Source organism: Pseudomonas sp. NC02 (genome assembly GCF_002874965.1).
In the GTDB taxonomy this organism is placed as follows: domain Bacteria; phylum Pseudomonadota; class Gammaproteobacteria; order Pseudomonadales; family Pseudomonadaceae; genus Aquipseudomonas.
Map to the genome: position 1 here is coordinate 6,223,766 of NZ_CP025624.1, position 230,686 is coordinate 6,454,451.

At 60.2% G+C, this 230,686-nt stretch carries 207 protein-coding genes, 1 tRNA gene, 3 pseudogenes and 1 riboswitch (1 of these 212 only partly in view); of the genes and pseudogenes, 117 read left to right on the plus strand and 94 right to left on the minus strand.

All coding sequences use genetic code 11. The annotated features are described in order from the left end of the window. The 5 genes from C0058_RS29335 to coq7 form a co-directional block, all read left to right on the plus strand. Positions 1–626: the 3' portion of a nitronate monooxygenase family protein gene (locus C0058_RS29335; RefSeq protein ID WP_008434459.1), read on the plus strand. The gene continues 343 nt to the left of window position 1, outside the view; only the last 626 of its 969 coding nucleotides appear in the window; its start codon lies beyond the left edge, outside the window; the stop codon is at positions 624–626. A 63-nt stretch (positions 627–689) separates the two neighbouring features. Beyond that, complete coding sequence (locus C0058_RS29340; protein WP_102370010.1) at positions 690–1,655, plus strand: DUF805 domain-containing protein; 966 nt, start codon at positions 690–692, stop codon at positions 1,653–1,655. A gap of 62 nt (positions 1,656–1,717) precedes the next feature. Continuing rightward, entirely contained in the window at positions 1,718–2,506 is a 789-nt protein-coding gene (locus C0058_RS29345; RefSeq protein WP_003210941.1) for an SDR family oxidoreductase, read from the plus strand. 46 nt (positions 2,507–2,552) lie between these two features. Next, positions 2,553–2,891 (plus strand): histidine triad nucleotide-binding protein, encoded by a 339-nt coding sequence (locus C0058_RS29350; RefSeq protein ID WP_003210943.1) that lies wholly within the window; start codon positions 2,553–2,555, stop codon positions 2,889–2,891. Positions 2,892–3,087: 196 nt separating this feature from the next. Continuing rightward, positions 3,088–3,735: a 2-polyprenyl-3-methyl-6-methoxy-1,4-benzoquinone monooxygenase gene (gene coq7, locus C0058_RS29355; protein WP_003210945.1), complete on the plus strand. Its 648-nt coding sequence runs from the start codon at positions 3,088–3,090 to the stop codon at positions 3,733–3,735. A gap of 64 nt (positions 3,736–3,799) precedes the next feature. On the opposite strand, the gene C0058_RS29360 is transcribed toward coq7, so the two are convergent. Beyond that, positions 3,800–4,222, minus strand: a complete 423-nt coding sequence (locus tag C0058_RS29360) for an OsmC family protein (protein WP_003210947.1) — start codon at positions 4,220–4,222, stop codon at positions 3,800–3,802. Positions 4,223–4,472: 250 nt separating this feature from the next. On the opposite strand from C0058_RS29360, the gene crp reads away from it, so the two are divergent. Further along, the gene (crp, locus tag C0058_RS29365) at positions 4,473–5,117 is read left to right on the plus strand and encodes a cAMP-activated global transcriptional regulator CRP (RefSeq protein ID WP_003210949.1); all 645 of its coding nucleotides are present in this window, start codon (positions 4,473–4,475) and stop codon (positions 5,115–5,117) included. Here crp and C0058_RS29370 read toward each other — a convergent pair. The 4 genes from C0058_RS29370 to C0058_RS29385 are packed head-to-tail and all read right to left on the minus strand — an operon-like array spanning position 5,114 to position 8,297. Beyond that, positions 5,114–5,809 carry a lipoate--protein ligase family protein gene (locus C0058_RS29370; RefSeq protein WP_093204494.1) on the minus strand — a complete coding sequence of 232 codons (696 nt, stop codon included), beginning with the start codon at positions 5,807–5,809 and terminating at the stop codon, positions 5,114–5,116. The two genes, crp and C0058_RS29370, sit on opposite strands and share 4 nt — an antisense overlap. A 2-nt stretch (positions 5,810–5,811) precedes the next feature. Continuing rightward, positions 5,812–6,648, minus strand: coding sequence for an indole-3-glycerol phosphate synthase TrpC (gene trpC / locus C0058_RS29375; protein ID WP_003210953.1), 837 nt, complete (start codon positions 6,646–6,648; stop codon positions 5,812–5,814). Beyond that, entirely contained in the window at positions 6,645–7,694 is a 1,050-nt protein-coding gene (gene trpD, locus C0058_RS29380; protein WP_003210955.1) for an anthranilate phosphoribosyltransferase, read from the minus strand. The genes trpC and trpD overlap by 4 nt, the downstream gene beginning before the upstream one ends. A gap of 9 nt (positions 7,695–7,703) precedes the next feature. After that, positions 7,704–8,297, minus strand: coding sequence for an aminodeoxychorismate/anthranilate synthase component II (locus C0058_RS29385; protein WP_003210957.1), 594 nt, complete (start codon positions 8,295–8,297; stop codon positions 7,704–7,706). Between the two features lie 412 nt (positions 8,298–8,709). On the opposite strand from C0058_RS29385, the gene estP reads away from it, so the two are divergent. Further along, positions 8,710–10,632 (plus strand): esterase EstP, encoded by a 1,923-nt coding sequence (gene estP / locus C0058_RS29390; RefSeq protein ID WP_003210959.1) that lies wholly within the window; start codon positions 8,710–8,712, stop codon positions 10,630–10,632. Between the two features lie 138 nt (positions 10,633–10,770). Here the strand turns inward: estP and trpE are convergent, their stop codons facing one another. From trpE to C0058_RS29445, 10 genes are all read right to left on the minus strand, one after another. Continuing rightward, the gene (trpE, locus tag C0058_RS29395) at positions 10,771–12,252 is read right to left on the minus strand and encodes an anthranilate synthase component I (RefSeq protein ID WP_003210962.1); all 1,482 of its coding nucleotides are present in this window, start codon (positions 12,250–12,252) and stop codon (positions 10,771–10,773) included. A 68-nt stretch (positions 12,253–12,320) separates the two neighbouring features. Beyond that, a complete protein-coding gene (locus C0058_RS29400; protein WP_003210964.1) occupies positions 12,321–13,139 on the minus strand; it encodes a phosphoglycolate phosphatase in 819 nt (272 codons plus the stop codon). Next, positions 13,136–13,810, minus strand: coding sequence for a ribulose-phosphate 3-epimerase (gene rpe / locus C0058_RS29405; RefSeq protein ID WP_003210966.1), 675 nt, complete (start codon positions 13,808–13,810; stop codon positions 13,136–13,138). The genes C0058_RS29400 and rpe overlap by 4 nt, the downstream gene beginning before the upstream one ends. An 83-nt stretch (positions 13,811–13,893) precedes the next feature. Then, entirely contained in the window at positions 13,894–15,042 is a 1,149-nt protein-coding gene (locus C0058_RS29410) for an iron-containing alcohol dehydrogenase (protein WP_003210968.1), read from the minus strand. A 202-nt stretch (positions 15,043–15,244) separates the two neighbouring features. After that, positions 15,245–16,069, minus strand: a complete 825-nt coding sequence (locus C0058_RS29420) for an ABC transporter permease (RefSeq protein WP_003210970.1) — start codon at positions 16,067–16,069, stop codon at positions 15,245–15,247. A gap of 13 nt (positions 16,070–16,082) precedes the next feature. Next, the gene (locus C0058_RS29425) at positions 16,083–17,315 is read right to left on the minus strand and encodes an ABC transporter permease (RefSeq protein WP_003210972.1); all 1,233 of its coding nucleotides are present in this window, start codon (positions 17,313–17,315) and stop codon (positions 16,083–16,085) included. Between the two features lie 212 nt (positions 17,316–17,527). Then, complete coding sequence (locus C0058_RS29430) at positions 17,528–18,568, minus strand: ABC transporter substrate-binding protein (protein ID WP_003210973.1); 1,041 nt, start codon at positions 18,566–18,568, stop codon at positions 17,528–17,530. 43 nt (positions 18,569–18,611) lie between these two features. Beyond that, the gene (locus C0058_RS29435; protein WP_003210974.1) at positions 18,612–19,724 is read right to left on the minus strand and encodes an ABC transporter ATP-binding protein; all 1,113 of its coding nucleotides are present in this window, start codon (positions 19,722–19,724) and stop codon (positions 18,612–18,614) included. 226 nt (positions 19,725–19,950) lie between these two features. Next, positions 19,951–20,580: a response regulator transcription factor gene (locus C0058_RS29440; protein WP_003210977.1), complete on the minus strand. Its 630-nt coding sequence runs from the start codon at positions 20,578–20,580 to the stop codon at positions 19,951–19,953. Positions 20,581–20,605: 25 nt separating this feature from the next. Beyond that, positions 20,606–22,993: a PAS domain S-box protein gene (locus C0058_RS29445; RefSeq protein ID WP_102370011.1), complete on the minus strand. Its 2,388-nt coding sequence runs from the start codon at positions 22,991–22,993 to the stop codon at positions 20,606–20,608. A 77-nt stretch (positions 22,994–23,070) separates the two neighbouring features. Between C0058_RS29445 and C0058_RS29450 the strand changes: the two genes are divergently transcribed. Further along, positions 23,071–24,045 (plus strand): alpha/beta hydrolase family protein, encoded by a 975-nt coding sequence (locus C0058_RS29450; RefSeq protein WP_102370012.1) that lies wholly within the window; start codon positions 23,071–23,073, stop codon positions 24,043–24,045. Positions 24,046–24,225: 180 nt separating this feature from the next. Here C0058_RS29450 and C0058_RS29455 read toward each other — a convergent pair whose 3' ends face one another. From C0058_RS29455 to C0058_RS29465, 3 genes are read right to left on the minus strand one after another with little or no spacing between them, the layout of a single operon-like run. Next, positions 24,226–24,993: a TerB family tellurite resistance protein gene (locus C0058_RS29455; protein ID WP_102370013.1), complete on the minus strand. Its 768-nt coding sequence runs from the start codon at positions 24,991–24,993 to the stop codon at positions 24,226–24,228. Position 24,994: 1 nt separating this feature from the next. After that, complete coding sequence (gene murU / locus C0058_RS29460; protein WP_102370014.1) at positions 24,995–25,669, minus strand: N-acetylmuramate alpha-1-phosphate uridylyltransferase MurU; 675 nt, start codon at positions 25,667–25,669, stop codon at positions 24,995–24,997. Beyond that, positions 25,666–26,685, minus strand: coding sequence for an aminoglycoside phosphotransferase family protein (locus C0058_RS29465; RefSeq protein WP_087694722.1), 1,020 nt, complete (start codon positions 26,683–26,685; stop codon positions 25,666–25,668). Before C0058_RS29465 ends, murU begins: the two co-directional genes overlap by 4 nt. 130 nt (positions 26,686–26,815) lie before the next feature. Here C0058_RS29465 and C0058_RS29470 point away from each other — a divergent pair, with 130 nt between their 5' ends. The 11 genes from C0058_RS29470 (at position 26,816) to C0058_RS29520 (ending at position 40,922) form a co-directional block, all read left to right on the plus strand. Next, a complete protein-coding gene (locus C0058_RS29470) occupies positions 26,816–29,626 on the plus strand; it encodes an LPS-assembly protein LptD (protein WP_102370015.1) in 2,811 nt (936 codons plus the stop codon). Beyond that, entirely contained in the window at positions 29,607–30,944 is a 1,338-nt protein-coding gene (locus C0058_RS29475; RefSeq protein WP_003210991.1) for a peptidylprolyl isomerase, read from the plus strand. Before C0058_RS29470 ends, C0058_RS29475 begins: the two co-directional genes overlap by 20 nt. Next, the gene (gene pdxA / locus C0058_RS29480; protein WP_003210992.1) at positions 30,941–31,930 is read left to right on the plus strand and encodes a 4-hydroxythreonine-4-phosphate dehydrogenase PdxA; all 990 of its coding nucleotides are present in this window, start codon (positions 30,941–30,943) and stop codon (positions 31,928–31,930) included. Before C0058_RS29475 ends, pdxA begins: the two co-directional genes overlap by 4 nt. Then, a complete protein-coding gene (gene rsmA / locus C0058_RS29485; RefSeq protein WP_003210994.1) occupies positions 31,927–32,739 on the plus strand; it encodes a 16S rRNA (adenine(1518)-N(6)/adenine(1519)-N(6))-dimethyltransferase RsmA in 813 nt (270 codons plus the stop codon). The genes pdxA and rsmA overlap by 4 nt, the downstream gene beginning before the upstream one ends. Before the next feature lie 124 nt (positions 32,740–32,863). Further along, positions 32,864–33,244 (plus strand): Co2+/Mg2+ efflux protein ApaG, encoded by a 381-nt coding sequence (apaG, locus tag C0058_RS29490; RefSeq protein ID WP_003210996.1) that lies wholly within the window; start codon positions 32,864–32,866, stop codon positions 33,242–33,244. Beyond that, positions 33,244–34,095 (plus strand): symmetrical bis(5'-nucleosyl)-tetraphosphatase, encoded by an 852-nt coding sequence (locus C0058_RS29495; protein WP_003210997.1) that lies wholly within the window; start codon positions 33,244–33,246, stop codon positions 34,093–34,095. The genes apaG and C0058_RS29495 overlap by 1 nt, the downstream gene beginning before the upstream one ends. Before the next feature lie 33 nt (positions 34,096–34,128). Then, complete coding sequence (gene glpE / locus C0058_RS29500; protein WP_102370016.1) at positions 34,129–34,458, plus strand: thiosulfate sulfurtransferase GlpE; 330 nt, start codon at positions 34,129–34,131, stop codon at positions 34,456–34,458. Positions 34,459–34,743: 285 nt separating this feature from the next. Then, positions 34,744–36,666, plus strand: coding sequence for a PrkA family serine protein kinase (locus C0058_RS29505; RefSeq protein WP_003210999.1), 1,923 nt, complete (start codon positions 34,744–34,746; stop codon positions 36,664–36,666). A 126-nt stretch (positions 36,667–36,792) separates the two neighbouring features. Beyond that, positions 36,793–38,064: a YeaH/YhbH family protein gene (locus C0058_RS29510; RefSeq protein WP_003211000.1), complete on the plus strand. Its 1,272-nt coding sequence runs from the start codon at positions 36,793–36,795 to the stop codon at positions 38,062–38,064. Continuing rightward, the gene (locus C0058_RS29515; protein WP_102370017.1) at positions 38,061–39,623 is read left to right on the plus strand and encodes a SpoVR family protein; all 1,563 of its coding nucleotides are present in this window, start codon (positions 38,061–38,063) and stop codon (positions 39,621–39,623) included. The genes C0058_RS29510 and C0058_RS29515 overlap by 4 nt, the downstream gene beginning before the upstream one ends. A 63-nt stretch (positions 39,624–39,686) precedes the next feature. Next, the gene (locus tag C0058_RS29520; protein ID WP_003211003.1) at positions 39,687–40,922 is read left to right on the plus strand and encodes a multifunctional CCA addition/repair protein; all 1,236 of its coding nucleotides are present in this window, start codon (positions 39,687–39,689) and stop codon (positions 40,920–40,922) included. Here C0058_RS29520 and folK read toward each other — a convergent pair. Then, a complete protein-coding gene (gene folK / locus C0058_RS29525) occupies positions 40,892–41,410 on the minus strand; it encodes a 2-amino-4-hydroxy-6-hydroxymethyldihydropteridine diphosphokinase (protein ID WP_102370018.1) in 519 nt (172 codons plus the stop codon). The genes C0058_RS29520 and folK overlap by 31 nt on opposite strands. Next, entirely contained in the window at positions 41,401–41,754 is a 354-nt protein-coding gene (folB, locus tag C0058_RS29530) for a dihydroneopterin aldolase (protein WP_003211007.1), read from the minus strand. Before folB ends, folK begins: the two co-directional genes overlap by 10 nt. Positions 41,755–41,828: 74 nt before the next feature. Between folB and plsY the strand changes: the two genes are divergently transcribed. Continuing rightward, on the plus strand, positions 41,829–42,398 hold the full coding sequence (gene plsY / locus C0058_RS29535; protein ID WP_003211009.1) for a glycerol-3-phosphate 1-O-acyltransferase PlsY: 570 nt from the start codon (positions 41,829–41,831) through the stop codon (positions 42,396–42,398). Positions 42,399–42,431: 33 nt separating this feature from the next. Here plsY and tsaD read toward each other — a convergent pair whose 3' ends face one another. Beyond that, positions 42,432–43,457, minus strand: a complete 1,026-nt coding sequence (gene tsaD / locus C0058_RS29540) for a tRNA (adenosine(37)-N6)-threonylcarbamoyltransferase complex transferase subunit TsaD (RefSeq protein ID WP_087694726.1) — start codon at positions 43,455–43,457, stop codon at positions 42,432–42,434. 203 nt (positions 43,458–43,660) lie between these two features. Between tsaD and rpsU the strand changes: the two genes are divergently transcribed. The 6 genes from rpsU to C0058_RS29570 all read left to right on the plus strand — a co-directional run bounded on the left by rpsU (position 43,661) and on the right by C0058_RS29570 (position 53,368). After that, positions 43,661–43,876 (plus strand): 30S ribosomal protein S21, encoded by a 216-nt coding sequence (gene rpsU, locus C0058_RS29545; protein ID WP_002551877.1) that lies wholly within the window; start codon positions 43,661–43,663, stop codon positions 43,874–43,876. A 445-nt stretch (positions 43,877–44,321) separates the two neighbouring features. Beyond that, positions 44,322–46,283 carry a DNA primase gene (gene dnaG, locus C0058_RS29550; RefSeq protein WP_003211012.1) on the plus strand — a complete coding sequence of 654 codons (1,962 nt, stop codon included), beginning with the start codon at positions 44,322–44,324 and terminating at the stop codon, positions 46,281–46,283. A 67-nt stretch (positions 46,284–46,350) separates the two neighbouring features. After that, positions 46,351–48,201 carry an RNA polymerase sigma factor RpoD gene (gene rpoD / locus C0058_RS29555; RefSeq protein ID WP_003211014.1) on the plus strand — a complete coding sequence of 617 codons (1,851 nt, stop codon included), beginning with the start codon at positions 46,351–46,353 and terminating at the stop codon, positions 48,199–48,201. A gap of 120 nt (positions 48,202–48,321) precedes the next feature. Beyond that, positions 48,322–52,065 (plus strand): bifunctional diguanylate cyclase/phosphodiesterase, encoded by a 3,744-nt coding sequence (locus C0058_RS29560; RefSeq protein WP_102370019.1) that lies wholly within the window; start codon positions 48,322–48,324, stop codon positions 52,063–52,065. 15 nt (positions 52,066–52,080) lie between these two features. Then, positions 52,081–52,157 (plus strand) — tRNA-Ile (locus tag C0058_RS29565). A gap of 125 nt (positions 52,158–52,282) precedes the next feature. Continuing rightward, positions 52,283–53,368: a site-specific integrase gene (locus C0058_RS29570; protein ID WP_102370020.1), complete on the plus strand. Its 1,086-nt coding sequence runs from the start codon at positions 52,283–52,285 to the stop codon at positions 53,366–53,368. Between the two features lie 320 nt (positions 53,369–53,688). Here the strand turns inward: C0058_RS29570 and C0058_RS29575 are convergent, their stop codons facing one another. Continuing rightward, positions 53,689–55,440 carry a DUF262 domain-containing protein gene (locus C0058_RS29575; protein WP_102370021.1) on the minus strand — a complete coding sequence of 584 codons (1,752 nt, stop codon included), beginning with the start codon at positions 55,438–55,440 and terminating at the stop codon, positions 53,689–53,691. A 239-nt stretch (positions 55,441–55,679) separates the two neighbouring features. Between C0058_RS29575 and C0058_RS29580 the strand changes: the two are divergent. The 11 genes and pseudogenes from C0058_RS29580 to C0058_RS32710 all read left to right on the plus strand — a co-directional run. Beyond that, positions 55,680–56,279 (plus strand): annotated as a pseudogene (locus tag C0058_RS29580) (site-specific integrase); the annotation flags it as partial. 310 nt (positions 56,280–56,589) lie between these two features. Further along, positions 56,590–56,829 (plus strand): plasmid-related protein, encoded by a 240-nt coding sequence (locus tag C0058_RS29585; protein ID WP_102370022.1) that lies wholly within the window; start codon positions 56,590–56,592, stop codon positions 56,827–56,829. Positions 56,830–57,041: 212 nt separating this feature from the next. Next, the gene (locus C0058_RS29590) at positions 57,042–57,887 is read left to right on the plus strand and encodes a hypothetical protein (RefSeq protein WP_158660306.1); all 846 of its coding nucleotides are present in this window, start codon (positions 57,042–57,044) and stop codon (positions 57,885–57,887) included. A gap of 17 nt (positions 57,888–57,904) precedes the next feature. Continuing rightward, complete coding sequence (locus C0058_RS29595; RefSeq protein WP_102370024.1) at positions 57,905–58,159, plus strand: hypothetical protein; 255 nt, start codon at positions 57,905–57,907, stop codon at positions 58,157–58,159. A 474-nt stretch (positions 58,160–58,633) separates the two neighbouring features. After that, complete coding sequence (locus C0058_RS29600; protein WP_256579528.1) at positions 58,634–58,969, plus strand: hypothetical protein; 336 nt, start codon at positions 58,634–58,636, stop codon at positions 58,967–58,969. After that, on the plus strand, positions 58,966–59,229 hold the full coding sequence (locus C0058_RS29605) for an EexN family lipoprotein (protein WP_102370026.1): 264 nt from the start codon (positions 58,966–58,968) through the stop codon (positions 59,227–59,229). Before C0058_RS29600 ends, C0058_RS29605 begins: the two co-directional genes overlap by 4 nt. A gap of 1 nt (position 59,230) precedes the next feature. Next, positions 59,231–60,199: a type IV secretion system protein gene (locus tag C0058_RS29610; RefSeq protein ID WP_256579529.1), complete on the plus strand. Its 969-nt coding sequence runs from the start codon at positions 59,231–59,233 to the stop codon at positions 60,197–60,199. A 921-nt stretch (positions 60,200–61,120) separates the two neighbouring features. Further along, positions 61,121–61,393, plus strand: coding sequence for an antitoxin VbhA family protein (locus C0058_RS29615; protein WP_102370027.1), 273 nt, complete (start codon positions 61,121–61,123; stop codon positions 61,391–61,393). 191 nt (positions 61,394–61,584) lie between these two features. Then, a complete protein-coding gene (locus C0058_RS29620) occupies positions 61,585–62,145 on the plus strand; it encodes a hypothetical protein (protein WP_158660307.1) in 561 nt (186 codons plus the stop codon). Between the two features lie 407 nt (positions 62,146–62,552). Next, the gene (locus C0058_RS29625) at positions 62,553–63,077 is read left to right on the plus strand and encodes a plasmid mobilization relaxosome protein MobC (RefSeq protein ID WP_102370308.1); all 525 of its coding nucleotides are present in this window, start codon (positions 62,553–62,555) and stop codon (positions 63,075–63,077) included. Positions 63,078–63,378: 301 nt separating this feature from the next. Next, positions 63,379–64,233: a hypothetical protein gene (locus tag C0058_RS32710; protein ID WP_158660308.1), complete on the plus strand. Its 855-nt coding sequence runs from the start codon at positions 63,379–63,381 to the stop codon at positions 64,231–64,233. A 375-nt stretch (positions 64,234–64,608) separates the two neighbouring features. Here the strand turns inward: C0058_RS32710 and C0058_RS29630 are convergent, their stop codons facing one another. The 3 genes from C0058_RS29630 to C0058_RS29640 all read right to left on the minus strand — a co-directional run bounded on the left by C0058_RS29630 (position 64,609) and on the right by C0058_RS29640 (position 67,482). Then, the gene (locus tag C0058_RS29630; protein WP_256579530.1) at positions 64,609–65,484 is read right to left on the minus strand and encodes an RES family NAD+ phosphorylase; all 876 of its coding nucleotides are present in this window, start codon (positions 65,482–65,484) and stop codon (positions 64,609–64,611) included. A 149-nt stretch (positions 65,485–65,633) separates the two neighbouring features. Further along, a complete protein-coding gene (locus C0058_RS29635; protein ID WP_102370030.1) occupies positions 65,634–66,575 on the minus strand; it encodes a sce7725 family protein in 942 nt (313 codons plus the stop codon). Between the two features lie 7 nt (positions 66,576–66,582). Continuing rightward, positions 66,583–67,482, minus strand: coding sequence for a sce7726 family protein (locus tag C0058_RS29640; protein ID WP_102370031.1), 900 nt, complete (start codon positions 67,480–67,482; stop codon positions 66,583–66,585). A 387-nt stretch (positions 67,483–67,869) separates the two neighbouring features. Here C0058_RS29640 and C0058_RS29645 point away from each other — a divergent pair, with 387 nt between their 5' ends. The 3 genes from C0058_RS29645 (at position 67,870) to C0058_RS29655 (ending at position 70,779) form a co-directional block, all read left to right on the plus strand. Further along, the gene (locus tag C0058_RS29645) at positions 67,870–68,493 is read left to right on the plus strand and encodes a hypothetical protein (RefSeq protein ID WP_102370032.1); all 624 of its coding nucleotides are present in this window, start codon (positions 67,870–67,872) and stop codon (positions 68,491–68,493) included. Positions 68,494–68,555: 62 nt separating this feature from the next. Further along, positions 68,556–69,695 carry a hypothetical protein gene (locus C0058_RS29650; RefSeq protein WP_158660309.1) on the plus strand — a complete coding sequence of 380 codons (1,140 nt, stop codon included), beginning with the start codon at positions 68,556–68,558 and terminating at the stop codon, positions 69,693–69,695. A 196-nt stretch (positions 69,696–69,891) separates the two neighbouring features. Beyond that, positions 69,892–70,779 carry a toll/interleukin-1 receptor domain-containing protein gene (locus C0058_RS29655; RefSeq protein ID WP_102370034.1) on the plus strand — a complete coding sequence of 296 codons (888 nt, stop codon included), beginning with the start codon at positions 69,892–69,894 and terminating at the stop codon, positions 70,777–70,779. A gap of 121 nt (positions 70,780–70,900) precedes the next feature. On the opposite strand, the gene C0058_RS29660 is transcribed toward C0058_RS29655, so the two are convergent. Genes C0058_RS29660 through C0058_RS29670 form a run of 3 tightly spaced genes read right to left on the minus strand, consistent with a single transcriptional unit; the run spans position 70,901 to position 73,312 of the window. Then, a complete protein-coding gene (locus C0058_RS29660) occupies positions 70,901–71,344 on the minus strand; it encodes a TIR domain-containing protein (protein ID WP_102370035.1) in 444 nt (147 codons plus the stop codon). A gap of 11 nt (positions 71,345–71,355) precedes the next feature. Next, a complete protein-coding gene (locus C0058_RS29665) occupies positions 71,356–72,786 on the minus strand; it encodes an SIR2 family protein (protein WP_102370309.1) in 1,431 nt (476 codons plus the stop codon). A 31-nt stretch (positions 72,787–72,817) separates the two neighbouring features. Next, positions 72,818–73,312: a toll/interleukin-1 receptor domain-containing protein gene (locus C0058_RS29670; RefSeq protein WP_102370036.1), complete on the minus strand. Its 495-nt coding sequence runs from the start codon at positions 73,310–73,312 to the stop codon at positions 72,818–72,820. Positions 73,313–73,960: 648 nt separating this feature from the next. On the opposite strand from C0058_RS29670, the gene C0058_RS29675 reads away from it, so the two are divergent. Continuing rightward, positions 73,961–74,473, plus strand: a complete 513-nt coding sequence (locus tag C0058_RS29675; RefSeq protein ID WP_008434401.1) for a cupin domain-containing protein — start codon at positions 73,961–73,963, stop codon at positions 74,471–74,473. An 89-nt stretch (positions 74,474–74,562) separates the two neighbouring features. Here C0058_RS29675 and C0058_RS29680 read toward each other — a convergent pair whose 3' ends face one another. The 4 genes from C0058_RS29680 to C0058_RS29695 form a co-directional block, all read right to left on the minus strand. Next, entirely contained in the window at positions 74,563–74,964 is a 402-nt protein-coding gene (locus C0058_RS29680; RefSeq protein ID WP_003211020.1) for a type II toxin-antitoxin system HicB family antitoxin, read from the minus strand. 55 nt (positions 74,965–75,019) lie between these two features. Continuing rightward, positions 75,020–75,202 carry a type II toxin-antitoxin system HicA family toxin gene (locus tag C0058_RS29685; protein ID WP_003211022.1) on the minus strand — a complete coding sequence of 61 codons (183 nt, stop codon included), beginning with the start codon at positions 75,200–75,202 and terminating at the stop codon, positions 75,020–75,022. Between the two features lie 185 nt (positions 75,203–75,387). Further along, positions 75,388–76,641, minus strand: a complete 1,254-nt coding sequence (locus C0058_RS29690) for an amidase (protein WP_102370037.1) — start codon at positions 76,639–76,641, stop codon at positions 75,388–75,390. A 10-nt stretch (positions 76,642–76,651) separates the two neighbouring features. After that, positions 76,652–77,077, minus strand: a complete 426-nt coding sequence (locus tag C0058_RS29695; protein ID WP_003211024.1) for a VOC family protein — start codon at positions 77,075–77,077, stop codon at positions 76,652–76,654. A gap of 113 nt (positions 77,078–77,190) precedes the next feature. Between C0058_RS29695 and C0058_RS29700 the strand changes: the two genes are divergently transcribed. Further along, a complete protein-coding gene (locus C0058_RS29700; RefSeq protein ID WP_003211026.1) occupies positions 77,191–78,057 on the plus strand; it encodes a LysR family transcriptional regulator in 867 nt (288 codons plus the stop codon). A gap of 42 nt (positions 78,058–78,099) precedes the next feature. On the opposite strand, the gene C0058_RS29705 is transcribed toward C0058_RS29700, so the two are convergent. After that, on the minus strand, positions 78,100–80,460 hold the full coding sequence (locus C0058_RS29705) for a glucose/quinate/shikimate family membrane-bound PQQ-dependent dehydrogenase (RefSeq protein WP_102370038.1): 2,361 nt from the start codon (positions 80,458–80,460) through the stop codon (positions 78,100–78,102). Positions 80,461–80,621: 161 nt separating this feature from the next. Between C0058_RS29705 and C0058_RS29710 the strand changes: the two genes are divergently transcribed. From C0058_RS29710 to pqqE, 9 genes are all read left to right on the plus strand, one after another. Next, on the plus strand, positions 80,622–81,104 hold the full coding sequence (locus C0058_RS29710; RefSeq protein ID WP_050543199.1) for an Lrp/AsnC family transcriptional regulator: 483 nt from the start codon (positions 80,622–80,624) through the stop codon (positions 81,102–81,104). Positions 81,105–81,271: 167 nt separating this feature from the next. Beyond that, positions 81,272–82,954: an NAD(P)/FAD-dependent oxidoreductase gene (locus C0058_RS29715; protein WP_102370310.1), complete on the plus strand. Its 1,683-nt coding sequence runs from the start codon at positions 81,272–81,274 to the stop codon at positions 82,952–82,954. A gap of 10 nt (positions 82,955–82,964) precedes the next feature. Continuing rightward, positions 82,965–83,759, plus strand: coding sequence for a carbon-nitrogen hydrolase family protein (locus tag C0058_RS29720; RefSeq protein WP_102370039.1), 795 nt, complete (start codon positions 82,965–82,967; stop codon positions 83,757–83,759). 51 nt (positions 83,760–83,810) lie between these two features. Continuing rightward, on the plus strand, positions 83,811–86,183 hold the full coding sequence (gene pqqF / locus C0058_RS29725) for a pyrroloquinoline quinone biosynthesis protein PqqF (protein WP_102370040.1): 2,373 nt from the start codon (positions 83,811–83,813) through the stop codon (positions 86,181–86,183). 159 nt (positions 86,184–86,342) lie between these two features. Next, complete coding sequence (pqqA, locus tag C0058_RS29730) at positions 86,343–86,417, plus strand: pyrroloquinoline quinone precursor peptide PqqA (protein ID WP_003194766.1); 75 nt, start codon at positions 86,343–86,345, stop codon at positions 86,415–86,417. 77 nt (positions 86,418–86,494) lie between these two features. Beyond that, entirely contained in the window at positions 86,495–87,406 is a 912-nt protein-coding gene (pqqB, locus tag C0058_RS29735) for a pyrroloquinoline quinone biosynthesis protein PqqB (protein WP_102370041.1), read from the plus strand. Positions 87,407–87,417: 11 nt separating this feature from the next. Beyond that, positions 87,418–88,170, plus strand: a complete 753-nt coding sequence (pqqC, locus tag C0058_RS29740) for a pyrroloquinoline-quinone synthase PqqC (protein WP_003211042.1) — start codon at positions 87,418–87,420, stop codon at positions 88,168–88,170. Continuing rightward, positions 88,167–88,442, plus strand: a complete 276-nt coding sequence (gene pqqD, locus C0058_RS29745; protein WP_003211043.1) for a pyrroloquinoline quinone biosynthesis peptide chaperone PqqD — start codon at positions 88,167–88,169, stop codon at positions 88,440–88,442. Before pqqC ends, pqqD begins: the two co-directional genes overlap by 4 nt. Continuing rightward, positions 88,435–89,574 (plus strand): pyrroloquinoline quinone biosynthesis protein PqqE, encoded by a 1,140-nt coding sequence (gene pqqE, locus C0058_RS29750; protein ID WP_008434380.1) that lies wholly within the window; start codon positions 88,435–88,437, stop codon positions 89,572–89,574. Before pqqD ends, pqqE begins: the two co-directional genes overlap by 8 nt. A gap of 6 nt (positions 89,575–89,580) precedes the next feature. Here pqqE and C0058_RS29755 read toward each other — a convergent pair whose 3' ends face one another. Both C0058_RS29755 and C0058_RS29760 read right to left on the minus strand, forming a co-directional pair. Then, complete coding sequence (locus tag C0058_RS29755) at positions 89,581–89,739, minus strand: YqaE/Pmp3 family membrane protein (protein ID WP_003211049.1); 159 nt, start codon at positions 89,737–89,739, stop codon at positions 89,581–89,583. Between the two features lie 186 nt (positions 89,740–89,925). Further along, a complete protein-coding gene (locus C0058_RS29760; RefSeq protein WP_102370042.1) occupies positions 89,926–91,206 on the minus strand; it encodes an aspartate aminotransferase family protein in 1,281 nt (426 codons plus the stop codon). A 209-nt stretch (positions 91,207–91,415) separates the two neighbouring features. On the opposite strand from C0058_RS29760, the gene C0058_RS29765 reads away from it, so the two are divergent. Continuing rightward, on the plus strand, positions 91,416–92,306 hold the full coding sequence (locus C0058_RS29765) for a LysR family transcriptional regulator (RefSeq protein WP_003211052.1): 891 nt from the start codon (positions 91,416–91,418) through the stop codon (positions 92,304–92,306). A 226-nt stretch (positions 92,307–92,532) separates the two neighbouring features. On the opposite strand, the gene C0058_RS29770 is transcribed toward C0058_RS29765, so the two are convergent. The 10 genes from C0058_RS29770 to bioB form a co-directional block, all read right to left on the minus strand. After that, the gene (locus tag C0058_RS29770; RefSeq protein WP_102370043.1) at positions 92,533–94,311 is read right to left on the minus strand and encodes an acyl-CoA dehydrogenase C-terminal domain-containing protein; all 1,779 of its coding nucleotides are present in this window, start codon (positions 94,309–94,311) and stop codon (positions 92,533–92,535) included. 122 nt (positions 94,312–94,433) lie between these two features. Beyond that, a complete protein-coding gene (locus tag C0058_RS29775) occupies positions 94,434–96,218 on the minus strand; it encodes an acyl-CoA dehydrogenase C-terminal domain-containing protein (RefSeq protein WP_102370044.1) in 1,785 nt (594 codons plus the stop codon). Positions 96,219–96,308: 90 nt separating this feature from the next. Then, positions 96,309–97,598, minus strand: coding sequence for a diguanylate cyclase (locus tag C0058_RS29780; protein WP_023659318.1), 1,290 nt, complete (start codon positions 97,596–97,598; stop codon positions 96,309–96,311). A 204-nt stretch (positions 97,599–97,802) separates the two neighbouring features. Beyond that, entirely contained in the window at positions 97,803–99,608 is a 1,806-nt protein-coding gene (locus C0058_RS29785) for a phenylacyl-CoA dehydrogenase (protein ID WP_008434376.1), read from the minus strand. 338 nt (positions 99,609–99,946) lie between these two features. Continuing rightward, positions 99,947–100,228, minus strand: coding sequence for a hypothetical protein (locus C0058_RS29790; protein WP_008434375.1), 282 nt, complete (start codon positions 100,226–100,228; stop codon positions 99,947–99,949). 107 nt (positions 100,229–100,335) lie between these two features. Next, positions 100,336–101,016 carry a dethiobiotin synthase gene (gene bioD, locus C0058_RS29795; RefSeq protein ID WP_102370045.1) on the minus strand — a complete coding sequence of 227 codons (681 nt, stop codon included), beginning with the start codon at positions 101,014–101,016 and terminating at the stop codon, positions 100,336–100,338. Beyond that, positions 101,013–101,822, minus strand: coding sequence for a malonyl-ACP O-methyltransferase BioC (bioC, locus tag C0058_RS29800; RefSeq protein ID WP_102370046.1), 810 nt, complete (start codon positions 101,820–101,822; stop codon positions 101,013–101,015). Before bioC ends, bioD begins: the two co-directional genes overlap by 4 nt. Then, positions 101,815–102,546: an alpha/beta fold hydrolase gene (locus C0058_RS29805; protein ID WP_102370047.1), complete on the minus strand. Its 732-nt coding sequence runs from the start codon at positions 102,544–102,546 to the stop codon at positions 101,815–101,817. The genes bioC and C0058_RS29805 overlap by 8 nt, the downstream gene beginning before the upstream one ends. Beyond that, complete coding sequence (gene bioF, locus C0058_RS29810; protein ID WP_102370048.1) at positions 102,539–103,717, minus strand: 8-amino-7-oxononanoate synthase; 1,179 nt, start codon at positions 103,715–103,717, stop codon at positions 102,539–102,541. The genes C0058_RS29805 and bioF overlap by 8 nt, the downstream gene beginning before the upstream one ends. A 153-nt stretch (positions 103,718–103,870) precedes the next feature. Further along, the gene (gene bioB / locus C0058_RS29815) at positions 103,871–104,926 is read right to left on the minus strand and encodes a biotin synthase BioB (RefSeq protein WP_003211072.1); all 1,056 of its coding nucleotides are present in this window, start codon (positions 104,924–104,926) and stop codon (positions 103,871–103,873) included. 89 nt (positions 104,927–105,015) lie between these two features. On the opposite strand from bioB, the gene C0058_RS29820 reads away from it, so the two are divergent. From C0058_RS29820 to rarD, 5 genes are all read left to right on the plus strand, one after another. Further along, the gene (locus C0058_RS29820; protein WP_102370049.1) at positions 105,016–105,753 is read left to right on the plus strand and encodes a ComF family protein; all 738 of its coding nucleotides are present in this window, start codon (positions 105,016–105,018) and stop codon (positions 105,751–105,753) included. Between the two features lie 57 nt (positions 105,754–105,810). Beyond that, positions 105,811–106,575: a TOBE domain-containing protein gene (locus C0058_RS29825; protein ID WP_102370050.1), complete on the plus strand. Its 765-nt coding sequence runs from the start codon at positions 105,811–105,813 to the stop codon at positions 106,573–106,575. Between the two features lie 71 nt (positions 106,576–106,646). Next, on the plus strand, positions 106,647–108,545 hold the full coding sequence (locus C0058_RS29830; protein ID WP_102370051.1) for a PhoX family phosphatase: 1,899 nt from the start codon (positions 106,647–106,649) through the stop codon (positions 108,543–108,545). Positions 108,546–108,738: 193 nt separating this feature from the next. Then, entirely contained in the window at positions 108,739–109,713 is a 975-nt protein-coding gene (locus C0058_RS29835) for a serine/threonine protein kinase (protein WP_102370052.1), read from the plus strand. A 178-nt stretch (positions 109,714–109,891) separates the two neighbouring features. Further along, positions 109,892–110,776 carry an EamA family transporter RarD gene (gene rarD, locus C0058_RS29840; RefSeq protein ID WP_003211079.1) on the plus strand — a complete coding sequence of 295 codons (885 nt, stop codon included), beginning with the start codon at positions 109,892–109,894 and terminating at the stop codon, positions 110,774–110,776. A gap of 222 nt (positions 110,777–110,998) precedes the next feature. Here the strand turns inward: rarD and C0058_RS29845 are convergent, their stop codons facing one another. Then, positions 110,999–111,517: a glycine cleavage system protein R gene (locus tag C0058_RS29845; RefSeq protein WP_003211081.1), complete on the minus strand. Its 519-nt coding sequence runs from the start codon at positions 111,515–111,517 to the stop codon at positions 110,999–111,001. Positions 111,518–111,937: 420 nt separating this feature from the next. On the opposite strand from C0058_RS29845, the gene C0058_RS29850 reads away from it, so the two are divergent. Further along, positions 111,938–114,115 (plus strand): malate synthase G, encoded by a 2,178-nt coding sequence (locus C0058_RS29850; RefSeq protein WP_102370053.1) that lies wholly within the window; start codon positions 111,938–111,940, stop codon positions 114,113–114,115. A gap of 59 nt (positions 114,116–114,174) precedes the next feature. Here C0058_RS29850 and C0058_RS29855 read toward each other — a convergent pair whose 3' ends face one another. Beyond that, entirely contained in the window at positions 114,175–114,600 is a 426-nt protein-coding gene (locus C0058_RS29855; RefSeq protein ID WP_087694746.1) for a hypothetical protein, read from the minus strand. A 135-nt stretch (positions 114,601–114,735) separates the two neighbouring features. After that, positions 114,736–115,182 (minus strand): response regulator, encoded by a 447-nt coding sequence (locus tag C0058_RS29860; RefSeq protein ID WP_003211086.1) that lies wholly within the window; start codon positions 115,180–115,182, stop codon positions 114,736–114,738. 246 nt (positions 115,183–115,428) lie between these two features. Between C0058_RS29860 and C0058_RS29865 the strand changes: the two genes are divergently transcribed. From C0058_RS29865 to C0058_RS29895, 8 genes are all read left to right on the plus strand, one after another. Beyond that, positions 115,429–117,351 carry a putative nucleotidyltransferase substrate binding domain-containing protein gene (locus tag C0058_RS29865; protein ID WP_003211088.1) on the plus strand — a complete coding sequence of 641 codons (1,923 nt, stop codon included), beginning with the start codon at positions 115,429–115,431 and terminating at the stop codon, positions 117,349–117,351. Continuing rightward, complete coding sequence (locus C0058_RS29870; RefSeq protein ID WP_003211091.1) at positions 117,348–118,055, plus strand: PolC-type DNA polymerase III; 708 nt, start codon at positions 117,348–117,350, stop codon at positions 118,053–118,055. Before C0058_RS29865 ends, C0058_RS29870 begins: the two co-directional genes overlap by 4 nt. A 259-nt stretch (positions 118,056–118,314) precedes the next feature. Next, positions 118,315–118,833: an RNA polymerase sigma factor gene (locus tag C0058_RS29875; protein ID WP_010167452.1), complete on the plus strand. Its 519-nt coding sequence runs from the start codon at positions 118,315–118,317 to the stop codon at positions 118,831–118,833. Next, positions 118,830–119,798 carry a FecR domain-containing protein gene (locus C0058_RS29880; RefSeq protein WP_102370054.1) on the plus strand — a complete coding sequence of 323 codons (969 nt, stop codon included), beginning with the start codon at positions 118,830–118,832 and terminating at the stop codon, positions 119,796–119,798. The genes C0058_RS29875 and C0058_RS29880 overlap by 4 nt, the downstream gene beginning before the upstream one ends. Positions 119,799–120,009: 211 nt before the next feature. After that, positions 120,010–122,439, plus strand: coding sequence for a TonB-dependent siderophore receptor (locus tag C0058_RS29885; RefSeq protein WP_102370055.1), 2,430 nt, complete (start codon positions 120,010–120,012; stop codon positions 122,437–122,439). A gap of 62 nt (positions 122,440–122,501) precedes the next feature. Next, a complete protein-coding gene (locus C0058_RS29890) occupies positions 122,502–123,605 on the plus strand; it encodes a PepSY domain-containing protein (RefSeq protein ID WP_003209218.1) in 1,104 nt (367 codons plus the stop codon). After that, positions 123,602–123,778, plus strand: coding sequence for a hypothetical protein (locus C0058_RS32860; RefSeq protein ID WP_003209216.1), 177 nt, complete (start codon positions 123,602–123,604; stop codon positions 123,776–123,778). Before C0058_RS29890 ends, C0058_RS32860 begins: the two co-directional genes overlap by 4 nt. Positions 123,779–123,813: 35 nt before the next feature. After that, the gene (locus tag C0058_RS29895; RefSeq protein WP_003209214.1) at positions 123,814–124,443 is read left to right on the plus strand and encodes a glutathione S-transferase; all 630 of its coding nucleotides are present in this window, start codon (positions 123,814–123,816) and stop codon (positions 124,441–124,443) included. A 201-nt stretch (positions 124,444–124,644) separates the two neighbouring features. Here C0058_RS29895 and creD read toward each other — a convergent pair whose 3' ends face one another. The 4 genes from creD to C0058_RS29920 are packed head-to-tail and all read right to left on the minus strand — an operon-like array spanning position 124,645 to position 128,664. Further along, a complete protein-coding gene (gene creD, locus C0058_RS29905; RefSeq protein WP_102370056.1) occupies positions 124,645–125,994 on the minus strand; it encodes a cell envelope integrity protein CreD in 1,350 nt (449 codons plus the stop codon). Positions 125,995–126,046: 52 nt separating this feature from the next. Further along, positions 126,047–127,486 carry a two-component system sensor histidine kinase CreC gene (gene creC / locus C0058_RS29910; protein ID WP_102370057.1) on the minus strand — a complete coding sequence of 480 codons (1,440 nt, stop codon included), beginning with the start codon at positions 127,484–127,486 and terminating at the stop codon, positions 126,047–126,049. Beyond that, on the minus strand, positions 127,486–128,154 hold the full coding sequence (gene creB / locus C0058_RS29915) for a two-component system response regulator CreB (protein WP_102370058.1): 669 nt from the start codon (positions 128,152–128,154) through the stop codon (positions 127,486–127,488). The genes creC and creB overlap by 1 nt, the downstream gene beginning before the upstream one ends. 9 nt (positions 128,155–128,163) lie before the next feature. Then, a complete protein-coding gene (locus C0058_RS29920) occupies positions 128,164–128,664 on the minus strand; it encodes an ATP-dependent zinc protease (RefSeq protein WP_003209205.1) in 501 nt (166 codons plus the stop codon). 173 nt (positions 128,665–128,837) lie between these two features. Between C0058_RS29920 and C0058_RS29925 the strand changes: the two genes are divergently transcribed. Continuing rightward, positions 128,838–129,725, plus strand: coding sequence for an acyltransferase (locus C0058_RS29925; RefSeq protein WP_102370059.1), 888 nt, complete (start codon positions 128,838–128,840; stop codon positions 129,723–129,725). On the opposite strand, the gene C0058_RS29930 is transcribed toward C0058_RS29925, so the two are convergent. After that, positions 129,722–130,291: a DUF2780 domain-containing protein gene (locus C0058_RS29930; RefSeq protein ID WP_003209203.1), complete on the minus strand. Its 570-nt coding sequence runs from the start codon at positions 130,289–130,291 to the stop codon at positions 129,722–129,724. The genes C0058_RS29925 and C0058_RS29930 overlap by 4 nt on opposite strands. A 153-nt stretch (positions 130,292–130,444) precedes the next feature. On the opposite strand from C0058_RS29930, the gene C0058_RS29935 reads away from it, so the two are divergent. From C0058_RS29935 to C0058_RS29945, 3 genes are all read left to right on the plus strand, one after another. After that, positions 130,445–131,080, plus strand: coding sequence for a sigma-70 family RNA polymerase sigma factor (locus C0058_RS29935; RefSeq protein WP_032899276.1), 636 nt, complete (start codon positions 130,445–130,447; stop codon positions 131,078–131,080). Then, positions 131,077–131,754: an anti-sigma factor domain-containing protein gene (locus tag C0058_RS29940; protein WP_008434341.1), complete on the plus strand. Its 678-nt coding sequence runs from the start codon at positions 131,077–131,079 to the stop codon at positions 131,752–131,754. Before C0058_RS29935 ends, C0058_RS29940 begins: the two co-directional genes overlap by 4 nt. Positions 131,755–131,838: 84 nt before the next feature. Further along, positions 131,839–132,297: an anti-sigma factor domain-containing protein gene (locus C0058_RS29945; RefSeq protein ID WP_003209196.1), complete on the plus strand. Its 459-nt coding sequence runs from the start codon at positions 131,839–131,841 to the stop codon at positions 132,295–132,297. Between the two features lie 65 nt (positions 132,298–132,362). Here C0058_RS29945 and fdhA read toward each other — a convergent pair whose 3' ends face one another. From fdhA to C0058_RS29995, 9 genes and pseudogenes are all read right to left on the minus strand, one after another. Next, on the minus strand, positions 132,363–133,562 hold the full coding sequence (gene fdhA / locus C0058_RS29950) for a formaldehyde dehydrogenase, glutathione-independent (protein ID WP_003209194.1): 1,200 nt from the start codon (positions 133,560–133,562) through the stop codon (positions 132,363–132,365). 194 nt (positions 133,563–133,756) lie between these two features. Then, positions 133,757–134,614, minus strand: a complete 858-nt coding sequence (gene purU / locus C0058_RS29955; RefSeq protein ID WP_003209192.1) for a formyltetrahydrofolate deformylase — start codon at positions 134,612–134,614, stop codon at positions 133,757–133,759. A 120-nt stretch (positions 134,615–134,734) separates the two neighbouring features. Continuing rightward, on the minus strand, positions 134,735–135,367 hold the full coding sequence (locus tag C0058_RS29965) for a sarcosine oxidase subunit gamma (RefSeq protein ID WP_008434339.1): 633 nt from the start codon (positions 135,365–135,367) through the stop codon (positions 134,735–134,737). A 132-nt stretch (positions 135,368–135,499) separates the two neighbouring features. Further along, positions 135,500–138,517, minus strand: coding sequence for a sarcosine oxidase subunit alpha (locus tag C0058_RS29970; protein WP_102370060.1), 3,018 nt, complete (start codon positions 138,515–138,517; stop codon positions 135,500–135,502). After that, positions 138,514–138,816, minus strand: coding sequence for a sarcosine oxidase subunit delta (locus C0058_RS29975; RefSeq protein ID WP_003209187.1), 303 nt, complete (start codon positions 138,814–138,816; stop codon positions 138,514–138,516). The genes C0058_RS29970 and C0058_RS29975 overlap by 4 nt, the downstream gene beginning before the upstream one ends. Positions 138,817–138,831: 15 nt before the next feature. Continuing rightward, positions 138,832–140,082: a sarcosine oxidase subunit beta gene (locus tag C0058_RS29980; RefSeq protein ID WP_003209185.1), complete on the minus strand. Its 1,251-nt coding sequence runs from the start codon at positions 140,080–140,082 to the stop codon at positions 138,832–138,834. A gap of 22 nt (positions 140,083–140,104) precedes the next feature. Next, positions 140,105–141,358: a serine hydroxymethyltransferase gene (gene glyA, locus C0058_RS29985; RefSeq protein ID WP_008434333.1), complete on the minus strand. Its 1,254-nt coding sequence runs from the start codon at positions 141,356–141,358 to the stop codon at positions 140,105–140,107. 154 nt (positions 141,359–141,512) lie between these two features. Continuing rightward, a pseudogene (locus tag C0058_RS33130) lies at positions 141,513–141,599 on the minus strand (outer membrane lipoprotein carrier protein LolA); the annotation flags it as partial. 18 nt (positions 141,600–141,617) lie between these two features. Beyond that, positions 141,618–142,346, minus strand: a complete 729-nt coding sequence (locus C0058_RS29995; protein WP_102370061.1) for a TraX family protein — start codon at positions 142,344–142,346, stop codon at positions 141,618–141,620. A 90-nt stretch (positions 142,347–142,436) separates the two neighbouring features. Between C0058_RS29995 and C0058_RS30000 the strand changes: the two genes are divergently transcribed. The 4 genes and pseudogenes from C0058_RS30000 to C0058_RS32925 form a co-directional block, all read left to right on the plus strand. After that, on the plus strand, positions 142,437–143,477 hold the full coding sequence (locus tag C0058_RS30000; RefSeq protein ID WP_010167499.1) for a low specificity L-threonine aldolase: 1,041 nt from the start codon (positions 142,437–142,439) through the stop codon (positions 143,475–143,477). Between the two features lie 182 nt (positions 143,478–143,659). Beyond that, the gene (locus C0058_RS30005; protein ID WP_003209176.1) at positions 143,660–143,860 is read left to right on the plus strand and encodes a hypothetical protein; all 201 of its coding nucleotides are present in this window, start codon (positions 143,660–143,662) and stop codon (positions 143,858–143,860) included. An 88-nt stretch (positions 143,861–143,948) separates the two neighbouring features. Further along, positions 143,949–144,482 carry a transposase gene (locus C0058_RS30010; protein ID WP_102370062.1) on the plus strand — a complete coding sequence of 178 codons (534 nt, stop codon included), beginning with the start codon at positions 143,949–143,951 and terminating at the stop codon, positions 144,480–144,482. A gap of 139 nt (positions 144,483–144,621) precedes the next feature. Beyond that, positions 144,622–144,696, plus strand: a pseudogene (locus C0058_RS32925) (transposase); the annotation flags it as partial. Positions 144,697–145,236: 540 nt separating this feature from the next. Here the strand turns inward: C0058_RS32925 and gbcB are convergent. Continuing rightward, a complete protein-coding gene (gene gbcB / locus C0058_RS30025) occupies positions 145,237–146,337 on the minus strand; it encodes a glycine-betaine demethylase subunit GbcB (protein ID WP_003216947.1) in 1,101 nt (366 codons plus the stop codon). Positions 146,338–146,617: 280 nt separating this feature from the next. Between gbcB and gbcA the strand changes: the two genes are divergently transcribed. Then, positions 146,618–147,913 carry a glycine-betaine demethylase subunit GbcA gene (gbcA, locus tag C0058_RS30035; protein WP_003216945.1) on the plus strand — a complete coding sequence of 432 codons (1,296 nt, stop codon included), beginning with the start codon at positions 146,618–146,620 and terminating at the stop codon, positions 147,911–147,913. A gap of 801 nt (positions 147,914–148,714) precedes the next feature. Here gbcA and C0058_RS30040 read toward each other — a convergent pair. The 6 genes from C0058_RS30040 to C0058_RS30065 all read right to left on the minus strand — a co-directional run bounded on the left by C0058_RS30040 (position 148,715) and on the right by C0058_RS30065 (position 156,466). Beyond that, complete coding sequence (locus C0058_RS30040; protein WP_102370063.1) at positions 148,715–149,485, minus strand: electron transfer flavoprotein subunit beta; 771 nt, start codon at positions 149,483–149,485, stop codon at positions 148,715–148,717. Between the two features lie 10 nt (positions 149,486–149,495). Then, positions 149,496–150,716, minus strand: coding sequence for an electron transfer flavoprotein subunit alpha/FixB family protein (locus C0058_RS30045; RefSeq protein ID WP_102370064.1), 1,221 nt, complete (start codon positions 150,714–150,716; stop codon positions 149,496–149,498). Beyond that, a complete protein-coding gene (gene dgcB, locus C0058_RS30050) occupies positions 150,716–152,656 on the minus strand; it encodes a dimethylglycine demethylation protein DgcB (RefSeq protein ID WP_102370065.1) in 1,941 nt (646 codons plus the stop codon). The genes C0058_RS30045 and dgcB overlap by 1 nt, the downstream gene beginning before the upstream one ends. A 149-nt stretch (positions 152,657–152,805) precedes the next feature. Then, positions 152,806–154,866, minus strand: coding sequence for a dimethylglycine demethylation protein DgcA (dgcA, locus tag C0058_RS30055; RefSeq protein ID WP_087694764.1), 2,061 nt, complete (start codon positions 154,864–154,866; stop codon positions 152,806–152,808). Positions 154,867–154,881: 15 nt separating this feature from the next. After that, positions 154,882–155,412 (minus strand): DUF5943 domain-containing protein, encoded by a 531-nt coding sequence (locus tag C0058_RS30060; protein WP_008430647.1) that lies wholly within the window; start codon positions 155,410–155,412, stop codon positions 154,882–154,884. Between the two features lie 76 nt (positions 155,413–155,488). Continuing rightward, positions 155,489–156,466 carry a dipeptidase gene (locus C0058_RS30065; protein ID WP_003216932.1) on the minus strand — a complete coding sequence of 326 codons (978 nt, stop codon included), beginning with the start codon at positions 156,464–156,466 and terminating at the stop codon, positions 155,489–155,491. Between the two features lie 219 nt (positions 156,467–156,685). On the opposite strand from C0058_RS30065, the gene C0058_RS30070 reads away from it, so the two are divergent. Then, positions 156,686–157,087: a lysozyme inhibitor LprI family protein gene (locus C0058_RS30070; RefSeq protein WP_087694766.1), complete on the plus strand. Its 402-nt coding sequence runs from the start codon at positions 156,686–156,688 to the stop codon at positions 157,085–157,087. A gap of 42 nt (positions 157,088–157,129) precedes the next feature. Continuing rightward, positions 157,130–157,546 carry a DUF3010 family protein gene (locus tag C0058_RS30075; RefSeq protein WP_102370066.1) on the plus strand — a complete coding sequence of 139 codons (417 nt, stop codon included), beginning with the start codon at positions 157,130–157,132 and terminating at the stop codon, positions 157,544–157,546. Between the two features lie 138 nt (positions 157,547–157,684). Here C0058_RS30075 and C0058_RS30085 read toward each other — a convergent pair whose 3' ends face one another. Then, positions 157,685–158,629, minus strand: a complete 945-nt coding sequence (locus C0058_RS30085) for a GlxA family transcriptional regulator (protein WP_003216927.1) — start codon at positions 158,627–158,629, stop codon at positions 157,685–157,687. 193 nt (positions 158,630–158,822) lie between these two features. Here C0058_RS30085 and C0058_RS30090 point away from each other — a divergent pair, with 193 nt between their 5' ends. From C0058_RS30090 to C0058_RS30120, 6 genes are all read left to right on the plus strand, one after another. Then, positions 158,823–159,767, plus strand: a complete 945-nt coding sequence (locus C0058_RS30090) for a choline ABC transporter substrate-binding protein (RefSeq protein ID WP_102370067.1) — start codon at positions 158,823–158,825, stop codon at positions 159,765–159,767. An 87-nt stretch (positions 159,768–159,854) separates the two neighbouring features. After that, positions 159,855–160,742 (plus strand): 3-keto-5-aminohexanoate cleavage protein, encoded by an 888-nt coding sequence (locus tag C0058_RS30095; protein WP_003216924.1) that lies wholly within the window; start codon positions 159,855–159,857, stop codon positions 160,740–160,742. 157 nt (positions 160,743–160,899) lie between these two features. Then, positions 160,900–161,865, plus strand: coding sequence for an L-carnitine dehydrogenase (locus C0058_RS30100; protein ID WP_017476440.1), 966 nt, complete (start codon positions 160,900–160,902; stop codon positions 161,863–161,865). A 140-nt stretch (positions 161,866–162,005) separates the two neighbouring features. Further along, complete coding sequence (locus C0058_RS30110; protein ID WP_102370068.1) at positions 162,006–162,482, plus strand: thioesterase family protein; 477 nt, start codon at positions 162,006–162,008, stop codon at positions 162,480–162,482. Positions 162,483–162,491: 9 nt separating this feature from the next. Next, the gene (locus C0058_RS30115) at positions 162,492–163,652 is read left to right on the plus strand and encodes a gamma-butyrobetaine dioxygenase (protein WP_102370069.1); all 1,161 of its coding nucleotides are present in this window, start codon (positions 162,492–162,494) and stop codon (positions 163,650–163,652) included. A 379-nt stretch (positions 163,653–164,031) separates the two neighbouring features. Continuing rightward, positions 164,032–164,295: a hypothetical protein gene (locus tag C0058_RS30120; protein WP_003216918.1), complete on the plus strand. Its 264-nt coding sequence runs from the start codon at positions 164,032–164,034 to the stop codon at positions 164,293–164,295. A 107-nt stretch (positions 164,296–164,402) separates the two neighbouring features. Here C0058_RS30120 and C0058_RS30125 read toward each other — a convergent pair whose 3' ends face one another. After that, positions 164,403–165,506, minus strand: a complete 1,104-nt coding sequence (locus tag C0058_RS30125) for a GlxA family transcriptional regulator (RefSeq protein WP_003216915.1) — start codon at positions 165,504–165,506, stop codon at positions 164,403–164,405. A 540-nt stretch (positions 165,507–166,046) separates the two neighbouring features. Beyond that, positions 166,047–167,423 (minus strand): L-serine ammonia-lyase, encoded by a 1,377-nt coding sequence (locus C0058_RS30130; RefSeq protein ID WP_008434038.1) that lies wholly within the window; start codon positions 167,421–167,423, stop codon positions 166,047–166,049. A gap of 436 nt (positions 167,424–167,859) precedes the next feature. On the opposite strand from C0058_RS30130, the gene C0058_RS30135 reads away from it, so the two are divergent. The 3 genes from C0058_RS30135 (at position 167,860) to choV (ending at position 170,895) form a co-directional block, all read left to right on the plus strand. Further along, positions 167,860–168,807, plus strand: coding sequence for a choline ABC transporter substrate-binding protein (locus C0058_RS30135; protein ID WP_003216912.1), 948 nt, complete (start codon positions 167,860–167,862; stop codon positions 168,805–168,807). A gap of 67 nt (positions 168,808–168,874) precedes the next feature. Beyond that, positions 168,875–169,720 carry a choline ABC transporter permease subunit gene (choW, locus tag C0058_RS30140; protein ID WP_003216909.1) on the plus strand — a complete coding sequence of 282 codons (846 nt, stop codon included), beginning with the start codon at positions 168,875–168,877 and terminating at the stop codon, positions 169,718–169,720. Beyond that, positions 169,717–170,895 (plus strand): choline ABC transporter ATP-binding protein, encoded by a 1,179-nt coding sequence (gene choV, locus C0058_RS30145; RefSeq protein ID WP_003216907.1) that lies wholly within the window; start codon positions 169,717–169,719, stop codon positions 170,893–170,895. The genes choW and choV overlap by 4 nt, the downstream gene beginning before the upstream one ends. A gap of 154 nt (positions 170,896–171,049) precedes the next feature. Here choV and C0058_RS30150 read toward each other — a convergent pair whose 3' ends face one another. Next, entirely contained in the window at positions 171,050–172,984 is a 1,935-nt protein-coding gene (locus tag C0058_RS30150; RefSeq protein WP_256579638.1) for a BCCT family transporter, read from the minus strand. Positions 172,985–173,360: 376 nt separating this feature from the next. On the opposite strand from C0058_RS30150, the gene betI reads away from it, so the two are divergent. The 10 genes from betI (at position 173,361) to yccS (ending at position 188,266) form a co-directional block, all read left to right on the plus strand. Then, entirely contained in the window at positions 173,361–173,954 is a 594-nt protein-coding gene (gene betI, locus C0058_RS30155; RefSeq protein WP_003216902.1) for a transcriptional regulator BetI, read from the plus strand. Between the two features lie 61 nt (positions 173,955–174,015). Next, on the plus strand, positions 174,016–175,488 hold the full coding sequence (gene betB, locus C0058_RS30160; RefSeq protein ID WP_102370071.1) for a betaine-aldehyde dehydrogenase: 1,473 nt from the start codon (positions 174,016–174,018) through the stop codon (positions 175,486–175,488). Between the two features lie 196 nt (positions 175,489–175,684). Continuing rightward, on the plus strand, positions 175,685–177,388 hold the full coding sequence (gene betA, locus C0058_RS30165) for a choline dehydrogenase (protein ID WP_003216899.1): 1,704 nt from the start codon (positions 175,685–175,687) through the stop codon (positions 177,386–177,388). 211 nt (positions 177,389–177,599) lie between these two features. Beyond that, complete coding sequence (locus tag C0058_RS30170) at positions 177,600–179,042, plus strand: TldD/PmbA family protein (RefSeq protein ID WP_102370072.1); 1,443 nt, start codon at positions 177,600–177,602, stop codon at positions 179,040–179,042. Beyond that, positions 179,042–180,358, plus strand: coding sequence for a TldD/PmbA family protein (locus tag C0058_RS30175; protein WP_102370073.1), 1,317 nt, complete (start codon positions 179,042–179,044; stop codon positions 180,356–180,358). Before C0058_RS30170 ends, C0058_RS30175 begins: the two co-directional genes overlap by 1 nt. A gap of 329 nt (positions 180,359–180,687) precedes the next feature. After that, positions 180,688–181,578 carry an alpha/beta fold hydrolase gene (locus tag C0058_RS30180; RefSeq protein ID WP_003216895.1) on the plus strand — a complete coding sequence of 297 codons (891 nt, stop codon included), beginning with the start codon at positions 180,688–180,690 and terminating at the stop codon, positions 181,576–181,578. A gap of 36 nt (positions 181,579–181,614) precedes the next feature. After that, positions 181,615–183,042: a multidrug transporter subunit MdtD gene (gene mdtD, locus C0058_RS30185; protein ID WP_003216894.1), complete on the plus strand. Its 1,428-nt coding sequence runs from the start codon at positions 181,615–181,617 to the stop codon at positions 183,040–183,042. A 130-nt stretch (positions 183,043–183,172) separates the two neighbouring features. Beyond that, positions 183,173–184,510, plus strand: a complete 1,338-nt coding sequence (gene dbpA, locus C0058_RS30190) for an ATP-dependent RNA helicase DbpA (protein ID WP_236260841.1) — start codon at positions 183,173–183,175, stop codon at positions 184,508–184,510. A 160-nt stretch (positions 184,511–184,670) separates the two neighbouring features. Beyond that, complete coding sequence (locus C0058_RS30195) at positions 184,671–185,849, plus strand: NAD(P)/FAD-dependent oxidoreductase (protein WP_003216890.1); 1,179 nt, start codon at positions 184,671–184,673, stop codon at positions 185,847–185,849. Positions 185,850–186,082: 233 nt separating this feature from the next. Continuing rightward, positions 186,083–188,266, plus strand: a complete 2,184-nt coding sequence (gene yccS, locus C0058_RS30200) for a YccS family putative transporter (protein ID WP_003216889.1) — start codon at positions 186,083–186,085, stop codon at positions 188,264–188,266. 104 nt (positions 188,267–188,370) lie between these two features. Here yccS and C0058_RS30205 read toward each other — a convergent pair whose 3' ends face one another. Then, complete coding sequence (locus C0058_RS30205; protein WP_102370074.1) at positions 188,371–189,108, minus strand: ABC transporter substrate-binding protein; 738 nt, start codon at positions 189,106–189,108, stop codon at positions 188,371–188,373. Positions 189,109–189,328: 220 nt separating this feature from the next. On the opposite strand from C0058_RS30205, the gene C0058_RS30210 reads away from it, so the two are divergent. Then, positions 189,329–189,781, plus strand: a complete 453-nt coding sequence (locus tag C0058_RS30210; RefSeq protein ID WP_003216885.1) for a GNAT family N-acetyltransferase — start codon at positions 189,329–189,331, stop codon at positions 189,779–189,781. Positions 189,782–189,896: 115 nt separating this feature from the next. Here the strand turns inward: C0058_RS30210 and C0058_RS30215 are convergent, their stop codons facing one another. The 3 genes from C0058_RS30215 to C0058_RS30225 are packed head-to-tail and all read right to left on the minus strand — an operon-like array spanning position 189,897 to position 192,868. Further along, complete coding sequence (locus tag C0058_RS30215) at positions 189,897–190,193, minus strand: helix-turn-helix domain-containing protein (protein ID WP_003216883.1); 297 nt, start codon at positions 190,191–190,193, stop codon at positions 189,897–189,899. Between the two features lie 19 nt (positions 190,194–190,212). After that, positions 190,213–190,713 carry a M48 family metallopeptidase gene (locus C0058_RS30220; protein WP_087693221.1) on the minus strand — a complete coding sequence of 167 codons (501 nt, stop codon included), beginning with the start codon at positions 190,711–190,713 and terminating at the stop codon, positions 190,213–190,215. A gap of 43 nt (positions 190,714–190,756) precedes the next feature. Continuing rightward, a complete protein-coding gene (locus C0058_RS30225; protein WP_102370075.1) occupies positions 190,757–192,868 on the minus strand; it encodes a bifunctional diguanylate cyclase/phosphodiesterase in 2,112 nt (703 codons plus the stop codon). A 308-nt stretch (positions 192,869–193,176) separates the two neighbouring features. Between C0058_RS30225 and C0058_RS30230 the strand changes: the two genes are divergently transcribed. The 3 genes from C0058_RS30230 to C0058_RS30240 all read left to right on the plus strand — a co-directional run bounded on the left by C0058_RS30230 (position 193,177) and on the right by C0058_RS30240 (position 195,992). Further along, positions 193,177–193,842 (plus strand): polysaccharide lyase family 7 protein, encoded by a 666-nt coding sequence (locus tag C0058_RS30230; RefSeq protein ID WP_102370076.1) that lies wholly within the window; start codon positions 193,177–193,179, stop codon positions 193,840–193,842. Between the two features lie 141 nt (positions 193,843–193,983). Beyond that, a complete protein-coding gene (gene alr, locus C0058_RS30235; RefSeq protein WP_003216875.1) occupies positions 193,984–195,213 on the plus strand; it encodes an alanine racemase in 1,230 nt (409 codons plus the stop codon). Positions 195,214–195,698: 485 nt separating this feature from the next. Then, the gene (locus C0058_RS30240; RefSeq protein WP_003216872.1) at positions 195,699–195,992 is read left to right on the plus strand and encodes a hypothetical protein; all 294 of its coding nucleotides are present in this window, start codon (positions 195,699–195,701) and stop codon (positions 195,990–195,992) included. A gap of 59 nt (positions 195,993–196,051) precedes the next feature. Here C0058_RS30240 and fba read toward each other — a convergent pair whose 3' ends face one another. From fba to tkt, 6 genes are all read right to left on the minus strand, one after another. Continuing rightward, positions 196,052–197,116, minus strand: coding sequence for a class II fructose-bisphosphate aldolase (fba, locus tag C0058_RS30245; RefSeq protein ID WP_003177554.1), 1,065 nt, complete (start codon positions 197,114–197,116; stop codon positions 196,052–196,054). Between the two features lie 197 nt (positions 197,117–197,313). Then, the gene (locus C0058_RS30250) at positions 197,314–197,649 is read right to left on the minus strand and encodes an MliC family protein (protein ID WP_003216869.1); all 336 of its coding nucleotides are present in this window, start codon (positions 197,647–197,649) and stop codon (positions 197,314–197,316) included. 60 nt (positions 197,650–197,709) lie between these two features. Continuing rightward, the gene (locus C0058_RS30255; RefSeq protein WP_102370077.1) at positions 197,710–197,937 is read right to left on the minus strand and encodes a hypothetical protein; all 228 of its coding nucleotides are present in this window, start codon (positions 197,935–197,937) and stop codon (positions 197,710–197,712) included. A gap of 29 nt (positions 197,938–197,966) precedes the next feature. Continuing rightward, the gene (locus tag C0058_RS30260; protein WP_102370078.1) at positions 197,967–199,130 is read right to left on the minus strand and encodes a phosphoglycerate kinase; all 1,164 of its coding nucleotides are present in this window, start codon (positions 199,128–199,130) and stop codon (positions 197,967–197,969) included. A 19-nt stretch (positions 199,131–199,149) separates the two neighbouring features. After that, complete coding sequence (gene epd / locus C0058_RS30265) at positions 199,150–200,199, minus strand: erythrose-4-phosphate dehydrogenase (protein WP_102370079.1); 1,050 nt, start codon at positions 200,197–200,199, stop codon at positions 199,150–199,152. 209 nt (positions 200,200–200,408) lie between these two features. Next, positions 200,409–202,406, minus strand: coding sequence for a transketolase (gene tkt, locus C0058_RS30275; protein WP_102370080.1), 1,998 nt, complete (start codon positions 202,404–202,406; stop codon positions 200,409–200,411). A 249-nt stretch (positions 202,407–202,655) separates the two neighbouring features. On the opposite strand from tkt, the gene C0058_RS30280 reads away from it, so the two are divergent. From C0058_RS30280 to C0058_RS30295, 4 genes are all read left to right on the plus strand, one after another. Further along, positions 202,656–203,651 carry a metalloregulator ArsR/SmtB family transcription factor gene (locus C0058_RS30280; RefSeq protein ID WP_003216864.1) on the plus strand — a complete coding sequence of 332 codons (996 nt, stop codon included), beginning with the start codon at positions 202,656–202,658 and terminating at the stop codon, positions 203,649–203,651. Between the two features lie 19 nt (positions 203,652–203,670). Then, on the plus strand, positions 203,671–204,861 hold the full coding sequence (metK, locus tag C0058_RS30285; RefSeq protein WP_003216863.1) for a methionine adenosyltransferase: 1,191 nt from the start codon (positions 203,671–203,673) through the stop codon (positions 204,859–204,861). 155 nt (positions 204,862–205,016) lie between these two features. Continuing rightward, entirely contained in the window at positions 205,017–206,690 is a 1,674-nt protein-coding gene (ligB, locus tag C0058_RS30290) for an NAD-dependent DNA ligase LigB (RefSeq protein WP_174717802.1), read from the plus strand. A gap of 81 nt (positions 206,691–206,771) precedes the next feature. Continuing rightward, positions 206,772–207,167, plus strand: a complete 396-nt coding sequence (locus tag C0058_RS30295; protein ID WP_008434082.1) for a DUF1090 domain-containing protein — start codon at positions 206,772–206,774, stop codon at positions 207,165–207,167. Between the two features lie 7 nt (positions 207,168–207,174). Here C0058_RS30295 and C0058_RS30300 read toward each other — a convergent pair whose 3' ends face one another. Then, positions 207,175–207,624, minus strand: a complete 450-nt coding sequence (locus tag C0058_RS30300; protein WP_008434083.1) for a cytochrome c — start codon at positions 207,622–207,624, stop codon at positions 207,175–207,177. Between the two features lie 128 nt (positions 207,625–207,752). Here C0058_RS30300 and C0058_RS30305 point away from each other — a divergent pair, with 128 nt between their 5' ends. Then, entirely contained in the window at positions 207,753–208,922 is a 1,170-nt protein-coding gene (locus C0058_RS30305; protein WP_102370082.1) for a murein transglycosylase A, read from the plus strand. Between the two features lie 140 nt (positions 208,923–209,062). Here the strand turns inward: C0058_RS30305 and C0058_RS30315 are convergent, their stop codons facing one another. Further along, positions 209,063–209,449: an MAPEG family protein gene (locus tag C0058_RS30315; protein WP_003216858.1), complete on the minus strand. Its 387-nt coding sequence runs from the start codon at positions 209,447–209,449 to the stop codon at positions 209,063–209,065. Between the two features lie 31 nt (positions 209,450–209,480). Beyond that, positions 209,481–210,314 (minus strand): EamA family transporter, encoded by an 834-nt coding sequence (locus tag C0058_RS30320; protein ID WP_063026578.1) that lies wholly within the window; start codon positions 210,312–210,314, stop codon positions 209,481–209,483. Between the two features lie 453 nt (positions 210,315–210,767). Here C0058_RS30320 and C0058_RS30325 point away from each other — a divergent pair, with 453 nt between their 5' ends. Further along, entirely contained in the window at positions 210,768–212,033 is a 1,266-nt protein-coding gene (locus C0058_RS30325; protein WP_008434094.1) for a sodium:proton antiporter, read from the plus strand. Here C0058_RS30325 and C0058_RS30330 read toward each other — a convergent pair. Together C0058_RS30330 and C0058_RS30335 are read right to left on the minus strand one after the other, a co-directional pair. After that, positions 212,027–212,914, minus strand: coding sequence for a formate/nitrite transporter family protein (locus tag C0058_RS30330; RefSeq protein ID WP_008434095.1), 888 nt, complete (start codon positions 212,912–212,914; stop codon positions 212,027–212,029). The genes C0058_RS30325 and C0058_RS30330 overlap by 7 nt on opposite strands. 77 nt (positions 212,915–212,991) lie before the next feature. Next, positions 212,992–213,396, minus strand: coding sequence for an acyl-CoA thioesterase (locus C0058_RS30335; protein WP_003216852.1), 405 nt, complete (start codon positions 213,394–213,396; stop codon positions 212,992–212,994). Positions 213,397–213,594: 198 nt separating this feature from the next. Then, positions 213,595–213,700, plus strand: a riboswitch (S-adenosyl-L-homocysteine riboswitch). A 21-nt stretch (positions 213,701–213,721) separates the two neighbouring features. On the opposite strand from C0058_RS30335, the gene ahcY reads away from it, so the two are divergent. The 5 genes from ahcY (at position 213,722) to C0058_RS30360 (ending at position 220,289) form a co-directional block, all read left to right on the plus strand. Continuing rightward, positions 213,722–215,131: an adenosylhomocysteinase gene (ahcY, locus tag C0058_RS30340; protein WP_003216850.1), complete on the plus strand. Its 1,410-nt coding sequence runs from the start codon at positions 213,722–213,724 to the stop codon at positions 215,129–215,131. A gap of 174 nt (positions 215,132–215,305) precedes the next feature. Beyond that, entirely contained in the window at positions 215,306–216,151 is an 846-nt protein-coding gene (gene metF, locus C0058_RS30345; RefSeq protein ID WP_008434100.1) for a methylenetetrahydrofolate reductase [NAD(P)H], read from the plus strand. Positions 216,152–216,226: 75 nt separating this feature from the next. Continuing rightward, the gene (locus tag C0058_RS30350) at positions 216,227–217,309 is read left to right on the plus strand and encodes a hypothetical protein (RefSeq protein ID WP_102370083.1); all 1,083 of its coding nucleotides are present in this window, start codon (positions 216,227–216,229) and stop codon (positions 217,307–217,309) included. Between the two features lie 70 nt (positions 217,310–217,379). Next, entirely contained in the window at positions 217,380–218,183 is an 804-nt protein-coding gene (locus C0058_RS30355; protein ID WP_023659310.1) for an ABC transporter substrate-binding protein, read from the plus strand. Between the two features lie 222 nt (positions 218,184–218,405). Then, positions 218,406–220,289, plus strand: a complete 1,884-nt coding sequence (locus tag C0058_RS30360; protein WP_003216846.1) for a DEAD/DEAH box helicase — start codon at positions 218,406–218,408, stop codon at positions 220,287–220,289. A gap of 69 nt (positions 220,290–220,358) precedes the next feature. Here the strand turns inward: C0058_RS30360 and C0058_RS30365 are convergent, their stop codons facing one another. Next, on the minus strand, positions 220,359–220,955 hold the full coding sequence (locus C0058_RS30365; protein WP_003216844.1) for a YceI family protein: 597 nt from the start codon (positions 220,953–220,955) through the stop codon (positions 220,359–220,361). 32 nt (positions 220,956–220,987) lie between these two features. Then, positions 220,988–221,539, minus strand: coding sequence for a cytochrome b (locus tag C0058_RS30370; RefSeq protein ID WP_003216842.1), 552 nt, complete (start codon positions 221,537–221,539; stop codon positions 220,988–220,990). Positions 221,540–221,819: 280 nt separating this feature from the next. Between C0058_RS30370 and C0058_RS30375 the strand changes: the two genes are divergently transcribed. Together C0058_RS30375 and C0058_RS30380 are read left to right on the plus strand one after the other, a co-directional pair. After that, positions 221,820–223,226: an adenosylmethionine--8-amino-7-oxononanoate transaminase gene (locus C0058_RS30375; protein WP_003216840.1), complete on the plus strand. Its 1,407-nt coding sequence runs from the start codon at positions 221,820–221,822 to the stop codon at positions 223,224–223,226. A gap of 86 nt (positions 223,227–223,312) precedes the next feature. Beyond that, positions 223,313–224,032 carry a 16S rRNA (uracil(1498)-N(3))-methyltransferase gene (locus tag C0058_RS30380; protein WP_087693231.1) on the plus strand — a complete coding sequence of 240 codons (720 nt, stop codon included), beginning with the start codon at positions 223,313–223,315 and terminating at the stop codon, positions 224,030–224,032. Positions 224,033–224,175: 143 nt separating this feature from the next. On the opposite strand, the gene C0058_RS30385 is transcribed toward C0058_RS30380, so the two are convergent. From C0058_RS30385 to C0058_RS30395, 3 genes are read right to left on the minus strand one after another with little or no spacing between them, the layout of a single operon-like run. Further along, positions 224,176–225,078 carry a transporter substrate-binding domain-containing protein gene (locus tag C0058_RS30385; RefSeq protein ID WP_087693232.1) on the minus strand — a complete coding sequence of 301 codons (903 nt, stop codon included), beginning with the start codon at positions 225,076–225,078 and terminating at the stop codon, positions 224,176–224,178. Positions 225,079–225,105: 27 nt separating this feature from the next. Further along, positions 225,106–225,459 carry a RidA family protein gene (locus tag C0058_RS30390; RefSeq protein ID WP_087693233.1) on the minus strand — a complete coding sequence of 118 codons (354 nt, stop codon included), beginning with the start codon at positions 225,457–225,459 and terminating at the stop codon, positions 225,106–225,108. A gap of 10 nt (positions 225,460–225,469) precedes the next feature. Then, positions 225,470–226,711: a D-amino acid dehydrogenase gene (locus tag C0058_RS30395; protein WP_102370084.1), complete on the minus strand. Its 1,242-nt coding sequence runs from the start codon at positions 226,709–226,711 to the stop codon at positions 225,470–225,472. Positions 226,712–226,819: 108 nt separating this feature from the next. Here C0058_RS30395 and C0058_RS30400 point away from each other — a divergent pair, with 108 nt between their 5' ends. Next, positions 226,820–227,722 (plus strand): LysR family transcriptional regulator, encoded by a 903-nt coding sequence (locus C0058_RS30400; RefSeq protein ID WP_102370085.1) that lies wholly within the window; start codon positions 226,820–226,822, stop codon positions 227,720–227,722. On the opposite strand, the gene C0058_RS30405 is transcribed toward C0058_RS30400, so the two are convergent. Continuing rightward, positions 227,717–228,334: a hemolysin III family protein gene (locus C0058_RS30405; protein ID WP_003216828.1), complete on the minus strand. Its 618-nt coding sequence runs from the start codon at positions 228,332–228,334 to the stop codon at positions 227,717–227,719. The genes C0058_RS30400 and C0058_RS30405 overlap by 6 nt on opposite strands. A 235-nt stretch (positions 228,335–228,569) precedes the next feature. On the opposite strand from C0058_RS30405, the gene C0058_RS30410 reads away from it, so the two are divergent. Genes C0058_RS30410 through C0058_RS30420 form a run of 3 tightly spaced genes read left to right on the plus strand, consistent with a single transcriptional unit; the run spans position 228,570 to position 230,630 of the window. Next, positions 228,570–229,136, plus strand: a complete 567-nt coding sequence (locus tag C0058_RS30410; protein ID WP_003216826.1) for a chromate transporter — start codon at positions 228,570–228,572, stop codon at positions 229,134–229,136. Beyond that, positions 229,136–229,678, plus strand: coding sequence for a chromate transporter (locus tag C0058_RS30415; protein WP_087693236.1), 543 nt, complete (start codon positions 229,136–229,138; stop codon positions 229,676–229,678). Before C0058_RS30410 ends, C0058_RS30415 begins: the two co-directional genes overlap by 1 nt. A gap of 37 nt (positions 229,679–229,715) precedes the next feature. After that, positions 229,716–230,630 carry a LysR substrate-binding domain-containing protein gene (locus tag C0058_RS30420; protein ID WP_003216822.1) on the plus strand — a complete coding sequence of 305 codons (915 nt, stop codon included), beginning with the start codon at positions 229,716–229,718 and terminating at the stop codon, positions 230,628–230,630. Positions 230,631–230,686 lie beyond the last annotated feature (56 nt).

Genomic DNA, 230,686 nt, shown 5'->3' on the forward strand with positions numbered 1-230,686 from the left:
ATAGCTACGGCGGCCTGGTATTCCACGATGTCACCACCCGGCGCCACGCCGAAAAAGCCGCTGAAGCCGGCGTCGATGGCCTGATCGCCGTTGCGGCGGGCGCCGGTGGCCACGCCGGCACCTGGAGCCCGTTCTCGCTGATCGCAGAAATCCGTCAGTTCTTCGACAAAACCCTGCTGCTCGCCGGCTGCCTGAACCACGGCCACGAAATCCTCGCCGCGCAACTGCTCGGCGCCGACCTGGCCTATTTCGGCACGCGTTTTATCGGCACCACCGAAAGCCATGCCCCGGATGCCTATAAAGAGATGCTGCTCACATCGCGCGCCGCCGACATCGTGCACACTCCAGCCGTCTCCGGTGTTCCCGCAAGCTTCATGCGCCAGAGCCTGGAAAATGCCGGTTTCGACCTCGCCGCGCTGCAAGGCAAGGGTGAAGTCAATTTTGGCTCCAAGCTCAAGCCACTCAACGACGAAGCCAAAGCCTGGAAGACCGTGTGGTCCGCCGGCCAGGGCGTCGGAGAGATTGATGATTTGCCCAGCGTCGATGAACTCGTGGCCCGCCTGGATGCCGAATACCGCAAGGCGCTCGAGCATGCGGCACAATTGCCTGAACGCTGGCCACGCTGATCCGCGATCCAAAGCCTGCTGATCAAGGCAGGCCTCCCCTATTCAAGTGACAAGGATGCCCGCATGAGCGACAACCGTTTCAAGATTGTGTTTGATGGCGCATTGCTCCCGGGTGTCGAAAGCACCACCGCCAAGCTGAACCTCGCCGAGTTGTTCAAAAGTGATGTCGACGCGATCGAAAAGCTTTTCACCGGCCGCCCGGTCGCGCTGAAACGCGACCTTTCCCGCGCCGATGCCGAGACCTATCTGCAAGCGCTGAAAAACGCCGGGGTGGATGCGCGGATAGAAGAAGAGCAGCCGGTCGCCTTCAGCCTTGCCGAAACCCATGAAACGGACTCCGGCAGCGCGACTGACTACACCCGCCCCGCCGCATCGCCTTACGCCCCGCCCCGGGCCGCGGTTGGCGAGAACCTGCCGGAGTTTTCCACCCTTAAGGTATTCACCGTCAACGGCCGGATCGGACGCCTGCGCTTCCTGGCGTGGACGCTGGTGCTGAGCGTGGTGATCCTCCTCGTCTCAAGCGTGTTCTTCACCGTCGGACTTGGTATCGCTGCGGTCTCTCCGACGATTGCCATGGTCATTGGCTTCCTGGTGGGGATTGCCATACTCGTGGCCGCTGTGTGGGTCAGCGTACAGATCACCGTGCAGCGCCTGCATGACCTGGGCTGGTCCGGCTGGCTGTGGTTCCTGCACCTGGTGCCCTTCGTTGGCAGCATCTTCCCGATCCTGCTGATGGTCCTCCCCGGTAACACGGGCGCAAACCAGTACGGCCCGCCACCACCGCGTAACTCCACTGCGGTGAAAATCCTCTCCGCATTGTGGCTCGCATTCATTCCGCTGGTATTTGCCGGCGCGGTGTTGGTGGGCATGAGCGGCTACCTGGATCAACTGGAAAGCGATGTAGGCGGCAGCTACGAAAGCAGCTCCATCAACTCCGATGACGACAGCGACCAGGCCACCACCGTCGATGAAGTCGATGTGCAAAGTGCTGACGACACAGCCGAACCTGTAGACTCTACGCAACAGTGAAAAACGCCCGACGCCTGTGACGCCTCTGTCACAGGCCCGGTAGCGTTGCGATGGAGAAACGCATGACCCGTTACGCTCTGATCACCGGTGCCTCCAGCGGCATCGGCCTGGCCTTGGCCGAAGCACTGGCCCGTCGCGGCCGCAGCTTGATTCTGGTGGCCCGCCAGCGTGATCAGTTGGAAAGCATTGCAATCGAATTGACTCAGCGCTTCGGCGTCGAGGTGCTGTTCCGCGCCTGTGACCTGGGCGAGCCCCTGCGGCTCTCCGGGTTCCTGCTGGAACTGGAAGAAGGCGAGCGGCAGATCGACCTGCTGGTCAACTGCGCCGGCATCGGTACCAGCGGCCCGTTCCTGGCGCAGGACTGGATGACCGAGCAGGACCTGATGGAGGTCAACATCCTCGCCCTGACCCGCATGTGCCACGCCCTCGGCAACGCCATGGCCCTGCACGGCGGCGGGCAGATTCTCAACGTCGCGTCGGTTGCCGCGTTCCAACCCGGCCCGTGGATGAGCACTTACTACGCCAGCAAGGCCTACGTGCTGCACTTTTCCGAAGGCTTGCGCGAGGAACTGAAGACCTGCGGCATCAAGGTTTCCGTTCTTTGCCCCGGCCCGACCCGCACCGCATTCTTCGGCACCGCCCAAATGGACACCGCCAAGCTGGATCGCAGCCAACAGTTGATGAGCCCGGAAGAAGTCGCGCTCTACACCGTGCGTGCGCTGGCCAGGAACAAAGCCATCATCATTCCCGGCCGGCGTAATCGCTGGCTGGCGTTCAGCCCGCGCCTGAGCCCGCGCTGGCTGACCCGCAAGATTGCCGGCGCGATCAACAAGGCCTATTGCCCGCGCTGATCGCCTGAGTACACTCACCCTGCACTTTCACAATGGAGAAACAGCTGTGGATACTCTGTTCACCAAGATCATCAACAGAGAAATACCCGCGAAGATCATCTACGAGGATGACCAGGTCCTGGCCTTCCACGACATCGCGCCAATGGCACCCGTGCATTTCCTGGTGATTCCGAAAAAGCCGATCCGCACCCTCAACGACCTCACCGAGGAAGACAAGGCGCTGGCCGGGCATATCCTGTTCACCGCCCAGCGCCTGGCGGTTGAGCAAGGCTGCGAAAAGGGCTTCCGTGTGGTGATGAACTGCAACGAAGATGGCGGACAGACCGTTTATCACATCCACATGCATGTTCTGGGTCAACGCCAGATGAACTGGCCGCCGGGCTGAGCACTACCTGTGGCAAGGGAGCTTGCTGTGGCGAGGGAGCTTGCTCCCGCTGGGCTGCGTAGCAGCCCCAAAAACGAGAGCGCTGCGCACTCCAGCGGGAGCAAGCTCCCTCGCCACACAAGCAATTTGACCCAGCGCAAACGCTTCCCCCTCTCTTGCGGTAAACTGGCCGCCGAGATTCTTCCCGGAGGTCAGCATGACTACCCAACGTCACTACTCGCCGATTGATCGTCTGTTGCTGCAAGCCGATACGGCCATGCGCACGCTGCTGCCATTCAGCGGCCAACCGCACCGCCCGTCGCCCGCCATCGTGCGGCCCGAAGCGCAGATGAGCGAGACCGACACCCGCCACGTCGCCGGCCTGATGCGTATCAACCATACCGGTGAGGTCTGTGCCCAGGCGCTGTACCAGGGCCAGGCCCTGACCGCCAAGCTGCCGCAAGTGCGCGCCGCGATGGAACATGCCGCCGAAGAAGAAATCGATCACCTGGCCTGGTGCGAACAACGCATTCGCCAGTTGAACAGCCATCCGAGCGTGCTGAACCCGCTGTTCTACGGCTTATCGTTTGGCATTGGTGCGGTGGCCGGACTGATCAGCGACAAAGTCAGCCTGGGTTTTGTGGCCGCCACCGAGCATCAGGTGTGCAAACACCTCAATGAACACCTCGAGCAACTGCCGGCTGAAGACGAAAAGTCCCGGGCGATTCTTGAGCAGATGCGCATTGATGAAGAACATCACGCCGAAAGCGCGCTGGACGCGGGCGGCTTCCGCTTCCCGGCACCGGTGAAATTTGGCATGAGCCTGCTGGCCAAGGTCATGACCAAAAGCACGTACCGCATCTAGTTTCAGCAGAAAACAAAAAAGGGCGCTATCAAGCGCCCTTTCTTTTTGCCTGCCGATTGAAGAATCAGCCCAACTCAATGATCTCGTAATCATGAGTGATGGCAACGCCCGCAGCGCCCAGCATGATCGAGGCCGAGCAGTACTTCTCCGCCGACAACTCGATGGCCCGCTTGACCTGGGCTTCTTTCAACGCCCGGCCCTTGACGACAAAGTGCATGTGGATCCTGGTAAACACCTTCGGGTCTTCGGTGGCACGCTCGGCTTCCAGGAATGCTTCGCAGCTTTCCACCGCCTGGCGGGACTTCTTCAGGATGCTCACCACATCGAAATTGCTGCAACCGCCTACACCGAGCAGGAGCATTTCCATCGGGCGTACGCCCAGGTTGCGGCCACCGGCTTCCGGCGGGCCGTCCATGACCACCACGTGGCCACTGCCCGACTCACCGAGGAACATGGCTTCGCCCGCCCATTGGATGCGTGCCTTCATCGCCCAGACTCCACTGCTAAAAAAGGGTCGCCAGCTTAGCACAGCACTTTGGGCCGGCAGCGTTTCCCATGAAAGCGATCAACAGCAGGGTTTGCTGGGTAAATTCCCTAATGAAGTCAGAATGTGTCTGTTAAGCTGGCGCCAAATCAATGGCGCATTGCCATCCATTGGATGATGTAGCTTAGCCGTTGATCGCGCTGGATAAAAAAACAAGCTCACCAACACCGTGCAGTCTTTTCGGGATACAACCATGGTTGCTATTACTCCCACACCCAAAATCAAGAACCTCGACAAACTGCTCATGCATTGTCAGCGCCGGCGTCATCCAGCCAAGCACAACATCATCTGCGCGGGCGAGCGCTCGGAATCCCTGTTCTTCATTATCAAAGGCTCGGTCACTATCCTGATCGAGGATGACGATGGTCGCGAAATGATCATCGCCTACCTCAATACCGGTGATTTCTTCGGTGAACTCGGGCTTTTCGAACAAGCCGGCAAGGAACAGCAACGCAGTGCCTGGGTGCGGGCCAAGGTCGAATGCGAAGTCGCCGAGATCAGCTATACGAAATTTCGCGAACTGGCCCAGCAGGATCCCGACATTCTGTACGCCCTGAGCGGCCAGATCGCACAGCGCCTGAGAGACACCACGCGCAAAGTCGGCGACCTGGCGTTCTTCGACGTCACCGGCCGGGTTGCCCGCTGCCTGCTGGAGTTGTGCAAGCAACCGGACGCCATGACCCATCCCGACGGGATGCAGATCAAGATCACCCGCCAGGAAATCGGGCGGATCGTCGGTTGCTCAAGGGAAATGGTTGGCCGCGTGCTCAAGGACCTGGAGGAACGCAACCTGGTGCATGTCAAAGGCAAGACCATGGTGGTCTTCGGTACGCGTTAAACCGGCAGGAAACTCGCAAGCATCTGACGGTACAACGTATCAAGCCGGGCAATCGCATCTGGCGCCGCAAAGGCTTCGTGCAGGGCGATGTGGCTTTCGGCGCGCACCCGTTGTTCCAGGCCGCATGCTTCATTGAAGCGATTGACCGCGGCGATCAACTCGACGCGATCGTCATCCAGCAGCAACGCACCATGCACCAACCCCACCGGGCGCCCGCCACTCTGGCGCCAGCGCTGGGCGGTACCGACCATTTTGCGACCATCAAGGTTGACGTTGTAGCGACCGTCGCAAAACGCACCGTCGATCTCGCCCACCGACGCGTTGCCACCCAACTCGATCAGCAGGTCGCAAATCGGCTGGCACAGACGCTGGTAGCCGGTTTCGATACGGCCCTGGTCACCTTCACTGCGTGGTGGCGCGTAGACTAACGCGATATTGACCGTGGCTGCCGATTGCGGAACAGGCTCACCGCCCGTTTCCCGCAGCAGCACCGGCCAACCGGCGTCTGCCGACACCTGGCTGGCGGTCTCGAATGCCGGAAGGCGGCTCAAACGACGAGGCATCACCAACGCTTGATCGCTGGGCTGCCAGAACAGCAGGCCGAACGGTTGCTCGCCGGCACAGACCGCGGCGAGCAAATCCTGCTCGGCCTTAAGGCCTGCCTCGACCGTCATCGCCACCGGCTGGGTCATCATCAATCCAGGGTCGAGCCACTGACGGCAACGCCACGCTCCGGGAAGAACAGGCGCTGCAATTCAGCCCCCGGGTTCTCGGCACGCATGAAGGTTTCGCCGACGAGGAACGAGTACACGCCGCTGATTTCCATCAGTTCCACATCGGCGCGATTGACGATGCCGCTTTCGGTGATCACCAACCGGTCGCGCGGGATGCGCGGCAACAGGTCGAGGGTGTTTTCCAGGCTGACTTCGAAGGTGTGCAGGTTGCGGTTGTTGACGCCCACCAACGGTGTGTCGAGGGTTTTCAACGCGCGTTCCAGTTCATCACCGTCGTGCACTTCCACCAGCACGTCGAGGCCGACGCTCTTGGCCACGGCCGCCAGTTCAGCCATTTTCACGTCATCCAGTGCGGAGACGATCAACAGCACGCAATCGGCGCCCAAGGCACGGGCTTCGACGATCTGGTAGGGGTCGACCATGAAGTCCTTGCGGATCACCGGCAGCGAACACGCCGCACGCGCTTGCTGCAGGTACAGGTCGGCACCCTGGAAATAGTCGATATCGGTCAACACCGAGAGGCACGTCGCGCCGCCCTTCTCGTAGCTTTTGGCGATGTCTTCAGGGATGAAGATCTCGCGAATCACGCCCTTACTCGGCGAAGCCTTCTTGATTTCAGCGATAACGGCCGGCTGTTTTTCCTTGGCCTGCTTGATCAGCGCATTGGCGAACCCACGCGGTGCATCAGCGGTTTTCGCCAGGCCTTCCAGCTCAGCCAGGCTGACCCGGGCACGGCGCTCGGCGACTTCTTCTGCCTTGCGGGCCAGGATTTTTTCCAGAACGGTCGGAACACTCATCCTTCATTCTCCACTTTGAACACCGCAGTAAACGCACCCAGTTCTTCGAGCTTTTCGCGCGCCAGCCCGGTATGCAATGCATCATGAGCGAGGGCAACACCCTCTTTAAGACTGTAGGCGTGATCCGCGGCGTACAGCGCCGCACCGGCGTTGAGCACAATCATTTCTGCGGCTTTCTGGCCGTTTTCGGTCTTGCGGCGTCCCAGGGCATCGCGAATCAGTTCAAGGGAGGCGGCCGGGCTTTCTACTGCCAGGCCGTGCAGGCTCTGGCTTTTCATGCCGAGGTCTTCTGGCTCGACCCAATACTCGGTGACCTGGTCGTTCTTCAACTCCGCCACGAAGGTCGGTGCCGCCAGGCTGAACTCGTCGAGGCCATCCTTGGAATGCACCACCAGCACGTGCTTGCTGCCCAGGCGCTGCAGGACTTCAGCCAATGGCCGGCACAGCGCCTGGCTGAACACGCCCACTACCTGATGCTTCACACCGGCCGGATTCGTAAGCGGGCCGAGCATGTTGAACAGGGTACGCAAGCCCAAGTCCTTGCGCGGGCCGGCGGCGTGTTTCATCGCGCCGTGATGGGACTGGGCAAACATGAAGCCGATACCGACATGATCGATGCAGCGCGCCACTTGTACCGGGGTCAGGTTCAGGTAGATGCCTGCAGCTTCCAGCAAATCGGCGCTGCCGCTTTTACCCGACACCGCGCGGTTACCATGCTTGGCCACGGTGCAGCCGGCAGCGGCCACCACAAAGGAAGAAGCCGTCGACACGTTGAAAATGTTCGCACCGTCGCCGCCGGTGCCGACCACGTCGACCACGCCGTCGAGGGTCTTGAGTTCAACCTTGTCGGCCAGCTCACGCATGACCGACACAGCGCCGACGATTTCGTCGATGCTCTCGCTCTTCATGCGCATGGCCATCATGAACGCGCCGATCTGCGCGTCGGTGCATTGACCGGTCATGATCTCGCGCATCACATCGCTCATTTCAGCGGTGCTCAGGTCCAGATGGCCGACGATACGGCTCAGGGCAGTCTTGATATCCATGAAAAGTCCTTAGCGCGTGCCGCCGCTCTGCTTGAGAAAGTTAGCGAACAGCTCGAAGCCCTGCTCGGTCAAAATCGATTCCGGGTGAAATTGCACCCCTTCGACGTTCAGTGTCTTGTGACGCAGGCCCATGATCTCGTCGACCGAGCCATCCTCCAGTTGGGTCCAGGCCGTCAGCTCAAGGCACTCGGGCAGGGTTTCACGCTTGACCACCAGCGAGTGGTAGCGGGTTACCGTTACCGGCAGGTTCAAACCCTGGAATACGCCCTGGTCCTTGTGAAATACCGGGCTGGTCTTGCCGTGCATTACCTGGCGGGCGCGGACGACGTCGCCACCGAAGGCCTGGCCGATGGACTGATGGCCCAGGCACACGCCCAGGATCGGCAGCTTGCCGGCAAAGTATTGGATGGCTTCGAGGGAGATGCCCGCTTCGGTCGGCGTGCACGGGCCTGGGGAGACGACGATGCGTTCAGGGTTCAACGCGGCGATCTGGGCCACGGTCAATTCGTCGTTGCGCACCACCTTGACCTCGGCGCCGAGTTCGCCCAGGTACTGCACAACGTTGTAGGTAAAGGAGTCGTAGTTATCAATCATCAGCAACATGTGGGTTAAAACCTCTTGAATTCACTGACTTCTAATGACGGCCTTCCAAGGGAGTGACCCGCTGCCAGACGCACTTTCCGGTTGCCGGGGTTGGCCGGCAAGGGGCGTTTAACAGAGGGTGAAGAAGGCAAATCGGTACAGGTCCGGCGGGGCCGGTAGAGAAAAGTTAGGCGCGCCAACGCCAACGGGCGTGTGCCTTGACTACTCGCATCAAGAGTTTGCTGATGATCAACACGGAGAGGGTCTCATTCATACGTTCAGGCACAGTAACGTAGCCTCGCCAACGGTGCAATATCGAGCCGCAAATACGGGGGAAACTGCCCGACTGATAATTGGCGTCAAACTTTTCAGAACCCTTCCAAGGGCGCTACAGTCACAGTGCTGACAAAAAAACAAAATCATGGACGGACTCATGACCAAGATGCCCTATTTCACCCCCATCGTCGGCTGCCTCTTGGCGCTGGCATGCTCGCAAGCCTTCGCCGCGCCCTCGCCTTATTCGACGATGGTCGTTTTCGGTGACAGCCTGGCCGACGCCGGTACATTTGCCGACCCTGGCGCACCGGGCTCAACCTATCGCTTCACCAACCGCACCGGCCCGCAATACTTCGACGGCAGCGGCGAAAGCACATCGCTGATCTCCTCGACGTTATTGGGCGGCAAGCTGGGGGTTGCCCCGGGCGACCTGAATGCCTCGACCTCGCCGGAGCGCGCCGCGCTGGGCCAGCCAGACGGCAATAACTGGGCCGTCGGCGGCTACACCACCCAACAGATCTACGATGCCATCACCGGTAACTCCACCGTCACCGACAGCGACACCGGGCAGGTATTGCGTACACGTCCCGGATACCTGGCATCAACGGGGGGCCGAGCCGACCCCAACGCGTTGTACTTTCTCTCCGGCGGCGGCAATGACTTCCTCGACGGCCTGGTCCTCAGCCCCGACCAGGCCTCGGCCGCAGCCGGGCGCCTGGCCGACAGCGCCCAGGCGCTGCAACAGGCTGGCGCCCGTTATGTAATGGTATGGATGCTGCCGGACCTGGGCCTGACACCTGCCGTCAATGGCACCCCTCTCCAAGGGGCCGTCAGCACCCTGGCCGGCGCGTTCAACCAGACCCTGGTACAGCGCCTGTCGCAAATCGATGCGCAGATCATCCCGCTGAACATTCCGTTGCTGCTCAAGGAAACCTTTGCCGATCCCGGGCGTTTTGGTTTTGCCACCGACCAGAACCTCAACCAGACGTGCTTCAGTGGCACCACCTGCAGGAATCCGGTGTATGGCGTCGGCGGCACCAATCCGGACCCGACCAAGCTGATTTACAACGACACCGTGCACCCGACCGAGGCCGGCCAGGCACTGATCGCCGACTACGCGTATTCGCTGCTGGCAGCCCCCTGGGAAATCACCCTGCTTCCGGAAATGGCCCAAGGCACCTTGCGCGCCCATCAGGATTCATTGCGCAACCAATGGCAAGCCGACTCCCGTAGCTGGCAGGCCGTGGGCCAATGGCGGGCGATCGTCGACGCTGGCGGCCAGCACCTGGACTTCGATGATCAGAACAGCTCGGCCAGCGGTGACGGCAGCGGCTATAACCTGAACATCGGTGGCAGCTACAGGCTCAATGACGAGTGGCGCGTGGGTGTGGCAGCAGGCTTCTATCGCCAGAGTCTTGAGGCCGGCGCCAGCGATTCGGACTACAAGCTCAACAGCTACCTGGGCACCGCGTTCGCCCAATATCAGGAAGATCACTGGTGGGCCGACGCCGCATTGACCGGCGGCAAACTGGACTTCGATAACCTCAAGCGCAAGTTCGCCCTGGGCATCAGCGAAGGCACCGAGAAAGGCGACACCGACGGCTGGCTATGGGCATTGAGCGCACGGGTTGGGTATGACATCGCCGAGCCGAACAGCGAGTGGCACTTCTCACCCTTTATCAGCGCTGACTATTCGCGGGTCGAGGTGAATGGTTATTCGGAGAAAGATGCCCGGTCCACCGCGCTGACCTTTGATGACCAACAGCGCGACTCCAAGCGTTTGGGAATCGGATTACAAGCCAACTACCGCTTCACCCCGCAAACCCTGGTGTTTGGCGAAGTGGCCCACGAGCACGAGTTTGAAAACGATACGCAGCGAGTGGGCATGTCCCTCAACAGCGTGCCGGGGATTGATTTCAAACTGGACGGCTACACGCCACGCAGCAATTCGGATCGCTTGAACCTGGGGATTACCCACAAGGTGACCAAGGACCTGGCGCTGAACGCGGCCTATAACGTGAGAAAGGATGACAACTTTACCCAGCAAGGGCTGAGTGTCGGGGTGAGTCTGGATTTCTGACTCGGACTTGAAACTGACAAATACCAAATGTGGGAGCGGGCTTGCTCGCGAAAGCGGTGCGACAGTCACCTTATATATCGACTGATACACCGCCTTCGCGAGCAAGCCCGCTCCCACATTTTTGATCTACGTCTGACTTCAGTCCTGCGGGGTCTGCTCAGCCAACGCCACCGCGCGGAACATCGCCCGGCGCTTGTTCAGCGTCTCTTCCCATTCCAGGGCCGGTACCGAGTCGGCCACGATCCCGCCGCCCGCCTGCACGTGCAGTTCGCCGTCCTTGATCACCGCCGTACGGATCGCGATCGCAGTGTCCATATTGCCGTTCCAGGCGAAATACCCCACCGCGCCGCCATACACACCACGCTTCACCGGCTCCAGCTCGTCGATGATTTCCATCGCGCGAATCTTCGGTGCGCCCGACAAGGTGCCCGCCGGCAGGATCGCCCGCAGTGCATCCATCGCCGTCAACCCGGCCTTCAGCTCGCCGGTGACGTTGGACACGATGTGCATCACGTTGGAGTAACGCTCGATCACCATCTTCTCGGTGAGCTTCACCGAACCGATTTCCGAGACACGCCCGGTGTCATTGCGGCCCAGGTCGATCAGCATCAAGTGCTCGGCGATTTCCTTGTCGTCGCTCAACAGGTCCTGTTCCAGCGCCAGGTCCGCCTCTTCGGTCGCACCGCGAGGGCGGGTGCCGGCAATCGGGCGTACGGTGATCAGGTTGTCTTCGACCCGCACCAGCACTTCCGGCGAACTGCCCACGACGTGGAAGTCGCCAAAGTTGAAGAAGTACATGTACGGCGTCGGGTTGAAACAGCGCAGCGCCCGGTACAAATCAATCGGCGCGGCCTTGAAGTCGATGGACATGCGTTGCGACGGCACCACCTGCATGCAGTCACCGGCAAGGATATATTCCTTGATGGTATCGACCGCACGCTCGTAGTCATCCTGGGTAAAGCTGGAGCGGAACACCGGGTCAGCCGCCGGTGGACGGCTGAGGTCCAGGCCGCGACGCGGGGTGATCGGCTGGCGCAGTTTTTCCAGCAGCGCTTCCAGGCTCGCCTGGCCTTGCTCGAACGCATCGGCCTGGGAAGGATCCGCCAACACGATAGCGTGCATCTTGCCCGCGAGGTTGTCGAACACCACCACCGCGTCGGAAACCATCAGCAGAATGTCCGGCACACCCAACGGATCGGGGTTCGGGGATTTGCCCAGGCGTTTTTCCACGTAGCGCACGCAGTCGTAGCCGAAGTAACCCACCAGGCCGCCGTTGAAGCGCGGCAGGCCGGCGATGGTCGGCACGTTGTAGCGCGCCTTGAATTCCTCGACGAAGGCCAGCGGGTCTTCCACGTCATGGCTTTCGATCTCGACGCCGTCCAGGGTGATGCTCACATGGTGATCATGTACCCGCAGCACCGTGCGGCACGGCAGGCCGATGATCGAATAACGGCCCCATTTCTCACCGCCCTGCACCGACTCCAGCAGATAGGAGTTGGGCTCGTCGGCCAGTTTCAGGTAGATCGACAGCGGGGTGTCGAAGTCGGCCAGGGTTTCGCAGGCCATGGGGATACGGTTGTAGCCGGCAGCGGCCAAACGCAGGAATTCTTCGCGGATCATGAGGTGCCTCGTGGCTTGAGGGTCTAACGGTCAGGTGTGCAAACGTGCCGCAGCGCGGCGAGGATCAGTCAGGCGCGCCAACGCCAGCGGGCCAGGGCCTTGATGACTTTCATCCAGAGTTTGCGAGTGACCACCACGATGGGATTTCCAGAAGGGGATGGAACAGCGTCGGGCAACGTTATCTCAGCGCCCGTTCCCAAGCAACCGGGGATTAACAGGCGCAGGTCATCAATCACCAGCGCCGGGGATTCTTCGGCAATCGGCCGGCCATGGTTGTAGCCGTAACTCAAGGCCACGCACTTGACCCCCGCCGCTTTCGCCGCCAGCACATCACTGCGCGAATCGCCGACAAACAGCGATTGGGACGCCGGGATATTGGCCATTTTCATCACGAAGAACAGCGCGGCCGGGTCGGGCTTCTTCTGCGGCAAGGTATCGCCGCCGATGATCCAGCGGAAATACCGGCCGATCTTCATCTGGTCCAACAGCGGTGCGACGAAACGCTCCGGCTTGTTGGTGATCAGGGCCATTTCCACGCCCTGCTTGTGCAGCCATTTCAGGGTGTCGCGCACGCCGGGATAAACCACGGTCAGTTCGTGGCCGTTTTCGTAGGCCACGTTGAACAGCTCAAGCGCATGCTCGGCTTCCACATCATCGACACCCTCGGCCTCGATGTTGTTGGCCAAGGCCCGACGCACCAGCATCTGCGCGCCATTGCCGACCCACTCGCGCACCGACTCGATACCCGCCGGCTTGCGCCCCAGCTTGAGCAGCATCTGGTCCACCGCCGCGGCCAGGTCCGGCACTGAATCGATCAACGTACCGTCCAGATCGAACATCACCAGCCGTGGCAGTTTGCCGGGGAACAGTTGCTCAAAGCCACTCATGGACGCGCCAGCGCCAGTTCTGCACGCATCTTGGCGATCACTTCCTGATAGTCCGGGGCATTGAAGATTGCCGAACCGGCCACAAAGGTGTCAGCACCGGCCGCGGCGATTTCGCGGATGTTGTTGACGTTGACGCCACCGTCGATCTCCAGGCGGATATCACGGCCCGACGCATCGATCAGCGCCCGCGCTTCACGCAGCTTGTTGAGGGTGCCGGGGATGAACTTCTGCCCGCCGAAGCCCGGGTTGACGCTCATCAGCAGCACCATGTCGACTTTGTCCATCACGTACTCAAGCACGCTCAGCGGAGTGGCCGGGTTGAACACCAGGCCCGCCTTGCAACCGCCCTCGCGGATCAGTTGCAGGGTGCGGTCCACGTGCAACGTGGCTTCCGGGTGGAAGGTGATGTAGGTCGCGCCGGCTTCGATGAAGTCACCGACGATGCGGTCCACCGGGCTGACCATCAAGTGCGCATCGATAGGCGCGGTCACGCCGTATTTACGCAGGGCGGCACAGACCATCGGACCAATGGTCAGGTTCGGCACATAGTGGTTGTCCATGACATCGAAGTGAACGAAGTCGGCACCGGCGGCCAACACCTTGTCCACTTCCTCGCCCAGGCGGGCGAAGTCGGCGGAGAGAATCGATGGAGCAATGACGAAGGGCTGCATGACGCACCTTTTTGAGCTAAATCACGATGGCGCGCATTGTATACCTCATGCTTTGCCGCGCGCACCGTGACCTCGCTCAATGGTTAATAAGCTGCCCGGTAGATTTTCTCGATATCAGCGGCGCTGAGCTTGCGCGGATTGTTGCGCATCAGGCGCTCGATCCCCGCCGCCTCTACCGCCATGGCCGGGATCGCGTCTTCAGGCACACCGAAGCTGCGCAGGCCGGACGGAATCTCGACTGCGGCACACAGTCGCGTCATCGCATCGACGGCCTGGTCGGCGGCATCCACCGCACTCAACCCCGTGATATTCACGCCCATGGCCTCGGCAATCTCCTGCATGCGCTCCACACACGCCAGCTTGTTCCAGTGCATCACGTAGGGCAGCAGCAAGGCATTGCTTACGCCGTGAGCGATGTTGAAACGCCCGCCCAACGGGTAGGCCAACGCATGCACCGCGCCCACGCCGGCATTCCCGAACGCCATCCCGGCCATCAGGCTGGCGGTGGCCATGTCGTCCCGGGCCTCAAGGTTGGCGGGGTTGGCGTAGGCCTTGGGCAACGCCTTGGCAATCAGTTTGATCGCCCCGATGGCCAGTGCATCGGTGATCGGCGAGGCATTCAGCGACAGGTAGGATTCGATGGCGTGCACCAATGCGTCCACCCCACTGGCGGCGGTGACGCTGCGCGGGCAAGTCAGGGTCATCTGCGGGCTGATCAGGGCCACGTCCGGCAGCAGGTAATCACTGACGATGCCTTTTTTCAGTTGCGCGACCTTGTCCGACAGAATCGCCACGTTGGTCACCTCCGAACCGGTGCCGGCGGTGGTGGGAATCGCGATCAGCGGCGGGCCTTTGCGCGGCACCTGGTCCACGCCGAACAGGTCGGCCAGGGCGCCATGGTAACCGGCGTAGGCCGCCACGCTCTTGGCGATATCGATGGCACTGCCGCCGCCGACGCCGATCAGGCCGTCATGCCCGCCTTCGCGGTAGACGCGCATGCAGTCCTCGACGATGGCGATTTCCGGGTCGGGCAGCACGCGGTCGAAAATCTCGTAGGTCCGTTCGCCCAGGTGTTCCAGCGCCAGCGCCACGGTGCCGGATTTGACCAGTGCCGCATCGGTGACAATCAGCGGGTTGTCGACATCCAGCCGCGTCAACTCGGCGGCCAGTTGCTCGATGGCGCCTGGGCCGGTGAGCAGTTTGTGGGCGATCTTGAATGAGGAAGTACTCATGTGCGCGGCCTCTTATCAGTTATGGGCTGGCACAAGACTAGCTGACTTGGGCTGGTTGTCTTGCATTCAGCTACTGAATAGACACAAACCCAATGTGGGAGCGGGCTTGCTCGCGAAGGCGGTAGGCCAGTCGATATCTCTGTTGACTGACATACCGCCTTCGCGAGCAAGCCCGCTCCCACATTTTGATCTCTGTTTGGCTTTAGACCTGGGCCGTACGCAGTTTCTCGCTACGCCCGCGCAGCCATTCCAGGGTCAGCAACAGCACCACCGAGAACGCGATCAACAAGGTCGCTGCGGCGGCAATGGTAGGGCTGAGGTTTTCACGGATGCCGCTGAACATCTGCCGGGGCAAGGTTGCCTGCTCGGGCCCGGCGAGGAACAGCGTCACTACCACTTCATCGAACGAGGTGGCAAAGGCGAACAGCGCCCCGGAGATCACCCCCGGGGCAATCAACGGCAAGGTCACCCGACGAAACGCCGTCAGCGGTGACGCGCCCAGGCTGGCCGCCGCCCGCACCAGGTTATGGTTGAACCCCTGCAAGGTCGCCGACACGGTGATGATCACAAACGGCACGCCCAGCACCGCGTGCACCACGATCAGCGAGAAGAAGCTGTTGCCCAGGCCCAGCGGCGCGAAGAACAGGTAACTGGCCACACCGATAATCACCACGGGCACTACCATCGGCGAAATCACCAGGGCCATCACCAGCGCCTTGCCGGGAAAGTGCCCCCGGGTCAGGCCAATCGCCGCCAGCGTGCCGAACACCATCGCCAGCACTGTAGCCGCCGGAGCCACGATGATGCTGTTCTTCAGGGCGCGCATCCATTCCGCCGAACCGAAGAAATCCTGGTACCAGTGCAGCGAGAAACCTTGCAGCGGGTAGACCAGGAAACTTCCACTGTTGAACGACAGCGGGATGATCACCAGCACCGGCAAGATCAGGAACAACAGGATCAGGCCGCAGAGGATCCGCAAGCTGTAGAACCAGACCCGTTCCACGGGCGACATATAAGGGCTCAGCATCGCAACGGTCTCCTTAGCTCAGGCGCAGGCGGCTGGCGCCCACCAGCCAGTTGTAGATCAAATACAGAACCACGGTGGCCAGCAGCAGCAAGCCGCCCAAGGCCGTGGCCATGCCCCAGTTGATGCTGGTGTTGGTGTAGAAGGCCACGAAGTAGCTGACCATCTGGTCGTTCGGGCTGCCCAGCAAGGCCGGGGTGATGTAGTAGCCAATCGCCAAAATGAACACCAACAAGCAGCCGGCACCAACGCCTGCGTAGGTCTGCGGGAAGTACACGCGCCAGAAGCTGGCGAATGGGTGGCAGCCCAGGGAGATTGCCGCCCGCATGTAGGTGGGCGAGATGCCTTTCATCACGCTGTAGATCGGCAAAATCATGAAGGGCAGCAGAATGTGCACCATGGAGATGTAGACCCCCAGCCGGTTGAACACCAACTCGACGGGTTTATCGATCAGCCCCATGCCCATCAGCGCGCTGTTGATCAAGCCGCCGGACTGCAGCAACACGATCCAGGCCGCCACGCGCACCAGCACCGAGGTCCAGAACGGCAGCAGCACCAGGATCATCAGCAAATTGCTTTGCCGCGCCGGCAAGTTGGCCAGCAGGTAAGCCAACGGATAGGCCAGCAGCAGGCAGCACACGGTGATGACCAGGCCCATCCAGAACGTACGGGCGAAGATATCGAGGTAGATCGCCTGGTCCGGGGTGGCCGGGGCGATTTCGCCGAGGTCGTCGATGCGGTGATCGACGGCGGCCAGCAAGTAGTATGGCGTGAGGCTGCTGGTGTTGCGCCGGATCGCCTGCCAGTACGCCGGGTCGCCCCAGCGTTCGTCGAGGTTTTCCAGCGCTTCTTTATAGGAGGCAGGCGCTTCGGTGAACGGCAGCGCCCGCGCGGTTTTCGTCAGCAGGCTGCGATAGCCCGCCAGCTCCATGTTCAAGCGTTTGGAGAGGTCGCCCAGGGTCGAGTTTTTCCGGGCTTCGCCCAGGTCCTCGCTGATGGCTTGATACACCGGCTCGCCCGGCAAGCCACGACCGTCCCAGGCCGTCACCGCCACCACCGTGCGCGGCAGGCCGCCCACCACTTCCGGGTTGCCGACGCTTTTGTAGAGCAGCGCCACAATCGGTACCAGGAACACCAGCAGCAAAAACACCACCAATGGCGCGATCAGGGCCTGGGCCTTCCAGCGGTTGAGCCGCTCGGCACGCGCCAGGCGCTGTTTCAGGGTGGGGCTGGGAATGGCGAGGGCCATGGCGAACTCCGGATCGTAAAAAAGAATGCAGACCTGTGAAGGCCCACACCTGTGGCGAGGGGGCTTGTCCCCCGTTGGGCTGCGCAGCAGCCCCAGTAAAGCCACTGTGGTTTATTAGACTGACCGCGGTGGCTGGTTTTGGGGCCGCTTCGCAGCCCAACGGGGGACAAGCCCCCTCGCCACAAAAAGCCCATCCACCCTGGGTGCGGTGGTTACTTGGCAGCCCAGGAATTGAAGCGCTGCTCCAGTTGCTCACCGTTATCCGCCCAGAAGCTCACGTCGATCTGCACCTGGTTGGCGATGTTTTCCGGGGTAGTCGGCATATCCTTCAGGATGTCCTTCGCCAGCAACGGTACCGCCTGGGTATTGGCCGGGCCGTAGGCGATGTTTTCCGAATAGGTCTTCTGCTGCTGCGGCTGCACCGAGAAGGCGATGAACTTCTTCGCCGCGTCAGCACGGTCCTTGGCCAGGCCTTTTGGAATGGCCCAGGCGTCGAAATCGTAGATCCCGCCGTTCCACACCACTTTCAAATTGCTTTCTTTCTGCACGGCAGCGATCCGGCCGTTGTAGGCAGAACTCATCACCACATCGCCAGAAGCGAGGTACTGCGGCGGTTGGGCGCCCGCTTCCCACCACTGGATATACGGCTTGAGCTCATCGAGCTTCTTGAACGCACGGTCCTGGCCATCTTTGCCGGCCAGCACCTTGTACACATCCTTCGGCGCCACACCGTCAGCCATCAAGGCGAATTCCAGGGTGTACTTGGCGCCCTTGCGCAGGCCGCGTTTGCCCGGGAATTTCTTGGTGTCCCAGAAATCGGCCCAGCCGCCTGGCGGTGCTTTCAGTTTGTCGGCGTTGTAGGCCAGCACCGTGGACCACACGAAGAAACCCACGCCGCACGGCTGGATCGCGCCCTTCACGTAGTCGCCCGGGTTGCCGAACAGTTTCGGGTCCAGGGGCTCGAACATGTCTTCGTCACAGCCACGGGACAGTTCCGGCGACTCCACTTCCACCAGGTCCCAGGACACGCTCTTGGTGTCGACCATGGCCTTGACCTTGGCCATTTCACCGTTGTATTCGCCGGCGACGATCTTGCCGTTGCCCGCGCTTTCCCACGGTGCATAGAAGGCCTTGACCTGCGCCGCCTTGTTCGCGCCACCAAAGGACACCACCGTCAAATCAGGGCCTGCCATGGCCTGTGTCGCGCCCATCAAGCTCAGAGCCAGGGCGGAATATTTCAGGGATCTCAACATTGTTGTTCTCTCCACGTGCGAGGTTGGTGAAGCAAGGGGGCGATCAATTCGCCTCTAGAAGTGGGTCGAGTGCGCGAACGTGCTCGACTTGCCAGCCAATCGGTACCACGTCGCCGACCGCCAGGGCTGTGTCCAGCTCGGCGATCGGTTGTTTCACAAAAAAATCGGTCTTGCCGCAGACTTCCAGGCGCACCCGCACGTGGTCGCCCAGGTAGATGAACTCGGCCACGCGCCCGGAGAAACGGTTGACGCAGCTTTCGCTGGAGCCATTCAGGCTGACGCGCTCGGGGCGCACCGACAGGGTCACCGGGCCGCCGACCTGGCCGACGTTCACCGCCAGCGCCTCGACCTTTTCGCCGCGCGCCAGTTCGACCACGCAGCGGTCGCCGGTGTGGCTGTGCAGGCGGCCATTGAGGCGGTTGTTCTCGCCGATGAAGTTGGCGACGAAGGTGTTTTTCGGTTCTTCGTACAAGGTGCGCGGGGCAGCGATCTGCTGGATCTCGCCCTGGTGGAACACCGCCACCCGGTCGGACATGGTCAGTGCTTCGCCCTGGTCGTGGGTCACGTACACCACCGTCACGCCGAGGCGCTGGTGCAGGTGCTTGATCTCCATCTGCATGTGTTCGCGCAGTTGCTTGTCGAGGGCGCCGAGGGGTTCGTCCATCAGCACCAGCTGTGGCTCGAACACCAGCGCCCGGGCCAGGGCCACCCGCTGCTGCTGGCCACCGGAGAGTTGCGCCGGGTAGCGCTGGGCGAAGGCATCGAGCTGGACCATGCTCAGTACACGCTTGACCCGCTCGCTGATGTCGGTCTTGCTCAGGCCGCGTACAGAGAGCGGAAACGCCAGGTTCTCGGAGACGGTCATGTGCGGGAACAGCGCGTAGTTCTGGAACACCATGCCGATGTCGCGCTTGTGGGGCGGCACGTTGTTGATGGAGCGGCCGGCCAGCTGGATCTCGCCGGCGGTGGGGGTTTCGAAACCGGCGAGCATCATCAGGCTGGTGGTCTTGCCCGACCCGGACGGCCCGAGCAGGGTCAGGAACTCGCCCTTGCGAATCTCCAGGTTGAGGTCTTTGACGATCAGGTTCTCGCCGTCGTAGCTCTTCTGCACGCCACGAAAGCTGACCAGCACATCATTTGAATCCACCTCGCTCATACCCGCACCTTTTTGTTTTGGACTGCCGTGGAACAAGCGTAGTCCCAGGGCAAGGCCGCGCAAATCGGGGGCCCGGAGAGATTGGCATCAGCAGGATGGAAGGTTTGGGGTAGGGATTGCCCTACACGGATGACGGGGATAGAACAGAGCAGTTACAAACCCCACGCTACAAGCAGCAAGACCGGGCAGCGCGGCGCTCGGCAGGCAGTCGCAAACAGGTATGCCGCTATAGGAGTTTGTGCTCCATGGCGTACTTCACCAGTTCCGCCAGGGAGGTGATATTGAGCTTTTGCATCAGGCGCGCCTTGTGGGTACTGATGGTTTTGCTGCTCAACGCCAACTGCTGGGCGATGTCGTTGACGTTGGCGCCCTGGGCCAGGCGCTCGAATACCGAGAACTCGCGCTCCGACAACAACGAGTGCAATGGGCGGGAATCGGTGAGGCCGACTTCGAAGACCATGCGGTCGGCCAGGTCCGGGTCGATGTACCGTCCGCCCGCCGCGACCTTGCGGATCGCGGTCAGCAGCAGCGCCGGGTCGCTGTCCTTGGTGGCATAGCCGGCGGCACCGACCTTCAGCGCACGGGCGGCCATTTGCGCTTCGTCGTGCATCGACAGCACCAGGATCGCCGGGGGATTGTTCAGCGCACGGATCCGCGGGATGGCTTCCAGGCCGTTGACGCCAGGCATCGAGATGTCCAGCAACACCACCTCGCAAGGCACGTGGCGCAGAGTCTCCAGCAACTGCTCGCCATTGCTCGCCTCGCCCACCACCAGCAGGTCCTTGGCCAGGCCGATCAGTTGCTTGATGCCTTCGCGAACGATGGTGTGGTCTTCAGCTACCAGTACACGGATCACTGTGGATGTCCTCTTCTTTTGGTTATCAATCCAGCGGCACCGTCACACTCAGGGTGGTGCCTTCGCCCAATGCGCTGTCCAGGCTCAACTGCCCGCCCATGATCAGCACCCGCTCGCGCATGCCCACCAGGCCAAACGATACCGGGCGCCCGGGGGCCTGGACGAAACCTGCGCCGTCGTCGCTGATGGTCAGGCGCAAGTGCGCGCCCTCCACCACCAGCGTCAGCTCGACAGTATGCGCCTGGGCATGGCGCATCACATTGGTCAGTGCCTCCTGCAGGATGCGGAACAGGCCGATGGCCTTGGCGTCGCTCAGCGCCGGCAGATTATCCGGCACCTGCACCAGGCACGGAATCTGCGTCCGGGCCTCGAAACGCCGGGCCTGCCATTCGATCGCCGAGGCAATCCCGGCATCGAGAATCGGCGGACGCAAGGCGGTGGCCACATCGCGTACCAGTTGGAACAGTTGGGCGATCAGGCGCTTCATGCTGTTCAGCCGCTCGTGCAGGCCGGGATCCAGTTGGGCGTAGGTCAGCTCGCACATCGAGGTCTCCAGCTTGAGCACGGTGAGCATCTGCCCCAACTCGTCGTGCACTTCCCGGGCGATGCGGGCCTTCTCTTCCTCGCGCACGGTTTCCAGGTGGGCCGACAATTCCCGCAATTGCGCGCGGGAGGCGTCCAGCTCCAGCTCGATGCGCTTGCTCTCGCTGATGTCCCAGACAATTCCGTCCCAAACCACGGCCCCGTCTTCCAGGCGTCGGGTCACGGCCTTGATATCGGCCCAGCGCTGCTCGCCCAGGCGGGTCAGGATGCGGCCCTGCCAGGCCCAGTTGCTCTCCGTCTCGATGGCCTGGTCCTGGGTGCGGTGATAACTGGCGCGGTCGTCGGGATGCACCAGGCTGCGAATGCCCATGGCCGGATGGCTGAGCACTTCCGGCGCGTAACCCACCAGGCCCTCGCTGCCCTGGCTGATGTAGGCAAACTCGATCGCCTCGCTGCGCGGCAAGCGCTCCAGGCGAAACACCAGCCCCGGCACATTGGCGGCGATCCCTTGCAGCCGCGCCTCACTTTCCTGCAAGGCCGCGAGGGCCCGGCGACGCTCGGTGACATCGTTGAGGTAGACCACCAGGTATTCGCCGTCGGCAAAGCGCAGGAAACTCAGGGACACATCGGCTGGCAATACGCTGCCATCGGCGCGCAGGCAATTGGTGGCAAAGCTCTGTGGCCCGTCTTCGCTGGCCCGGGCACGCTTCCACAGGTTGAGCCAGCGGTCCATGGTCAGCGTCGGGTCGAACTCGATCAGCGGGCGTTCGATCAGGGCGCCGGGGGCGTAGCCGAGCATGGTTTCCGCCGCCTGATTGGCGTAGCGCACATGGCTGTCCCAATTGACCCAGAGGATACCGACGGTGCTTTGGTCGATGGAGAACTGGGTCAGGCGCAAGGCTTCGGCACCGGCGGCGCGGGCGGCGCTTTCTTCGCGGGCGGCCAGCAGATTATGCTCCAGGCCGCGTTGCTGGCGGCGCTGCCAGAACACCACGGCCAGGCTGGCGAGCAATAGCAGGCCCAGCAGCAACGTGAGGTTTTGCCAGAAGCCGGGGGACTCGGTCACCCGTGGGTATTTGGGCTGCAGCCAGCGGCTGTGCAACTGGTCCAGATCACGAGCGGGAATCGCGCGCAAGGCGCTTTGCATGATATCGGCCAGCTCGGGCCAGTCGCGCCGCGTGGCCACCCGCAGCAATTGCGGCAGGCCGATATCGCCGACCACGGCAAGGCCGGCGAACTCGGTTTCGCCCGACAACCGGCTCAATTGCGCCTCATCCACCACCGCATACCGCGCCTGCTGGCTCACCAGCAATTGCAGGGCCTGGCGCTCCATGGGCACGCCTTGCAGGTTGAGACTCGGGTAGGTGCTGCGCAGGTAATCCGCCACTGCGCTGGGCATGCGCACGGCGACGCGGGATTGGTCGTCGAGTTTCTCCAGGTCGACTGCGGTGCTGCCATCGCGAACCCCGACGATGTGCTGGGGCACCCGCATATACGGATCGGAGAATAACCACAGGCGCAGGCCGGCCGGGGTTTGCAGCAGGCCGGGGGCGAGGTCGACCTCGCCGTCACGCACCGCCGCCTCCAGTTGCTCCTGATTGGGAAAGTTGCGCCAGGTCAGTTCGATATTCAGCGCCTTGGCCAACCAATGCATCAATTCGACATTGGCCCCGGACAGCCGCTGCAAGCGCCGATCGTATTGGGCATAAGGCGCCTGTAACACCAGCCCGACCCGCAGGTCGGGATGCTGTTCGAGCCATTCGCGCTGGCCGGCATCGAGCTGCGCCTGGTGAGTGGCAGGCGCAGGCACGGCGCCCGCGATCAAGGGAAAGCATATACAGCCGATAACCAGCAGGTAGCGAAAACCCATGATCCACGTCTCATATCACTGACAAATACTGACCAACCCATTAGGCTGCCGGAATCACTTCTGGCCGGAAATCAACGATGCCACTTTCCCACCGCTCGGCACTGCCAGCATTGTGCCTGTCGCTGCTGTTTACCAGCGCCTTTTGTGTCGAGGCCGCCGACACTCCCGCTCCCGCCCCGGAAAAACCGGTGGTGCGCCAGCCCTTGCCGGAGCGCAGCCAGGAAGAAGCCAACGCCCTGGAACGACAAATCCCGCAGCAGGAACAACAACAGTTGCAGGCGGGCAGCGATTCTTTCCTGGCTTTGTGGAAGCCGGCCAACAGCGGTGAGCCTGAAGGCGTGGTGATTATCGTCCCGGGCAACGGCGAAAGTGCTGACTGGCCTCAAGCAATCGCGCCGTTGCGCAAGAAATTGCCGGACGCCTCCTGGGGCACCCTGAGCTTGTCGCTGCCGGACCTGACCCTGGACACCTTGCCACCCCGCGTCATCGAATCGCCCAAGGCGACCGTGGAGACCAGCAGCAAAGACGCCAGCACCGTCGCCAAACCCGTGGAGCAAGCCGCCAGCGCCGAAGCGGAAGGCACTGACCCGGCCGTGGTTCCCGGCACCGATGAACAAGACAAGACCGACGCCACGCGAATCTTCGCGCGCATTGACGCCGCCCTCGCCTTCGCCCAGACCCAAAATGCCCGCAGCGTCGTATTGCTCGGCCACGGCACCGGCGCCTGGTGGGCCGCGCGTTACCTGAGTGAAAAACAACCGGCGCAGGTGCAGAAATTTGTCATGGTGGCCGCGCAGACCCCGGCGGGCCGTGCCCCGGACCTGCAACAACTGGCACCGAAACTGAAGCTGGCCACGGCAGACTTTTTCTACCAGGACAACGCCCAGGCACGCAAAGCGGCCCAGGAACGTTCCCAGGCCAGCAAGCGTTTGAAGAATGACAGCTACAAGCAGGTGTCGTTGAAGGCCCTCCCCGATAACAGCCAGGCAGGGCAAGAGCAGCTGTACCGGCGGATTCGCGGGTGGCTGAGCCCGCAAAATCCCGGAGACTGATCGTAAATCTCAAAAACACTGGAGAACAAAATGTGGGAGCGGGCTTGCTCGCGAATGCGGTGAGTCAGTCACTGCATCTGTTACTGATCCACCGCATTCGCGAGCAAGTCGAATCGTCGCACCGCCACTCCCACAGTTGATCCGGTTTACGCCATAAAAAAGCAGCGCCTGATAATTCTGTTAGCGAAAGTCTCGCCTTTCGCGAATCAGCGCGTAGGCGTTGTGCAGCTCGCGGGTACGTTCGGTCGCCTCCCGCACCTGGGCTGGACTGGCGCCACTGCCGGCAATCTTGTCCGGGTGGTGCCGGCTCAGCAGGCGCCGGTAAGCGCGCTTGATCACCGAAGGTTCGGTGGTCGACGTCACCCCCAGAATCCGCAACGCCTCCTGATAAGCCCCGCCACGATTGGCCAACGGCTTGCGCTCCGGCTCATAGTCAGCCGCCAGCGCCTGGATCTGCTGGACCGTCCAACCCAGCCATTTGCCCCATTGTTCAATCAACTCGCGCTCGGCCGTACTGGCCTTGCCGTCCGCCCAGGCCATGCGCCAACAGGCACGCAGCACACCTTCCGCCGCATGGGGCTGGGCCTTGAGCACGCCCAGGTAACTGCGTACCCGGTCCGAGCCGGACTTGCCGCGATTGAACGCGGCAATCGCACGGCGCTGGGCCGGCTCGGCCATGTCCAGCGAGCGCATTTCCTGGCGCGCCTGCTGGATATGCCCGTCCACCACCCGGCCGTTGCTCTTGGCCAGGCGACCGAGCAACACGAACAGCAGTTCGTCATTGCGCAACGCCGGCCGGCCGCCAAGGCGCTCGCGTAACTGGGCCCAGCTTTGCAGTTCCAGGCGCCGGTCCAGCGCCTGGCCCAGCAGTGCGCCCAACATGGCCCCCGGAATGCTGGCAATGGCAAAGCCCGCCCCGGCTCCGATCAGAGTCCCTGGCCACAACATCCTAGTGCCCCGCTGTCAGCAGGGTTTCGACTTGCGCCAGACGCTCCAGCGTCCCGACATCGATCCAGCGTCCGCTCATGTGTTCCCCCGTCACCAACCCTTTCGCCATGGCGTCACGCAACAGCGGCGCCAGCTTGAAGGCACCCGCACTGCAACCCGCGAACAGCTGGGGGTGGAGTACGGAAATGCCACTGAAGGTCAGGTTATCGGCACCGGCGGCGGCATCATGAAGCGCGCCGTCCTTCAGGTAGAAATCACCGCCGGACGGATGGTGCGGCGGATTGTCGACCATCACCAGGTGAGCCAGCCCATCCAGTGGCTGGTGGAGGCTGGCGAAGTCGTAGTCGGTCCAGATGTCGCCATTGACCACCAGGAACGGTTCGTCCCCCAGCAGCGGCAAGGCCTTGAAGATCCCGCCGCCGGTTTCCAGCGGCTCGCCTTCGGCCGAGTACTGGATGCGTACGCCGTACTGCGAGCCATCGCCCAGATAGCCTTCGATCTGCTGGCCGAGCCACGCATGGTTGATGACGATCTCGGTAAAGCCCGCTTTCGCCAGCGCCTCGAGGTGGTACTCGATCAGGCGCTTGCCGCCGGCCTGGATCAGCGGCTTGGGCGTGTGCAAGGTGAGCGGGCGCATCCGCTCACCTTTGCCGGCGGCCAGGATCATGGCCTTCATACCACCGCCTCGACGCGCAGGCTCGCCAGCAATTCACCCAGTTCGCTCAACTCTGGCCGGTCCGCGAGCACCGCCTCTATATAAGCGAAGAAGCGCGGCACGTCCGCCAGGTAGCGCGGCTTGCCATCGCGGTGGCAGATGCGCGCAAAGATGCCGATCACCTTGAGGTGACGCTGCACGCCCATCAGGTCGCTGGCCCGCAGGAACTCCTCGAAGTCCGCCTGCACCGGGATACCCAGCGCGCCGGCGCGTTGCCAGTAACCGCGCTGCCATTCCCGCACGCGGGCCAGCGGCCAACTGAGGAAGGCGTCCTTGAACAGGCACGTGATGTCGTAGGTCACCGGGCCGTAGACTGCGTCCTGGAAGTCCAGCACGCCGGGGTTCGGCTCGCTGATCATCAGGTTGCGTGGCATATAGTCGCGATGCACCAGGACCTTGGGCTGGGCCAGGGCGCTGTCAATCAGGTGTTCGCTGACGCGTTGCCACAGGCCAAGCTGCCGGGCGTCAAACTCGATGCCCAGCTCCCGGCGAACGTACCATTCAGGAAACAATTCCAGCTCCCGACGCAACAGCGCGACGTCATAACTGGGCAACGGGGCTTCCATCGGCAATTGCTGGAAAGCCAGCAATGCGTCGATGGCATCGGCGAACAATTGATCGGCATTTTCAGCCGTAATCACGTCCAGATAGGTTTTTTTCCCCAGGTCGTTCAGCAAAAGAAAGCCGCGAAGCAGATCTTGCGCATAAATTTTCGGAACATTTATTCCCGATTGACCGAGTAAATGAGCGATATCGACGAAAGGTTTGCAGTTTTCCTGGGGGGGTGGAGCGTCCATCACGACAAAACTGCGACCTCCTCCCTCCCACCGGAAGTAACGCCTGAAACTCGCGTCACTGCTGGCCGCAGTCAACGTGGCCGGGGGTACGACACCCCAGCCCTGGGTGGTAAAGAGGCCTGGCAATTGCTCATCAAGCCAGACTTTCAGCTGTTGCAAACGTAGATCTTGGTCGGGCATTACAAGGGTCTCCGACGGCGCTAGCCGTCAAGCGGGTCATGCTTTATTATCACGCATCTTTTTCAGACCATCGAGAGGCGTGCGGCCCACACCGCGGGCAGATGGCACGCAGGAAGCCCGGACTAATAAGATGGCATTGAAATCCCCCGCGTTTCGTAGAAAATTTCCGTTGCTGGTAACCGGCAGTCTGCTGGCCATGCAACCTTTCGCCACCTCATTCGTGGTCGCCGCGGAACAGTATGACTGCTCAGTCTCTGCTTCGGGTGCCTGGGATTGCGCGCCGAAAACGGCCGCAGCCCCGCTGCCACCGCGCCCGGTGCATGACGGCAGTGCCGTCAGCTCTGCCAGTGGCACGCCGCAAGGCGAGTCCGGCGGCGCCGCCGAGGCCGTGCCGCAGACCGCTCTGGTCACCGAAGCCAAGGGCCGCGGCCTGCGTTCGCGCAGCGCCGACTACAGCCACCTGGACTGGGTCCCTCGCGAGAAGCTCACCGCCGCACAACTGGCCGAAACCGGCCCGTACTGCTCCGGCGCGTACATCGAGCCGGTCCGTCCTGGCATGAACGACAAGACGAACAAGAGCGACGCGCCGACCTTCATCGGCGCCAAGGTCTCTCGTTACGAGCAGGAACAACAAGTTGCTTCCCTGGCCGGTGACGTCGTCATGCGCCAGGGCAGCATGCAGGTCGAGGCCGACGAGGCCAACCTGTACCAGGCCGAGAACCGTGGCGAGCTGAACGGCAACGTCCGTCTGCGCGACAACGGTGCCCTGCTGGTGGGCGACCACGCTGAAGTCCAGCTGGACACCGGCGCCGCCAAGGTCGACAACGCCGAATACGTGATGCACAAATCGCGCATCCGCGGTAACGCCCTGTACGCCAAGCGTGCCGAGAACGCGATCATCCGTCTCAAGGACGGTACGTACACCACCTGCGAGCCGAACAGCAACGCCTGGCAGCTCAAGGGCAACAACATCACGCTCAACCCGGCCACCGGTTTCGGTACCGCGACCAACGTGACGTTGCGGGTCAAGGACATTCCGATCCTTTACACCCCGTATATCTATTTCCCGATCGACAACCGTCGTCAATCCGGCTTCCTGCCGCCGAGCTTCAGCACCGGTGGCGAGACTGGCTTCACGTTGGTTACGCCGTACTACTTCAACCTGGCGCCAAACTACGACGCCACGTTGTACCCGCAATACATGACCAAGCGCGGCCTGTTGATGGAAGGCGAATTCCGCTACCTCACCAAGTCCAGCGAAGGCCAGTTCGGCGGCGCGTACCTGAACGACGACAGCAGCGAGCGTAAAGGCCAGACCGACTACGAAAAAGATCGCTACATGATCAACTGGCAGCACAAGGGCGGGCTGGACTCGCGTGTACTGACCCAGGTCGACTACACCAACATCAGCGACCCTTATTACTTCCAGGATCTGAAGTCCTATCAGGAAGGGATCAAGAGCCAGGACTACGTGAACCAGCAAGGTTCGGTGACCTACCGCGGTGATACCTTCCAGGCGAAGCTGAACCTGCAGGCGTACCAGCTGGCAACGATCTCCCAGATCACGCCGTATGACCGCTTGCCACAGATCACCTTCAACGGCACGCTGCCGTACCATCCAGGCGGGGTGAACTTCACCTACGAGACCGAAGCCGTACGCTTTGATCGGGACTTGGAGAACGGAAGCTTCACGGATGAAAACGGGCTCGTATCGCCGCGGCTCGACACCTACGTAACCGGCCTGACCCGTGCAAACGGTACTCGCCTGAACGTTGCGCCGGCAGTCGACTACCCGATGAACTGGACCTACGGTTTTATTACGCCAAAGTTGAAGTACGTCTATACCAAGTACGATCTTGATTTGGACAGCATCGGCAAAAACCAGATTATCGCAGCGCAAGCCGCGTCAACTGCAGCCAACCCTTATGCCGGTGGCACCTTCAAAAGCTCGCAAGACCGTGCAATTCCGATTGCCAGCATCGACAGCGGCCTGTACTTCGACCGCAACACCAACTTGTTCGGCAAAGACTACCGTCAAACTCTGGAGCCTCGTGCGTACTACCTGTATGTACCGAACAAGGACCAGGGCGATATCCCGGTATTCGACAGCGGTGAGTACTCGTTCAGCTACGCGTCGCTGTTCCGTGACAACCGCTTCAGCGGTACTGACCGCATCGGCGACGAGAACAAACTGTCCCTGGGCGTGACCAGCCGCTGGATCGAAGAAAACGGCTTCGAACGCCAACGCGTCAGCATCGGCGAGGCCGTGTACTTCAAGAACCGCGAAGTTCAACTGCCGGGCATCCTGGCCGCGGACCGTGCGGACGCACAGTCTGATGTTTCGCCAATCGCCCTGGACTACGAGTTCCGCTTCAACCGTGACTGGCGCGCCACTGCCGATTACAACTGGGACCCGGAAAGCCACAGCCCACGTTCCGGCAGCGCGATGTTCCACTATCAGCCGGAAGACAACCCGAACAAGGTTATCAACGTCGGCTACCGCTATCGCAACGACCAGGTGGTGTACAACCAGCTGACCGGCAAATGGCAGTTTGGTGGCGACTACGGGCAGCCAGGCGACCCGAACTTCGTGAAGGATTACTACAAAATCCAGCAACACGACTTCTCGATGATGTGGCCGATCGTTCCGCAGTGGAACCTGATCACCCGCTGGCAGTATGACTATGCCCGCAACCGTACCCTGGAAGCCTTCGGTGGTTTCGAGTACGACAACTGCTGCTGGAAACTGCGCGTCATCAACCGTTACTGGGTTTCCAACGACGAATACAGCCAGATCGCCCCGCTGAACGAAAAGGGTGACCACGGGCTCTTCTTCCAAGTTGTCCTCAAAGGACTCGGCGGCCTGACCGGCGCCAAGGTAGAGAGCTTCCTCGACAAAGGCATTGAAGGTTATCGTGAACGTGAAGACCAAGCTTTCTGATTGTCTGCGCCCGCTGATGCTGGGCGCGCTGTTCCTGGGTACCGCCGCAGCTCACGCTGCGGTTCAACCGCTGGACAAGGTAGTGGCCATCGTCGATAACGACGTGATCATGCAGAGCCAACTGGACCAACGGGTCAAGGAAGTTCAGCAAACCATCGCCAAGCGTGGCGGCGGCGTACCACCGACCAGCGTGCTGGACCAGCAGGTGCTTGAACGCCTGATCGTTGAAAACCTGCAACTGCAGATCGGCGATCGCTCCGGTATCCGTATCAGCGACGAAGAATTGAACCAGGCTGTCGGCACCATCGCCCAGCGCAACAACATGAGTGTTGATCAGTTCCGCGCAGCCCTGGCTCACGACGGCCTGTCCTATGAGGACGCCCGTGACCAGATTCGCCGGGAAATGATCATCAGCCGTGTACGTCAGCGTCGCGTGGCCGAACGGATTCAGGTGTCCGAGCAGGAAGTGAAGAACTTCCTCGCCTCCGACCTTGGCAAGATGCAGCTTTCCGAAGAACTGCACCTGGCGAACATCCTGGTGCCTACGCCAGACAGCGCCAACGCTGAACAGCTCAATGCTGCTGCAGCGAAAACCCAGGCTATCTATGACCGTCTCAAGCAAGGTGCCGACTTTGCCCAGATGGCCATTGCCCAGTCCGGCAGCGACAACGCCCTCGAAGGCGGTGACATGGGCTGGCGTAAAGCCGCGCAACTGCCACCACCGTTCGACCGCGAGCTGAGTGCCATGGAAGTCGGTGGCATCACCCAGCCTGCCCGTACGCCTGGCGGTTTCATCATCCTCAAGTTGCTCGGCAAGCGCGGTGGCGAAGAAGCGCAGATGAAGGACGAAGTTCACGTTCGTCACATCCTGGTCAAGCCAAGCGAGATCCGTACCGAAGCCCAAACCAAGGAACTGGCCCAGAAGCTCTATGACCGCATCGAAGCGGGCGAAGACTTCGGCGAATTGGCGAAGAGCTATTCCGAAGACCCGGGTTCGGCGCTTAACGGCGGCGATCTGAACTGGATCGATCCGAAGGCACTGGTTCCAGAGTTCCAGGACGTCATGGCCAAGACCCCGCAAGGCGTTCTGTCCAAGCCGTTCAAGACCCAATACGGCTGGCATGTGCTGGAAGTCCTTGGCCGTCGCGCCACTGACAACACCACCCAGGCCCGCGAGCAGCAAGCCCTGACCGTACTGCGTAACCGCAAATACGACGAAGAGCTGCAAACCTGGTTGCGTCAGATCCGTGACGAAGCCTACGTAGAGAACAAGCTTCCTGGTGCCGACCAAACAGGCACCGACCAGGCAGCCCAGTGACACCCAAGCGTTTCGCACTGACACCCGGCGAGCCGGCCGGCATTGGTCCTGACCTGTGCCTGCTGCTCGCCTCGCACCCCCAGCCACACCCCCTGATTGCCATTACCAGCCGCGACCTGCTCATTGAGCGGGCCGCGCAGCTGGGTGTGGTTGTCGATCTGCTGCCGGTGGGCCCGGGCAACTGGCCTGATCTGCCGGCACCGGCCAACAGCCTGTACGTATGGGATACCCCGCTGGCGACCAAGGTCGTGGCCGGGCAACTGGACAAGGCCAACGCTGCCTTCGTCCTGGAAACCCTGACCCGTGCCGGCCAGGGCTGCATCGACGGGGATTTTGCCGGGATGATCACCGCCCCGGTACACAAGGGTGTGATCAACGAATCAGGCATCGCCTTTTCCGGTCATACCGAATTCCTCGCTGAGCTGACCCATACCGAACAAGTGGTGATGATGCTGGCAACGGGCGACCTGCGGGTGGCGCTGGTGACCACTCACCTGCCCCTGCGCGAGATTGCCGACGCCATTACCCCCGAGCGACTGGAGCGTGTGACACGCATCCTGCACGCCGACCTGCAACAGAAGTTCGGCATCGCCCAACCACGCATCCTGGTCTGTGGGCTCAACCCCCACGCCGGTGAAGGTGGCCACCTGGGCCATGAAGAAATCGACATCATCGAACCAACCCTGGAGCGTCTGCGCCTTGAAGGCATGGACCTGCGCGGCCCATTGCCTGCCGACACTCTGTTTACCCCCAAATATCTGGAGCACTGCGACGCAGTGCTGGCGATGTACCATGACCAGGGCCTGCCCGTGCTGAAGTACAAAGGCTTTGGCGCCGCGGTCAACGTGACACTGGGCCTGCCGATCATCCGCACCTCCGTCGACCATGGCACCGCCCTGGACCTCGCAGGCAGCGGCAAGATCGATACCGGCAGCCTGCACGTGGCCCTGGAAACCGCCTATCAGATGGCCGAGACCCGTATATGACCGAGCATTACCAACACCGGGCGCGCAAGCGTTTCGGGCAAAACTTCCTGCACGACGCTGGCGTGATCGATCGCATCCTGCGTTCCATCCATGCCAAGCCCGAAGACCGCCTGCTGGAAATCGGCCCGGGCCAGGGCGCCCTGACCCAAGGCCTGCTGAAAAGCGGCGGCCAGCTGGACGTGGTTGAGTTGGACAAGGACCTGATCCCGATCCTCAACCAGCAGTTCGCCGGCATGCCCAATTTCAACCTGCACCAGGGTGATGCGCTGAAGTTCGACTTCACCAGCCTCAATGCAGCGCCCAACAGCCTGCGGGTGGTCGGCAACCTGCCGTACAACATCTCCACCCCGCTGATTTTTCACCTGCTGAACAACGCCGGCATCATCCGCGACATGCACTTCATGCTGCAAAAGGAAGTGGTCGAGCGTCTGGCAGCGGGTCCTGGAGGCGGTGACTGGGGTCGCCTGTCGATCATGGTTCAGTACCATTGCCGCGTAGAGCACCTGTTCAACGTCGGACCTGGCGCGTTCAACCCCCCGCCGAAAGTCGACTCCGCCATCGTGCGCCTGGTGCCTCACGCGGTGTTGCCACACCCGGCCAAAGATCACAAGTTGCTGGAGCGCGTGGTGCGCGAAGCCTTCAACCAGCGCCGCAAGACCTTGCGCAATACGCTGAAGGCCTTGCTCAGCAACGCTGAAATCGAGGCCGCCGGCGTCGACGGCAGCCTGCGCCCCGAGCAGCTGGACCTGGCCGCCTTCGTGCGCCTGGCTGACCAGCTCGCCATTCAGCCTGCGCCAGTGGCTGAATAAATAGTAGGAGCCGGCTTGCCGGCGATGGCGCACTCACGATCGCCATCGCTGGCAAGCCAGCGCCTACGGGCCTAGACTGACCGGCATCCGCTGTTCCCCCGCTTTTGCTTTTAAGGCCTCTTGCATGTCCGATCCTCGTTATCAGATCGACGTCAGCGTCGTCACCCGCTTTCTGGCGGAACAATCGCAACCCGAGCAGAACCGCTTTGCGTTCGCCTACACCATTACCGTACAAAACAACGGCGAGCTGCCTGCCAAGCTGCTGTCGCGCCACTGGGTCATCACCGACGGTGACGGCCAGGTCGAGGAAGTACGCGGCGCCGGCGTGGTCGGCCAACAACCGCTGATCGCCCCAGGCAAGAGCCACACCTACAGCAGCGGCACTGTGATGACCTCCCGCGTCGGCAACATGCAAGGCAGCTACCAGATGCTCGCCGACGACGGCAAACACTTCGACGCCATCATCGCCCCGTTCCGCCTCGCGGTGCCTGGAGCCCTGCACTGATGGCGACGTATGCCGTCGGCGACCTGCAAGGCTGCCTGGAACCGCTCAAGTGCCTGCTCGAGCGTGTGGCCTTCGACCCGGCCAAGGATCGCCTGTGGCTGGTGGGCGACCTGGTCAACCGTGGCCCGCAATCCCTGGAAACCCTGCGCTTCCTTTATGGCATGCGCGACTCCCTGGTGTGCGTACTGGGCAACCATGACCTGCACTTGCTGGCCGCCGGCAATAACATCGAGCGCCTGAAAAAGGGCGATACCCTGCGGGAAATCCTCGAAGCGCCGGATCGCACCGAGCTGCTTGACTGGCTGCGCCGGCAAAAACTCATGCACTACGACGAGAGCCGCGACACCGCCTTGGTGCATGCCGGCATTCCACCCCAGTGGACGCTGAAGAAAGCCCTCAAGTGCGCGAGTGAAGTCGAAGCAGCCCTGGCCGATGACAACCTGTACACCGCTTACCTGGATGGCATGTACGGCAACGAACCCGTTAAGTGGGACAACGAACTGACCGGCGTCGCGCGCCTGCGGGTGATCACCAACTACTTCACCCGCATGCGTTTCTGCACCGCCGAAGGCAAGCTGGACCTCAAGAGCAAGGAAGGCGCCGACACTGCGCTGCCCGGCTACAAGCCCTGGTTCGCCCACAAGGAGCGCAAGACCCGTGAAACGAAGATCATCTTCGGCCACTGGGCAGCCCTGGAAGGCAAGTGTGATGAACCTGGCGTGTTCGCCCTCGACACCGGCTGCGTATGGGGCGGCGCCATGACCCTGATGAACATCGACACCGGCGAGCGCTCAAGCTGCCAGTGCGACTCCCCCGTTCCCGAACAACTGCAGGCCGCGGCAAAGCGCTGAGCCGCGCTTTCACACAGGCCAAAGGAGCCCGCCATGACTGAATTCAAACGTATCCCTCCCGAGCAAGCCCAGGCCCTGCGCGAGCAAGGCGCGGTGGTTGTCGACATCCGCGACCAGCCGACCTACAACGCTGCCCACATCAGTGGTGCCCGGCACCTGGACAACCACAACATCGCCGACTTCATCCGCGCCGCCGACCTCGACGCGCCGGTCATCGTCGCGTGCTACCACGGCAACTCCAGCCAAAGCGCCGCCGCCTACCTGGTGAGCCAGGGCTTCTCCGACGTCTATAGCCTCGACGGTGGCTTTGAGCTATGGCGTGCGACCTATCCTGCAGAAATTGCCGCAGGCGACGCGCAATAATTTTTTTCAAACCCCGCTATCCCGCGTGACGCTTGGCCTCGCGCCGTTTCTGACGAACGGCGCGGCCAAACTAATTTCGTATCGCGCCTTGACCTCCCGGATTCCGAACTATCCTTAAGCGCAGGCCATCCAAAACAGGGGAGAGCCGGTACACCGGCGTGCGGGTCATCGGTAGCGTTTCAGGGTGTTCTGGGGGGAAAACGGCCATTGGTGTCCACCAATGGCTGCCAGCATCGACTGATTGATCCGGCGTCGGCTCCACGTATCGAGCGAGGTGACGACGTCATGAGTATTTTTAGCCACTTCCAACAACGCTTCGAGTCCACCCGCCAGGAAGAGCTCTCGCTTCAGGAGTATCTCGAACTGTGCAAAAAGGACCGCAGCGCCTACGCGTCTGCCGCTGAACGCCTGCTGTTGGCGATCGGCGAGCCGGAGCTGGTGGACACCGCAGCCAATTCGCGCTTGTCGCGGATTTTCTCGAACAAGGTGATCCGTCGCTACCCGGCCTTTGAAGACTTCCACGGTATGGAAGAATGCATTGACCAGATCGTCTCGTATTTCCGCCATGCCGCCCAAGGCCTGGAAGAGAAGAAACAGATCCTCTACCTGCTCGGCCCCGTCGGCGGCGGTAAGTCGTCCCTGGCCGAGAAGCTCAAACAACTGATCGAGAAGGTGCCGTTCTACGCCATCAAGGGCTCACCGGTGTTCGAGTCGCCCCTGGGGCTGTTCAATGCCACGGAAGATGGCGCGATCCTCGAAGAAGACTTCGGCATTCCACGGCGCTATCTCAATACCATCATGTCGCCCTGGGCGACCAAGCGCCTGGCCGAGTTCGGCGGCGACATCAGCCAGTTCCGGGTGGTGAAGCTCTATCCCTCGATCCTCAACCAGATTGCCGTGGCCAAGACCGAACCGGGTGACGAGAACAACCAGGACATCTCGGCACTGGTGGGCAAGGTCGATATCCGCAAACTCGAAGAATTCCCGCAGAACGACGCCGATGCCTACAGCTACTCGGGCGCACTGTGCCGGGCCAACCAGGGTCTGATGGAGTTCGTGGAGATGTTCAAGGCACCGATCAAGGTGCTGCACCCACTGCTCACCGCGACACAGGAAGGTAACTACAACAGTACCGAAGGCCTGGGGGCGATTCCGTTTACCGGGATCCTGCTGGCCCACTCCAACGAATCGGAATGGCACACCTTCCGCAACAACAAGAACAACGAAGCCTTCATCGACCGGATCTACATCGTCAAGGTGCCTTACTGCCTGCGGGTCAGCGATGAAATCAAGATTTACGACAAGCTGCTGTTCAACAGCTCCCTGGCCAAGGCCCATTGCGCGCCTGACACCCTGAAGATGCTGGCCCAGTTCACCGTGTTGTCGCGCCTCAAGGAGCCGGAAAACTCCAACATCTACTCGAAGATGCGGGTGTATGACGGCGAAAACCTCAAGGACACCGATCCGAAGGCCAAGTCGATCCAGGAATACCGCGACACCGCCGGCGTGGATGAGGGCATGAACGGCCTGTCGACACGTTTTGCGTTCAAGATCCTGTCAAAGGTCTTCAACTTCGACCCGCACGAAATCGCCGCCAACCCGGTGCACCTGCTCTACGTGCTGGAACAGCAGATCGAACAGGAACAATTCCAGGCTGAAACCCGCGAGCGCTATCTGCGCTTCCTCAAGGAATACCTGGCACCGCGCTACATCGAGTTCATCGGCAAGGAAATCCAGACCGCGTACCTGGAGTCCTACAGCGAATACGGCCAGAACATCTTCGACCGCTATGTGCTGTACGCAGACTTCTGGATCCAGGACCAGGAATACCGCGACCCGGAAACCGGCGAGATTCTCAACCGCGTAGCCCTCAACGAGGAACTGGAAAAGATCGAAAAACCCGCCGGCATCAGCAATCCGAAGGATTTCCGCAACGAAATCGTCAACTTCGTGCTGCGCGCCCGGGCCAACAACAACGGCAAGAACCCTACCTGGCTCAGCTACGAGAAGCTGCGGGTGGTCATCGAGAAGAAAATGTTCTCCAACACCGAGGATCTGCTGCCGGTCATCAGCTTCAACGCCAAGGCCAGCAAGGAGGATCAGCAAAAACACAACGACTTCGTCACTCGCATGGTCGAGCGTGGCTACACCGACAAACAGGTACGACTGCTCTCCGAGTGGTACCTGCGGGTCCGCAAATCGCAGTAAGGCAGCGACAAGCGTGCAATGCCAGGCTCCCGGTACGCCGGACAGCCTGGCAATCGACCGCTTGTCTTTAAGCTTCCAGCTTGCCGCTTGAAGCTTGTAACTTGAAGCTGCCCGGAGGGCTCCTGCATGAGCTATGTGATCGACCGACGTCTCAATGGCAAGAACAAGAGCACGGTAAACCGCCAGCGGTTCCTGCGGCGTTACCGTGACCACATCAAAAAGGCCGTCGAAGAGGCCGTCAGCCGCCGTTCCATCACCGATATGGAGCATGGCGAACAGATCAGCATCCCCGGACGCGACATCGATGAACCGGTGCTGCACCACGGCCGGGGCGGCAAACAGACCGTCGTGCATCCCGGCAACAAGGAATTCACCAGCGGCGAACATATCCAGCGGCCCCAGGGCGGCGCGGGCGGCAAAGGCCCGGGCAAGGCCGGTAACTCCGGCGAAGGCATGGATGAGTTCGTGTTCCAGATCACCCAGGAAGAGTTCCTGGAGTTCATGTTCGAAGACCTGGAACTGCCCAACCTGGTCAAACGCAACCTGACCGGTACCGACACTTTCAAGACCGTGCGCGCCGGGATCAGCAACGAAGGCAATCCGTCGCGGATCAACATCATCCGCACCCTGCGCTCGGCCCATGCGCGACGTATCGCCTTGTCTGGCAGCAGCCGGGCAAAACTGCGGGATGCCAAGGCGGAACTGGAACGCCTGAAACGCGAAGAGCCGGACAACTTCGGCGATATCCAGGAAATTGAAGCCGAAATCGCCAAACTCAGCGCGCGAATCCATCGCGTGCCGTTTCTCGACACCTTCGACCTGAAGTACAACCTGCTGGTCAAGCAACCCAATCCCAGTTCCAAGGCTGTGATGTTCTGCCTGATGGACGTGTCCGGCTCCATGACCCAGGCGACCAAGGACATCGCCAAGCGCTTCTTCATCCTGCTGTACCTGTTTCTCAAGCGTAACTACGACAAGATCGATGTGGTGTTCATCCGCCATCACACCAGCGCCAGGGAAGTCGACGAGGAGGAATTCTTCTACTCGCGGGAAACCGGCGGCACCATCGTTTCCAGCGCCTTGAAGCTGATGCAGGAAATCATGGCCGAACGCTATCCGGCCAACGAGTGGAACATCTACGCCGCCCAGGCTTCCGACGGCGACAACTGGAACGACGACTCGCCGATCTGCCGCGACATCCTGATCAACCAGATCATGCCGTTCGTGCAGTACTACACCTACGTCGAAATCACCCCGCGCGAGCATCAGGCCCTGTGGTTCGAATACGAGCGCATCAGCGAAGCCTTCGCTGACACCTTCGCCCAGCAACAATTGGTCTCGGCCGGCGATATCTATCCGGTCTTCCGTGAACTCTTCCAGCGCAGGTTAGTGACATGACCGCCAAAGAGCATAAGCGCCAACCCATATCCACGGGGTCCGAATGGACCTTCGAACTCATCCAGGCCTATGACCGGGAAATCAGCCGCATCGCGGCGGGTTATGCCCTGGATACCTACCCCAACCAGATCGAAGTGATCACCGCCGAACAGATGATGGATGCCTATGCGTCCGTGGGCATGCCCCTGGGCTATCACCACTGGTCCTACGGCAAACACTTCCTCAGCACTGAAAAGTCCTACACCCGCGGCCAGATGGGCCTGGCCTACGAAATCGTCATCAACTCCGACCCGTGCATCGCCTACCTGATGGAAGAAAACACCATCTGCATGCAGGCGCTGGTGGTGGCCCACGCGTGCTACGGGCATAACAGCTTCTTCAAGGGTAACTACCTGTTCCGCACCTGGACCGATGCCAGCTCGATCATCGATTACCTGGTATTCGCCAAGCAGTACATCATGCAGTGCGAGGAGCGCCACGGCATCGATGCGGTGGAAGACCTGCTGGACTCCTGCCATGCCCTGATGAACTACGGCGTCGACCGCTACAAACGCCCGTATCCGATTTCCGCCGAAGAAGAACGGCTGCGCCAGAAGGACCGTGAAGAGCATCTGCAAAAGCAGATCAACGACCTGTGGCGCACCATTCCCAAACGCGCCGGCAAGAACAACGACAAGGACAATGCGCGCTTCCCCGCCGAACCTCAGGAAAACATCCTGTATTTCATCGAAAAGCACGCGCCATTGCTGGAGCCCTGGCAGCGGGAAATCGTGCGGATCGTGCGCAAGATCGCCCAGTATTTCTACCCACAACGCCAGACCCAGGTGATGAACGAAGGCTGGGCCACGTTCTGGCACTACACCCTGATGAACGACCTGTATGACGAAGGCCTGGTCACCGACGGTTTCATGATGGAGTTCCTGACGTCCCACACCAGCGTGGTCTTCCAGCCGGGCTTCGACAGCCCCTACTACAGCGGTATCAACCCGTATGCATTGGGCTTTGCGATGTACCGCGATATCCGGCGCATGTGCGAGCACCCCACCGAAGAAGACCGCCGCTGGTTCCCGGAGATTGCCGGCAGCGATTGGTTGTCGACCATCAAGTTCGCCATGAGCAGCTTCAAGGATGAGAGCTTCATCCTGCAGTACCTGTCCCCCCAGGTGATTCGAGACCTCAAGCTGTTCAGCATCATGGACGACGACCTCAAGGACGATTTGCTGGTGCCCGCCATTCATGACGAGCCGGGCTATCGCACCATCCGCGAAACCCTCGCGGCGCAGTACAACCTGGGCAACCGCGAACCCAATGTGCAGATCTACAGCATCGACGTACGCGGCGATCGCTCGCTGACCCTGCGCCACCAGCAGCACGACCGCAAACCGCTGGGAGAGTCCACTGAGGAGGTTCTCAAGCACCTGCACCGGCTGTGGGGGTTCGATATCCACCTGGAGACGCTGCAAGGCGACCAGGTGATGAAAACCCACCACGTTCCGCCGCGTAACGAGCACAGCGACAACGATTACGGCCGCCTGGACCTGGCAGTCGTGCATCTGTGAAACGGCAAAGCCTCCATTGGCGGGCCGCAGGCGTTATCCTGTGCCGCTAATGGAGGCTTTTTCATGCAAATCTACAAAGTCGGTGGTGCGGTACGTGATCGCCTGCTGGGCATCCCCGTTACCGATATCGACCGTGTCGTAGTCGGCGCTACCACTGAAGAAATGCTCGCCCTGGGCTACAAGCCTGTGGGTTCGGACTTCCCGGTATTTCTTGACCCGAAAAATGGTGACGAGTACGCCCTCGCCCGCACGGAGCGCAAGAGCGGCCGGGGTTATGGCGGCTTTGTGTTTCACGCCAGCCCCGAAGTTACCCTGGAAGAAGACCTGATCCGCCGCGACCTGACCATCAACGCCATGGCCGAGGATGACGCGGGCCACCTGACCGACCCTTATCACGGCCAGCAGGATCTGGACGCACGCATTCTGCGTCACGTTTCCCCGGCGTTTGCCGAAGATCCACTGCGTGTCCTGCGCGTTGCCCGCTTTGCCGCGCGCTATGCCGGCCTCGGCTTTACGGTAGCGCCCGAAACCCTGGAACTGATGCGCGAACTCAGCGCGTCGGGCGAACTGGAAGCCTTGACGCCCGAACGCAGCTGGAAGGAGATTTCCCGCGCATTGATGGAAAACCAGCCACAGGTGTTTATCCAGGTGCTACGCGATTGCGGCGCCCTGAAAACCCTGATGCCGGAAATCGACGCACTGTTTGGCGTGCCGCAACCCGAGGCCCATCACCCCGAAATCGATACCGGCGTGCACACATTGAGCGTGCTGGAACAGGCGGCCATCCATGCCCAACCGTTGACCGTCCGCTGGGCCTGCCTGCTGCACGATCTGGGCAAGGGGCTCACGCCTGTGGATAAGTTGCCGCAGCACATCGCTCATGAGCAACGCGGCGTGAAGCTGATCAAGGCGATGAACGAACGCTTCAAGGTGCCAAGGGATTGCCAGGAGTTGGCGTTGCTGGTGGGCGAATATCACACCCATGGCCACCGCGCACTGGAGCTGAGGCCCTCGACATTGCTGGAGTTGCTGCAAAGCTTCGACGTTTACCGTCGCCCGCAACGCTTTGAAGAGTTTGTGGTGGCATGCGAGATGGACGCCCGCGGGCGCAAGGGCCTTGAGCAGAGAAGTTATCCACAAGCCGATTATTTGCGCGGTGCGGCGCTGGCGGCCAGAGGTGTGGCCGTCGCACCGCTACTGGAACAAGGCTACAAAGGTCCCGAACTGGGCGAAGCGCTGAAACGCGAACGGCTCAAGGCGCTAAAAGCCTACAAGAGCGAGTCCGGCGTCAACGGCTGATCCCGCCATTCGAACGCGACCGGCGCCAGTACCTGGTCAATGTGTGCATCCTCCCACAGCGCGGCAAATGACTTGCCCACCTCAGGATGCACACGCTGCGGCGCCATCAACGACAGCGGCCACAGCACAAACGCGTTCTTCAGGATTTCGGCCCGGGGCAGGATCAGGCCATCGAAGTTACCCACCAGCTCGCCATACAGCAGCACGTCGATGTCCAGCGGCAAGCCCTTGCGATCCGGGGCGTAGCGGCCATTGTCGGCCTCGATGAATTTCAGCCGGCGGTCCAGTTCCATCAACGGCAGGTCGGTATACGCCGACACCACCAGATTGAAGAATGGCCCGCTCTTTATGCCCACAGGCTGGCTTTCAAACACCGGCGAACAGCGCATCTGCGTCAGGAAACCCGCCAGCGCATCAAGGCCAGCGTGCAAATGGGCCTCACGCTCGATGTTACTGCCAAGACCAAGGTAAACCTGAGTTAGCGACATCCGCGCTCGATCTCCACGCCCACACCCTTGGCGGCCGGTACGGCGCCGGGCTTGGTCAGTTTGAGGTGCAGCCAGGGAATCTGGAACTCACTCATCAACACTTCAGCCAGGCGCTCGGCGAAGGTTTCCACCAGCTGGAATTGCGCCTGCTCGGCAAAGGCCTGGATCCGCGCGGACACGCTCGCGTAATCCAGCGCCAGGGTCAGGTCATCACCGGCAGCGGCCGGGCGGTTATCCCAGGCGAAGCTCAGGTCCAGACGCAGGCATTGCCGGATACCGCGCTCCCAGTCGTAGGCCCCGATCACGGTGTCGACTTCCAGGCCTTCGATAAACACTCTGTCCAAGCACTCTTCTCCGCTGCACGACAAGGGCGCGATGCCCCGTTAGAATCAGGGCGTCCTCGCCCGGAATAGTTAGCATGTTTTGGTTACTGGCGACTCTCGCCTACCTGCTCGGCTCGCTGTCCTTCGCCATTTTGCTCAGCCGCCTGACGGGAAATCCCGACCCGCGAATGAGTGGCTCAGGCAATGCCGGCGCCACCAATATGTTGCGCCTGGCCGGCAAGAAACTCGCCGTACTCACGCTGTTCGGCGACGTCTGCAAGGGCCTGCTGCCGGTGCTGATCGCCGATCTCGCCGGGCTCTCGCTGCAACAGCAAGCCTGGATCGGCGTCTGCGCGGTGCTCGGCCACCTGTTCCCGCTGTACTTTCGCTTTCGCGGCGGCAAAGGCGTCGCGACGGCGGCCGGCATGCTGCTGGGGATCTACCCACCGGCGGCGCTGCTGGCCATCCTGGCCTGGCTGCTGACGTTCTACCTGACACGCACCAGCTCGCTAGCCGCCCTCATCGCCACGCCCCTGACCCTGCCGTTGCTGGCGTGGCAGGAACCGGAGGCGCTGGTGCCGATGAGCGTGCTCACGCTGCTGATCGTCTGGCGCCACCGGGGCAATTTACGCGACCTGTTTGCCGGGCGCGAACGGCATTTTTAAATACGCCCGGTGAACCCGGCTCACGTTCGCCCGTTACAGCGGCGGCAACTGCTCCATCGGCCAGCGCGCCTGCACGCTGATTGCCAGGCTTTCATGCTGCCCGGCCTGCAAACGCTGGCAACCGGCATAGGCGATCATCGCACCGTTGTCGGTGCAGAATTCGGGACGCGCATAAAACACGTCGCCCTTCATGTCGCCGAGCATTTTCTCCAGGGAGCTGCGCAGCGCCTTGTTCGCGCTGACGCCGCCCGCGATCACCAGGCGCTTCATGCCCGCCTGTTTCAGGGCCCGCTTGCACTTGATGGTCAAAGTCTCCACCACGGCCTGCTGGAACGCCAGCGAGATGTCGCAACGGGCTTGCTCACTGTCGTCTCCGGCGCTGACGCTCTGCTGCCAGGTGTTCAGGGCAGAGGTTTTCAAGCCGCTGAAGCTGAACATCAGGCCAGGGCGATCGCACATCGGGCGCGGGAAGGTATAGCGCCCCGGAACGCCTTTTTCTGCCAAGCGGGCGATTTCCGGGCCGCCCGGATAATTGAGGCCCATCATCTTCGCAGTCTTGTCGAAAGCTTCACCGGCAGCGTCGTCCAGGCTTTCGCCCAGCAGCGTGTATTGACCGATTCCGTCGACCTGAACCAGCTGCGTATGGCCGCCTGAAACCAACAAAGCGACGAACGGGAACGCTGGCGGGTTTTCTTCCAGCATCGGTGCCAGTAAATGGCCTTCCATGTGGTGCACACCAAGGGCCGGAATGCCCCAGGCAAATGCCAGCGCCTGGGCGCAAGAGGCCCCAACCAGCAGGGCTCCGACCAATCCGGGGCCGGCGGTATAGGCAATGGCGTCGATCTCGGTCGGCACGCAGCCGGCCTCGTCCAGCACCTGGCGAATCAATGGCAGCATGCGTTTCACATGATCACGGCTGGCCAGCTCCGGCACCACGCCGCCATAGGCGCGATGCAGGTCGATCTGACTGAACAGTGCGTCGGCCAAAAGCCCGCGTTCACTGTCGTAAAGTGCGACACCGGTTTCGTCGCACGAGGTTTCTAATCCCAGAACTAGCATGGGTTTGCGCCTTGTAGAGGCTGAATTCGAAGGCGCGCATAATAGTCGCCACTCCCCCTCCCGACTAGCGGTTTTCGATCAGAGGCTTTGCATTCCGGGCAATGAGGGGTTAACATCCGCAACCCTTAAAAACCGACGACCTCAGCCGCGAATTTTTTGCGACGAGAACGTTGATTCCCGGTAATGAAAGAAGGTAGCTCTGGATGCCAGCCGTCAAAGTAAAAGAGAACGAACCCTTCGACGTAGCTCTGCGTCGTTTCAAGCGCTCCTGCGAAAAAGCCGGTGTTCTGGCTGAAGTTCGTAGCCGCGAATTTTACGAGAAGCCAACTTCTGAGCGTAAGCGTAAAGCAGCAGCCGCTGTTAAGCGTCACGCCAAGAAAGTTCAGCGCGAGCAGCGCCGCGCCGTTCGTCTGTACTAATACACAGACGTTCGTAGCAAGCTTCTGCCAAGCCCGGCCCTCAGCCGGGCTGTTGGCATTTGCGGATATCGCTTGATGCTTCACCGTTGACGCCGCACACGCGACTGAAACGAACTGCTTCACACGTCAGGACTGGCTCTTTTGCCAGCGGTGCACGTCTCTTCTGACGAGCCTAACAAGGCTACTGACGAGCACACTTATTTTTTAACAGGCGATCAACAGGTCGGCTGCGCCCACCGATGAGCTTCCGAGGCCCCCACATGGCCAAGACCGGACTCCCGGGCAACATTTCTACGCCGGGCACTGATCGGAACTAACGTCAGTGAATGTTCGGCAGATACACTTCCTGACAGACCAAGCAGACGACAGTAGATCGAGCCGCACAACACGCGCGCCTTGAGCACTTTGCGGGCCCTCTTTTACACGCAGTGATGACGAGAACGCCATGGCCGGGCTAATTCCCCAGAGCTTTATTGACGACCTTCTGAACCGCACCGACATCGTCGATGTTGTCAGCTCGCGCCTGCAGATGAAAAAGGCCGGCAAGAACTACACCGCCTGCTGCCCGTTCCACAAGGAAAAGACTCCGTCGTTCAGCGTCAGCCCCGACAAGCAGTTCTACTACTGCTTCGGCTGCGGCGCTGGCGGCAACGCCCTCGGCTTCATCATGGACCACGACAACCTGGACTTCCCCCAGGCCGTCGAGGAACTGGCGAAAGCCGCCGGCATGGAAATCCCCCGCGAAGAAAGTGGCCGCCCGCACAAACCGCGGCAACCCACCGATTCGCCGCTGTACCCGCTGCTTACCGCTGCTGCCGACTTTTACCGCCAGGCACTGAAAAGCCACCCGCAGCGCAAAGCCGCCGTCGATTACCTCAAGGGCCGCGGCCTGACCGGTGAAATCGCCCGCGACTTCGGCCTCGGCTTCGCCCCGCCGGGCTGGGACAACCTGTACAAGCACCTGAGCAGCGACACCCTGCAGCAAAAAGCCATGATCGACGCCGGCCTGTTGGTGGAAAACGCCGAGACCGGCAAGCGTTATGACCGTTTCCGCGACCGCGTGATGTTCCCGATCCGCGACAGCCGCGGCCGCATCATCGCGTTCGGCGGCCGGGTGCTGGGGGACGACAAGCCCAAATACCTGAACTCACCGGAAACCCCGGTGTTTCATAAAGGCCAGGAACTCTACGGCCTGTTTGAGGCGCGCAAGAACAACCGCAACCTCGACGAAATCATCGTGGTTGAAGGCTATATGGACGTGATTGCCCTGGCCCAGCAAGGTTTGCGCAACGCCGTGGCGACCCTGGGCACCGCGACCAGCGAAGAGCACTTGAAGCGCCTGTTTCGCGTGGTGCCCAACGTACTGTTTTGCTTCGACGGCGACCAGGCCGGCCGCAACGCAGCGTGGCGTGCCCTTGAGTCGACCCTGTCGAGCCTCCAGGACGGGCGGCGCGCACGCTTCCTGTTCCTGCCCGAAGGTGAAGACCCGGACACCCTGGTCCGCTCCGAAGGCACCGACGCGTTCCGCGCGCGCATCAACCAACACGCACAACCGCTGGCCGATTACTTTTTCCAGCAACTGACCGAAGAGTCCGACCCGCGCTCCCTCGAAGGCAAGGCCCACATGGTCACCCTCGCGGCACCGCTGATCGACAAGGTTCCGGGCGCCAACCTGCGCACCCTGATGCGCCAGCGCCTGCTGGAAATCACCGGTTTGAGTGGCGAGGCCGTCAGCCAGCTGGCCCGCAGCGCGCCGCAAGAGGCGCCGCCGGCCTACGACCCGGGCATGGATTACGACGCCATGCCGGACTATTCCGACTTCCACCAACCGCAGGAGGCCTACACGCCCCAGCAGGAGTGGACACCGAAGAAACCCGGCGCCGGCGGCAAGAAATGGGACAAGAAACCCTGGGACAAAAACGGCAAACGTGGCGGTGACCGTGACGAACCGCGCGGCCCACGCGTCCCAGCAGCAGTAGAGCCGCCCACCATGGCAGCCCTGCGTACACTTTTGCACCACCCGCAACTGGCACAAAAAGTCGAGGATGCGGGGCACTTTGCGGCCGAAGACCACACCAATACGCAACTGTTGGTGGCCCTGCTCGAAGCCGTACAGAAGAATCCTAAGCTAAACTCATTCCAGCTGATTGCACGCTGGCACGGCACCGAACAGGGCCGTTTGCTGAAGGCATTGGCAGAAAAGGAATGGCTGATTGATGGCGATAACCTTGAACAACAGTTTTTCGACACCATTACTAGCTTGGTAGCTCGTCAACGCGAGCGAAACCTGGAACAACTTCTTCGAAAAGCGCGTCAGAGTGAATTGACCGCCGAAGAGAAAAATCAACTGCGCGACCTTTTAAGTCGCAATGTTTCCGCATCAAACCCGACCTCAGCTGGCGTGTGAGGTCATAGCTCGGGTATAATCCTCGGCTTGTTTTTTGCCCGCCAAGACCTTCAGTGGATAGGGTGTTATGTCCGGAAAAGCGCAACAGCAGTCTCGTATCAAAGAGTTGATCACCCTTGGTCGTGAGCAGAAGTATCTGACTTACGCAGAGGTCAACGACCACCTGCCTGAGGATATTTCAGATCCAGAGCAGGTGGAAGACATCATCCGCATGATTAATGACATGGGGATCCCCGTACACGAGAGTGCTCCGGATGCGGACGCCCTTATGTTGGCCGACGCCGATACCGACGAGGCAGCCGCTGAAGAAGCAGCCGCCGCGTTGGCAGCGGTCGAGACCGACATCGGTCGCACGACTGACCCTGTGCGCATGTATATGCGCGAAATGGGTACGGTAGAGCTGCTGACACGTGAAGGCGAAATCGAAATCGCCAAGCGTATCGAAGAGGGCATCCGTGAAGTGATGGGCGCAATCGCGCACTTCCCAGGCACGGTTGACCACATTCTCTCCGAGTACACTCGCGTCACCACCGAAGGTGGCCGCCTGTCCGACGTCCTGAGCGGTTATATCGACCCGGACGACGGCATTGCGCCACCTGCGGCTGAAATTCCGCCACCGATCGATGCCAAGGCTGCGAAAGCAGACGACGACACCGACGACGACGAAGCTGAAGCCAGCACTGATGACGAAGAAGAAGTCGAAAGCGGTCCGGATCCGATCATCGCAGCGCAGCGCTTTGGCGCGGTCTCCGATCAGATGGAACTGGCTCGCAAGGCCCTGAAGAAGCACGGTCGCGGCAGCAAGCAGGCAACTGCTGAATTGCTGGCCCTGGCTGAACTCTTCATGCCGATCAAACTGGTACCGAAGCAATTCGAAGGCCTGGTTGAGCGGGTTCGTAGCGCCCTTGAGCGTCTGCGTGCACAAGAGCGTGCGATCATGCAGCTCTGTGTCCGTGATGCGCGCATGCCGCGTGCCGACTTCCTGCGCCAGTTCCCGGGCAACGAAGTCGACGAAAGCTGGACCGACGCACTGGCCAAAGGCAAAAGCAAATACGCTGAAGCCATTGGTCGCTTCCAGGCCGACATCGTTCGTTGCCAGCAGAAGCTGACTGCATTGCAGACTGAAACCGGTCTGACGATTGCCGAGATCAAGGACATCAACCGTCGCATGTCGATCGGTGAGGCCAAGGCCCGCCGCGCGAAGAAAGAGATGGTTGAAGCGAACTTGCGTCTGGTGATCTCCATCGCCAAGAAGTACACCAACCGTGGCCTGCAATTCCTCGATCTGATCCAGGAAGGCAACATCGGCTTGATGAAAGCGGTGGACAAGTTCGAATACCGTCGCGGCTACAAGTTCTCGACTTATGCCACCTGGTGGATCCGTCAGGCGATCACTCGCTCGATCGCCGACCAGGCCCGCACCATCCGTATTCCGGTGCACATGATCGAGACGATCAACAAGCTCAACCGTATTTCCCGGCAGATGTTGCAGGAAATGGGTCGCGAACCGACCCCGGAAGAGTTGGGCGAACGCATGGAAATGCCTGAGGATAAAATCCGCAAGGTATTGAAGATCGCTAAAGAGCCGATCTCCATGGAAACCCCGATCGGTGATGACGAAGACTCCCATCTGGGTGACTTCATCGAAGACTCGACCATGCAGTCGCCAATCGATGTTGCTACCGTTGAGAGCCTGAAAGAAGCGACTCGCGACGTACTGTCCGGCCTCACTGCCCGTGAAGCCAAGGTACTGCGCATGCGCTTCGGCATCGACATGAATACCGACCACACCCTTGAGGAGGTTGGTAAGCAGTTCGACGTTACCCGTGAGCGGATTCGTCAGATCGAAGCCAAGGCGCTGCGCAAGCTGCGCCACCCGACGAGAAGCGAGCATTTGCGCTCCTTCCTCGACGAGTGATCACAAAAACCCCGGCCCAGGCCGGGGTTTTTGCTTCTACAGATTAAATCCTCGCTGCCTCCCCTCCCCCGCAATGCCCGTCTACACTCGAAACATTCCCCGTGCCATAACGAGACCGTTATGCCCAGATTGCCGACCGTGTTACTGCTGTCGCTGCTGACCTGGACCGCAACGGCTGGCGCGTTGACTCTCACCGATGAAGAGCGTGGCTGGCTGGCGGACCACCAAGAGTTGCGCCTGGGCGTCGACGCCTCTTGGCCACCCTTTGAATACCGCGATGAAGATGGTCGCTACCAGGGCCTGGCCGCTGATTATGTGCGGCTGATGCAGGATCGCCTTGGCGTCAGGATCAAACTGATCGAGCCGGTGAACTGGAGTGCCGTGCTGGAACAGGCCCGCAACAACCAGCTCGACCTGCTGCCGGGCATCATGTCCACACCGGAACGCCAGGGTTTCCTGTCGTTTACCCGGCCTTATCTCGACTTCCCCATCGTCATCCTCGCCCACGAAGGCGGCCCGCAACCACGCAGCCTCAAAGACCTGTACGGGTTGAAGGTGGCCGTGGTGGAAAACTACGCGCCCCATGAACTGCTGCGCACTCACCACCCGGACCTCAACCTGGTGGCCATGCCCAATGTCAGCGCCACGTTGCAGGCCCTGGCCACCGACAAGGTCGACGCCGTAGTGGGCGATCTGGCGTCCAGCGTGTGGAGCCTGCGCCAACTCAAGCTGGAAGGCCTGTACATCAGCGGCGAAACGCCTTACCGCTATCAATTGGCCATGGGCGTACCCAAGGACGACAAGATGCTGGTGGGCATCCTCGATAAAGTCCTGGCCGACATCAGCCCGTCTGAGACCGAGGCCATCCAGCAGCGCTGGGTCGGCAACGTCATCGACCACCGCACGCTCTGGACGGATGTGCTGCTCTACGGGTTGCCTGCCGTGCTGTTGCTGAGCATCGTGCTGGCCGTGGTTATTCGGATCAATCGTCGGCTCAGCTCGGAAATTTCCCGCCGGGTCGCCCTCGAACAGGAACTGCGCAGCAGCGAATACCACTATCGCGGCCTGGTGGAGAGCCTTTCCGCGATCGCCTGGGAAGCCAGCATCAGCGATTTCACCTACAGCTACGTGTCGCCCCACGCCGAGGAACTGCTGGGTTACCCCCGTGCCCACTGGCTGATCCCGGGCTTCTGGCGCAACATCATCCACCCCGCGGACCTGACCCGCACCGAATCCTATTGCTACGCCGAAACCCGGGCCAACCGCGACCACAGTGTCGACTACCGGGTGATCACCGCCGATGGACGCTGCCTGTGGGTGCGGGACATCGTCAGCCTGATCGAACACGGCCACGAGCCCGTGCTGCGCGGCCTGATGATCGACATCAGCGAGGCCAAGCGCACCGAGGAAGCGTTGCAGCTTTCGGAACAGAAATTCGCCTCTGTGTTCCAGCAATGCCCGGACATCCTGGTCATCGCCCGGCTGTCGGACGGCTGCCTGATGGAGGTCAATAAGGCATTCGAAGACCAGATCGGCCTGAGCGCCGAAGCAGTCGTAGGAAAAACCGCCACTGAACTGAATATCTGGGGCATCCAGGGCGTAGGCCCCGGCCTGCTGCAACGGGTACAGACCACCAGCATCCGCAACCTGGAAATGCCCTTCCTACGCAGCAACGGCCAGGCCTTCACCGGACTGATCTCCGCCGAACCCTTTCAACTGGATACCACCGAAGCCCTGGTCGTGGTGGTGCGTGACATCACCCAGCTGAAAGAAACCCAGCAGCGACTGCAGACCTCCGAAGAGAAATTCGCCAAGGCCTTTCATGCCTCTCCCGACGGCCTGCTGCTGTCCCGCCAAAGCGACGGTTTGCTGATTGAGGTCAACGAAGGATTCAGTCGAATTACCGGCTTCAACAGCGTGATGTCGCTGGACCAGTCAACCCTGGACCTCGGGATCTGGGTCGACCTGAACGAACGCAAAGACATGCTGGAGCGGCTGCAACGGGATGGATTTGTCCGCGACTTTGTCTGCCACATCCGCCGCAGCGACGGCGAAATTCGCCTGTGTGAAGTCTCCAGCCGCCCGCTGCCCATCGGCGACGACGACTGCATGCTGACCATCGCCCGGGACATCACCGAACGCCAACTGATGCAGGAAAAACTGCAACAGGCCGCCACCGTGTTCGAGAGCACGGCCGAAGGCGTACTGATCACCGACACCCGGCAAAATATCAGCGCCGTGAACCGCGCCTTCAGCGAGATCACCGGCTACAGCGAAGCCGAAGCCCTTGGCCAAACCCCGCGCCTGCTTGCCTCGGGCCTGCACGACAGCGCCTTCTACGCCGCCATGTGGCACCAACTGACGGCCAACGGCCACTGGCAAGGCGAGATCTCCAACCGGCGCAAGAGCGGCGAGCTGTACCCCAGCTGGCTGACCATCAGCGCCGTGCGCAACCGCGAGGAGTCGATCACCCACTTCGTCGCCGTGTTTGCCGACATCTCCAGCCTCAAGCACGCCCAGGCGCGCCTCGATTACCAGGCCCACCACGACCCGCTGACGGGCCTGCCCAACCGCACCCTGTTTGAAAGCCGCCTGCAAGCCGCCCTCAACAACCAACAGGAAACCGGCAGCCAGGGCGCCGTGCTGTTCCTCGACCTCGACCGCTTCAAACACATCAACGACAGCCTCGGCCACCCGATTGGCGACCTGCTGCTCAAGGACATCGCCGTTCGCCTCAAGGACCAACTGCGAGACGTCGACACCGTCGCGCGCCTGGGTGGCGACGAATTCATCATCCTGCTGCCCGGCCTGCAACAAGCCAGCGACGCCGAACACCTGGCCAATAAGCTGCTGGCCTGCTTCACCCCACCGTTCCAGGCGGGCGAGCATGAGTTCTTCATCAGCGCCAGCATCGGCACCAGCCTGTACCCACGGGACGGCAACGACGTCGCCACCCTGGTCAAAAACGCTGACGCCGCCATGTACCGCTCCAAGGCCAAAGGCCGCAACCGCGTCGAAAGCTACACCCAGGACCTCACTGCGCAAGCCAACGAGCGCGTGGCCCTGGAACACGAACTGCGCCGAGCGATCGAGCGCGACGAATTGTCTCTCTATTACCAGCCGAAACTCAGCCTCGACACCCAACAACTGATCGGCGCCGAAGCCCTGATTCGCTGGCGCCACCCCACCTTCGGCGAAGTGCCGCCCGAGCACTTCATTGCCCTGGCCGAAGAGAACGGCATGATCCTGCAGATTGGCGACTGGGTACTGGAGCAGGCCTGCCGACAGATGCACGACTGGCGAGAAATTTTTGATGACTTCGGCCCGCTGTCCGTCAACCTCGCCGGCGCGCAACTGCGCCACCCCAACCTGCTGGCGCGCATCGAGCAACTGCTGCGGGACAACCGCCTGGAGCCTGGCTGCCTGCAACTGGAGATCACCGAAAACTTCATCATGAGCCAGGCCGAAGAGGCGCTGGAGGTGCTGCACCAGCTCAAGCATCTGGGCGTGCAACTGGCCATTGATGACTTCGGCACCGGCTATTCGTCCCTAAGCTACCTGAAACGCCTGCCGCTGGACTTCCTGAAGATCGACCAATCCTTCGTCCGTGGCCTGCCCGATGACCCACACGATGCGGCGATCGTGCGCGCCATTATTGCCCTGGGGCACAGCATGCAATTCACCATCATTGCCGAAGGTGTGGAAACGCCGGCCCAACAAGCGTTTCTGGCGGCTGAAGGTTGTGAGCAGATGCAAGGCTATATCGTCAGCCTGCCGCTGCCGCCGGACCTTTTCGCCGCTACGTTCCTTCGTATGAGCGTTTCGGACTTTTCGGATGGCACAGCGAAGAAACCATCGCTATAATCCGCGGCCTACTGAGGGCCTATAGCTCAGTTGGTTAGAGCAGGGGACTCATAATCCCTTGGTCGTAGGTTCGAGTCCTACTGGGCCCACCATACAAAAAGCCGCGCACTGCGCGGCTTTTGTGTTTCTGGGTGGTTCCCTGTTTTTACAGTCCTACGCTCCATGGGTACAAATTAGGTACAGTGCTGGTTCGCCAGCCGCCTAGGAGCACCCTCTCATGGCAACACTCGTCAAAACTCCTTCCGGCACCTGGAAGGCCCTGATTCGCAAAACTGGCTGGCCAACCGTGGCTAAAACCTTCCGTACCAAGCGTGATGCGGAGGACTGGTCTCGACGTACCGAAGACGAAATGGTAAGAGGTGTGTACATCCAGCGCAGCGGCTCCGAACGCATGACGCTTGAGACTGCACTCAAGCGCTACCTGAGCGACATCACCCCCACCAAGAAGCCCAGCACCCAGCGCGGTGAAATCACCAAAGCCAAGAAGCTAATCGAGCACCTGGGCAAATACTCTCTTGTCGCCCTCTCCGCTGAAATCATCGCCGGCTACCGCGACAAGCGACTGAACGAGCCCGGCCGCGATGGAAATATCAGCAACAACACTGTGCGTCTTGAGCTGGCTCTGTTGAGCCACCTGTACACCGTCGCTATTCAGGAATGGGGATTGGGACTGACGTTCAATCCAGTGCTGAACATTCGCAAGCCAAGCCCGGGAGACGGTCGTGACCGACGACTATCGCCGGACGAAGAACGCCATTTGCTCGCGGCCGTGAATCGACACAGCAACCCGATGCTGGGTTGGATTGTGCGTATCGCCCTGGAAACGGGTATGCGCTCGTCTGAGATTTCATCCCTGCGGCGACCTCAGGTGGATTTGGCAAAGCGCGTCATACGCCTCTCAGACACAAAGAACGACGCTTCCCGAACCGTTCCCTTGAGCAAGCGAGCCACAGAAGCATTCCAAGCTGCGATGAGTAACCCGGTGCGTCCAATCGACTGCAACCTGGTGTTTTTTGGTGAACCAGGAAAGGACGGGAAACGTAGGCCGTACACATTCACCAAAATCTGGGGACAGCTTAAGAAAAAGCTCGATCTACCCGACTTCAGGTTTCACGACCTCCGCCATGAAGCGGTGAGTCGGCTTGTCGAGGGAGGGCTATCCGACCAAGAAGTTTCAGCCATCAGCGGCCACAAGTCGATGCAGATGCTCAAGCGATACACCCACCTTCGGGCGGAGGATCTGGTAGGGCGGTTAGACAAGATAAACCGCGACGCAAAGACTCCGCAACTTACGGACAAATAATAAGTCAGGTGCAGTTTCCGCTTGTGATCGGAAGCTCTGATGGCTATGCGTTAAAGATGAGCTAAATACTGCCGAATAATTTTAGACACGAGGCGGGCCTTGTAAGGCCCGCTGTAGGTAGTTGAGGCGCCTTACCCATTCACCGCCTCGAAGATATCAGGCTCGACTAACACTCCTTATCACTGTCGCGAAGGAGAGAGGTCGTCGTGTTCAGACACATGCAACCCTAATAATCCATGGCACTCCACCAGCTACTTGCGGTAGAGAAAAAGCGCTTGCGAAATACTCTACAATCAAACTTCAGCATCCACCAATGCGAGTTAATCGTCCTCACTATCGTCTTCGAGCTCCTCTGTCCCACCGATCAAAAATTTAAATTTTGAGGAAATATGTGTCTGCATGGTTTTCTCTCGAAGCAATAGAAACTCTTCAAAATCCTGCATTGTTTTGGCTGGCTTTTTGAGGACCCCAAAGGCGGTCTCTTCGATGAACTGAATCCTATAATAGTCCGCCACTATCTTCTCGCCTTGATGCTTTTCGGCCTCAGCAATATGATCAGCAGGATTACCGTTAATCCAACGCTTATTCGTATCACCCTCCAAAAACATCAAGTTTAGTATGACATCCCCCTTGTCCCCTTTTTGCCAACCAGGAATATTCGGTAAATACTTAACAGGAAAAATGTGATGCTTCTCTGTCGAATAAGCCCCGGAACAAAAACCAATTTCTCGACCCGAAGCAGGATCCTTGGGCGTCGACAAATTAATAAGCCCTCGAATTAGCTTTCCAATAGCACCGTTTGGCGAATGCCGAAGAAGGCGGGGGATGGTGACCTCATCAAGCCAAGATGGAATTTTTTCATCGTCGACGAGCCACTCCAGAAACTCGCTGAGATCACGAACTTGCTTATTGTGCACGCCCTCTTGGTAACGCTGCGATAGCGCTGCCCCTACATACCATCTCGCAAGCTTTTTCTCGGCAGCTATTCGAGCTGTTCCTTTCAATTGACAGCTATCTATTTCCTTTAGCGCTAGCGCCATCGGCGCAAAAATTGCGTCGTAAGGCACCATATCCACACTTACCATATCCAGCGCAGCACCAAGATTTTCAGTAAGAAGCTTACCCAACGCTTCAAGAGCATTATAAGCAGTCTCTTTATGGGCAAGGTAGATATGGGCTTGAATAGTCTTAGGGAGATTGGCCTTTTTGGGTTCCTTGCCAGCCAGCATGGCTATTGTTTGCAAAAGGGTTTCCCCAGTCTTATCCATATTGGGATAGTATTTACCCAACTCACGCAGATCAACTATATCTTGTGACAAGTCAATATTTTGCGGATATAAAATCGAAACAACCAACTCAAAAGGCGTAAGCATCTGACCCGTTGTGTTTAAAGTCGTAAAAATTCGACTGATTGCCTCAATTTGCGTTGCTGCATCAATCTCAATAACTGGAACAGTATCTGTTTTAGTGAGGCTGAAATGGGGTTGTATTAGTCTGTAGGCTAAGTCGCTACGCTCCGGATAGGCTTTTAGATAATCAGCAATAGCGATATTTAATTCAGTAGAATCTGCCAATATGGCAGTACACAGCAAATGTTTTTTTACTAGCAATGATCGCGGATCAGGAATATTCGGACGAGCAACTAGATAACTATCGGTCTCATCTAGATCATGCACAAATTCTTGGACAGCACTACGATCAGAAAGATCGAGCTTTTTTGATAACGTCAATTCCAACAGCTTATCAATACGAAGATAATATTGTCTTTGGCCCGTTGCGTGAAATAGATGTATACCTGCTGTAAGCCGCTGCTGGCCGTCTAAGACAAGGAAGTCCGCACCGTTAACTGGAGCACCGTTGCAGGCCCCCTCAAAAATTCTTGGTGCGAGAAGTGCATTCTCGCCTTTCAAAAAAAGCAGCGCTCCTATCGGATATCCTTGGCGTATCGAGTCAAAAAGTTTAATGACCTTATCAGCTCTCCAGCGCCATTTCCGTTGGAAAGCAGGGAGTTTTAACTTCCCGTCATGAGCATCTTGAACAAGGTCGCGAAACGAACGGGCACTAGAGGTCATCACGTATCAGCCATTAGGAATTGATAGCTTAACTCTATACTAAAAAATCGTGCGTCAGAGAAGAGAAATTTTAGTAAATGTATAGCACCTCGGACACTGCTCAGAATACCGTTTGCGACCTCCCCCACTGTGCTGACACCAGAGCACAGCCGTACTTTGAAGCAGGGCTAAGGACAGATTGAAAGCTGTGGCTTACCAAGCCACCTAAACACCGTGGCGATTAATAGGCATCGGGTTAGACGTTCTACCCGCAGCTGAACATTCGCAAGCCAAGCCCCGGAGAAGGCCGTGACCGACGACTATCGCCGGACGAAGAACGCCATTTTCTCGCGGCCGTGAATCGACACAGCAACCCTATGCTGGGTTGGATTGTGCGTATCGCCCTGGAAACGGGTATGCGCTCGTCTGAGATCTCATCCCTGCGACGCCCCCAGGTAGATCTGACAAAGCGCGTCATACGCCTCTCAGACACAAAGAACGACTCTTCCCGAACCGTTCCCTTGAGCAAGCGAGCCACAGAAGCATTCCAAGCTGCGATGAACAACCCGGTGCGTCCAATCGACTGCAACCTGGTGTTTTTTCGTGAGCCTGGAAAGGACGGGAAACGCAGGCCCTACACATTCACCAAAATCTGGGGGCAGCTAAAAAAGAAGCTCGATCTACCCGACTTCAGATTTCACGATCTGCGCCACGAAGCTGTGAGTCGCCTCGTTGAGGGCGGGCTATCTGACCAAGAGGTTTCAGCCATCAGCGGCCACAGGTCGATGCAGATGCTCAAGCGATACACCCACCTTCGGGCTGAAGAGCTGGTTGATAAGCTAGACAAAATCGTTCGATAAGCAGGAAACGCCCTGCTCAGAGTCTTTCTCAGCAGGGCGAGCCTCAAAAAAACCATCTTTTTTCCGAAAATATGAATTTAATTATAATCCCTTGAATTATTAGCAATTTTACAAGCCCGAAAAAACCAAGATATACCACGCTGGTAGTTATATGGTGACACGGCAAATACCAAACTTATCTACCTTGGCCAACCCCTGTCACCACCAAGTTTGACAGCAACTAACTTACGCTCATAATCGTCTAACTCCTCCACACACATGCAGACTACTGAGCGCTGCTCAACCTGCATCAACACAGGTGAAAACCGTGATGAACACTGAAGCGTATTTAGTTGGAAAATTTGGCGCACTAATGCAACTGTCTGATTTGGCCGAGTTACTTGGACGCTCGACAGACGGGCTAAGAGTTTCACTCTACTCGGACACCGACCTATCGAGAAAAATTAAACCCACCATGATACGGATCGGCCGCCGCATCTACTTTCGCACGCAGCAAGTCAATGTGGTACTACAGCTTGAAGCACCAAAAAACGAAACACACGTTCAATAATACTGACCTGAGGGACATTTACTATGGGTCGGCAACGGACGATCAACGACAAGAAATTTTGGAACTCACCCAAAATGGCTGGGCGCACTCAAGAGGACCGAGCAACTCTCGTCTATCTATTAACATGTACCTCCAGCAACATTGTTGGTAGTTATTCTATCGTCCCAAGGATTGCTGCAGCAGAAATGGGATGGGACACAGAGTCACAATTCATGCCAGTACTGAAACGCCTCTGTGACTCTGACTTCATAAAATACGACGCCGAAACGAGCTTCGTGTGGGTTCGCATTTGGTGGGAGCATAACTCCCCGAAAATGGCGCTCGCGCCAACGCTACGTCAGAAGTCCATCAAGCAAATCAGAGAAATGCCTGCGCATTGGATATCAGACTATCTGGATCACATGGCGGAAAGACTGCAAGAGTCCGACGAGTATCGCGAGATGCTAATCCAGGAATTCCAAGCGTCGAGCCAAAGCGCTAATCAGGGAGAAAACCACCGCTGTGACGCTACCGATAGGGTATCGATACCCCATCGCCAGCCCATGGACAGGCCTGTGGATGACTATAGTTCCCAGATCAATGGAGAAAACACCAAGGCTGCCATCCACCCCGAAGCCGAGGGTAGCCGGAGAGGGAAGCCAGAAGGCCATGCCCAAGAAAACAGGGTATCAGTACCCTATCTATCCCATATACCTAGGGGGGCGGGTAACTATAACTATAACCCTAACAATAACTATAAAAATAACAATACAACAACAGACCGCCTGATTTTCCCTCACGACCTGTCTCGGGCAGCACAGGCATCAATAGAAGAAGCCCTGCTACAGGTTTCAGATACAGACGCGCAAAAATTACTAGATGAGTTGGCGGCTGCGATTGCGTCCAAAAAAGTAAAGACAACCATCACTCAGTTATTCCACGGGCTTTTAAAAATTTACCACCAGGGAAAACTTCAACCTAGCAGTGGCGTAATAGCCATTGCAGACAAAAGGTCGCAGAACGGCGGGGTCGGGCAAGAAGCAATAGCAACTTTAAAAAGAAAGATGCTAATCAATTGACCAATGGAGCAACGACAATGCAGCTACAATTCAAGGAACTTGAAAACTACTGCGATAGCCTGGAACACTCCGGCAACATCCAGGTCATTTTGCACGCGCATTATGCAAAAGGCTTCGCCCTGACTGTATCGGACGGCACAATCGAACACCCGGTAACGGATGAGCAAAACCATCCATATTGGTTCAGAACTGTAGAGATGGCGTTGGATGAGCTTGCCAATATCCCCTACATATCAGACAAAATAATGATAGACCGCACATCCTGGTCATAAGCTCTACGCTGTAACGGAGAAGCACACTCATCAAGCAATATTATTATTGAACGCAGTAAATTTAATACCCTAAGAATGCTTCGGCATACTGGGTTCTGGGACTGAAAAGAAAGTCCCTGACAGGTGGGAACAGTAGCTCGATAGAAAGAGCCACCGGACAAGCAGCGGAAAGACGCGCCGTATAGACCACATCCCAAGAGCGCCACGAAAGCGCACTGGATACGGGCCTTAAACAAGCCCTGACTGGCGGGAAAAGTAGCTCGATAAAAAGAGTCGCCGGACGGCTGGAAAGACAGCTCTGCGTTCGCCCTTAACCAAAGGAGCAACACAATGATTTCGTACCTCTACCTACCGATTCTCACCTTTTGCACGTTCGCTCTCATATCCATCCGCCGATACTGGGTTTGCGTAGATCGGCTCGGATACATGAAAGAGATCTCTAGACGGGCACCGTCGTTATTGCAACGAGACCTCATGGCCGCAGTACTTGCGATGGTGCCGTTTTCAATGGCTGCCATCGACTGGTTCGAAATAACGCTTCCCCGCCAGTCAGCCCCCATTCCTCCAGGCTTCGCAGCACTGCTCTCAGTCTGCTGCGTGTGCGCCTGCATAGGCATTCTCAACAATACCTTTGAACGCCTAGCGGGCAGTTGGGCTGGAACCAGGGAAAGCGCACTGCGTACGGTCGCGGCGCTACGAATCATTGATCAAGCAGAACTGGCCTCAGCGCTGAATGTCCTGAGCAATCGCAACGTGAAAATGACGAGCGCTGATTCAACCGGTAACACTGATCACACGGTGAAAAAATGAAAAGTATTCCTGCTCTCCTACTCATCACAACGTCAATTCTCGCTGGCTGCGAACGACAAGAATCTGTTCAAACCGTCGATTGGTACAAGGCAAATACATCTGAGCGTTTGAAGGTGCTGGAGAGGTGCAAGGCTAGCCCTGGAGAGCTTTCGATCTCTGCGAACTGTATCAACGCGTCATCGGCCGCGAATGCAACAACGTTGGAGCTGCGTGGTTACAAACACCGCGAACCAATCAATTTTTCTTCTCAGGGAAAATAGAATGACGACCACGACGGGAATATTCGAATGGATGGCGGGGAGCATGGACCAAACCCTCCAGACCTTCATAAGCGTCACGTCCAGCCAAGTCATCGATGACTTTTCACTAACGGTAACGCTTTGTGGAACGCTCTATTTGACCATAATGGGCTTCATGATGATCACCGGCACAATCGAGCAACCCGCATCCCATTTCCTCAAGACCTGCGGAAAGTTTCTGCTTATCAGCGGGCTGGCAATGAACGCAGACACGTATATGTCGTGGGTAGTGGAGGCACTACACGGCCTGGAAACAGGGGTTGCTTCTGCCTTTTCAGCTACTGGCGACTCAACGGCCTCAAGGTCTGTATTTCAGGTAGTGGACAAGGCCATGTCCGACGGCTGGGCAATAGGCGCCGATATTCTAACGAAGATGGGACTTCGTGCTGGGTACGACGTCGGAATGATATTTTTTGATTTGCTGACAGCCATAATCGTATACGCGGCAACACTTATTATCGCGGTTCCAGCAGGGGCAATGATCATTGTCGCAAAGGGAATGCTGTCGATCATGCTCGGCATCGGGCCAATTTTTATCATGATGCTGTTGTTTGGGCAGTTCACTTCCAAATGGTTCGATAGCTGGTTCGCCCAGGTCATCACCTACATCCTGCAAATCGCGCTGGTTGTCACGGTACTCAGCTTCGGGATCAAGTTTTTCTCATCGCTAACGAGCGACATACTGGCGACACCAGGCGACTACCCGATATCCACATTTCTGGAGCTTCTGGTGGTAACGGTCGTTGTGCTGTACATGCTGCAACAAGCCAATGCCGTCGCCGGCAGTCTCGCAGGGGGAATATCAAGCGCAGGGCTCACCCTTCGCGGAATCGCAAGCGGTGCCGCCTCACCGATCACCAAGGGGCTTAACCGACAGTCCACGCGCCGCGCGACATGCAGTCGGGGCAAATGGTCACTGCTGGACGCTTGAACCACCTCGCGGCCGGTAACACAGCCTGGAACCCAGCCTACCGACAGCACGTCATGCAGAACATGGGCAAAAACTGGGGGAGTGCTACCGGGGGCAAAGTAAATCAGTAGCCCCTGACGCACGGCTCATCAGACCTCGCTTCGGCGGGGTCTTTTTCTGAGTACCTTCAACAAGCGGATGACGGGTCAAGGGGTTGGTGCGGCCCGCAGGAGCGAAGCAACGAGGACTCGGCCCCTTGACGCGGCAGGAGCGCCCAACGCTCATGGCATGGGTGTAGGGGATCAAGGCCGCCGGCCTCCCCTGCACCCTTGACGACAGAGGGCGACTCGCTCCCTTCCCGCTTGCGGGAAGGGCGGGGGGATGGGCAACTTTAAAATCGTTAACTCATTGAATTTAGCAACTAATTGCAAAAAACAAGACAATTTCAGCGCTTGCCTTACTTGACTAACCAAGGGCTGAAAACCGTTAAACAGAAGTCATCGCAGAGAAGCTCAACGCAATTTAAAGGAGGGAAATACAGTCTCTGATAACTCCGCGCTCCGCTTGGGCAACCCCTTCGGTTGCATCCCGTGTCCGAACTTGCCGGACGGGCTGCGGGGCAGGCACGGCGGGCGGAGCCCTTGACCTACCCCTAGCGATAGGCTGAGCGCTTCCTGTGGTATCAAGGGTGCGGCTACGCCCGTCATCCTCACCCGTTCGGTGCTCGCCTTCGGCTCCGCTCCGCATGCGGCCTCCGGTGCCGCCCTTGACACCACATCCAGCAAAAACCTTGGTACTTTGATCAATGCACGATTTCACATGTGCCATGTACCTCCATCACATTCGCGGTTTACAAGGCATGCTTGCGCGCAACCAGGAATGCTTCAAATCTGAATTCCTTGTTCATGAACAAGACTTCTCAAAACTCGTCAGGAAAACAGCATGACTTCAGAAAATCATAAAACCACTCAACAGCAAGACAACGTTGCCCCCTCAGCCGGGATTGACCAGTTCAAGGAACACCAGATATCGGAGTCCGAACAGAGCAAACGAAAGGAAACCGTGGACTTTGCCAACGCCTCAGTAAACCTGTCTGGATTTGAAGTCACTGAGGGTATGAAACGCCTCGGCGAACGCTACATCAGCGGCGAAATTGATCTGGACGAGTTTGTGTCGATCTCGCAGCAAGAGAACGCTTCTTCCCGACCGAAGTGAGCGTAAGTTCACCGAAGCTTGAACATTTTGAGCCACACGCCCGACATTTGTCGGACTAACAAGGCAACAACTGCACGCTGACTGACAGCGCAGCGGTGAAAAAGCAAGAAGCATATGCCTGAGAAAGGCCCCCCTATGCATTACCCCACAACAGGTTTCACCGGCCCTCTGAGAGAAGGGGGATGGCAAGCATGCAGCGCCCACGCCTAAAGCCTCCAGCGTCAATCTGGAAACGAATCGATGGCTCCCCGGAACGCCTGATCTCTCTCTCCGCGCTTGCCGTTGCGTTTGGCGCCCTATGCGTGTCGTTATGGCAGCTTGATATGGCTAAGCAGCACAATGTGCTTTCCGTAAGGCCTTACTTGATGGTCACGCCTCACCTCGCAGGTGCCAACGGAAAGAACGGGCTGTATCTCACCAATGAAGGTATCGGGCTCGGGATACTTACTTCCCTGAGCGTTTCCGTATCGGGGAGAGTCTATGCAGGCTTAGGCAAGAATCAATGGCCGAAAATCTTGCGCGATATGGGCTTGGAACCGCTTTGCTTTTCTATTGGCTGGCCAACCAAGGTTGCCGCCTTAAGGCCCGGAATGGAAATCGAAATTCTGGGCAAGTCGAAACTGTTCAACTCTGGTTGCGAGCTTGCGCTGGCTACTTTCCTAACAACGAAAGACGTCTCGATTGAGCTGCGTTACACCTCGCTTTACGAAGAAGAACACACATTTTCAGGTGATACGTTCTTGAATCTATAGCGCCAGGCTCCGTAGCTGAATCCGTCCGGGCTTTGTTCATGAACAAGAACTTAGCCAATTGGAGATCTAGTGCAGGATAGGCTTCCGCCGGGATGTGACACCCACTACGCCTGCCTTCGCTCTACCCCAGCTATCCGACACACCGCATCAAGGAAAGCTTGTTCATGAACAAATGTTTGGGGGATATGAGACCTAGTGCAGGATAGGCTTTCACCGGAAAGCTGTATTACACAACGCCACCTCCACTACGATTTTTCCTTGTTCATGAACAAATTTGAAAGACGGTGGAGCACTAGTGCAGGATAGGCTTACCGCCGGTTAAATGTGCGCACACATTTAGCACGGCATGGCTTTGCAGGTTTCGTTACCGTTGATGGGGAGTATTTATGGAGAGCTCAAGCCGAGCCTTGAACATTCACCTGGGCGCAGACCTAAAAGCCCGCTGGGCGGATTACTGCCTTGCTTTGGGTAAATCTCCTGGAGCAGCAATCAAAGCTGCGATTGAGCAACAACTGGCGCAATCAGCAGCGAACCCGGCCCCAAAGACTTACCAGCAAGTCGCAGAGACGACGACAAGCGATCCCAAGCAACGCTTTGAAATCCTACTGACTGCTTCGGAAAAAGCAGCTATCAACGAGCGAGCTCAGATAGAGCGGTGTTCCATGCGGCGTTGGATCGTCGACGCCATCCGCATCGGCTTGACCCACGAGCCACAGTTCGGCATGGATGAAATCGACGCATTAGGTGAATCGAACTATCAGCTTTTGGCTCTAGGACGAAATCTCAACCAGATCGCCCGCAGCCTGAATGATGGTAAGTATGAACCGGTCACTGTCGAGATGATTACAGCATTAAGCGGGTTGATTCAGAAACACACTGAAGTGGTTAGTAAGGCCATTCGCGCTAGCCTTGAGCGTTGGGACATCGAATGACGTGTCACTTCCTCTGAAGGCATTTGCAACAGAATGGAGCAGAAGGTCGAACAGAACTCGTAATCGGCACATCAGCCGTTGTGCCTGCATCGAGGTTGGAAACGGTATCGGAGCAGCGCTGTCGTCCGGTTGCAGAGATTTTAACTAGCCGCTACCATCAGCATCGGTAGTGACAGCTGCCCCGTGCTCGCCATGCTAAGCCACAGCCCCGTGGCCCTGTTGCAACACTCCTCATTATCTCTGGGTTCTTCATGCTCAGAAACGATTGCGAGCTTCGTTTCCGCTGAGCTTGGAGTTGTCCATGATCGCAACACCCCGTAAGCCTAACTCCATCGCTGGCATCAAGAAAGTTGCCAAAGAATTGAAGAAAGGCTCAAAAATCACTCATTTCCAAGCATTGAATCTGGCAGCTCAGTTGTCAGGTTTTCATAACTTCAACCACGCCCATAGCTCGCTGAATTCATCTGCATCAGGGATGCCGCACACTCACAAGTACCAGGTGACGATATCTGCTAGGTGGAGAGACTGGGAAGGCAACAAAGGTAGCGTCTCTGCAACAGTGTCTATCCCCAATCTGTTGCATCAATTGGTCACTCCGCAAAATTTTTTCGGGCTGCTTTCCGATTTGGAAATCAACGGTTCTGAAGAACTATCGTTTGCCAAAGTCCTACCGGGAGAGGGACACGCAGAAATGAGGGTGTTCTCTGCAGCACGAGCGATCCGATTCATCTCTGTGACGGGCTTAGTCCCCGCGCTGACACCGCGGAACCCACTACCGTTTTTTGAGGACATCCACGGATTTCAGTGCAAGATACCTAACGGTGATCACACTCGCTTTTGGAAAGATCCTATCAGTGGACATCACGTCATCACAGATGAACCCTATCTCGGCGAAGCCACTCCTCCATTAGTGAAGGCCAAACGGACTGAGTGGGCGAACAAGCATCAGCTCAGTGTTGGATTTCCGGAATGGCCTGGAATGCACAACCCAGGTTACGGAACACGTTTAACGCTTTTTTCGCAAAATCTAGACGTAGCGCGCTTTGTGAGAACTTTGGACAAGATTCCCGCTCCAGGTGAAGGTTACGATGCAGATCTGTTAGAACCAGACTATCGAAAAAGTACCTCACCCATTGGCAAACGAGCTTATAGCTGAAACTAGCTACAGTTTTAGGTGATGATCCGTTTTCGTCAGTGGTATTTCGAAAACGGATCGCCCCGCACTCCGACATCGCCAAACGAGTACATCCAATAAATAGCGCCTGTAGTGTTTGACTCATTTCAAGAAAAATTCAACCCGCTCGCCATAAACATTTACCCGACATAAGCATGACGGAGACCAAATTTTGTCTTGAACAGGAAGGCCCGAATACTTTCATATCGCGGGCCTTCGAAGGTAGGCAAGAGAGCAACCCCTCATGCATTAGTGAACGGCTGTTGGAGTGCCGACGCCGACTAAACTTCCAACGCTACCTCCTTAGACTAGAAAATCTAACTTCCTGTATATTACCAAACACACTCATTCAAATTTTTATTCAGCAAAATTTACTGTTACTCGTCCGACCCGCTGAGTTACAGTCGCTCCTATTTCTGCTACGTCGGGGTCAAATAATGCTAAATTAACGCCATCCCCTACCGAACTCCGATACATAACACCATCAAACCCACAAACTTTCACATACTCGCATAGATATTGGCTGGGTACGTAATCGAACGCAGCAGATCTTGGCAAAACGGGCCGAGTAAGTTCTTCTCCTAGCTTCTCAAGAAACTCTACATCACTTCTAAGCATAGATATTTCGCTCTCATCAGAAAGCATAAAAGGGGAAACACTTCTTTTAGGATGTCTGAGATCAATAACTTTTAATCCGTCAGGAATACGTACACTGGCAACGCACGCATCCTCTCCCGTATGAGGGCGAATTTCAGAAACAGCTGTTATAGGTGTGGACGCCAAGTATAGATATGGAATACCTGCTGGATTGGCTCTACCATGTGAGGCGAGGTGTTTTGGAGGCGATTTCATTTCTATAGGAGTGTATGTCGAAGCACCGGTTTGTATCCGCGCACGGAACCAGTTTGTAGCCACCTCCGCGGCAGGAAGCAACAAATAATCAAAAAGCCTTTTGAGGCGGGAAAGATTTATTTCAGTTTCAGGAAAATACCTGTTTTTATGTATGAGTTCCTGACGTAAATCATCCCATCTCTGTAGTGCGTTATCTGAAACGGCAGTCTCAGATGGTCTGTATCGTTGCCTTACCAATTCACCATCATCGAGAACATCGCTAAGAAGCTCTTTAGCATGGGCTATATCCATTCTCTCATGACTGAACATTCCCCAGTCACTTTTCAGCAACTCGATAAGTCCAATTCCCTGGGAATCTCTGACATAGATCCCTGTCAACAACTCAAATAGCTCTCTAAGTTCTCGCGGGGATAACAGTGGTTGATCGGGGGAAAGACAATAACTACAAACCCCTATTTCGTGAGAAAACTGAACAAAAAAACTTCTTCGAAGATGTATATCACCAAAACAGCTTGGGCAGCAGTACAATTTCATTCCCGTCCATGAAAATAATCGGCCATCACTTCAATGTGATGCTGCATAGAGAGCTTTTTAACATACCCCAATCCGGGAAAGTGGCCGCGCTCATGCAACTCAATAAACTCATCAACCGCGCGAGTTCGGAAAATTTTCGTGTCGGGTCTCAGGGCTTCATCAACTAACTTACGCAAAGCCTCAGCAAACTTACCTGCTGGGTCAGTCGGCGTTTCGAAGCGATCAGACTTAAAGTGATGGATATACATTCCATCATCCTGTTCATCGTCGATGAATGTTAAATGAATGGCAACTGCGTAAGCAGGCCCTCCACCTTCAGAGTACTCGTCTCCAACTATTAGAAAATCTCCAAAACCTTCAGCCCCATCATCTTCGAAGGTAACGTGCAAGTCCGAGAAAAATTCTACAGCGGGGTGAAGCCTATTCGCACGTTTCTCAAATCCATTCTTAACGACAATCTTTTCAAAATCGGTAAAATTTCTCTGATATAGACGTCCATTGTAACCATCTAAAAAAACATGAGCAGAATCATCGTCCCGAGGTAGAAGATTTAACAGCCCTCGAGCATCGGTAAAACCAGCATGGATGAATAGTTTTTTGCGCTGACCTACAGACTCTAAGATATTTTCAATCTGATGAACATCAGTCTCATCAGTGAGCAATACTCCTGCATACACATTCGCAGCGTGCTCATAATTACTATCCAGAAGCTCGATCAATCTAGACGGGTCGGCGGAAAGATCTCCATAGCGAGGATTTACTATAAGCGAAATATCACCGCCAGCATCGCTCACAGCATCAATTGCCCGTATCAAACCGTTTACTGCTTCTTTGACTGGTTCGATAATTGGGACAAATCCCCGCTCAGACATAATATCCGCACACTCGCGAATAGTAATTAGATCATACTGCTTACCGCGAAAATAAGGGTAGTACATGCTCCATTCATCCCCACTTCAATGCTTCCATTAGTGGAGTATCTATTGCATCCAATAGATTCCCCTTAGTCCGTTCTGTTAGAGGAACGGTTAACGCAAAAAATCTTATTGAAGCTGGCAAGCTTCTGACCGACTCAGACAGCCCCGATAGATTCCTAGTACTTTTTAAAACTCGTACCATTTCATCATGCACAATAGCAGAGGGGATTTTCACGAACTCTCTATCCAGAGCGCTATGCATTTGTGTGTTTGGTAAGCTAGGGACACGTACATCTAGATTCTTCAGGACCTCAATGGCCTCTCTTTGTGTAATGGCGTTGAATATAGAGCTTGAGATAGTACGACTAGGATCACAGAAGCTTTTACGAAATGTTGAGATCTGGTATCTATCGGTGAGCACAGAAACGCCTACAAAGTCAGGAACAATAGAAACAACTGCCTCTAGATGTCTTTCAGCACACAGCACCGTAACACTCGCAAAAACCTCACTATACGACACGACCTGTGAGTAGAGCCTATCCAACTTATCCCGATCAGACTTGATTTCATATGCCGTGGACGTACCATTCAACATAACTATATCTGCTTTATTCTTACCAACTCTAAACTCATCGACAAGCGACGCGGTCCTCAAAGAGTGCGAACCAAGCAATACTTTTTGAGCGACGGCAGTTTTATAGGCATACTCATTTCTAAAGCTCTTCCGCTTCAGTAAGTCGAAGAGCTCATCCAGTATCCGCCCTACGCTCCAAGTGTACTTATCAACCTCAACTGCAAGCTCTTTCATCAATCGTGCAAAGATCGGAGACTGGCCCTTTTTGACCATCTCGTGAAAAACGGCAGCCGTGAAAATCCGTGCGATAGCCGCTTGCTCTCGGACCTCTGTCCCCTTCACCGTTCTCAACATAAGCCTTCTTGAAGCCCTCGCCTTTCAGTCAATCTGGTTCTAGCTATCCTGGCCGCCACTCTCGCTTAGCCCAAGAATAGGGTTACAACCACCATCCTGCTGGTCCCAGTATACCCCTTCCCCCAGCAGCTAGCTTCAGTACAATGCCAGCACATTAGCAGGCTTGTTCAGATTTCACTTGGCCTCGCTTGAGCTTGGAGCAAAAGCGGGTGCACTCATCGTGGAGAGCAGGCTGGGTCGTAAAATTTAGCTGGAACCTATCTGAAAATTTCGATGATTTAAAACCAAAGAACATTGATAGCTTTCCCGCCGCACAACCCAAACTATGCTGGGCATAGCTGTACGTCACTTTGCGTAATCAAGAAACGACCATGGAGGTAGTTAGCAATGAGCAGTTATCCGAAGCGCGTCAGGGACAACATTCTGCCACGGTCCGTCGGAGAGACTTTGCCCGAAGCTTTCGAGGAGTGGTCTTTCACAGAGGTCGTGAGGGATCATGAACAGCCGACCGACACATGTGAGCTGTGCGATCAGGAGTCGCTTCGATATCAGTTCGAAATTCGCAATACGATGACTAAACATACGCTATGGGTTGGATCGCAGTGCATCCTTAGGTTTGGCCTTTCGGTGTTCGAGGCAGGTCGTAGACTTTCACCGACTGATGCCAAGAAAAAACTTGAGCGCTTAACGCAACAGATGCGATTGAATTCATGTGTTAGTGCTCTAGAGAAACTGGCGGTCGCGGAAAACAACTCGATGCTGTCAAACGCGCTGAAATATTACCGAACCAACAAGTACCTTTCTCCAAAATTTGCTTTCGTCGTTCTCTGGCGCTTAAAAGCAAACAAAATTGATCACAGTCCTTCTTTTTTCAAGATCAACCTTAAACGCAGCAAATATCAAGAAGACCTTAGGCATATGAAGCCAGGAAATGTAGAGATGATCTGGCCTGCACTGTCGTCTAGCCAAAGGCAAATGGCGTTACTAATGGGGAATAAAGCACCAGCGTAAAATACTCTAGAAACACAAATTAGAAAGTTACTTGTAAATTTTACGACCATCAAGGAGTTAAAGTGAATAAAAACTATTACTGGGAAATTGAAAAGTCACCCTACCCATCACCATTCCTATCAGAAACAAAAACATTTGGCGAAATCAACCCGATATTTCTTGTAGATCAACTAAATGGTAAACGACCCGCCGTCTTCAATGAAAATTTTCTAGCATCTGGAGAAATAAATCTCCCTATCTACCCGAGTGCACTACTCGACTCCAACATAATGGATGCAATTGACAACAGAGTACAAAAAAACACAAAGCTTGACGGGCTAGAAAATTTTCTTCACTTCGCAACACTAAACAAATGGGATTTCAGCCCACTTTTTTATTACATGGAGCATTACTCAAAATCCTCAAATGAAGACTTCATAAAAAACGCGAAAAGACGGACCGAATCGTATCTAAAAGTTTTCTCTATGAACCAAGAGCACTTTCTATATACGCAAGAAATAATTCCAGACCCAGCCGCGATTGAATTCTACTTAGAGCCTACCCCCCATAAAACCTTAACTGAATTAGCAGAAGGAAGAACGATAGCTTTTACCGAGAAATTTGACAAACGCTTCTTAAACAATGCAATTGAGTCAATACAAATAGCGTTAATCAAGATGATACTCATAGAAAAAATTGAGTTCAAAGGTGCTACCCCCCTACAAAAACATGGGGAGTTGGTCAGTTTCCTAAAAGATGGACTCGGAATAATGCTCGGCCGCGAAGCACATATGGCACTACACTACTTCTCAGGTATTGCTGGTCGCTTATTGGGAGTTCAAGCAAGCACGCCGTATACTACAGCACTTAAAAATATTCGATCGACTGCTTGGGACATGTTCTTGCTAAGAGTCCCAGAGGGATTGTATACCGAAGCGCCCGACGAATTATGCATAAGCTATATAGCCACTCAAGAAAAGCAACTTCACACCCTTGCAAAACTCTTCACCCTGGAAAGAATATTTAGCACTGAGAAAAACGGATTCACTCCTATAATCAGTTACAATATGAAAATGCTTCCACCTGAGACTTCGTCCGGTGCAGCCACAAACGATGAACAGTTATTTTTTAGCCATATTGAGCGCAGCACGCAAATGAGATTAGAGCCACCTACAGGACTTCTCAACGCCCTGGAAAACGAACTCAGAAAATATTGCAGCTAACGATTAGCATAAATATTAAAAGTTATGCGCACGCCTCTATCTAACTTATTAAGCACTTGCAGCTAGCACTAAACACACGAGGTCAAAACGATCACAGATAGAGTCTAAAAGGATTTATACATCGATCTTATGACCACCTAGGAAATCCGGGCAGCACACACATCACGGCACCCTACGAGAAGAAGAGGCAAAGCAAATGGCAGAACTTGAAGTTCCCCCGAAGGTATTTATCTCATATTCTTGGGAGAGCGACGCCCACAAGCTATGGGTAAGAGTTCTCGCTGAGAGGTTAACAAAAAACGGAGTGAACGTCCGACTAGACCAGTGGCATATCACGCCCGGACAAAGTCTCACTCAGTTCATGGAAGTTGAAGCTCAAGATTGTGACTTCGCCCTGATCATTTGCACGAAGGACTACAGCAGAAAGTCATTGGCTCGTGCCGGTGGAGTTGGCTACGAACAACAAATAATAACTGGACGCATTGCTGCCGGGTTGGACCGGGAGCGCTTCATTCCTATTATTCGAGATGGCGAATTTACTCCTGGCGCGGACTGCTCCATACCCGCGCAGTTCTTGGGAGTCTATGCACTTGATATGCGGGACGAGGGAAAGCTGGATCAGCGAATTGAGGATTTGCTAAGAGCAATATTTAGGGAACCCGCTCTGACACAACCTTCAATAGGACCGAGACCCGCCTTTGGTACAGTCCCTGAACCTGAAATCGCTACGAGGCCTAACCAGAGATTAGCCGTATTAGACATTGACGGATGGCATCTTCTTAGTGGGGTAGCAAGCAACGAGCGCTGGCCACAGTCCTTCCGAATTCCCGAAGAATCAGAGCGATATAGCCTTAATGTGAGCGATAGCGTTAAACTTCAGTTCGAGTTTTCCCTAGATGGTAAAAATGGAGACACCGAACTTTTTGGTGAAAGGATGTGGGTCGGAGTGATAGGTAGGTCTGGTCCCTACCTCGTGGGCGAGTTACAAAACACCCCAGCATGTTCAGATGAACAAGGTAACCTAGAAGCTGGCAATACCGTAGTATTTTTACCAGAACACGTTATAGATATATGGGAAGACTAACTTCCAGCGACGGCCCATACCGAAGAGACAATTGGTATCCCTTTTATCCGTCATATCAAAGTATACTCCATACCAATAAACCTGACAGACGGGCCGCGGTGATTTGGCGGCCCGTCATGATTCAGACCTTGCCGGCGGCCTTGGCAGCATCTTCGACCCACTTACCAAGGTTCTCCCGTCCACTATCCTTATTCCATAGATAGTGTTTGTATCCGGTGACGGTAAGGCCACAGCACGAGCTAGTCTGTTGCCTCAGGTTGCTGATCTGACTGATGTCGATGGTCAACAAGCCATTACCGCGCGCGATACTTTGGTCAATCTCGTACTTAACCCATTTGCTCTTGTTGGTATTCGCACCTACCAGTACGACTGTCACCGTGGTGCCAACGAGCTGGCCGTCGATCCAGGATTTTATCGCGGCCTCGCCCTTACGCTGCACCTCTTCGAACTCTGCTTTGTCGATAAAGCCGTACTTCGCGGCAGCTTGAATTACATTACTATTTCGCACATTCATGGCGCGATCAACGTCATCGTACTTGAAGCTGAAGAAAACTTTTCTAGCCATGGGTTGAGTCCTTAAATGAGAGGGATGAGGGTCAAGATAACTTCTTGGGCTCGCTTCAGCGTCGTGGCCTCGGCGCCCAACTCATGCAGCAACGGTGTAATCTTTTTTCCATGCGTGTGCTGTGCTTCGTCGTAGCTTTGGATGACGTCGTTCCACAGATCTCTGGAGATGGAACCTGTAATTCCCACTGGGATCACAAAGACGCCGTTGGTCACAGCAATATCGAACTCTTCCCGCATACCCGTTGAAAGCACCACGTCGCCGCCCTCAAGTTTATTGCCAAACAGGAAGATGGCGATGCCCGTGTGAGCAAGCATGTTGCGGCGATATTCCGACCAGACCTCTTTCAAAGGACGTTGACCGACCTGGTTTTGCGGGAACGGCCTTAAGATCAATTGATCGCTGTCTAGGCGTCCACCATTCATGATGGTCTGCTCCAGCACACCGGTGATGACGGCACTACCTATCCCCAGCCCAAACCCAGAAATCACCCGATATTGAGCTTTGCTGATTGCCTTACTCAGTTCGTAAACGAAATTTTCCGACTCCTTTTCCGTCCATGGACTGTAGTCATGCGCGGCGCCGGAAATGAAGATGGTTTTCTTTTTGTGGCGATGCTCGACAGCCTTCAAGATCTCGGTGATATCAGAGAACTGATCGACGTAAATCACTTTGATCCCTACGCGCAACAATTCGCCTTTAAAAAGTTCCTCCTTGCGCTGGCGATACTCGAAGTCCGCTAACTCTTCATCAACGGCTTGAGCGGCTTTCCTCAATAGGCAGTAGTGCTGTCGCTGATCCTTGGCAAACTGAATCCTTACTCGACTGAGGATGTACTCAAGGTTTGGGGCGGTGAAGCTAAAGCCAAGAAAAAGAAAAGTTTTGGCAATGAGGTCCCCGCTGAGCGCGGTGATGAACGGCTGCATTTTGACGTGATAACGCTCGTAATCGTCTCGAATCAACACTGCGTCGGACGCATGTTCAACATCGCCGTGCATTTTGTAGACTATCGCGTCGCGCTTGGGCTTTGTCGTTGCCAATTGCTTGGTTGTGTACTTGGTATCCGCGATTTTCTCGTTGTTTTCTAACGCGGTCTCGATCAGACGATCATAGTTAGTCGTCCAGTAGGTCTGGATCGGAAGCCTTGCAAGGATGACGTGGTTTTCAGTAGGGGCCACCTTCGCAGAAAACTCCGTCACCAAGAGTTGGTTGAGCTTCGCTCGATTGGTCGAATTTACGTTTGCATGGTATTGAGCCAACGTAACTAAATCCCATTCCTTCTCGACGTCCAGATCCAGGTCGTCCGCGATTGGCTTAAGCAGCGTCTTCCAATCAACGAACCCAGCCGCGCGCGAAAAGCCCGCCCCTGCAAAAATAGCAAGATTTCCTTCTGCCAACTCTTTTGACAGGTCGTCAATGAGTCGCAACTGTTCCCTCGTCATGTAGTAATCGCTGTGTTGGAGGTTGAGAAACTCAGAGGGTGCGTACCCAGCGGCCATTTCCTTGAGGGTCGTACAGCGCCAAGCCACCGGACGGCGGGGTATCAATGCGGTTGTAGAGCTTTAAATATTCGTTGCCGTGATAGCGGCCATGGGTGTCGGTAGTAGGGATGATCGCTATGCGGCCCAACTGCTTTTTGCCGTCCGCGTATCCAATCTCCCATGGGCACCAACGTGATGACATGGAATGTTCGGTTGCTAGAAACAAGAACCATTCTGCGCTGATGATTGCATTTTTGATTCGCGCGGCAGTCTCTGCGTCAGGCTGCTCGGGCATCGCCTGGTCTTGCCAGTCAATGTAGATGTCCCACCCCTGTTGCTTCAGCATTTCCTGAAGGCCCAGCGCAAGCGCTGCATCCTTGTGACTGTGACTAAGGAAAGCGGTAGGTTGACCTGGACGTTTGGGGGTGTGGCCACTTTGCGAGCGATTAAAATACCTGTTGCTCAGGTCAGATTGGAGAATCGTCATTGCGTAAGGCTTCCATGGCTTTGAAAGCAAAGTGCCATCTTTTAGGGGGGGCCTCAACAGTTTTTTTCAGCACACATGAAGCGTTATTGATTAATCCATTCAGCTCTGATGCCGAGCATCACTGTTAGTCAATCTGATTGGATTGGGCGGTAGTCGACACACAACGCACAGGCGACGCCGACCGGCCAATTAATGCAGGTGCAGATTGTCCGCTTTCGCGGTCAACTCCACTTTTAGAAAGCGTCTACATCACTCCAAAGCAACGCGTTCTGAAGTAGGTCTTTTACAAGCTTGAGTTCCAACGAGAAATGCAAAATCAGTACAACCACGGTACAGTACTCAGCTTGAGCAACCTTCTCAAAATTACGCTCAACACCAGTAACGACGGGGCCTCCAGCTATGCCAACCTACGTTCACCTACGAACGATTTCTCTAGGCATATCAGCTCGCCCAGCAACTCATAATCCCTTGGTCGTAGGTTCGAGTCCTACTGGGCCACCATCTTGAAAGCCGCGCATTGCGCGGCTTTGTCGTTTCTGGCGCGCGTGAGTCGTGCAGCAATGAAACATTAGTTAGTTGTCCCGAACGGCTACGGCACTGACCATGATTCCCAGTCAACGCCAATTCAGCACGAGGGAAACTTGTTCCATGCATCAGCAAAAACGCTCGCCGCGCAACGCAATCCACGGCCTGGGCATACGTGCCACAGCCGCCGTCGCAATCACCCTCGCAACCTTGAGCGGCGCACAAGCCGCCCCCGCCGCCACTGACTCCATCAAGGCATTCAAGCTCTGCACCGGCGCCGACAACAATTCGCACGTACTGGAAGGCACCATCGACCAGAGCATGCGCAATGACGTGACCGCCGTTCACTTCAAGCAAACGGCGGCGCATTCCTCGTATAGCTGGCATAACGACCCGGAGCCACAGTACGTCATGACGCTGTCCGGCACCCTGGCGTTCGTGACACGCGGCGGTGAGAAGTTCACGTTGCATCCGGGTGAAGTACTGATCGCCGAAGACAACACCGGCACCGGGCATCGCTGGAATCTGGTGGACGATCAACCGTGGCGGCGAGGGTACGTGGTGCTGAAGCCGGGCGCGCCGGATTCATTTATCCCGAACGATGCTGCCGCTGCGAAGGTGTGCAAGGGGTCGTAGTCTCGCTGATCACACCTCCTCGAATAAAAGAAAGACTTACGCTTTGCGGCGTAAGCCTTTTTTGTACTGCGTGCTCTACCGGCCCGTTATCAAACGGAAAGTTCGCGCAAAGCCGCCGTCGCCAGGAACCCAGAGCGCGAGGCATAGCGATGGTCTTTTTGCACTCGCTCATCGATACGATTCAAAAGTTGCTCAGGCAGTGAGGCGTTGAACCTGACTGACTTGCCCAGGTAAGGAGTAAGATCAAAGTCGATCACCGCCCACACGCCACCCGCAAAGTCCGGATTCTCCAAATGGACGTCGACCTCTCTAGCCTGAGGAAGCCGCTCCTCATCAGCAACCAATCCCTCGAGGTGCAGCGCTAAAGCTTCGCGGACATTATCCAGAGCTTCGGAAAAGGTTGTGCCCGCAGAAAAGCAACCTGGCACGTCCGGGACGGTCACGCTGTAATCTGAATCAGCGTCTTTGTGTATCACCACTGGAAATTTCATTTTTCCTCCTTTGAATGAGCCGCAGCGGGATCATTCACCACATAACCTACGGTCATCACTTCAGGCCTGCTGATTTCAAAATGCTGTGCAAGGTCCCCTTGGCTATCTCTGATTTAGGATGAGGAACCGTCACCCGGCCGGGCTTGGTTGAGTGCTTGAATTGATGGTGACTGCCTTTCGCCGCCACCTCAAACCATCCATCCGCCATCAGCAAGTCAATTACCTCTCTGCTTCTCATCGCGCCCGCTCCACAGTGTGTATCTTACACACCGAAGGTATCCTGCAGCATCTTTTATACACACAGGACACACCAATGAAAAAAGCCCGCTCATTTCTGAACGGGCTCATGCGAAGAATATGATGACTACGCCTATCGCCGCTTCGCCAGCGAACTAATGTCAGTTTTTGTGCCTTGACTGACTCTCAGCTTACCAACGCATTAACAATGACTTGCGCCGTACCTAGCAACGGCGCATCCCCTCTAAACGCCCCAATTACCTGCAACCCCACCGGCAACTCCCCTTCCCCACGCATCACCGGTACATTCACCTGCGGCAAGCCAAACGCGCCCCAGAACTTGATGAAGTCCGACGGGCCCGTGGTCGCCAACCCCACCGGCGCCAGCATCCCGCAGGAAACACTCAACATCGCATCAAACGGCTGGCAGATTTGCGCAAGCTGCGGGGCCAGTTGTACCAAGCGGGCCTTGGCTGCCGACTCCTGCTCCCAACTCGTCGTCTGGGCGCGCTCGATCATGGCCAACGTCGAGTCGCTGAGTAGTTCGGGATGAGACTGAAACTCCTTGGCCAATGAACGGGCACCTTCGCAATCGTTGATCAACTGGTGATCGTCGAATACCCCGTCGAACGCTTCAGGCAACACGACCTCACTGACAAGAGGCCCCAACCGTGCAACCGCTCGTTCAATAGCCTCGGCCACCAACGGCTGCACATCCGACCAGCGAGAGGTACGGCAGAAACCAAGCCGCAAGGGCCGACGCCCCGCCTCAACAGCCGGAAACCCAGGGATCAACACCCGCGCCACCCGCTCAAGATCACGCACCGAACGGCCATACCAACCCACGGTATCGAGGCTCGGCGCCAGGGGTTTCACGCCTTCTAGCGAGACCAGTCCAAACGACGGTTTGAAGGCATACAACCCGCAATAAGCGGCTGGCTTGAGCAGCGACCCAGCCGTCTGGGTACCCAACGCCAACGGGAAAAACCCGGCCGCCATCCCCGCCGCGGAACCCGCGCTGGAGCTAGCCGGCGTGCGGGACAGATCGAGCGGATTACGCGTCGGCCCTGTGTGCATGTAGGCAAATTCGGTGGTGTGGGTCTTGCCCATGATGATCGCGCCCGCCTGTCGTAGCAGCGTCACCACATGGGCATCCCGCGATGGACGATTACCCAGGTAAATCGGCGAATAGAATTCCGTTGGGTGGTCGGCGGTATCAAAGATGTCCTTGACCCCCACGGGCAAGCCCGCCAGCGGACCGGAACAGCCTTCAAGCTGCAACGCCTGCTCGCGCACCGCCTCAGCGTCGAAGGATACAAACGCCTGGATATCTGGTTCGTCGACACCTATGCGCGCAAGAAAGTGTTCAGCAACCAAAGCCGGCGTAATCGCCCCCGAACCCACCGCCTCGGCGATGCCCGTTGAATCCAGGCCATTCATCAACGCGCCCTCATTTAGCAAACAACTGCCCAATGTCCTTGAACGCCTTGAACTCCAACGCGTTGCCGCACGGGTCAAACAGAAACAACGTCGCCTGCTCGCCCACCTGGCCTTTGAAACGAATATGCGGTTCCAACACAAACTGGGTATTGCGCGCCTGCAAACGCTCCGCCAACGCATGCCAATCATCCCAACTCAACACCACGCCAAAATGCGGCACCGGCACGTCGTGACCGTCTACCGCATTGGTGTGCGCCGCCTCTTGAGAAGCGGTTTTCGGATGCTCATGAATCACCAATTGATGCCCGAAGAAGTCGAAGTCGACCCAGTGATCACTGGCACGTCCCTCCTCCAACCCAAACACCTCACCATAAAACTGCCGCGCAGCCGCCAGGTCGAATACCGGAATTGCCAGGTGAAAAGGAGCCAGTGCCATCAGGTTTAACCTCTATGGGTATTAAGTCCTTGCGAGTCTAGCCTTGCCGTAACCGATGGAAAGACGATAATTTTCGCAGCGAGCTCAAATTATTTTGATCAATCGAGACGCCCATGCTGCGGGAACTGAAAACCTTTATCGCCGTTACCCGCCATGGCACGTTCGCCGCAGCGGGCATGCATATCGGGCTGACGCAATCGGCGGTGAGTGCGCAGATCCGTCAGTTGGAGCAGGTGCTCGGCGTGCAGTTGTTCGACCGAACCGGGCGCCAGGCCACGCTGAACGCGGCGGGGATCCGCGCGCTGCCGCTGGCCAGGGAGATTCTCGAGACGTTCAACCGCATGGCTGTGCCGGTGGATGCCAATGAGTACAGGGGCGAGTTGAAGGTCGGCGCCATCACCACCGCCCAGACCGGCCTGCTGCCCCAGGCCCTGGTGCGTTTGCGCCAGGCGGCGCCGACGGTGGAGTGCAAGTTGGTGCCGGGAGTTTCCCTGGAGCTGCTCAGCCAGGTGGATGCAGGCGAACTCGACTCGGCGATCATCATTCGCCCACCCTTTGACTTGCCCAAGGAACTGCACGTGCAACTGCTGCGCAGGGAGCCGTTTGTGTTGATCGCGCCGCTGACGGTCGAGGGGGATGACCCGCTGCAACTGCTCGCCGCTCATCCTCACGTGCGCTACGACCGGGCTTCGTTTGGCGGGCGGCTGGTCAGTCGCTTTCTGCGGGATCAGCGGCTGGACGTGCAAGTGGCGCTGGAACTGGACGAGATCGAGGCGCTGGTCAAAATGGTCGAATGCGGCCTGGGCGTTTCACTGGTTCCCCACGCCGGACTATGGCTGGACCGATCCCCGCAGGTGCGTGTCATCCCGCTGGGCGAGCTGACCTTTAACCGGGAAATCATCTTGCTGAGCCGCTACAGCCAGCGCAACCTTCCGGTGCCACAACTCTTTGCCCGATGCCTGCTGGCAGACACGATCTAAGACGCAAAAAAAAGCCGCACATCCGTGCGGCTTTTTCACGCCCTATTTCTTGGGCAACGCGTAGGCAATCACATAATCCCCACGGTCCGGCGACTGTCGCGCGCCGCCGGCGGTTAGCACGATGTACTGCGTGCCAGTCTTGGGCGACACGTAGGTCATCGGTCCCGATTGGCTACCCACCGGCAGACGGGACTTCCAGATCTCGTTACCGCTGCCGGTATCGAAGGCGCGCAGGTAGAAGTCCTGGGTGCCGGCGAAAAACAGCAAGCCAGACTGCGTGGCCAGAGACGCGCCAAGAGTCGGCATGCCAATCGGAATCGGCATGTGCATGCGGATGCCCAGCGGCCCGGTGTCTTCAACCGTGCCCACCGGCACTTGCCACATCAGCTTGTGGGTTTTCAGGTCGATGGCCGACAGGGTGCCGAACGGCGGCTTCTGACACGGAATGCCCGCCGCCGAGAGGAAGCGCTCGCGCATCGCACCGAACGGCGTACCTTCTTGCGGCACCACGCCCATTTCGATGCCACTGGCACCGGCGGCGATCTTGTCGCGCGGGATCATGTAGTTGGCCAAACCCAGGCGCATGTCGTTGACGAACATGTAGTGGGTATTCGGGTCCACTGACACACTGCCCCAGTTCATCCCCCCCAGCGAACCCGGGAATTGCAGCGCGCGGTCCAGGCCTGGTGGCGTATAGACGCCCTGGTGGCGCATGCCCTTGAACTGGATGCGGCACATCAACTGGTCAAACGGCGTGGCGCCCCACATGTCGGATTCGGTCAGTTGCTGATTGCCGATCGAAGGCATGTCCACCGAAAACGGCTGGGTCGGCGAATAGCGTTCGCCGGGCACATTGCCCTGGGGCACCGGACGCTCTTCGACCCGGGCGATGGGCACGCCGGTTGCGCGGTTGAGCAGGAAGATTTCACCTTGCTTGGTGACTTGGGCCAGTGCCGGTTGCACGCCGCCGTTGCCATCCGGAATGTCGTAGAGCAGCGGCTGTGCCGGCAGGTCGAAGTCCCACAGGTCGTGGTGAGTGGTCTGGAAGTGCCAGCGCACTTGGCCGGTCTTCACGTCGATGGCGACGATGGAGGAGCTCCACTTGTCGTCATAGGCGGTACGTTCACCGGCGAAGAAGTCCGGGGTGGCGTTACCGGTGGGCAGGTAGACCAGGCCGAGCTTGGCGTCGTAGGACATGGCCGACCATACGTTCGGCGTGCCCCGGGTGTAGGTCTCTCCTGCAGGTGGGCGTTTGGTGGTGTTCGGGTTGCCCGGATCCCAGGCCCACACCAGTTCGCCGCTGTGCACGTCAAAGGCGCGCACCACGCCTGGCGGTTCACCGGTGGAGAAGTTGTCCGCCACACGCCCGCCCACGATCACCACATCGCCCGCCACCAGTGGCGTCGAGGTTTGCTGGTAATAACCGGGCTTCACTTCGCCCATGTCGGTCTTCAGGTCAACGGTGCCGTGGTCGCCGAAGTCTTCGCAGGGCGCGCCGGTTTCAGCATTGATCGCAATCAACCGGGCATCGCCGGTCGGCAGAAACAGACGTTTCACACAGGCTTTGGCGCCGGCGGGTTGCTCGCTGGCACTGCTGTCGAAATACCCCAGGCCACGGCAACGCTGCCAGTTGGGGCCGCTGCCCTGGGGATCGAATTTCCAGCGTTGGGCACCGGTATCGGCGTCCAGGGAAAACACTTTGCCGTAGGCGGTGCACACGTAAACGCTGTCACCGATCTGCAGCGGGGTGTTCTGGTCTTCGGCACCGGCGCCATTGCTCTCGGGGATGTCGCCGGTGTGGAAGGTCCAGGCCACCTGCAACTTGTCGATGTTGCCTTTGTTGATCTGGTCCAGCGCGGCAAACCGATTGCCGGCGGTGGTGTTGCCCCAGTGGGCCCAGTCTTTTTGCTCGGTGCCCGGCGTTACCGCAGTCACCGCAGGCTCACTGCTGGCCTTGACCACGTGGGTCGGTACAAACATGTACGCCAGGGTGGCGACCACGCCCAGGCCCAGCAGCCCGGCAACGCCATAGGCGCCGCGCCCGGGTGTCGATCCGGAAGCGCGGGCGAGCTGTGGATAAATCAGCGCGACTACCAGGCCGATGACGGCGAAGGTCAGGACTCGCGAAACCAACGGCCAGTATTCCAGACCGGTATCCCACACCGCCCAGATCGCAGTCAGCACCAATGCCACGGCGTACAGCCATGCGCCCTGAGGCCGGCGCTTGGCGATCAGCACACCAGAGACCAGCATCGCCAGGCCCATCAGCAGGAAATACCAACTGCCGCCCAGCACTACGAGGTAACCGCCACCGCCTGCCAAACCCAGGCCGATCAAGGCGATCAGCAGGCCCAGCCCAACCAGCAACCATCTGCTGCCGGTGGCAGCTCCAAAGTTATTCATCGCGCAAACGTCCTTCCTGTATACCTAACGCAAAATAATGTACCAAACAGTTACTTTTCACAATCTGGCACAAAATAATGTGTTCGATCAGCGGCGAAAATAAATTCCCGGCCGGGCGGGCAGTATCGCCAGGACCGAGCCTGTAACATGCTCGCCCATTGATGCCCGCGCCGGAGAACACCTTGCCCGCCTCTCACCCTCCCGTCCTCGATGAAATCGATCGCCAGTTGATCGCCGCCTTGCAGATCAACGCGCGTGAAAGCGTGGCCATGCTTGCCCGGCAACTGGGCATCGCGCGCACCACCGTCACCTCACGCCTGGCGCGCCTGGAAAAAACCCAGGTGATTACCGGCTATGGCGTGCGCCTCAGCCAGCGGGTGGTGGACGGTGGTTTGCAGGCCTACGTGGGGATCACCGTGCAACCGCGCTCCGGCAAGGAAGTGCTGCGCCGGATCAGTGCCATGGCGCAGGTTCAGCAGTTATGTGCGGTAAGCGGCGAGTTCGATTACGTGGCCTGGCTGCGCACCGATTCGCCGGAACAGCTGGATCAACTGCTGGACCAGATCGGCAGCGTCGATGGCGTGGAGAAGACCACCACCTCGATCATCCTCAGTAACAAACTGGATCGCGGCCAACCAATCTGACCAGCAAGATCGTCACTCTGACTAAAAACAATTCAATCCGACGACACATTGCGTCTTATTAACGAACGCTACGCTCCCTAGAATGGCTGCCATCTTTTCCTATACTCAGCGGGTCGCGCCCCGCCGAGCCGCCAGCAAGGTCAGCCATGAGCATTCCTTCCAGCACCATCAGCAAGCCCAACCGCCACCCCGCCACCGGTAAAAAGCCGATCACTATCTTTGGCCCGGACTTCCCGTTCGCCTTTGATGACTGGATCGAGCATCCGGCGGGCCTGGGCAGCATTCCGGCGGCCAACCACGGCGCCGAAGTGGCGATCGTCGGCGCCGGGATTGCCGGGCTGGTAGCCGCCTATGAGTTGATGAAGCTGGGCCTTAAACCCGTGGTGTATGAAGCCTCGAAAATGGGTGGCCGCCTGCGCTCCCAGGCGTTTGAAGGCGCCGAAGGCATCATTGCGGAACTGGGTGGCATGCGTTTCCCGGTGTCCTCCACCGCGTTCTACCACTACGTCGACAAGCTCGGGCTGGAGACCAAACCCTTCCCCAACCCGCTGACGCCGGCTTCCGGCAGCACGGTCATCGACCTCGAAGGCCAGACGCACTACGCACAGAAACTCGCTGACCTTCCTGCACTGTTCCAGGAAGTGGCTGACGCCTGGGCCGACGCCCTGGAAGCCGGCTCGCAGTTCGCCGATATCCAGCAAGCCATCCGCGACCGTGACGTACCGCGCCTGAAAGAGCTGTGGAATACGCTGGTTCCGTTGTGGGACGACCGCACCTTCTACGACTTCGTGGCGACCTCCAAAGCGTTCGCCAAGTTGTCCTTTCATCACCGCGAAGTGTTCGGCCAGGTCGGTTTCGGCACCGGCGGCTGGGACTCGGACTTCCCCAACTCGATGCTGGAAATCTTCCGCGTGGTGATGACCAACTGCGACGATCACCAGCATCTGGTGGTCGGCGGCGTCGCCCAAGTGCCCATGGGCATCTGGCGCCATGTGCCGGAGCGTTGCGCCCACTGGCCCGAAGGCACCAGCCTCAGTTCCCTGCACAACGGTGCGCCACGGGCCGGGGTCAAGCGCATTGCCCACGCCCCGGACGGCCGTTTCGCCGTCACCGACAACTACGGTGACACCCGCGAATACGCCGCCGTGCTGACCACCTGCCAGAGCTGGCTGCTGACCACCCAGATCGAGTGCGACGAAACCCTGTTCTCGCAAAAGATGTGGATGGCCCTGGACCGCACCCGCTACATGCAGTCGTCGAAGACCTTCGTGATGGTCGACCGGCCATTCTGGAAGGACAAGGATCCGGAAACCGGCCGCGACCTGATGAGCATGACGCTGACGGATCGCCTGACCCGCGGCACCTATCTGTTCGACAACGGTGACGACAAGCCGGGGGTGATTTGCCTGTCCTACTCCTGGATGAGCGATGCGCTGAAAATGCTTCCGCAACCCATCGAGAAACGCGTGAAGCTGGCTCTGGATGCGCTGAAGAAGATCTACCCGAAAGTCGACATCGCCGCGCGGATCATCGGCGACCCGATCACCGTGTCATGGGAAGCCGACCCGCATTTCCTCGGCGCTTTCAAAGGCGCACTTCCCGGCCACTATCGCTATAACCAGCGGATGTACGCGCACTTCATACAGAAGGACATGCCGGCGGAGCAACGCGGTATTTTCATTGCCGGTGACGACGTGTCCTGGACCCCGGCGTGGGTTGAAGGCGCCGTGCAAACCTCGCTGAACGCGGTGTGGGGCATCATGACTCACTTCGGTGGCAGCACTCACCCGCAGAACCCGGGGCCGGGGGATGTGTTCGACGAGATCGGGCCAATCGCACTGCCCGAGTAAGGAGTTGCCCATGCGTGTTGCCCTGTATCAATGCCCGCCTTTGCCGCTGGACGTGGCCGGCAATCTCAAGCGCCTGCATCAGTTGGCGCAAGAGGCCACCGACGCCGACCTGCTGGTGCTGCCGGAGATGTTTCTCACCGGCTATAACATCGGCGTGGAAGCGGTCGGCGCCTTGGCTGAAACCCAGGACGGTCCCGCTGCCCAATCCATCGCCGCGCTGGCGAAAAACTCGGGCGTGGCGATTCTGTATGGCTACCCGGAACGCGGTGCAGACGGGCAGATCTACAACGCCGTGCAGTTGATAGACGCCAACGGCCAGCGCCTGTGCAACTACCGCAAGACCCACCTGTTTGGCGATCTCGACAACTCGATGTTCAGCGCCGGCGACGATGATTTCCCGCTGGTGGAATTGAACGGCTGGACGCTGGGTTTCCTGATTTGCTATGACCTGGAGTTCCCGGAGAACACCCGGCGCCTGGCGCTGGCCGGCGCGGAGTTGATCCTGGTACCGACGGCCAATATGGTGCCCTTCGATTTCGTCGCCGATGTGACCGTGCGGGCGCGGGCGTTTGAAAACCAGTGTTATGTGGCCTACGCCAATTACTGCGGGCAGGAAGGCGAGATCCAGTATTGCGGGCAAAGCAGCATCGCCGCACCGGATGGCCAGCGGATTGCCCAGGCAGGTCTGGATGAAGCGCTGATCGTGGGCACACTCGATCGGCAGTTGATGGTCGACTCACGCGCGGCCAATCGCTACCTGCTGGACCGTCGTCCCGAGCTTTATGGGGCGTTGCACAAGCACTGATCCCGGCTGCTTTGCGCTAGCATAGGCACTTCCTACGTTTCGGAAGTGCTCATGCCTGCGCCGGCCCACCCTCATCACCTTCAATTGACCCTGGCCAGCGGCCTGCGGGTTTCCTTGCATCATGCGCCGCGCTTGAAGCGCGCCGCGGCTGCCTTGCGCGTTGCAGCGGGCAGCCACGATGTGCCCCTGGCGTGGCCGGGACTGGCGCATTTTCTTGAGCATTTATTGTTCCTGGGCACCGGACGTTTTCCTGCAAGCGAAGGGCTGATGGCCTACGTCCAGCGCCAGGGTGGACAGGTGAATGCCAGCACCCGCGAGCGCACTACCGACTTTTTCTTTGAGGTGCCTGTTTCGGCATTTGAAGCCGCACTGGAGCGCCTGGGGGACATGCTCGCCCATCCGCGCCTGGCCCTGGAAGACCAGTTGCGTGAGCGCGAAGTATTGCAGGCGGAGTTTATTGCCTGGTCGCAAGATGCCACGGCGCAACAGCAACAAGCGTTGCTGGAAGGTGTTGCGGCGGATCATCCGTTGCGCGCGTTTCATGCGGGCAACCGGGATAGCTTGGCGGTAGAGCGTGAGGATTTTCAGCAGGCCTTGCGGGATTTTTATGAAGGTTTCTATCATTCCGGGCAGATGACCTTGAGCCTTGCGGGCCCTCAGTCGCTGGTGGAGCTGGAGGCATTGGCGCATCAGTTTGGCGCTGCGCTGAAGACTGCACCTCTGCGGCGACAGACGCCGGCGCCAGCGTTGCTGGCCGGCAATCAACGTACTTATCAACACACCGATGAACACCACTGGCATCAGGTGGTGGCAAGCGAGGCTTCCCCTGAGGCGCTGGATTTCCTCTGCCTGTGGCTGAACACTTCGGCGCCCGGCGGGTTGCTCGCCGAGTTGCAGTCGCGGCAGTTAGTCAGTGCCATTAACGCAACGGCGCTGTATCAATTTGCCGGACAGGCGTTGTTGGATATCAAGTTCACCCTGGACACTCAGGATGCGCAGCAGACGACACTGATCGAAGAACTGCTGCACGACTGGCTGAGCTTTTTCGCACACAGTGACTGGGCGCCCCTGCGGGAAGAGCACGCCTTGCTGCTTGCTCGCAAACAACAGGTCAGTGGTGCCCTGGCATTGGCCCGGCAGGACAAGGAACTGGTCCTGTCCGAGCAGAGCGCCAGCTCCCTCAAGACCCTGCTGGACTCGCTGCAATTGCCGCCGTCCCGGCACGCCTGGCAACTGCCGCCCACCAATCCGTTCCTGCAGCCGGCAGCCAGGGAAGAGCGCCCGGGGCTGATTCGCGGGCAAACCAGCGCCCATCGCGGCCTGCGCACGTTCGCCCAGGATCGCTCCCGTGGGCGAAAGGACTTTTCGGCGCTGACCTTCAGCCAGGCCTTGCCAGGCGACACAGATGAAGGCGCGCTCTACCTGCGCTGGCATCTGGATTCGCCGCTGGATGCAGAGCTTTTCCCACGGCTGCGTGAGAACGCCAGCCAGGCTGGCGTCCAGTTGTCTTTCGAGACAATCGGCGGTCACTGGCAGCTGAAGATGCTAGGGCTGCACGAACCCATGCCCGCGATATTGGAGGAAGTGGCACGCGAGCTGACCCGGCTCGACGAAAATGCCGGAGCGTCATCCTCCCCGGCGCCGGCAATGGCGATCCGGCAGTTACTCAAGGCATTGCCCGGGTATTGCGCCGACATCCCAGCTGCACAGCAGGTTGCTGGGCGAGACCGATGGTCAACCGCTCGCTGGCAAGGGCTCGCCGTGGGGCTGCCCGCCGCCTGCGAGACGGCGATAAAAAGTGCAGCCGGGAAACTGCCCGGCCAACCGCAAGCGGCTATCAGCGAACTGCCGTCAATCAGCAGCCAGCATCGTTGGCACGAAGTCAGGACCGATTCCAGCGACGCCGCGTTGCTGCTGTTCTGCCCGACAGCCACACGCTCCCTGGCGGACGAGGCTTGCTGGCGTCTACTCGCACATCTGGTGCAAGCGCCGTTCTACCAGCAACTGCGTGTTGAGCTTCAATTGGGCTACGCGGTGTTCAGCGACATCCGACAGTACAGCGGGCAAACCGGCCTGCTGTTTGGGGTGCAATCCCCAAGCGCGTCTCTTGCGCAAATACTTGATCACCTGCAGGCGTTCCTGAAGCAACTGCCCGCGCTGATCAACGCCAGCGAACTGCCGAACGATCTGGCCCGGCAATTTTCCCTCGACGCCCTACCCACTTCCCAAGCCGCTGAACTGCTCTGGCACGCGCACTTGGCAGGCCACCCGTCGGATTACATCCAGCAGCTGCAAGATTTCATCCAGACCCGCACCCGTGAGGATTTAATGGTATCTGCACAGCAACTCAATGCTGCTGCAGGCGGATGGTGCTGTGTGGCCAATGGCGCTTGTGCCGCCGGCTCCTGGCAACGATCTGGCTGATCATTGCCGCTTCGGTAAAAGGCTTTTTCCCGCAGGACAGCGCTATCTTCAAAAGAAGTACGTAACATTCACATGCACACATCTGAACATCTCCGCTTGGAGGTGGACTATATGTATTACTTGGTAGTAAACGTCCCTTCCCTTCGTAGGAGTAAGAACATGACTTGGTCCAAACCTGCTTACACTGATCTGCGTATCGGCTTTGAAGTCACCATGTACTTTGCCAGCCGCTGATTGGCTTTGTATCGCAATGCAACGCCTCGGCTCGCCCGGGGCGTTTTTATTTTTGAGTTATGTGTAGTGGAGCGGCCATGTTTGTCCAGATTCTAGGTTCCGCCGCGGGCGGTGGTTTCCCGCAATGGAACTGCAACTGCGTGAACTGCGCAGGTTTTCGTGACGGTAGCCTGCGGGCCAAGGCGCGTACCCAGTCGTCCATCGCGATTTCCGATGACGGCGTGAACTGGGTGCTGTGCAACGCGTCGCCAGACATTCGCGCCCAGCTTCAAGGGTTCGCCCCGATGCAACCCGGTCGCGCCCTGCGGGACACCGGCATCAGCGCGATCATCCTGATGGACAGCCAGATCGACCACACCACCGGCCTGCTCAGCCTGCGCGAAGGCTGCCCGCACCAGGTGTGGTGCACCGACATGGTCCATGAGGACCTGAGCACTGGCTTCCCGCTGTTCACCATGCTGACCCACTGGAATGGCGGCCTGGCCTGGAACCGCATCGAGCTGGACGCCAGCTTCACGATCCCCGCCTGCCCCAACCTGCGCTTCACACCATTGCCCCTGCGCAGCGCGGCACCGCCCTACTCACCTCACCGATTCGACCCACACCCGGGCGACAACATCGGCCTGATCGTCGAAGACCTGCGCACCGGCGGCAAGCTGTTCTATGCGCCGGGCCTGGGCAAGGTTGACGCACCGTTGCTGGAAATAATGGCCGGCAGCGATTGCCTGCTGGTGGACGGCACGATGTGGGACGACGACGAAATGCAGCGCCGTGGCGTCGGCACCCGCACCGGTCGCGAGATGGGCCACCTGGCACAAAACGGCCCCGGCGGCATGCTGGAAGTGCTGGAGCAGTTGCCCAAGCAGCGCAAGGTGCTTATCCACATCAACAACACCAACCCGATCCTGGATGAAGACTCGCCCGAGCGAGCCGAGCTGCTGCGACGCAATGTGGAAGTGGCGTACGACGGCATGAGCATTGAATTGTAGGAGCGAGCCAAATGACTGACACACCGCTGACCACCGCCGAGTTCGAACAGGCCCTGCGCGCCAAGGGCGCCTTCTACCATATCCATCACCCGTATCACGTGGCGATGTACGAAGGCCGCGCCACCCGCGAGCAGATCCAGGGCTGGGTCGCCAACCGTTTTTATTATCAGGTGAACATTCCCCTCAAGGACGCCGCGATCCTGGCCAACTGCCCGGACCGGGAGATTCGTCGTGAGTGGATCCAGCGCCTGCTGGATCACGACGGCGCTCCCGGCGAAGACGGCGGCATTGAAGCCTGGTTGCGCCTGGGACAGGCCGTCGGCCTCGACCCGGATCAACTGCGCTCCCAGGAATTGGTACTGCCGGGCGTACGATTTGCGGTAGACGCCTACGTCAACTTCGCCCGCCGGGCCAGCTGGCAGGAAGCCGCCAGCAGTTCCCTGACCGAGTTGTTCGCCCCGCAGATCCACCAGTCGCGCCTCGACAGCTGGCCCCAGCATTACCCATGGATCGACCCCGCCGGCTACGAGTATTTCCGCACCCGCCTGGGCCAGGCTCGCCGGGATGTGGAGCACGGTCTGGCCATCACCCTGCAGCACTACACCACCCGCGAAGGCCAGGAGCGCATGCTGGAAATTCTCCAGTTCAAACTGGACATTCTTTGGAGCATGCTCGATGCAATGAGCATGGCTTATGAACTGAAACGCCCGCCGTATCACAGCGTGACCGATCAGCGTGTATGGCATAAGGGGATCACCCTATGAGCTTCGATCGCAGCAAAAAACCGACCTGGCGCCAGGGCTATCGTTTCCAGTACGAACCGGCGCAAAAAGGCCATGTGCTGCTGTACCCGGAAGGCATGATCAAGCTCAACGACAGCGCCGCCTTGATCGGTGGCTTGATCGACGGCGAGCGCGATGTCAGCGCAATCATCGCCGAGTTGGACAAGCAGTTCCCTGGCGTGCCCGAGCTCGGTGAAGACATCGAGCAATTCATGGAGGTTGCCCGTGCTCAGCACTGGATCGAACTTGCCTGACCTGCCACCCAAGCCGGAAATCGGCCTGCCGCTCTGGTTGCTGGCCGAGCTGACCTACCGCTGCCCGCTGCAATGCCCGTACTGCTCCAATCCGCTGGATTTTGCCGAGCAGGGCAAGGAACTGAGCACGGAACAGTGGATCAAGGTATTTCGTGAAGCCCGGGAAATGGGCGCTGCGCAACTGGGGTTTTCCGGCGGTGAGCCGCTGGTGCGCCAGGACCTCGCCGAACTGATCGCCGAGGCGCGCAAGCTGGGTTTCTATACCAACCTGATCACCTCCGGCATCGGCCTCACCGAGCAGAAGATCAGCGACTTCAAGAAGGCCGGCCTGGACCATATCCAGATCAGTTTCCAGGCCAGTGACGAGCAAGTGAACAACTTGCTGGCCGGCTCGAAAAAAGCCTTCGCACAAAAACTCGAAATGGCCCGGGCAGTGAAAGCCCATGGCTACCCGATGGTGCTGAACTTCGTCACCCATCGGCACAATATCGACAAGATCGACCGCATCATTGAGCTGTGCATTGCCCTGGAAGCGGACTTTGTCGAGCTTGCCACCTGCCAGTTCTACGGCTGGGCCCAGCTCAATCGGGTCGGCCTGTTGCCGACCCAGGAACAGCTGGTGCGCGCCGAACGCATCACCAACGAATACCGCGCCAAGCTCGAAGCCGAAGGCCACCCGTGCAAGCTGATATTCGTCACGCCGGATTACTACGAGGAACGCCCGAAAGCCTGCATGAATGGCTGGGGCAGCATCTTTCTGACAGTAACGCCGGACGGTACTGCCCTGCCGTGCCACGGAGCCCGACAGATGCCGGTGCAATTTCCCAATGTGCGCGACCACAGCATGCAACACATCTGGTACGACTCGTTTGGCTTCAACCGCTTTCGCGGCTACGACTGGATGCCCGAGCCGTGCCGTTCATGTGACGAGAAGGAAAAGGACTTCGGTGGGTGCCGCTGCCAGGCGTTCATGCTGACCGGGGATGCCAGCAATGCTGACCCGGTGTGCAGCAAATCGGAGCACCACGGCATGATCCTCCAGGCCCGCGAAGAAGCGGAGCACGCCACCCAGACCATTGAGCAACTGGCCTTTCGCAATGAGCGCAACTCACGGCTGATCGCGAAAGGCTGAGGTCTTTTAGCGTTTGGCGATGATGTACACCGCGTGCACGATGCCGGGAATGTAACCGCACAAGGTCAGCAGGATGTTCAGCCAGAACGCGCCAGCGAAACCCACTTGCAGGAACACACCCAGTGGCGGCAGCAGAATAGCGATGATGATGCGAATGATATCCATGGGTTCAGCTCCAGAAAATCGGCTCGTGTGAGCCGTACAAGCTAATCGACCTTGGCCGTTGGTAAGGGTTCAGTGGGATCTGGCACTCAGCCATCGTCTAATTCGCGGACAAAAAAACGCCCCCAGCCAAAAGAATCAGGCTGGAGGCGCCGCGTATACCGCGAGACGGTTCAGGAAATATGGGGCTTAAACGGCAATGCCCTTGCGGCATTGCAGCTGTGCAGTGCGCACCCGGGAGAAGGTACGGGCCAGACGCAGGAGCATTTCGTCGACGTTGCTTTTGCTCAATGTGAGCGCCGGGGTGAAGCGCAGGCAATCGGGTTGCGGCGCGCTCAGGATCAGGCCTTCACTGAGCGCGGCGTTTACCACCGCATCTGCCGAATCCTCCGACAGAGTCAGTCCCCACATCAGGCCCTGGCCGCGCAGTTCACCCTGGTCATAGCGATGCGCCAGGCGGGCAAGCCCTTCACCCAGGTAAGTGCCGACCTCGCAGACGTGTTCAAGAAATCCGTGGTTCAGCACCGTATCAAGCACCGCCACACCGGCGGAAGCCATCAGCGCGTTGCCGTGGTGGGTGCCTTCCAGCTCACCCAGCTCAAAACAACACGCTTTGCCCCGTGCCAGCAACGCCGCCAGCGGCACACCGCCCCCCAAGCCCTTGCCCAGGGTGATGATGTCGGCGCGAACGCCATAGTGCTGTTCGGCGAGCAACGTGCCACAACGGCCGGTGCCGGTTTGCACTTCATCAAGGATCAACAGAATTCCCAGCTCACGGCACAGACGTTCGACACCCTTGAGGTAATGCTCGGTCGCGGGAATGACGCCGGCATCGTTCTGGATCGGTTCCAGCATGATTGCCACGGTTTGCGCATCCACCGCCGCGTGCAGCGCCGGCAGGTCGTTGAACGGCACGTGGCTGAATCCCGGCAACTGGGGCTCAAAACGGTTTTCACTGGCGGCTGCCGAGGCTGACATCGCGGCAAAGCTGCGGCCATGGCAACCATTGCTCGCGGTGATGATGCGATAGGCGCCGCCACGGTGCAGTTGGCCCCATTTGCGCGCCAGCTTGATAGCCGCTTCGCAGGCTTCGGCGCCGCTGTTGAGCAGGTAGGCCTGGTCGCTGCCGGTGCGATGGCACAGGCGGTCGGCGAGGTTCAGTTGAACGCGGTTGTGCAGGCTGTTACCGGGATTGATCAGCGATTGGGCCTGATCGGCCAGCGCCTTGGTCACTGCCTGTGGGCTATGGCCCAGGCTGTTGGCGCCGCCACCCTGGCTGAAGTCGAGATAGGCGCGGTCTTCGCTGTCCCACAGCCAGGAGCCCTGGCCGCGTACGAACACCTGGGGCGGGCGGGCCACGCTGGGCATCAGGCAATCGCTGGAAAGATCGTCTCGCAGAGCCGGGGTCTTCGCCTCGAGGATCAGATCATCCAGGCTGGGGGCGGGGCGACGCAGGTTGAACAGGTTCATGGATGAACCTCTTTGGCAATCGCACCTTGGTCGGTATTACCGATAAACCCATGGCGGAGGTTTTTTGCCTTGCCTATGCAAACACCGTCAACATAAACACTACTCATCTTGCTTTCCGGCCCTGTAAGCCCTGTGAATAGGCGCTAGACTAGGCGCCTTGGGGGCACTCGGCCATTTCGATTTTCCAGCATTTTCGATAAGCATTACTTATGGATTTCAAGCAACTGCGTTATTTCGTCGCGGTGTACGAAGAAGGCCATGTGGGGCGGGCAGCGGAGCGCCTGTCGATCTCCCAGCCAGCCTTGTCGCAGCAGATTCGCCAGCTCGAGCAAAACCTTGATGTGAGCCTGTTCGAACGCAGCAGCAAGCGCCTGCTGCCGACCCTCGCCGCCCACACTTTGTATAACCACGCCCTGCCCTTGCTCGACGGTATGCAGCACGCGGTGGAAGCACTGCGCAACTTCAAGGGCCAGGCACTGCGCACCTTGGCGATCGGCGTGCTGCAAACCGTGCACACCAGCCTGGTGCCGCAGATGCTCGAACGAGTGCGCAAGGCCCAGCCGCACCTGGTCGTACAGATCTACGAGCTGACCGGGATGGAAATCGAACGCCGGCTGCTCAACGGCTCGCTGGATATCGGCATCAGCTACCTGCCGCCACGCCAGCCGGGGCTGCACGGCGTGCTGCTGTATGAAGATGAACTGAAGGTGGTCATCCCGGCTGATCACCCGCTGCGGGAATTCAAGAAAGTCTCCCTGAAGCAAGCCGCCGAGTTACCCATGTTGCTGCTGGGGGAAGAGTTTCAGGTGCGCCAGATATGGCAAGGTCAATTGGCCAACCTGGGCCGACGCCCGCAAGTGCAGGCCGAGTTGAATACGATGGCGGGGATTCTCGACAGCCTGCCCCACACCAAGCTGGCGACGGTGCTTCCCGGACGCTCCCAGGATGAACACAACAGCAAGGCGTTGCTGTGGAAACCCTTGAGCGAACCACGGGTGCCGTTGAAAGTGGGGTTGGTGTGCCGGGATGTGCAGCGCCAGCAGGCGACGCTGGAATTGTTGCGCACGCTGCTGGAAGACGTGATGAACGCGCCCGCCTGACTTTTTCGCAGGCAAAAGAAAACCCCGCCGAAGCGGGGCTTTGCAGACTGTTTCCCTGACATCCATTTCACTCCGCCTTCCTGGCAGAATCCTACGTGTCCGTGTTGTTGCTTTGCGCTTCCTGCGCGACGTCCATGTGAAGTAGATTATCCGTGGATCCAATTTGGCGATAGAGGACGAATAGCAGCACGTCATGTAAGAGAATGCTTACACGCCCTCCAAGCCCTTAAAACAGTGCTTCATCCAGCAAAAACAGCGATTCGCTACCGGCTTTTACCGAGGCGCTGAGGGACGCGATCCGCGGCAGCAAGCGCGCAAAGTAGAAACGCGCAGTGCCCAGCTTGCTCGCGTAGAAGTCTTCCTGAGCCTCTTTACCCAGAGCTGCCTTGGCCATCAGGGCCCACATGTAGGCATAAGCCATGTAGCCGAACGCGTGCAGGTATTCCACGGATGCCGCGCCGATTTCATTCGGGTTGGATTTGGCGCGGTCCAGCAGCCAGGCGGTCAGTTCGTCCAGGTCATCCACGGCCGCGTTCAGCGGCTTGGTGAATTCGGCCAGTTCGGCGCCGGCAGTGGCGGTGAAATGGCGGATCTCATCAGCGAACAGCTTGTAGAACGCCCCACCGCTGCCGACGATCTTGCGTCCCACCAGGTCCAGGGCCTGAATGCCGTTGGTGCCTTCGTAGATCTGGGTGATGCGCACATCACGCACCAGTTGCTCCTGGCCCCATTCGCGAATGTAGCCGTGGCCGCCGAAAATCTGCTGGCCGTGCACGGTGGTTTCCAGGCCCAGGTCGGTCAGGAACGCCTTGGCAACCGGGGTCAGCAGAGCAACCAGATCGTCCGCGCGTTTGCGGGCGGTGGCGTCTTCGCTGAACTTGGCGGTGTCGAGCTGCATCGCCACATAGGTGGAGAACGCACGGCCACCTTCGTTCGAGGCTTTCATAGTCAGCAGCATGCGCCGCACGTCCGGGTGGACGATGATTGGGTCAGCGACCTTGTCCTTGGCTTTCGGACCGGTTGGCGAACGGCTTTGCAGGCGGTCGCGCGCATATTCGATAGCGTTCTGATAAGAGCGCTCACCGGAGGCCAGGCCCTGGATGCCCACACCCAGGCGCTCGTAGTTCATCATGGTGAACATCGCGGCCAGGCCACGGTTCGGCTCGCCCACCAGGTAGCCCACGGCTTCGTCGAAGTTCATCACGCAGGTCGCAGACGCCTGGATGCCCATCTTGTGTTCGATGGAGCCGCAGGTCACCGGATTGCGCGCCCCCAGGCTGCCGTCGGCATTGACCATGAACTTGGGCACCAGGAACAGCGAAATACCCTTGGGACCCGCCGGTGCGTCCGGCAGCTTGGCCAGCACCAGGTGGATGATGTTCTCGGTGAGGTCGTGCTCGCCACCGGTGATGAAGATCTTGGTGCCGCTGACCTTGTAGGAACCGTCTGCCTGAGGCTCGGCCTTGGTCCGAATTATCCCAAGGTCAGTGCCGGCATGAGGTTCGGTCAGGCACATGGAACCGGCCCACACGCCGGAGTACATATTCGGCAGATAAGTGGCCTTGAGCTCTTCACTGGCGTGGGTGTTGATCGACACGCAGGCGCCGGAGGTCAGCATCGGGTAGAGGCCGAAGGCCAGGCCCGAGGAGTTGATCATCTCTTCTACCTGGGCCGACACTGCCTTGGGCATGCCCATGCCGCCGTACGCCGGGTCGCCGCCAACACCTACCCAACCGCCTTCAGCGTAGGTTTTGTAGGCGTCCTTGAAGCCAGCCGGGGTGAAGACCGCGCCATTCTCCCAGCGGCAGCCTTCTTCGTCGCCGCCGCGGCTGAGCGGGGCGACGGTCTTGGAGGTGACTTTGCCGGCTTCTTCGAGGATTGCCTCAACGGTCTCGGCGTCGACGGTTTCTGCCAGCGCGGGCAGTTGGGCCCAGAGTTTGGCGACCTCGAAAACTTCGTTGAGGACGAAGCGCATATCGCGCAGCGGCGCTTTGTAGTCAGCCATGGCAAACCTCGTGAGAACTTTAACGTTATTCGGGTGGGGTCGGTTTTACAGACCCCGAGTGTAACCGAACAACTTTTGTGACACATAGGGTCTGCTTGTGACCAACAAGTATTTTACGGTCACTAAAGCGCAAACAGCTCCGCGGGCAGACTCATCAGGCATTCGCTACCCGCCTCCACTGCCGCCCGATGGGCCGCCGTGCGCGGTAGCAGGCGCTTGAAGTAGAACTCGCATGTCGCCAGCTTGCCTCGAGCGTAATCGGCATCACCGCTGCCGCTGTTCAACTGCTCCTGTGCCACCAGCGCCATGCGCAGCCACAGATAGGCGAGGATGATGTAGCCGCTGTACATCAAGTAATCCAGAGCTGCAGCACCCACTTCATCCGGGTTCTTCATGGCGACCATGCCGACCTTGACGGTCAACTCGCCCCATTGCTGATTCAACTCGTTGAGCTGCGCCACATGCCCCTTGAGTTGCGGATGCTCGGCGTTTGCAGCGCAGAACTTGTGGACGATCTTTGTAAAACCACGCAGCAGCTTGCCCTGGCTGCCGAGCACCTTGCGCCCGAGCAAATCCAGGGCCTGGATGCCATTGGTCCCTTCATAGATCGGCGCAATCCGGCAATCCCGCACCAGCTGCTCCATGCCCCACTCACGAATGAAGCCATGGCCGCCGAACACTTGCATGCCGTGGTTCGTAACCTCCAGCCCGGTTTCGGTCATGAACGCCTTGCAGATCGGCGTAAGGAAGGCCAACAGGTCTTCGGCTTCCTGGCGTTGCCCCTCGTCGCCACTCAGGTGTGCGGTATCGAGCAACTGTGCCGAGAAGTAGGTCAATGCGCGGTTGCCTTCATTGAAGGCTTTCATGGTCAGCAACATGCGCCGCACATCCGGGTGGACGATGATCGGATCAGCGGCTTTTTCGGGTGCCTTGGCGCCGGTCAGCGAGCGCATCTGCAAGCGGTCGTTGGCGTACTTGATCGCACCCTGGAAGCTCGCTTCCCCCAGGCAAAGGCCCTGCATGCCGGTGCCCAGGCGCGCATGGTTCATCATGGTGAACATGCAGTTGAGGCCCTTGTTCGCCTCACCGATCAGGAAACCCCGGGCGCCATCGAAGTTCAGCACACAGGTGGCCGACGCCTTGATGCCCATCTTGTGCTCGATGGAGCCGCAACTCATCGTGTTGCGCTCGCCCGAGTCGGCATGGAACTTGGGCACGATAAACAGCGAGATTCCCTTGGTGCCGGCCGGCGCATCCGGCAGCTTGGCCAGCACCAGGTGGATGATGTTGTCACTCATGTCATGCTCGCCGGCCGAGATGAAAATCTTGCTGCCGGTGACTGCATAACTGCCGTCGGCCTGCGGTACGGCGCGGGTCTTGATCAGGCCAAGGTCGGTGCCGCAATGGGCTTCAGTCAGGCACATGGTGCCGGTCCACTGGCCCGCGGTGAGTTTGCTCAGGTAGGTGTTTTTCTGCTCTTCAGTGCCGTGGGCACGGATCGCCGACATCGCACCGTGGGTCAGGCCAGGGTACATGCCCCAGGACGTATTGCTGGAGGAGATCATCTCCGCGAGCACCAGGCCCAGGGACATTGGCAAGCCCTGCCCGCCGTAGGCCGGGTCAGCCGCCAAACCGTGCCAGCCGCCTTCCACGTACTGCGCGAAGGCTTCCTTGAAGCCCTTGGGCGTGGTCACCACACCGTTGTCGAAATGGCAGCCTTCTTCATCGCCGGAGCGGTTCAACGGCGCCAGGACGTTTTCGCAGAACTTCGCACCTTCCTCGAGGATCGCGCCGACCATGTCCGGGCTGGCATCGCTTGCACCCAGCGCGGCGTAGTGGCCGTGGAAGTCAAAGACGTGATCGATCAGAAAGCGCATGTCGCGCAGGGGAGCTTTATAGTCAGGCATGGCAATGTCTCCGGCAGCAGATGCCTTCAACCTACTGCCGCACGGCCCACCGGACAATCACTGTAGGGCCGCTGAATACACCACCATCACTCAACCGGCAGCGCTGTCCATGCGGACCGCGCCGCGGCGGGTCTGCCCCGCAGCGACCACGCAGTTACGCCCCGCGCCCTTGGCGTTGTACAGCGCCTGGTCGGCGGATTTGAGCACTTCTTCAGGGCTGCGCTGCTCGGCCTGGCGTTCGGCCACACCGATGCTGACGGTCACCGACACGCTGGAAGCGCCATTGCCCACACGACGCTGGCGCCCCTGCTGGTCGTCGTGGGGACGGTCCGGGTTACGCAGTTTGATGTCGTAGTTGGCGATGATTTCGCGGATCTCTTCCAGGTGCGGCAGGCATTCATCCAGGGTCTTGCCGGCGAATACCACGGCAAATTCCTCACCGCCATAGCGGTAGGCCCGGCCGCCGCCGTTGACCTTGGACAGCTTGCTGGCCACCAGGCGCAGTACCTGGTCGCCCACGTCGTGGCCATGGGTATCGTTGAAACGCTTGAAGTGATCGACGTCGCCCATGGCCAGCACATAATTGCGCCCCAGGCGCTGCATGCGCTCATTGAGCGCGCGGCGGCCCGGCAACCCGGTCAGCTCGTCACGGAAGGCCATTTGATAAGCCTCGTGGGCCACCCCGGCAGCGATCATCAGCATCACCTGGCTGCACATGATGTTCAGGGTGAACGGCAGGATGAATGTCTGCGGCAACATCCAGAACAACCCCAGCAACCCTACCAGTTGCGCGGCGTGCAGCGGTCTTGGTTGATACCAGTACTGCGCGGCCAGGGTCACAAAACCAATCAGGAACATCGGATAGGACAGCTGGATCAGGCTCATCCAGCGGCCATGCAAGGCGGGCCAGCGAATTTCAGCCAACCAGCTCAACAAGGCATGGGGGAAACTTTGTTCAAGGGCAAGCGCCACGCTGCCTACCGCAAACAGCACCGCGCAGCGTGCGACGAAGTCGCGAAACAGGTGGGTTTTTTCTTGCCAGACCGCGTAGATGCCGAACAGCAACGGTAACAGCAGGCAACACAGATGGAAGACCACGGCCGCGTCGTCCCGCACGCGACCGTTATCGCGGTAGTAATCGGTCTGGGTATCCAGCAGGAAATAGACCACGTACACCGTGATCATCAGGAACAGCTCTCGTTGGCGCCGGTAGACCGCGCAGTACGAACCGCCCAGCAGCAGCACGAGGGTCGGCAGCACATTGAACAGTGAAGTGAAGAACACATTGAGATCCTTCACATACGCAGCCGAGAGCCCCGCCAGCAGTAAAAGCAGTGAAGGTAAAAAATGACTGAAACGTACAGCAGACGCGCGCGACAAGGGTAAAGCTCCGACCCACAAAAAAGATGGCACAGTGCCTTCACTGATCACAGTTAAGCACATTCAATGTGATGCGTATCACATTGCCATCACTGTAACGGCCGCTCGGAGCAATCCCTGAGTGCGGTACTGTGGTTTTTTATCGCGCAAAAAAAACCGCCGCTCCCGAAGGAGCGGCGGCTTTTGAAGCGAACTGGCCGAGGCTTAGTAGCCCAGGTCGAAGTTCTCTTCTTTCATGTCCATCAGGTTGTTGGCGCCCGACAGCATGGTTGCAACGTGGGTGCGGGTACGCGGCAGGATGCGCTGGAAGTAGAAGCGCGCAGTCTGCAGCTTGGCGGTGTAGAAGCCTTCTTCGGTGGTGCCGGCAGCCAGTTTCTCAGCGGCCAGGCGGGCCATGTCGGCCCAGAAGTAAGCCAGGCAGGCATAACCGGAGTACATCAGGTAATCCACCGAAGCGGCACCGACTTCTTCGCGGTCTTTCATGGCCGCCATGCCGACCTTCATGGTCAACTCGCCCCACTCTTTGTTCAGTGCCGCCAGCGGTGCAACGAATTCCTGTACGGCTTCGTTGCCTTCGTTGGCCTGGCAGAACTTGTGGACGATCTTGGTGAAGCCCTTCAGCGCTTCGCCCTGGGTCATCAGCACTTTACGGCCCAGCAGGTCGAGGGCCTGAATGCCGGTGGTGCCTTCGTACAGCATCGAAATGCGGCTGTCGCGAACGTTCTGCTCCATGCCCCACTCGGCGATGAAGCCGTGGCCGCCGTAGATTTGCACGCCGTGGTTGGCGGCTTCAAAACCGACTTCGGTCATGAACGCCTTGGCGATCGGGGTCATGAAGGCCAGCAGTGCGTCAGCCTGTTTCTTGGCTTCGTCGTCAGTGCCGTACTTGACCACGTCAACCTGCTTGGCGGTGAAGTACACCATCGCGCGGTTGCCTTCGGCGAAGGCTTTCATGGTCAGCAGCATGCGGCGCACGTCAGGGTGCACGATGATCGGGTCAGCGGCCTTGTCCGGCGCTTTCGGGCCAGTCAGGGAGCGCATTTGCAGGCGGTCACGAGCGTATTTGAGGCCGCCCTGGAAGCCGATTTCAGCGTGGGACAGGCCTTGCAGCGCGGTGCCCAGGCGAGCGGTGTTCATAAAGGTGAACATGCAGTTCAGGCCTTTGTTCGCCGGGCCGATCAGGAAACCGGTGGCCGCGTCGAAGTTCATCACGCAGGTGGCGTTGCCGTGGATACCCATCTTGTGTTCCAGGGAACCACAGGACACCGCGTTGCGTTCGCCAATCGAACCGTCGGCGTTCGGTACGAACTTGGGAACGATGAACAGCGAAATGCCTTTGGTGCCAGCCGGTGCGTCCGGCAGGCGAGCCAGCACGATGTGGACGATGTTGTCGGCCATGTCGTGTTCGCCGGCCGAGATGAAGATCTTGGTACCGGAAACCTTGTAGGAACCATCAGCCTGAGGCTCGGCCTTGGTGCGCAGCATGCCCAGGTCGGTGCCGCAGTGCGGTTCGGTCAGGCACATGGTGCCGGTCCACTCGCCCGACACCAGTTTGGTCAGGTAAGCCTCTTGCTGCTCGGGGGTGCCGTGCTCGGAAATGGTGTTCATCGCGCCATGGGACAGGCCCGGGTACATGCCCCACGACCAGTTGGCTTCGCCGACCATTTCGCTGACCGCCAGGCCCAGGGATTCCGGCAGGCCCTGGCCACCGTGCGCCACGTCGTGGGCCAGGCTTGGCCAGCCGCCTTCAACGAACTGTTTGTAGGCTTCTTTGAAACCGGTAGGGGTCTTAACGCCTGACTCGCTCCAGGTGCAACCTTCGATATCACCCACGCGGTTCAGCGGTGCCAGTACCTGCTCACAGAACTTGGCGCCTTCTTCGAGAATGGCGTCAACCATGTCCGGGGTAGCGTCCTGGCAAGCCGGCAGGCTCTGATAGTGCGCTTCATAGCCAAGCAGTTCGTCACGAACGAAGCGAATATCACGCAAGGGGGCCTTGTAGTCAGGCATAGCGATAAACCTCTGCTGATGTATCTGGGATGAACAACCGCATGGATGTGTTGTGGCGGTCAAACAGTTGTTTGAAACATACGTTTACGACCAATCCTTGTCAAGCGTCGCGCAAACGCCGTTTGTCATGACGCAGGTCAACGTCAGGCACGGCAAGGCCTGCAGCGAAATGCCGCATGACGATTCAGGGGGAAAAAGATTATTGAGCGGTGAAGATCAGTGTGGGAGCTGGCTTGCCTGCGATGCGGGCGCCGCGGTGTATCAGGAGGATCGAGGTGACGCTATCGCAGGCAAGCCAGCTCCCACAGAGAAGCCAGCTCACACGATAAGAGGGGGGGTTATGCGTAAGTATCGATCAAGGTGCCGAGCATTTCGTCGGAAGCCTTGGCGACTTTGGCGCCCAGTTCAACCTGGAACTTGCCTTGGGCCATCTCGACCATGTTGCTCGCCGAGTTGCTGGCCTGATTGGCGTCTACCGAACGCAAACGATCATTTTGCGCGTCTGAAGGCTGGGAAGTGGCGGCGCTGGCAATCTTGCCGGCGGCCTGGTCGACACGGTTCTGCCCGGTCTGAATCGCGCTCAGTCCCGAGTAAAACGCACTGCTACCAGAGATTTCCATGGCGTGAACCTGCCTATAAGAGAATCGTGAACTGTTATTGAAGCAGACCTACCGGCAAAACGCCCGTCAAAAACACTAATGGCATAATGCCTTCGCGATAGGCAAAACTAGTCAAGCAGGTCCAGTTGCAAGTACGCGGCGATCGCTTCGGCGCTGGGATGCTTGAGCTTGGGCACCCTTCCCAGGCATGGCGCGGGGAGTCGTTCAGCCAGGGTCGCGAGGTTTTCTTCCAGACGAGAGGTCTTGGGGTCGATGATATTGGCCACCCAGCCCGCCAGCGGCAACCCGTCCCGGGCGATGGCTTCTGCGGTCAACAACGCGTGACTGATACACCCCAGCCGCACACCCACCACCAGGATCACCGGCAGCTTCAGCGCCTGGGCCAGGTCCGACAAATTGTCCTGGTCCGCCAATGGCACACGCCAGCCGCCCGCACCTTCGATCAAGGTGAAGTCCGCCTGCTTGGCGAGAACGTGCTGCATGGGCTTCAACAACGACTGCACCGTCAGCGCCACGCCGGCTTCACGGGCCGCCAGATGCGGCGCGATGGCCGGCTCGAAGGCCACCGGGTTGACCTCGGCATAACTCAACGGCAACGAACACTCGGCCAGCAACGCCAGGGCGTCCGAATTGCGCAGGCCCTTGGGCGTCAGCTGGCACCCAGAGGCTACCGGCTTGCCCGCCGCCGTACTTTTGCCGGCTTGCCGCGCGGCATGCAGCAGGCCGGCAGCGACGGTGGTCTTGCCGACGTCGGTGTCGGTCCCCGTGATGAAGTAAGCGGCATTCATAGAGGTTTCTCCAGGACGGCGTACACCACTTGATAAGTTGCCGGCAGGCCCTGGGCCTGGCGGAACTGCTCGTAGGCTTGCACCAGTGCAACAATCCGCGCCCGGCCCGTCAACCCTCCTGGGCGCCCCGGGTTCAGATTGTGCGCACCCAACGCTTTCAGTTCGTGGGTCAGGCTGCGCACGTCGGGGTAATGCAGCACATGGGGGCGCTGCTCCAGGCTGCGCACCCGCAAACCACTGGCTGCGCACAGTTGCTCATAAGCACTGAACGGCCGGAAGCGGTTCACATGAACCATGCCATCCGCTGCGCGCCAGCTTTCGCGCAACTCATCCAGCGTACCCACGCAGAGGCTGGCAAACGCCAGCACGCCGCCGGGCTGCAATACGCGCCGCGCTTCGCTGAGCACTGCGGCAAAATCCGAGCACCACTGCACCGCCAAACTGGAGTAGATCAGCCCGCAACTGGCGTCCTGCAAGGGCAAGCGCTCGGCATCGCCAGCGATGAAATGTTGTGCACCGCCCAGCGGCCGGGCGTGTTTGAGCATGCCCTCGGCGATATCCAGGGCCAAACCCTGGCTACCCGCAAATGACTGGCCCAGCACACGACTGAAATAACCCGTGCCGCAGCCCAGGTCCAGCCAGCGTTGTGGAGAAAGACCTTCGGGCAAACGCCGCAACAGCTCGCTGCCCACCGCACGCTGCAACTCGGCAACGCTGTCGTAACTGGCGGCTGCGCGGGAAAAGGAGGCCGCTACCTGGCGCTTGTCTGGCAAGCCGCCGGGCAACACATGGGACAAATCAGTCATCACCGCACTCATGCAAAAAAGCCTGGATGGCCCCCGCCACACCGTGGGGGTCCTCCAGTAGAAAAGCGTGACCGGCCTGTTCAATCAGGCCGATTTCAACGTCAGGCAACAAGGCGAACAACTCACTCGCCACTTCAGCCGGAACCAGCCCGTCCAGCCCGGCAAACAGATGCAACTGCGGCCCTTGAAAGTCGACCAACGCCTGACGGGTGTCCAATCGGCCCAACAGCTCCAGACCACTGAGCAAGGTCTGCGCGGAGGTTTTAGGGGCACCCGCCAGCAATAGCCGAGCAAGTGATCGGGGATCGCTGGAACCCCGGGCGCAAAGCAGACTGAAGCGTTTTAACGTCGCAACCGGATCAAGGCGGCAACCGTCAAGAAACGCAATAAAATCCTCTTCGTGCATGCCATGGTCCCAGCGGGGCCAGGCCACGAAGCTTGCGTTGCTGGCAAAGGTGAGCAAACCGCAACAATGATCACCGCGCCGGGCGGCCAACTCGGCAGCAAGCATGCCGCCGAGGGACCAACCACCCAGCCAGACGTCTTGGGGCAAGGTCGAATCCAGCTCATCGAGCCACTCTTGAAGGTCGTCCGACTCCACGTCCGGCAACGGTTCGATCTGCACCCGCAAGTGTTCATCCAGCCCCTGCAACGCCGCCGCCAGCGGTTCCAGCGGCGAAACACCGAGGCCCCAGCCAGGCAGCAATATCAGTCGATCACGCATGGTCGGGCTCCTGGCCTAACAAGCGGAAACACTCTTCCAATGCGCTTAACAATAGCTGCACCTGGGCTTCACTGTGGGCCGCCGTGAGAGTCACCCGCAGACGGGCACTGCCGGCGGGCACGGTCGGTGGGCGGATCGCGGTGACCATCAGCCCGCGCTCGCGCAGCATCTGCGACAAACGCACCGCGCGGGCACTGTCGCCAATCATGATCGGCTGGATCGGCGTGAAACTGTCCATCAGCTCGAGGCCAATCTGCTCGGCGCCCTGGCGGAACTGGCGGATCAGCCCATTGAGATGCGCACGGCGCCAATGCTCGGTGCGCAGCAATTCCAGGCTTTTCAGCGTGGCGCAGGCCAATGCCGGCGGTTGGCTGGTGGTGTAGATATACGGGCGGGCGAACTGGATCAGGCTTTCGATCAGCTCTTCGCTGCCCGCGACAAACGCGCCGGCAGTACCGAAGGCTTTGCCCAGAGTGCCCACCAACACCGGAACGTCTTCCTGGCTCAAACCGAAATGCTCGACGATCCCACCACCGTTGGCGCCCAAAGGCCCGAAGCCATGGGCGTCATCCACCATCAACCATGCGCCCCTGGCCCGGGTTTCACGGGCCAGCGCCGGCAAGTCGGCCAGGTCACCGTCCATGCTGAACACGCCGTCGGTCACCACCAGCGTATTGCCGGTGGCTTTCTCCAGGCGCTTGGCCAGGCTTTCAGCATCGTTGTGCAGGTAACGATTGAAGCGCGCACCCGAGAGCAAACCGGCATCCAGCAACGAGGCGTGGTTAAGGCGGTCTTCCAGCACCGTATCGCCCTGCCCCACCAGCGCGGTGACGGCGCCAAGGTTGGCCATGTAACCGGTGGTGAACAGCAGCGCCCGCGGGCGACCAGTGAGGTCGGCCAGGGCCTCTTCCAGTTCATGGTGCGGCGTGCTGTGGCCGATCACCAGATGCGAAGCGCCGCCACCCACGCCCCAGCGAGCCGCGCCCGCGCGCCAGGCTTCAATCACTTGCGGGTGATTGGCCAGGCCCAGGTAATCGTTGTTGCAGAACGCCAGCAACGGCTGGCCGTCGACCACCACGTCAGGGCCTTGCGGGCTCTGCAGCAGTGGACGTTGGCGATACAGGTGTTCGGCACGACGAGCCGCAAGACGCGCGGCGAGATCGAAAGACATGAGACCTCGGTAGATCAGGTTGAACGCAGTCAAAAATGTGGGAGCGGGCTCGCTCGCGAAAGCAGTGGATCAGTCAGCTTATGTATTGGCTGACACACCGCCTTCGCGAACAAGCCCGCTCCCACATTTGGATGGCATTCCAAAGTGGACTTATCAAACAGCCGCGTTGTAAAACTGCTCGCTGCTCTTCTGCTCCACCAGCGCCTGCTCGATCGCCGCCTGGTGCACTTCATCGGCGTGCTCTTCACGAGCTTCCGGCAAGATGCCCAGGCGCGAGAACAGTTGCATGTCCTTGTCCGCCTGCGGGTTGGCAGTGGTCAGCAGCTTGTCGCCGTAGAAAATCGAGTTGGCGCCAGCAAAGAATGCCAGGGCCTGCATCTGCTCGTTCATCGCCTCACGCCCGGCCGACAGCCGCACATGGGACTGCGGCATCAGGATGCGCGCCACCGCCAGCATGCGGATGAAGTCGAACGGGTCGATGTCGTCGGCGTTTTCCAGCGGCGTGCCGGCAACTTTCACCAGCATGTTGATCGGCACCGATTCCGGATGCTCCGGCAGGTTGGCCAACTGGATCAGCAGGTTGGCGCGATCGTCCAGGGACTCGCCCATGCCGAGGATGCCGCCGGAGCAGATCTTCATCCCCGAATCACGCACGTACGCCAGGGTTTGCAAGCGCTCGCCGTAGGTGCGGGTGGTGATGATCGAACCGTAGAACTCCGGCGACGTGTCGAGGTTGTGGTTGTAGTAATCGAGGCCGGCCTGGGCCAGGGCTTCGGTCTGGTCCTGGTCGAGACGGCCGAGGGTCATGCAGGTTTCCAGGCCCATGGCTTTCACGCCTTTGACCATCTCCAGCACGTAGGGCATGTCTTTGGCCGATGGATGTTTCCAGGCGGCGCCCATGCAGAAGCGGGTCGAACCGATGGCCTTGGCGCGAGCGGCCTCTTCGAGGACCTTCTGCACTTCCATCAGCTTCTCTTTTTCCAGGCCGGTGTTGTAGTGGCCCGACTGCGGACAATATTTGCAATCTTCCGGGCAGGCGCCGGTCTTGATCGACAGCAGCGTGGAAACCTGGACGCGGTTGGCGTCGAAATGCGCGCGGTGCACGGTCTGCGCCTGGAACAACAGGTCGTTGAAGGGCTGCACGAACAGCGCTTTGACTTCGGCTAAAGACCAATCGTGACGCAGGTTGGCAGTGATGCTGGCGCTCATGGGCGATTCCTTGATTATGCTTTGGCAAGCCCTGTGGGAGTAATACCCACAGGTACGACACGGATGCTCGGCATATTTAAGGAAGATTCATGCACTGTCAACTTGATAACAAACACGAGGTTTACATCTGGTTAAAAAGCAACCAAACCTGTTTAATCTGCGATGAAGGCAGCGGAACGGCCGATCCTGTCTGCAGTGCCTGCGAAACCGAGCTGCCCTGGCTGATGGAACATTGCGAGGTGTGCGCACTGCCGTTGCCGGCGACTGGCCTGGTGTGCGGCCAGTGCTTGAAGCAACCTGCGGCGTTCAGGCAGGTCGTCGCGCCGTGGACCTACAGCTTCCCCGTCGACAGCCTGATCAGCCGTTTCAAGCATCAGGGCCGCTGGCCGCTGGGGCACCTGCTTGCGCACCTGTTGGGGCAATTCCTGCAACACCGCTATGAAGATGCCGCGCTGGCTCGCCCCGACTGCCTGCTGCCCGTGCCCCTGGCCCGCAAACGCCTGCGGGAACGGGGCTTCAACCAGGCGGCGATGCTCGCCCGCTGGCTGAGTGAGGACCTGAACATCCCCTGGGATGAGCACCTGCTGTCACGGCCGCGTGAAACCGTGGCGCAGCAAGACCTCGACGCCAGGACCCGCAAGCGCAACCTGCACCAGGCCTTCGCCCTGGCCGACGGCGCGCAAGTCAAAGGCCGGCACTTGGCGCTGATCGACGACGTACTGACCACCGGCGCCACCGCCAACAGTCTCGCCCGCCTGTTGATGGATGCCGGCGCCCGACAGGTGGATGTGTATTGCCTGGCCCGTACGCCCAAGCCCGGCACATGACTTGACTCGCGGGCGCCCTGCCCGCAACGTCAGCCCATTCCATCGAAGCGTGTAACCATGTCCCTGCCAACCCTCTTGAGCCAACACATCGTCCGTCGCCCACAGCGCATTGCACTGCTGCAACATATTGCCGAACAAGGCTCCATCACCCGCGCCGCAAAGAGTGCGGGGCTGAGCTACAAGGCGGCCTGGGACGCCATCGACGAACTGAACAACCTGGCGCAAAAGCCCCTGGTGGAACGCAGCGTCGGCGGCAAGGGCGGTGGCGGCGCCAGGTTGACGGCCGAGGGTGAGCGGGTATTACGCCTTTACCAACGCCTGCAGGTGCTGCAAGCCCAGGTGCTGGATTGCGCCGAAGACGCCAGCGACTTCAACCTGCTGGGCCGCCTGATGCTGCGCACCAGCGCACGTAACCAGTTGCACGGCCGGGTGATCGCCATCGACAGCCACGGCCGCAATGACCTGATTCGCCTGGAGCTGGCAGCCGGGCTGCGCCTGGATGCGCAGATCACCCACGACAGCACCTTGCGCCTGGAGCTGGAGATCGCCACCGAAGTCGTCGCCCTGATCAAGGCCGGCTGGCTTGAAGTACTGGCCGTCACGCAGGCAGCAACACCTGGACACAATTGCCTGGAAGGAAAAATCGAGGCCATTCTCGATGCCGAAGACGGCCCCAGCGAGGTGCGGATCACCTTGCCCAACGGCCAGGTTCTCTGCGCCCTGGCCCGGCCCGAGGCGCTTGCACAGATTAATGCCACCGAAGGCCTGCAAGTGAAGGTGCAGTTCTCCCCCAGCAACGTGCTGCTGGGCACTCCGGTGTAGCGCTTCAAACTGCAACAATTTCGTCACGACTGCTCCCTAAGGTGGCTGCAAAAACCCGCAGGGAGCCTGAAATGAGCCTATTAGAAGAAAACCAAGCCACCGACCTGGAACAGATGGTCGGCCTCACCCGCCGGCGTTTTATCGGCGCCGGCGCCCTGTGCGGTGCCGCGATGTTCCTCGGCGGCAACCTGCTGACCCGCAGCGCCCTGGCGGTCAACGCCGCGTCGAACAGCCCGTTGCTGGGGTTCGCCAGCATCGCCTCGGCCACCAGCGACACCATCACCCTGCCGCCCGGCTACAGCGCTTCGGTACTGATCAGTTGGGGCCAGCCACTGCACAAGAACGCACCGGCCTTCGACCCCAGCGGCAACGGCACCGCCAAGGCCCAGGAACAGCAGTTCGGCGACAACAACGACGGCATGAGCCTGTTCGCCTTCCCCGGTGACGACAACCGCGCGCTGATGGCGATCAACAACGAATACACCAACTACCGCTACCTCTACGCCCACGGCGGCGCGCCGCAATCGGCCGAAGACGTGCGCAAGGCGTTGGCCAGCGAAGGGGTGTCGGTGATCGAAGTGCGGCGCAAGGGCGACACCTGGCAGTTCGTCCAGGACTCGCGCTACAACCGGCGCATCCACGGCAACTCGCCCATCCGCTTCGGCGGCCCCGCGGCGGGCCATGCCTGGCTGAAAACCAGCGCCGACAAAACCGGCAAAAAAGTCCTCGGCACCTTCCAGAACTGCGCCAACGGCAAGACCCCGTGGGGCACGTATCTCACCTGCGAAGAGAACTTCACCGACTGCTTCGGCAGCAGCAACCCGCAACAGACCTTCGACGCCGGGCAGAAACGCTATGGCGTGGTCGCCGCCAGCAAAGACATCAACTGGCACCCCCACGACCCGCGCTTCGACATGGCCAAGAATCCCAACGAACTCAACCGCCATGGCTGGGTGGTGGAAATCGACCCGTTCGACCCGCAATCCACACCGGTCAAGCGCACCGCCCTCGGCCGCTTCAAGCATGAAAATGCTGCGCTGGCGGAAACCCGCGACGGCCGCGCCGTGGTGTACATGGGCGACGACGAGCGCGGCGAGTTCATCTACAAGTTCATCAGCCGCGACAAGATCAATCACAAGAATCCCAAGGCCAACAAGGACCTGCTGGACCACGGCACCTTGTATGTGGCGATTTTCGACGCGGGCGACGGCAATGCCGACCATCCCAAGGGCCAGGGCCAATGGGTCGAACTGACCTACGGCAAGAACGGCATCGACGCCAACAGCGGTTTTGCCAGCCAGGCCGAAGTGCTGATCCACGCGCGCCTGGCCGCCAGCGCGGTGAAAGCCACCCGCATGGACCGCCCGGAATGGATCGTGGTCAGCCCCACCGACGGCCAGGTGTATTGCACCCTGACCAACAACGCCAAGCGCGGCGAAGACGGCCAGCCGGTGGGTGGCCCGAACCCGCGGGAGAAAAACGTCTACGGGCAGATCCTGCGCTGGAAGGCCAACGCCAACGACCATGGCGCGCCGGACTTCAGCTGGGATTTGTTCGTGGTGGCCGGCAACCCGACCGTGCATGCCGGGACGCCAAAGGGCGGCTCGTCCAACATCAACCCGCAGAACATGTTCAACAGTCCGGACGGCCTGGGCTTCGACAAGGCCGGGCGGTTGTGGATCCTCACCGATGGCGACTACAGCAACGGCGGCGACTTTGCCGGGATGGGTAATAACCAGATGCTGTGTGCCGACCCGTCGACCGGTGAAATTCGGCGATTCATGGTGGGGCCGGTGGCCTGTGAAGTGACCGGGATCAGCTTTTCGCCGGACCAGAAAACCCTGTTTGTGGGGATTCAGCATCCGGGGGAAACCGGTGGGTCGACCTGGCCGGAGCATCTGCCGAATGGCAAGCCACGGTCCTCGGTGATGGCGATTCGTCGGGATGATGGCGGGATCGTCGGCGCCTGATAAGGCCTCTTCGCGAGCAAGCCCGCTCCCACATTTGACCGCATTCCAAAGCCAGGACTCGGTTTAATGTGGGAGCGGCGGTGCGACGATTCGACTTGCTCGCGAAGGCGTCAGAACAGTCACCACCTATCCAACCCTGGGTGCGTTACCATACCCGGCCGGACGCGGCGCCCTGCTGCGCGCAGGAGTTCGCATGGCACACCCGTTTGAAACACTGACCCCTGACCTGGTGCTCGACGCAGTCGAAAGCATCGGTTTCCTCAGCGACGCCCGCATCCTCGCGCTCAACAGCTACGAAAACCGTGTCTACCAGGTCGGCATCGAAGACTCCGAGCCCTTGATCGCCAAGTTCTATCGGCCGCAACGCTGGACCAACGAAGCGATCCTCGAAGAACACAGTTTCACCTTCGAACTGGCCGAGTGCGAAGTGCCGGTGGTGGCGCCGATGATTCACAACGGTGAAAGCCTGTTCGAGCACGCGGGTTTCCGCTTCACCCTGTTCCCGCGCCGTGGCGGACGCGCACCGGAGCCGGGCAACCTCGACCAGTTGTATCGCCTCGGCCAATTGCTCGGCCGCCTGCATGCGGTCGGTTCCACCCGCCCCTTCGAACACCGCGAAGCCCTGGGCGTGAAGAATTTCGGTCACGATTCCCTGAACACCCTGCTGGAAGGCAACTTCATTCCTCGCAGCCTGCTGCCAGCCTACGAGTCCGTGGCCCGCGACCTGCTCAAGCGTGTGGAAGAGGTCTACAAGGCCACGCCCCACAAGAACATCCGCATGCACGGCGATTGCCACCCCGGCAACATGATGTGCCGCGACGAGATGTTCCATATCGTCGACCTCGATGACTGCCGCATGGGCCCCGCCGTTCAGGACCTGTGGATGATGCTCGCCGGTGATCGTCAGGAATGCCTGGGGCAACTGTCGGAAGTGATGGACGGCTACCAGGAATTCCACGACTTCGACCCGCGCGAACTGGCCCTGATCGAACCCCTGCGTGCCCTGCGCCTGATGCACTACAGCGCCTGGCTTGCACGGCGCTGGGACGACCCGGCGTTCCCCCACAGCTTTCCCTGGTTTGGCAGCGAACGTTACTGGGGCGACCAGGTGCTGGCGTTGCGCGAGCAGTTGTCGGCGCTCAATGAAGAACCCTTGAAACTGTTCTAACGCACACCACAATCCCCTGTAGGAGCTGGCTTGCCGGCGATGCAAGCGCCTCGGTGTATCAGTGGAACCGAGGTGAAGCCATCGCCGGCAAGCCAGCGCCTACAGAAAAGCACATCCCACTGACTGACAAATATCCTTACAATCGCGGCTTTGTTAGCTGCCTAAGCAAGGATTCTGCATGCAAGCCGCCAACCCCCGTCGCGGGTACATATTGGGCCTGAGCGCCTACGTCATCTGGGGCCTGTTCCCGATCTACTTCAAGGCCATCGCCAGCGTTCCCGCCGCAGAAATCATCGTCAACCGCGTGCTGTGGTCGGCGCTGTTCGGCAGTCTGCTGCTGATAGTCTGGAAACACCCGGGCTGGCTCCGAGAACTGCGGGACAACCCCAGGCGCCTGGCGATCCTGGCCCTGAGCGGCACCTTGATCGCAGCCAACTGGCTGACCTACGTGTGGTCAGTGAACAGTGGCCGCATGCTGGAGGCCAGCCTGGGTTACTACATCAACCCGCTGGTGAACGTGCTGCTGGGCATGGTGATCCTCGGCGAGCGCCTGCGCCGCCTGCAATGGGTGGCCGTGGGCCTGGCAGCGGTAGGTGTGGCGCAACAGGTATGGCAAGTCGGCAGCCTGCCGTGGGTATCCCTGGTCCTGGCGGCGACCTTTGGTTTCTACGGGTTGATCCGCAAGCAGGCGCCGGTCAAGGCATTGCCCGGGCTGGTGGTGGAAACCTGGATGCTGGTGCCGATTGCCATCGCATGGTTGCTGTTCAACCCCTCGGCCCACAGCGCACAGATGGAATTCTGGAGCACCTCCGAAGCGTGGTGGCTGGTGGCCGCAGGTCCGGTGACGCTGATCCCGCTGGTGTGTTTCAACGCCGCCGCACGGCATTTGCCCTACACCGCCCTGGGCTTCCTGCAATACGTGGCGCCCACCCTGGTGCTGCTGGAAGCCGTGCTGTTATTCAACGAACACCTGGCACCCGCCACGCTGATCGCCTTCTGCTTTATCTGGGCCGGCCTGGTGGTTTACAGCATCGACGCCTGGATGACTGTGCGGAAAAACTGATCAAATAACGTACAAACCTCTGCAAGCCACAGCTGGTGTGGCTTGCAGGCATTCACCCCAAGGTTATCCACAGCCTGGTCCCCGGCGTTTGTGCACAAGCCCTTGAAACTGTTCGTTTTTTAGCCAGCTGGCGAAGAGACACGGCCCGCCTGGGCCGGACGCGAGTCTCTACAGGTTATCCACAGGCCCATGCAAGATTTCCATGCATAACCTTGTGGGCAACTATTCCTCGCTGCGTAGTTCCAGTTCCACCATCAAGTCGTCGGCCAGGGTTTCCAGCGCCGCTTGCAAAGTTTCCAGCGGCAGCGTCAACGGCACCGCCAGCAAGGCTTCGGCGTGGAACAGCAGGTCGCTGCTCATGGGCGCCGGGCGCACGTCGGTGATCAAGCGCTCCAGGTTGACGCCCTGCTTGCTGAGCAGCGCGGTGATGTCGCGAACAATCCCCGGCCGGTCGTTACCGACCAGTTCCATCGCGATGGGTTGCGACTCGCTGGGGGCGAGCGAACTGCTTTCGCCCAGCAGCACGCGAATGCCGTGGGTGGACAAGTCTTCCAGCGCGCCAATCAAGTCCAGCCGATTTTCCGCCGGCACGCTCACCCGCAAAATCCCGGCAAACTGCCCGGCCATGTGCGCCATGCGGCTTTCCAGCCAGTTGCCGCCATGGGCGGCGATGCACTGGGCGATGCGTTCGACCACACCGGGTTTGTCCGGGGCGATGACAGTCAGTACGAGATGGTCCATGGTGTCGTCCTCTTCTTATGAAAATCAGGTAGGAACCAGGCGTTCCCCTCGTACCTACCAAGGTGGACTCAGGTAGCCACGAAAACAAATCGTGTACCATTTTTATATTTATATGGAACAATCCAATAGTTTTTTGAGAACATCCCGTACCCCACTGTGACCGTACGACCAAAGTGGGTCGCTAAACGACGTATTTAGTCTAATTTTCACAACCGCAACTCATCATGTAGTATGCCCAATCGCGCACTACATAACGTTAGGTCGATGTCTGCCAAGGCAACCACGCACCGCGACGCAGCCCGCCCAGCCGCCTTCTACGGCATGTACTGGTGCAGCGTGTTCACGGTTTACATGGCCAGAGGCTTCATTGGTAAATTGAAAAGCTGAAAAGCGCATAAGCTCCGCAGAGTGAGGCAAGCAATGACTGAACACGTTCAAGTCGGTGGCCTGCAGGTCGCCAAAGTCCTGTTCGACTTCGTGAACAACGAAGCCATTCCTGGTACCGGCATTACCGCCGACCAGTTCTGGGCCGGTGCCGATAAGGTCATCCACGACCTGGCGCCGAAGAACAAAGCCCTACTCGCCAAACGCGACGATTTTCAAGCGCGGATCGACACCTGGCACCAGGCGCACGCCGGCCAGGCCCACGACGCGGTGGCCTACAAAGCCTTCCTTCAAGATATCGGATACCTGCTGCCAGAAGCCGCGGATTTCCAGGCCTCGACCCAAAACGTCGACGAAGAAATTGCCCACATGGCCGGCCCGCAGCTGGTAGTGCCGGTGATGAACGCCCGTTTCGCCCTCAACGCTTCGAATGCGCGCTGGGGCTCACTGTATGACGCGCTGTATGGCACCGACGCCATCAGCGAAGCCGACGGCGCCGAAAAGGGCAAAGGCTACAACAAGGTGCGTGGCGACAAAGTCATCGCCTTCGCCCGCGCCTTCCTTGACGAAGCCGCGCCATTGGCTGCCGGCAGCCACGTGGACTCCACTGGCTACAAGATCGTCGACGGCAAGCTCGTGGTCAGCCTCAAGGGCGGCAGCAACAGCGGCCTGCGCAGCGATGCCCAGTTGATCGGCTACCAGGGCGACGCAGCCAAGCCGACTGCCATCCTGCTGAAGCACAACGGCCTGCACTTCGAAATCCAGGTCGACGCCAGCACCCCGGTCGGCCAGACCGACGCCGCCGGCCTGAAAGACGTGCTGATGGAAGCCGCCCTGACCACCATCATGGACTGCGAAGACTCCGTCGCCGCCGTCGATGCCGATGACAAGGTGGTGATCTACCGCAACTGGCTCGGCCTGATGAAGGGCGACCTGTCGGAAGAAGTCGCCAAGGGTGGCAAGACCTTTACCCGCACCATGAACGCCGACCGCGTCTACACCGGTGCCGACGGCAAGGAAGTGACCCTGCACGGTCGTTCGCTGCTGTTCGTGCGTAACGTTGGCCACTTGATGACCATCGACGCGATCCTCGACAAGGATGGCAACGAAGTGCCGGAAGGCATTCTCGACGGCCTGCTCACCAGCCTGTCGGCGATCCACAGCCTTAACGGCAACACCAGCCGCAAGAACAGCCGCACCGGTTCGGTGTACATCGTTAAACCGAAAATGCACGGCCCCGAAGAAGCTGCGTTCACCAACGAGCTGTTCGGTCGCATCGAAGACGTGCTGAAGCTGCCGCGCAACACCCTCAAAGTCGGGATCATGGACGAGGAGCGCCGTACCACGGTCAACCTCAAGGCCTGCATCAAGGCCGCCAGCGAGCGCGTGGTGTTTATCAACACCGGCTTCCTCGACCGTACCGGCGACGAGATCCACACCTCCATGGAAGCCGGCGCGATGGTGCGCAAGGCCGCCATGAAGGCTGAGAAGTGGATCGGCGCCTACGAAAACTGGAACGTGGACATCGGCTTGAGCACCGGCCTGCAAGGCCGCGCACAAATCGGTAAAGGCATGTGGGCGATGCCCGACCTGATGGCCGCCATGCTGGAGCAGAAGATTGCTCACCCGCTGGCCGGCGCCAACACGGCGTGGGTTCCTTCGCCGACGGCGGCTGCGCTGCATGCGCTGCACTACCACAAGGTTGACGTGTTCGCCCGCCAGGCCGAACTGGCAAAGCGCGAACGTGCTTCGGTAGACGATATCCTGACCATTCCCCTGGCCCAGAATACCGATTGGTCCGAGGAAGAAATCCGCAACGAGCTGGACAACAACGCCCAAGGCATCCTCGGTTACGTGGTGCGCTGGATCGACCAGGGCGTGGGTTGCTCGAAAGTCCCGGACATCAACGACGTCGGCCTGATGGAAGACCGCGCCACCCTGCGTATCTCCAGCCAGCACATTGCCAACTGGTTGCGCCACGGCATCGTCAATGAAGCCCAGGTGATGGAAAGCCTCAAGCGCATGGCGCCGGTGGTGGACCGTCAGAACGCCGGGGATGCGCTGTACCGTCCGCTGGCTCCGGATTTCGACAGCAACATCGCGTTCCAGGCAGCGGTGGAGTTGGTGATTGAAGGGACCAAGCAACCGAACGGCTATACCGAGCCGGTGTTGCACCGTCGGCGTCGGGAGTTCAAGGCCAAGAATGGTCTGTGAGTAAGCGCTAGAAACGAAAAAGCCCTGACCTATCGATCAGGGCTTTTTTGTTTGGGATGTCAATCGGACTCAACGGTGTAGTTCCCATTAAGCGTGACCGTTCCTCCGTCCGATTCAAACGTTACGTTTGTAAGTTTCCCGATGTGCTTGAAGGTAGTACCGGACTCCGGACGATCGACCAGCACAGTGAGGTCACCCAGCACAGGCTGATGGTATGAATGGCCGTCGGCATCGCGGTAGGTGACATTAAGAAGTGGAGCTTTCCGATGATGCGGCCCGGCTTTCAAGTCGCTTCCGTAGTAGATACGAACACTCTCAACTGCACCGTCCAAAGCGCTCCAGGAGAGATAGCCAAAGACGTCTGTAGGCACAAATACATGACTCAAGGTGCCATCTCGCGAAACTTCAATACGAGCATCACCACTGCTTAAAGTCTTGGCCTTGTGCAGTTCTTTCTCATCGATATTGAATTTTTCAGTACTCATGATGAACTCCTGTTCACAAATTGATTAGGTGCAGGCCTGCGACCCACCCCCTCCTAATCAGTGAACATGCGAAGTTCGATACTTTCCTACTGTCAGAATTGACAGTTCTTCGCGAAATCAGACCAATGGCACCGTCTAGGACGCCATCCCCAACTCCCGCTTCACCATTTTCGCCAGCTTCACGCTATCAATCGGCTTGAGCAAAAAGTCCACCACGCTCAAATGCATCGCATCAATCACATCCGGCGCTTCGGCGTCACCCGACATGATGATGATCGGCAGCGCCGCCCGGGTGGATTCGCGCACCTGGCGAATCAATTGCAGCCCGTTGCTCGGCGTCATGCGCAGGTCGGTGATCAGCAAGCCGATGGAGCTGCTGGAACTCAACAAGTCCCATGCAGCCTCGCCGCTGTCGGCGGTCATGCAACGAATGCCGTCCAGGCCAAGAATTTCTGCCAACAGTTCGCGCGCGTCCTTGTCGTCATCCACGATCAAAACCCGTTGTGGCGGCAAATCCGGCTCCTGCATAACTGCACTCAGGGCCTCGCGCTCGGCATCACTCAAAATATCGTGGTCGGACATACGTTTCTCGGCAGTTCTATTCAATCTCCCAGCACAGAAGTCAGACATCGCCGGAAGGGCGAACAATGTGCACTTCGTCGGAAAGTTTGCCTAGTGGGCGTTCTACGGGGTTTGGACGATATTCATGTAAGGTTTTTCCCTAGTAAGTGAGGGCGAATCGCTACCTAGACTTACGTCCAATGGGCACCCGCAGCGCAGGAGTCGACCATGGGGCACGATAACGACAAAAAAACTGCGGTCATAGGTATGAGTAAAGCTGATGCTTTCACACAAGCGGGGAAAACCGCTGTGTTGCAGAACATCCACGGCACCCTGCAATTCCTGCAACGTTTCCCGCCGTTCAACCAAATGGAAAACGCCCACCTGGGATTTCTGGTAGAGCAGTGTCAATTGCGCTTCTACGGCCCCGGCGAGAGCATCCTCAAGCCCTCGGGCGGGCCGGTGGAACACTTCTATATCGTCAAGCAGGGGCGCGTAGTCGGCGAGCGGCCGGACTCGACAGAAACCACCTTTGAAATCACCACCGGTGAATGTTTTCCGCTGGCGGCGCTGCTGGGGGAGCGGGCCACCCGTACCGAGCACAAAGCCGCCGAAGACACCTTCTGCCTGCAACTGAACAAGCCGGCCTTTATCAAGCTGTTCGCCCTTTCCAGCGCGTTTCGCGACTTTGCCTTGCGCGGCGTGAGCAGCTTGCTGGACCAGGTCAACCAGCAAGTCCAGCAAAAGGCCGTGGAAACCCTCGGCACCCAATATTCGCTGAACACCCGCCTGGGCGAATTGGCCATGCGTCACCCGGTCACCTGCAGCCCGCTGACGCCGCTGCGTGAAGCGGTCACGCAAATGCACGAGCAGCAAGTGGGCAGCATTGTGATCGTCGATGAACACAAGGCGCCCCTGGGGATTTTCACCCTGCGGGACCTGCGCCAGGTGGTGGCCGACGGCACCAGTGATTTCAACCAGGGCATCGAGCGCCATATGACCCAGGCGCCGTTTTTCCTCACGCCGGACCACAGCGCGTTCGACGCGGCGATTGCGATGACCGAGCGGCATATCGCCCACGTGTGCCTGGTCAAGGATCAGCGCCTGTGTGGCGTGGTGTCCGAGCGTGACCTGTTTTCCCTGCAGCGGGTGGACCTGGTGCACCTGGCGCGCACCATCCGCAATGCGCCCAGAGTCGAAAACCTGGTGGCGATTCGCGGCGAAATCGGCCAGTTGGTGGAGCGCATGCTCGCCCACGGCGCGTCGTCTACGCAGATCACCCACATCATCACCTTGCTCAACGATCACACGGTGTGCCGTGTCATCGAGTTGACCCTGGCCGACAAGGGCGACCCGGGCGTGCCATTCAGCTGGCTGTGTTTCGGCAGCGAGGGCCGCCGCGAGCAGACGCTGTATACCGACCAGGACAACGGCATCCTGTTCGAAGCCCGGGACGCCGCCGAAGCCGCCGAGATTCGCGGGCGCCTGCTGCCGCTGGCACAACAGATCAACCAGAGCCTGGCGCTGTGCGGCTTCAGCCTGTGCAAGGGCAATATCATGGCCGGTAACCCGGAGCTGTGCCTGTCCCGGGCGGAATGGGCGCGGCGCTTTGCCGGGTTTATCCGTGAGGCGACGCCGGAGAATCTGCTGGGTTCGAGCATCTATTTTGATTTGCGGGTGGTGTGGGGCGATGAGCAAGGGTGCGAGCAACTGCGCCAGGGCATTCTCGACCAGGTGGCAGACAACCGTTTGTTCCAGCGCATGCTGGCCGAGAACGCGTTGCGCCAGCGCCCGCCGGTAGGGCGCTTCCGGGATTTTGTGTTGACGCGCAAAGGCGCCGACAAGGCAACCCTTGACCTCAAGGTGCAAGGCCTCACGCCATTTGTCGACGGCGCCCGTCTGCTGGCATTGGCCAACGGCATCAGCGCCATCAACACCCTGGAGCGCTTGCGCCAACTGGTGGCCAGGGAAGTCATCGAACGCCTTGATGGCGCCGCCTATGAAGAGGCCTATCACTTCATCCAGCAAACTCGCATGCAACAACACCAACTGCAAACCCGCGAGAACCTGCCCTACTCCAACCGCGTCGATCCCGACAGCCTCAACCACCTCGACCGGCGCATCCTGCGCGAATCCCTGCGCCAGGCCCAACGCCTGCAAGGCAGCCTGACGTTGCGGTATCAGCTGTGAGCTGGTTTGGCTGGTTGCGCAAACCCAAACCTGGCCTGGATGCGGCGCAACAACGGCGCGTCGAGCAATTGCCCACACCTGGGGAGCTGGGGGACGGATCGCTGCGGGCCCAGCGCTGGGTGGTGGTGGACCTGGAAACCAGCGGCCTGAACCTCAATCGTGACCAGGTGCTTTCGATTGGCGCCGTGGTGATCGAGGACGGCGCAGTGGACTTCTCGCAATTGTTCGAACGCACCCTGCACCGGGCCGAGACCAAGCTCAACCCCAGCGTGCTGATCCATGGCCTGGGGCCCAGCGCCATTGCGGCGGGCAGTGACCCGGCAGAGGCGCTGATGGACTTCATGGAGTTTGTCGGCGACAGCCCGCTGCTGGCGTTTCATGCGCCCTTCGATCAACACATGCTGTGCCGGGCACTCAAGGACAGCCTGGGCTATCGCTTGAACCACCCGTTCCTGGACGTGGCCGACATCGCCCCGCTGCTGTGCCCCGACGCCAACATCCGCGAAGCCGGGCTGGATGACTGGATCACGCATTTCAAGCTGCAAGTGGGCGAGCGTCACCATGCCAGTGCGGATGCGCTGGCAACGGCGGAACTGATGCTGATTTTGTTCAGCCGTGCACGGCAGCAGCAGATCGACAGCCCGCACGCGTTACAACAGCGCCTGGGCCAATGGAAACGCCGCAAGCAAGCCCCCTCATTCTAATGGTGGCGAGGGAGCTTGCTCCCGCTGGGTGCGAAGCGCCCCCAAATCAGCCAACCCATTTCCAACTGAATAAATGCACTGCCTGGATTACGACTGCTGCGCAGCCGAGCGGGAGCAAGGTCCCTCGCCACAGTAAGCGGCATCACCATGATAGATAGCATTACGCCGCCGCCCGACCAACGCCAATTGCACCCGCCTTACACCTCTGCCACAATCGCGAATAATTCTCGTTAGTTTAAACTTTCCGATCGGTGTCGCCTTGTCGTCAATCCAAAGTCCCCACAGTGAGCTTGTTGGCGCGTTGTACCGCGACCATCGCAGCTGGCTGTTGGCGTGGCTGCGACGCAACGTGGCCTGCCCCAGCCGCGCCGAAGACCTCAGCCAGGACACCTTCATGCGCCTGCTGGGCCGTGAAGAACTGCGTGAACCCCGCGAGCCGCGGGCGTTCCTGGTGGCCATCGCCAAGGGCCTGCTGTTCGATTATTTCCGCCGCGCCGCGCTGGAACAGGCTTACCTCACCGAACTGATGCTGATCCCGGAAAGCGAGCACCCGTCCCCGGAAGAACAGCAACTGATCCTCGAAGACCTCAAGGCCATCGACCGCCTGCTGGGCAAACTCTCGAGCAAGGCCCGCGCGGCCTTCCTCTACAACCGCCTCGACGGCATGGGCCACGCCGAAATCGCCCAGCGCCTGGGGGTTTCCGTGCCGCGGGTGCGGCAATACCTGGCCCAGGGTATCCGCCAGTGCTACATCGCCCTGTATGGCGAGCCGCTGTGAGCCCGGTCAGTTCCAAGCCGGTGTCGGCGCGGGTGCTCGACGCGGCCATTGCCTGGCAACTGTCCCTCGGTTCGGGCGACGGCAGCGCCGTGGAGCAGGAAGAATTCGCCAAATGGCTGGCCAGCAACGAAGAACACGCCCGCGCCTGGCGCCAGTTGGGCATGCTCGATCAGCGTTTCAGTGTGGCCTCGGGCCCGGCCCGTGCGGCATTGCTGCAGTCGCGCGAAGGCATTCGCCGCCGCGTGCGCAAGCTCGGCAGCGGCCTGGCCAGTGTGGTGCTGGTGTGCGGCCTGGCATTGTTCGTCGGCCAGCGCTACGTGCCGCTCAACTATTGGCTGGCAGACCAGCGCACCGCCACCGGTGAACAGCGCACCCTGAAGCTGGCGGATGGCACCGTGATCAACCTCAACACCCACAGCGCCATTGACGTGCGCTTTGACGAGAAACGTCGGCTGATCGTATTGCAGGAAGGCGAGATCCTTGTCGAAACCGGCCACAACGACGCCCGTCCATTTTTTGTTGAAACCCGCGAAGGCAGCCTGCGCGCCCTGGGCACACGGTTTATCGTCAAGCGCGAGGAAGATGGCACCCGCCTCAGCGTGTTGCAGTCTGCCGTCGGCGCACAGCCTGAAGCGCTGCATCAAGAGCAGATCTTCAAGGAAGGCCAGCAAGTGCTGATGCGCCGCGACAGCCTCGGCCCGATGCTTGCCGTCAGCCCCGGCACCGACGCCTGGACGCGCGGCATGCTGGTGGTGGACAACGCGCGGCTCGGCGATGTGGTTGCCGAACTGAGCCGCTATCGCACCGGTTACCTGGGTGTGGATAAACAGGTGGCCGACCTGCGGATCACCGGCAGCTTTCCGTTGCACGACACCAACCTGGCACTGAACGCGCTGCTGCCGACCTTGCCGGTGCAGATTCAACAACACACGCCGTGGTGGGTGACGGTGGCGCCCAAGCCGTAGGCTCCTGTGGTGCATAGGCCATTGTCATCGCAGGCAAGCCAGCTCCCACAGGTGGAATGCGTTCCCCTGTGGGAGCTGGCTTGCCTGCGATGAGGCCCTCAAAAACAGCACTCACCCACTAATAGAAATTATTTTCATCGAGCCCTATCACTTTTTGCATCTCGCTCGGCACATAGGCAATTGAGAAATATTTCCATTCAGGAGCCGCCCTATGTCCCGCACGCTAGACACCTTGTTGCGCCCCAGCCTGTTGGCCGTGGCCATTGCCCTCAGCGCTCCGCTGGCCAGCACCCAGTTGCTCGCCGCCGAACAAGCGTCCAGTGTGCGCGCCTACAATCTGCCGGCAGCGTCGCTGGTCACCACCCTGAACCAGATCGCCAGCCAGGCCGGTTTGGCGCTGACGCTGAACCCGGGGTTGGCAGCGGGCAAGACTTCCGCGCCGGTAAAAGGGCAATTCGATGCACAAGGCGCATTGCGTGAAGCGTTGCGCGGGACCGGGCTGCAACTGGAGCAAAGCAGTGCAGGCACGTTCAGCCTGGTAGCGATCCCGGATGGGGTCGTGGCATTGCCGGAGACCAGCATTACCGGCCAGGCCGACGCGGAAAGCGCATGGGGGCCGGTTGATGGTTACCTGGCGACCCGCACCGCTGCCGGCACCAAGACCGATACCGCACTGGTCGAAGCCCCGCGTTCGATCTCCGTCGCCACTCGCCAGCAAATGCAGGACCGCAACGTCCAGAACCTGGATGACGCCGTCAAATACATGCCCGGCATCGTGTCCGCCAGCTACGGCAGTGACACCCGCTACGACTGGATGCGTGTACGCGGCTTCGAACCCACCCAGTTCCTCGACGGCCTGCCGCTGCCACGCGGCGTGTATGCCAACCCGAAAGCCGAAACCTGGAACCTCGACCGCCTTGCGCTGCTGCGCGGCCCGGCCTCGTCGGTCTACGGCCAGACCCCGCCCGGCGGCCTGCTGGATATGGTCAGCCGCCGCCCCAGCGCTGAATCGAGCAATGCCATCCAGGTGCAGTATGGCAGCGACAACTACCGCCAGATCAACTTCGCCAGCACCGGCAAGATCGATGATGAAGGCCAGTTTCTCTACGGCCTCAGCGGTGTGGTGCGCGACGCCGGCACCCAGGTCGATCACATCGACAACAAGCGCTACAACATCGCGCCCAGCCTGACCTGGAATATTGATACCGACACCAAGCTGACGTTCCTGTCGCAGTTCACCCGCGACGATACCGGCGCCACCAGTCAGTTCCTGCCCATTGTCGGCACCAAGATCAAATCGCCGCTGGGGGACATCTCTCATCACAAGAACCTCGGCGACCCGGACTACGAGTACTACGACCGCACCTACTACGCGCTGGGCTACGCCTTCGAGCATCGCTTCAACGATACCTGGCAGTTCAAGCAGAACCTGCGTTACACCAAGTCGGAGCTGGCTTTCCAGCAACTGACCGTGGGTTCCTACGGTTACTCGACCATTGATGCCGAGGGCAATACCAGCCGCGGGTCGACCAACGTCGACGAAAACATCGGCCAGTTCGCCGTCGACAACAATTTCCAGGCTGACTTCGCCACCGGTGATATCACCCACACGCTGTTGCTCGGCCTGGATCACCAGCGCACCGACACCTCGTACCTGTCGATCTTCGGTGACGGCGGCACAGTCAACCTCTACAACCCCGTCAACACCAAGCCGGTGGTGCGTCCGGCGCGCTCCACCGCTTATTACGACTACAACCAGAAAACCATCCAGACTGGCCTTTACGCCCAGGACCAGATGGCCCTGGACAAGTGGCGCCTGACTCTTGGCGGGCGTGAAGACTGGGTGCACCAAGGCACCACCTACTTCAACAAAAACGATGCAACCAATACCGACCGCAGCAAGAACTTCAGTGGCAACGCCGCGCTGAGCTATGTGTTCGATTCGGGCTTCGTTCCGTACCTCTCCTACGCCGAATCGTTCCAGCCAGCGAGTAACGCCAGCGTCTCGCCAACCGAGTCGTACAAACCCACCGAAGGCAAGCAATGGGAATTGGGGGTCAAGTACCAACCACCCGGCTCAAATACCCTGCTGAGCGCCGCGGTGTACGACCTGACCCAAAAGAACGTGCTGGTTACCAGCTTCGGCGCCGGTGGCCAGTCGATCACCAACCAGACCGGCGAAGTGAAGGTCAAGGGCCTGGAATTGGAAGCCGTCTCTGACGTGACCGAGAACCTTAAGGTCATCGCTGCATACACCCTGGCCAAATCCGAAGTGCAAAAAGGCCAATACAAAGGCAACCGCCTGCAACTGATGCCAAACCAGCAAGCCTCACTGTGGACCGACTACACCTGGCACGCCGGTGTGCTCGACGGTTTCGGCATTGGCGCGGGTGCCCGCTACACCGGCAACACCTATGGCGACCAGGGCAACACCTGGCTGGGCAAGGCCAATGCCTACACCGTGTTCGATGCCTCCGTGCATTACGACCTCGGCCGCCTGGACAACAGCCTCAAGGGGGCTTCGGTGAAACTGAATGCCACCAACCTGTTCGACAAGGACTACATTTCCACCTGCGATGCTTCCTACTGCTACTACGGCGACCAACGCAGCGTCGTCGCCAGTGCCACCTACCAGTGGTAATCGGCTGAGTTAACAACCGGGCCGCCCCCGTGGGCGGCTTCGGTGTGTCTGAAGGCTAGAAAATGAAAAGCAAAACCATCCGCCGCTGGTCCTTCATCCACACCTGGACCAGCCTCGTCTGCACCGTATTCCTGCTGCTGCTCGCCCTCACCGGCCTGCCGTTGATCTTCCACCACGAGATCGACCACCTGCTGGGCAACGAACCCGAGCTGGCACAGATGCCCGCCGATACCCCACAGCTGAACCTCGAACAGCTTGTTGCCAAAGCCCAGGCCCATCGCCCCGGCGAAGCCATGCAATACCTGGCCTGGGACGAAGACGACAAGAACGGCGTGATCGCGATCATGGCCGCCACCGCCGGCACCGAACCCAATTCCTCCCACACCTTCATGCTCGACGCCCGCACCGGCGAGGCCGTGGAAACGCCTTCGGCCAACGGCGGGCTGACGATGTTCCTGCTGCGCCTGCACGTCGATATGTTCGCCGGGCTGCCGGGCAAGTTGCTGCTGGCGTTCATGGGCATTCTGTTTGTGCTGGCGATCATCTCCGGCACGGTGTTGTACCTGCCGTTCATGCGCCGGCTGAAATTCGCCACCGTGCGCCAGGACAAATCCACGCGCCTGCGCTGGCTCGACCTGCACAACCTGATCGGCGTGGTCACCCTGACCTGGGCGCTGGTAGTGGGCGTGACCGGTGTGATCAGCGCCTGCGCCGACCTGATCATCGCCGCGTGGCGCACCGACAGCCTCAGCGCAATGATCGAGCCTTACAAAAACGCCCCGCCGCTGACCCTGCGCGCCCCCGCCACCGACCTGCTGACGATTGCCGCCAAGGCCGCGCCCGGGATGGAGCCGGACTTTATCGCGTTCCCCGGCACGCGTTTCTCCAGCGAGCATCACTACGCGGTGTTCATGAAAGGCAGCACCCACCTGACTTCACACCTGCTGACGCCGGTATTGATCGACGCCAGCAACCTGCACGTCACCGCCATCGCCGAACGGCCGTGGTACATGGACGCCATGGGCATGTCCCAGCCGCTGCACTTCGGTGACTACGGCGGCATGCCGATGAAGATCCTGTGGGCGGTGCTGGATGTGCTGACCATCATCGTCCTGGGCAGTGGCGTGTACCTGTGGCTGGTGCGGCGCAAGGCGGCCAAGTCATGAAGCCGAGGCAATCGAGTTTCTGGAAGGTATTCGGCATTCCGCTGGCCATCGGGTTGTTGAGTGCTGCCGGATTGTTTGCGGCATTGCTGGGGGACGGCTTGTGGGATTCGCTGAGCTGGGTGGGGCTGGGCATTCCGGCCGCCATAGGTAGCTGGGCGTTGCTCAAGCGTTGAGATAGATTAGCGCTGCCCTTTTCCGAGGAATGCCCATGTCCACCCCCAGCATGACGTTGTTCCACAACCCTGCCTCGCCGTTTGTGCGCAAAGTACGGGTGTTGTTGCACGAGACCGGTCAACTGGACCGCGTGACCTTGCACGCCTGCGTGCCGACGCCGGTCAAGCCCGACGCCGATGTAATCCTGGACAACGCGCTGGGCAAGATCCCCGCCCTGCGCCTGGCCGACGGCAATGCGCTGCACGACAGCCGGGTGATCCTCGATTACCTCGACTACCAACACACCGGGACTCCACTGATCCCCCGGAACGGCCCGGCCCGCTGGCGGCGCCTGACCCTGGCCTCGACCGCCGACGGCATCATGGATGCCGCCGTACTGGTGCGTTATGAAACCGCCATGCGCCCCGAGGAAAAACATTGGGACCTGTGGCTGGAAGGCCAGCGCGACAAGATCCGCCGCGCCCTCGACATGCTCGAACAGGACGCCATCGCCGAACTGGCCGGGCCGTTTGACGTGGCCGCGATCAGCGTGGCGTGTGCACTGGCTTATCTGGACTTCCGCCACCCGGACATGCAGTGGCGGTCGAGCCATCCGAAGCTGGCGGCGTGGTATGCCGAGGTGAGTCAGCGGCCGTCGATGCTCCAGACCCAGCCACCAGCCTAACCTGCTGCAAGGGTTCTCTTGTGGTGAGGGAGCTTGCTCCCGCTGGGCTGCGCAGCGGCCCCAAAAATCCTGGGAGCGCTTCGCACTCCAGCGGGAGCAAGCTCCCTCGCCACAAAAAGCTCCCGGGCCAAAGGGAACAGCGCGTTGATCCTCACCACTAACTGCGCGCCCTCTTGCTGATCTTCCCGCAACCCCAACGACCTACTCATCACCCACCTCCTTGCGTTTGCCCACGCCATACCAATCCAGCTTGCGGGTCAGCACCATCACCGTGCCCAGCAACCCGAACAGCAGCAACGAGCCCATCAACAACGCGTAATCCTCGGCACTCAGCAACCCGTACAGCAAGCCATACAACGCCGCCAACCCTGCTGAAAACCCCAGGCCATGGGCGACACTGCGCAGCACATGGCAGACGTAAAACCCGATCAGCAACACACAGGCCGCCGCCGATATCAGGTACGCCGGGCCAAACCCGATGTGCTCGGACAATGACAACAACAGCAAATAGAAAAACGCCAGGGCAACCCCCACCAACGCGTACTGGATCGGGTGCACCGCCAGGCTCTTGAGCACCTCGAACAGAAAAAAACCGGCAAACGTCAGGGCGATAAACAACAGCGCATATTTGATCGCCCGGTCACTCTTGAGGTACTGATCCACCGGGTCGATAAAGCTCACGCCGAAGCTGCGGCTGTTGAAGTCGTCACAGCCACGCTCGGCCAGGCAACTGCTGAGTGCTTCTTCCAAATTGGTGGAGAAAAATGTGGTCTGCCAATTGGCGCTGAAGCCTTGGGCGGTGACCTCGCGCTGGGTCGGCAGGAAGTTGCCGATAAAGCTGGGGTGCGGCCAGTTGGACGCCAGCTTGACCTGGCTGGTCTTGCCCACCGGCACCACTTGCAGTTGCTCGGTGCCTTGCAGGCGCAGGTCAAAGGCGAAGTCAAAAGGTGACGGATTCTGGCTGTCCTGCTCGGGCAGCATCACGTGCACACCCTCCCCCAGCCAAGCCACTTGAGTGCCCGGGGAAAACGCCAGTTGCTGGCTGCCCAGCTCCAGCTTCAACGCATTTTCGATGCCGCGAATGTCGCTGATACCCACTGCCAGATACGCCGGGTCAAAGCGGTAATCGGCAAAGTTTTCCGTGATGCCCCACTGCTCCGGCAACACAAACCGCCCACTGATACGGCTGTCGGCGTGGAACAACCGCGCCTGGTAGATGCCCCGGGCGCGCACTTCGGTTTGCACCTGCCCGTCGAGGGCAAATTGCTCCGGCAGGAAATACAGATGACCACGCACCTCGCGGGTTTCTTCGTAGCGTTCGTTGAGCTTTTCATTGAGCTTCCACTCCCGGACGGTCTTGCGATAAGGCACCACCAGCACCGGGCCATTGAGGCGCTGGCTGTAGCTGGAACTGCGGGCGATATCCTGCAAGACGTCGTCGCGCAGTTGCTGACGGTCGGTAATCACCCCGTGGATCATCAGCAACGGAATCAACAACAGCACGATCAGCAGCGCGATGGCGCCCAATTTGAAAAGCAGATTGCGGTTCATGAAGCTCTCCCTGTTTTGATGGGGGAGAGTCTGGCGGGCGCTTAAGGGGGATTTATGAAGGGAATGTGGAGACTGTGTGGAGATGCAGTTTTACCTGCACGCCGCCGGGCACGTTGCCGATCTGCAATGAGCCGCCGTGCAGCTTCATCACCTCTTCGACAAAATTCAGCCCAAGGCCGGTGCTCTTGCGCCCGCTGGCCGGGCGCGGCAGGGAATAGAAGCGCTCGCTCAGGCGCGGCAACGCGTACTCGGGAATGGCGTCGGCCTGGTTGAACAGGGTGAATTCGATCCCGTCATCCAAGGCCTTGGCGCTGAACCGCAATGTGCCACCGGGCGGTGTGAAATCCAGTGCGTTTTCCAGCAGGTTACCCAGTGCCTGGCGCAGCAGGAACGGCTCGCCATACACCTGCAGATCCGCGGCAATCGCCTGCTCGACCTGCAACCCGGCGCCTTCAATGCGCGCACATTGAGCCCTGAGCACTTCGTCCACCAGCGCCGCCAACGACAGGCTGGCCTGGTCCTCAAGGCCCTGGCGCTGCTCCACCTGCGCCAGGTTCAGCAGGCGTTCGATCAACTGCTGCAAGCGCGCACTTTCACTGTCGATATTGCTCACGAAACGCTGCTGCTGGTCACGGGACATGTCGCCCTGCAACAGCTCCGCCGCACCACGAATCGCCGCCAGCGGGCTTTTCAATTCGTGGGTCAGGGTGTGCACATAACGTTCCACGTACGCCTTGCCTTCCAGCTGGGTGCGCATGTGTTCCACGGCGGTGGACAACTGCTCCAGTTCACCACCGCGATAGTGCGGCAACTCGGCACGCCGGCCTTCACTCACCGCCTGGGCATACGCCGTCAGCCGGCGCAGTGCGACACTCAACCACCACGACAACAGCGCACCAAACAGCAAGCCCAGGGCGACCAGCCCGGCGCCGTACCACAGCAGCCGGTCTTCGGTGCGGTCCACATAGGGTTGCAGTGAACTGTTGGGCTTGGCCACAGTGACCACGCCGATGATCTGCCCGCTATCGCGGATCGGCGCGCCGACGTGCATCACCGATGAGGCAGGGTCATCCAGTTCGCTGCGGGTCGAGCGCGCACCGTATTCGCCGCGCAGGGTCAGGTACACGTCATTCCACTTCGAGTAATCCTCGCCTACGGCCTCGCCGCTGGAGTCCAGCAGCACAATGCCCTTGGCGTCGGTGACGTAGATGCGGTGGTTGACCTGGTTTTTCGGCAGGCCCCAGATATTCGCGCCGGGCTGACGCTCACCGTAGGCCTTGAGCAGTTCGGGCCAGTGGCTCTGGCCGAGGGTGCCGTTCTTCACATCGTCGCGCAGGATTTCCGCCAGCAGGTTGGCGGTGTCTACCAGGGTTTCTTCGGTGGACTGGCGCACGCCGGGGCGGATTTCCTTCATCACGGTGCTGAGTACGAAGTAGCCTGTCAGGCCGATAAACAATGCGTACACCAGGAAGAACCGGATCCCCAGGCGCATCAGCTGTTGCCCGGGCTGTAGCTGTAGCCAAGGCCGCGATGGGTCTGGATGGGCTCCGCCTCGGGCGCCACCGCGCGCAATTTGCTGCGCACGCTTTTGATGTGGCTGTCGATATTGCGCTCGTAGCCTGCGTCCGCCGCCACGCCCACCGCATCCAGCAGTTGCTCGCGGCTGAACACGCGCTCGGGTTGCTCCAGCAGGCTGTGCAGCAGACGGAATTCATGGCGAGTGAGGCTCAGGGGCTGGCCGCGATAACTGATCTGCATGCGCTCCAGGTCCACCTGGAACACCGCCGGAGCAGCACCGGGGCCCACGCGCTTGAGAATGGCCCGTACCCGCGCTGCCACTTCACGCGGGCTGAACGGTTTGACTACGTAGTCGTCAGCGCCGATCTCAAGACCCACCACGCGGTCGATCTCACCGTCCCGGGCGCTGAGGAACATCACCGGCACTTCGCTGAAACGCCGCAGTTGCTTGCAGGTTTCGAAGCCGGTGATGTCCGGCAGGCCGATGTCGAGGATGACCAGGTCCGCCGGGTTTTGCCGCTGATGGGCCAGCGCCGCCTGGCCGAGGCTCAACCAGGTGGTGGTGAAGCCCTCGCCTTGCAGGGCGAAAATCAGCGTGTCGGCGATAGCCGCTTCGTCTTCGACAATCAGGATATGCGCCATGGTGTTCCGTCAGCAGTCCGGTTTGTCCGCAGTGTAACGGCGGGCCGGGTTTACCGCAGCGCCGAATTCACGCAGGGCCTTGGCGCCGATCAGCAGCGGGTAGTTGAAGCTGCTGCGGTCGGTGAGGTTGACCTCGACGGTGCGCTTGACGTTGCCCAGGCACATTTCCAGGTCGATCACCGGGCGCTTGGCCACGGTGGCTTCGTCCTTGTCGTCATCTTCGTCGGCGCGGCTCTTGATTTTGCTGATGCGCGAAACCTTGTGCTCGTACACCTTGTTGGTGGCGTCCTTGCCGCCGAGGCGGAAGCGTACCCAGTCGTCGCCATCACGGGTGAACGTCTCGATGTCCCGGGCCGACAGCGAGGCAGTCAGCGCGCCGGTGTCCATCTTGGCCTTGAAGGTCTCACCGATTTCCGGCAGTTGGATGTATTCGTAGCGACCGTAAAGGGTCGGCTCAGCGGCCATGACAGGCAAGGCCACCAGCGTTAGCAGGGCAAGGATGGATTTCACGTAGGAGGTTTCCTTGAAATAAGTGGGCCAATTCTAGACTGCAAATTCGCTGCTTAGTTAGATCACAGAGCATACCCAGCCCGCTGTGAAACATTCGTAAGCTTATTTGCGATTTGGTCTCCAGGCCCAAGCTGCTTATCATGGCAGGCCAAAAATGATTCCAAGAGTTACTTATGCGCCGCCTGCTCACCGGCTGTTTCGTCACATTGCTGCTGTTGCTCAACACCCTGGTGCTGTTCGGGCCGCTGATGGTGTTTGCCCTGCTCAAGCTGGTGGCCCCCGGTCGCTTTCGTGACTATGCCTCCTGGGCCGTCATGTGGATCGCCGAAACCTGGGCCGAGATCGACAAGCTGATCTTCGCCCTGTGCATCCCTACCCAATGGGACATTCGCGGCGGCGGCGACCTGCGGGGTGACACTTCTTACCTGGTGATCAGCAACCATCAATCCTGGGTCGACATCCCCGCACTGATCCAGGCCCTCAACCGGCGCACGCCGTTCTTCAAGTTCTTCCTGAAAAAGGAACTGATCTGGGTACCCTTCCTGGGCCTGGCCTGGTGGGCACTCGATTACCCGTTCATGAAGCGCTACAGCAAGGCATTCCTGGCCAAACACCCGGAACTGGCAGGCCAGGACCTGAAAATCACCAAAGAGGCCTGCGAGTTGTTCAAGCGCCAGCCGGTCACCGTGGTGAATTACCTGGAAGGCACGCGGTTCACCCCGGCCAAGCGCAAACAGCAGGCTTCACCCTTCGAGCGCCTGCTCAAGCCCAAGGCGGGTGGCGTGGCGTTCGTGCTCGCGGCGTTGGGTGAACAGCTGGATGCGGTGCTCGACGTCACCGTGGTTTATCCACAGGAAAACATTCCGGGCTTCTGGGACTTGATCAGTGGTGCGGTGCCGAAGGTGATCGTGGATATCCGTACCCGAGAGCTGGATCCGGCGTTGTGGCAGGGGGATTACGAGAACGATCCGGCGTTTCGCCAGACCGTCCAGAACTGGGTCAACCAGCTCTGGATGGAGAAGGATGCGCGCATCGCCCAACTGCGCGCGGAGCGGTCTTAGCCGCCAGTGCCCCAGGCCGAAGCCAATTTGCCCAGCACCGATTCGCTGGCGCCCTGGCCGCCCAGGTATTTCAGGATAACCGGCGCAAACTGGCCAACCATCCCACTGTCCATGCCCAGCGCGCTGAACGCGGTGTTCAGGTCGTTGGTGTTCTTCACGTTACCCAACACGCCGTCCAGGCCCGAGGTCTTGCTGCCGCCGCTCTGGCCGAGCATGCCGCTCAGGGCGCCGAGGCTGCCCAGGGAGTTGCTGCCGGAGAGCTTGTCCAGGCCCGGTACGCTTTTGGTCAGTTGCGAGTAATCACCGCCGCCCAATTTATTCTTGGCCAGGCCCAGCATTGCGCCGGTACCACCAACGGCCTGCTCAGGGGTCACGTTCAATTGCGAGGTCAGTGCCTGCAGCAGACCAGCGGTCTGTGAAGTGGGTGCAGCCGCTGCTGCCTTGTCGCCACCTTGTGCACCGGACACGGCATTGGCCACGTCGCCGAGGCTGAAACCTGCCGCAAATACCGGGCTGGCCGCCACGGTCAACAGGCAGGACAGGGCAAAACCGCGTGAAATCTTCATCAAGACAACCTCTGAAAGTAAGCGCAAAAAGCAGGAGTTTGACTGGGTACGCCGAAGGATTGTTCCCTCCCTGCAGATTAGTTCAGAAAACCACTGCATCCGATGCGCCTTGCGCTGCGTATATCCACCACGAGCCGCACGGAGGTAGATGGAATGAATGCCCAAGCTGGACTAACCTCAGCCTGCCCTCTTTACCGTGCGCCGTCCCATCGCTCTGTTGCAAGCGCCTGGAGAAGTCCTATTTCGACCCACGATGCAGATCAGCTACGGCAATTGCTGGCCCAGTGTTCACTGGGTAATCGCCAGGCGTTCGAAACGCTCTATCGCAGCGTTTCCCCGCGTTTGCATGGTGTTGCCTTGCGTTTCATGGGTCGCAAGGATCTGGCCGAGGAGGTGTTGCAGGAAAGCTTCGTGCGCATCTGGTACAACGCCTCACGCTATGAGGCCCATCTGTCGGCGCCCATGACCTGGATGGTCAATATCACCCGCAACCTGGCGATCGACCAGTTGCGCAAACACCGCGAACAACCCTTGAACGAAGGCCAGGAGGACGCCACGGCCGACGAAAGCCCCAGCGCCCATGAACAGCTCGACAGCGAGCGTGAAGCCCTCGCCCTGAACCGCTGCCTCGACAGCCTCGAAGGCATGCAGCGTCAATCGATCACCGTGGCTTACTTCCAGGGCTTGTCGTGCTCGGAATTGGCCGAACATCTGGCCGCGCCCCTGGGCTCGGTCAAATCCTGGATTCGCCGCGGCATGGAGCGCTTGCGTAGGTGCCTTGAATCATGAACTACCAGACCACCGCCCTGCGCCGCGCCCTGGCGGCTGACTACGCCATCGGGCTGATGCCTGCCACCGCCCGCCGGCGCTTTGAAGCGCTGCTGCGGGATGACGCGGCGCTGCGCGTCGAACTCGGGCACTGGCAGGATGCCCTCGCCAGCCTCACCGGGCCGCTGCCTGAACGGCCGGTGCCGGACCACGTATGGGAAGGGATCAAGGCGCGCATTGAGCCGCAAGTGCTGCATATGCCGGCGAAGAAACCGTTCTGGATGAACCTGCGCTTGCTGGTAGCGGCGTGCGGGGTGGTGATCGCGGTATTGGTGGGTGTGTTGTACCAGCGCGATCTTGGGGTGGAGTACAACGCCACGCTGGTGGCGGCCAATCAACAGCCCGCGCTGAAGATCCAGGCCTATGCGGATCATCTGCAAGTGGAACCGCTGACCCTGGCGGCTGTGGAGCCGGCCCGCGCGTTGGAACTGTGGGCAATCCCGGCGGGCGGCAAACCCATCTCCCTGGGGTTGTTGCCGGTGTCGGGTAACGGCCGAATCCAGTTGAGCAAAGAACACCAGGCGCTGCTGACGGCGCCGCTGACCCTGGCAGTGAGCCTTGAGCCTCAGGGCGGCTCGCCGACCGGACAACCCACCGGGCCGGTGCTGTACCAGGGCCAATTGGCATCACTCTGATCCGAGGCTCAATACGACGGATGAGGAACCGATCGCCGTTAACCGGGTCCATGAAAGACTACAAAACATGTCAGGAAGAGCCTAATGACTGCGATCAACCCCCAAGTGATTGAGCACAAGCCTTCATTCTGGAACCGCCCACGCCTGTTCGTCGGCGCCTGTTTGGTGATAGTGGCAGGCGTCGGCGGCGCCCTCTACACCCAGGACAGCGTCAAGGCTGCCGCATTGCTGGTGAACACCACCCAGCAACCGGCCACGCAAATCGTGGCCCACAAGGATTACCTCGAAGTGCAGCCGATTGCCGCCACCGCACCGGCTCCGGATCAAAGCCTGGAACTGTGGGCCGTCCCGGCTGACGGCACGCCAGTGTCGCTGGGCCTGCTGCCGGAAGACGGCAAAGGCATTATCGGCATCAACCCTCGCCAGCAGGAGTCGATCAGCAAGCCGGTGACACTGATGGTCAGTTCGGAAACCAAGGGCGGCTCGGTGAGCAAGCAGCCGACGGGGCCAACGGTGTATCAGGGGGCTTTGGCGATTCGCTGATTCTCCCACCCAACCGCAGATGCAAAAAAGGCGACCCTGAGGTCGCCTTTTTAATTGCCCGCGATTTAAGCCGCGCTGAACAACTTGTGCGGATCAATCACAAACTTCTTCGGCACGCCCGCATCGAACTCACCGTACCCGCGTGGCGCGTCATCCAGGCTGATGACTTCCACACCGACGATGTCGGCAATGTTGATACGGTCCCACATGATCGCCTGCATCAGTTGGCGGTTGTACTTCATCACAGGGGTTTGCCCGGTGTGGAAGCTGTGGGACTTGGCCCAGCCCAGGCCGAAACGAATGCTCAGGCTGCCCATTTTTGCAGCGGCATCCACGGCACCCGGGTCTTCTGTCACGTACAGGCCCGGAATACCGATTTTGCCAGCCACCCGCACCACGCCCATCAACGAGTTGAGCACGGTGGCCGGAGCCTCTGCCTTGGCCCCTTCATGACCATGGCCACGCGCTTCGAAACCCACGGCATCGACGGCGCAATCCACTTCCGGCTCGCCCAGCAACGCAGCGATCTGTTCGTGCAGCGGAGTGTCTTTCGACAGGTCGGCAATTTCAAAACCCTGGGCCTTGGCGTGGGCCAGGCGGATCGGGTTGACGTCACCGATGATCACCACCGCAGCGCCCAGCAGGCGAGCGGAAGCGGCAGCCGCCAGGCCTACCGGACCGGCACCGGCGATGTAGACCGTGCTGCCCGGGCCAACGCCCGCAGTGACTGCGCCGTGGTAGCCGGTGGGCAGGATGTCGGAGAGGCAAGTCAGGTCGCGGATTTTCTCCATGGCCTTGTCGCGGTCCGGCAGTTTCAACAGGTTGAAGTCGGCGTAAGGCACCAGCACGTATTCGGCCTGGCCACCGGTCCAGTCGCCCATGTCGACATAGCCGTAGGCGCCACCGGCACGGGCCGGGTTGACGGTCAGGCACACGCCGGTGTGCTGCTCTTTGCAGGAACGGCAACGGCCGCATGCGACGTTGAACGGCACCGACACCAGGTCGCCGATCTTCAGGTTCTCGACGTCGCTGCCCTTCTCGATCACCTCGCCGGTGATTTCGTGGCCCAGGACCAGGCCGGTCTGGGCAGTGGTGCGGCCGCGCACCATGTGTTGGTCGGAGCCGCAGATGTTGGTGGAGACCACGCGCAGGATGACGCCGTGCTCAATCTTCCTGCCACGGGGGTCCTGCATTTTGGGATAGTCGATTTTCTGTACTTCGACCTTGCCGTTGCCGAGATACACGACACCACGATTACCAGACATGCTTTCACCTCGCTGTTGTTTTTATGGAACCGCGTTGCCCAGGCAGGCAGCGCGTTTAAGTGCTCGGGTACAGATGCTGTTTTTGCGTTGTTAGTAAGGGCCTCTTCGCGAGCAAGCCCGCTCCCGCAGTTGACCGAGTTCTACCTTTGAAATGCGGTCGAATGTGGGAGCGGGCTTGCTCGCGAAGGCGTCCATCAGAGCACCACTGTCCGATTGGCGTTCAAGAACACCCGCCGCTCAATGTGATACCCCACGGCCCGGGCCAGGGTCAGGCCTTCGATGTCCCGTCCCTTGGCTATCAAATCTTCCGGATAGTGACTGTGGTCCACCACCTCCACGCCCTGGGCGATGATCGGGCCTTCGTCCAAATCGTTATTGATGTAATGCGCAGTGGCGCCCACCAGTTTCACCCCCTTGTTGTAAGCCTGGTGATACGGCTTGGCGCCCTTGAAACCGGGCAGCAGGGAGTGGTGGATGTTGATGGCCTTACCATCGAGCTTGCGGCACAGCTCCGGCGACAGCACTTGCATGTAGCGCGCAAGAATCACCAGTTCGGCGCCTGACTCTTCGATCACCTGCCACACCTGGCGCTCCTGCGACGGCTTGTCGTTGGGGTCCAGGGGAAAGTGGTAATAGGGAATCTGGTGCCAGTCGGCCAGGGGCTTGAGGTCCGGGTGGTTGGAGACTACGGCGACCACGTCCATCGACAGTTGGCCGATGCGCTGGCGATAGAGCAAATCGTTGAGGCAGTGATCGGCCTTGGAGACCATGATCACCACTTTCGGCCGGTAGTTCGGCGCGGTCAGTTCGAAGATCATGCCGAAGGCTTCGCCACGGGTGGCCAGGCCATCGCGGAAGGCTTGTTCGTCGAAACCATCGGGCTGGCGGAACTCCACGCGGATGAAGAACCGGCCCGAGAGCCGGTCATCGAAGGAGTGGTGCTCAGTGACGTAGCAGCCCTGCTCGAACAGGTAGCGAGTGACCGCGTCCACCGTGCCGAGCACGCTGGGGCAGTCGGCGGTCAAAATCCATGTATCGGGTACGCGGCTCATTATTCGTGACTCCTTGATCGTTCCCACGCTCTGCGTGGGAACGCCGCAATGGACGCTCTGCGTCCGCTCTTGGGACGCGGAGCGTCCCGGGATGCATTCCCACGCGGAGCGTGGGAACGATCAGGCCTGGACGCTTAAACCATACTCAGCCGCCGCATCCTGCAACCACAGCCACCAGTAATCCGAGAAGCTGCGACGAATCACCAGCTCCCAGGTGTCTTCAGCAGTATGGCGAATCACCAATTGCGACTTGGCAAACACCGTGCCCACCGCCTTGCCCACCGGGAAGCTGTTGGGGTGCACGTCGTAGCTGGTGGATTTCATCAGCACATCGCGCACGTTCGGGCCGCTGAGTTCGAGAATCTGCTGGCCGCCGCTGACGTTGACGACCTGGATATGCAAATCACCCAGCGCCTCACGCAAACTTTGCTCGGCGGCGAATTCCTCACCGCCTGGCACTACCAGCAACCACTCATCCGGACCGAGCCATTGCAAGCTGGTCTCGCCCTTGACGATGACTTGCAGGGCACCGGGCAATTCGATACCCAAGGCTTTGTGCACACCGGCGGCGAAGGCTGCGTCATGGCCATCGCCACGAATGGTCAGGTGGCCCAGCAGTTTCTTTTCACGCACGGTCACGCCGGCATTCTTGCGGCCCTTGCCTACCAGGCTGGCGAGGTCGGCATGGTGCAGCGACGACTCGGCCTTGGCTCCGGAGGTGGGGCGTTGTTGGTAAACATTGGCTGCTGTCATAAAGCACCTGTGTTGAATTTGATCGTTCCCACGCTCTGCGTGGGAATGCCGCCATGGACGCTCTGCGTCCGCTCTTGGGGCGCAGAGCGCCCCGGGATGCATTCCCACGCGGAGCGTGGGAACGATCAGGTGTCAGATGTTCTGGCGGTCGCCTTTAGGATCAAAGAACACCGAAGAAACAATCTCCGCCTCGATCACGCTGCCATCCGCCAGCGGTGCAAACACCCGCTCGCCGATGCGCTTCAAGCCGCCCTTCACCACGCCCATGGCAAACGAATAACCGAGGGAGTTGTGGGCATAACTGGAGGTGACGTGGCCGACCATCTTCATCGGGATCGTCTGCTTGGCGTCGAACACCAACTGCGCGCCTTCCGGCAGCCACACGTTCGGGTCGATCGGCTTGAGTCCGACAAGCTGCTTGCGGTCTTCACGCACGCAATCCTCGCGATTCATCCCGCGCCAGCCGAGCCACGAGAACGGTTTGGTGCGGCCTACACACCAGCCCATGTTCAGGTCGTCCGGGGTCATCGAGCCGTCGGTATCCTGGCCAACGATGATGAAACCCTTCTCGGCCCGCAGCACGTGCATGGTTTCGGTGCCGTACGGGGTCAGGTTGTACTGCTTGCCGGCCTCGACGATTTTCTCGAGCACGCCCATGGCGTAGTCGGCCTGCACGTTGACTTCGTACGACAGCTCACCGGTAAACGAAATCCGGAACACCCGTGCCGGCACGCCGCCTACCAGGCCTTCTTTCCAGGTCATGAACGGGAAGCCGTCCTTGTCCAGGTCGATGTCGGTGACTTCGCTCAGCAGTTTGCGGCTGTTGGGGCCGGACAAGGTCATGGTTGCCCAATGGTCGGTGACCGAGGTGAAGTACACCTTGAGGTCCGGCCATTCGGTCTGCTGGTAGATTTCCAGCCACTGGAGTACGCGTGCTGCGCCGCCGGTGGTGGTGGTCATCAGGAAGTGGTTGTCGGCGAGGCAGGCAGTCACGCCGTCGTCGAAGACCATGCCGTCTTCCTTGCACATCAGGCCGTAGCGGGCCTTGCCCACGTCGAGCTTGGTCCAGGCGTTGCTGTAGATGCGGTTGAGGAACTCGCGGGCATCCGGGCCCTGGATGTCGATCTTGCCGAGGGTGGACGCGTCCAGCAGGCCGACGCTGTCACGCACGGCCAGGCATTCGCGCTTCACTGCGGCGTGCAGGTCTTCACCGTTGCGCGGGAAATACCATGGGCGTTTCCACTGGCCGACGTCCTCAAACTCGGCGCCGTTTTTCACGTGCCAGGCTTGCAGCGCGGTGTAGCGCACCGGCTCGAAGATGTGCCCACAGTGCCGGCCTGCTACCGCGCCGAAGGTTACCGGCGTGTAGTTGGGACGGAACATGGTAGTGCCCATCTGCGGGATGGTCACATTCAGCGAACGGGCCGCGATGGCCAGGCCGTTGACGTTGCCGAGCTTGCCCTGGTCAGTGCCGAAGCCCAGTGCGGTGTAGCGCTTGACGTGCTCCACCGACTCGAAACCCTCGCGGGTGGCGAGTTCGATGGCGGCCGCGGTGACGTCGTTCTGCAGGTCGACAAATTGCTTCGGCGCCCGTGCGGTAGCTTTCTCGTGAGGCACCTGGAACAGCGCCAGAGTCGGTTCCTCCAGACGGCTCAAGGCTTTGGGCAGCGTACCTTCCACCGGCGCAAACCCGGCTTCGCTGGCAGCGCGCACGCCACCTTCAAAACCGTCGGCCAGGGAATCGCCGACGCCGTAGACGCCATTGATGCCACCGACGCACACGCGTTTCTGCGGTGCTTCGCCCGGTACAAAACCGAGGATGTCTTCACGCCAGGTCGGCTTGCCGCCCAGGTGCGAGGCCAGGTGGACCACCGGGCTGTAGCCGCCGGAGCTGGCGACCAGGTCGCACTCCAGCCACTCGCCGGGGCTGGTGACTTTATGAGCTTTGACATCGATGGCCGCAACACGGGCACCAGTGACGTGCTTGCTGCCACGGGCCTCGATCACGGCGCTGCCGGTGAGGATGCGAATGCCTTTGGCACGCGCCTCTTCAACCAGCGCGCCCCGTGGATTGTGGCGGGCATCGGCTACGGCGACAACGCTGAGGCCGGCGTCGAACCAGTCCAGCGCCACGCGGTAGGCGTGATCGTTGTTGGTGGACAGCACCAGCTTCTTGCCCGGTGCCACGCCGTAGCGACGCACGTAAGTGGAGACCGCACCCGCCAGCATGTTGCCCGGTACGTCGTTGTTGCCGTACACCAGCGGACGTTCACACGCGCCGGTCGCCAGCACCACACGCTTGGCGCGAACCCGGTGAATGCGCTGACGCACCTGGCCGATCGGCGCACGGTCACCGAGGTGGTCGGTGAGGCGCTCGTGAATGGTCAGGAAGTTATGGTCGTGGTAACCGTTGACGGTGGCGCGAGGCAGCAGCACCACGTCCGGCAGGGCCTTGAGTTCAGCAATCACACTGGCAACCCATTCAGCCGCCGGCTTGCCATCGAGGCTTTCGCGGGAATCCAGCAAGGAGCCGCCGAACTCTTCCTGTTCGTCCGCGATGATCACCCGGGCGCCACTGCGGGCAGCCGCCAACGCAGCCGCCAGGCCGGCAGGGCCCGCGCCCACAATCAGCACGTCGCAATGACGGTTCATGTAGTCGTAGGTGTCCGGATCGTTCTCGGTCGGCGAGCGGCCAAGACCGGCTGCCTTACGGATGTACTTCTCGTAAGTCATCCAGAACGATTGCGGGTACATGAAGGTTTTGTAGTAGAAACCCGGCGGCATCAGCTTGCCGCCGACCTTGCCGAGAATGCCCATCATGTCGTTGTTCACGCTCGGCCAGCCGTTGGTGCTGGTGGCGACCAAACCCTGGTACAGCGCCTGTTGCGTGGCGCGCACGTTGGGGATTTGCGTGGCTTCGGTGGCGCCGATCTGCAGCACCGCGTTCGGCTCTTCGGCACCGGCGGCGAAGATGCCGCGCGGGCGGGAATACTTGAAGCTGCGACCGATGATGTCGACGCCGTTGGCCAGCAGCGCAGCGGCCAATGTGTCGCCTTCAAAGCCTTTGTAGCTCTGGCCGTTGAAGGTGAAGCTCAGGGCTTTGTTGCGGTCGATCCGGCCACCGTTGGACAGGCGATTGATCTGGCTCATACCTTCTCTCCAGAAGCCTTGGCGGTGAATTGCGGCTTGGTGCCTATCTTGTAGGTTTCAAGAATTTCGTAGGTCACGGTGTCGCGGGTCGCGTTGAAATACTGGCGGCAACCGGCAGCGTGAATCCACAGTTCGTGGTGCAGGCCGCGCGGGTTGTCGCGGAAGAACATGTAGTCGCCCCACTCCTCGTCGGTGCAGGTGTTCGGGTCCAGTGGGCGCGGGATGTGCGCTTGGCCGGAGGCGTGGAATTCCTCTTCGGAGCGCAGTTCGCCACAGTGAGGACAGAAGATATGCAACATAGGGAATTTCTCCTGTTAGTGGGCGACGGCCGCAGCGCCGTGTTCGTCGATCAGCGCGCCGTTGTGGAAACGGTCGATGGAGAATGGAGCTGCCAATGGGTGCATTTCACCCTTGGCCAGGCTGGCGGCAAATACGTTGCCTGAGCCTGGAGTCGCTTTAAAACCACCGGTGCCCCAACCGCAGTTGAAGAACATGTTCGGGACCGGGGTCTTGGAGATGATCGGGCAGGCATCCGGCGTGGTGTCGACGATGCCGCCCCACTGGCGGTTCATGCGCACGCGGGACAGCACCGGGAACATCTCGACGATGGCCTGGATGGTGTGCTCGATCACCGGGTACGAGCCGCGCTGGCCATAGCCGTTGTAGCCGTCGATACCGGCGCCGATCACCAGGTCGCCCTTGTCGGACTGGCTGATGTAACCGTGCACGGCGTTGGACATGATCACGCTGTCGATAATCGGTTTGATCGGCTCCGACACCAGTGCTTGCAGCGGGTGGGATTCGATCGGCAGGCGGAAGCCCGCGAGCGAAGCCATGTGGCCGGAGTTACCCGCCGTCACCACGCCGACGCGCTTGGCGCCGATGAAGCCTTTGTTGGTTTCCACGCCGATGCACACACCGTTTTCCTTGCGGAAACCGATCACTTCGGTCTGCTGGATCAGGTCCACGCCCAGTGCGTCAGCGGCGCGGGCAAAGCCCCAGGCCACGGCATCGTGACGGGCCACGCCGCCGCGCCGTTGCACGGTGGCGCCCATTACCGGGTAGCGAGTGTTCTTGGAGCAGTCGAGGTACGGAATCTCATCGGCCACTTGTTTGGCGTTGAGCAGTTCGCCGTCCACACCGTTGAGGCGGTTGGCGCTGACGCGACGCTCGGAGTCACGGATATCCTGCAGGGTGTGGCACAGGTTGTAGACGCCACGCTGGGAGAACATCACGTTGTAGTTCAAATCCTGGGACAAACCTTCCCAGAGTTTCATCGCGTGTTCGTACAGGTGCGCCGACTCGTCCCACAGGTAGTTGGACCGCACGATGGTGGTGTTGCGCGCGGTGTTACCGCCGCCCAGCCAGCCTTTCTCGACCACCGCCACGTTGGTGATGCCGTGCTCCTTGGCCAGGTAGTAAGCCGTCGCCAGACCATGCCCGCCGCCGCCGACGATGACCACGTCGTAGACCTTTTTCGGGGTGGGCGTGCGCCACATCTTCTGCCAGTTTTCGTGGTGGCTGAGTGAGTGCTTGAAGAGGCCGAAGCCCGAGTAGCGTTGCATAGTCATTACTCCAAAACCGCGCTCAGCGATAAACCGGGAAATCAGCGCACAGGGCGGCCACATGCTTGGCGACGTTGGCCTCCACATCGGCGTCGCCGAGGTTGTCGAGGATGTCGCAGATCCAGCCGGCCAACTCCAGGCATTGGGTCACTTTGAAGCCGCGTGTGGTCACCGCCGGCGTGCCGATACGCAGGCCCGAGGTCACGAAGGGCGACTGCGGGTCGTTGGGCACGGCGTTCTTGTTGACGGTGATGTGAGCGCGACCGAGGGCGGCGTCCGCATCTTTGCCGGTGAGGCCCTGACGGATCAGGCTGACCAGGAACAGGTGGTTATCGGTGCCGCCGGACACTACATCGTAGCCGCGTTTGATAAACACGCCGGCCATGGCCTGGGCGTTGTCGATCACTTGCTGTTGATAGGCCTTGAAACCTGGTTCCTGGGCTTCCTTGAAGCACACCGCCTTGCCGGCGATCACGTGCATCAGCGGGCCGCCCTGGGCGCCCGGGAATACCGCAGAGTTGAGTTTCTTTTCAATTTCTTCGTTGGACTTGGCCAGGATCAACCCGCCACGTGGACCGCGCAGGGTCTTGTGGGTGGTGGTGGTGACCACATCGGCGTAGGGCAGCGGGTTCGGGTACAGACCGGCGGCCACCAGGCCGGCGACGTGGGCCATGTCGACGAACAGCAGCGCACCGACCTTGTCGGCGATCTGGCGAAAGCGCGGGAAATCCAGGGTCTTGGAGTAGGCGGAAAAACCCGCCACGATCATCTTCGGCTTGTGCTCCACGGCCAGGCGCTCGACTTCGTCGTAGTCGATCAGCCCGGTGTTGGTGTCGATGCCGTATTGCACCGCGTTGTACAGCTTGCCCGAGGACGACACCTTGGCGCCGTGGGTCAGGTGGCCGCCGTGGGCCAGGCTCATGCCGAGGATGGTGTCGCCGGCGTTCAGCAGCGCCAGGTACACCGCGCTGTTGGCCGACGAACCGGAGTGTGGCTGCACGTTGGCGTAATCGGCACCGAACAGTTGCTTGGCGCGCTCGATGGCCAGCACTTCAACCTTGTCCACATGTTCGCAGCCGCCGTAGTAACGCTTGCCCGGATATCCTTCGGCGTACTTGTTGGTGAGGCCGCTGCCCTGGGCTTCCATGACACGCTTGCTGGTGTAATTCTCTGACGCGATCAGCTCGATATGATCTTCCTGGCGCTGCTCCTCGGCATTCATGGCCGCCAGCAGTGCATCGTCATAACCCTGGATCTGGTCTTGCTTGCTGAACATCGCGTCTCTCCCAGCGGCGGCGGTGCGCCAATCGTATTGTTGGGGCCGCCGCACGACGGAGGGGCCCTTTGATGCGATGGTAGGGCTGGCGCAGAGAGGTCAAATGCCTATGGACGCCACGCAAAGGTGCGTTTACGACATGGCCCCCGGCATTTGTAGGAGCGAGCTTGCTCGCGAAAAACCTGAGGGCGCCGCGCGCATCCAGACAGCCCTCGTAATCGTTGACGTTTTTCGCGAGCAAGCTCGCTCCTACAAGGGGTTAGGCGATGATCTTTCGAAGGAGTAGCAGCAGCAGGAAATGCGCCGGATAAAGCGCATACGCCCAGCGCCGCATGGCCGGCGGAGACACCTGCCTGGCCTGTCGCAACAAGACCAATCCGGCCAGCGGCGCAATCAGGCATGTCGCCAATCCCAGCATCGCCACCAGCGTGCCGCTATTGAGCAGGATCTGCCATTGATTGGCAGCCAGGCACACCACACCCGGCAGCACGCTGAAGTACCACGGCCGGCGAAACACCAGCAGCATCGCCAACGGCAGCAGCACACCAAAAAACCCGAACATCAACTGAGCCGAAAACAACCCCGCCAAAACCAGCGCGATCAACGCCAATCCTCGATCAATAACCGTCTTCTGCTGCCATCCCCGGGCAACCAGCAAACCCAGCGCCAGGGTCGGCAGTACGTTCAGCGTGTCGGCGTCGTCGATGAACATCCGGTACGGCACCTCACTGATCACACTGAACAGCAGCAACCAGCCCAGATAGCGCCACTGCCCCGCCACCGGCGCGTCCTTGACCCGATGCAAATTCGCCGCGATCGCCAGGCAAAACCACGGGAACGCCAGGCGCCCCGGCACATACAGCCCGTCCAGGCTCAAACCGACATACCGCAGGTGGTCCAGCACCATACTCAGCAGCGCCAGCCACTTGAGCAGGTCCAGGGCGCCATCGCGGACGCGGCTTACAGGAACGCTTTCAGAACCGTGCATAATTCCCCAATGACTTTGCATTAACAGTGCGTGCGCCCGCCCGACAATCTTGGGTAAAGTGCGCACCAACATCGACCACAGGACTGGGCCATGACCGACAAGAGCCAACAATTCGCCAGCGACAACTATTCCGGCATCTGCCCGGAAGCCTGGGCCGCCATGGAACTCGCCAACCAGGGCCATCAACGCGCCTATGGCGATGATGAATGGACCCACCGCGCCGCCGACGGTTTCCGCAAACTGTTCGAAACCGACTGCGAAGTGTTCTTCGCCTTCAACGGCACCGCAGCCAACTCCCTGGCGCTGTCCTCCTTGTGCCAGAGCTACCATAGCGTGATTTGCTCGGAAACCGCCCACGTCGAAACCGACGAATGCGGCGCGCCGGAGTTTTTCTCCAACGGTTCCAAGCTGCTCACCGCCCGCACTGAAAACGGCAAGCTGACCCCGGAGTCGATCCGCGAGATCGCCCTCAAGCGTCAGGACATCCACTACCCGAAACCCCGCGTCGTAACGCTGACCCAGGCCACCGAAGTCGGCAGCGTCTACACCCCGGAAGAAATCCGCGCCATCAGCGTCACCTGCAAGGAACTGGGGCTGAACCTGCACATGGACGGCGCACGGTTCTCCAACGCCTGCGCATTCCTCGGCTGCTCGCCGGCCGACCTGACCTGGAAAGCCGGCGTCGACGTGCTGTGCTTTGGTGGCACCAAGAACGGCATGGCCGTGGGCGAAGCGATCCTGTTCTTCAACCACAAGCTGGCCGAAGACTTCGACTACCGCTGCAAACAGGCCGGGCAGCTTGCCTCAAAGATGCGCTTCCTCTCCGCCCCGTGGGTGGGCCTGCTGGAAAACGACGCCTGGCTCAAACACGCCCGCCACGCCAACCACTGTGCACAATTGCTCAGCAGCCTGGTGGCGGATATCCCGGGTGTGGAGTTGATGTTCCCGGTCCAGGCCAACGGCGTGTTCCTGCAACTGTCGGAACCGGCAATTGCCGCGCTGACGGCCAAGGGCTGGCGCTTCTACACCTTCATCGGTAAAGGCGGCGCGCGGTTCATGTGCGCGTGGGATACCGAGGAAGAGCGCGTAAGAGAATTAGCCGCAGATATTCGGGAAGTGATGAGCGCCTGAAGTAGGCATCAGCCCCTCAGATAATGGCGAAAGGCCTAGACTGTTTTTTGATATTTCTGACAGTAACAAACTCCGTTTTCATTGACTAGCCTCTTGGAACCCGGAAGGAAAAGGCCGCCTTTCGGGACTAACCGCCAGCCGAATAATCGGCCGGAAACGGAAATCCAGCAGAGGGCAATACCATGGAAGCGCAACGCTACGGAAACAACTTGCTAGGCGAAGGCACTATCAGCACCACCGTCATCGACTGGGACGAATTCAGAAAATCCGCGAAAATCGGTGACACCATCAGCGAACCGACGAGGACATTGCGGATCACTGACAAGGTCTATGAACTGACAGCATCCGGCCAGCACTTCGTCGTGCATATCTATGCCCAATAACCTCTAACTGATCGTTCCCACGCTCTGCGTGGGAACGCCTCCCCGGACGCTCCGCGTCCAGGCCACACCACGGTTCAAGGACGAATTGATGGGCAGAAGCCGCTACACCATTACCGAACCTGAAAAACCACACTTCCTGACATGCACTGTCATGGAATGGACACCGCTATTTACCCGCGACTACCTTGTCGGCCACCTATTGAATTGCTGGCGATATCAACAAACCCACGAACATTTCAATCTCTACGGCTACGTCGTTCTCGAAAACCATCTGCACTTCGTCGCTCAAGCACCTGACCTGGGTAAATGTGTCAGCCAGTTCAAATCCTTCACCGCTCGAACCATCATTGACGACCTGCAGAAACGAGGAGCGGAGCGAGTGTTGCAGCGTTTGCGTTTCAGCAAACGGGCGCATAAAACGGACCGGATTTATCAGCTATGGCAAGAGGGGTCACACGCCGAGTTGGTGTACAGCGAAGCGGTGATGCGCCAAAAGCTTGATTACATTCACCACAACCCTGTGAAGCGTGGTTATGTGGATTTGGCCGAGCACTGGCGGTATTCCAGCGCCCGCAACTATGCAGGACAGGATGGCCTGATTGAAATTCAGCGCTGGGCCTGATCGTTCCCACGCTCTGCGTGGGAATGCAGCCCGTGACGCTCCGCGTCACACAGCGGGACGCAGAGCGTCCAAGGAGGCATTCCCACGCGGAGCGTGGGAACGATCGATTCCTGTGAAGCGGGGTTGTGTGGACTTGGCCGAGCACTGGCGGTATTCCAGCGCCCGCAACTATGCGGGACAGGATAGCCTGATTGAAATTCAACGCTGGGCCTGATCGTTCCCACGCTCTGCGTGGGAATGCAGCCCGTGACGCTCCGCGTCACACAGCGGGACGGGACGCGGAGCGTCCAAGGAGGCATTCCCACGCGGAGCGTGGGAACGATCGATTCCTGTGAAGCGGGGTTGTGTGGACTTGGCCGAGCTGGCGGTATTCCAACGTCCGTAACTATGCAGGACCGGACGGCCTGATCGAGATTCAGCGCTTGGCCTGATCGTTCCCACGCTCTGCGTGGGAATGCAGCCCGTGACGCTCCGCGTCACACAGCGGGACGCGGAGCGTCCAAGGAGGCATTCCCACGCGGAGCGTGGGAACGATCGATTCCTGTGAAGCGGGGTTGTGTGGACTTGGCCGAGCTGGCGGTATTCCAACGTCCGTAACTATGCAGGACCGGACGGCCTGATCGAGATTCAGCGCTGGGCCTGATCGTTCCCACGCTCTGCGTGGGAACGCAGCCCGTGACGCTCCGCGTCACACAGCGGGACGGGACGCGGAGCGTCCAAGGAGGCATTCCCACGCGGAGCGTGGGAATGATCATTAGAACTCGATGCGCACATCACCCTTCGGCACGCTGCAGCACGACAGGATGTAACCCTCGGCTTCGTCTTCCTCGGTGATCCCGCCGTTGTGGTCCATCTCGACCTCCCCGCCCAGCTTCAGCACCTTGCACGTCCCACAGATCCCCATGCCGCAAGCTTTCGGAATCAGCAGGCCAAGCTTGGCCGCCGCTGCGTGCACGGTCTCGCCCGGTGCCACGCGGATGCTCTTGCCGGAGGCAATGAATTCCACCTGGTGCAGGTCCGCCAGGTCGATCTCCGGTGCATCCGCCGCTTGTTCGGCTTGTTCCACCGCGTCGGCCCGGGCTTCCGGTGGCGTCGCGCCGAAGGATTCTTCGTGATAACGCGCCATGTCGAAGCCGGCGGCTTCCAGCAGGCGCTTTACCGCGTTCATGTAAGGCGTCGGGCCGCAACAGAAGACTTCCCGCTCCAGGAAGTCCGGCACCATCAGTTCGAGCATCTTGTGGTTGAGGTAACCGCGATAACCGGCCCAGGGTTCACCCAGGCCGTGTTTCTCGCAAATCAGGTGCAGGCTGAAGTTATCAATCCGCGACGCCATATGCTCCAGCTCGCGGTGGTAAATGATGTCCTTTGGCGAGCGGGCGCTGTGGATAAACGTCATGTCGACGTTGGCGTTGGTGTCGTAGAACCAGCGCGCCATGGACATCACCGGGGTAATACCGACACCACCACTGAGGTACAGCACTTTCGGGCTCGGGAAGTCGATGGCATTGAACAGCCCCACCGGCCCGTGCACCGCCAGCTCCTGGCCTTCGTGCAGCGTGTCATGCAACCAGTTGGACACCTTGCCGCCCGGCACGCGCTTGATGGTCACCGAAAAGCTGTAAGGCACCGACGGCGAACTGGAAATAGTGTACGAACGCATGATCGGCTGGCCGTCGATTTCCAGCTCCAGGGTGACGAACTGCCCGGGCTTGAAAAAGAACAGGATCGGCTGGTCGGCCATAAAGCAGAAGGTGCGCACGTCCCAGGTTTCCTGGATGACTTTGACGCAACGGACGATGTGCCGACCATTGGCCCAGGTCTGGGTTGTTACCGGGTTCAGGAAGCTGTTGGACATGCTGTTCTCCATAGCCGTGTGATCGGCCTTATGGTGGCGATTCTGCGTAACGCGCGAATCACCCATTTACCTATCTGCGACATTCACATACTTATCGCGACCAGCCCCCATACCACGGGGGTTGCGCGTCGGGAACAGAGTGGGCCATGTCGTTCATGGATAAGGTTCTGGCCGTTGTGGGGCCCACACTCGCTCCCAACAAAGACGCTTTCTTTACGCCTTGCTGCAAAACCTAGCCACTATTCGCCGGCCACACAGAATGGCCATGAGGACACACACGATGGACGTCACCGCAACCTTAAGCTTGGGCGATCCGCTGGAACCCGCACGCAAGGCCACTGCGCAAATGCTGCAAGAACGCGAGCGGACCTTTTCGCTGCCGCAGCCGTTTTACTCTGATGAACGGCTGTTCGATATCGACATGCAGGAAATTTTCCAGAAAGAGTGGTTGATCGCCGGCATGACCTGCGAGATCCCCGCCAAGGGCAACTACATCACCCTGCAAGTGGGCAAGAACCCGATCATCGTGATCCGTGGCGCCGATGGTGTGGTGCACGCATTCCATAACGTGTGTCGCCACCGCGGTTCGCGCTTGTGCACCAGCGACAAGGGCAAGGTCGCCAAGCTGGTGTGCCATTACCACCAGTGGACGTATGAACTGGACGGCCGCCTGCTGTTCGCCGGTACCGAAATGGGCGCCGACTTCGACATGAAGCAATACGGCCTCAAGCCGGTGAATGTGAAGACCGCCGGTGGCTACATCTTTATCAGCCTGTCGGAGAACCCGCCGGCCATCGACGACTTCCTGTCGACCTTGAGCCACTACATGGAACCCTACGACATGGAGAACACCAAGGTGGCGATCCAGACCACCTTGTTTGAAAAAGCCAACTGGAAGCTGGTGCTGGAAAACAACCGCGAGTGCTACCACTGCAACGCGTCGCACCCGGAACTGTTGAAAACCCTGCTGGAATGGGACGACGTTACCGACCCGCGGGCCGACCAGGCCTTCAAGGACCACGTGGCCGCCTCCGCCGCCGCCTGGGATGCCGAAAAGATCCCTTATGCCCACGCCAGCTTCGGCCTGCGTAACCGCATCGTGCGCATGCCGCTGCTCAAGGGCACCGTGTCGATGACCCTCGACGGCAAGCAAGGCTGCAACAAGCTGATGGGCCGCATCAAGAACCCGGACCTGGGCTCGATGCGCATCCTGCACCTGCCACACTCGTGGAACCACTGCATGGGCGACCACATCATTGTGTTCACCGTGTGGCCGATCAGTGCCCAGGAAACCATGGTCACCACCAAGTGGATCGTGCACAAGGACGCCGTGGAGGGTGTGGACTACGACGTCGAGCGCATGCGCAAAGTGTGGGACGCCACCAACGACCAGGACCGTCGCCTGGCCGAAGAGAACCAGCGCGGCATCAACTCCACCGCGTATCAGCCAGGTCCGTACTCCAAGACCTATGAGTTTGGCGTGGTGAACTTTGTGGACTGGTACAGCGAGCGGATGCTGAGCAACTTGGGGGCGGCGCCAGCGCCGTATCTGAAAGGCGTCGCCGTACACGAGTAACCGGCTGACACGCCGCCGATCAAAATGTGGGAGCCGGGCTTGCCCGGCCCCCACACTGGTTTGTGACTGTACAAAATTCATCCAACACCGTGACAGACCGCTGCCCGCCTTACTTCCAGCCATTGCCCAACAACTTATCCACAAAGCCACCCACAGCAATTGTGGGCAACTGCGCTTTCCCGTCGAAATAAAACCAAGAAATTCCGTGACTTATTCAAAGGTACCGGTTTTATCCCACATTGATCATTTTTTGATCTAAAGCCTGAAAGCCATGTCCTGCATGGGCTACAGAGGAACGCAAACACCTTATCCACAGAAGCGCCAACAGACTTTGGGGGCAACTTTGGACCATCTGTGGAAAACCGGCTTAAACCGAGGAAAATCGCGGCTTTGAGAGCAAAACTCAGCTGGAACGGCGATATTGGTTATATTTTAACCAGCACACTGTAAGTCACGTTTTATATGGCCTACAGCGGATAGCGAACATCTTATCCACAGAAGCACCAACAGACTTTGGGGGCAAGTCTGTCCCGGGCATTTTCTTTATCCACAGAAAAACCCAAGGAAAAACCGTCAGTTAGGTTGGTTATTTTTCGTACAGAGAGCTGGAGGGCTTGATTTGCACGGGGTGTGGACAGCCGCGAACAGGTTATCCACAGGTAGGTTAACAGGGATTGTGGGTAAAGCCACAATCGCCGCAAAACAGTGTGGGAGCGGGCTTGCTCGCGAAGGCGGCGGATCAGTCGGTACATGAGTTACCTGACACACCGCCTTCGCGAGCAAGCCCGCTCCCACAGTGGATCAGCGCACTACACCTTCTTCTATAAGCAATTTAAGAATGGCTTCAGCGCCCGCTTCCGGACTCACGCCCTTGAGCACCTGCCCACCGCCGCCGCTGGCCTTGGCCGTTGCGGCCTTCATCCGGTCGGCACCGCTTTTGGCCTTGATCACCTTGAGCCGCTTGGGCCGAGGCTTGGCCGGCTGCAATACAGCGCCTGTGAATAACTCATCCTCCAACACCTCGACGTCATGGGCCGTCAGCTCACCGCGTTGCGCCGGGCCGTAGGCGCTTTGCCGTGGCTTGGGCGCCGCGTTATCCACCGTGGCCATAAACGGCAGGCGCACCTTCAGCCGCCGCCGTTGGCCGCGAGGCAAGGCCTGCAGCACATGGGCCACGCCGCCTTCGATGGATTCCACCTGGGCCAGGCCGACAATCAGCGGCCAACCCAGTTGCTCGGCCAGCAGGAACGGCAACATGCCCGAGCCTTCGCCGGTTTCCGCCTGGCTGCCGGTGAGCACCACTTGGGCGCCCGCGTCCCGCAGATAGTCGCCGAGCACCGGCAAGGCGTCTGCCCCGGCCGGTTGTTCAAGCACGTGCAACTGCGGCAAGCCCATGCCCAGGTAAGCGCGCAGGGTGGGTTCGCCGATGTCGCCGGCGTGCAGCACTTGCAGGTTATCCCCAGCCAGTTGCAGGCCCAGTTCCACTGCGCGCGCGTCTTGCTCGGCCCGGCGTGGACGGCCGGAAGTCGGGTGGGCACCGATGGACACCAGGCTGATTACATTCGTCGTCATGGCCATTTCCTTAAGCCGCATCGCGCTTGGCGCCGTGGCGGTAGGCCTCGACCGCAACGATCAAGGCTTGCAGTATCGCGGCGCTTTCGCCGATCACCGACAGGTCGGCACGCTTGATCATGTCGCAGCCCGGGTCGAGGTTGATCGCCACCACCTTGTCGCAGGCACCAATGCCTTGAAGGTGCTGGATCGCCCCGGAAATCCCCACCGCCACGTAAACCCGCGCGGTGACCCAGGTACCGCTGGCGCCGACCTGGCGATCCCGGGCCATGAAGCCGTCATCCACCGCCACCCGCGAAGCACCTTCGGTGGCGCCCAACGCGGCAGCGGTCTGGTGGAACAGTGCCCAGTCCTTGACCCCGTTGCCGCCCGAGAAGATGAACTCGGCTTCGGCCATGGGAATTGCCCCCGGGTCCACGGCCACCGCGCCCAAATCTTCGATACGCGCAAGGCTGCGGGCCAGGCTTGTGGATAACTCCACCGACAGCACTTCGTGACGGGTTTCGCTGACGGGATCGGCGCACTCCGCCGCAGCCAGGATCATCCGTGGCAGTGGCCGGGCAAGATCCTCCTGACCCGCGCCTGCACGGCCAATACATTCCTGGCCCTTGATCTGCCAGACCCGCGTGGCCGGGCGCTCCTTGAGGCTCGCGGCAAAACGCCGCCCCAATTCACCACCGCCGCTGCGGCTGTCCGGCAGCAACCAGTGGCGCGGGTTGAACTGGTTATCCACAGCCCGCAGGCCGTGAACCCGTTGCTCCGGTGAATAACCGTCGAATTCATGCCCGTCCAACACCAGCAGCCGATCCACACCGGCAGTGGCGAAGGCGTTTTCCTTGTGTTCGCCGAACACCACGGCCAATACCGCACCGTCGTCGCCGGCCAGTTGCCGGGCCAGGCCCAGCAAGTCGCGGTCGTGGCTGCTCAGGCGGCCGCCGACCATGTCCGGCACCACGTTGATGTAGAAAGCGGGCGCCCGTACCTGATACAGCGGCAACTGCACTTCCACCGCTGCCGTACGCTTGGCCGCGCCGCCCTGCTGGGCGCCGCTGCGGTCAATACGCTTGATGCCGTTGGGGCCGATAAAACCGACACCGTGCACGTTCTTGCGGATGACCCCATTGGGCCCCATCCAGCTGTGTTGCACCGGCTGCATCGCCGCGTGCAGCGGGTGCAGGCGGTTACGGGCGATCCATTCGGCCCGTGGGTCGCGGCGGATAATGTCGCTCATCAATGCACCTCCGCAGGTTCGCGTTTCGGCGCCTTGGCCGGTGCCGCGTCTTCAAGCAACGCGTCAGCTACCAGTTCGGCAATGTCCTTGATCAAGGGACGCGGTTCGACCACGCCTTCCAGCATCGCCGTGCACTGTGGACAACCCACGGCCACCAGTTCGGCGCCGGTCTCGCGGATGTCTTCCATGCGCATGTCGGGAATCCGCTGCTTGCCGGGAATATCGGTGATCGGCGCCCCGCCACCGCCACCGCAGCAGCGCGAGCGGAAACCGGAGCGCTGCATTTCCTTGACCTCGATCCCCAGCGCCCGCAGCACTTGGCGCGGTGCCTCGTACTCACCGTTGTAGCGGCCCAGGTAGCACGGGTCGTGATAGGTCACGCTGTTGCCTTTGTGCTGGCCCAGGTTCAGGGCGCCGGCGTCGATCAGTTCGGCCATGTAGGTGCTGTGGTGCTGCACCAGGTAGTTGCCGCCGAAGGCGCCGTATTCGTTTTTCAGCACGTGGAAACTGTGGGGGTCGCAGGTGACGATGCGCTTGAAGCTGTATTTGGCCAGGGTCTGGATATTGCGTGCGGCCAGCAGCTGGAAAGTGGCTTCATCGCCCAGGCGCCGGGCCACGTCGCCGCTGTCGCGCTCTTCAAGGCCCAGTACGGCGAAGTCGACCTTGGCGGCTTTCAGCACTTTGACGAACGAGCGCAGGGTGCGCTGGTTGCGCATGTCGAAGGCGCCGTCGCCAACCCAAAAGAGCACGTCGACGGTTTTCTTGTCGCTGAGCAAGGGCAGGTTCAAATCCGCCGCCCAGTTCATCCGCCCGCCCGGCGCAAAACCGCCGGGGTTGTCGGTGGCGATCAGGTTTTCCAGGACTTCGGCCCCCTTGTTCGGGGTCGCGCCCTTTTCCAGGGTGAGGTGGCGGCGCATGTCGACGATGGCGTCCACGTGCTCGATCATCATCGGGCACTCTTCCACGCAGGCGCGGCAAGTGGTGCAGGACCACAGGGTCTCGGCGTCCACCAGACCATTGACGATTGGCTGGTGCGGGTTGCCGGCGTGTTCGCCGATGGCTTTGCCCGGATACGGGCTGCCGGCGAACTTGGCGTCGGTGCCACCGGCCAGGCCGACGACCATGTCCTGGATGAGTTTTTTCGGGTTCAGCGGCTGGCCGGCGGCGAACGCCGGGCACGCGGCTTCGCACTTGCCGCACTGCACGCAGGCGTCGAAGCCGAGCAGTTGGTTCCAGGTGAAATCCACCGGTTTTTCCACGCCCAGGGGCGCGCTTTTATCCGCGAGGTCCAGGGGTTTCAAACCGGTGGAACGGCCGCCGCCGAAGCGTTCGGCGCGGCGGTGCCAGGCCAGGTGCAGGGCACCGGCGAAGGCGTGTTTCATCGGGCCGCCCCAGGTCATGCCGAAGAACATTTCCGACACGCCCCACAACACGCCCAGGCTCAGCAGCGCGGCGAGCAGCCAGCCGCCGAAGTCCGCCGGCAGAATCCCGGCCACCGGCAAGGTCACCAGGAAGAAGCTCACCGAGAACGCCATCAGGCTTTTCGGCAGGCGCATCCACGGGCCTTTCGACAGGCGTGCAGGCGGGTTGCGACGGCGCAGGTAGACGAAGGTGGCGCCGACAAACATCAGCACCGAAGCCAACAGCAAGGCGTAGCCGAGGATGCGGTTATGCAGGCCGAAACCGTGCACCAGGATCGCCAGCAGCGCCGAGAGCACAAAGCCCAGGGCGGTGGCGACGTGGGTGTTGGCGATGTATTTGTCGCGGGCGACCACATGGTGCAGGTCGACCATGTAGCGCTTGGGCATGGCCAACAGGCCGCCGAGCAAGTCGACCTTGGAGGACCGGCCGCGGCGCCACATGTTCACCCGGCGCAGCGCGCCGAGGACGGCAAGGCCCAGGGCGGCGAAGAGCAGGATGGGAAGAAGGGTGTTCAACATGGTGAAGCTCCCAAAGACCTCGGGGTCAATGATCGTCCCCACGCTCTGCGTGGGGATGCATCCTGTGACGCTCTGCGTCACGACCTAAGAGCGGACGCGGAGCGTCCAGGGCGGCATTCCCACGCAGAGCGTGGGAACGATCAGGCGGATCAGAAATCCTTGCACAGGCGCAGGGCGTCATAGATGGCAGCGTGGGTATTACGCTGGGCCACGCAGTCACCAATGCGGAACAGCAAGTACCCCTCGCCCGGCTCGCTCAGGCACGGCTGCGGCTTGATCGCGAACAGGGCCTCGATGTCCATCTGGCCCTTGTTGCGCGAGCCTGCCTTGAGCCCGTAGTAGAGCTCTTCGTCCGGACGCACGCCGTTCTCGACCACCACCTGGTCCACCACCCGCTCTTCCCTGGCCCCGGTGTATTCGTTCTCCAGCACCGCCACCAGCTTGTCGCCTTCGCGGTAGACCTTTTCCAGCATCATGTCGCCGGTCATGATCACTTCCTTGGGGTACATGCTGCGGTAGTACGTCGGGAACGACGTACCGCCCACGGCCACGCCCGGCTTGATGTCGTCGGTGACGATCTCGACCTGGCTGCCCTTGTCCGCGAGGAAGTCGGCCACCGACATGCCGGTGAACTCGCAGATGGTGTCGTACACCAGCACGTTCTTGCCAGGTAGAACCTTGCCGTCGAGCACGTCCCAGCTGCTGACCACCAGGCCTTCAGCCGCGCCCCAGTGTTCGTTCTGCTCCAGGAACGGATGACCGCCCACCGCCAGCACCACCACGTCCGGGCGCAGGTCGAGGATGGTTGCCGCGTCCGCCGCCACGCCCAGGCGCAGGTCGACGTTCAGGCGCGCCAGTTCCAGCTGGAACCAGCGGGTGATCCCGGCAATCTGGTCACGCTGCGGGGCTTTCGATGCAGTGGTGATTTGCCCGCCGATAAATTCTTTCTTCTCGAACAGCGTCACGTCGTGGCCACGTTCGGCAGCCACCCGCGCCGCTTCCATCCCGGCCGGGCCAGCCCCCACCACCACGACTTTGCGTTTTGGCCCGGTGGATTTCTCGATGATGTGCGGCACGCCCATGTATTCACGGGAAGTGGCGGCGTTCTGGATGCACAGCACATCCAGGCCCTGGTACTGGCGGTCGATGCAGTAGTTGGCGCCGACGCACTGTTTGATCTGGTCGATCTGGCCCATCTTGATCTTGGCGATCAGGTGCGGGTCGGCGATGTGGGCGCGGGTCATGCCGACCATGTCCACGTAGCCGCCTTCCAGGATGCGCGTGGCCTGGTTCGGGTCCTTGATGTTCTGCGCGTGCAGCACCGGGGCCTTGACCACTTCCTTGATGCCGGCCGCCAGGTGCAGGAACGGCTCCGGTGGATAACTCATGTTCGGGATAACGTTGGCCAGGGTGTTGTGGGTGTCGCACCCCGAGCCGACCACGCCGATGAAGTCGAGCATGCCGGTGTCGTCGTAGTACTTGGCGATCTGTTTCATGTCCTCGTGGGACAGGCCGTCCGGATGGAATTCGTCGCCGCACAAACGGATGCCGACGCAGAAATCCGGGCCGACTTCCTTGCGCACCGCCTTCAACACCTCAAGGCCGAAACGCATGCGGTTTTCGAAGCTGCCGCCCCATTCGTCAGTACGTTTGTTGACCCGAGGGCTCCAGAACTGGTCGATCATGTGCTGGTGCACCGCCGACAGCTCCACACCGTCCAGGCCACCGGCCTTGGCCCGTGCCGCAGCGGTAGCGTAGTTGCCGATCACCCGCCAGATTTCTTCAGGCTCGATGGTCTTGCAGGTGGCGCGGTGCACCGGCTCGCGGATGCCCGAGGGCGACAGCAGCGTGGGCCAATGCTCGCCGTCCCAGCGCGAGCGACGGCCCATGTGGGTAATCTGGATCATGATCTTGGCGCCATGCTTGTGCATGGCGTCGGCCAGGTTCTGGAAGTGCGGGATGATCCGGTCATCCGCCAGGTTCACCGACTTCCACCAGCCTTGCGGGCTGTCGATGGCGACACTGGAAGAACCGCCGCAGATCGCCAGGCCGATCCCGCCCTTGGCTTTCTCTTCGTAGTACTTCACATAGCGGTCGGTGGTCATGCCGCCGTCGGTGGCATACACCTCAGCGTGGGCGGTACTGAGCACGCGGTTGCGGATGGTCAGTTTGCCGATCTGGATCGGCGCAAACATTGCTTCGAAAGCCATGGCAGGGTCCTCGACTTACAACGGCTTGACGGTGAACAGGCCGTCGTCGTGGCCCTCTTCGGAGCCGCCGTATACCTGTTCCGCAACGGTGCGGATCTTGCTGCCGCGGGCTTCGAGAATCTGGTCCATCGCGCCGGCAAACCAGCCGGTGAACATGTAGTCGACCTTGCGCCCGACCTTGCCGTACACGTAGACGAATGCCGAGTGCTCGAGCTTGACGCTGGCCGTGCCTTTATCGAGGTCGATGTCCTGGATCTTGAACAGGCCCCAGCCGCGCTGCGACAGGCGCTTCATGTAGTGCTCGAACACTGCGACGCCTTCCAGGCCATGGCATTCAGCTTCTTTTTCACACCAGTGCCAGGCGGATTTGTAGCCGGCCTTGTAGAGGATTTCGGCGTAGGCCTCGCTGCCCAGGACTTCTTCGATCCCCATGTGATTATTGACGAAGAAATGGCGCGGCACGTACAGCATCGGCAGGGCGTCGGAGGTCCAGACACCGGTTTCGCTGTCGACTTCGATAGGCAATTGAGGGGCGATCTTGGCCATGGAAACTTAACTCCGGAAAATGCTTTGGTAAGCCCCCGACGCATAAGGTTGGGGGAAAAGAGGCGTGAGTGGTGGCTTATTCGCCCCAGACGTCCTTCAGGACGTTGACCCAGTTTTCGCCCATGATCTTGCGCACCACGCGCTCGGGATGGCCGCGCTTGAGCAGGGTCTCGGTGAGGTTCGGGAACTCGCCCACGGTGCGGATGCCCAGCGGGTTGATGATCTTGCCGAAGCTGGTCAGGCGGCGGGCGTAGCCCTTGTCGTGGGTCAGCATTTCGAAGAAATCCTGGCCATGGCCCTGGGTGAAGTCGGTGCCGATGCCGATGGCGTCTTCGCCCACGATGTTCATGGTGTATTCGATGGCTTCGGCGTAGTCGTCGATGGTCGAGTCGATGCCCTTGGCCAGGAACGGCGCGAACATGGTCACGCCGACAAAGCCACCGTGGTCGGCGATGAACTTCAGCTCTTCATCGGACTTGTTGCGCGGGTGCTCTTTGAGGCCTGAAGGCAGGCAGTGGGAGTAGCACACCGGCTTTTTCGATTCAAGGATGACTTCTTCGGAGGTCTTGGAGCCCACGTGTGACAGGTCGCACATGATGCCGACGCGGTTCATCTCGGCGACGACCTCGCGACCGAAGCCCGACAGGCCGCCATCGCGCTCATAGCAGCCGGTGCCCACCAGGTTCTGGGTGTTGTAGCACATCTGCACCACGCCAACCCCGAGCTGCTTGAAGATCTCGACATAGCCGAGCTGGTCTTCAAACGCGTGGGCGTTCTGGAAGCCGAAGATGATGCCGGTCTTGCCCTGTTCCTTGGCGCGACGGATATCGGCGGTGGTTTTCACCGGGATCACCAGGTCGCTGTTTTCGCGAATCAGGGTCTGGCTGGCCACGATGTTGTTAATGGTGGCCTGGAACCCTTCCCATACCGACACGGTGCAGTTGGCAGCGGTGAGGCCACCCTTGCGCATGTCTTCGAACAGGTCGCGGTTCCACTTGGCAATGATCAGCCCGTCGATAACGATGCTGTCGGCGTGCAATTCGGCTGGGCTCATCAGGCGTCCCCTTATTGGCGATTCATGCGCCGAATCGTCTGCCGGCGCTTTGGGGCCAGCATATGCCCCGGGGCAGAAGGAGCCGGGTGCAAAAACGACAAGGGAATTGCCGAAAGCGTCAATCGGCGACAAAGGCCAACATGACATCTCTGACGGGTGTCTGTTCTTTGTCTTACGCTTGAGCCAGAATTTGCTCATCAACTGATATGAGACGGCGCAATGAAATCGATTTTCCTGGCTTTGGCACTCATCGCAACCGGCGCACACGCCGCTGAAGACACCGATAACACGCCTTGCGATGGCATCGAGAACGACAAGCAAACCCTGGAATGCGCCACCTACAACAAAACCACCGCCGAACAACTGCTCAAGGATAACTACCAGGGGCTGCTGGAACGCATGGGTTCGACCTATGGCAGCAACAAGACGCAGCTGGCGGACATTACCGCTCGTCTGAAGGATGCCCAGCAGAAGTGGGAAAAGTTACGGGATGCGGATTGCGCTGTAGATACCTTCCCGGCAGTGGCGGGAAGCAAGGCATATGCGATCCAGCAGAATGATTGTCTGGCGCGGATGAGTGATGAACGGTCGGAGTTTTTGGAGTCGATTGGGCAGGAATAAGCGACAACCCCCTCCACTCTCTACTCAGAACCAAGGCTATTCATGACTATCTGCGGCATCGAAATCAAAGGCAGCGAAGCCATTATTGCTGTCGCCTCGCTCGACGGTCAGGCATTGGGCCACGTCGCTCTGGCCACCAAGAAAATCGCCCTTGAAGACGATGATGAGGCGGCCAACGTCAAGGCCTTCGCCGCTCAGGTCAGCGCGTTTGTGCGGGAAAACGGCATCAGCCGCATCGCCATCAAGAAGCGCAGCAAGAAAGGCGAATTCGCCGGCGGCCCGACTACGTTCAAGATTGAAGGTGTGTTTCAGTTGCTGGACGGCGTTGAAGTGACGCTGCTGTCGCCGCAGACCATCAATGCGCAGAACAAGAAACATGACTTTGCCCTGCCGGCGACGCTGAACAAGTATCAGCATGAGGCTTACAAGGCCGCGTGTTCAGCCCTGCTGAAGAAATAAGCTACATCGCACATCCCCTGTGGGAGCGGGCTTGCTCGCGAATGCGGTGTGTCAGTCAATACATGTAACGACTGATCCACCGCATTCGCGAGCAAGCCCGCTCCCACATTTGATCTGTGTTGTTTTCAATAGCGGTTTTCATACTGCTTCCCGGCGCCGATCTTCCCTTGGGCACTTGGCAAACCTTGCCCGGTAGCTGCGGGTGAAATACGACGGCGACTCAAACCCGCAGGCGATGCTCACCTCCAGCACGCTCAGGTCGCTCTGGCGCAACAACTGCCGAGCCTTTTCCAGGCGCAAACCCAGGTAGAAGTTGCTCGGTGTGTCGTTCAGGTGCAGCCGAAACAAGCGCTCCAACTGCCGCCGCGTGACCTTGATCGCCTCCGCCAGCGCCAGTGTGCTCAACGGCGGTTCCGTGTGCTGTTCCATCTCCCCAATCACCTGCACCAACTTCTTGTTGTTGATGCCGTAGCGCGTGGCGATCTGCATGCGTTGGTGGTCTTTGCGCGGGCGGATGCGGCCGAGCACGAATTGCTCGGACACCTGGATCGCCAACTCTGGCCCGTGAGCCTGGCTGATCAGGTCGAGCATCAGGTCGATGGACGCGGTGCCGCCCGCCGAGGTGATGCGCCGGCGGTCGATCTCGAACAGCTCCTGGGTTACCGTCAGCTGTGGATAAGATTCCTTGAAGGCGTCGATGGCTTCCCAGTGCAGGGTCAGGCGGTGGCCGTCGAGCAGGCCGGCTTCGGCGAGTACGCAGGCGCCAGTGTCGATGGCGCCGAGGGTCACGCCGTCGTGATCAAGGCGACGCAGCCAGTGTTCCAGTGCGGGCGTGGCGAACTTCAGCGGTTCGAAGCCGGCCACCACCAATAAGGTCGAGCCTTTTTTCAGCGGCTCCAGCGCGGCGTCGGCGTTGACCGACATGCCATTGCTCGCCAGCACCGCGCCGCCGTCGGCGCTCAAGACGTGCCAGCGGTACAGCTCGCCGCGAAAACGATTGGCGACACGTAAAGGTTCGATCGCGGAGATAAAGCCGATGGCGGAGAAGCCCGGCATCAGCAGAAAGTAGAAATCCTGGGACATGGAGCGCTCTCGTAGGACGGACAGCGTGGTCACTGTGATACGCCAGTTCAATCGGTCATTCAAGGGGGCAGGTCGCTGCAGTGCAAGAGCTGGTCGCCGCCGTGCGTTTTGTCGGGGACCAAGCTGCGTAACTTGGCTGCACGGTGCACAAAGACGCCGGAACCCACAATAACAACCTGCCGAGGGAACCACCATGAACCGACTGATCAGCCGCTGTGTGCTCGCACTCAGCGCCAGCGCCATTTTGAGCACCAACGTCATGGCAGCCGATGCGGCTTCTTGCCAGAACGTGCGCATGGGCGTGGTGAACTGGACCGACGTAATCGCCACCAGTGCCATGACTCAAGTGTTGCTCGACGGCCTCGGCTACAAGACCAAACAGACCAGCGCGTCCCAGCAAATCATCTTTGCCGGTATTCGCGACCAGCGCCTGGACATGTTCCTGGGCTACTGGAACCCGCTGATGACCCAGACCATCACCCCGTTTGTCGACGCCAAGCAGGTCAAGGTGCTCGACAAGCCGTCCCTGGAAGACGCCCGCGCGACCCTGGCGGTGCCGACTTACCTGGCCGACAAGGGCCTGAAGACCTTCGCCGACATCGCCAGGTTTGAAAAAGAACTGGGCGGCAAGATCTACGGCATTGAACCGGGCTCGGGCGCCAACACCCAGATCAAGGCGATGATCGCCAAGAATCAGTTTGGCCTGGGCAAGTTCCAACTGGTGGAATCCAGCGAGGCCGGCATGCTCGCCGCCGTCGACCGCGCCGTGCGCCGCAAGGAGGCCGTGGTGTTCTTCGGCTGGGCGCCGCACCCGATGAACGTCAACGTGGCGATGACTTACCTCACCGGCAGTGATGACGCGCTGGGCCCGAACGAAGGCATGGCCACCGTGTGGTTCGTCACCTCGCCGACCTACGCCGAGCAATGCCCCAACGTGCACAAGTTGCTCAGCAACCTGACCTTCACCGCCGCCGACGAGAGCCGAATGATGCAGCCGCTGCTGGATCACAAGGACGCTTTCGAGTCGGCCAGGCAATGGCTCAAGGATCACCCGCAAGACCAGCAGCGCTGGCTGGAAGGCGTGACCACCTTCGACGGCAAACCCGCCGCAGCCAACCTGCAATTGACCAGCAAATAACCTGTCTTGAATCACCGTTTCGCAGCCGCTCCCGGCTGCGAACGGTATGACTACGCCTGAAAATCACGCCTGTAAGGAACCTGCCTCATGAACCACGACGTCATCATCACCTGCGCACTCACCGGTGCTGGCGACACGACCGCCAGAAGCCCTCACGTGCCGGTCACTCCGAAACAAATCGCTGCCGCGGCGGTGGAAGCAGCCAAGGCCGGTGCCACCGTGGTGCATTGCCACGTACGTGACCCCGAGACCGGCAAGTTCAGCCGCGACGTGGCGCTGTACCGCGAAGTGATGGAGCGCATCCGCGAGGCGGACGTCGACATCATCGTCAACCTCACCGCCGGCATGGGTGGCGACCTGGAAATCGGTGGCGGCGAGAACCCCATGGAATTCGGGCCCAACACCGACCTGGTGGGCCCGCTGACCCGCCTGGCCCACGTGGAAGAGCTGCTGCCGGAAATCTGCACCCTCGATTGCGGCACCCTGAACTTCGGCGATGGCGACACCATTTACGTCTCCACCCCGGCCCAGCTGCGGGCTGGCGCCAAACGTATTCAAGAGCTGGGCGTTAAAGCCGAGCTGGAGATTTTCGACACCGGTCACCTGTGGTTCGCCAAGCAGATGATCAAGGAAGGCTTGCTCGACAACCCGTTGTTCCAGCTGTGCCTGGGCATCCCGTGGGGCGCGCCGGCCGACACCACCACCATGAAAGCCATGGTCGACAACCTGCCGGCTGACGCGGTGTGGGCCGGCTTCGGCATTGGTCGCATGCAGATGCCGATGGCGGCGCAAGCAGTGCTGCTGGGCGGCAACGTGCGGGTCGGCCTGGAAGACAACCTGTGGCTGGACAAGGGCGTGCTGGCGACCAACGGCCAGTTGGTGGAACGCGCCAGCGAGATCCTCAGCCGCCTGGGTGCGCGGGTCATGACCCCGGCTGAAGGCCGCGTGAAGATGGGCCTGACCAAGCGCGGCTAAGACACACCGCACGACGCCCTGCAGGAACCGAATCAAATGTGGGAGCGGGCTTGCTCGCGAAAGCGGTGGATCAGCCACCGAATGCATCAACTGACAGACCGCTTTCGCGAGCAAGCCCGCTCCCACAGGAGATCACCGAACTCTTTAGGAATTTGCCATGAGCTTTATCACTGAAATCAAAACCTTCGCAGCGCTGGGCAGCGGCGTTATCGGCAGTGGCTGGGTATCCCGCGCACTGGCTCACGGCCTGGATGTGGTGGCCTGGGACCCGGCGCCTGGTGCCGAAGCGGCCCTGCGCAAACGTGTCGCGAATGCCTGGGGCGCACTCGAGAAACAAGGCCTTGCACCCGGCGCCTCGCAAGATCGCCTGCGCTTTGTGGCCACCATTGAAGAGTGCGTGAAAGACGCCGACTTCATCCAGGAAAGCGCCCCGGAACGCCTGGAGTTGAAGCTGGAGTTACACAGCAAAATCAGCGCGGCGGCCAAGCCGAACGCGTTGATTGGTTCGAGTACTTCGGGGTTGTTGCCGAGCGAGTTTTATGAAGGCTCCACGCACCCGGAACGTTGCGTGGTGGGGCATCCGTTCAACCCGGTTTACCTGTTGCCGCTGGTGGAAGTGGTAGGCGGCAAAAACACTGCGCCGGAAGCGATTCAGGCAGCAATCAAAGTGTACGAATCCCTCGGCATGCGCCCTTTGCATGTGCGTAAGGAAGTGCCCGGTTTTATCGCTGACCGGCTGCTGGAAGCCCTGTGGCGTGAGGCGTTGCACCTGGTGAACGATGGTGTGGCAACCACCGGCGAGATCGATGATGCGATTCGCTTTGGCGCCGGTTTGCGCTGGTCGTTCATGGGCACGTTCCTGACCTATACGCTGGCGGGCGGTGATGCCGGGATGCGGCACTTCATGGCGCAGTTCGGCCCGGCCTTGCAGCTGCCGTGGACCTATCTGCCGGCGCCGGAATTGACCGACAAATTGATTGACGACGTGGTGGACGGCACCAGCGATCAGTTGGGCAAGCACAGCATTTCGGCGCTGGAGCGCTATCGTGATGATTGCCTGCTGGCGGTGCTGGAGGCGGTGAAGACCACTAAGGAAAAACACGGTATGACCTTCGCCGAATAAGCCCTGTAAAGATCGTTCCCACGCTCTGCGTGGGAATGCAGCCCAGGACGCTCTGCGTCCCAACGCGTGACGCAGAGCGTCACAGGAGGCGTTCCCACGCAGAGCGTGGGAACGATCACGTACCTACCGGGAACCGAACCATGCCCGCACTCACCACCTACACCACCAAAATCCTCCCCGAGTGGGTCGACTACAACGGCCACCTGCGCGATGCGTTCTACCTGCTGATTTTCAGCTACGCCACCGATGCGCTGATGGACACCCTGGGCCTGGACAGCGAAAACCGCGAAGCCAGCGGCCACTCGCTGTTCACCCTGGAGTTGCACCTCAACTACCTGCACGAAGTGAAACTGGGCGCCGCCGTCGAGGTACACACCCAACTCATCGCCCACGACCGCAAGCGCCTGCACCTCTATCACAGCCTGCACCTGGTGGGCGACGAAAAGGAGCTGGCGGGCAACGAACAGATGCTGCTCCACGTCGACCTCGCCGGGCCGCATTCCGCGCCGTTCAGCGAAGCGGTGCTGGGCAGGCTTGCCAGCATCAGCGCCGAACAAACCGACCTGCCGAAGCCCGCCCTGCTCGGCCGCGTGATTGGACTGCCCCCCCAAAAATAAGGAATCGCCATGCAAACCGCCGCCGCTGTTGCCGACTTCCGTACTTACCCACTGATCAGTGACCTGGCCGATGTGCAGGTGCACGGCGATCACCTCAGTGTGCGATGGGCCGATGGGCGGGTCAGCCCGTTTCATCACCAGTGGCTGCGGGACAACTGCCCGTGCCCTGTTTGCGTCTACAGCGTGACCCGTGAACAGGTGCTGGAAATCGTCGATGTGGACGAACACCTCACGGCCCTCAGTGCACGTATCGACCAGGGTCTGCTGACAGTGGAATGGAGCGGCGGGCATCGCAGCCAATACGATCCCGGATGGTTGCGGGCGCACGCCTACGACGATGAGTCCCGCGCCGAACGCCGGGCGGCCAAGCCGAAATCCCGGCTGTGGGACCACAGGTTCGAGCTGCCCGTATTCGACTACGCAGCGCTGATGGAAGACCCGAAAGCCCTGCTGCAATGGCTGCTGGCCCTGCGTGACAGCGGCCTCACCCAAGTGCGCGGTGTGCCCACCGAACCTGGCTCGCTGGCGCTGATCGCCAAGCGCATTTCGTTCATCCGCGAGAGCAACTTCGGCGTGCTGTTCAACGTGCAGTCCAAGGCCGATGCCGACAGCAACGCCTACACGGCATTCAACCTGCCGCTGCACAGTGATTTGCCGACGCGGGAGCTGCAACCCGGGCTGCAGTTCTTGCATTGCCTGGTGAACGACGCCGACGGGGGCGAGAGTATTTTTGTCGATGGTTTTGCGATTGCGCGGGCGCTGCGGGACGAAGATCCGGAAGCCTTTGGCGCGTTGTGTGAGATCCCGGTGGAGTTTCGCAACAAGGACCGTCACAGCGACTATCGCCGGCTGGCGCCGATCATCGCTCTGGATGCCTTGGGTGAAGTCGCCGAGATTCGCATGGCCAACTTTCTGCGCGGGCCGTTTGAGGCGCCTGCAGAGCAGATGCCGTTGCTCTATCGCGCCTATCGCCGGTTTATTGCGATGACCCGGGAAGAGCGTTTTCGGCTGGTCAAACGTCTGAATCCGGGCGAGCTGTGGTGCTTTGATAATCGCCGGACCCTGCATGCGCGCAATGCGTTTGATCCGGCGTCCGGCGCGCGGCATTTCCAGGGCTGCTATATCGATCGGGATGAGTTGTTGTCGCGGATATTGGTGTTGCAGCGGTAGACCGAGGCTCCCCCTTCGCGAGCAAGCCCGCTCCCACATTTGACCGAGTTCCTCCTGAAAAAACGCGGTCAACTGTGGGAGCGGGCTTGCTCGCGAAGGGGCCAGCAGCTTCACCTCAAATTTCAGCTCAAAAAAAGCCCCGATCCAGCCGTGACAGGATCGGGGCAGAGTGCTTTGTGTGAGCGGCGCATCCCGAGGGTGACCAAACCTTCAAGCTGCTTGCTTGATGCCAGTGTGCACACTCCCCTGCCTTGCGAGTTAGCCGAAAACGACCTGTTCATAGGTGTGCCGGACATTCATGCATTCAGGCCTTGCCGACTCGGTGATGGCCTACCAGAATCGACTTCAATCCCCCGCTCCCCTAACAAGGATTAACGTCATGATGCACGCGGATTTGATTGACCAGGATGACCTGCTGGGCCAGCTGCGGTCGTTGGGTTTCGAGGTGTCCAGCGGCGCTACCGCCGAGCAGGCTTGCGAGTGTGCGGTGCGCGGCTTGAGCGCGGCGCGGGCCAAGGCGCTCAAGGGTATGGTTGAGCAGATGTACACCGGCAGCGCGACGATCTTGCCGGCGGTGAGGCAGGCGATCGACAAGCAGTTGTTGCCGGCGCTGGTGCAATTTCGGCAGAACTCTGGCGCCTGATATACCGCATTCGCGAGCAAGCCCGCTCCCACATTCGACCGCGTTCCTACTGAAAAAACGCGGTCAAGTGTGGGAGCGGGCTTGCTCGCGAATGCAGGCGACTCGGTCTAAAGCCTTACACTCGCGAAAGTCGACTCATTCCTGGCCTGGCTCAACGCCGACAACGGCCCGGACAACGGTGACAACACCAGCGCCTGCGGAATCGGCATCATCGCCACCTGCTGCGTGGTGTTGGAACCCACACGCTCATCCCGCGGCGGAATGCCGAAGTATTCGCGGTAGCACTTGGAGAAGTGCGGCGTGGAGACAAACCCGCACACCGACGCCACTTCGATGATCGACATCGGCGTTTGCTTGAGCAACTGCCGCGCACGGATCAGGCGCAACTTGAGGTAGTAGCGCGACGGCGAACAGTGCAGGTATTTCTGGAACAAGCGCTCCAGCTGACGCCGGGACACCGCTACGTACACCGCCAGTTCATCGAGGTCGATCGGCTCTTCCAGGTTGGCCTCCATCAGCGCGACGATTTCCTGCAACTTCGGCTGGTTGGTGCCAAGCATGTGCTTGAGCGGCACACGCTGGTGATCCTGTTCGTTGCGGATGCGCTCGTACACAAACATCTCGGAGATCGCCGCCGACAACTCACGGCCGTGGTCGCGGCTGATCAGGTGCAGCATCATGTCCAGCGGCGCGGTGCCGCCGGAGCTGGTGAAGCGGTTGCGGTCGAGGGTGAACAGGCGTGTGCTCATGGCCACGCGGGGAAAGGCTTCCTGCATCGACGCCAGGCATTCCCAGTGCACGCTGCAATCAAACCCGTCCAGCAGGCCGGCGCAGGCCAGGGCCCAGCTGCCGGTGCACACCGCGCCAAGGCGACGGGATTGGCGCGCCTGGCTTTGCAGCCACGACACATGTTCACGGGTCACGGTGCGCTGGATACCCACGCCGCCACAGACGATCACGGTGTCCAGGGCCGGGGCTTTGTGCATGGAAGCATCGGGGGTGATTTGCAGACCGTCGCTGGCCCACACCTGGTTTCCGTCCACACTCAACGTCGTCCAGCGATACAGCTCGCGGCCGGAGAGTTGGTTGGCCATGCGCAGGGGTTCGACTGCGGAGGCCAGGGAAATCAGCGTGAAATTGTCCAGCAGCAAAAAGCCGATGGATTGAGGCGCACGGTTCTGGGGTTGAGCCCCGGAGTTGAACGACGTCATCGCGGTATCTCCTCACACAAAGCGGGTGATGGCCTCAGGCGAGGCTCTTGTTATTGCACTCATCGCCTTAAGGAAACTCCTATGGTGAGAGGCTTTGTATTGATAGAGCAAATGCCATGCCTAAAGTTGAATGCGTATTCAATAACTCCTGAAAACGACCTCATGACGTGTCTATATAAGCCCGCGCATGGAGTGGGGGATATGACCCAGAAAAGACGTGAGAGAACGCAGGCTCAAGGTGTGTGAGCAGATCGGTAGCACTTGTGGGAAGGGAGAGAAACGACGTGGGAAAAGTCTGTCACCACAAGCACGGGTGACCGATGGTCATGAGGGGAAATCGTTCGGGAGCTACTTATCTAATTGCGACGCGCTAAAAGGTGGCGCTTTTGGTTCTGGTGTTCACTTTATGAGCAGTGTTGCCCGGTCTACCGCATTCGCGAGCAAGCCCGCTCCCACACTTGACCGCGTTTTTTCAGTAGGAACTCGGTCGAATGTGGGAGCGGGCTTGCTCGCGAATGCAGGCGACGCGGTCTTTCCGGATCAACACTCCACCGCACTCACCGCCAACCCACCCCGCGATGTTTCCTTGTACTTGTCATGCATATCCGCCCCGGTATCGCGCATGGTGCGGATCACCCGGTCCAGCGAGATGAAGTGCTGGCCATCCCCCCGCAGCGCCATCTGCGCCGCGTTGATCGCCTTCACCGCGGCAATCGCATTACGCTCGATGCACGGCACCTGCACCAGCCCGCCTACCGGGTCGCAGGTCAGGCCGAGGTTGTGTTCCAGGCCAATCTCCGCCGCGTTGCACAATTGCTCCGGCGTCGCACCGAGGATCTCCGCCAACCCCGCCGCCGCCATGGCGCACGCCGAGCCGACTTCACCCTGGCAGCCGACTTCGGCACCCGAGATCGACGCGTTTTTCTTACACAGGATGCCCACCGCCGCCGCGCCGAGGAAATAGTCGACCACGTTGGCCTCGGTCACTTCTTCGCTGAACTTCATGAAGTAGTGCAGCACCGCCGGGATGATCCCCGCCGCGCCGTTGGTCGGTGCCGTGACCATGCGCCCGCCGGCGGCGTTTTCTTCATTCACCGCCAGGGCGAACAGGTTGACCCATTCCATCGCGCTCAAGGTCGAGCCGATCACATTCGGCTTGCCCAGCTCCTGCAAGCTGCGGTGCAACTTGGCTGCACGGCGCCTTACATTGAGGCCGCCGGGAAGGATGCCTTCGTGCTTTAGGCCTTGCTCCACGCAATCCTGCATGGCGCGCCAGAGCTTCATCAGGCCGCTGCGGATTTCTTCTTCCGAGCGCCAGGTTTTTTCGTTCGCCAACATCAGCTCAGCGACGCGCAGGTTGTGGGTCTTGCACAGCTGCAGCAGTTCCACCGCACTGGAAAAATCATAGGGCAGCTCGGTGCGGTCCATGTCCGCCACGCCGCTGTTGGCCTGGGCTTCATCCACCACGAATCCGCCGCCCACCGAGTAGTAGGTGTCGCGGTGCAGCTCGCCGTTATCACCGAACACCACCAGGGTCATGGCATTAGGGTGGAACGGCAGGTTTTCGTCGATCAGGCGCATGTCCCGCGCCCATAAGAAAGGCACCGGCAAACGTGCGTCCAGCAGCAGGGTGTTGGTCTCGCGCAGGGTTTCGATGCGGATGCCGATCTGTGACGGATCGATCGCGTCCGGCCACTCGCCCATCAGGCCCATGATCACCGCGTTGTCGCTGCCGTGACCGATGCCCGTGGCCGATAAGGAGCCATACAGCTGAACTTCGACGCGCCTGACTTGTTCCAACACATCACGTTCACGTAATCCTTGAACGAACAACGCCGCGGCGCGCATGGGGCCGACGGTGTGAGAACTCGAAGGCCCAATGCCGATCTTGAACAGGTCGAAAACGCTGATAGCCATTGCCGTGAAACTCCTCGATGAGCACAGGCCAGGCGCACATAACGCCTGGTGACGGAGCTGCTACGCTCATGTCGCAATCCGCCCAGATGCGGCCATCATCAAGCTTTTGCTGGCGCTCACGGCGTCTCACACCGACGTACCCATGCTCATCAGCGCCGCTGTTGTGGAAGGCGACGTTTTGGCCGTTTTTTGCGGTGCAGATCGGTAAAAAGTGCAGTTTTGCCGTGGAAAAAATCTGTAAGCGACGTCACCGACACTGGATACGACCATCCCTGTACTGGATACGACGCCCCCTGTAGGCGTCAGATTTTCACTGGTACATGATCAGTCTCGACTCGTTTGCACAGTTGCGTGGCAGAGCTGTGCCGCACGCCCAACCGCAACACCTATAAGCGCGGTGTTATTGCCGCCAGAAAAACACCAGGAGTCCACCCCCATGAAAGGTTCCCCGTCGTTGTTGTTGGCCGCCATGCTGAGTCTGCCAGTCGTGGCTCACGCTGCAGAACCGGCGCAATGCCAGACCGTCAACTTCTCCGATGTCGGCTGGACCGACATCACCGTCACCACGGCCACCACCAGCGAAGTCCTCAAGGGCCTCGGCTACAAACCCCGCACCACGATGATTTCAGTACCCGTGACCTACAAGTCCCTGGCCGACGGCAAGAACATGGACATCTTCCTCGGCAACTGGATGCCGACCATGGAAAACGACATCAAGCAGTACCGTGATGCCGGCACCGTGGAAACCGTGCGCGCCAACCTGGAAAACGCCAAGTACACCCTGGCCGTACCGGAAGCGCTGTACAACAAGGGCCTGAAAGACTTCGCCGACATCGTCAAATTCAAGGATGAGCTGGGCGGCAAGATCTACGGGATCGAGCCGGGCAACGACGGCAACCGGACCATCCAGACCCTCATCGACAAGGACGCTTTCGGCCTGAAAACCGCCGGCTTCAAAGTGGTCGAATCCAGCGAAGCCGGGATGCTTTCGCAGGTGGAACGCGCCACCAAGCGCGACCAGGCCATCGTGTTCCTCGGCTGGGAACCGCACCCGATGAACACCCGCTTCAAGATGAAGTACCTGACCGGGGGTGATGATTCATTCGGCCCCAACTACGGCCAGGCCACCATCTACACCAACGTCCGCAAGGGCTACACCCAGGAATGCAGCAACGTGGGCCAGTTGCTGAAAAACCTGTCGTTCACCCTGAACATGGAAAGCACCCTGATGGGTAATGTCCTGGACGACAAAATGAAGCCTGACGCCGCCGCCAAGGCATGGCTGAAGAAGAACCCGCAAGTGCTCGACACCTGGCTCGCCGGTGTCACCACGGTCGATGGCAAACCAGGATTGGAGGCCGTCAAAGCTTACCTCGCCAAGTAACCGCTGACCCCGGGCCGGTACGCTGGCCCGGGATGTTTTTCCTCTTCGCATGTGGACATTCACTACCATGCTGACTGAACATAAAATCCCGCTAGGCCAGTACATCGCTGCCTTCGTTGAGTGGTTGACCCAACACGGGGCCGCCTACTTCGACGCAATCGCATCGACCCTGGAAACGATGATCCACGGCGTGACGTTCGCGCTGACCTGGTTCAATCCACTGGCATTGATCGGTCTGATTGCGCTGCTCGCTCACTTCATTCAACGCAAATGGGGCCTGACCGTTTTTGTCATCGCCTCCTTCCTGCTGATCCTCAACCTGGGGTACTGGCAGGAAACCATGGAGACCCTGGCGCAAGTGCTGTTCGCCACCCTGGTCTGCGTGGTGATCGGGGTGCCGCTGGGCATTGTTGCCGCGCACAAACCGATGTTCTACACCCTGATGCGGCCGGTGCTCGATCTGATGCAGACCGTACCGACCTTCGTCTACCTCATCCCTACCCTGACCCTCTTCGGGCTGGGTGTGGTGCCCGGGCTGATTTCCACGGTGGTGTTTGCGATTGCCGCGCCTATCCGTCTGACTTACCTGGGTATCCGTGATGTGCCGCAAGAGTTGATGGACGCCGGCAAGGCCTTTGGCTGCTCGCGCCGTCAGTTGCTCTCGCGGATCGAACTGCCCCACGCCATGCCGAGCATCGCCGCCGGCATTACCCAATGCATCATGCTGTCGTTGTCGATGGTGGTGATCGCGGCCCTGGTGGGCGCCGACGGCCTCGGCAAACCGGTGGTCAACGCGCTGAACACCGCCGACATCGCCCTGGGCTTTGAAGCCGGCCTGGCGATCGTACTGCTGGCCATCATGCTCGACCGCATCTGCAAACAACCCGACGCCAAAGTAGGGGGTGATGCATGAGCATTATCCGATTCGAAAATGTCGACGTGATCTTCTCCAAAGACCCACGCGAGGCGCTCAAGCTGCTGGACCAGGGCATGACGCGCAACGAGATCCTGAAAAAGACCGGGCAGATTGTCGGCGTTGAAAACGCCAGCCTGGATGTCGAGAAAGGCGAGATCTGCGTGCTGATGGGCCTGTCCGGTTCGGGCAAGTCGAGCTTGTTGCGCTGCATCAATGGCTTGAACACCGTCAGCCGCGGCAAGCTGTTTGTGGAGCATGAAGGTCGCCAGATCGACATCGCATCCTGCACCCCCGCCGAGCTGAAAATGATGCGCACCCAGCGCATCGCCATGGTGTTCCAGAAGTTCGCCCTGATGCCCTGGCTGACGGTGCGCGAGAACATCAGCTTCGGCCTGGAGATGCAGGGCCGCCCGGAAAAAGAACGACGCAAGCTGGTGGACGACAAGCTGGAACTGGTGGGCCTGTCGCAGTGGCGCAACAAGAAGCCCGACGAGCTTTCCGGTGGCATGCAGCAGCGTGTCGGCCTGGCCCGCGCATTGGCGATGGACGCCGATATCCTGTTGATGGACGAACCCTTCTCGGCACTCGACCCGCTGATCCGCCAGGGCTTGCAGGATGAGTTGCTGGAGCTGCAACGCAAGCTGAGCAAGACCATCGTATTCGTGAGCCACGACCTGGATGAGGCGCTGAAACTCGGCAGCCGCATCGCGATCATGAAAGACGGGCGGATCATCCAGTACAGCGTGCCGGAAGAGATCGTGCTGAACCCGGCGGATGACTATGTGCGGACCTTCGTGGCCCACACCAACCCGCTGAATGTGCTGTGTGGCCGCAGCCTGATGCGCACGGTGGATAACTGCACCCACGTCAACGGCTCCATCAGCCTGGACCCGGGCGGTGACTCGTGGCTGGACCTGGCCGAAGGCAACACCATCAAGGGCGCGCGGCAGAACGGTTCGGTGCTGAACCTGCAGAACTGGGCACCGGGGCAATCGGTGGAGGGCCTGGGCCGGATGCCGACGCTGGTGGATTCGAATATCGGGATGCGTGAGGCGTTGCAGATTCGGTATCAGACAGGGAACAAGCTGGTGCTGCAGGACAACAACAAGGTGGTGGGGATTCTGGGTGACAGCGAGCTCTATCACGCCCTCTTGGGCAAGAACCTGGGCTAACAGACACCGCAAGATAAATGTGGGAGCGGGCTTGCTCGCGAATGCGGTGTATCAGTGTCAGATGTACTGACTGACACTGCGCATTCGCGAGCAAGCCCGCTCCCACATTTTGCTCAGGTGGTGTCAGTAACGACACCACCTGTCCTTTCAACACTCAGCTATAGACACGGCCAAGGAGCTGCCGATGGCTTTCAAACTGATCGAGCACGTCCCGGGTGATCTGCTCCTGGGTGAAGCCCATCAGGTCGTATTCCTGAGGCCCGTTGTGCAGGTAAACCTCGGCGCGGTAGTAGCGCGTGCGTTCTTCCTCGGGCGAGTCGTTCGGTGCCGACGAATAAGCATCCAGGCTGACCTCGTAGACAAACGGATTGCCCTCTTGCATCTCGATGCGCACACCAATGCAGCGCTTGGATTTGCCCAGCAGGGTCTGCACTTCCAGCCCCTGGTCACGCAACGCAGTCGCCGCTTCTTCCAGCGCCGGCGTGACGTGCTTGTCCATAAAGCGTTGCACGGTACCCTGGCTCGGTTGCAGGTCCAGGGCAGTCAAACGCTCGCTGAAACCACGCCGACCACGCTCGGCCAACTGCGCCTGCTCCAACTCGATCGCCACGTCCTGGCGCATCGCCTTGTGCAGGCCGAACATGAAGAACACCAGCACCACCGAGAACGGCAAGCCCGCCAGCACCACCATGGTTTGCATGGCTTCGAAGTTACCGGCGAACAGCAGGCCGATGGTCACCAGGGTGATCACCGCCGACCAGAAAATCCGCAGCCAGTGCGGCGCATCTTCGTCAACGTTGCCGCCCTTGCAGGACAGGTTCGCCATCATCACCGCGCCGGAATCCGCCGGGGTCAGGAAGAGTACGAAGCCCACGAAGATCGACACACCGATGACGATTTTCGACGCCGGGTAATGCTCAAGCAGTTGGTAGATCGCCATGGACGGCTGTTCCAGCGCCGTCTTGCCCAACTCCACCGCGCCATGGTTCACCACCAGGTCCAGGGCCGAGTTGCCGAAGATCGACAGCCACGCCAGGGTGAAGCCCAGCGGGATCAGCAGCACGCCGGCCACCAGTTCACGCACCGTGCGACCACGGGAAATACGCGCGATGAACATGCCCACGAATGGCGCCCAGGAAATCCACCAGGCCCAGTAGAACAGGGTCCACAGGCCCATCCAGCGCTCAGTCTTGTCGGCGTCGCCTTCGTACACGTACAGGTCGAAGGTCTTCAGCACGATGCCGTTCATGTAGTCGCCGATGTTCTGCACGAAGCCGTTGAGCAGGTGCAGGGTCGGGCCGAACAGCAGCACGAAAATCAGCAGGCCGCTGAACAGCACGATGTTCAGGTTGGACAGGCGGCGAATACCGTTTTCCACACCCGACACCGCAGCAATGGTCGCCACGGTGCTCATCACGATGATCACGATCAGCAGGTTGGTGTTGCTGTGCTGCATGCCGAACAGGTTTTCCAGCCCGGACGACACTTGCATCGAGCCAATCCCCAGGTTCGTCACCAGGCCCAGCAGGGTCACGAACATGCCGAAGCCGTCCACCGCGTGACCGGCCGCGCCTTTGACCCAACGCTCGCCCACCAGCGGGTACAGCGCCGAGCGCAGGGCCAGCGGCTGGTTATGACGGTAGGCAAAATACGCCACGGCCAGGCCGACCAGTGCGTAGATCGCCCAGCCGTGCAGGCCCCAGTGCAGGAACGTCAACTGCAACGCCTGGCGTGCAGCTTCGCCGGTGGCCGATGCGCCTTCAGGCGGGTTGAAGTAGTGGTCCAGCGGCTCGGAGGCGCCGAAGTACAGCAGCGAGATGCCGATGCCCGACGAGAAGAGCATGCCGGCCCAGGCGCCGTAGCTGAAGTCCGGGGTGTCGTCCTTGCTGCCCAGTTTCAATTTGCCATAGGACGAAAACGCCAGGCCCACCACAAACACCAGGTAGGCGGCGATCACGACCATGTAGTACCAGCCAAAGCTTTTCGACAACCAGGCTTGGGCCACACCGAGCATCCTGCCGGCTTCCTGCGGGGCGATGATCAGAATCGCGGTCAACAACAGAATCAGCGCGGTGGAGGTGTAGAACACCCAACCGTTGACCCGCACCTTTTCTGGCGGGGTCTTTATAAGAGAGGCAGAACTCATGGCACAGATGCTCCGGGCAGTGCAGAGAAACACAAGGCAACGCTTGACCCGAGCCATCGATTTTTCGGCAGTCGACGGACGGGTGTATAAAGACACCCCGAAAAACCATAAACCCCCGGCGAACCGCTGTGCCGGGCTGTTTCATGGGTTTTCCCGATGTCAGGTGGCGCCACATGCACGTAGGAAATACCTGTAGGCAGCGACCATTTGTCGCAGATCTTATTCTTTGTTGATTGAACGTTCAATCAAAACAAAATAGACTGGCCCTCAAGCCGACGGACGTTTATCGCCCGTTGGCAGGCCTAAGGAGAGGTGCACGATGCCCAAGGTCGGTATGCAACCCATACGCCGCCAGCAGTTGATCGAAGCCACATTGACGGCCGTCGATCAGGTCGGAATGGGGGATGCCAGCATTGCGCTGATCGCCCGTCTGGCCGGTGTCTCGAATGGCATCATCAGTCACTATTTTCAGGACAAGAATGGCCTGATCGCCGCCACGATGCGGTACCTGATGAACGTGCTGATCGAGAACGTCACCGAGCGCCGGTTGGCGCTGAAAGATGACAGCCCGCGGGCCCATCTTCAGGTGATCATCGAAGGCAACTTCGACGCCAGCCAAGTCAACGGCCCGGCTATGAAAACCTGGCTGGCCTTCTGGGCCACCAGCATGCACCACCCGTCATTGCACAGGCTGCAGCGGATCAACGATCACCGTCTGTATTCCAACCTGTGTTGCCAGTTCCGCCGAGCGTTGCCGTTGCCCGAGGCACGCAGCGCAGCCCGAGGCCTGGCGGCCCTGATCGACGGTTTGTGGTTGCGCGGCGCCCTGTCGGGAGACGCTTTCGACACGGAGCAGGCGCAACGGATCGCTTACGAATACATGGATTTCCAATTGGCCAAGCAGGTGAGTTAGAGCACACATAAACGCTCAACTCCCGAACCGCGCCAACCACTAATGCACTTGCGAGGACTTTATGGCCCGTTTCGAACTGCAAAAACTCTACATTGACGGCGGCTACTCCGACGCTGGCAGCGATGCCACTTTCGAAGCCATCAACCCGGCTAACGGTGAAGTTCTCGCCAACGTGCAACGCGCTACCAAAGAAGACGTCGAGCGCGCTGTGGTCAGCGCCGAAAAGGGCCAGAAAATCTGGGCCGCCATGACTGCCATGGAGCGTTCGCGCATCCTGCGTCGTGCCGTCGATATCCTGCGTGAGCGCAACGACGAACTGGCCGCCCTGGAAACCCTGGACACCGGCAAGCCGTATTCCGAAACCCAATACGTCGACATCGTCACCGGCGCTGACGTGCTGGAATACTACGCAGGCCTGGTGCCCGCCATCGAAGGCGAGCAGATCCCGCTGCGTGACACCTCGTTCGTCTACACCCGTCGCGAGCCGCTGGGCGTCGTGGCCGGTATCGGCGCATGGAACTACCCGATCCAGATCGCCCTGTGGAAATCCGCACCTGCCCTGGCGGCCGGTAACGCGATGATCTTCAAGCCAAGCGAAGTCACCTCGCTGACCACCCTGAAACTGGCTGAAATCTACACCGCGGCCGGCGTTCCGGATGGCGTGTTCAACGTCCTGACCGGCAGCGGCCGTGAAGTCGGCACCTGGCTGACCGAACACCCGCGCATCGAGAAAGTCTCCTTCACCGGCGGCACCGACACCGGCAAGAAAGTCATGGCCAGCGCTTCGAGCTCTTCGCTCAAGGAAGTCACCATGGAACTGGGCGGCAAATCCCCGCTGATCATTTTCGACGACGCCGACCTCGACCGCGCCGCCGACATCGCGATGATGGCCAACTTCTACAGCTCGGGCCAGGTCTGCACCAACGGCACCCGCGTGTTCGTTCCGACCGCCCTCAAAGGCGCGTTCGAAGCCAAGATCGCCGAGCGCGTTGCCCGCATCCGCATCGGCAACCCGGAAGATGAAAACACCAACTTCGGCCCGCTGGTCAGCTTCGCCCACATGGAAAGCGTGCTCGGCTACATCGCCAAAGGTAAAGAAGAAGGCGCCCGCGTGCTGTGCGGCGGCGACCGTCTGACCGACGGTGAATTCGCCAAGGGTGCCTACGTGGCCCCGACCGTGTTCACTGACTGCACCGACGAAATGACCATCGTCCGTGAAGAAATCTTCGGCCCGGTGATGAGCATCCTCACCTACGACACCGAAGAAGAAGTGATCCGCCGTGCCAACGACACCGACTTCGGCCTGGCCGCGGGCCTGGTGACCAAGAACCTGAACCGCGCCCACCGCGTGATTCATCAGCTGGAAGCCGGTATCTGCTGGATCAACGCCTGGGGCGAGTCCGACGCGAAGATGCCGGTGGGCGGCTACAAGCAGTCGGGCGTGGGCCGTGAAAACGGGATCAGCTCGCTGAACAACTTCACTCGTATCAAATCGGTACAGGTTGAGCTGGGCGACTACGCCTCGGTGTTCTAAAACCTGATTGAGCCTGGCATGGCCCATGTGGCGAGGGGGCTTGCTCCCGTCGGGCTGCGAAGCAGCCCCATGCCAGGTACCGCAGTTCTTTCAGACAGAACTCGAGCGCTGACTTTGCGACTGCTGCGCAGTCGAACGGGAGCAAGCTCCCTCGCCACAAAAGCAGCCTGAACCAACTTTCACGAGGGTGCATTCAATGTCCCAAGAATACGACTACATCATTGTGGGTGCCGGCTCCGCCGGTAACACCCTGGCGACCCGTCTGACCGAAGACGAAGGCGTCACCGTCCTGCTGCTGGAAGCCGGCGGCCCAGACTACCGTTTCGATTTCCGTACCCAGATGCCAGCCGCCCTGGCATTCCCGCTGCAAGGCCGTCGCTACAACTGGGCCTACGAAACCGATCCAGAGCCACACATGGACGGTCGCCGGATGGAGTGCGGTCGCGGCAAAGGCCTCGGCGGTTCCTCGTTGATCAACGGCATGTGCTACATCCGCGGCAACGCGATGGACTACGACAACTGGTCGAAACTGCCGGGCCTGGAAGACTGGACCTACTTGGACTGCCTGCCGTATTTCCGTAAAGCCGAAACCCGCGACATCGGCCCGAACGACTACCACGGTGGCGACGGCCCGGTCAGCGTGACCACGCCAAAGGCCGGCAACAACCCGCTGTTCCACGCGATGGTTGAAGCCGGCGTACAGGCCGGTTACCCACGTACCGAAGACTTGAACGGCTACCAGCAGGAAGGCTTCGGCCCGATGGACCGTACCGTGACGCCAAACGGTCGTCGCGCCAGCACCGCTCGCGGTTACCTGGACACGGCCAAGAAGCGCTCGACGCTGACCATCGTCACCCACGCCCTGACCGACAAAGTCCTGTTCGAAGGCAAGCGCGCCGTCGGCGTGCGTTACCTGATCGGTGCTGCCGAAGAGCGCGTTGAAGCCCGTGCCCGCAAGGAAGTCCTGGTGTGCAGCGGCGCAATCGCTTCGCCGCAACTGCTGCAACGTTCCGGCGTCGGCCCGGCGAAACTGCTGGAAAGCCTCGACATTCCGGTGGTCCACGACCTGCCTGGCGTCGGCGAAAACCTGCAGGATCACCTTGAGCTGTACCTGCAATACGCGTGCACCCAACCGGTCTCGCTGTACCCGTCGCTGCTCTGGTACAACCAGCCGGCCATTGGTGCCGAGTGGCTGTTCAACGGCACCGGCATCGGCGCCAGCAACCAGTTCGAAGCGGGCGGTTTCATCCGTACCCGTGAAGAATTCGATTGGCCGAACATCCAGTATCACTTCCTGCCGGTAGCGATTAACTACAACGGCAGCAACGGTGTGAAAGAGCACGGTTTCCAGGCGCACATGGGTTCCATGCGTTCGCCGAGCCGTGGCCGCGTGCAGCTGAAGTCGAAGAACCCACGGGAATACCCGAGCATCCTCTTCAACTACATGTCTACCGAACAGGACTGGCAGGAATTCCGCGACGGCATCCGCCTGACCCGTGAAATCATGCAACAGCCGGCACTCGACCAATACCGTGGCCGCGAAATCAGCCCGGGCATCGACGTACAGACCGACGAGCAACTGGATAAATTTATCCGTGAGCACGCCGAGACGGCGTTCCACCCGTCCTGCTCGTGCAAGATGGGCACCGACGAGATGGCCGTGGTTGACGCCGAAGGCCGTGTGCATGGCATGCAGGGTCTGCGCGTGGTTGACGCGTCGATCATGCCGATCATCACCACCGGCAACCTGAACGCGCCGACGATCATGATCGCCGAGAAAATCGCCGACAAGATCCGTGGCCGCAAGCCACTGCCGCGCAGCACTGCGGATTACTACGTGGCAGGCGATGCGCCGGTGCGTGGCAAGCCGATGCGTGAAGTGGGTCCTACTGCGCAGTAACTGATGGACCGAGGTGCTCCCTTCGCGAGCAAGCCCGCTCCCACATTTTTGACCGTGTGAACCCGATCAAATGTGGGAGGGGGCTTGCTCCCGAAGAGGCCCGATCTGACACCGCAAGACCTCCCGCCCGCCTACACTTTCCTTGATCAGCTCCCAGCCCAGGCCTACTCTGTTTGCCTGCCCGCGCCGAGCCGCCCACAAGGAAGGCCCCATGTTCGAACACCACGCCACACTCAAAAAGCAGTTCAGTGCCCTGCGCACTACCGCCGAATTCTTTTCCCTGCGCTACGTCCGCGAGTCCGGCCAGTACCTGTCGGTACGCAAGAACGTCGCCGAGCCGCCACACCTCAGCCAGGACGAAGGCGCGATGCTCACCGTGCGCCTCAATGGCGTCGAAGCCTACGCCGCCACCCACGACATTTCCCTGCCCGGCCTGCAAGCCGCCCTTGAGCGCGCCGAACAGCAAGCCCGGCTCATCAAGCCCCACGCCCTGCTCGACCTGCGCGACCAGCCAGTGTCCAGCGACATTGCCGACTACCTGTCGCCGAGCCTCGACCAGCCCTTCCCGTCCCTGAGCGACTGCTACCAACTGCTCGGCGCCGAATCGGCCGCCGTGCCCAAGGACGAGCGCCTGGTGAACTGGGAAGTCAGCCTGGGCACCACCCACGTCGAACAGATCTACCTCAACAGCGCCGGCGCCGAACTGCGCCAGGCCCAGCGGTTTGTGTTCCCGGGTGTCAACGTCACGGCCTACGACGGCAATGACAGCCAGACCCGCACCCTGGGCGGCACCAACTTCGGCCAGCAAGGCGGCTTTGACGTGATCAGCCGCTTCGGCCTGGTGGGCGCCGCGCCGCAGATTGCCGACCAGGCGCTGCAACTGCTGCTGGCCCCGAACACACCCCAGGGCCCGCGCGACCTGCTGCTGATGCCCGACCAGATGATCCTGCAAATCCACGAATCCATCGGCCACCCGCTGGAACTCGACCGCATCCTGGGCGACGAGCGCAATTACGCCGGCACCAGCTTCGTCAAGGCCAGCGATTTCGGTCACCTGCAATACGGCTCCAACCTGCTGAACGTGACCTTCGACCCGGACATTCCCGAGCAGCTCGCCAGCTATGGGCATGACGACGATGGCACGAAGGCCAGCAAACAATTCCTGATCCGCGAAGGCTTGCTGCTCAAGCCGTTGGGCGGTGCGTTGTCGCAATACCGCTCCGGCATGCAAGGCGTGGCCAACAGCCGCGCCTGCAGCTGGAACCGCGCGCCGATCGACCGCATGGCCAACCTGAATATCGAGGCCGGCGACCAGAACATGGCGCAGCTGATTGGCGGCATCGAGAACGGCATCCTGATGTCCACCAACCGTTCGTGGTCGATTGACGATGCACGCAACAAATTCCAGTTTGGCTGCGAGTGGGGCCAGTTGATTGAAAACGGCGAACTCAAAGGCGTGGTAAAGAACCCCAACTACCGGGCGATTTCCGCGCAGTTCTGGCGCAACCTCAGCGCCGTCGGCGACGCCAGCACCTTCAAGGTGCTGGGCACGCCGAACTGCGGCAAGGGCGAACCCAACCAGGTGATCCGCGTCGGCCATGCCTCACCGGCGTGTGTGTTCAGCAACGTGGACGTGTTCGGGGGAGACGCCTGATGAATAATTTCAAAGCCTTGGTGGATTGGCTCAAGCAGGCCATCACCGACCACGAACAATTCCACCTCGGCTACGCCGACGAGTCCTCCGAGTTTGTGCGTTTCAACCACGGCAAAGTGCGCCAGGCCGGCCAGGTGCAACAGGCCAGCCTGAACCTGAAGCTGATCAACGACGGGCGCCACGCCGACCTCGGTATCACCCTGGCGGGCGAGCCTGAACTGGATCGCCAGCGCCTGGCCGACGGCCTGCAACAACTGCGCGAGACCTTGCCGTTGTTGCCGCAGGATCCGTACCTGCTGCTCAACCACAACGCCTGGCAAAACAAGGACCAGCAGGACCGACCGCTGCCGGACCTGGCGCAGGTGCTGGAAGCAATCAGCCTGGCCGCTGAAGGTGTGGACATGGTCGGCTTCTACGCCGCCGGCCCTATCAGCCGTGGTTTCGCCAGCTCATCAGGCGCCTTCGGCTGGCATCAGGCCAACAGTTTCAACTTCGACTTCAGCCTGTTCCACGCCAACGGTGAAGCGGTGAAAGCCAGCTACGCCGGCAACGATTGGGACAGCGTGGCCTTCGCCCAGCGTTTCAAGCAGGCCCGTGAGCAACTGGAATACCTTGGTCGCCCGCTGCACCCGCTGGCACCGGGGCAATATCGCGCCTACCTTGCCCCGGCGGCCATGGAAGAAATCATCAGCATGCTCACCTGGGGCGGGTTTTCCGCCCAGGCCATCGCCAGCAAAGGCAGCCCGTTGCAACGGTTGTATGGCGGTGATCAGTCGTTGAGCCCGCTGGTGACCCTGGACGAACAGGTCAGCGGCTCCCTGAGTTCGGCGTTTTCCCGTGACGGCTATCCGCGCAGTGATGTGAAGCTGATCAATGCCGGCAAGGCTGAAGGCCAATTGGTGAACTCCCGCAGTGCTGCCGAATACGGCTTGAGCACCAATGGCGCCAGCGGCGATGAATCTCCCAGCGCCCTGCAGATGGCGGCCGGCAACCTGGCCCAGGCCGATATCCTCAAGCAACTGGGTACCGGTTTGTACATCAGCAACCTGTGGTACCTGAACTACTCCGACCAGCCCGCCGCACGCCTGACCGGCATGACCCGCTTCGCCACGTTCTGGGTCGAAGACGGCGAGATCAAGGCGCCGGTCAGCACCATGCGTTTTGATGACAGCGTGTACAGCCTGCTGGGCTCGCAACTGGAAGCGCTGACCGCTGATCGGGAATTGCTGCTGTCGGCGAGTACGTATAGCCAGCGCAATACGTCATCCAATCTGCTGCCGGGGGCGCTGGTAAAACGCCTGACCCTGACCTTATAAGCAACGCAAAACCCATGTGGGAGCGGGCTTGCTCGCGAATGCGGCGTGTCAGCCACTACATCTGTGACTGAGGCACCGCATTCGCGAGCAAGCCCGCTCCCACAGTTGATCGCATTCCACATTTTGATTCGGTTCATCCTCAAAGCCCCACTCCAGACACCTGGCCGTCCGGCCAGTTGTCGCTCGCGAAAAACCTCGTTATAAAGGTTGGTGGCACCTAGCCACGTCCGCGCGGTAAAAAAACTCAAACAACACCCCGCCGTCCTCAACCCACTTGCACGCAAGTGATGCACGACCTTGCCCGGGATAGGGCAAGCTGGAGCGTTGACATGAACCATGGAAGTTTTGTCATTGAAAAGCTGTTCAAGCACTACAACGTTCACGTAGAGCAGCTTGGTAACAACCCAGAGAAGAAAACCGTGCTGTTGGTCAACGGCGCGCTGTCCACCACCCGCTCGTTTGCACGCACCAGCAAGTGCCTGTCCGAGCACTTCAATGTGCTGATGTTCGACCTGCCGTTCTCCGGCTATTCACGCCCGCACAACACCGACCTCGACCTTGTGACCAAGGACGATGAAGTGCAGATCCTGCGCGCTCTGGTGGAACGCTTTGAGGTCAACCACCTGGTGTCTGCCTCATGGGGCGGGATTTCCACGCTGCTGACCCTCGCCCATAACCCGCCGTCGATTGAAAGCTCGGTGGTGATGGCACTGGCGCCCAACCTCAACCAGGCCATGCTCGAATACGTAGAGCGGGTGCGCGTGCTGATCGAGGCCGATGACAAATCCGCCGTCGGCCATCTGCTGAATGAAACCGTGGGCAAATACCTGTCGCCCCGGCTCAAGCGCAACAACCACCGGCACCTGTCGACCATGGCCACCACCGAGTATCGCCAGGCACGCTTCCATATCCATCAGGTGCTGGCGCTGGGTGACGGCAACTACCTGCCGCAACTGACCCGGATCGAAACCCCGGTGCACTTCCTCAACGGCGTGCTGGACGAGTACACCCCGGCAGACGAAGCCCAACTGTTCAAGAAATACGTAGGCCGCAGCAGCTTCGCCACCGCCGAACACACCGGCCATTTGCTCGACCTGGAATCCCGCGAAGCGGCCCTGGCCGTGCACCGCGCGCTGATTGATTTCCTGGTGGGCAAACACGTGGCGTTGTCAGATATAGACGAAGGGCCAGTGGGAAAAGGAGCTGCCGATGGCGCATAATCGCCGACACATAGGCTGCTAACAAAAAGGTAACTCATGCCGAATCGCGCCCCTCTCGATGCCAAGACCGCCCGCTGGCTACCCTGGGTGGTAGCGATTGCCTTCTTCATGCAGTCGCTGGATGGGACGATTCTCAACACCGCCTTGCCGGCCATGGCTCGAGACCTGGCGGAGAACCCCTTGCGCATGCAAGGCGTAGTGATTGCCTACATGCTCACCGTGGCCTTGCTGATTCCCGCCTCGGGCTGGGTGGCCGACCGCTTCGGCACCAAGAAGATCTTCTTCGGCGCGATCATGCTGTTCAGCATTGGCTCATTGCTCTGCGCACTCTCCAGCACGCTGACCATGCTGGTGGGCGCCCGGGTGATCCAGGGCCTGGGCGGTGCGTTGATGTTGCCGGTGGGCAGGCTGGTGGTGCTGCGCGCCTACCCACGTTCGGAGCTGGTGCGCATCATGGGTTTCATCACCATTCCCGGGCTGCTGGGCCCGCTGCTCGGCCCGACCATGGGCGGCTGGATGGTGCAATACCTGACCTGGCACTGGATCTTCCTGATCAACCTGCCGGTGGGCATCATCGGCTGCTACGCCGTCTGGAAATTCATCCCCGACCTGCGCGGCAGCGAACGTACGCGGTTCGACGGCGTGGGTTTCCTGCTGTTCGGCGCGGCGATGGTGCTGATCACTATCGCCATGGAAGGCCTCGGCGAATTGCACCTGCCGCACCTGCGGGTGATGTTGCTGCTGTTCGGCGGCCTCGCGTGCCTGGCGGCTTACTGGCTGCGCGCCGGGCATATCGACAACCCGCTGTTCTCGCCGGTGCTGTTCAAGACCCGGACCTTTGCGGTGGGCATCCTCGGCAACCTGTTCGCTCGCCTGGGCAGCGGCGCGTTGCCGTTCCTGGTGCCGCTGTTGCTGCAGGTGGCGCTCGGTTACTCACCGTCCGAAGCCGGGATGAGCATGCTGCCACTGGCGGCGGCGGCGATGTTTGCCAAGTCCATCGCCCGGCCGCTGATCGAGCGCCTGGGCTACCGCGTGGTGCTGACCGGCAACACCCTGGCGCTGGGCATCATGCTGGCGAGCATGGGCCTGGTCAGCGAACACACGCCCTACCCGCTGCTGCTGAGCATGCTGGCGATCCTCGGGGCGATCAACTCGCTGCAATTCACCGCGATGAACACCGTGACCCTGATCGACCTCGACGACGCCCAGGCCAGCAGCGGCAACAGTTTGCTGTCGGTGGTGGCGCAGTTGTCCCTGAGCCTTGGGGTGGCCTGCGCCGGTGCGCTGCTGGGTGGTTTTACCGCCGAAGTGGGCAACGACGGGGTCGACACGGTGCTTGGGGCGTTCCAGTTGACCTTCGTCACCGTGGGCATCATGGCGATGCTGGCGGCGGCGATCTTCCTGCAATTGTCGCCAAAAGACGGCAAACGCGTGGTCAGCCGTGAGCACGACATTGAGCATTAACAGGCTTCTCGTCTAGAACTTGCAGGGAAAATCCCACGAGGCTGGTACACTGCGCGACATTTTGTTTTGCAGAGCCAGTCCCGTGACTACCATCGCCACCGCTTTTAATACTTTGCCCCTGTCCGCCGCCATGCTGGCTAACCTCGACTCGCTGGGTTATGTCGAGATGACGCAGATCCAGGCGCAAAGCTTGCCGGTGATCCTCAAAGGGCTGGACCTGATTGCCCAGGCCAAGACCGGCAGCGGCAAGACCGCAGCCTTCGGCATCGGCCTGCTGAACCCGATCAACCCGCGCTACTTCGGCTGCCAGGCACTGGTCATGTGCCCGACCCGCGAGCTGGCTGACCAGGTGGCCAAGGAAATCCGTCGCCTGGCCCGCGCCGAAGACAACATCAAGGTGCTGACCCTGTGCGGCGGCGTGTCCCTCGGCCCGCAGATCGCTTCCCTGGAGCACGGCGCCCACGTCATCGTTGGCACCCCGGGCCGCATCCAGCAGCACCTGCGCAAGGGTTCGCTGGTTTTGGACGGCTTGAACACGCTGATCCTCGATGAAGCCGACCGCATGCTCGACATGGGCTTCTACGACGCCATCGAAGACATCATCAGCAAGACCCCGGCCCGCCGCCAGACCCTGCTGTTCTCGGCCACCTACCCGGTGAGCATCAAGCAGCTGGCCTCGAAATTCATGCGCGCGCCGCAACAGGTCAAGGCCGAAGCGTTCCACTCGGACGATCAGATCGAGCAGCGCTTCTACGAGATTTCTCCGGAAGAGCGCATGGACGCGGTGACCAAGGTCCTGGCGCATTTCCGCCCGGCGTCTTGCGTAGCCTTCTGCTTCACCAAGCAGCAAGTGCAGGAAACCGTGGATCACCTGACCGCCAAGGGCATCTCCGCCGTTGGCCTGCATGGCGACCTGGAACAGCGCGACCGTGACCAGGTACTGGCGATGTTCGCCAACCGCAGTACGTCGGTACTGGTCGCCACCGACGTGGCTGCCCGTGGCCTGGACATTGATGCACTGGACATGGTGATCAACGTCGAACTGGCCCGCGACTCGGAAATCCACATCCACCGCGTGGGCCGTACCGGTCGCGCGGGTGAGACTGGCATCGCTATCAGCCTGGTTGCCCCGTCTGAAGCCCACCGCGCCCAGGCCATCGAGCAGTTGCAGAAGTCGCCGCTGAACTGGGACCAACTGGACAACCTCAAGCCGCAAAGCGGCGGCCCGTTGCTGCCGGTGATGAGCACCCTGTGCATTGCCGCCGGCCGTAAAGACAAGGTTCGCCCGGGCGACATCCTTGGCGCACTGACCGGTGAAGCCGGGATTCCGGGGGCCCAGGTCGGCAAGATCGCGATCTTTGATTTCCAGGCGTTCGTGGCCGTTGAACGCGGGATCGCCAAGCAGGCGCTGCAGCGTTTGAATGACGGCAAGATCAAAGGCCGTTCGTTGCGCGTGCGTATCCTGTAAAGATCTCAAGCTATACCGAGATCAAAAATGTGGGAGCGGGCTTGCTCGCGAATGCGGTATATCAGTCGACAGATTCGGTGACTGACACTCCGCATTCGCGAGCAAGCCCGCTCCCACATTTGACTGTATTCCAATTCAGAATTTGTATGAGGACATGGCTGTGCGCTCGACCGAAGTTGTGATCATTGGCGCCGGCGCCGCAGGCTTGATGTGTGCGCTGACCGCCGCCGGGCGTGGGCGCAAGGTGATGTTGATCGACCACGCGAACAAGGCCGGCAAAAAGATCCTGATGTCCGGCGGTGGCCGCTGCAACTTCACCAATATGTACACGGAGCCTGCCAACTTCCTCTCCCACAACGCGCACTTCTGCAAGTCCGCCCTGGCCCGCTACACCCAGTGGGATTTCATCGGGCTGGTGGCCAAGCACGGCGTGCCGTACCACGAGAAAAAACTCGGCCAGCTGTTCTGCGACAACAAGTCCAGCGACATCCTCGGGATGCTGCTGGATGAGTGCATCCAGGTCGGCGTGAGCATGCACCTGGACACCTCGGTGCAGGAGATTGCCAAGGTCGATGGCGGCTATCAGTTGCAAACCACCCTGGGTGAGTTGCGCTGCGAATCACTGGTGATCGCCACCGGCGGGCTGTCGATCCCGACCCTGGGGGCCACCGGCTTTGGTTACCAGGTCGCCAAGCAGTTCGGCCATGAACTGCTGCCAACCCGCGCCGGGCTGGTGCCGTTCACCATCACCGACCAGCTCAAGGAATTGTGCGGCGAGCTGTCCGGTACGTCCGTGGATTGCCTGGTGAGCTGCAACGACCAAAGCTTTCGCGAGAACATCCTGTTTACCCACCGTGGCCTGAGCGGGCCGGCGATCCTGCAGATTTCCTCCTACTGGGAACCCGGCGACACCGTGGAAATCAACCTGCTGCCCGACCACGACGCCCACACCTGGCTGCAAGCGCAACAGGTGGAGCGCCCGAACAGCGAGCTGAAAACCCTGCTGGGTGAGATCTTCACCAAGAAGATGGCCAACCTGCTGGCCGAAACCTGGTTCGTTTCCAAGCCGATGAAGCAGTACACCCACGCCGAGATTGCCGACATCGCCGGCAAACTGGGGAGCTGGCAACTGGTGCCGGCGGGTACTGAAGGCTATCGCACCGCCGAGGTCACCCTGGGTGGCGTGGACACCCGGGAAGTCTCGTCCAAGACCATGGAATCCCTGAAAAGCCCTGGTTTGTACTTCATCGGCGAAGTGTTGGATGTGACCGGTCACCTGGGCGGGTTCAATTTCCAGTGGGCGTGGGCCTCCGGTTATGCCGCTGCCCAATTTGCCTGACGGAACCCGGTAAAAAATGTGGGGGCGGGCTTGCTCGCGAAGGCGGAGTGTCAGCTAATACATCAGTGACTGATACACCGCCTTCGCGAGCAAGCCCGCTCCCACATTTGGTTCGTGGTGTGCTTGGAAGTAATGACTGGAATAAATTTTGCTCTCAGATGTGATCGCCACGCTTGCCGTGGCGTCATTACTGGCTCAATTTAGCGGCATCGTCCCGGAAGACCCCAGACTTCATGTCATCGACCTCCTTCAAGCAGTCCATGCGGCGCCTTTGGGCACTGGATAAGTTCAGTTACAGCGTACGGGTATTCATCGCCCTGACCGGCAGCATGGCGCTGTGCTGGTACCAGAATGAAATGGCGCTGCTGATCCCGCTGTTCCTGGGGATTATCGCCAGCGCCCTGGCCGAGACCGATGACAACTGGCAAGGCCGGCTCAACGCCCTGGCCGTGACACTGGTGTGCTTCAGCACTGCGGCACTGTCCGTCGAACTGCTTTTCCCATATCCCTGGATCTTCGCGATCTTCCTGGCGCTCTCCAGCTTCGGCCTGACCATGCTCGGTGCCCTCGGCGAGCGTTATGGAGCGATCGCTTCGGCCACCCTGATTCTCTCGGTCTACACCATGATCGGCGTGGACCAGCGCGGTGGCGCCGTCACCGACTTCTGGCATGAACCCTTGCTGCTGGTGGCCGGCGCCGCGTGGTATGGCGCGCTGTCGGTGTTGTGGCAGGTGCTGTTTTCCAACCAGCCGGTGCAGCAGAGCCTGGCGCGACTGTTTCGCGAGCTGGGGCGTTACCTCAAGCTCAAGTCGTCACTGTTCGAACCGATCCGCCAACTGGATGTGGAAGCGCGGCGCCTGGAACTGGCGCAGCAGAACGGCCGCGTGGTGGCAGCACTGAACGCCGCCAAAGAGATCATCCTGCACCGGGTCGGCAATGGTCGCCCGGGCTCCAAGGTCAGCCGCTACCTCAAGCTGTACTTCCTGGCCCAGGACATCCACGAGCGCGCCAGTTCCTCGCACTACCCTTACAACGCCCTCGCCGAAGCCTTCTTCCACAGCGACGTGCTGTTCCGCTGCCAGCGCCTGCTGCGCCAGCAAGGCAAAGCCTGCCAGACCCTGGCCGAATCGATCCAGATGCGCCAGCCGTTCGTTTATGACGACAGCTTTGCCGAAGCCCTGGGCGACCTGAATGCCTCCCTAGAACACCTGCGCATCCAGAGCAACCCGGCCTGGCGCGGCCTGCTGCGCTCCCTGCGCGCCCTGGCCGCCAACCTGTCGACCCTGGACCGCCTGCTGGGCGACGCCGCCAACCCCGACAGCCTGGCCGATGCCACCGACAGCAGCCTGCTGGACCGTGCACCGCGCAACCTCAAGGAAATGTGGACACGCCTGCGCACGCAGTTGACGCCGACTTCGTTGCTGTTCCGCCATGCCCTGCGCCTGCCCCTGGCGCTGAGTATCGGCTACTGGATGGTGCACTTGATTCACCCGTCCCAAGGCTATTGGATCATCCTCACCACGCTGTTCGTGTGCCAGCCAAACTACGGCGCCACCCGACGCAAGCTGGGCCAGCGGATCATCGGCACGGCCATCGGCCTGACCATCGCCTGGGCGCTGTTCGACCTGTTCCCCAACCCGCTGATCCAGTCGATGTTCGCCATCGCCGCGGGCCTGGTGTTCTTTATCAACCGCACCACGCGCTACACCCTGGCGACTGCCGCGATCACGCTGATGGTGCTGTTCTGCTTCAACCAGGTGGGCGACGGCTACGGGCTGTTCCTGCCACGGCTGTTCGATACCTTGCTCGGCAGCCTGATCGCCGGACTGGCGGTGTTCCTGTTCCTGCCGGACTGGCAGGGCCGGCGCCTGAACAAGGTGCTGGCCAATACCCTGACCTGCAACAGCATCTACCTGCGCCAGATCATGCAGCAGTACGCCGCGGGCAAAAGCGACGACCTGGCTTACCGCCTCGCCCGGCGCAATGCCCACAACGCCGACGCCGCGCTGTCCACCACCCTGGCGAACATGCTGATGGAGCCGGGGCATTTCCGTAAGGAAGCGGACGTGGGGTTCAGGTTCCTGGTGCTGTCCCACACGCTGCTCAGCTACCTGTCGGGGCTGGGCGCCCACCGGGAAACCCAACTGCCGGCGGAAGTGCGCGAGCACTTGATCGAAGGCGCCGGGAAGACGCTGGCGGCGAGCATCGACGAGATCGCCACGGGGCTGGCGAACAAGCAGCCAATTGCGATTCAGAGTGATGCCGAGGAAGCCTTGGCAGTGGATCTGGAGCAGATGCCGGATGAGATTGATGAAGGGCAGCGGCTGGTGCAGACGCAATTGGCGCTGATCTGCCGGCAACTGGGGCCGTTGCGCACGTTGGCGGCTCACCTGATCAAAGATACCAGCGAAGCCTGAACCCTCTTCGCGAGCAAGCCCGCTCCCACATTCGGCCGAGCTCCACCTTTGGAATGCGGTCGAATGTGGGAGCGGGCTTGCTCGCGAAGGGGCCATTAGCCTCACTACATCCCGTGCTGCTTCATCAACCGCGCATAACTGCCATCTGCCTTCATCCTGGCAATCTCCCGATCAAACCCGGCAACAATCTGCTGATGCTGAGGATTTTTCAGGCTAACCAGAATGTGAAGGCTGTTTTCGCTCAGCGGCACCGGCAAAAACTCCACCGCGTTGCGCACGGTGGCGGACTCTCGAGCCAGGTAGTAGCGGGCGACGAATTCGTCCTCCAGCGTCAGCCGCACCCGCTGCGCCGCCAGCATGCGCACGGCCATGGCGAAGTTATGCACCGGGACTTTCTGCAATTGCGGATCGGCATCGAACGCCGCTGAATAGGCATAGCCACGCACCACCGCGACGGGGTAGTCGTGCAACTGCTCCAGGTTCTGGTAGTCGATGGGATCGTCGCGGCGCTTGAGAAACAGCACCCGGTTGAGCAGGTATTCGCCGGAAAACTGCCCCAGCTGAGTACGCGCATCGTCGTACCAGGCGTTCACCAATACGTCGTAACGCCCATCGCCCACACCCATCAGGGCGCGGGCCCAGGGCACCTGTTCAAACTCACTGGCATAGCCGGCACGGGCCAGGGCGGTGGTCACGATGTCGGTGGCCAAACCACCATTGACCAGGGTGGCGTCAGTGAACGGCGGCCAGGCATCCGCCACCAGTCGCAAGCGTTCTGCCGCCACCGCCTGGGCCAGCAACAACAAACCGATCAAAGCAACGGCACGAGAAAATCGCGGCATGCTCAAGTCCTTGGCGGGCATTCTATGGCCTGACCTCTGGGGCAACCCGAGGATTTAACAGTAGCTCATCAATGAGCCTGTACTGCAGATTACACAAAGACGACAGCGTCGCACGCAGAGAATGATGGCAAATTGATCTCACTCACAAAAAAACCGCAATTTAGACACTCGCCTCCCGCGCGCTTACTATCCTGACCAGACAATCAGCCGAGAGAACACCATGACAGTCGAATGGGTCTGCAAACACCACAGTGACCTGGGCAAGGAGCAGCTGTACGCCATTTTGCGCCTGCGCTCGGAGGTCTTCGTGGTCGAGCAGAAATGCGTGTACCAGGACATCGACGGCCAGGACCTGGACGGTGATACCCATCACCTGATGGCCTGGGATGATGGTCAACTGCAGGCCTACCTGCGCCTGCTGGATCCTGAATCACAGGGTGGTGATGTGGTGATCGGCCGGGTGATCGTTGCGCCGAGCGCGCGGGGTACCGGGCTGGGCCACCAGATGATGGATGAGGCCCTCAGGCAGGCAGAGAAACAGTGGCCCGACGTGCCGATCTATCTGTCGGCCCAGGCGCATTTGCAGGGGTATTACGGGCGGTACGGGTTTGTGGTGGCGGGTGAGGAATACCTTGAGGATGACATTCCACATATAGGCATGCGCCGGGCATGAGGGCCTCTTCGCGAGCAAGCCCGCTCCCACATTTGACCGAGTTCCACCTTTGGAATGCGGTCGAATGTGGGAGCGGGCTTGCTCGCGAAGGCGTCAGCCCGGTCACCACAAGCCTTCAGGGGTAATCCAACACCTGTTTAATGCTCGCCAGGTTCGCCTCGATCCAGCGCCGATCAATCGCGCCCCAATCACGAATCCGATAGCGCCCGGCATGATTGCGGGCCCCGTCTTCCTGTTCAAACTCACACACAATATCCAGGTCCGCCAACGCCGCAATCGTGTCCTGTGCAGTACGCCGGGGCATGCCCGTCACCTCGGTCAGTGCCGGCACGCTGCTGGCCAGCTGGCTATCAATCAGGTACGCCACATACAGGCGCCGGTAGAAGCTGCTTTTGGTCTTGCTCACATCCATGCTCGATCGCCTTTGAAGGTCAGGGCTTGCCCTGCAGGTCCCGCCAGGTCAGGTACACCCGCAGGTCGAATTCCACCTGATGGTAGCCCGGCAACATGTATTCACAGAGTTTGTAGAACGCCTTGTTGTGGTCCGATTCCTTGAAGTGCGCCAGTTCGTGTACCACGATCATGCGCAGAAATTCCGGCGCGGCTTCCTTGAACAGCGAGGCGATACGGATTTCTTTCTTCGACTTGAGGTTGCCACCCTGCACCCGGGAGATGGTGGTGTGCAGGCCGAGGGCGCGGTGGGTCAGGTCCAGGCGGTTGTCGAACAACACCTTGTCGATGGCCGGGGCGTTGCGCAGGTGTTCCTGCTTCAGGGCCTGGGCGTAGTTGTACAGTGCTTTGTCGCTCTGCACGCCATGCCGTTCGGGGTAGCGCTGGGTCAGGTAGTCGCCGAGTTGGTCCTTGGCAATCAACTGGCGCACTTGCTCCTGCAATGCTGGGGGGTAGGCCTGGAGGTATTTCAGCGCGGTCATGGGGTCAACAACGGGTATTTGAATGGGCGCCAGTGTAGCGAATTCAGCGGGCCGCTGCGCGCAGGCGCCAGTCGGCAATTTCATCCGCGATCAACGGCGGCGCCACCTGCGGGCCCTGGATGAACTGGCAGCCGTTGGCCTTGAGCCATTCAACTTGCTCCTGGGTCTCGACGCCTTCGGCAATCACCAGCAGATCAAAATGCCGGCACAATTCGATAATGCTGCGCGCCATCGCCGCGTCCCGGGATGAACCCGGCAGGCGGGCGATCAGCTTCGGGTCGAGCTTTAGGGTGTCGAATTCCAGGTCCCGCAGGTGGGCCAGGGAGCAGTTGCCCGCGCCGAAATCATCCAGGGCAATCCGCACGCCGGCCCGGCGCAACAGCTTGAGCTGCTTGGTGGACTCATCCAGATTGTGCATCAGGCTTTCTTCACTGATCTCCACCTCAAGCTGCCGGCCTTGCAACCCATGTCGCTCCAGCACCTGCTGCAGCTGGCTGGCCAGGTTCGGCATATTGAACTGGCTGCTGCTCAAGCTCACGCTCAGGACCAACTCATCGTTGAACACCCCTGCCCATGCCTGCCGCTGGGCGGCCACCTGCTGGTAGATCCAGGTGCTCAACTGGCTGATCAGCCGCGCCTCTTCGAGCAACGGCAGAAACAGCCCCGGCGGCACATCGCCGACACTCGGGTGCTGCCAGCGCAGCAGCGCTTCGACGCCCCGCAGATGGCCGTCGTGCAACGACACCTGCGGCTGGTACACCAGGGTGAAATCCTTGCTGTCGATGGCGCTGCGTACGCTGTCTTCGAGCATCAGGCGCGAGCGGGCCCGGCCGTTCATTTCCTGGTCGTAGTAGCGATATTGCTGACGCCCGGCGCGCTTGGCCTCGTACATCGCGACGTCGGCCGCGCGCAGCAGGCCGTTGAGGTCCGAGCCGCAGTCCGGGAAAGTGGCGATGCCGATACTGACGCCCAGCATCACATCCAGACCGTCGACCTGCTGACAGATCGACACCCGTTCGATCAGTTTTTCCGCAATCTTGGCCGCCTGCTCCGGAAATTCCAGCTCCAGCAGCGCGGTGAATTCATCCCCGCCCATGCGCCCGAGAATGTCGTAGGAGCGCAGGCACGCCTTCAACTGTTCCGAGACCCAGCGCAGCACGCGGTCTCCGGCGTCGTGGCCGAGGGAATCGTTGACCCGCTTGAACCCGTCCAGGTCCAGGTACAGCAGCACCAGCGACTGCTCGTTACGCTCGCTGCGCAACAGCACATTCTCCACCGACTGGTGAAACCCACGCCGATTGAGCAGGCCCGTCAGCGGGTCGGTGACGGCCTGGAACTCCAGTTGCTGATGCAGATGGCGCACCTCGGACATGTCCAGCACCGTGACCACCATGGCTTTCTGCTCGGCCGGCAGCGGGGCGCACGACATCGCCACGGGCAACTGCTGGCCGGGTGCGGTGCGCAAGATGGCGTCGTGCAGGCGCCAGGTTTCGCCACGTTTGTAGCCTTCATATAAGGCAGAATCGGACCACCCAGGCACATGGGGCTTCTGTAGGAAGTCCAGGAACTCGGCACCCTGGATCTCGGCGACCGGCGCATTGATCAGCCGCGAAATCGCCGGGTTGGCGTAGCTGATCACGCCGTCTTCGCCCACCACCAGGATGCCTTCGGCGGCATTGTCGAGCACCGAGGCATTGAAGGCCCGGGCCGATTCCAGATCGTGACTCAGGCGCTGCAAGGCACGGCGGTTGCGCTGGTGCTCCAGCAGGGCCTGGACCTTGGGCTTGAGGATATTCGGGTCGAAGGGTTTCAGCAGGTAGTCGATCGCACCGCTGGCATAGCCTTCCAGCATCGCCGCTGGCGATTGGGCGTGAGCGCTGAGAAAGATGATCGGGGTCAGTTGCGTGCGCTGGCTGCCGCGCATCAGCCGGGCCACCTCGAACCCGTCCATGCCGGGCATCATCACATCCAGCAACACCAGGTCGACGTCGTGTTCGAGCAGCAATCCCAGGGCTTCCACCCCGGAGGCCGCCGTCACCACATGCCAATCTTCACGCTGCAATAGCGCACGCATGCTGATCAGGTTTTCGGGATAGTCATCGACCACCAAAAGCACTGAACAACCATCGCGAGGCTTGATTGGAGCGCATTCCATTGCTGCTTCTCTTTCGTCGGAGTCATTCCGGTCATTTTTGCGACAAAACCGGATAAACAATAAGGGCTCACTCTAGCCCTGGATCCCATAAAGCAGAAGCCACGACGGTGCCATCATTGCGCCAAAGCCCAGACAACCGACTAACGGTCAGTGTCTACAGCCCGCGGTTTACGGGAAACATGGCTTTTTGACATTTCATTGGCGCCAACAATCCGCCACAAAGCCATTAACAATCCATTTCGAGCCACCTATAAAGAAAGTGCCGGCTCCCGAGCCAAGGCCTTCTCTCCCCGTTAAAGGCGTATTCAATGATTGATCTGTCCACCTGGAACCTGAGCATCCCCGTCGGCTCCCCGCCCTCGACCATCGACACGCCGAAACTGCTCAGCGGGTTCAAGGACCAATACTTCCAGGCCGAAGGCAGCAGCGTGCAATTCTGGACCCCGGTGACCGGCACGCGTACCGAGAACGCCGTTTACCCTCGCAGCGAACTGCGGGAAACCTACGCCGACGGCCGCCTGCGCAACTGGCTGTACAGCGACGCCGACAATTTCCTGCGTGCCACGTTGTCGGTCAACAAGGTGCCGTCGTCCGGCAAGGTGGTGATCGGTCAAATCCACGCCTACGAAAGCCAGAAGCCACTGATCAAGGTCGAATACCAATACAAGGAAAAAACCCAGACCGGCAACATCGTCGCCAAGGTGCGCATGCGCCCTGACGAGTCGGAAGGTCGGGTGATCATCGTCGCCGAGAACGTACCGCTGGACCGCGACTTCACCTACGTCATCCACCTGAACAAGGCCGGCCTGCTGAGCGTCGACGCCGCCAACGGGCAGTGGAACGAACGCATCGGCGCTGCGTGGGGCAAACAGCCGCTGTACTTCAAGGCCGGCGCCTACGTGCAGGACAACAGCGGCAACAGCAAGGAAGGCGCCCGCGTGACGTTTGCCAAGCTGGACATTGATCACGACTGAAGCTGATTCGCTTCAGCGACCGGTCCCACGACGCTTTAGGACAGAACCGCGACCCAGGGTCTCGACTTTCTTGTAGGACAATCCGAGTATGGCGCCGCGCACGCGCACTACCCCCTACAAGAAAGTCATGGAGACTGCCCAATGCCCTTTTCCCGCACCCTGCTCGCCCTCTCTATGGGCATGGCACTGCTGCAAAACCCGGCCTTCGCCGCCCCGCCCCTCTCGATGGCCGACGGGGTGGCCCAGGTCAATATCCAGGACAGCAACGCCTGGGTCGAAATCAACAAGGTCGCCTTCGAAAACAATATCCGCACCCTGCAAGCCAGCCTCGCTGACAAGTCGAAAATCTGCGCCGTGCTCAAGGCGGATGCCTACGGTCACGGCATCGGTTTACTGATGCCCTCGGTGATCAAACTGGGCGTGCCCTGCGTCGGCATCGCCAGCAACGAAGAAGCCCGCGTGGTCCGTGAAAGCGGCTTCAAGGGCCAACTGATCCGCGTACGCACCGCCGCCCTGAGCGAGCTGGAAGCTGCGTTGCCGTATAACGTCGAAGAGCTGGTGGGCAATCTGGACTTCGCCGTGCGCGCCAGCCTGATCGCCGAAAACCACGGCCGCCCACTGGTCGTGCACCTGGGCCTGAACTCCAGCGGCATGAGCCGCAACGGTGTGGAAATGACCACCGCCCAGGGCCGCCGCGACGCCGTAGCCATTACCAAGGTGCCAAACCTGCAGGTGACGGCGATCATGACCCACTTCGCCGTTGAAGACGCCGCCGACGTGCGCACCGGCCTCAAGGCGTTCAACGAACAAGCCAACTGGCTGATCAACGTCGCCCAGCTCGACCGCAGCAAAATCACCCTGCACGCCGCCAACTCCTTCGCCACCCTGGAAGTGCCCGAGTCGCGGCTGGACATGGTTCGTCCGGGCGGCCTGCTGTTTGGCGATACCGTACCGTCGTTCACCGAATACAAGCGGGTGATGCAGTTCAAATCCCACGTGGCGTCCGTCAACAGCTACCCGAAAGGCAACACCGTAGGCTACGACCGCACCTACACCCTGGCGCGGGATTCGAAACTGGCGAACATCACCGTGGGTTATTCCGACGGCTATCGCCGGGCGTTTACCAACAAAGGCATCGTGCTGATCAACGGGCACCGGGTGCCGGTGGTGGGCAAGGTGTCGATGAACACCCTGATGGTCGATGTCACCGACGTGCCGACCGTGAAGAGCGGCGATGAGGTGGTGTTGTTCGGCAAGCAGGGCGCGGTGGAGACCAGCCAGGCGGAGGTTGAAGACATCAACGGTGCGTTGCTGGCGGATCTGTATACGGTGTGGGGTAACTCGAATCCGAAGGTGCTGGTGGAGAACTAAGTCTCCTCACATCTCGTAGGCACTGTCCTATGGACCCAAGGATCATTCGGTGATTAACACAATCAATTAAACAACACTTATCCCTGTGGGAGCTGGCGGTGCGACGATTCGACTTGCCCGCGATGGCGGTGTATCAGCCAACTTATTCTTCGACTGGCACACCGCCATCGCGGGCAAGCCCGGCTCCCACAGGGGTCCTGTGCCCTACAGGGCCGTTGCAGTGAATCGGAGCGCCGCTTATAGTTCGCCCCGTCGCCGGCATTGAACGGCGATAGGGTTTCGCAGCCCTACAGAGTTAATACCGTACCCGTCAAAATACGACATAGGCAGTCCTGCCAATGCTCGGCTTTTTATGGCGGTTGTACGTGGGAGACCTTCGGGTCTGCCGGGTCTTAACTCCTCGGTCTGCGAACCCGCGTACAGCTGCCACCCTATTTGTTTCGCAGCAAACGGTGGCCAATTTTCTTTTGAGTTAAGGATTTGCCATGAAGCCACAACTCCCACCCCGCCGTTTCACCCCTTGCACCGAAACAGCCACCGAATACCCGGTACTCCTGATCGACAGCGAAGCTCCGCTGCAGGACCTGCACGCCTGCCTGCGTGAACGCCTCAACGCCGCCCTCGAACACCTCAACCTGATGGCCTGCTCCAGCCTGCCCGATTTTGCGGAGCGTGACCTGAACCACGTAGCCAACACCGCCCGCATCCTGGTGCAGGACGTAAGCGACGTATTCCGCGTCATCGAATACCGCGGCTTCGACACCCCCGCAGCCGCCTGATCAAATTTCAGCCACAAAAAAGCCCGCATCGCTGCGGGCTTTTCATTAACGCGTAAGGCTTAGTTAACCTTGGCGTTCAACTCACCTTTCAGGTAACGCTGGTACATCGCTTCCAACGAGATCGGCTTGATCTTCGAAGCGTTGCCCGCAGTACCGAAGGCTTCATAACGCGCGATACACACGTCACGCATGGCCGTCACGGTAGCGCCGAAGAATTTACGTGGGTCAAATTCGCTCGGGTTGGTGGCCATCAGGCGACGCATCGCACCGGTGGAGGCCAGGCGCAGGTCGGTGTCGATGTTGACCTTGCGCACGCCGTACTTGATGCCTTCGACGATTTCTTCAACCGGCACGCCGTAGGTTTCTTTGATGTCGCCGCCGTACTGGTTGATGATCGCCAGCCACTCTTGCGGTACCGAGGAAGAACCGTGCATCACCAGGTGGGTGTTCGGGATGCGCTTGTGGATTTCCTTGATGCGGTCGATGGCCAACACGTCGCCGGTAGGTGGCTTGGTGAATTTGTAGGCGCCGTGGCTGGTGCCGATGGCGATGGCCAGGGCGTCAACCTGGGTCTTTTTCACGAAGTCGGCGGCTTCTTCCGGATCGGTCAGCATTTGGCTGTGATCCAGTACGCCTTCGGCGCCGATACCGTCTTCTTCACCGGCCATGCCGGTTTCCAGGGAACCCAGGCAGCCCAGTTCGCCTTCAACCGAAACGCCACAGGCGTGAGCCATGGCCACGGTTTGTTGGGTGACGCGTACGTTGTATTCGTAGTCGGTCGGGGTCTTGCCGTCTTCGCCCAGGGAACCGTCCATCATTACCGAGCTGAAGCCCAACTGGATGGAGCGCTGGCACACGTCAGGGCTGGTGCCGTGGTCCTGGTGCATGCACACCGGGATGTGCGGGAATTCTTCGATCGCGGCGAGGATCAGGTGACGCAGGAACGGGGCACCGGCGTATTTGCGCGCGCCGGCCGAAGCCTGGACGATCACTGGAGAGTCAGTCTTGTCAGCGGCTTCCATGATGGCGCGCATCTGCTCAAGGTTGTTGACGTTGAAGGCTGGAACGCCATAGCCGAATTCGGCTGCGTGGTCCAACATCTGGCGCATGCTGATAAGTGCCATTGTGAGTCTCTCTCCCGGTCGAGGGTCGTTAATCGTGCAAGCCTGCCGTAGCGGCGGCTGCTATTCAAGTTATTGAAGGTCAGGCTTTCAAAGCCTGCCCTGCTTAATCGTTAAACCTGTCTGCAGGACCCGGCTTGCCGGCGATGGCGGCTGACGCTATCGCCGGCAAGCCGGCTCCTACAGGTGATCGCGGCGTGTTATTGCGCTTTACAGCCACGCCCGATCAAATCATCGGTGGCAACCCAGTAAACCAGGCCTTCCTCACCTTTTGTGTGAAACGCCAACTGGCCGTCGCTGTACAGCACGCCCGAGGCCGCCACATCCTGCTTGAGGCGATACACCTGGTCCGAGCCGCCGAGGCGCACATCCACCTGGGTGCGGGCCTGGTCGGCAAACCGCCAGTTGACTTGCGCCTGGCTGTCACACGTCCAGGTGGTCCACTTGTCTGCCGGCTCTGCCTTCTTGTCGAACATGTTCAGGTTGGTGCATCCGGCCAATAACGCCAGTGCCGCCAGGGCGAAAACGCCTTTCATTGCCAATCCTCAAGCGGCGACCTGCGGCCACCGCGGCTGTCGGTTAGTGAATCAGACCCGTCAAGGGCAACCCTGTTCCTGACCGTTGGGCGCAGAGTCGTATTTCTCCAACCCGTCCGGCCCGATGCGCTTGTTGATCACCGGCATGGTTTCGGCCTGCCAGTCAGCCTGGTAGCAACTCTTTTGCCGCCCCGCCCCGGCCTTTTCAGACTCGGGCGCCGCTTTCGGCGTGCTGCCGCAGCCGGCCAGCAGGCCCGCTGCAATCACCAGTGCCAACGACCTGATCATCGGAATGCTCCTTTTCCTCAGCAAGTGCCTTATCCCTTGGCCCGGCTTTCCAGCACTTCGACAGCCGGCAGTACCTTGCCTTCAACGAATTCGAGGAACGCACCACCCCCCGTAGAAATGTAGGAGATCTGGTCAGCAACGCCATATTTATCGATGGCCGCCAGGGTGTCGCCACCGCCAGCGATGGAAAATGCCGAGCTTTCAGCGATGGCGTGGGCCAGCACTTTGGTGCCGTTGCCGAACTGGTCAAACTCGAACACGCCGACCGGGCCGTTCCACAGGATGGTCTTGGACGACTTCAGCAGTTCAGCGAAGTTGGCTGCCGTTTGCGGGCCGATGTCCAGGATCATGTCGTCAGCGGCAACGTCAGCGATCAGCTTGACGGTGGCTTCGGCGCTTTCAGCGAATTCCTTGGCCACCACCACGTCTACCGGCAGCGGCACGCTGACCTTGGCGGCAATGGCGCGGGCAGTGTCCAGCAGGTCCGGCTCGTACAGCGATTTGCCCACCGGGTGACCGGCAGCGGCCAGGAAGGTGTTGGCAATGCCGCCGCCGACGATCAGCTGGTTGCAGATCTGGCTCAGGCTGTTCAGCACGTCGAGCTTGGTGGACACCTTGGAGCCGGCAACGATGGCGGCCATCGGTTGGGCCGGAGCGCCGAGGGCCTTGCCCAGTGCGTCCAGTTCAGCCGCCAGCAACGGGCCAGCTGCGGCAACTTTGGCAAACTTGGCCACGCCGTGGGTCGAACCCTCGGCACGGTGCGCGGTGCCGAAGGCGTCCATCACGAACACGTCGCACAGGGCAGCGTATTGCTGGGCCAGTTCGTCGCTGTTCTTTTTCTCGCCCTTGTTGAAGCGCACGTTTTCGAACAGCACGATGTCGCCAGCCTTCACGTCCACACCGTCCAGGTAGTCGGCAACCAGCGGCACGTCGCGGCCCAGGGCCTTGCTCAAATATTCAGCTACAGGCTTGAGGCTGTTTTCTGCCGAGAATTCACCTTCGGTCGGACGACCCAAGTGGGAGCAGACCATCACGGCCGCACCTTTTTCCAGGGCCAGCTTGATGGTCGGCAGCGAGGCCAGGATTCGCGCATCGCTGGTGACAACACCGTCCTTGACTGGGACGTTGAGGTCTTCGCGGATCAGTACGCGCTTACCTTGCAGATCGAGGTCGGTCATCTTCAACACGGTCATGGGGGGCAATTCCTGAGAGCTAAAGTTGTGGAGAGGCTGTTTGCAGATAGTGTTCTGCAACGTCCAGCATTCGGTTGGCAAAACCCCATTCGTTGTCGAACCACGCCAGGATGTTCACCAGCCGTGGGCCGGAAACGCGGGTCTGGCTGGCATCGACAATGGCCGAATGCGGGTCGTGGTTGAAATCACAGCTGGCGTGCGGCAACTCGGTGTAGGCCAACAGGCCTTTGAGCGGGCCGCTGGTGGCGGCGTCGCGCAGGATCCGGTTGACTTCGCCGGCGTCGGTGTCGCTGACGGTTTGCATGGTGATGTCCAGGCAAGACACATTCACCGTCGGTACCCGTACGGCTTTGGCCTGGATTCGCCCGGCAAGTTCCGGCAACAGTCGCTCGATACCGCGCGCCAGGCCGGTGGACACCGGAATCACCGACTGAAACGCCGAACGCGTACGGCGCAGGTCTTCATGGTGGTAAGCGTCAATCACCGGCTGATCGTTCATTGCCGAGTGAATGGTGGTGATCGACACGTATTCCAGGCCAATCGCCTGGTCCAGCAGGCGCAACAGCGGCACGCCGCAGTTGGTGGTGCAGGAGGCGTTGGACACCAGCAGTTCGGTGCCGGTCAGGCAATCCTGGTTCACGCCGTAGACGATGGTGGCGTCAACATCCGCCTCGCTGGCCATCGGCTGGGAAAACAGGACCCGTGGTGCGCCGGCGTCGAGAAACCGCTGGCCGTCGGCACGGGTGTGATAGGCACCGGAGCATTCCAGCACCAGGTCGACGTCCAGCGCCGCCCAGTCGATGCCCTCAGGGGTGGCACTGCGCAGGACCTTCACGCAGTTGCCATTAATATGCAGACAATCGTCCTCGACCCGCACTTCGCCGGGGAACCGGCCGTGGGTGGAGTCAAAGCGTGTCAGGTATTCGATGCTGGCCATGTCCGCCAGATCGTTGATCGCGACAATTTCAAACCCGGCCGCCGGCCCTCGCTCGAACAGAGCACGCAAGACGCAACGACCAATCCGGCCGTAGCCGTTGAGTGCAACTTTGTAGGGACGCGGTTGAGGCATGGGGTTCTCGCATTGTGGGCGACACAAACCTTTGCAGGAACTCGCTTGTGTGGCGAGGGAGCTTGCTCCCGCTGGAGTGCGAAGCACTCCCAGACCGGCTGACGAGGTGTATCTGACACATCTCGATCGCACGGCTTGGGGCCGCTTCGCAGCCCAGCGGGAGCAAGCTCCCTCGCCACAACAAGCTCGCTCCTACAAGGGGACGCGCTTTAGTCTTCCAGCAGCTCTTCAGCCTGACCCAGGATGTTTTCCAGGGTGAAACCGAACTCTTCGAACAACGCTGGCGCCGGCGCCGACTCACCGTAGGTGGTCATGCCGATCACGCGACCTTCCAGGCCCACGTACTTGTACCAGTAGTCGGCGTGAGCCGCTTCGATGGCGATACGTGCGCTGACCTGCAACGGCAACACCGATTGCTTGTAGTCGGCGTCCTGGGCTTCGAAGACGCTGGTGCACGGCATGGAAACCACACGCACGTTGCGACCGGCGGCAGTCAGCTTGTCGTACGCCTGAACCGCCAGGCCCACTTCGGAACCGGTGGAGATCAGGATCAGCTCCGGCTCGCCGATGCAGTCTTTCAGCACGTAGCCACCACGGCTGATGCCTTCGATCTGCGCCGCGTCGCGGGTTTGGTGCTGCAGGTTCTGACGGGAGAAGATCAGCGCCGAAGGACCGTCCTTGCGCTCGATTGCGTGCTTCCAGGCCACAGCCGATTCGACCGCGTCCGATGGGCGCCAGGTGTCCAGGTTCGGCGTGGTGCGCAAGCTGGTCAATTGCTCGACCGGCTGGTGCGTCGGGCCGTCTTCGCCCAGGCCGATGGAGTCGTGGGTGTAGACGAAGATCACACGCTTCTTCATCAACGACGCCATGCGTACGGCGTTGCGCGCGTATTCCATGAACATCAGGAAGGTCGCGCCGTAAGGCACCAGGCCGCCGTGCAGGGCAACGCCGTTCATGATGGCGCTCATGCCGAACTCGCGCACGCCGTAGTACATGTAGTTGCCGCTGGCGTCTTCCGCCGAGACACCTTTGCAACCTTTCCACAGGGTCAGGTTGGAACCGGCCAGGTCAGCCGAACCGCCGAGGAACTCAGGCAGCAGCGGGCCGAACGCGTTCAGGGTGTTCTGGCTGGCTTTACGGCTGGCGATGGTTTCGCCCTTGGCCGCCACTTCGGCGATGTAGGCCGAGGCCTTTTCAGCGAAGTCGGCAGGCAGGTCACCGGCCAGGCGGCGAACCAGTTCGTTGGCCAACTCAGGGAATTCGGCGGAGTAGGCCGCGAAACGCTGGTCCCACTCGGCTTCGACCGCCAGGCCGGCTTCCTTGGCGTTCCACTCGGCGTAGATGTCAGCAGGGATTTCGAACGGGCCGTGGTTCCACTTCAGCGCAGCGCGGGTCAGGGCGATTTCCGCGTCACCCAGTGGGGCGCCGTGGCAATCTTCCTTGCCTTGCTTGTTCGGCGAACCGAAACCGATGGTGGTCTTGCAGCAGATCAGGGTTGGCTGCTCGCTCTTGCGGGCGGTGTCGATGGCGGTCTTGATCTCTTCAGGATCGTGGCCGTCGACGTTGCGGATCACCTGCCAGTTGTAGGCTTCGAAACGCTTAGGCGTGTCGTCGGTGAACCAGCCTTCGACTTCGCCGTCGATGGAGATGCCGTTGTCATCGTAGAAGGCGATCAGCTTGCCCAGGCCCAGGGTACCGGCCAGGGAGGCGACTTCGTGGGAAATGCCTTCCATCATGCAGCCATCACCGAGGAACACGTAGGTGTGGTGGTCGACAATGTTGTGGTTCGGGCGGTTGAACTGCGCAGCCAGCACTTTTTCAGCCAGGGCAAAACCCACGGCGTTGGCCAGGCCCTGGCCCAGTGGACCGGTGGTGGTCTCAACGCCAGGGGTGTAGCCGTATTCCGGGTGGCCCGGGGTGCGGCTGTGGATCTGGCGGAAGTTTTTCAGGTCGTCGATGGTGACGTCGTAGCCGGTCAGGTGCAGCAACGAGTAGATCAGCATCGAGCCGTGGCCGTTGGACAGGATGAACCGGTCACGGTCGGCGAACGACGGGTTGCTCGGGTTGTGTTTCAGGTAGTCACGCCAAAGTACCTCGGCGATATCCGCCATGCCCATCGGGGCACCGGGATGGCCGCTGTTGGCTTTTTGCACGGCATCCATGCTGAGGGCACGAATGGCGTTGGCACGCTCACGACGGCTGGGCATCGCTGATCTCCTGGAGGTTGAATAAAAGAAACGGAAAAAAGGATCGGCATTTTCCCTCAGCCACGGCCCTCGGGGCAATGACAGATAGTCACTTGGGGGTGTTTTTCCTGCGGATTGACTGGAGAAACCGCCCCCCGCTTCGTCCATGGGTTATAGCGGCTGCTTATAACCACCGATTATCGACCAATATCAAAACTTTTTGATATTGCCCTTGCGGGGTTTTCCCACCGTCACTAGACTGCTGGCCTTATGAACCTGAGCGCACCTTCCATTCGACCCGACGACAGCGACGAGCTGGCAGCCCTGTGCAAGGCCGGTGGCGATCCGTTGCGCCTGAATGTGTTGCGCGCGCTGACCAACGATTCGTTCGGGGTGCTGGAGCTGGCGCAGATCTTCGCCATCGGCCAATCCGGCATGAGCCACCACTTGAAGGTACTGGCCCAGGCCGACCTGGTGGCGACCCGCCGCGAGGGCAATGCGATTTTTTACCGTCGCGCCCTGCCCCACACCGAGCAACTGGGCGGCAAGCTGCACGCCGCGCTGCTCGAAGAAATAGACAGCCTGGCGCTGCCAGCTGACGTGCAGTCGCGCATCAGCCAGGTGCACGGGCAACGTGCTGCCGCCAGCCAGGACTTTTTCTCACGGGTAGCCGAGAAGTTTCGCGCCCAGCAGGATCTGATCGCCGGCTTGGCGCAATACCGCGAAAGCGTGCTGGCACTTTTGGACAAGCTGAGCTTCAGTGATGAGGCTACGGCGGTCGAAGTGGGCCCGGGTGATGGCGGCTTCCTGCCGGAGCTGGCGCGGCGCTTTCATCAGGTCACGGCGCTGGACAACAGCCCGGCGATGCTGGAGCTGGCCCGCCAATTGTGTGAGCGCGAAGCGCTGGGCAATGTCCACCTGCAGTTGGCGGACGCCCTGAATGACACCAGCCTGCGGGCCGATTGCGTGGTGCTGAACATGGTCCTGCACCATTTCGCCGCCCCGGCAGACGCCCTCAGGCAGATGGCAAATTTGCTGCAACCAGGCGGCAGCCTGTTGGTCACGGATTTATGCAGCCACAACCAGAGTTGGGCCAGGGAAGCCTGCGGTGATCTCTGGCTGGGTTTTGAACAGGACGATCTGGCCCGTTGGGCCACCGCTGCGGGACTCGTTCCCGGGGAAAGCCTCTATGTAGGTTTACGTAATGGTTTCCAGATTCAGGTCCGCCATTTTCAGCGGCCGGCTGGCGACACTCACCATCGGTAAATATCAGGAAAACATCGAGATGAGCGAATACTCCCTTTTCACCTCCGAGTCCGTGTCTGAAGGGCATCCGGACAAAATCGCCGACCAGATCTCTGACGCGGTGCTGGACGCCATCATCGCTGAAGACAAGTTCGCCCGAGTGGCGTGCGAGACTCTGGTGAAAACGGGCGTGGCGATCATCGCCGGCGAAGTCACCACCTCTGCCTGGGTAGACCTGGAGCAGATCGTGCGTGATGTGATCATCGACATCGGCTACAACAGCTCCGACGTCGGCTTCGACGGTGCGACCTGCGGCGTGATGAACATCATCGGCAAGCAGTCCCCTGACATCAACCAGGGTGTCGACCGTGCCAAGCCTGAAGATCAGGGCGCCGGCGACCAGGGCCTGATGTTCGGCTATGCCAGCAACGAAACCGACGTGCTGATGCCGGCACCGATCACCTTCTCCCACCAGTTGGTGAAGCGCCAGGCCGAAGCCCGTAAATCCGGTGCATTGCCATGGCTGCGCCCGGACGCCAAGTCCCAGGTGACCTGCCGTTATGAAGGCGGCAAAGTCGTCGCCATCGACGCGGTGGTACTGTCGACCCAGCACAACCCGGACGTTTCCTACGCCGACCTGCGCGAAGGCGTCATGGAGCTGATCGTCAAGCACGTGCTGCCTGCCGAACTGCTGACCAAGGACACCCAGTTCCACATCAACCCGACCGGCCAGTTCATCATCGGTGGCCCGGTGGGCGACTGCGGCCTGACCGGTCGCAAGATCATCGTCGACAGCTACGGCGGCATGGCCCGTCACGGCGGTGGCGCGTTCTCCGGCAAGGATCCATCCAAGGTTGACCGTTCGGCGGCCTACGCCGGTCGTTACGTGGCCAAGAACATCGTGGCCGCCGGCCTGGCCGAGCGTTGCGAGATTCAAGTGTCCTACGCAATCGGTGTGGCCCAGCCTACGTCGATCTCGCTGAACACCTTCGGTACCGGCAAGATCAGCGACGACAAGATCGTCAAGCTGGTGCGTGAGATCTTCGACCTGCGTCCTTACGCAATCACCACCATGCTCGACCTGCTGCACCCGATGTACCAGGAAACTGCGGCCTACGGCCACTTCGGTCGTACCCCTGAGCAGAAGACTGTCGGCAACGACACGTTCACTACGTTCACCTGGGAAAAGACCGACCGTGCCAACGACCTGCGTACTGCCGCCGGCCTGTAATCGTCCTACGGTGTACACAAAGCCCCGGCGTTCTGTTCAAACGAGCAGAAACATCGGGTAAAAAGCCTCGCGGTTGCGGGGCTTTTTTATGCCCGCAGGGATGGCTTAGGCTGGGCGCCCTTTTCAGAGCAAGGATGCTCATGATGACGTCACTTATGCGCTGGCTGTTTTTCCTTTTACTCAGCTTCTCGCCGCTCACTGCGTGGTCGCAGGAGTGCCCCGACTGGGAGGCCGATCACGCCCGGGCCCAGATCAGCACCCTGGCGCAACAAATCCGCTTGTGGGATGACAGCTACCACCGGCTCGGCCAGTCATTGATCAGCGATGAGCTGTATGACCAGGCCAGCCAGCGCCTTGCCCAATGGCGCAGGTGTTTCACTCCCTCCGCCCCAGTCACGGACGACCCGCTGGGCAGCGCGCGAGGCACGACCGCCCACCCGACGCCCCACACCGGCCTGGAAAAACTGCTGGACGATAACGCCGTGCAAACCTGGCTGAGGACTCGCCAGGACGTGTGGATCCAGCCCAAGGTCGATGGCGTCGCCGTCACGCTGGTTTACCGCAAGGGCCGGTTGAGCCGGGTCATCAGTCGCGGCGATGGCCGGCTGGGCCAGGATTGGTCAGCCTCCGCCCGCCGGATTCCCGGGATCGTGCAGCAACTGCCCGAGCCCGTTGACCTGCTGTTGCAGGGCGAACTCTATTGGCGACTGAATGACCATGTGCAAGCTGCCAAAGGTGGCCTCGGCGCCCGCGGCAAAGTGGCCGGGCTGATGAATCGCCGGCAGTTGAGCGAAGCCGAGGCCGCCAATATCGGTCTGTTTGTCTGGGCCTGGCCCCAGGGCCCCGATGGCTTTTCCGAGCGGCTGAGCCAACTGGCGCAATGGGGCTTCACCGACAGCGGGCGCTACAGCCACCCGATCAAGGACATGACCGAAGCGGCGCACTGGCGCAGCTATTGGTACAGCCACCCGCTGCCCTTCGCCAGCGACGGCGTGGTATTGCATCAAGGCCAGCGGGCCCCGGCCGAGCGCTGGCGGGTCAGCGCGCCCTACTGGGCGGTTGCCTGGAAGTACCCGGTGGCCAAGGCGCTGGCCCATGTGCGCAAGGTGCACTTCAAGATTGGCCGCACCGGGCGCATCACCTCCATCCTGGAGTTGGAACCGGTACTGCTCGATGACCGGAAGATCAGCCGGGTCAGTGTCGGTTCGCTGAAACGCTGGCGGGAACTGGATATCCGTACTGGCGACCAGGTCTCCATCAGCCTCGCCGGGCACGTCATCCCCCGCCTTGACCGCGTCATCCTGCGCAGCCAGCCACGGGCCGAGTTGCAGGTCCCGCAGGCCAGGGACTTCCACCCCTTGAGTTGCTGGCAACTGGCCCCGGGTTGCGAAGAACAGCTGCTCGCGCGCCTGACCTGGCTGAGCGGCGCCCAGGGCCTGGCCCTGCCACACATCGGCCGCGAAACCTGGAACACCTTGATCCAGGCCGGCCTGATCGACGGCCTGCTCGATTGGTTAACCCTGGATGAGGCAGAGCTTGCTAACATTGATGGCTTCGGCGAACGCAGCAGTGCGCGTTTACTCGACAGCTTGCGCAGCGCCCGGCAGCGACCGTTCGCGCAATGGCTGATGGCCCTGGGAGTACCGCCCACGGCGCGCAACAATCTACAAGGCGGCTGGCAAACCCTGGCCGCCAGAGACACTCAAGCCTGGCTGGCCGAAGACGGCATAGGCCCGGGTCGCGCGGCGCAACTGAGCGCTTTTTTTCGCGACCCGCAGGTACTGGCCTTGAGTGAAACATTACGGGCTGCCGGGATAGATGGTTTTTGACCTCTGCCCGACGGCATTAACCGGTGCCGGCAGAATTCATCCTGCCCACCTGATTGCGACCTTGTTTGCCTTGGAGCCTTTATGAAATTTCTTGCACCTTTTGCCCTGTTGACCGTCGCTACCCTTATGTCCGCGCCATTGCTGGCAGCCGAGGAAGCTGCGCCACTCACAGGCTGCGCCGCCAAGCGCGAGTCCATCAGCACCCAGATCGAACAAGCCAAGGCCCACGGCAACAGTGAGCAACAAGCCGGCCTGGAAAAAGCCTTGAGTGAAGTCACCGCCAACTGCACCGATGCCTCCTTGAAAAAGGAGCGGGAAAACAAGGTGCTCGACGCCAAGCACGAAGTCAGCCGCCGTCAGGCTGACCTCGACAAGGCCATGAAGAAGGGTGATTCCGACAAGATCAACAAGCGCAAGGACAAGCTGGCCCAGTCACGCAAGGACTTGCAGGAAGCCCTGGACGAACTGGACAAGTAAGACGGCCTCAGTGATCGCGGAACTGTTTATGGCACGCGGTGCAGGCATCTTCGACTTTCTGCACCGCCGGCCCGAGGTTGCTGGCCTTGTAGGGCTGGACCTGGCTGGCGATCACCAGTTCACCGGTGGCCGTTTCAAGGTTTCGAGCCATTTCCTGGAAACGTGCCTGCTGCTGCCACACGTCGTCCTTGGCGCTGGTGTGGTCTTCTTCACGCACGCTCGGGAAATGTTTCCACGGTTCGTGGGACAACGCATCAAGCTTGACCGCGCCTTCGGCAAATTTGCCGCCGTCGAATGGAATGCGCCCACGCAACATGCCGCCCAGGTCTTCGCCGGTCTTGAGCATCTGCTTGAAAATGGCCTTGCGCTGGCCAAGGGGCGAATTCGGATCAACCCCGCCGCAGGCGGACAGTGTCAGGCAGGCCAGCAATACAACGGTCAGTCTTTTAAAAGTCATGATGGCTCAAGGTTACGGGAAACGGCGGCCAGTATCCTCGCCCCGCCCGCAAAGACCAATACCCCTATTAATAATAAGGGTTGCTCGAACGCCAGCCGATACGAGCAATCGCTTCAGGAATTTTGTGTATGAATACCCGTTTTAAGCCTTGGCGCCGCCTCGTGTGGGCCCTGCCAATGATCGCGCTGCTGGCCGGTTGCGACACCGGCAAGGACGAAAAAGCCAAGCCCCACGCCATTGCTACCTACGTCGGCGCCACCTGGGAAAACCTGCCGGCCGTGTCGGACAGCGACCTGCAAGCCGGCTTCGAATCCTGGCGCAGTGCCTGTCAACGCCTCAAGGCTGACCCGGTATGGGGTGCGACGTGCGCGGCATCGGCCACCGTGCCGTCGACCGCAGTGGCGATTCGTGACTTCCTCAAGGCCAACCTCGACGTCTACGGCCTGCGCTCGGCCGACAACAGCCCCAACGGCCTGATCACCGGCTACTACGAACCGGTTTACCCCGGCAGCCTCACCGAAACCGCCACCGCCCATGTACCGGTGTTCGGCGTGCCGGATGACCTGATCATCGTCAACCTGGAAAGCATCTACCCGGAGCTCAAGGGCAAGCGCCTGCGCGGTCGCCTGGAAGGCCGGGTACTCAAACCCTATGACGACGCCAGCACCATCAACCACCAAGGCTCCACCGCCAAGCCCATCGCCTGGCTGACCAACCCGATGGACCTGCAATTCCTGCAGATCCAGGGTTCGGGTCGTATCCAACTGGCCGACGGCCGCCAATTGCGGGTGGGTTACGGCGACCAGAACGGATACCCGTACCGCCCCATCGGCCGCTGGCTGGTGGAGCAGGGCGAGCTGAAAAAAGAAGACGTGACTATGGGCGCCATCGCTGCCTGGGCCAAGGCGCATCCGCAGCGTATTCCTGAATTGCTGGCAAGCAACCCCAGCTACGTGTTCTTCAGTGCCCGCCCCGACAGCAACGAAGGCCCGCGTGGCTCGCTGAACGTGCCGCTGACTGCGGGGTATAGCGTTGCGGTGGATCGCAAGGTGATTCCGCTGGGCAGCCTGTTGTGGCTGTCGACTACCCGACCGGATGGTGCGCCGATTGCCCGCCCGGTGGCCGCGCAGGATACCGGTGGTGCAATTACCGGCGAAGTGCGGGCCGACCTGTTCTGGGGAACCGGTGATGCCGCCGGCGAGTTGGCGGGCAACATGAAGCAGCAGGGCCAGATCTGGATGCTGTGGCCCAAAGGCGCAGCGTTGCCAAAAGTGCCGGATGTGCCGACAGGCACCTGAAGAACACCAAGGTCTATGTGGGAGCGGGCTTGTGTGGGAGCGGGCTTGCTCGCGAATGCGGTGGATCAGTCGATACATCCGGTGACTGACACACCGCATTCGCGAGCAAGCCCGCTCCCACACTTGAACAGTGTCAGGCTTCAGATCGAGACGAAGAAAAAGCTCGCAATCAACGCCATCCCTACCGCCCACACCACCGACCGCAGCATCGCCCAGTCCGCCAGGTAGCAGATGATGTAGAGCAACCGGCTGGTGATGAACAGCACCGCCAGGACGTTGATCGTCACCAGCGACGCAACGCCAGCCAGATGGGCAATGATCACCGCGGCCGCAAAGGCCGGGGTCACTTCGAAGCTGTTGAGTTGCGCACTGTGGGCGCGCTTGGCAAACCCCTCGAGGGTGTCGAGGAACGCCCGCGGGTCATGGTTCTGCCGGGGCCCGAACTTGCCGCCGCTGAACTTGGCCACGCCCGTGCACAGGTACGGCAGAAAGATTGCGATCAACACACACCAGAAAGCGACTGTCATAACCCATTCCTTTTTTAGTTTTATCCGACGGTTAGAGTTTCATCACGAACATGCCGATCAGTACCAACCCACAGGCTATGAGCCGTGGGCGGCCGAAAGGTTCTTTCAGGTAACGCATGCCGAACAGCACCACCAGGATCACGCTGACTTCCCGCAGCGCAGCGGCTTCGGCAATCGAGCCCAACTGCATGGCCCAAAGCACCAGAGCGTAGCTCAACAACACGCACAACCCGACACTCAGCCCCAGCCTCCACTGCGTGCGCCAGAACAGCCCGAACGCCGCCCGTTTGCGCACCATCGCCAGCAACGGAAACGGCCATGCGCTTATCAGCGTCAGCCACACCAGGTAGTCCAGCGGGTGTGACCAACGGCGCAATGCCTGGCCATCGAGGAAGGTGTAGCAACCGATACACAAGCCGATCAACGCCACCACCGGCAGCATCGACCAGGGCAACCGGTCGCCACCGCCGCCCTGCCACAACAGGCACAGCATGCCGAACGGGATCAGCAGAATGCCGAGAATCTGCTGGGTACTGAGCACCTCACCGGCAAACACCAGCGTCAGCGCCAGCACCACCAAAGGCGACAAGCCGCGCATCAATGGGTACACCAGGCCCAGGTCACCCACGCGATAGGCCTGGATCAGCAGGTAGCGGTAGAGCAATTCAAACAACGCCGAGGCGATGATCCACGGCCAGATTTCCAGTGGCGGAAACGATACAAACCCCACCGCCAGCACCACAAACAGCAACGCCACCGTGTCCATGCACGCGATGACCAACAGGCGCTCGCCGCTGAATTTGATCAAGGTGTTCCACGTCGCATGCAACAACGCCGCTACCAGTACCAGAGCTGTTGCGATCACGGTGACTCCCCAGTCATAAAAAGCGGAATTGATTCGCCATATTTCAGCACCTGTTTATACTAAAGCCGACCACGCCGCACTCAGTTGCGCAAAGACCTGGACCAATAAATTTTTGCTGCTGCCCGATCTTCGCCGATCCGGGCGTCGGCCTGCGTATGCCTGATCAGAGCGCCACGATTACCGAAGGAGAACCTCGCATGCCGCTCGGTGCCTGGATCGGCGGGATGGTGGTGGCGGCACTTTTGTTCATCGACCTGCAACGTCGCCGCCCGGCTGCGGTCAACGTAGCCAACTGATAAATGTGTTCTGTGTGGGAGCTGTCGAGCTTTAGCGAGGCTGCGATACAGGCGATGCGGTCTTGCAGCCTCACCCAGGTGATGCCATCGCAGCCTCGCTGGGGCTCGACAGCTCCCACATATGATCTCTACTCACTCCTCCATCCAAGGACCCCGGATGCTTGAACTTGTCGCTGCGTTTATTTGCCTCACCACCCTGCTCACGTATGTGAACTACCGCTTCATCGGCCTGCCGCCCACCATCGGTGTGATGGTCACGGCACTGATGTTTTCCCTGCTGCTGCAAGGCTTGAGCTTTATCGGCTACCCCGGCCTTGAAGAGCGCATCCAGCAGTTGATCGGCCAGATCGACTTCGGCGACCTGCTGATGAACTGGATGCTCTCGTTCCTGCTGTTCGCCGGCGCCTTGCACGTCAACCTGAGCGACCTGCGCAGCTACCGCTGGCCCATCGGCCTGCTCGCCACCTTCGGCGTATTGATTGCCACGGTGGTGATCGGCAGCCTGGCCTTCTACATCTTTGCCCTGTTCGGCTGGCACGTGAGTTTCCTGTACTGCCTGCTGTTCGGCGCGCTGATTTCCCCCACCGACCCGATTGCCGTACTCGGTGTGCTGCGGACCGCCAATGCGTCGAAACCGCTGAAAACCACCATCGTCGGCGAATCGCTGTTCAACGACGGCACCGCGGTGGTGGTGTTCACCGTGTTGCTGGGCATCGCGCAACTGGGCGAGACGCCTACGGTCGGCGCCACGGCCATGCTGTTTGCCCATGAAGCGATTGGCGGCGTGGTGTTTGGCGGGCTGATCGGCTACATCGTGTACCTGATGATCAAGAGCATCGAGCAGTATCAGATCGAAGTGATGCTGACCCTGGCCCTGGTGATCGGCGGCTCGGCGATGGCCACTGAACTGCACGTCTCGGCACCCATTGCGATGGTGGTGGCGGGCCTGATCATCGGCAACCTCGGCCGCAAGCTGGCGATGAACGACATGACCCGGCGCTACCTGGACGGCTTCTGGGAACTGCTCGATGACATGCTCAACGCCCTGCTGTTTGCGCTGATCGGCATGGAACTGCTGCTGTTGCCGTTCAACTGGCTGCACGTGTTGGCCGCCAGTTTGCTGGCCGTGGCAATCCTGTTGTCACGCCTGCTGACGGTGGCCCCGGCGATCCTGCTGCTGCGCCGCTGGCGCACGGTGCCCCGCGGCACCATCCGCATCCTCACCTGGGGTGGCTTGCGCGGCGGGGTTTCCGTGGCACTGGCCCTGGCCCTGCCACTGGGCCCGGAGCGTGACTTGCTGCTGAGCATCACCTACATCGTGGTGCTGTCTTCGATCCTGTTGCAGGGCTTGAGCATCGGCAAGCTGGTCAAGCATGTGACCAAGGATGAGCCGGCGCCTGCTGCGGCGCCGGAGACTCACTGACCCTTGTTGATCTGCTGCGGATGCCTCGGATCCGCAGCGGCTTTGCCCGGCAGGCTGCTTTCGCTGCGAATCTGCGCATGGCTGATCAGCGCAAAGATAAAGCTGCCGCCGATGATATTGCCCGCCAGCGTCGGCCCGGCGAACACCAGCCAGAAGTCTTTCCACGGCAGCTCGCCGGCAAATACCAGGTACGACACTTCCGCCGAGCCCACCACGATGTGGGTGAAGTCTCCCAGTGCCATCAGGTAGGTGATCAGGATGATGATCCAGATTTTGGCGCTTTCCATGGATGGGATCATCCACACCATGGTGGCGATCATCCAGCCCGACACGATGCCCTTGGCGAACATCTGGTAGGCGTCGTTTTCCATGACCTTGCGCCCGATTTCCAGGAAGGCCAGGTCGGTCTTGGTGTCAAAGATCGGCAAGTGCAGCATCACGTACGCCACCAGCAAGGTGCCGCACAGGTTGCCCACCAGCACCACGGCCCATAAACGCAGCAGGCGTGCGAAATTCTTCAGCGTGGGTTTGCTCATCACCGGCAACACCGCGGTCAGGGTGTTTTCGGTGAATAACTGCTGACGGGCGAGGATCACGGCAAGAAAGCCGGCGCAGTAACCAAAACTGGCGATCACCTTGAACTCTTCGCCATCCGGCAGGCGCGAGTTGAGCAAGCCCATGCCCATCAGTGACAGGCCCATGGTCAGGCCGGCGGCCAGCGCCGACCACCACAACGCGGCGACGTTGCGCTCCAGTTCCTGATCGCCTTGAGTGCGGATGATTTCATGCAGAACCGCCGCGCGAGGCGGCTGGTTCTTGTCGACGTCGTGCTGCTCTTCCTGCGACAGATTGGGGGTCTTGCCGTCTTCTTGCGTGGCCATGGTGATACCTGAACGGGGGGGCGATGTTCAGGTACGACCTATGGTTGATCAAGAGCGTTCACTGGCCCTGCGCAGGATTACTCGCCGAGGCCTTCCGACTGGAACTGATCCTTCACGTACTTGATCTCGGTACGGCCGTGGGGCGCCGGCAACCCGTCTTCGCCCAGGTTCACGAAGACCATTTTTTCCACCGTCAGAATGCTCTTGCGCGTGATCTTGTTGCGCACTTCACAGGTCAGGGTGATGGAGGTGCGACCGAACTCGGTGGCGGTGATGCCCAGTTCGATGATGTCGCCCTGGCGCGAGGCGCTGACGAAGTTGATTTCGGAGATGTACTTGGTCACCACCCGCTGGTTGCCCAACTGGACAATCGCGTAGATGGCCGCTTCTTCGTCGATCCAGCGCAGCAGGCTGCCACCGAACAGGGTGCCGTTGGGGTTGAGGTCTTCGGGTTTTACCCATTTGCGGGTGTGGAAGTTCATGTTCACTCCAAAGCGTGTTGCGAAATGATGGGCAACATCATGGCAGAGGCCGGGCCCAAGCTCTATGAGCCATTGCCTATCAACCCCATGAGCGATCTTCATGCCGCCGACAGAAAGGCTTTAGAAGTCAGGCGCAGGCGGCTATAATCGCCTCCGCTTCAAAACGGTCATCTTCGATTGATACCGTTCTCCCGCCACCTGTCCGAGGGGCGCTGCAGCAGGCTCGACCTGTCAGGCTCGGATGGGGCGTTGTCCGGCCTGGTTAGCCAGCTGGATACTAAACGCACAACGGCGCCCATTCGCACACTACGAATGGAGGCTCTTCATGAGCGCTGTAATCACGCCTGCAGGTTTTACCGACTACAAAGTCGCCGACATGTCCCTCGCTGCCTGGGGCCGTCGCGAAACCTTTATCGCCGAATCCGAAATGCCAGCCCTGATGGGCCTGCGTCGCAAGTACGCCGCTGAGCAGCCGCTCAAGGGCGCGAAGATTCTCGGCTGCATCCACATGACCATTCAGACTGCCGTGCTGATCGAAACCCTGGTTGCCCTGGGTGCCGAAGTACGCTGGTCGTCCTGCAACATTTTCTCGACTCAAGACCAGGCCGCTGCCGCTATCGCTGCTGCCGGTATCGCCGTGTTCGCCTGGAAAGGCGAAACCGAAGAAGAGTACGAGTGGTGCCTGGAGCAAACCATCCTCAAGGATGGCAAGCCATGGGACGCCAACATGATCCTCGACGACGGCGGCGACCTGACCGAACTGCTGCACAAGAAGTACCCGCAGATCCTCGACCGCGTCCACGGTGTGACCGAAGAAACCACCACCGGCGTACACCGCCTGCTGGACATGCTGGCCAAGGGCGAGCTGAAAATCCCGGCCATCAACGTCAACGACTCGGTGACCAAGAGCAAGAACGACAACAAGTACGGCTGCCGTCACAGCCTGAACGATGCGATCAAGCGCGGCACCGACCACCTGTTGTCCGGCAAGCAAGCGCTGGTGATCGGCTACGGTGACGTGGGCAAGGGTTCGTCCCAGTCCCTGCGTCAGGAAGGCATGATCGTTAAAGTCTCCGAAGTCGACCCGATCTGCGCCATGCAAGCCTGCATGGACGGTTTCGAAGTGGTTTCGCCGTTCATCAACGGCCAGAACGACGGCACCGAAGCCAGCATCGACAAGGCCCTGTTGGGTAAGATCGACCTGATCGTGACCACCACCGGCAACGTGAACGTGTGCGACTCGAACATGCTCAAGGCCCTGAAAAAGCGCGCCGTGGTGTGCAACATCGGTCACTTCGACAACGAAATCGACACCGCTTTCATGCGCAAGAACTGGGCATGGGAAGAAGTGAAGCCACAGGTACACAAGGTTCACCGTACCGGTGCTGGCGATTTCGACCCGCAGAACGATGACTACCTGATCCTGCTGGCCGAAGGCCGTCTGGTCAACCTGGGCAACGCCACTGGCCACCCAAGCCGCATCATGGATGGCTCGTTCGCCAACCAGGTACTGGCGCAGATCTTCCTGTTCGGCCAGAAATACGCCGACCTGTCGCCCGCCCAGAAAGCCGAGCGCCTGACCGTGGAAGTACTGCCGAAGAAACTCGACGAAGAAGTGGCCCTGGAAATGGTCCGCGGCTTCGGCGGCGTAGTGACTCAACTGACCAAGACCCAGGCCGACTACATCGGCGTGACGGTCGAAGGCCCGTTCAAGCCGCACGCTTACCGCTACTGATTTGCCTGCTGCCTGCTCCCCATGTGGGGGCAGGCTTTTGTGGGAGCGGGCTTGCTCGCGAAGGCGGTGTGTCAGTCGACTTATCGACTACTGGCATACCGCATTCGCGAGCAAGCCCGCTCCCACATTGACGGTGTGCACCTTCTGGCTTTATGAGTTTCCATAGGTATGACCATGTCCCAAGACCGTCGCTACAGCTTCGAGTTCTTCCCGACCAAGACCGATGCTGGGCATGAAAAACTGATGGCAACTGCCAAGCAGTTGGCCAGCTACCACCCCGATTTCTTCTCCTGCACCTACGGTGCCGGTGGCTCCACCCGCGATCGCACGATCAACACCGTGCTGCAGCTGGAAAGCCAAGTCAAAGTACCTGCAGCTCCGCATTTGTCCTGCGTGGGCGACAGCAAGGCCGACCTGCGCAGCCTGCTGACCCAATACAAGCAAGCCGGCATCAAGCGCATCGTCGCCCTGCGCGGTGACCTGCCGTCCGGGATGGGCATGGCCAGCGGCGAGCTGCGCTACGCCAATGACCTGGTGAGCTTCATTCGCGAAGAAACCGGCGATCACTTCCACATCGAAGTGGCCGCTTATCCGGAGATGCACCCCCAGGCGCGCAATTTCGAAGACGATCTGCAGAATTTCGTGCGCAAGGCCAACGCCGGCGCCAACAGCGCGATCACCCAGTACTTCTTCAACGCAGAGAGCTACTTCTACTTCGTTGAGCGTGTACAAGCGATGGGCGTGAACATCCCGATCGTGCCGGGCATCATGCCGATCACCAACTACAGCAAACTGGCGCGCTTCTCTGACGCCTGCGGCGCGGAAATCCCACGCTGGATTCGTAAACAACTGGAAGCCTACGGCGACGACGTCAAGAGCATCCAGGCGTTCGGCGAACAGGTCATCAGCGAAATGTGTGAACAATTGTTGCAAGGTGGCGCGCCAGGGTTGCACTTCTATACCCTGAACCAGGCTGAGCCAAGCCTCGCTGTCTGGAACAACCTGAAGCTGCCACGCTAAGGTCTGTTCCGAAATGCAAAGGCCCTCATAATGAGGGCCTTTGCCGTTCTAAACGCCCACGGAATTCTGCAGTCCATGAATACAACCGCCCCGACGTCCCGCCCGCAACTGGTCTATCTGGTGTTCGGCGCAGAGACTTACCATCAGGAAGCGGTATTCAGCATCGCCAGCGCCCTGTCGTTCCTGCGGGACGAGCCGGACACAGGCATCGACATCCAGGTCTTCACCGACAACCCCGAGCCCTACCGCCTGCTGCCGGTACGGGTACGCCCGCTGGACGAAGCCACGCGCAAACGCTGGAGCGAGCCTCACGGCTACCACTTTCGCACCAAGCACGTAGTGCTGCGGCAAGTGTTGCAAGAATCCGAAGTGGCGCTGCTGATCGACACCGACACGTTTTTCCACCATTCGCCCCTGGCGCTGTTTGAACGCGTGCAGCCCGGCACCCTGCTGTGCAACGCCTTCTACACCAAGTACGGCGACAACCACGAAAGCATTCTGTACAGCGCTCTATACCGCCGCCTGCTGGACATGGGCGTGGCCGACGATGACATGATGACCCTCAATTCAGGGGTCATGGGCCTGACGCAGCAGGACGCGCACATCCTCGACCGCTCGATCGAGTTGATGGACGAACTGTTTCCCCATGCCCGCGGCGCCTACACCCTGGAAGAGTTCTGCCTGTCCATTGCCGCCTATCGCACCCTCAACGTGCGCGAATGCCCGGACCTGATCCACCATTACTGGAGCCGCAAACAGCTGTTCCGGGCCAAGGTCAAGGCGTGGATCGCCAAGCATGGGGCAAACCCCACCAGCGCCACGGCCCTGAATGACACGCGCCAGGTTTCCGCCCACCTGCCCCGCCCGCCTCGTCTGCAACGCTTGATGTACAAGCTGATCACCCTGGCACTGCCCAAGCACCAACAGCAGTTCATCCGGGAAATCCTCTACGGCTGCTATGAACATGAAAACGAGTTCGACCAGGCGTGTGGCCCGGTTTGGTGGGACAAGGCCCGACAAAACCAGGAAGAGCGCCAGGGCCGACCGGTGGATGCCCATCTGCTGGAGCACTGGTTTGGCAATCCCGTGGTGCGGCTGATTCTCGGCGAGCGGCGCGAGGCGATCTACGAACACCTGATCAAATCTCCGGGCAAGTAAACCTGGCGGGCGCCCGCAGATCACTGTGCCAGAGCTTCTCTTTAGCCCGATACAGTCGTAATCTCAGGGTATGCCTGTCACTTTCCGGTTATTGACTGCTGTTCTTTTCGCTTGCCTGAGCCTCGGTGCCCATGGCGAGAAACTGCGCATTGTCACCGAGCCCTGGGCGCCTTACGTCTACGACGACAACGGCACCATGCGCGGGCTCGACTACGAGACCACGGTGATCGTGTTCCAGCGCCTGGGCATCGATGTGGATTGGCAATTCCTGCCCTGGAAGCGCTGCCTGGCGATGCTCGACCAGGGCCAGGCCGACGGCGCACTGGATATTTTCCATAGCCATGAACGCGACGCGGTGCTGCTGTACCCCAGCGAGCCGCTGTCCGAGGTGGAGTTCGTGCTGTTCTACGCCAATCAGCGCCCACACCCGTTCCAGACCTTCGACGACCTGCGCGGCCTGACCATCGGCACCTCGCCAGGCTACCTCTATGGCGCCGAATTCAGCGAGTCCACCCTCTTCAAGCAGGAGCCGGCCGCCAGCCATGAGGCCAACTTCGGCAAACTGGCCCTTGGCCGGATCGACCTGGTGATCACGGACCGTCGGGTTGGCCAGCATGTACTCAAGGCCCTTGGACTTGAGGACCAGGTCACCCAGGCCCCCCAGGTGGTCAGCAGCCAGCCACAGTTCCTGGCCGTGCGCCGCGGTGCCGGCATGGATTTGCTGGTGCAACGCTTCGCCGCCGAACTCAAACGCTTCAAGCAAGAGCCTGCCTACGCGGCCTTGAGTGCCAAATATGCGGGCAGCAGCCCGCAAACCAGCGCATCAGCCCTGCCCGTACGCACCGTTGAGCAGCAGGAAAGCAGCGCAGAGTGATTGCTCTGTTATACTCCGGCCTTTCCGCCAGGCTTACGCCCGGACGCTTCGGTCTTGCAAAAGGCACCCGACCCCGCTACAGCGCAGCTTTCAAGCCCGCGCGAGCCGTCTGAGTGCCCGCCAGCCCCAGCAGGACCGGACGGGATTGCGTTCATCTAAACGCCATTCACGCCAGGCAAGACTATCCCTCTGGGCCAAGCCCTAACTAAAACAGGATTACTCATGTCCTTTGCTTCCCTCGGTCTCTCCGAGGCTTTAGTCCGCGCCATCGAGGCAGCGGGCTATACCGAGCCTACTCCGGTGCAACAGCGGGCCATTCCCGCCGTGTTGCAAGGCCGCGACCTGATGGTTGCGGCTCAGACAGGTACTGGTAAAACCGGCGGCTTCGCCCTTCCGATCCTGGAGCGGTTGTTCCCCAACGGTCACCCGGACAAATCCCAGCGTCATGGCCCGCGCCAACCGCGCGTACTGGTCCTGACCCCTACCCGCGAACTCGCCGCACAAGTGCATGACAGCTTCAAGCTGTATGCCCGCGACTTGAAGTTCGTCAGCGCCTGCATCTTCGGCGGCGTCGGCATGAACCCACAGGTTCAGGCCATGTCCCGCGGTGTCGACGTACTGGTTGCATGCCCGGGTCGCTTGCTCGACCTGTGCGGCCAAGGCAGCGTCGATTTGTCCCACGTGGAAATCCTCGTGCTGGACGAAGCCGACCGCATGCTCGACATGGGCTTTGTCCATGACGTGAAAAAGGTCCTCGCGCGCCTGCCGGCCAAACGCCAGAACCTGCTGTTCTCGGCCACGTTCTCCAACGACATCACCGCGTTGGCGGGCAAGTTGTTGCACAACCCCGAGCGCATTGAAGTCACGCCGCCGAACACCACGGTCGAGCGTATCGAGCAGCGCGTATTCCGCCTGCCGGCCGCCCACAAGCGTTCGCTGCTGGCCCACCTGATCACCGCCGGCGCGTGGGAACAGGTGCTGGTGTTCACCCGCACCAAGCACGGCGCCAACCGCCTGGCCGAGTACCTGGACAAGCACGGCCTCACCGCCGTCGCGATCCACGGCAACAAGAGCCAGAATGCCCGCACCAAAGCCCTGGCCGACTTCAAGGCCGGTGAAGTGCGCATCCTGGTCGCCACCGACATCGCCGCTCGCGGCCTGGACATCGACCAACTGCCCCACGTGGTCAACTTCGAGCTGCCAAACGTCGACGAAGACTACGTGCACCGTATCGGCCGTACTGGCCGGGCCGGTCGTTCGGGCGAGGCCATTTCCCTGGTCGCACCGGACGAAGAAAAGCTGCTGAAAAGCATCGAGCGCATGACCAAGCAGAAAATCGCCGACGGCGACCTGATGGGCTTCGACTCCAGCGCGGTTGAGGCCGAGAAGCCTGAAGTGCGCGAACGTCCGGACGTGCGCAACCCGCGCAACAACCCACGCGGTCCGAAGGGCGATGGCCCGAACGGCGGCGGCGGTGGTGGCGGTCGTAAAGACAAGGGCAAGGACAAGGGCGGCAAGGACAAGGCTGCGACCAATGGCCGTGGCGAACGCCCGGCCCGTGAGCAAAAGCCCCGTGAAGGCACCCCGGCCCGCGAACAGCGCCAGCCGAGCCAGCCGCCACGTGCTGCTGCCGACCGTGCTCCGGACGAGTTCCTGGACGACGACGTGGACAACTTCGGTAACCGCGTTGACTACGTGCCCCAGGCCAAGCCGGCCCAGGGCCGTGGTCGTCGTCCGGGCGCTCCGGCCCAGGGCGCAGGCGCCGGTACTCCGCGTACCGGCGGGCAGCCACAAGGTCGCCAGAACGGTCCGCGCAGCAGCAACGGCGCCACCACCGGCACCCCGCCTGCCAAGCGCAGCGGCCCGCGCAACGGTGCACCGCGTGACGGCCAGGCCCGTCGCGAAGAGTCGCGCAACCGTCGCCCGGCCCGTGATGATCAACCTCGCCTGTCGGAGCCAGCGGTGCAAAACCCGCGCGGCGGCCCGGCACCGAAGATCATCCACAAAGAGTCGAAAAGCGATCGCACGCTGACACCTGAGCAGTTGGATCAACTGCCGGGCCGTCCACGTGGTGAAAAACCGGCGTTGCTGACCCGCAACCGCTGAGTTTTCAAAGCGCCATGAAAAATGCCCCGGATCGCGAGATCCGGGGCATTTTTGTGTGGCCGGCGAAAATTACTTCGCTTTCACACCTTCAAACGTCACGTACAGCTCAACGTTGTTGGACGCTGGACCCAGGTCCATCTGCTTGCCGAAGTCCTGGCGATTGAAGGAGGTAGTACCTTCAAAGCCGGCACGGTAGCCGCCCCATGGATCCTTGCCTTCACCCAGGAAGGTCGCCTTGACGACGATCGGCTTGGTCACGCCGTGAAAGGTCAGGTCGCCGGTCACGTCAGCAGTGACTTGGCCAGCGGCATTCTTGCCAGTGGTCTTGACGCTGGTGGAGACGAACTTGGCATCGGCAAACTTGCCAACGTCCAGGAAGTCTTTGCTGGCGATGTGCTTGTCACGTTCGGCGTGGTTGGTGAACACGCTGGCGGTGCGGACGTTGAACTCAATCTTGCTGTCTTCAGGCTTGGCAGCATCGAAGCTGAACTTGCCGTCCAGGTCCTTGAAGGTACCGGTGATGAAGCTGTAGCCCAAGTGGCTGATCTTGAAGTCAACGAAGGCGTGCTGGCCTTCCTTGTCGACAACGTAGTCAGCTGCCATCGCCTGACCGGCAGTCAGCAGGGCAGAACCGATGGCCAGAGCGGCGAGAGTCTTTTTCAACATGCTTTCTATTCCTTGTGAGTCGAGGTTGAACATCAGGCTTTGCGCCCCAGCATACGAACCAGGGTCACATCACGATCAATGAAATGGTGTTTCAGCGCGGCCACGCCATGCAGGCCGGCGAACACCACCAATACCCAGGCCAGGTACAAATGCACCACGCCTGCAGTGTCTGCCTGGTCCGGTAGCCCGGAAACCAGCGCAGGAATCTCAAACAAGCCAAACACCGGGATCCCGACACCGTCTGCGGTGGAAATCAGGTAACCGGCAATCATCACGGCAAACAGCCCGAGATACAGGAACGCGTGGCCAAACGCAGCCCCCAGACGCGTCATGCGGCTATAGCTGGCAAGCGGTGGCGGCGGCGGGCTGACCAGGCGCCAGACGATCCGCACGAGCATGATGGCGAACAGCGTAATGCCGATGCTCTTGTGCAGGTCCGGGGCGTCTTTGCGCCAGGCACTGTAGTAGTCGAGACCGACCATCCACAGGCCCAATGCGAACAGACCGAACACCACCAGGGCCACGCCCCAGTGCAAAACGATGCTGACCCAGCCATAGCGGGCCGGTGAATTACGTAGTTGCATGTCCCAAATCCCGTAAGAGCTGTGGCAAGACTATCGATTTACCTATCGAATTAAAGCGGAAAATTTCGCTTTGAAATATCGAGAAATACGATCAAGAGCGTATGCAGAGTAAGTTAACAAGAGATTAAGGACTATCCAGAAGAAACGTGACGGACTGTCCTGCGTTTACCACCAATTTACGCTTCAGACTCGCAATGGGTTGTGACACAGGCCTGCATTGCATAGGCTTGCGCGATTGTTTCGCCCGCGCACGTCGCGAGCCGCTTCGAGGAGAATAAACATGGGTTTGAATAACCAGTGGATGCAACGCGACCTTGCGGTGCTGTGGCATCCCTGCACCCAGATGAAAGACCACCAGCAACTGCCGCTGATCCCGATCAAGCGCGGTGAAGGCATCTGGCTGGAAGACTTCGAAGGCAAACGCTACCTCGACGCCGTCAGTTCCTGGTGGGTCAACGTGTTTGGCCACGCCAACCCGCGCATCAACCAGCGCATCAAGGACCAGGTCGACCAGCTGGAACACGTGATCCTCGCCGGCTTCAGCCACCAGCCGGTAATCGAGCTGTCCGAGCGCCTGGTGAAGATGACCCCCGAAGGCCTGACCCGCTGTTTCTACGCCGACAACGGTTCGTCGTGCATCGAAGTCGCGCTGAAGATGAGCTTTCACTATTGGCTCAACCGCGGCCTGCCGAACAAAAAGCGCTTTGTCACCCTGACCAACAGCTACCACGGCGAAACCATCGCCGCGATGTCGGTAGGCGATGTGCCGCTGTTCACCGAGACCTATAAAGCCCTGCTGCTGGACACCATCAAGGTGCCGAGCCCCGACTGCTACCTGCGCCCCGACGGCATGAGCTGGGAAGAACATTCCCGGAACATGTTCCTGGCCATGGAGCAGACCCTGGCCGAAAACCACGACACCGTGGCCGCCGTGATCGTCGAGCCGCTGATCCAGGGCGCCGGCGGCATGCGCATGTACCACCCGGTGTACCTCAAGCTGCTGCGCGAAGCCTGCGACCGTTATGGCGTGCACCTGATCCACGACGAAATCGCCGTGGGCTTTGGCCGCACCGGTACGATGTTCGCCTGCGAACAGGCCGGCATCCGCCCGGACTTCCTGTGCCTGTCCAAGGCCCTGACCGGCGGCTACCTGCCGCTCGCCGCGGTGGTCACCACCGACGATGTGTACGACGCCTTCTACGACGACTACCCGACCCTGCGGGCCTTCCTGCACTCCCACAGCTACACCGGCAACCCGCTGGCCTGTGCGGCGGCCCTGGCGACCCTGGATATCTTCGAAGAAGACAACGTCATCGAAAACAACAAGGCCCTGGCCCAGCGCATGGCCACCGCCACCGCGCACCTGGTGGACCATCCGCACGTCTCGGAAGTGCGCCAGACCGGCATGGTGCTGGCCATCGAGATGGTGCAGGACAAGGCCACCAAGACCGCCTACCCGTGGCAGGAACGCCGTGGCCTGAAGGTGTTCGAACATGCGCTGGAGCGAGGCGCGTTGCTGCGGCCGTTGGGCAGCGTGGTGTACTTCCTGCCGCCGTATGTGATCACCCCGGAGCAGATCGACTTCCTGGCTGAAGTGGCCAGCGAAGGGATCGACATTGCCACCAACAGCAAGGTCAGCGTGGCGGTGCCCAAGGATTTCCACCCGGGGTTTCGTGATCCGGGCTGATTGAGTTGATCGTTCCCACGCTCCGCGTGGGAATGCAGCCATGGACGCTCCGCGTCCGCCCTGCACACTATTTCCAGAGAACAGAAATGAGACTGTCCCGCTTTTTTGTCGACGCCCCCCTGAGCCTTGGCGACCACGAGTTGCCGGAAGCCCAGGCGCACTACATCAGCCGCGTATTGCGCATGAGCGAAGGCGACCCCGTGCAGTTGTTCGACGGTTCCGGCCAGGAGTTTCGCGCCAGCTTGCTGGAAGTCGGCAAAAAACGCGTGGTGGTGCAAGTCACCGAAACCTTCGCCGGGCAGGTCGAGTCGCCATTGCAGATTCACCTCGGCCAGGGCCTGTCCCGTGGCGAGCGAATGGACTGGGCGATCCAGAAAGCCACCGAGCTTGGGGTGAATGAAATCACCCCGATCTTCAGCGACCGCTGCGAAGTGCGCCTCAAGGACGAACGCGCCGACAAACGCCTGCAGCACTGGCGCCAGGTGGCGATCAGCGCGTGCGAGCAGTGCGGTCGCTCGCGAGTGCCGGTGATTCACCCACCGCTGTTGCTGGCGGATTGGTTGAAACAGGCCGAAGCGGATTTGAAGCTGGTGCTGCACCCGGTGGCCGAGCCCCTGGTGAGCCACGCCAAGCCTGGGAGCCTGGCCTTCCTGATCGGGCCGGAGGGTGGATTGACTGATGGCGAAGTCGAAACGGCACAAGGTGCGGGGTTTCATGCCGCACGGCTGGGCCCACGGGTGCTGCGTACCGAAACTGCGCCAGTCGTGGCGCTGGCCGTAGCCCAACAACTCTGGGGCGACTTCTAAACCCGTTTTGCAAACCCAATCAAATGTGGGAGCGGGCTTGCTCGCGAATGCGGTGGATCAGTCACACATGTATTGACTGGCACTCCGCTTTCGCGAGCAAGCCCGCTCCCACATTTTGATCGGGTTACCAACCTCAGACCTGTTTACTCCACCGGGTCACTCACAGGCGTCGCAATAATCGCCTTCAACTCACTGGTCATCGGGAATTCCAGGTTCAGGCCCTTAGGCGGAATCGGCTGCTCAAACCAGCGCTGGTAAATGCCGTTGATCTCCCCCGAGCTGTACAGCCCGGCCAGGGTCTCATTGACCACCGCGAGAAACTGCGGGTCGTCCTTGCGCACCATGCAGCTGTAGATTTCCCGCGACTGTTCTTCCCCAACCACCACCCACTTGTGCGGGTCCCTGGCCTTGGCGCGCTCGCCGTAGAGCAACGCGTCATCCATGTAGAACGCCGCCGCCCGGCCCGATTGCAGCATCTGGAAGGCTTCGCCGTGGTCCTTGGCGCTGATCACCGACATGTTCAGTTTGTGATCGACGTTGTAGCTCTTGAGGAACCGCTCGTTGGTGGTACCGGCGGTGGTTACCACGTTCTTGCCTTGCAGGTCGGCGAAGCTTTTGATGCCGCTGTCGTTGGCGGTCAGCAACTGGCCCTTCACGTAGATAAACCCGTAGGAAAACGCTACCTGCTTCTGCCGCTCGGCGGTCACGCCGGTGGAACCGCATTCCAGGTCCACGGTGCCGTTTTGCACCAGGGCTATGCGGGTCTGGGAAGTCACCAGGTTGTACTTCACGTTGAGCTTCGGCACACCGGTTTTCTGCTGGATACGCTCGACGATCTTGTTCGCCAGCTCCACCGAATAGCCCATGGGCTTGCCGCTGTGATCCCCCACATAGGAAAACGGCACCGAGGCATCGCGGTAGCCGAGGGTGATGCTCCTGGCGTTGGCGATCTTGCTCAGCGTACCGTCCAAGGGGGCCTCGGTGGCATGGGCCTGAGCCCCCAACAACAGCCCCAGGGTGCAGCCGATCAACGTGATTTTTTGCATTGTTATTCTCCGTTGGTGGTTAAAGGTTCAGGTACGGCGCACTGCAATGACACTGATCTCGACCAGCACGTCCGGTCGCGCCAACTGCGCCTGCAACGTGGTACGCGTCGGTGCCTGCCCCGGCGATAGCCAGGCGGACCAGACTTCATTCATCGGCGCAAAACCCTCCTGGATATTGTTCAGGTAGATGGTCGCATTCAGCAGATGATCCTTGTCGCTGCCGGCCTCGGCCAGCAGCGCATCAATCCTGGCCAGCACCTGTTCGGTCTGGGTCTTTACATCACGGCCTTCGCCCGGCACCTGGCCGGACAAAAACACCAGGTCCTGAAACACCACGGCGCCAGACAAGCGGCTGTTGCTGTTGATTCGGGTGATGGTCATCGAAATATCCTCAAGCGGCACGGGGCGCGAAGCCCTGCATATCAATGGAAGTGGTGTGCCGGCCAATCAACTCGGCCAGTACCTGGCCGCTGCCGCAAGCCAGGGTAAACCCGAGGGCGCCGTGGCCGAGGTTAAGCCACAGGTTGCTGTAGGCGCTGGCACCAATCAACGGCACGCCGGTAGGCGTGGCCGGGCGCATGCCGGCCCATTCGACCGCGTGCTGGTAGTCACCGGCCAGCGGGAACGTCTCAAGTGCCTGGCGTTTAATCAGCGCCAGGCGCTTGGGTTCCAGGCGGGCGTCGAAGCCGACAATATCCACCATCGCCGCCACCCGCAGTTGCTCACCGATGCGCGCGTAGACGATCTTGCGGTCGTAATCGGTGATGCTGATGTTCGGCGCCTGATGCTGCGCGCCAATCGGCACGCTCAGGCTGTAACCCTTGAGGGGATACAGCGGCAGTGACATACCCGGCAAGGCCAGCTCGGGGCTGCGGTGCCCGGCGGCCAGCACCAGGTGCTGCACCGGCAAGACTTCACTGCCCATTTCGATAGCCTGCACGGCGCCTGCGCTGTGACGAATCGCCGTCACCTTGCGCCCCAACAGGAACGTGCAACGCCCCGACGCTTCAAGGCGCGCCGCCAGTTGCTGGCAGAACCCATGGCAGTCGCCGACCTCTTCATTGGGCGTATAGATGCCGCCGGCAAAACTGGCGCTGTCCAGGGTCGGTTCCAGCCGTGCGCAGTCCGCCGCCGAGAGCACTTGCTGTTGCAGCGGGTCGGTCACTTTATTCAAGGCGCGCTCATAGCTGTCGAGGCTGCGAAAGGTCACCAGCTTGCCGTTGCGCCGCCAGTGGAAACCGCCCAGTTGGTCTTCTTCACGCCAGCGTTGCAGGGTGCCCTGGCTCAAGGACGCCAGGCGCAGCAGGTGGGCCGCATTGCGCTGGTTCACCGAGCCACGGCAGGCGCCCAGGAACGAGGCCATCCAGCGCCACTGCGCCGGGTCCATGCGCGGGCGCAGCTTCAGCGGCGAGTCACCGCGCAGCAGCCAGCCGATGGCTTGCAACGGTACGCCCTTGTCGGCCAACGGCGCGACATAGCGGTAGGACAGTTGCCCGCCGTTGGCGAAGCTGGTCTCGCTGCCCAGGGTTTCCCGGGCTTCGACCACCGTCACCTGCATGCCGGCACGCACCAGCGCGTAGGCACTCGCCAGGCCGATAACCCCGCCACCGATGATGCAAACCTGCTGAGCCATGTGCGTCCCTTAACCGTGCGATGTCAGGCTTGAAGGTTAGAGGCAGGTGACAGCGGCGGGACAATGAATAAAGATGGGTCACCCATAAACAAAGGTTATGGACTGCCCATGCGCTTGCGTCATATCGAAATCTTCCAGGCCATCCGCCAGACCGGTTCCATCAGCGCCGCCGCCCAGTTGCTGCATGTCTCGCAGCCGGCGGTGAGCAAGGTGCTGCAGCACGCCGAGTTGCAGTTGGGGTTCCCGCTGTTCCTGCGTATACGCGGCAAGCTGCAGCCAACCCCGGAAGCGCTGGCGCTGGAGCGCGAAGTCGACAAGGTGACCGAAAGCCTGCAAGGCGTGCGGCGCCTGGCACAGAACCTGCGCCGCGAGCCGGGCCAGAGCCTGCGTATCGGCGCAACACCCGCGCTGGCCTTGGCGTTGCTGCCGCCGGCCATCCGCGAATGGACCCAACGCTACCCGGACATCGCCTGCGAGCTGTCCAGCGCCCACAGCCGCGAGCTGGTGCAAAACCTGTTGATGCGTGAGGTCGACGTGGCGCTGACCCTGCAACCGCCCGATCACCCGGGTCTGACCGCCCAGGCCCTGGCCCACGGCGTGCTGGTGGCGTTGGCGCCGCAGGGTTACTGGAAGGAAAACGAGCTGGGCAAACCGTTGCCGCTGATGGCCCTGGCGGGCGCGCCGTTGATTGGCCTGTCCAGCGCCGACCCGTTGTCGGCGAAGCTGGACAGCTACCTGGAAGCGGTCGATCCACCGCCACGGGTCAGCATCGCAGTGCAGACCTATTCCCTGGCCAGGGCCATGGTCGAATCCGGCGCCGGGCTGGCGGTGATTGATCCGTTCACCGCCCTCGGCGCATCACCGGCCACTACTTGCATTCGCCCCCTTGCGCCGCCGCTGCCAATCACCTTGTACGCCCTGACCCGCGCCGACGAACCGCCGCCGCATATGCTGGCGAGCCTGTTGGAGATCTTCGGCAGCCGGGCCCATGAGCAATTGGACCGGCTATAACACGTACCCCATGATCGCCACGAAATGCAGCAGGCTGCCGCCAATCACGAACAAATGCCAGATCCCGTGGGAGTGCCGCAAGCGGTCCTCCAAGGCAAAGAAAATAATGCCCACGGTATACAGCACCCCGCCCGACGCCAGCCAGGCAAACCCGGTAGGCCCCAGCGCAGCAATCAGCGGCTTGACCGCCACCAGCACGATCCAGCCCATCACCGCATAGATCACGATCGACAGGATCCGCGCCTCGGAACGTGGCTTGATCTCCTGCAGGATGCCGATCACCGCCAGCCCCCACACAATCCCGAACAGCGTCCAGCCCCACGGCCCGCGCAGCGTCACCAGGCAAAACGGCGTGTAGCTGCCGGCAATCAGCAGGTAGATCGAAAAGTGATCGACCTTCTGCATGATCGCTTTCTTGCGCCCGCGCACGCTGTGGTAAACGGTGGACGCGCTGTACAACACCAGCAATGTGAAACCGTAAATGGCCACGCTGACAATCTTCCAGGGGTTGCCGTCCATACTGGCCACCACCAACATCCATACCGCACCCACAAAAGCCGCAACCGCCCCGAGCAAGTGGCTCCAGGCGTTGAATCGTTCCCCGTGATACATGTGTCACTCACCTCGAATAACGGTTATCACCTCGACCATTCTGACGTCACCCACCCAATATCAGGTAACAACCTTTCTTCATTTGCCCAAATACACATGCCGATGGATGATTCGCTTCATCCTGTGGGAGCTGGCTTGCCGGCGATAGCGGTGTATCAGCAGCAGATGCATGTCTGACCCACCGCTATCGCCGGCAAGCCAGCTCCTACATAAAAGCCCCTCATCGGTAACGCCCATGCCCGACCTCGAACCTGCCCAGCCCCACCCGAGTCTGTGGCAGTTGTTTTACAACTTCGCCATGGTCGGCCTGTTTGGCTTCGGCGGCGTGATGCCCTGGGCGCGGCAGATGATGGTCGACCGCAGGCAGTGGGTCAGCGAACAAGGCTTCAACGAGTTGCTGACCACCGGCCAATTTTTCCCCGGGCCGAATATCGCCAACGTCGGCATCATCTACGGTCGGCGCCTGCACGGCTTGCCGGGTGCGGTTGTGACCGTGGTCGGCTTGTATCTGTTCCCCTCGCTGATCACCGTGCTGGCCGGCTTCGCCTATGCCAAATGGTGGAGCCATGACGTGGTGCAGCAGATCTTCGGCGCGGTGATGCCGATCGCCACCGGGCTGATGCTCGGCACCACCTTGCGCCTGCTCAAGGCCATGCCCAGGACCCTGGCGAATTACAGCGCGTTCGTCCTGACCTTCGTGTTGATGGCGGTGCTGGTGCTGCCGTTGTGGATGGTCCTGCTGATCTGCATTCCCAGCTCGTTGGCCTTGAGCTTCATGGGCAAGCAGAAGGTGGCCGGCTGATGCAGAGCGTGCTGTTTCACCTGATGATCCAATGCGCGCTGTGGTCGCTGATGGCGATTGGCGGCAACACCGTGGCCCTGAGCGATATCCATCGCTACACCGTCACCGACATGAACTGGATCACCGACGCCCAGTTCGTCGCCTTCTTCGCCTTGTCCCAGGCCTTGCCGGGGCCCAATGGCATGTTCCTGGTATTTATCGGCCAGCAAGCCGCCGGGTTGCCCGGCGCCCTGGTGGCCCTGACCGCCAAGCTGGTGCCCTGCTCGGTGCTCACCTACTTCGGCGCCGGCTGGCTGGAAAAACACAGCAAAACCCCGTGGGTGCAGCGGGTCAAAGGCAGCCTGCTGCCGATCTCCATCGGGCTGATCCTGGCCGCCAGCTACATCCTGATGAACAGCCTGGAAAACAACGCCACCAGCCTGGTACTGACCCTGGCCAGCGCTGCCGTGGTGTATTACACAAGACTCAACGCGATCTGGCTGATCATCCTCGGCGTAGTGTTGGGCCTGTGCAGTGCATGGCTGGGAGTGAACTGGTTTTAGGGGCACAATCGACGGCATTCGAACAAGAGTCACGCCCATGCTGATCGACGAAGAGTTCACCCTCAAGAAGCTGGAAATCTTCCTGGCGTTCATGCGCACCGGCAACCTGGCGCGGGCGGCGGCTGAACTGCAGACCAGCAACGTCAGCGTGCACCGGGCGATCCACTCCCTGGAAAACGCCCTGCGCTGCCCGCTGTTCAAGCACGAAGGGCGCAACCTCACGCCGCTGGAAAGCGCCTATGTGCTGGAAGAGCGCGCGCAGAAGCTGGTGCAGGATGTGGTCGACAGCGTGCGGGTCACCCGCGAGGCCGCCGGCTTTTCCGCCGAGCGCTTCAAGCTGGGCTCGCTGTATTCGCTGACGGTGAAGACCGTGCCGCAGTTGATCATGGGGCTGAAGATTCGCCGTAGCGAGCTGAATATCGACCTGATCCTCGGCTCCAATTTCGACCTGCTGTACAAGCTGAAGAACATGGAAGTCGATGCGATCCTGATCTCCCTCGACGAGCACGCCAACGATCCGGACTGCGAGCAGATCGCGCTGTTTTCCGACGACATCTTCCTCGCCACCCCGGCCGATTCACCCTTCGACCGCGAACAGGAAATCGACCTGGCGGACGTGCGCGACGCCACCTTCATCACCCTCACCCAAGGCTTCGCCACCCATCAGGATGGCAACCGCGTATTCAAGCAGGCAGGGTTCGAGCCGAAGGTGGCGATGCAGGTCAACGACATCTTCACCCTGCTGAGCATGGTCAGCTCGGGCGTGGGTTATGCGCTGCTGCCGGGGCGGATTGCGGCGGTGTATGAGAACCGGGTGAAGCTGATTCCCCTGCAACCGCGCTACCGTTTGCAGCAGCACATTGGCGTGGTGTTTCTGAAAGCCAAGGAACGCGACCCGAACCTGCTCGCGCTGTTGGCGGAGTGCCGGATGTATGCGAACCGCCAAACCTGACAATGATCCCCTGTGGCGAGGGAGCTTGCTCCCGCTCGGCTGCGCAGCAGTCGTAA

Coding starts and splice junctions, on each gene's coding strand:
- C0058_RS29425 (WP_003210972.1), bottom strand. CDS start 17,315: ATGGCCCTCGCCATTCCCAGCCCCACCCTGAAACAGCGCCTGGCGCGT.
- C0058_RS29995 (WP_102370061.1), bottom strand. CDS start 142,346: ATGCACGGTTCTGAAAGCGTTCCTGTAAGCCGCGTCCGCGATGGCGCC.
- pqqB (WP_102370041.1), top strand. CDS start 86,495: ATGTTTGTCCAGATTCTAGGTTCCGCCGCGGGCGGTGGTTTCCCGCAA.
- C0058_RS29710 (WP_050543199.1), top strand. CDS start 80,622: ATGCCCGCGCCGGAGAACACCTTGCCCGCCTCTCACCCTCCCGTCCTC.
- bioF (WP_102370048.1), bottom strand. CDS start 103,717: ATGTCTTTCGATCTCGCCGCGCGTCTTGCGGCTCGTCGTGCCGAACAC.
- dgcA (WP_087694764.1), bottom strand. CDS start 154,866: ATGGCTTTCGAAGCAATGTTTGCGCCGATCCAGATCGGCAAACTGACC.
- mdtD (WP_003216894.1), top strand. CDS start 181,615: ATGCCGAATCGCGCCCCTCTCGATGCCAAGACCGCCCGCTGGCTACCC.
- C0058_RS29420 (WP_003210970.1), bottom strand. CDS start 16,069: ATGCTGAGCCCTTATATGTCGCCCGTGGAACGGGTCTGGTTCTACAGC.
- C0058_RS30360 (WP_003216846.1), top strand. CDS start 218,406: ATGTCCTTTGCTTCCCTCGGTCTCTCCGAGGCTTTAGTCCGCGCCATC.
- C0058_RS29455 (WP_102370013.1), bottom strand. CDS start 24,993: ATGTTGTGGCCAGGGACTCTGATCGGAGCCGGGGCGGGCTTTGCCATT.
- C0058_RS30060 (WP_008430647.1), bottom strand. CDS start 155,412: ATGGCCAAGATCGCCCCTCAATTGCCTATCGAAGTCGACAGCGAAACC.
- C0058_RS29885 (WP_102370055.1), top strand. CDS start 120,010: ATGTCCCGCACGCTAGACACCTTGTTGCGCCCCAGCCTGTTGGCCGTG.
- C0058_RS29820 (WP_102370049.1), top strand. CDS start 105,016: ATGCACTGTCAACTTGATAACAAACACGAGGTTTACATCTGGTTAAAA.
- C0058_RS29700 (WP_003211026.1), top strand. CDS start 77,191: ATGCTGCGGGAACTGAAAACCTTTATCGCCGTTACCCGCCATGGCACG.
- ahcY (WP_003216850.1), top strand. CDS start 213,722: ATGAGCGCTGTAATCACGCCTGCAGGTTTTACCGACTACAAAGTCGCC.
- C0058_RS30355 (WP_023659310.1), top strand. CDS start 217,380: ATGCCTGTCACTTTCCGGTTATTGACTGCTGTTCTTTTCGCTTGCCTG.
- C0058_RS30280 (WP_003216864.1), top strand. CDS start 202,656: ATGAACCTGAGCGCACCTTCCATTCGACCCGACGACAGCGACGAGCTG.
- purU (WP_003209192.1), bottom strand. CDS start 134,614: ATGAGCCGCGTACCCGATACATGGATTTTGACCGCCGACTGCCCCAGC.
- gbcA (WP_003216945.1), top strand. CDS start 146,618: ATGGACGTCACCGCAACCTTAAGCTTGGGCGATCCGCTGGAACCCGCA.
- fba (WP_003177554.1), bottom strand. CDS start 197,116: ATGGCACTTATCAGCATGCGCCAGATGTTGGACCACGCAGCCGAATTC.
- C0058_RS29520 (WP_003211003.1), top strand. CDS start 39,687: ATGCAAATCTACAAAGTCGGTGGTGCGGTACGTGATCGCCTGCTGGGC.
- C0058_RS30085 (WP_003216927.1), bottom strand. CDS start 158,629: ATGTCCCAGGATTTCTACTTTCTGCTGATGCCGGGCTTCTCCGCCATC.
- C0058_RS30210 (WP_003216885.1), top strand. CDS start 189,329: ATGACAGTCGAATGGGTCTGCAAACACCACAGTGACCTGGGCAAGGAG.
- trpE (WP_003210962.1), bottom strand. CDS start 12,252: ATGATCCGCGAAGAATTCCTGCGTTTGGCCGCTGCCGGCTACAACCGT.
- dgcB (WP_102370065.1), bottom strand. CDS start 152,656: ATGTTGAACACCCTTCTTCCCATCCTGCTCTTCGCCGCCCTGGGCCTT.
- C0058_RS30220 (WP_087693221.1), bottom strand. CDS start 190,713: ATGACCGCGCTGAAATACCTCCAGGCCTACCCCCCAGCATTGCAGGAG.
- rpoD (WP_003211014.1), top strand. CDS start 46,351: ATGTCCGGAAAAGCGCAACAGCAGTCTCGTATCAAAGAGTTGATCACC.
- pqqC (WP_003211042.1), top strand. CDS start 87,418: ATGACTGACACACCGCTGACCACCGCCGAGTTCGAACAGGCCCTGCGC.
- C0058_RS30300 (WP_008434083.1), bottom strand. CDS start 207,624: ATGACTTTTAAAAGACTGACCGTTGTATTGCTGGCCTGCCTGACACTG.
- C0058_RS29445 (WP_102370011.1), bottom strand. CDS start 22,993: ATGGGTTTTCGCTACCTGCTGGTTATCGGCTGTATATGCTTTCCCTTG.
- C0058_RS29765 (WP_003211052.1), top strand. CDS start 91,416: ATGGATTTCAAGCAACTGCGTTATTTCGTCGCGGTGTACGAAGAAGGC.
- C0058_RS30255 (WP_102370077.1), bottom strand. CDS start 197,937: ATGATCAGGTCGTTGGCACTGGTGATTGCAGCGGGCCTGCTGGCCGGC.
- tkt (WP_102370080.1), bottom strand. CDS start 202,406: ATGCCCAGCCGTCGTGAGCGTGCCAACGCCATTCGTGCCCTCAGCATG.
- C0058_RS29465 (WP_087694722.1), bottom strand. CDS start 26,685: ATGCCCGACCAAGATCTACGTTTGCAACAGCTGAAAGTCTGGCTTGAT.
- C0058_RS29585 (WP_102370022.1), top strand. CDS start 56,590: ATGAACACTGAAGCGTATTTAGTTGGAAAATTTGGCGCACTAATGCAA.
- C0058_RS29510 (WP_003211000.1), top strand. CDS start 36,793: ATGAGCTATGTGATCGACCGACGTCTCAATGGCAAGAACAAGAGCACG.
- C0058_RS29670 (WP_102370036.1), bottom strand. CDS start 73,312: ATGACGATTCTCCAATCTGACCTGAGCAACAGGTATTTTAATCGCTCG.
- pqqD (WP_003211043.1), top strand. CDS start 88,167: ATGAGCTTCGATCGCAGCAAAAAACCGACCTGGCGCCAGGGCTATCGT.
- C0058_RS30330 (WP_008434095.1), bottom strand. CDS start 212,914: ATGGCCACGCAAGAAGACGGCAAGACCCCCAATCTGTCGCAGGAAGAG.
- C0058_RS30385 (WP_087693232.1), bottom strand. CDS start 225,078: ATGCAAAAAATCACGTTGATCGGCTGCACCCTGGGGCTGTTGTTGGGG.
- C0058_RS29435 (WP_003210974.1), bottom strand. CDS start 19,724: ATGAGCGAGGTGGATTCAAATGATGTGCTGGTCAGCTTTCGTGGCGTG.
- C0058_RS29695 (WP_003211024.1), bottom strand. CDS start 77,077: ATGGCACTGGCTCCTTTTCACCTGGCAATTCCGGTATTCGACCTGGCG.
- C0058_RS30335 (WP_003216852.1), bottom strand. CDS start 213,396: ATGAACTTCCACACCCGCAAATGGGTAAAACCCGAAGACCTCAACCCC.
- C0058_RS30115 (WP_102370069.1), top strand. CDS start 162,492: ATGCAAACCGCCGCCGCTGTTGCCGACTTCCGTACTTACCCACTGATC.
- C0058_RS29495 (WP_003210997.1), top strand. CDS start 33,244: ATGGCGACGTATGCCGTCGGCGACCTGCAAGGCTGCCTGGAACCGCTC.
- C0058_RS30005 (WP_003209176.1), top strand. CDS start 143,660: ATGGAAGCGCAACGCTACGGAAACAACTTGCTAGGCGAAGGCACTATC.
- C0058_RS29835 (WP_102370052.1), top strand. CDS start 108,739: ATGGCACACCCGTTTGAAACACTGACCCCTGACCTGGTGCTCGACGCA.
- C0058_RS29690 (WP_102370037.1), bottom strand. CDS start 76,641: ATGAATGGCCTGGATTCAACGGGCATCGCCGAGGCGGTGGGTTCGGGG.
- C0058_RS30225 (WP_102370075.1), bottom strand. CDS start 192,868: ATGGAATGCGCTCCAATCAAGCCTCGCGATGGTTGTTCAGTGCTTTTG.
- C0058_RS30350 (WP_102370083.1), top strand. CDS start 216,227: ATGAATACAACCGCCCCGACGTCCCGCCCGCAACTGGTCTATCTGGTG.
- C0058_RS30120 (WP_003216918.1), top strand. CDS start 164,032: ATGATGCACGCGGATTTGATTGACCAGGATGACCTGCTGGGCCAGCTG.
- C0058_RS30390 (WP_087693233.1), bottom strand. CDS start 225,459: ATGACCATCACCCGAATCAACAGCAACAGCCGCTTGTCTGGCGCCGTG.
- C0058_RS32860 (WP_003209216.1), top strand. CDS start 123,602: ATGAAGCCGAGGCAATCGAGTTTCTGGAAGGTATTCGGCATTCCGCTG.
- C0058_RS30305 (WP_102370082.1), top strand. CDS start 207,753: ATGAATACCCGTTTTAAGCCTTGGCGCCGCCTCGTGTGGGCCCTGCCA.
- fdhA (WP_003209194.1), bottom strand. CDS start 133,562: ATGTCTGGTAATCGTGGTGTCGTGTATCTCGGCAACGGCAAGGTCGAA.
- C0058_RS29645 (WP_102370032.1), top strand. CDS start 67,870: ATGAGCAGTTATCCGAAGCGCGTCAGGGACAACATTCTGCCACGGTCC.
- C0058_RS29640 (WP_102370031.1), bottom strand. CDS start 67,482: ATGTTGAGAACGGTGAAGGGGACAGAGGTCCGAGAGCAAGCGGCTATC.
- C0058_RS29450 (WP_102370012.1), top strand. CDS start 23,071: ATGCCACTTTCCCACCGCTCGGCACTGCCAGCATTGTGCCTGTCGCTG.
- ligB (WP_174717802.1), top strand. CDS start 205,017: ATGCGCTGGCTGTTTTTCCTTTTACTCAGCTTCTCGCCGCTCACTGCG.
- C0058_RS30205 (WP_102370074.1), bottom strand. CDS start 189,108: ATGCCGCGATTTTCTCGTGCCGTTGCTTTGATCGGTTTGTTGTTGCTG.
- C0058_RS29595 (WP_102370024.1), top strand. CDS start 57,905: ATGCAGCTACAATTCAAGGAACTTGAAAACTACTGCGATAGCCTGGAA.
- C0058_RS29865 (WP_003211088.1), top strand. CDS start 115,429: ATGAGTAAAGCTGATGCTTTCACACAAGCGGGGAAAACCGCTGTGTTG.
- plsY (WP_003211009.1), top strand. CDS start 41,829: ATGTTTTGGTTACTGGCGACTCTCGCCTACCTGCTCGGCTCGCTGTCC.
- glyA (WP_008434333.1), bottom strand. CDS start 141,358: ATGTTCAGCAAGCAAGACCAGATCCAGGGTTATGACGATGCACTGCTG.
- C0058_RS29855 (WP_087694746.1), bottom strand. CDS start 114,600: ATGAGTACTGAAAAATTCAATATCGATGAGAAAGAACTGCACAAGGCC.
- bioB (WP_003211072.1), bottom strand. CDS start 104,926: ATGAGCGCCAGCATCACTGCCAACCTGCGTCACGATTGGTCTTTAGCC.
- C0058_RS29385 (WP_003210957.1), bottom strand. CDS start 8,297: ATGTTGCTGATGATTGATAACTACGACTCCTTTACCTACAACGTTGTG.
- C0058_RS29685 (WP_003211022.1), bottom strand. CDS start 75,202: ATGAGAAGCAGAGAGGTAATTGACTTGCTGATGGCGGATGGATGGTTT.
- C0058_RS30410 (WP_003216826.1), top strand. CDS start 228,570: ATGCCCGACCTCGAACCTGCCCAGCCCCACCCGAGTCTGTGGCAGTTG.
- C0058_RS29345 (WP_003210941.1), top strand. CDS start 1,718: ATGACCCGTTACGCTCTGATCACCGGTGCCTCCAGCGGCATCGGCCTG.
- metK (WP_003216863.1), top strand. CDS start 203,671: ATGAGCGAATACTCCCTTTTCACCTCCGAGTCCGTGTCTGAAGGGCAT.
- C0058_RS29945 (WP_003209196.1), top strand. CDS start 131,839: ATGACTGCGATCAACCCCCAAGTGATTGAGCACAAGCCTTCATTCTGG.
- murU (WP_102370014.1), bottom strand. CDS start 25,669: ATGAAGGCCATGATCCTGGCCGCCGGCAAAGGTGAGCGGATGCGCCCG.
- C0058_RS29600 (WP_256579528.1), top strand. CDS start 58,634: ATGGCCGCAGTACTTGCGATGGTGCCGTTTTCAATGGCTGCCATCGAC.
- estP (WP_003210959.1), top strand. CDS start 8,710: ATGACCAAGATGCCCTATTTCACCCCCATCGTCGGCTGCCTCTTGGCG.
- apaG (WP_003210996.1), top strand. CDS start 32,864: ATGTCCGATCCTCGTTATCAGATCGACGTCAGCGTCGTCACCCGCTTT.
- rarD (WP_003211079.1), top strand. CDS start 109,892: ATGCAAGCCGCCAACCCCCGTCGCGGGTACATATTGGGCCTGAGCGCC.
- C0058_RS30315 (WP_003216858.1), bottom strand. CDS start 209,449: ATGACAGTCGCTTTCTGGTGTGTGTTGATCGCAATCTTTCTGCCGTAC.
- metF (WP_008434100.1), top strand. CDS start 215,306: ATGTCCCAAGACCGTCGCTACAGCTTCGAGTTCTTCCCGACCAAGACC.
- C0058_RS30110 (WP_102370068.1), top strand. CDS start 162,006: ATGCCCGCACTCACCACCTACACCACCAAAATCCTCCCCGAGTGGGTC.
- trpC (WP_003210953.1), bottom strand. CDS start 6,648: ATGAGTGTTCCGACCGTTCTGGAAAAAATCCTGGCCCGCAAGGCAGAA.
- coq7 (WP_003210945.1), top strand. CDS start 3,088: ATGACTACCCAACGTCACTACTCGCCGATTGATCGTCTGTTGCTGCAA.
- dbpA (WP_236260841.1), top strand. CDS start 183,173: ATGCTGGCTAACCTCGACTCGCTGGGTTATGTCGAGATGACGCAGATC.
- C0058_RS30095 (WP_003216924.1), top strand. CDS start 159,855: ATGAACCACGACGTCATCATCACCTGCGCACTCACCGGTGCTGGCGAC.
- C0058_RS29850 (WP_102370053.1), top strand. CDS start 111,938: ATGACTGAACACGTTCAAGTCGGTGGCCTGCAGGTCGCCAAAGTCCTG.
- C0058_RS29410 (WP_003210968.1), bottom strand. CDS start 15,042: ATGAGTACTTCCTCATTCAAGATCGCCCACAAACTGCTCACCGGCCCA.
- creD (WP_102370056.1), bottom strand. CDS start 125,994: ATGAACCGCAATCTGCTTTTCAAATTGGGCGCCATCGCGCTGCTGATC.
- rpsU (WP_002551877.1), top strand. CDS start 43,661: ATGCCAGCCGTCAAAGTAAAAGAGAACGAACCCTTCGACGTAGCTCTG.
- C0058_RS30415 (WP_087693236.1), top strand. CDS start 229,136: ATGCAGAGCGTGCTGTTTCACCTGATGATCCAATGCGCGCTGTGGTCG.
- C0058_RS30130 (WP_008434038.1), bottom strand. CDS start 167,423: ATGGCTATCAGCGTTTTCGACCTGTTCAAGATCGGCATTGGGCCTTCG.
- epd (WP_102370079.1), bottom strand. CDS start 200,199: ATGCCTCAACCGCGTCCCTACAAAGTTGCACTCAACGGCTACGGCCGG.
- C0058_RS29980 (WP_003209185.1), bottom strand. CDS start 140,082: ATGCAACGCTACTCGGGCTTCGGCCTCTTCAAGCACTCACTCAGCCAC.
- C0058_RS30010 (WP_102370062.1), top strand. CDS start 143,949: ATGGGCAGAAGCCGCTACACCATTACCGAACCTGAAAAACCACACTTC.
- C0058_RS30215 (WP_003216883.1), bottom strand. CDS start 190,193: ATGGATGTGAGCAAGACCAAAAGCAGCTTCTACCGGCGCCTGTATGTG.
- C0058_RS29755 (WP_003211049.1), bottom strand. CDS start 89,739: ATGGATATCATTCGCATCATCATCGCTATTCTGCTGCCGCCACTGGGT.
- C0058_RS30180 (WP_003216895.1), top strand. CDS start 180,688: ATGAACCATGGAAGTTTTGTCATTGAAAAGCTGTTCAAGCACTACAAC.
- C0058_RS29590 (WP_158660306.1), top strand. CDS start 57,042: ATGCCAGTACTGAAACGCCTCTGTGACTCTGACTTCATAAAATACGAC.
- crp (WP_003210949.1), top strand. CDS start 4,473: ATGGTTGCTATTACTCCCACACCCAAAATCAAGAACCTCGACAAACTG.
- C0058_RS29560 (WP_102370019.1), top strand. CDS start 48,322: ATGCCCAGATTGCCGACCGTGTTACTGCTGTCGCTGCTGACCTGGACC.
- C0058_RS30375 (WP_003216840.1), top strand. CDS start 221,820: ATGGGTTTGAATAACCAGTGGATGCAACGCGACCTTGCGGTGCTGTGG.
- C0058_RS29935 (WP_032899276.1), top strand. CDS start 130,445: ATGAATGCCCAAGCTGGACTAACCTCAGCCTGCCCTCTTTACCGTGCG.
- C0058_RS30380 (WP_087693231.1), top strand. CDS start 223,313: ATGAGACTGTCCCGCTTTTTTGTCGACGCCCCCCTGAGCCTTGGCGAC.
- C0058_RS29930 (WP_003209203.1), bottom strand. CDS start 130,291: ATGAAGATTTCACGCGGTTTTGCCCTGTCCTGCCTGTTGACCGTGGCG.
- C0058_RS29400 (WP_003210964.1), bottom strand. CDS start 13,139: ATGAGTGGCTTTGAGCAACTGTTCCCCGGCAAACTGCCACGGCTGGTG.
- C0058_RS29615 (WP_102370027.1), top strand. CDS start 61,121: ATGACTTCAGAAAATCATAAAACCACTCAACAGCAAGACAACGTTGCC.
- betI (WP_003216902.1), top strand. CDS start 173,361: ATGCCCAAGGTCGGTATGCAACCCATACGCCGCCAGCAGTTGATCGAA.
- C0058_RS29830 (WP_102370051.1), top strand. CDS start 106,647: ATGAGCCTATTAGAAGAAAACCAAGCCACCGACCTGGAACAGATGGTC.
- C0058_RS30175 (WP_102370073.1), top strand. CDS start 179,042: ATGAATAATTTCAAAGCCTTGGTGGATTGGCTCAAGCAGGCCATCACC.
- C0058_RS29805 (WP_102370047.1), bottom strand. CDS start 102,546: ATGCGTGATCGACTGATATTGCTGCCTGGCTGGGGCCTCGGTGTTTCG.
- creB (WP_102370058.1), bottom strand. CDS start 128,154: ATGGCGCATATCCTGATTGTCGAAGACGAAGCGGCTATCGCCGACACG.
- C0058_RS30075 (WP_102370066.1), top strand. CDS start 157,130: ATGACTATCTGCGGCATCGAAATCAAAGGCAGCGAAGCCATTATTGCT.
- C0058_RS29720 (WP_102370039.1), top strand. CDS start 82,965: ATGCGTGTTGCCCTGTATCAATGCCCGCCTTTGCCGCTGGACGTGGCC.
- C0058_RS29790 (WP_008434375.1), bottom strand. CDS start 100,228: ATGGAAATCTCTGGTAGCAGTGCGTTTTACTCGGGACTGAGCGCGATT.
- C0058_RS30295 (WP_008434082.1), top strand. CDS start 206,772: ATGAAATTTCTTGCACCTTTTGCCCTGTTGACCGTCGCTACCCTTATG.
- C0058_RS30370 (WP_003216842.1), bottom strand. CDS start 221,539: ATGCAACTACGTAATTCACCGGCCCGCTATGGCTGGGTCAGCATCGTT.
- C0058_RS29660 (WP_102370035.1), bottom strand. CDS start 71,344: ATGGCTAGAAAAGTTTTCTTCAGCTTCAAGTACGATGACGTTGATCGC.
- bioC (WP_102370046.1), bottom strand. CDS start 101,822: ATGACTGATTTGTCCCATGTGTTGCCCGGCGGCTTGCCAGACAAGCGC.
- creC (WP_102370057.1), bottom strand. CDS start 127,486: ATGCGCCTGGGGATCCGGTTCTTCCTGGTGTACGCATTGTTTATCGGC.
- C0058_RS29605 (WP_102370026.1), top strand. CDS start 58,966: ATGAAAAGTATTCCTGCTCTCCTACTCATCACAACGTCAATTCTCGCT.
- C0058_RS29505 (WP_003210999.1), top strand. CDS start 34,744: ATGAGTATTTTTAGCCACTTCCAACAACGCTTCGAGTCCACCCGCCAG.
- C0058_RS29620 (WP_158660307.1), top strand. CDS start 61,585: ATGCAGCGCCCACGCCTAAAGCCTCCAGCGTCAATCTGGAAACGAATC.
- C0058_RS32710 (WP_158660308.1), top strand. CDS start 63,379: ATGATCGCAACACCCCGTAAGCCTAACTCCATCGCTGGCATCAAGAAA.
- C0058_RS29775 (WP_102370044.1), bottom strand. CDS start 96,218: ATGCCTGACTATAAAGCTCCCCTGCGCGACATGCGCTTTCTGATCGAT.
- tsaD (WP_087694726.1), bottom strand. CDS start 43,457: ATGCTAGTTCTGGGATTAGAAACCTCGTGCGACGAAACCGGTGTCGCA.
- C0058_RS30260 (WP_102370078.1), bottom strand. CDS start 199,130: ATGACCGTGTTGAAGATGACCGACCTCGATCTGCAAGGTAAGCGCGTA.
- C0058_RS29890 (WP_003209218.1), top strand. CDS start 122,502: ATGAAAAGCAAAACCATCCGCCGCTGGTCCTTCATCCACACCTGGACC.
- alr (WP_003216875.1), top strand. CDS start 193,984: ATGCCCTTTTCCCGCACCCTGCTCGCCCTCTCTATGGGCATGGCACTG.
- choW (WP_003216909.1), top strand. CDS start 168,875: ATGCTGACTGAACATAAAATCCCGCTAGGCCAGTACATCGCTGCCTTC.
- C0058_RS30230 (WP_102370076.1), top strand. CDS start 193,177: ATGATTGATCTGTCCACCTGGAACCTGAGCATCCCCGTCGGCTCCCCG.
- trpD (WP_003210955.1), bottom strand. CDS start 7,694: ATGGATATCAAGACTGCCCTGAGCCGTATCGTCGGCCATCTGGACCTG.
- rsmA (WP_003210994.1), top strand. CDS start 31,927: ATGACCGAGCATTACCAACACCGGGCGCGCAAGCGTTTCGGGCAAAAC.
- C0058_RS29370 (WP_093204494.1), bottom strand. CDS start 5,809: ATGACCCAGCCGGTGGCGATGACGGTCGAGGCAGGCCTTAAGGCCGAG.
- C0058_RS29655 (WP_102370034.1), top strand. CDS start 69,892: ATGGCAGAACTTGAAGTTCCCCCGAAGGTATTTATCTCATATTCTTGG.
- rpe (WP_003210966.1), bottom strand. CDS start 13,810: ATGCAGCCCTTCGTCATTGCTCCATCGATTCTCTCCGCCGACTTCGCC.
- C0058_RS29570 (WP_102370020.1), top strand. CDS start 52,283: ATGGCAACACTCGTCAAAACTCCTTCCGGCACCTGGAAGGCCCTGATT.
- C0058_RS30420 (WP_003216822.1), top strand. CDS start 229,716: ATGCTGATCGACGAAGAGTTCACCCTCAAGAAGCTGGAAATCTTCCTG.
- C0058_RS30065 (WP_003216932.1), bottom strand. CDS start 156,466: ATGAGCCCAGCCGAATTGCACGCCGACAGCATCGTTATCGACGGGCTG.
- betA (WP_003216899.1), top strand. CDS start 175,685: ATGTCCCAAGAATACGACTACATCATTGTGGGTGCCGGCTCCGCCGGT.
- C0058_RS29515 (WP_102370017.1), top strand. CDS start 38,061: ATGACCGCCAAAGAGCATAAGCGCCAACCCATATCCACGGGGTCCGAA.
- C0058_RS30240 (WP_003216872.1), top strand. CDS start 195,699: ATGAAGCCACAACTCCCACCCCGCCGTTTCACCCCTTGCACCGAAACA.
- C0058_RS30365 (WP_003216844.1), bottom strand. CDS start 220,955: ATGTTGAAAAAGACTCTCGCCGCTCTGGCCATCGGTTCTGCCCTGCTG.
- C0058_RS29665 (WP_102370309.1), bottom strand. CDS start 72,786: ATGACGAGGGAACAGTTGCGACTCATTGACGACCTGTCAAAAGAGTTG.
- C0058_RS29845 (WP_003211081.1), bottom strand. CDS start 111,517: ATGGACCATCTCGTACTGACTGTCATCGCCCCGGACAAACCCGGTGTG.
- C0058_RS29825 (WP_102370050.1), top strand. CDS start 105,811: ATGTCCCTGCCAACCCTCTTGAGCCAACACATCGTCCGTCGCCCACAG.
- C0058_RS29940 (WP_008434341.1), top strand. CDS start 131,077: ATGAACTACCAGACCACCGCCCTGCGCCGCGCCCTGGCGGCTGACTAC.
- folK (WP_102370018.1), bottom strand. CDS start 41,410: ATGTCGCTAACTCAGGTTTACCTTGGTCTTGGCAGTAACATCGAGCGT.
- C0058_RS29975 (WP_003209187.1), bottom strand. CDS start 138,816: ATGTTGCATATCTTCTGTCCTCACTGTGGCGAACTGCGCTCCGAAGAG.
- gbcB (WP_003216947.1), bottom strand. CDS start 146,337: ATGTCCAACAGCTTCCTGAACCCGGTAACAACCCAGACCTGGGCCAAT.
- C0058_RS30090 (WP_102370067.1), top strand. CDS start 158,823: ATGAACCGACTGATCAGCCGCTGTGTGCTCGCACTCAGCGCCAGCGCC.
- C0058_RS29770 (WP_102370043.1), bottom strand. CDS start 94,311: ATGGCTGACTACAAAGCGCCGCTGCGCGATATGCGCTTCGTCCTCAAC.
- betB (WP_102370071.1), top strand. CDS start 174,016: ATGGCCCGTTTCGAACTGCAAAAACTCTACATTGACGGCGGCTACTCC.
- C0058_RS30045 (WP_102370064.1), bottom strand. CDS start 150,716: ATGAGCGACATTATCCGCCGCGACCCACGGGCCGAATGGATCGCCCGT.
- glpE (WP_102370016.1), top strand. CDS start 34,129: ATGACTGAATTCAAACGTATCCCTCCCGAGCAAGCCCAGGCCCTGCGC.
- C0058_RS29575 (WP_102370021.1), bottom strand. CDS start 55,440: ATGACCTCTAGTGCCCGTTCGTTTCGCGACCTTGTTCAAGATGCTCAT.
- C0058_RS29895 (WP_003209214.1), top strand. CDS start 123,814: ATGTCCACCCCCAGCATGACGTTGTTCCACAACCCTGCCTCGCCGTTT.
- C0058_RS30000 (WP_010167499.1), top strand. CDS start 142,437: ATGACCGACAAGAGCCAACAATTCGCCAGCGACAACTATTCCGGCATC.
- C0058_RS29360 (WP_003210947.1), bottom strand. CDS start 4,222: ATGAAGGCACGCATCCAATGGGCGGGCGAAGCCATGTTCCTCGGTGAG.
- C0058_RS30040 (WP_102370063.1), bottom strand. CDS start 149,485: ATGACGACGAATGTAATCAGCCTGGTGTCCATCGGTGCCCACCCGACT.
- choV (WP_003216907.1), top strand. CDS start 169,717: ATGAGCATTATCCGATTCGAAAATGTCGACGTGATCTTCTCCAAAGAC.
- C0058_RS30135 (WP_003216912.1), top strand. CDS start 167,860: ATGAAAGGTTCCCCGTCGTTGTTGTTGGCCGCCATGCTGAGTCTGCCA.
- C0058_RS30100 (WP_017476440.1), top strand. CDS start 160,900: ATGAGCTTTATCACTGAAATCAAAACCTTCGCAGCGCTGGGCAGCGGC.
- C0058_RS29760 (WP_102370042.1), bottom strand. CDS start 91,206: ATGAACCTGTTCAACCTGCGTCGCCCCGCCCCCAGCCTGGATGATCTG.
- C0058_RS29430 (WP_003210973.1), bottom strand. CDS start 18,568: ATGTTGAGATCCCTGAAATATTCCGCCCTGGCTCTGAGCTTGATGGGC.
- bioD (WP_102370045.1), bottom strand. CDS start 101,016: ATGAATGCCGCTTACTTCATCACGGGGACCGACACCGACGTCGGCAAG.
- dnaG (WP_003211012.1), top strand. CDS start 44,322: ATGGCCGGGCTAATTCCCCAGAGCTTTATTGACGACCTTCTGAACCGC.
- yccS (WP_003216889.1), top strand. CDS start 186,083: ATGTCATCGACCTCCTTCAAGCAGTCCATGCGGCGCCTTTGGGCACTG.
- C0058_RS29680 (WP_003211020.1), bottom strand. CDS start 74,964: ATGAAATTTCCAGTGGTGATACACAAAGACGCTGATTCAGATTACAGC.
- C0058_RS30400 (WP_102370085.1), top strand. CDS start 226,820: ATGCGCTTGCGTCATATCGAAATCTTCCAGGCCATCCGCCAGACCGGT.
- C0058_RS30325 (WP_008434094.1), top strand. CDS start 210,768: ATGCTTGAACTTGTCGCTGCGTTTATTTGCCTCACCACCCTGCTCACG.
- C0058_RS29860 (WP_003211086.1), bottom strand. CDS start 115,182: ATGTCCGACCACGATATTTTGAGTGATGCCGAGCGCGAGGCCCTGAGT.
- C0058_RS30125 (WP_003216915.1), bottom strand. CDS start 165,506: ATGACGTCGTTCAACTCCGGGGCTCAACCCCAGAACCGTGCGCCTCAA.
- C0058_RS29925 (WP_102370059.1), top strand. CDS start 128,838: ATGCGCCGCCTGCTCACCGGCTGTTTCGTCACATTGCTGCTGTTGCTC.
- C0058_RS30170 (WP_102370072.1), top strand. CDS start 177,600: ATGTTCGAACACCACGCCACACTCAAAAAGCAGTTCAGTGCCCTGCGC.
- C0058_RS30070 (WP_087694766.1), top strand. CDS start 156,686: ATGAAATCGATTTTCCTGGCTTTGGCACTCATCGCAACCGGCGCACAC.
- pqqF (WP_102370040.1), top strand. CDS start 83,811: ATGCCTGCGCCGGCCCACCCTCATCACCTTCAATTGACCCTGGCCAGC.
- C0058_RS29965 (WP_008434339.1), bottom strand. CDS start 135,367: ATGACAGCAGCCAATGTTTACCAACAACGCCCCACCTCCGGAGCCAAG.
- C0058_RS29970 (WP_102370060.1), bottom strand. CDS start 138,517: ATGAGCCAGATCAATCGCCTGTCCAACGGTGGCCGGATCGACCGCAAC.
- C0058_RS29635 (WP_102370030.1), bottom strand. CDS start 66,575: ATGTACTACCCTTATTTTCGCGGTAAGCAGTATGATCTAATTACTATT.
- C0058_RS29675 (WP_008434401.1), top strand. CDS start 73,961: ATGCATCAGCAAAAACGCTCGCCGCGCAACGCAATCCACGGCCTGGGC.
- C0058_RS29785 (WP_008434376.1), bottom strand. CDS start 99,608: ATGCCTGACTACAAGGCCCCCTTGCGTGATATTCGCTTCGTTCGTGAC.
- C0058_RS30395 (WP_102370084.1), bottom strand. CDS start 226,711: ATGGCTCAGCAGGTTTGCATCATCGGTGGCGGGGTTATCGGCCTGGCG.
- C0058_RS29705 (WP_102370038.1), bottom strand. CDS start 80,460: ATGAATAACTTTGGAGCTGCCACCGGCAGCAGATGGTTGCTGGTTGGG.
- C0058_RS30405 (WP_003216828.1), bottom strand. CDS start 228,334: ATGTATCACGGGGAACGATTCAACGCCTGGAGCCACTTGCTCGGGGCG.
- C0058_RS29610 (WP_256579529.1), top strand. CDS start 59,231: ATGACGACCACGACGGGAATATTCGAATGGATGGCGGGGAGCATGGAC.
- C0058_RS30250 (WP_003216869.1), bottom strand. CDS start 197,649: ATGAAAGGCGTTTTCGCCCTGGCGGCACTGGCGTTATTGGCCGGATGC.
- C0058_RS29470 (WP_102370015.1), top strand. CDS start 26,816: ATGGCATTGAAATCCCCCGCGTTTCGTAGAAAATTTCCGTTGCTGGTA.
- C0058_RS29340 (WP_102370010.1), top strand. CDS start 690: ATGAGCGACAACCGTTTCAAGATTGTGTTTGATGGCGCATTGCTCCCG.